228 protein-coding genes, 3 tRNA genes, 1 other RNA gene and 1 pseudogene (1 of these 233 running past the window's edge) are annotated in these 222,682 nt (G+C 58.6%); 109 read left to right on the forward strand and 124 right to left on the reverse strand.

The genetic code is table 11. The features are described from left to right. A protein-coding gene (locus M5D89_RS12840) for a flagellar brake protein (protein ID WP_248886194.1) crosses the window boundary here: on the reverse strand, window positions 1-327 show its 5' end (the start). 405 nt of this gene lie to the left of the window's left edge; the window shows 327 of its 732 coding nt (coding positions 1-327); it begins with the start codon at window positions 325-327; its stop codon lies off the left edge, out of view. A 97-nt stretch (window positions 328-424) separates the two neighbouring features. On the opposite strand from M5D89_RS12840, the gene motD reads away from it, so the two are divergent. The 11 genes and pseudogenes from motD to M5D89_RS12900 all read left to right on the forward strand — a co-directional run bounded on the left by motD (window position 425) and on the right by M5D89_RS12900 (window position 10,158). Beyond that, window positions 425-1,276, forward strand: coding sequence for a flagellar motor protein MotD (motD, locus tag M5D89_RS12845; RefSeq protein WP_248886195.1), 852 nt, complete (start codon window positions 425-427; stop codon window positions 1,274-1,276). 15 nt (window positions 1,277-1,291) lie between these two features. After that, entirely contained in the window at window positions 1,292-1,885 is a 594-nt protein-coding gene (locus M5D89_RS12850) for an SPOR domain-containing protein (RefSeq protein ID WP_248886196.1), read from the forward strand. 124 nt (window positions 1,886-2,009) lie between these two features. After that, a complete protein-coding gene (cheY, locus tag M5D89_RS12855) occupies window positions 2,010-2,429 on the forward strand; it encodes a chemotaxis response regulator CheY (protein ID WP_248886197.1) in 420 nt (139 codons plus the stop codon). Next, complete coding sequence (locus M5D89_RS12860) at window positions 2,426-2,899, forward strand: protein phosphatase CheZ (protein WP_248886198.1); 474 nt, start codon at window positions 2,426-2,428, stop codon at window positions 2,897-2,899. Before cheY ends, M5D89_RS12860 begins: the two co-directional genes overlap by 4 nt. A gap of 2 nt (window positions 2,900-2,901) precedes the next feature. After that, window positions 2,902-4,902: a chemotaxis protein CheA gene (locus M5D89_RS12865; protein ID WP_248886199.1), complete on the forward strand. Its 2,001-nt coding sequence runs from the start codon at window positions 2,902-2,904 to the stop codon at window positions 4,900-4,902. Continuing rightward, window positions 4,899-5,525, forward strand: a complete 627-nt coding sequence (locus M5D89_RS12870) for a hypothetical protein (protein WP_248886200.1) — start codon at window positions 4,899-4,901, stop codon at window positions 5,523-5,525. The genes M5D89_RS12865 and M5D89_RS12870 overlap by 4 nt, the downstream gene beginning before the upstream one ends. Then, on the forward strand, window positions 5,503-6,258 hold the full coding sequence (locus M5D89_RS12875; RefSeq protein ID WP_248886201.1) for an oxygen-binding di-iron domain-containing protein: 756 nt from the start codon (window positions 5,503-5,505) through the stop codon (window positions 6,256-6,258). Before M5D89_RS12870 ends, M5D89_RS12875 begins: the two co-directional genes overlap by 23 nt. Before the next feature lie 4 nt (window positions 6,259-6,262). Continuing rightward, window positions 6,263-7,378 (forward strand): annotated as a pseudogene (locus M5D89_RS14290) (methyl-accepting chemotaxis protein); the annotation flags it as partial. Between the two features lie 144 nt (window positions 7,379-7,522). Beyond that, a complete protein-coding gene (locus M5D89_RS12890; RefSeq protein ID WP_248886202.1) occupies window positions 7,523-8,485 on the forward strand; it encodes a chemotaxis protein in 963 nt (320 codons plus the stop codon). Between the two features lie 9 nt (window positions 8,486-8,494). Beyond that, window positions 8,495-9,847, forward strand: a complete 1,353-nt coding sequence (locus M5D89_RS12895; protein WP_248886203.1) for a methyl-accepting chemotaxis protein — start codon at window positions 8,495-8,497, stop codon at window positions 9,845-9,847. A gap of 2 nt (window positions 9,848-9,849) precedes the next feature. Next, complete coding sequence (locus M5D89_RS12900; RefSeq protein WP_248886204.1) at window positions 9,850-10,158, forward strand: hypothetical protein; 309 nt, start codon at window positions 9,850-9,852, stop codon at window positions 10,156-10,158. Between the two features lie 11 nt (window positions 10,159-10,169). Here the strand turns inward: M5D89_RS12900 and M5D89_RS12905 are convergent, their stop codons facing one another. Continuing rightward, window positions 10,170-10,451, reverse strand: coding sequence for a hypothetical protein (locus M5D89_RS12905; RefSeq protein ID WP_248886205.1), 282 nt, complete (start codon window positions 10,449-10,451; stop codon window positions 10,170-10,172). A 2-nt stretch (window positions 10,452-10,453) separates the two neighbouring features. Beyond that, entirely contained in the window at window positions 10,454-11,902 is a 1,449-nt protein-coding gene (locus M5D89_RS12910; RefSeq protein ID WP_248886206.1) for a phosphomannomutase, read from the reverse strand. A 121-nt stretch (window positions 11,903-12,023) separates the two neighbouring features. Between M5D89_RS12910 and M5D89_RS12915 the strand changes: the two genes are divergently transcribed. From M5D89_RS12915 to M5D89_RS12965, 11 genes are all read left to right on the forward strand, one after another. Continuing rightward, window positions 12,024-12,836 carry a metal ABC transporter ATP-binding protein gene (locus M5D89_RS12915; RefSeq protein WP_248886207.1) on the forward strand — a complete coding sequence of 271 codons (813 nt, stop codon included), beginning with the start codon at window positions 12,024-12,026 and terminating at the stop codon, window positions 12,834-12,836. Then, on the forward strand, window positions 12,829-13,689 hold the full coding sequence (locus M5D89_RS12920) for a metal ABC transporter permease (RefSeq protein WP_248886208.1): 861 nt from the start codon (window positions 12,829-12,831) through the stop codon (window positions 13,687-13,689). The genes M5D89_RS12915 and M5D89_RS12920 overlap by 8 nt, the downstream gene beginning before the upstream one ends. Next, window positions 13,689-14,468 carry a metal ABC transporter permease gene (locus tag M5D89_RS12925; RefSeq protein WP_248886209.1) on the forward strand — a complete coding sequence of 260 codons (780 nt, stop codon included), beginning with the start codon at window positions 13,689-13,691 and terminating at the stop codon, window positions 14,466-14,468. Before M5D89_RS12920 ends, M5D89_RS12925 begins: the two co-directional genes overlap by 1 nt. Window positions 14,469-14,547: 79 nt before the next feature. Then, window positions 14,548-14,916 (forward strand): hypothetical protein, encoded by a 369-nt coding sequence (locus tag M5D89_RS12930; RefSeq protein ID WP_248886210.1) that lies wholly within the window; start codon window positions 14,548-14,550, stop codon window positions 14,914-14,916. Continuing rightward, a complete protein-coding gene (locus M5D89_RS14355; RefSeq protein WP_248886211.1) occupies window positions 14,913-16,859 on the forward strand; it encodes a lytic transglycosylase domain-containing protein in 1,947 nt (648 codons plus the stop codon). Before M5D89_RS12930 ends, M5D89_RS14355 begins: the two co-directional genes overlap by 4 nt. Window positions 16,860-16,972: 113 nt before the next feature. After that, entirely contained in the window at window positions 16,973-19,408 is a 2,436-nt protein-coding gene (locus M5D89_RS12940; protein WP_248886212.1) for a PilZ domain-containing protein, read from the forward strand. Window positions 19,409-19,459: 51 nt separating this feature from the next. Further along, entirely contained in the window at window positions 19,460-20,986 is a 1,527-nt protein-coding gene (gene murJ, locus M5D89_RS12945) for a murein biosynthesis integral membrane protein MurJ (RefSeq protein WP_248886213.1), read from the forward strand. Between the two features lie 54 nt (window positions 20,987-21,040). Next, entirely contained in the window at window positions 21,041-21,985 is a 945-nt protein-coding gene (locus tag M5D89_RS12950; protein ID WP_248886214.1) for a bifunctional riboflavin kinase/FAD synthetase, read from the forward strand. Next, a complete protein-coding gene (gene ileS, locus M5D89_RS12955) occupies window positions 21,975-24,782 on the forward strand; it encodes an isoleucine--tRNA ligase (RefSeq protein ID WP_248886215.1) in 2,808 nt (935 codons plus the stop codon). Before M5D89_RS12950 ends, ileS begins: the two co-directional genes overlap by 11 nt. Then, window positions 24,782-25,240 carry a signal peptidase II gene (gene lspA, locus M5D89_RS12960; protein WP_248886216.1) on the forward strand — a complete coding sequence of 153 codons (459 nt, stop codon included), beginning with the start codon at window positions 24,782-24,784 and terminating at the stop codon, window positions 25,238-25,240. The genes ileS and lspA overlap by 1 nt, the downstream gene beginning before the upstream one ends. 139 nt (window positions 25,241-25,379) lie before the next feature. Then, window positions 25,380-25,586: a hypothetical protein gene (locus tag M5D89_RS12965; RefSeq protein ID WP_248886217.1), complete on the forward strand. Its 207-nt coding sequence runs from the start codon at window positions 25,380-25,382 to the stop codon at window positions 25,584-25,586. A gap of 3 nt (window positions 25,587-25,589) precedes the next feature. Here M5D89_RS12965 and M5D89_RS12970 read toward each other — a convergent pair whose 3' ends face one another. Further along, entirely contained in the window at window positions 25,590-26,156 is a 567-nt protein-coding gene (locus M5D89_RS12970; protein WP_248886218.1) for a thioredoxin family protein, read from the reverse strand. A 26-nt stretch (window positions 26,157-26,182) separates the two neighbouring features. After that, on the reverse strand, window positions 26,183-27,955 hold the full coding sequence (locus M5D89_RS12975) for an ABC transporter ATP-binding protein/permease (protein ID WP_248886219.1): 1,773 nt from the start codon (window positions 27,953-27,955) through the stop codon (window positions 26,183-26,185). A 93-nt stretch (window positions 27,956-28,048) separates the two neighbouring features. On the opposite strand from M5D89_RS12975, the gene M5D89_RS12980 reads away from it, so the two are divergent. Then, window positions 28,049-28,537, forward strand: coding sequence for a DsrE family protein (locus M5D89_RS12980; protein ID WP_248886220.1), 489 nt, complete (start codon window positions 28,049-28,051; stop codon window positions 28,535-28,537). A 6-nt stretch (window positions 28,538-28,543) separates the two neighbouring features. Here the strand turns inward: M5D89_RS12980 and M5D89_RS12985 are convergent, their stop codons facing one another. The 9 genes from M5D89_RS12985 to M5D89_RS13025 form a co-directional block, all read right to left on the reverse strand. Beyond that, on the reverse strand, window positions 28,544-29,353 hold the full coding sequence (locus tag M5D89_RS12985; protein WP_248886221.1) for a carbon-nitrogen hydrolase family protein: 810 nt from the start codon (window positions 29,351-29,353) through the stop codon (window positions 28,544-28,546). A gap of 18 nt (window positions 29,354-29,371) precedes the next feature. After that, entirely contained in the window at window positions 29,372-29,797 is a 426-nt protein-coding gene (gene trxC, locus M5D89_RS12990; protein WP_248886222.1) for a thioredoxin TrxC, read from the reverse strand. A gap of 15 nt (window positions 29,798-29,812) precedes the next feature. Continuing rightward, complete coding sequence (grxC, locus tag M5D89_RS12995; RefSeq protein WP_248886223.1) at window positions 29,813-30,070, reverse strand: glutaredoxin 3; 258 nt, start codon at window positions 30,068-30,070, stop codon at window positions 29,813-29,815. Beyond that, a complete protein-coding gene (locus M5D89_RS13000) occupies window positions 30,071-30,490 on the reverse strand; it encodes a rhodanese-like domain-containing protein (RefSeq protein ID WP_248886224.1) in 420 nt (139 codons plus the stop codon). 3 nt (window positions 30,491-30,493) lie between these two features. Beyond that, on the reverse strand, window positions 30,494-30,715 hold the full coding sequence (locus M5D89_RS13005) for a YgaP family membrane protein (protein ID WP_248886225.1): 222 nt from the start codon (window positions 30,713-30,715) through the stop codon (window positions 30,494-30,496). Window position 30,716: 1 nt separating this feature from the next. Beyond that, on the reverse strand, window positions 30,717-33,995 hold the full coding sequence (locus tag M5D89_RS13010) for an efflux RND transporter permease subunit (protein WP_248886226.1): 3,279 nt from the start codon (window positions 33,993-33,995) through the stop codon (window positions 30,717-30,719). Beyond that, window positions 33,988-35,055, reverse strand: coding sequence for an efflux RND transporter periplasmic adaptor subunit (locus M5D89_RS13015; protein ID WP_248886227.1), 1,068 nt, complete (start codon window positions 35,053-35,055; stop codon window positions 33,988-33,990). The genes M5D89_RS13010 and M5D89_RS13015 overlap by 8 nt, the downstream gene beginning before the upstream one ends. Next, window positions 35,052-36,461, reverse strand: a complete 1,410-nt coding sequence (locus M5D89_RS13020) for a TolC family protein (protein WP_248886228.1) — start codon at window positions 36,459-36,461, stop codon at window positions 35,052-35,054. The genes M5D89_RS13015 and M5D89_RS13020 overlap by 4 nt, the downstream gene beginning before the upstream one ends. Before the next feature lie 108 nt (window positions 36,462-36,569). Then, a complete protein-coding gene (locus M5D89_RS13025; protein ID WP_215872020.1) occupies window positions 36,570-36,872 on the reverse strand; it encodes an ArsR/SmtB family transcription factor in 303 nt (100 codons plus the stop codon). A gap of 106 nt (window positions 36,873-36,978) precedes the next feature. Between M5D89_RS13025 and M5D89_RS13030 the strand changes: the two genes are divergently transcribed. After that, window positions 36,979-37,052, forward strand: a tRNA-Gly gene (locus M5D89_RS13030). A gap of 16 nt (window positions 37,053-37,068) precedes the next feature. Here M5D89_RS13030 and ubiD read toward each other — a convergent pair. From ubiD to M5D89_RS13055, 5 genes are all read right to left on the reverse strand, one after another. Then, complete coding sequence (gene ubiD / locus M5D89_RS13035) at window positions 37,069-38,541, reverse strand: 4-hydroxy-3-polyprenylbenzoate decarboxylase (RefSeq protein ID WP_248886229.1); 1,473 nt, start codon at window positions 38,539-38,541, stop codon at window positions 37,069-37,071. A 23-nt stretch (window positions 38,542-38,564) separates the two neighbouring features. Continuing rightward, on the reverse strand, window positions 38,565-39,431 hold the full coding sequence (locus M5D89_RS13040; RefSeq protein ID WP_248886230.1) for a phosphate/phosphite/phosphonate ABC transporter substrate-binding protein: 867 nt from the start codon (window positions 39,429-39,431) through the stop codon (window positions 38,565-38,567). 5 nt (window positions 39,432-39,436) lie between these two features. Beyond that, on the reverse strand, window positions 39,437-39,829 hold the full coding sequence (locus M5D89_RS13045; RefSeq protein WP_248886231.1) for an SCP2 sterol-binding domain-containing protein: 393 nt from the start codon (window positions 39,827-39,829) through the stop codon (window positions 39,437-39,439). 63 nt (window positions 39,830-39,892) lie between these two features. Continuing rightward, the gene (locus M5D89_RS13050) at window positions 39,893-40,642 is read right to left on the reverse strand and encodes a tRNA threonylcarbamoyladenosine dehydratase (protein WP_248886232.1); all 750 of its coding nucleotides are present in this window, start codon (window positions 40,640-40,642) and stop codon (window positions 39,893-39,895) included. Further along, window positions 40,635-41,411: a TatD family hydrolase gene (locus tag M5D89_RS13055; RefSeq protein ID WP_248886233.1), complete on the reverse strand. Its 777-nt coding sequence runs from the start codon at window positions 41,409-41,411 to the stop codon at window positions 40,635-40,637. Before M5D89_RS13055 ends, M5D89_RS13050 begins: the two co-directional genes overlap by 8 nt. Window positions 41,412-41,464: 53 nt before the next feature. Here M5D89_RS13055 and M5D89_RS13060 point away from each other — a divergent pair, with 53 nt between their 5' ends. From M5D89_RS13060 to M5D89_RS13080, 5 genes are all read left to right on the forward strand, one after another. After that, complete coding sequence (locus M5D89_RS13060) at window positions 41,465-42,082, forward strand: TetR/AcrR family transcriptional regulator (RefSeq protein ID WP_248886234.1); 618 nt, start codon at window positions 41,465-41,467, stop codon at window positions 42,080-42,082. A gap of 72 nt (window positions 42,083-42,154) precedes the next feature. Then, entirely contained in the window at window positions 42,155-42,883 is a 729-nt protein-coding gene (locus tag M5D89_RS13065) for a dienelactone hydrolase family protein (protein WP_248886235.1), read from the forward strand. Continuing rightward, a complete protein-coding gene (locus M5D89_RS13070; protein WP_248886236.1) occupies window positions 42,880-43,956 on the forward strand; it encodes an NADH:flavin oxidoreductase/NADH oxidase in 1,077 nt (358 codons plus the stop codon). Before M5D89_RS13065 ends, M5D89_RS13070 begins: the two co-directional genes overlap by 4 nt. Window positions 43,957-44,024: 68 nt before the next feature. Next, a complete protein-coding gene (locus M5D89_RS13075; RefSeq protein ID WP_248886237.1) occupies window positions 44,025-44,933 on the forward strand; it encodes a DMT family transporter in 909 nt (302 codons plus the stop codon). A 136-nt stretch (window positions 44,934-45,069) separates the two neighbouring features. Next, complete coding sequence (locus M5D89_RS13080; RefSeq protein WP_248886238.1) at window positions 45,070-46,218, forward strand: glycerate kinase; 1,149 nt, start codon at window positions 45,070-45,072, stop codon at window positions 46,216-46,218. 10 nt (window positions 46,219-46,228) lie between these two features. On the opposite strand, the gene M5D89_RS13085 is transcribed toward M5D89_RS13080, so the two are convergent. The 6 genes from M5D89_RS13085 to M5D89_RS13110 form a co-directional block, all read right to left on the reverse strand. Then, the gene (locus M5D89_RS13085; protein ID WP_248886239.1) at window positions 46,229-47,521 is read right to left on the reverse strand and encodes a Glu/Leu/Phe/Val family dehydrogenase; all 1,293 of its coding nucleotides are present in this window, start codon (window positions 47,519-47,521) and stop codon (window positions 46,229-46,231) included. Between the two features lie 77 nt (window positions 47,522-47,598). After that, window positions 47,599-48,828, reverse strand: coding sequence for a glycolate oxidase subunit GlcF (gene glcF / locus M5D89_RS13090; protein WP_248886240.1), 1,230 nt, complete (start codon window positions 48,826-48,828; stop codon window positions 47,599-47,601). Window positions 48,829-48,830: 2 nt separating this feature from the next. Beyond that, complete coding sequence (gene glcE / locus M5D89_RS13095; RefSeq protein ID WP_248886241.1) at window positions 48,831-49,892, reverse strand: glycolate oxidase subunit GlcE; 1,062 nt, start codon at window positions 49,890-49,892, stop codon at window positions 48,831-48,833. Then, on the reverse strand, window positions 49,892-51,364 hold the full coding sequence (locus M5D89_RS13100) for an FAD-linked oxidase C-terminal domain-containing protein (RefSeq protein ID WP_248886242.1): 1,473 nt from the start codon (window positions 51,362-51,364) through the stop codon (window positions 49,892-49,894). The genes glcE and M5D89_RS13100 overlap by 1 nt, the downstream gene beginning before the upstream one ends. Window positions 51,365-51,366: 2 nt before the next feature. After that, entirely contained in the window at window positions 51,367-52,698 is a 1,332-nt protein-coding gene (locus tag M5D89_RS14360; protein WP_248886243.1) for a four-carbon acid sugar kinase family protein, read from the reverse strand. 15 nt (window positions 52,699-52,713) lie between these two features. Continuing rightward, a complete protein-coding gene (locus tag M5D89_RS13110; protein ID WP_248886244.1) occupies window positions 52,714-54,927 on the reverse strand; it encodes a phosphoketolase family protein in 2,214 nt (737 codons plus the stop codon). 84 nt (window positions 54,928-55,011) lie between these two features. On the opposite strand from M5D89_RS13110, the gene M5D89_RS13115 reads away from it, so the two are divergent. Further along, window positions 55,012-55,815: an IclR family transcriptional regulator gene (locus tag M5D89_RS13115; RefSeq protein ID WP_248886245.1), complete on the forward strand. Its 804-nt coding sequence runs from the start codon at window positions 55,012-55,014 to the stop codon at window positions 55,813-55,815. On the opposite strand, the gene M5D89_RS13120 is transcribed toward M5D89_RS13115, so the two are convergent. The 3 genes from M5D89_RS13120 to M5D89_RS13130 form a co-directional block, all read right to left on the reverse strand. After that, window positions 55,812-57,110, reverse strand: coding sequence for an MFS transporter (locus tag M5D89_RS13120; RefSeq protein WP_248886246.1), 1,299 nt, complete (start codon window positions 57,108-57,110; stop codon window positions 55,812-55,814). The genes M5D89_RS13115 and M5D89_RS13120 overlap by 4 nt on opposite strands. A 216-nt stretch (window positions 57,111-57,326) precedes the next feature. Beyond that, entirely contained in the window at window positions 57,327-58,085 is a 759-nt protein-coding gene (locus M5D89_RS13125; RefSeq protein WP_248886247.1) for an MBL fold metallo-hydrolase, read from the reverse strand. Then, window positions 58,067-58,864 carry a TatD family hydrolase gene (locus tag M5D89_RS13130; protein WP_248886248.1) on the reverse strand — a complete coding sequence of 266 codons (798 nt, stop codon included), beginning with the start codon at window positions 58,862-58,864 and terminating at the stop codon, window positions 58,067-58,069. Before M5D89_RS13130 ends, M5D89_RS13125 begins: the two co-directional genes overlap by 19 nt. Window positions 58,865-59,020: 156 nt before the next feature. Between M5D89_RS13130 and M5D89_RS13135 the strand changes: the two genes are divergently transcribed. The 3 genes from M5D89_RS13135 (at window position 59,021) to M5D89_RS13145 (ending at window position 63,058) form a co-directional block, all read left to right on the forward strand. Continuing rightward, window positions 59,021-61,285 carry an FdhF/YdeP family oxidoreductase gene (locus M5D89_RS13135; RefSeq protein WP_248886249.1) on the forward strand — a complete coding sequence of 755 codons (2,265 nt, stop codon included), beginning with the start codon at window positions 59,021-59,023 and terminating at the stop codon, window positions 61,283-61,285. 40 nt (window positions 61,286-61,325) lie between these two features. After that, window positions 61,326-62,261, forward strand: coding sequence for a formate dehydrogenase accessory sulfurtransferase FdhD (gene fdhD, locus M5D89_RS13140; protein ID WP_248886250.1), 936 nt, complete (start codon window positions 61,326-61,328; stop codon window positions 62,259-62,261). A gap of 302 nt (window positions 62,262-62,563) precedes the next feature. Further along, complete coding sequence (locus M5D89_RS13145) at window positions 62,564-63,058, forward strand: outer membrane beta-barrel protein (RefSeq protein WP_248886251.1); 495 nt, start codon at window positions 62,564-62,566, stop codon at window positions 63,056-63,058. Window positions 63,059-63,173: 115 nt separating this feature from the next. On the opposite strand, the gene M5D89_RS13150 is transcribed toward M5D89_RS13145, so the two are convergent. After that, entirely contained in the window at window positions 63,174-64,130 is a 957-nt protein-coding gene (locus tag M5D89_RS13150; RefSeq protein WP_004871535.1) for an IS5 family transposase, read from the reverse strand. Between the two features lie 66 nt (window positions 64,131-64,196). On the opposite strand from M5D89_RS13150, the gene M5D89_RS13155 reads away from it, so the two are divergent. Further along, window positions 64,197-64,889 (forward strand): outer membrane beta-barrel protein, encoded by a 693-nt coding sequence (locus M5D89_RS13155; protein ID WP_346347742.1) that lies wholly within the window; start codon window positions 64,197-64,199, stop codon window positions 64,887-64,889. 190 nt (window positions 64,890-65,079) lie between these two features. Here M5D89_RS13155 and M5D89_RS13160 read toward each other — a convergent pair. Together M5D89_RS13160 and M5D89_RS13165 are read right to left on the reverse strand one after the other, a co-directional pair. Continuing rightward, window positions 65,080-65,156, reverse strand: a tRNA-Arg gene (locus M5D89_RS13160). Window positions 65,157-65,170: 14 nt separating this feature from the next. Continuing rightward, on the reverse strand, window positions 65,171-65,797 hold the full coding sequence (locus M5D89_RS13165; protein WP_248886252.1) for an RlmE family RNA methyltransferase: 627 nt from the start codon (window positions 65,795-65,797) through the stop codon (window positions 65,171-65,173). Between the two features lie 75 nt (window positions 65,798-65,872). Between M5D89_RS13165 and M5D89_RS13170 the strand changes: the two genes are divergently transcribed. The 8 genes from M5D89_RS13170 (at window position 65,873) to M5D89_RS13205 (ending at window position 73,835) form a co-directional block, all read left to right on the forward strand. Then, the gene (locus M5D89_RS13170; protein WP_248886253.1) at window positions 65,873-66,175 is read left to right on the forward strand and encodes a YhbY family RNA-binding protein; all 303 of its coding nucleotides are present in this window, start codon (window positions 65,873-65,875) and stop codon (window positions 66,173-66,175) included. Continuing rightward, window positions 66,172-68,643: a leucine--tRNA ligase gene (gene leuS / locus M5D89_RS13175; protein ID WP_248886254.1), complete on the forward strand. Its 2,472-nt coding sequence runs from the start codon at window positions 66,172-66,174 to the stop codon at window positions 68,641-68,643. The genes M5D89_RS13170 and leuS overlap by 4 nt, the downstream gene beginning before the upstream one ends. Beyond that, window positions 68,644-69,132, forward strand: a complete 489-nt coding sequence (locus M5D89_RS13180) for an LPS-assembly lipoprotein LptE (protein ID WP_248886255.1) — start codon at window positions 68,644-68,646, stop codon at window positions 69,130-69,132. A 32-nt stretch (window positions 69,133-69,164) separates the two neighbouring features. Continuing rightward, window positions 69,165-70,139: a DNA polymerase III subunit delta gene (holA, locus tag M5D89_RS13185; protein WP_248886256.1), complete on the forward strand. Its 975-nt coding sequence runs from the start codon at window positions 69,165-69,167 to the stop codon at window positions 70,137-70,139. A 79-nt stretch (window positions 70,140-70,218) separates the two neighbouring features. Next, window positions 70,219-71,481 (forward strand): glutamate-5-semialdehyde dehydrogenase, encoded by a 1,263-nt coding sequence (locus tag M5D89_RS13190; protein ID WP_248886257.1) that lies wholly within the window; start codon window positions 70,219-70,221, stop codon window positions 71,479-71,481. After that, window positions 71,462-72,376 carry a biotin--[acetyl-CoA-carboxylase] ligase gene (locus M5D89_RS13195; RefSeq protein ID WP_248886258.1) on the forward strand — a complete coding sequence of 305 codons (915 nt, stop codon included), beginning with the start codon at window positions 71,462-71,464 and terminating at the stop codon, window positions 72,374-72,376. Before M5D89_RS13190 ends, M5D89_RS13195 begins: the two co-directional genes overlap by 20 nt. After that, window positions 72,373-73,119 carry a type III pantothenate kinase gene (locus tag M5D89_RS13200; RefSeq protein ID WP_248886259.1) on the forward strand — a complete coding sequence of 249 codons (747 nt, stop codon included), beginning with the start codon at window positions 72,373-72,375 and terminating at the stop codon, window positions 73,117-73,119. The genes M5D89_RS13195 and M5D89_RS13200 overlap by 4 nt, the downstream gene beginning before the upstream one ends. Before the next feature lie 149 nt (window positions 73,120-73,268). After that, entirely contained in the window at window positions 73,269-73,835 is a 567-nt protein-coding gene (locus tag M5D89_RS13205; RefSeq protein ID WP_248886260.1) for an RlpA-like double-psi beta-barrel domain-containing protein, read from the forward strand. Window positions 73,836-73,851: 16 nt separating this feature from the next. Here M5D89_RS13205 and M5D89_RS13210 read toward each other — a convergent pair whose 3' ends face one another. Continuing rightward, entirely contained in the window at window positions 73,852-75,189 is a 1,338-nt protein-coding gene (locus M5D89_RS13210; RefSeq protein ID WP_248886261.1) for an aminopeptidase P N-terminal domain-containing protein, read from the reverse strand. A gap of 74 nt (window positions 75,190-75,263) precedes the next feature. On the opposite strand from M5D89_RS13210, the gene M5D89_RS13215 reads away from it, so the two are divergent. From M5D89_RS13215 to metG, 3 genes are read left to right on the forward strand one after another with little or no spacing between them, the layout of a single operon-like run. Next, window positions 75,264-76,301 (forward strand): phosphotransferase enzyme family protein, encoded by a 1,038-nt coding sequence (locus M5D89_RS13215; RefSeq protein ID WP_248886262.1) that lies wholly within the window; start codon window positions 75,264-75,266, stop codon window positions 76,299-76,301. A 3-nt stretch (window positions 76,302-76,304) separates the two neighbouring features. Then, window positions 76,305-77,084, forward strand: coding sequence for an HAD family hydrolase (locus tag M5D89_RS13220; protein WP_248886263.1), 780 nt, complete (start codon window positions 76,305-76,307; stop codon window positions 77,082-77,084). A gap of 47 nt (window positions 77,085-77,131) precedes the next feature. Next, window positions 77,132-79,138 (forward strand): methionine--tRNA ligase, encoded by a 2,007-nt coding sequence (gene metG, locus M5D89_RS13225; protein ID WP_248886264.1) that lies wholly within the window; start codon window positions 77,132-77,134, stop codon window positions 79,136-79,138. 18 nt (window positions 79,139-79,156) lie between these two features. Here metG and M5D89_RS13230 read toward each other — a convergent pair whose 3' ends face one another. From M5D89_RS13230 to M5D89_RS13245, 4 genes are read right to left on the reverse strand one after another with little or no spacing between them, the layout of a single operon-like run. After that, complete coding sequence (locus M5D89_RS13230) at window positions 79,157-80,278, reverse strand: 3-deoxy-7-phosphoheptulonate synthase (protein ID WP_248886265.1); 1,122 nt, start codon at window positions 80,276-80,278, stop codon at window positions 79,157-79,159. Between the two features lie 24 nt (window positions 80,279-80,302). Beyond that, on the reverse strand, window positions 80,303-81,694 hold the full coding sequence (fumC, locus tag M5D89_RS13235; RefSeq protein WP_248886266.1) for a class II fumarate hydratase: 1,392 nt from the start codon (window positions 81,692-81,694) through the stop codon (window positions 80,303-80,305). Next, window positions 81,691-83,475, reverse strand: a complete 1,785-nt coding sequence (locus M5D89_RS13240; protein WP_248886267.1) for a M3 family oligoendopeptidase — start codon at window positions 83,473-83,475, stop codon at window positions 81,691-81,693. Before M5D89_RS13240 ends, fumC begins: the two co-directional genes overlap by 4 nt. Before the next feature lie 21 nt (window positions 83,476-83,496). Then, a complete protein-coding gene (locus M5D89_RS13245; protein WP_248886268.1) occupies window positions 83,497-83,934 on the reverse strand; it encodes a DUF1841 family protein in 438 nt (145 codons plus the stop codon). Between the two features lie 178 nt (window positions 83,935-84,112). Here M5D89_RS13245 and M5D89_RS13250 point away from each other — a divergent pair, with 178 nt between their 5' ends. Then, window positions 84,113-85,810, forward strand: a complete 1,698-nt coding sequence (locus tag M5D89_RS13250; RefSeq protein ID WP_248886269.1) for an MlaD/PqiB family protein — start codon at window positions 84,113-84,115, stop codon at window positions 85,808-85,810. A 92-nt stretch (window positions 85,811-85,902) separates the two neighbouring features. Here the strand turns inward: M5D89_RS13250 and M5D89_RS13255 are convergent, their stop codons facing one another. The 6 genes from M5D89_RS13255 to M5D89_RS13280 all read right to left on the reverse strand — a co-directional run bounded on the left by M5D89_RS13255 (window position 85,903) and on the right by M5D89_RS13280 (window position 91,088). After that, window positions 85,903-86,139: a hypothetical protein gene (locus M5D89_RS13255; RefSeq protein ID WP_248886270.1), complete on the reverse strand. Its 237-nt coding sequence runs from the start codon at window positions 86,137-86,139 to the stop codon at window positions 85,903-85,905. Between the two features lie 301 nt (window positions 86,140-86,440). Beyond that, a complete protein-coding gene (locus M5D89_RS13260; protein ID WP_248886271.1) occupies window positions 86,441-86,716 on the reverse strand; it encodes an oxidative damage protection protein in 276 nt (91 codons plus the stop codon). Window positions 86,717-86,820: 104 nt separating this feature from the next. Then, the gene (gene mutY / locus M5D89_RS13265; protein ID WP_248886272.1) at window positions 86,821-87,864 is read right to left on the reverse strand and encodes an A/G-specific adenine glycosylase; all 1,044 of its coding nucleotides are present in this window, start codon (window positions 87,862-87,864) and stop codon (window positions 86,821-86,823) included. Further along, the gene (locus M5D89_RS13270) at window positions 87,861-89,114 is read right to left on the reverse strand and encodes a hypothetical protein (protein ID WP_248886273.1); all 1,254 of its coding nucleotides are present in this window, start codon (window positions 89,112-89,114) and stop codon (window positions 87,861-87,863) included. Before M5D89_RS13270 ends, mutY begins: the two co-directional genes overlap by 4 nt. Continuing rightward, window positions 89,104-90,825 carry a phosphoenolpyruvate--protein phosphotransferase gene (gene ptsP, locus M5D89_RS13275; protein WP_248886274.1) on the reverse strand — a complete coding sequence of 574 codons (1,722 nt, stop codon included), beginning with the start codon at window positions 90,823-90,825 and terminating at the stop codon, window positions 89,104-89,106. Before ptsP ends, M5D89_RS13270 begins: the two co-directional genes overlap by 11 nt. Next, window positions 90,822-91,088, reverse strand: coding sequence for an HPr family phosphocarrier protein (locus M5D89_RS13280; RefSeq protein WP_248886275.1), 267 nt, complete (start codon window positions 91,086-91,088; stop codon window positions 90,822-90,824). Before M5D89_RS13280 ends, ptsP begins: the two co-directional genes overlap by 4 nt. Before the next feature lie 174 nt (window positions 91,089-91,262). On the opposite strand from M5D89_RS13280, the gene M5D89_RS13285 reads away from it, so the two are divergent. Both M5D89_RS13285 and M5D89_RS13290 read left to right on the forward strand, forming a co-directional pair. Beyond that, window positions 91,263-91,616: a DUF4870 domain-containing protein gene (locus tag M5D89_RS13285; protein WP_248886276.1), complete on the forward strand. Its 354-nt coding sequence runs from the start codon at window positions 91,263-91,265 to the stop codon at window positions 91,614-91,616. A 91-nt stretch (window positions 91,617-91,707) separates the two neighbouring features. Further along, window positions 91,708-93,546, forward strand: a complete 1,839-nt coding sequence (locus tag M5D89_RS13290) for an ABC-F family ATP-binding cassette domain-containing protein (RefSeq protein ID WP_248886277.1) — start codon at window positions 91,708-91,710, stop codon at window positions 93,544-93,546. Here M5D89_RS13290 and M5D89_RS13295 read toward each other — a convergent pair. The 5 genes from M5D89_RS13295 to M5D89_RS13315 all read right to left on the reverse strand — a co-directional run bounded on the left by M5D89_RS13295 (window position 93,538) and on the right by M5D89_RS13315 (window position 97,166). Beyond that, on the reverse strand, window positions 93,538-93,798 hold the full coding sequence (locus tag M5D89_RS13295) for a hypothetical protein (protein WP_248886478.1): 261 nt from the start codon (window positions 93,796-93,798) through the stop codon (window positions 93,538-93,540). The two genes, M5D89_RS13290 and M5D89_RS13295, sit on opposite strands and share 9 nt — an antisense overlap. Then, window positions 93,798-94,118, reverse strand: coding sequence for a hypothetical protein (locus M5D89_RS13300; protein WP_248886479.1), 321 nt, complete (start codon window positions 94,116-94,118; stop codon window positions 93,798-93,800). The genes M5D89_RS13295 and M5D89_RS13300 overlap by 1 nt, the downstream gene beginning before the upstream one ends. After that, window positions 94,118-95,869, reverse strand: coding sequence for a peptidoglycan D,D-transpeptidase FtsI family protein (locus M5D89_RS13305; protein WP_248886278.1), 1,752 nt, complete (start codon window positions 95,867-95,869; stop codon window positions 94,118-94,120). Before M5D89_RS13305 ends, M5D89_RS13300 begins: the two co-directional genes overlap by 1 nt. A gap of 246 nt (window positions 95,870-96,115) precedes the next feature. Next, window positions 96,116-96,192, reverse strand: a tRNA-Pro gene (locus tag M5D89_RS13310). A gap of 5 nt (window positions 96,193-96,197) precedes the next feature. Continuing rightward, window positions 96,198-97,166, reverse strand: coding sequence for a polyprenyl synthetase family protein (locus M5D89_RS13315; protein WP_248886279.1), 969 nt, complete (start codon window positions 97,164-97,166; stop codon window positions 96,198-96,200). Between the two features lie 150 nt (window positions 97,167-97,316). Between M5D89_RS13315 and M5D89_RS13320 the strand changes: the two genes are divergently transcribed. The 4 genes from M5D89_RS13320 to M5D89_RS13335 are packed head-to-tail and all read left to right on the forward strand — an operon-like array spanning window position 97,317 to window position 103,104. Beyond that, window positions 97,317-99,671: a glycoside hydrolase family 15 protein gene (locus M5D89_RS13320; RefSeq protein ID WP_248886280.1), complete on the forward strand. Its 2,355-nt coding sequence runs from the start codon at window positions 97,317-97,319 to the stop codon at window positions 99,669-99,671. Next, a complete protein-coding gene (fabG, locus tag M5D89_RS13325; RefSeq protein WP_248886281.1) occupies window positions 99,668-100,453 on the forward strand; it encodes a 3-oxoacyl-ACP reductase FabG in 786 nt (261 codons plus the stop codon). Before M5D89_RS13320 ends, fabG begins: the two co-directional genes overlap by 4 nt. A 3-nt stretch (window positions 100,454-100,456) precedes the next feature. Next, complete coding sequence (locus M5D89_RS13330) at window positions 100,457-101,974, forward strand: GMC family oxidoreductase (RefSeq protein ID WP_248886282.1); 1,518 nt, start codon at window positions 100,457-100,459, stop codon at window positions 101,972-101,974. Then, on the forward strand, window positions 101,971-103,104 hold the full coding sequence (locus M5D89_RS13335) for an MFS transporter (RefSeq protein ID WP_248886283.1): 1,134 nt from the start codon (window positions 101,971-101,973) through the stop codon (window positions 103,102-103,104). The genes M5D89_RS13330 and M5D89_RS13335 overlap by 4 nt, the downstream gene beginning before the upstream one ends. An 8-nt stretch (window positions 103,105-103,112) precedes the next feature. On the opposite strand, the gene M5D89_RS13340 is transcribed toward M5D89_RS13335, so the two are convergent. Next, on the reverse strand, window positions 103,113-104,132 hold the full coding sequence (locus tag M5D89_RS13340; RefSeq protein WP_248886284.1) for an SLAC1 family transporter: 1,020 nt from the start codon (window positions 104,130-104,132) through the stop codon (window positions 103,113-103,115). Window positions 104,133-104,655: 523 nt separating this feature from the next. On the opposite strand from M5D89_RS13340, the gene M5D89_RS13345 reads away from it, so the two are divergent. Further along, on the forward strand, window positions 104,656-106,362 hold the full coding sequence (locus tag M5D89_RS13345; RefSeq protein WP_248886285.1) for a proline--tRNA ligase: 1,707 nt from the start codon (window positions 104,656-104,658) through the stop codon (window positions 106,360-106,362). Beyond that, window positions 106,359-106,811 (forward strand): universal stress protein, encoded by a 453-nt coding sequence (locus tag M5D89_RS13350; RefSeq protein ID WP_248886286.1) that lies wholly within the window; start codon window positions 106,359-106,361, stop codon window positions 106,809-106,811. The genes M5D89_RS13345 and M5D89_RS13350 overlap by 4 nt, the downstream gene beginning before the upstream one ends. Here the strand turns inward: M5D89_RS13350 and M5D89_RS13355 are convergent. Both M5D89_RS13355 and M5D89_RS13360 read right to left on the reverse strand, forming a co-directional pair. Then, the gene (locus M5D89_RS13355) at window positions 106,804-107,442 is read right to left on the reverse strand and encodes an ABC-type transport auxiliary lipoprotein family protein (protein ID WP_248886287.1); all 639 of its coding nucleotides are present in this window, start codon (window positions 107,440-107,442) and stop codon (window positions 106,804-106,806) included. The two genes, M5D89_RS13350 and M5D89_RS13355, sit on opposite strands and share 8 nt — an antisense overlap. After that, the gene (locus M5D89_RS13360) at window positions 107,439-108,377 is read right to left on the reverse strand and encodes an MlaD family protein (protein ID WP_248886288.1); all 939 of its coding nucleotides are present in this window, start codon (window positions 108,375-108,377) and stop codon (window positions 107,439-107,441) included. Before M5D89_RS13360 ends, M5D89_RS13355 begins: the two co-directional genes overlap by 4 nt. Window positions 108,378-108,450: 73 nt before the next feature. On the opposite strand from M5D89_RS13360, the gene M5D89_RS13365 reads away from it, so the two are divergent. Genes M5D89_RS13365 through M5D89_RS13375 form a run of 3 tightly spaced genes read left to right on the forward strand, consistent with a single transcriptional unit; the run spans window position 108,451 to window position 111,421 of the window. Then, window positions 108,451-109,101, forward strand: a complete 651-nt coding sequence (locus M5D89_RS13365) for a protein-L-isoaspartate O-methyltransferase family protein (RefSeq protein WP_248886289.1) — start codon at window positions 108,451-108,453, stop codon at window positions 109,099-109,101. A gap of 2 nt (window positions 109,102-109,103) precedes the next feature. Beyond that, entirely contained in the window at window positions 109,104-109,646 is a 543-nt protein-coding gene (locus M5D89_RS13370) for an isochorismatase family protein (protein ID WP_248886290.1), read from the forward strand. Beyond that, window positions 109,589-111,421 carry a M61 family metallopeptidase gene (locus M5D89_RS13375; RefSeq protein ID WP_248886291.1) on the forward strand — a complete coding sequence of 611 codons (1,833 nt, stop codon included), beginning with the start codon at window positions 109,589-109,591 and terminating at the stop codon, window positions 111,419-111,421. The genes M5D89_RS13370 and M5D89_RS13375 overlap by 58 nt, the downstream gene beginning before the upstream one ends. Here the strand turns inward: M5D89_RS13375 and M5D89_RS13380 are convergent. The 5 genes from M5D89_RS13380 to M5D89_RS13400 form a co-directional block, all read right to left on the reverse strand. Beyond that, on the reverse strand, window positions 111,406-112,200 hold the full coding sequence (locus M5D89_RS13380) for a TIGR00282 family metallophosphoesterase (RefSeq protein ID WP_248886292.1): 795 nt from the start codon (window positions 112,198-112,200) through the stop codon (window positions 111,406-111,408). The genes M5D89_RS13375 and M5D89_RS13380 overlap by 16 nt on opposite strands. Next, on the reverse strand, window positions 112,197-112,793 hold the full coding sequence (locus M5D89_RS13385; RefSeq protein ID WP_248886293.1) for a 5-formyltetrahydrofolate cyclo-ligase: 597 nt from the start codon (window positions 112,791-112,793) through the stop codon (window positions 112,197-112,199). Before M5D89_RS13385 ends, M5D89_RS13380 begins: the two co-directional genes overlap by 4 nt. Window positions 112,794-112,795: 2 nt before the next feature. Further along, a non-coding RNA gene (ssrS, locus tag M5D89_RS13390) (6S RNA) lies at window positions 112,796-112,977 on the reverse strand. An 8-nt stretch (window positions 112,978-112,985) separates the two neighbouring features. Further along, window positions 112,986-113,303, reverse strand: a complete 318-nt coding sequence (locus M5D89_RS13395) for a cell division protein ZapA (RefSeq protein ID WP_248886294.1) — start codon at window positions 113,301-113,303, stop codon at window positions 112,986-112,988. Then, window positions 113,300-113,545 carry a hypothetical protein gene (locus tag M5D89_RS13400; RefSeq protein WP_248886295.1) on the reverse strand — a complete coding sequence of 82 codons (246 nt, stop codon included), beginning with the start codon at window positions 113,543-113,545 and terminating at the stop codon, window positions 113,300-113,302. The genes M5D89_RS13395 and M5D89_RS13400 overlap by 4 nt, the downstream gene beginning before the upstream one ends. 71 nt (window positions 113,546-113,616) lie before the next feature. On the opposite strand from M5D89_RS13400, the gene mrdA reads away from it, so the two are divergent. Together mrdA and rpsT are read left to right on the forward strand one after the other, a co-directional pair. Continuing rightward, on the forward strand, window positions 113,617-115,455 hold the full coding sequence (gene mrdA, locus M5D89_RS13405; protein WP_248886296.1) for a penicillin-binding protein 2: 1,839 nt from the start codon (window positions 113,617-113,619) through the stop codon (window positions 115,453-115,455). Between the two features lie 77 nt (window positions 115,456-115,532). Continuing rightward, window positions 115,533-115,811 (forward strand): 30S ribosomal protein S20, encoded by a 279-nt coding sequence (gene rpsT / locus M5D89_RS13410; RefSeq protein ID WP_248886297.1) that lies wholly within the window; start codon window positions 115,533-115,535, stop codon window positions 115,809-115,811. A 56-nt stretch (window positions 115,812-115,867) separates the two neighbouring features. Here rpsT and M5D89_RS13415 read toward each other — a convergent pair whose 3' ends face one another. The 3 genes from M5D89_RS13415 to M5D89_RS13425 all read right to left on the reverse strand — a co-directional run bounded on the left by M5D89_RS13415 (window position 115,868) and on the right by M5D89_RS13425 (window position 119,771). Beyond that, on the reverse strand, window positions 115,868-117,856 hold the full coding sequence (locus M5D89_RS13415) for a UvrD-helicase domain-containing protein (RefSeq protein WP_283103185.1): 1,989 nt from the start codon (window positions 117,854-117,856) through the stop codon (window positions 115,868-115,870). After that, a complete protein-coding gene (gene lgt / locus M5D89_RS13420) occupies window positions 117,843-118,676 on the reverse strand; it encodes a prolipoprotein diacylglyceryl transferase (protein ID WP_248886299.1) in 834 nt (277 codons plus the stop codon). Before lgt ends, M5D89_RS13415 begins: the two co-directional genes overlap by 14 nt. A 63-nt stretch (window positions 118,677-118,739) precedes the next feature. Then, the gene (locus M5D89_RS13425; protein ID WP_248886300.1) at window positions 118,740-119,771 is read right to left on the reverse strand and encodes an agmatine deiminase family protein; all 1,032 of its coding nucleotides are present in this window, start codon (window positions 119,769-119,771) and stop codon (window positions 118,740-118,742) included. Window positions 119,772-119,858: 87 nt separating this feature from the next. On the opposite strand from M5D89_RS13425, the gene M5D89_RS13430 reads away from it, so the two are divergent. From M5D89_RS13430 to M5D89_RS13440, 3 genes are all read left to right on the forward strand, one after another. Continuing rightward, the gene (locus M5D89_RS13430; RefSeq protein WP_248886301.1) at window positions 119,859-120,569 is read left to right on the forward strand and encodes a pseudouridine synthase; all 711 of its coding nucleotides are present in this window, start codon (window positions 119,859-119,861) and stop codon (window positions 120,567-120,569) included. A 1-nt stretch (window position 120,570) separates the two neighbouring features. Further along, complete coding sequence (locus M5D89_RS13435) at window positions 120,571-121,011, forward strand: NUDIX hydrolase (RefSeq protein ID WP_248886302.1); 441 nt, start codon at window positions 120,571-120,573, stop codon at window positions 121,009-121,011. Window positions 121,012-121,078: 67 nt separating this feature from the next. After that, a complete protein-coding gene (locus M5D89_RS13440; RefSeq protein WP_248886303.1) occupies window positions 121,079-121,636 on the forward strand; it encodes an RNA pyrophosphohydrolase in 558 nt (185 codons plus the stop codon). Window positions 121,637-121,683: 47 nt separating this feature from the next. On the opposite strand, the gene M5D89_RS13445 is transcribed toward M5D89_RS13440, so the two are convergent. From M5D89_RS13445 to M5D89_RS13455, 3 genes are read right to left on the reverse strand one after another with little or no spacing between them, the layout of a single operon-like run. Next, window positions 121,684-121,944: a PsiF family protein gene (locus M5D89_RS13445; protein WP_248886304.1), complete on the reverse strand. Its 261-nt coding sequence runs from the start codon at window positions 121,942-121,944 to the stop codon at window positions 121,684-121,686. Window positions 121,945-122,002: 58 nt separating this feature from the next. Further along, complete coding sequence (locus tag M5D89_RS13450) at window positions 122,003-122,452, reverse strand: YidB family protein (protein WP_431307176.1); 450 nt, start codon at window positions 122,450-122,452, stop codon at window positions 122,003-122,005. Window positions 122,453-122,497: 45 nt separating this feature from the next. After that, window positions 122,498-122,770, reverse strand: coding sequence for a hypothetical protein (locus M5D89_RS13455; RefSeq protein WP_248886306.1), 273 nt, complete (start codon window positions 122,768-122,770; stop codon window positions 122,498-122,500). A gap of 359 nt (window positions 122,771-123,129) precedes the next feature. On the opposite strand from M5D89_RS13455, the gene M5D89_RS13460 reads away from it, so the two are divergent. Together M5D89_RS13460 and M5D89_RS13465 are read left to right on the forward strand one after the other, a co-directional pair. Further along, entirely contained in the window at window positions 123,130-123,741 is a 612-nt protein-coding gene (locus M5D89_RS13460; protein WP_248886307.1) for a hypothetical protein, read from the forward strand. Window positions 123,742-123,827: 86 nt separating this feature from the next. Further along, a complete protein-coding gene (locus tag M5D89_RS13465; protein ID WP_248886308.1) occupies window positions 123,828-124,235 on the forward strand; it encodes an RrF2 family transcriptional regulator in 408 nt (135 codons plus the stop codon). 14 nt (window positions 124,236-124,249) lie between these two features. Here M5D89_RS13465 and ychF read toward each other — a convergent pair whose 3' ends face one another. The 12 genes from ychF to yoaA form a co-directional block, all read right to left on the reverse strand. Further along, window positions 124,250-125,341, reverse strand: coding sequence for a redox-regulated ATPase YchF (gene ychF, locus M5D89_RS13470; protein WP_248886309.1), 1,092 nt, complete (start codon window positions 125,339-125,341; stop codon window positions 124,250-124,252). Window positions 125,342-125,350: 9 nt separating this feature from the next. Next, window positions 125,351-125,920, reverse strand: coding sequence for an aminoacyl-tRNA hydrolase (pth, locus tag M5D89_RS13475; protein ID WP_248886310.1), 570 nt, complete (start codon window positions 125,918-125,920; stop codon window positions 125,351-125,353). Between the two features lie 6 nt (window positions 125,921-125,926). Beyond that, the gene (locus M5D89_RS13480) at window positions 125,927-126,541 is read right to left on the reverse strand and encodes a 50S ribosomal protein L25/general stress protein Ctc (protein WP_248886311.1); all 615 of its coding nucleotides are present in this window, start codon (window positions 126,539-126,541) and stop codon (window positions 125,927-125,929) included. A gap of 88 nt (window positions 126,542-126,629) precedes the next feature. Next, window positions 126,630-127,562, reverse strand: a complete 933-nt coding sequence (locus tag M5D89_RS13485) for an efflux RND transporter periplasmic adaptor subunit (RefSeq protein WP_248886312.1) — start codon at window positions 127,560-127,562, stop codon at window positions 126,630-126,632. Next, window positions 127,559-127,759, reverse strand: a complete 201-nt coding sequence (locus M5D89_RS13490) for a DUF1656 domain-containing protein (RefSeq protein ID WP_248886313.1) — start codon at window positions 127,757-127,759, stop codon at window positions 127,559-127,561. Before M5D89_RS13490 ends, M5D89_RS13485 begins: the two co-directional genes overlap by 4 nt. Next, window positions 127,749-129,917 carry an FUSC family protein gene (locus M5D89_RS13495; protein ID WP_248886314.1) on the reverse strand — a complete coding sequence of 723 codons (2,169 nt, stop codon included), beginning with the start codon at window positions 129,915-129,917 and terminating at the stop codon, window positions 127,749-127,751. The genes M5D89_RS13490 and M5D89_RS13495 overlap by 11 nt, the downstream gene beginning before the upstream one ends. Continuing rightward, window positions 129,914-131,401 carry an efflux transporter outer membrane subunit gene (locus tag M5D89_RS13500; protein WP_248886315.1) on the reverse strand — a complete coding sequence of 496 codons (1,488 nt, stop codon included), beginning with the start codon at window positions 131,399-131,401 and terminating at the stop codon, window positions 129,914-129,916. Before M5D89_RS13500 ends, M5D89_RS13495 begins: the two co-directional genes overlap by 4 nt. 11 nt (window positions 131,402-131,412) lie before the next feature. Beyond that, window positions 131,413-131,877, reverse strand: coding sequence for a tetratricopeptide repeat protein (locus tag M5D89_RS13505; RefSeq protein ID WP_248886316.1), 465 nt, complete (start codon window positions 131,875-131,877; stop codon window positions 131,413-131,415). Continuing rightward, a complete protein-coding gene (locus tag M5D89_RS13510; protein ID WP_248886317.1) occupies window positions 131,874-133,493 on the reverse strand; it encodes a peptide chain release factor 3 in 1,620 nt (539 codons plus the stop codon). The genes M5D89_RS13505 and M5D89_RS13510 overlap by 4 nt, the downstream gene beginning before the upstream one ends. After that, complete coding sequence (gene rimI, locus M5D89_RS13515) at window positions 133,494-133,964, reverse strand: ribosomal protein S18-alanine N-acetyltransferase (protein WP_248886318.1); 471 nt, start codon at window positions 133,962-133,964, stop codon at window positions 133,494-133,496. Beyond that, a complete protein-coding gene (gene tsaB / locus M5D89_RS13520) occupies window positions 133,964-134,623 on the reverse strand; it encodes a tRNA (adenosine(37)-N6)-threonylcarbamoyltransferase complex dimerization subunit type 1 TsaB (RefSeq protein ID WP_248886319.1) in 660 nt (219 codons plus the stop codon). The genes rimI and tsaB overlap by 1 nt, the downstream gene beginning before the upstream one ends. Beyond that, a complete protein-coding gene (gene yoaA / locus M5D89_RS13525; RefSeq protein ID WP_248886320.1) occupies window positions 134,620-136,542 on the reverse strand; it encodes a DNA repair helicase YoaA in 1,923 nt (640 codons plus the stop codon). Before yoaA ends, tsaB begins: the two co-directional genes overlap by 4 nt. Window positions 136,543-136,598: 56 nt before the next feature. On the opposite strand from yoaA, the gene M5D89_RS13530 reads away from it, so the two are divergent. Then, the gene (locus M5D89_RS13530; protein ID WP_248886321.1) at window positions 136,599-136,946 is read left to right on the forward strand and encodes a hypothetical protein; all 348 of its coding nucleotides are present in this window, start codon (window positions 136,599-136,601) and stop codon (window positions 136,944-136,946) included. A gap of 34 nt (window positions 136,947-136,980) precedes the next feature. Here M5D89_RS13530 and M5D89_RS13535 read toward each other — a convergent pair whose 3' ends face one another. Further along, window positions 136,981-137,670: a P-loop NTPase family protein gene (locus tag M5D89_RS13535; protein WP_248886322.1), complete on the reverse strand. Its 690-nt coding sequence runs from the start codon at window positions 137,668-137,670 to the stop codon at window positions 136,981-136,983. Window positions 137,671-137,947: 277 nt separating this feature from the next. Between M5D89_RS13535 and ccsB the strand changes: the two genes are divergently transcribed. Next, on the forward strand, window positions 137,948-139,114 hold the full coding sequence (gene ccsB / locus M5D89_RS13540) for a c-type cytochrome biogenesis protein CcsB (protein WP_248886323.1): 1,167 nt from the start codon (window positions 137,948-137,950) through the stop codon (window positions 139,112-139,114). 65 nt (window positions 139,115-139,179) lie between these two features. Here ccsB and M5D89_RS13545 read toward each other — a convergent pair whose 3' ends face one another. Then, on the reverse strand, window positions 139,180-140,295 hold the full coding sequence (locus tag M5D89_RS13545) for a C40 family peptidase (protein WP_248886324.1): 1,116 nt from the start codon (window positions 140,293-140,295) through the stop codon (window positions 139,180-139,182). Between the two features lie 340 nt (window positions 140,296-140,635). Here M5D89_RS13545 and M5D89_RS13550 point away from each other — a divergent pair, with 340 nt between their 5' ends. From M5D89_RS13550 to M5D89_RS13560, 3 genes are read left to right on the forward strand one after another with little or no spacing between them, the layout of a single operon-like run. After that, window positions 140,636-141,286, forward strand: a complete 651-nt coding sequence (locus M5D89_RS13550; RefSeq protein WP_248886325.1) for a thioredoxin fold domain-containing protein — start codon at window positions 140,636-140,638, stop codon at window positions 141,284-141,286. Between the two features lie 44 nt (window positions 141,287-141,330). Continuing rightward, a complete protein-coding gene (gene aguB, locus M5D89_RS13555) occupies window positions 141,331-142,197 on the forward strand; it encodes an N-carbamoylputrescine amidase (RefSeq protein ID WP_248886326.1) in 867 nt (288 codons plus the stop codon). Between the two features lie 44 nt (window positions 142,198-142,241). Continuing rightward, complete coding sequence (locus M5D89_RS13560; RefSeq protein ID WP_248886480.1) at window positions 142,242-142,637, forward strand: DUF805 domain-containing protein; 396 nt, start codon at window positions 142,242-142,244, stop codon at window positions 142,635-142,637. A 75-nt stretch (window positions 142,638-142,712) separates the two neighbouring features. Here the strand turns inward: M5D89_RS13560 and M5D89_RS13565 are convergent, their stop codons facing one another. From M5D89_RS13565 to M5D89_RS13580, 4 genes are read right to left on the reverse strand one after another with little or no spacing between them, the layout of a single operon-like run. Beyond that, the gene (locus M5D89_RS13565; protein ID WP_248886327.1) at window positions 142,713-143,345 is read right to left on the reverse strand and encodes a VTT domain-containing protein; all 633 of its coding nucleotides are present in this window, start codon (window positions 143,343-143,345) and stop codon (window positions 142,713-142,715) included. A 2-nt stretch (window positions 143,346-143,347) separates the two neighbouring features. Continuing rightward, entirely contained in the window at window positions 143,348-143,713 is a 366-nt protein-coding gene (locus M5D89_RS13570) for a hypothetical protein (protein ID WP_248886328.1), read from the reverse strand. Beyond that, the gene (locus M5D89_RS13575; RefSeq protein ID WP_248886329.1) at window positions 143,710-144,465 is read right to left on the reverse strand and encodes a type 1 glutamine amidotransferase; all 756 of its coding nucleotides are present in this window, start codon (window positions 144,463-144,465) and stop codon (window positions 143,710-143,712) included. The genes M5D89_RS13570 and M5D89_RS13575 overlap by 4 nt, the downstream gene beginning before the upstream one ends. Then, window positions 144,462-145,397: a selenium metabolism-associated LysR family transcriptional regulator gene (locus M5D89_RS13580; RefSeq protein ID WP_248886330.1), complete on the reverse strand. Its 936-nt coding sequence runs from the start codon at window positions 145,395-145,397 to the stop codon at window positions 144,462-144,464. The genes M5D89_RS13575 and M5D89_RS13580 overlap by 4 nt, the downstream gene beginning before the upstream one ends. A gap of 80 nt (window positions 145,398-145,477) precedes the next feature. Here M5D89_RS13580 and M5D89_RS13585 point away from each other — a divergent pair, with 80 nt between their 5' ends. Further along, a complete protein-coding gene (locus M5D89_RS13585) occupies window positions 145,478-146,053 on the forward strand; it encodes a TM2 domain-containing protein (protein WP_248886331.1) in 576 nt (191 codons plus the stop codon). A 3-nt stretch (window positions 146,054-146,056) separates the two neighbouring features. On the opposite strand, the gene M5D89_RS13590 is transcribed toward M5D89_RS13585, so the two are convergent. The 5 genes from M5D89_RS13590 to M5D89_RS13610 are packed head-to-tail and all read right to left on the reverse strand — an operon-like array spanning window position 146,057 to window position 152,087. Next, window positions 146,057-147,196 (reverse strand): aldo/keto reductase, encoded by a 1,140-nt coding sequence (locus M5D89_RS13590; RefSeq protein ID WP_248886332.1) that lies wholly within the window; start codon window positions 147,194-147,196, stop codon window positions 146,057-146,059. Then, on the reverse strand, window positions 147,193-148,374 hold the full coding sequence (locus M5D89_RS13595; protein ID WP_248886333.1) for an acetoin utilization protein AcuC: 1,182 nt from the start codon (window positions 148,372-148,374) through the stop codon (window positions 147,193-147,195). Before M5D89_RS13595 ends, M5D89_RS13590 begins: the two co-directional genes overlap by 4 nt. After that, the gene (locus tag M5D89_RS13600) at window positions 148,374-150,863 is read right to left on the reverse strand and encodes a nitric oxide reductase activation protein NorD (RefSeq protein ID WP_248886334.1); all 2,490 of its coding nucleotides are present in this window, start codon (window positions 150,861-150,863) and stop codon (window positions 148,374-148,376) included. Before M5D89_RS13600 ends, M5D89_RS13595 begins: the two co-directional genes overlap by 1 nt. A gap of 7 nt (window positions 150,864-150,870) precedes the next feature. Then, the gene (locus M5D89_RS13605; protein ID WP_248886335.1) at window positions 150,871-151,692 is read right to left on the reverse strand and encodes a CbbQ/NirQ/NorQ/GpvN family protein; all 822 of its coding nucleotides are present in this window, start codon (window positions 151,690-151,692) and stop codon (window positions 150,871-150,873) included. Then, a complete protein-coding gene (locus tag M5D89_RS13610; RefSeq protein WP_248886336.1) occupies window positions 151,689-152,087 on the reverse strand; it encodes a hypothetical protein in 399 nt (132 codons plus the stop codon). The genes M5D89_RS13605 and M5D89_RS13610 overlap by 4 nt, the downstream gene beginning before the upstream one ends. A gap of 116 nt (window positions 152,088-152,203) precedes the next feature. Here M5D89_RS13610 and M5D89_RS13615 point away from each other — a divergent pair, with 116 nt between their 5' ends. Next, window positions 152,204-152,527, forward strand: a complete 324-nt coding sequence (locus M5D89_RS13615) for a hypothetical protein (RefSeq protein ID WP_248886337.1) — start codon at window positions 152,204-152,206, stop codon at window positions 152,525-152,527. Window positions 152,528-152,564: 37 nt separating this feature from the next. Here the strand turns inward: M5D89_RS13615 and M5D89_RS13620 are convergent, their stop codons facing one another. The 24 genes from M5D89_RS13620 to M5D89_RS13735 all read right to left on the reverse strand — a co-directional run bounded on the left by M5D89_RS13620 (window position 152,565) and on the right by M5D89_RS13735 (window position 174,416). Continuing rightward, the gene (locus tag M5D89_RS13620) at window positions 152,565-152,936 is read right to left on the reverse strand and encodes a hypothetical protein (protein ID WP_248886338.1); all 372 of its coding nucleotides are present in this window, start codon (window positions 152,934-152,936) and stop codon (window positions 152,565-152,567) included. Between the two features lie 13 nt (window positions 152,937-152,949). Continuing rightward, window positions 152,950-153,978: a lipoyl protein ligase domain-containing protein gene (locus tag M5D89_RS13625; protein ID WP_248886339.1), complete on the reverse strand. Its 1,029-nt coding sequence runs from the start codon at window positions 153,976-153,978 to the stop codon at window positions 152,950-152,952. 8 nt (window positions 153,979-153,986) lie between these two features. Further along, window positions 153,987-154,376 carry a hypothetical protein gene (locus M5D89_RS13630; protein ID WP_248886340.1) on the reverse strand — a complete coding sequence of 130 codons (390 nt, stop codon included), beginning with the start codon at window positions 154,374-154,376 and terminating at the stop codon, window positions 153,987-153,989. A 131-nt stretch (window positions 154,377-154,507) separates the two neighbouring features. After that, complete coding sequence (locus M5D89_RS13635; RefSeq protein WP_248886341.1) at window positions 154,508-155,851, reverse strand: OmpP1/FadL family transporter; 1,344 nt, start codon at window positions 155,849-155,851, stop codon at window positions 154,508-154,510. 205 nt (window positions 155,852-156,056) lie between these two features. Then, window positions 156,057-157,193 carry a radical SAM protein gene (locus M5D89_RS13640; protein WP_248886342.1) on the reverse strand — a complete coding sequence of 379 codons (1,137 nt, stop codon included), beginning with the start codon at window positions 157,191-157,193 and terminating at the stop codon, window positions 156,057-156,059. Between the two features lie 26 nt (window positions 157,194-157,219). After that, window positions 157,220-158,272, reverse strand: coding sequence for a geranylgeranyl reductase family protein (locus M5D89_RS13645; protein ID WP_248886481.1), 1,053 nt, complete (start codon window positions 158,270-158,272; stop codon window positions 157,220-157,222). Beyond that, on the reverse strand, window positions 158,269-159,357 hold the full coding sequence (locus M5D89_RS13650; protein ID WP_248886343.1) for a lipoate--protein ligase family protein: 1,089 nt from the start codon (window positions 159,355-159,357) through the stop codon (window positions 158,269-158,271). The genes M5D89_RS13645 and M5D89_RS13650 overlap by 4 nt, the downstream gene beginning before the upstream one ends. A 13-nt stretch (window positions 159,358-159,370) precedes the next feature. Next, entirely contained in the window at window positions 159,371-160,486 is a 1,116-nt protein-coding gene (locus tag M5D89_RS13655; RefSeq protein ID WP_248886344.1) for a radical SAM protein, read from the reverse strand. Window positions 160,487-160,573: 87 nt separating this feature from the next. Next, window positions 160,574-161,011 (reverse strand): glycine cleavage system protein H, encoded by a 438-nt coding sequence (locus M5D89_RS13660; RefSeq protein ID WP_248886345.1) that lies wholly within the window; start codon window positions 161,009-161,011, stop codon window positions 160,574-160,576. A 48-nt stretch (window positions 161,012-161,059) separates the two neighbouring features. Beyond that, window positions 161,060-161,455: a DsrE family protein gene (locus M5D89_RS13665; protein ID WP_248886346.1), complete on the reverse strand. Its 396-nt coding sequence runs from the start codon at window positions 161,453-161,455 to the stop codon at window positions 161,060-161,062. Next, complete coding sequence (locus M5D89_RS13670) at window positions 161,452-161,943, reverse strand: biotin/lipoyl attachment domain-containing protein (protein WP_248886347.1); 492 nt, start codon at window positions 161,941-161,943, stop codon at window positions 161,452-161,454. Before M5D89_RS13670 ends, M5D89_RS13665 begins: the two co-directional genes overlap by 4 nt. Before the next feature lie 25 nt (window positions 161,944-161,968). Continuing rightward, window positions 161,969-162,880: a CoB--CoM heterodisulfide reductase iron-sulfur subunit B family protein gene (locus M5D89_RS13675; RefSeq protein WP_248886348.1), complete on the reverse strand. Its 912-nt coding sequence runs from the start codon at window positions 162,878-162,880 to the stop codon at window positions 161,969-161,971. After that, window positions 162,873-163,592, reverse strand: a complete 720-nt coding sequence (locus tag M5D89_RS13680; protein ID WP_248886349.1) for a 4Fe-4S dicluster domain-containing protein — start codon at window positions 163,590-163,592, stop codon at window positions 162,873-162,875. The genes M5D89_RS13675 and M5D89_RS13680 overlap by 8 nt, the downstream gene beginning before the upstream one ends. A gap of 25 nt (window positions 163,593-163,617) precedes the next feature. Next, a complete protein-coding gene (locus M5D89_RS13685; protein ID WP_248886482.1) occupies window positions 163,618-164,412 on the reverse strand; it encodes a hypothetical protein in 795 nt (264 codons plus the stop codon). A gap of 5 nt (window positions 164,413-164,417) precedes the next feature. Further along, window positions 164,418-165,473, reverse strand: a complete 1,056-nt coding sequence (locus M5D89_RS13690) for a CoB--CoM heterodisulfide reductase iron-sulfur subunit A family protein (protein ID WP_248886350.1) — start codon at window positions 165,471-165,473, stop codon at window positions 164,418-164,420. A gap of 12 nt (window positions 165,474-165,485) precedes the next feature. Continuing rightward, window positions 165,486-166,829 carry a heterodisulfide reductase-related iron-sulfur binding cluster gene (locus tag M5D89_RS13695; RefSeq protein ID WP_248886351.1) on the reverse strand — a complete coding sequence of 448 codons (1,344 nt, stop codon included), beginning with the start codon at window positions 166,827-166,829 and terminating at the stop codon, window positions 165,486-165,488. A gap of 12 nt (window positions 166,830-166,841) precedes the next feature. Beyond that, a complete protein-coding gene (locus M5D89_RS13700; protein ID WP_248886352.1) occupies window positions 166,842-167,528 on the reverse strand; it encodes a 4Fe-4S dicluster domain-containing protein in 687 nt (228 codons plus the stop codon). 68 nt (window positions 167,529-167,596) lie between these two features. Beyond that, window positions 167,597-168,067: a sulfur carrier protein DsrE2 gene (gene dsrE2 / locus M5D89_RS13705; protein WP_215872245.1), complete on the reverse strand. Its 471-nt coding sequence runs from the start codon at window positions 168,065-168,067 to the stop codon at window positions 167,597-167,599. Window positions 168,068-168,117: 50 nt separating this feature from the next. Then, window positions 168,118-168,348 (reverse strand): sulfurtransferase TusA family protein, encoded by a 231-nt coding sequence (locus M5D89_RS13710; RefSeq protein ID WP_248886353.1) that lies wholly within the window; start codon window positions 168,346-168,348, stop codon window positions 168,118-168,120. A 124-nt stretch (window positions 168,349-168,472) separates the two neighbouring features. Further along, complete coding sequence (locus M5D89_RS13715) at window positions 168,473-168,790, reverse strand: rhodanese-like domain-containing protein (RefSeq protein WP_248886354.1); 318 nt, start codon at window positions 168,788-168,790, stop codon at window positions 168,473-168,475. Window positions 168,791-168,860: 70 nt separating this feature from the next. After that, window positions 168,861-169,916, reverse strand: coding sequence for a GTP 3',8-cyclase MoaA (gene moaA, locus M5D89_RS13720; RefSeq protein WP_248886355.1), 1,056 nt, complete (start codon window positions 169,914-169,916; stop codon window positions 168,861-168,863). After that, the gene (locus tag M5D89_RS13725; protein ID WP_248886356.1) at window positions 169,897-170,835 is read right to left on the reverse strand and encodes a dimethyl sulfoxide reductase anchor subunit family protein; all 939 of its coding nucleotides are present in this window, start codon (window positions 170,833-170,835) and stop codon (window positions 169,897-169,899) included. Before M5D89_RS13725 ends, moaA begins: the two co-directional genes overlap by 20 nt. A gap of 11 nt (window positions 170,836-170,846) precedes the next feature. After that, the gene (locus tag M5D89_RS13730; RefSeq protein ID WP_248886357.1) at window positions 170,847-171,539 is read right to left on the reverse strand and encodes a 4Fe-4S dicluster domain-containing protein; all 693 of its coding nucleotides are present in this window, start codon (window positions 171,537-171,539) and stop codon (window positions 170,847-170,849) included. Window positions 171,540-171,557: 18 nt separating this feature from the next. Beyond that, window positions 171,558-174,416: a molybdopterin oxidoreductase family protein gene (locus M5D89_RS13735; RefSeq protein WP_346347744.1), complete on the reverse strand. Its 2,859-nt coding sequence runs from the start codon at window positions 174,414-174,416 to the stop codon at window positions 171,558-171,560. A gap of 183 nt (window positions 174,417-174,599) precedes the next feature. Here M5D89_RS13735 and M5D89_RS13740 point away from each other — a divergent pair, with 183 nt between their 5' ends. Further along, complete coding sequence (locus M5D89_RS13740) at window positions 174,600-174,905, forward strand: hypothetical protein (protein WP_248886359.1); 306 nt, start codon at window positions 174,600-174,602, stop codon at window positions 174,903-174,905. 44 nt (window positions 174,906-174,949) lie between these two features. On the opposite strand, the gene moaC is transcribed toward M5D89_RS13740, so the two are convergent. Beyond that, window positions 174,950-175,447, reverse strand: a complete 498-nt coding sequence (gene moaC / locus M5D89_RS13745) for a cyclic pyranopterin monophosphate synthase MoaC (RefSeq protein WP_248886360.1) — start codon at window positions 175,445-175,447, stop codon at window positions 174,950-174,952. Window positions 175,448-175,505: 58 nt separating this feature from the next. Here moaC and M5D89_RS13750 point away from each other — a divergent pair, with 58 nt between their 5' ends. From M5D89_RS13750 to M5D89_RS13835, 18 genes are all read left to right on the forward strand, one after another. Further along, window positions 175,506-177,020 carry a PhnD/SsuA/transferrin family substrate-binding protein gene (locus tag M5D89_RS13750; protein WP_248886361.1) on the forward strand — a complete coding sequence of 505 codons (1,515 nt, stop codon included), beginning with the start codon at window positions 175,506-175,508 and terminating at the stop codon, window positions 177,018-177,020. 88 nt (window positions 177,021-177,108) lie between these two features. Further along, on the forward strand, window positions 177,109-178,503 hold the full coding sequence (locus M5D89_RS13755; RefSeq protein WP_248886362.1) for a sensor histidine kinase: 1,395 nt from the start codon (window positions 177,109-177,111) through the stop codon (window positions 178,501-178,503). Between the two features lie 8 nt (window positions 178,504-178,511). Beyond that, entirely contained in the window at window positions 178,512-179,879 is a 1,368-nt protein-coding gene (locus M5D89_RS13760; protein WP_248886363.1) for a sigma-54-dependent transcriptional regulator, read from the forward strand. A gap of 284 nt (window positions 179,880-180,163) precedes the next feature. Then, window positions 180,164-180,547, forward strand: a complete 384-nt coding sequence (soxX, locus tag M5D89_RS13765; protein ID WP_248886364.1) for a sulfur oxidation c-type cytochrome SoxX — start codon at window positions 180,164-180,166, stop codon at window positions 180,545-180,547. Window positions 180,548-180,570: 23 nt separating this feature from the next. Beyond that, complete coding sequence (soxY, locus tag M5D89_RS13770) at window positions 180,571-181,080, forward strand: thiosulfate oxidation carrier protein SoxY (protein WP_248886365.1); 510 nt, start codon at window positions 180,571-180,573, stop codon at window positions 181,078-181,080. Window positions 181,081-181,117: 37 nt separating this feature from the next. Beyond that, on the forward strand, window positions 181,118-181,453 hold the full coding sequence (gene soxZ / locus M5D89_RS13775) for a thiosulfate oxidation carrier complex protein SoxZ (RefSeq protein ID WP_248886366.1): 336 nt from the start codon (window positions 181,118-181,120) through the stop codon (window positions 181,451-181,453). Window positions 181,454-181,519: 66 nt separating this feature from the next. After that, window positions 181,520-182,383, forward strand: coding sequence for a sulfur oxidation c-type cytochrome SoxA (soxA, locus tag M5D89_RS13780; RefSeq protein WP_248886367.1), 864 nt, complete (start codon window positions 181,520-181,522; stop codon window positions 182,381-182,383). Window positions 182,384-182,432: 49 nt separating this feature from the next. Beyond that, window positions 182,433-182,963 carry a DUF302 domain-containing protein gene (locus M5D89_RS13785; RefSeq protein WP_248886368.1) on the forward strand — a complete coding sequence of 177 codons (531 nt, stop codon included), beginning with the start codon at window positions 182,433-182,435 and terminating at the stop codon, window positions 182,961-182,963. A 25-nt stretch (window positions 182,964-182,988) separates the two neighbouring features. Then, complete coding sequence (gene soxB / locus M5D89_RS13790; RefSeq protein ID WP_248886369.1) at window positions 182,989-184,716, forward strand: thiosulfohydrolase SoxB; 1,728 nt, start codon at window positions 182,989-182,991, stop codon at window positions 184,714-184,716. 207 nt (window positions 184,717-184,923) lie between these two features. Further along, on the forward strand, window positions 184,924-185,967 hold the full coding sequence (locus M5D89_RS13795; RefSeq protein WP_283103007.1) for a rod shape-determining protein: 1,044 nt from the start codon (window positions 184,924-184,926) through the stop codon (window positions 185,965-185,967). A 15-nt stretch (window positions 185,968-185,982) separates the two neighbouring features. Beyond that, window positions 185,983-186,816, forward strand: coding sequence for a rod shape-determining protein MreC (gene mreC / locus M5D89_RS13800; protein ID WP_248886370.1), 834 nt, complete (start codon window positions 185,983-185,985; stop codon window positions 186,814-186,816). An 8-nt stretch (window positions 186,817-186,824) separates the two neighbouring features. Then, on the forward strand, window positions 186,825-187,292 hold the full coding sequence (gene mreD / locus M5D89_RS13805) for a rod shape-determining protein MreD (RefSeq protein ID WP_248886371.1): 468 nt from the start codon (window positions 186,825-186,827) through the stop codon (window positions 187,290-187,292). Beyond that, window positions 187,293-188,396, forward strand: coding sequence for a rod shape-determining protein RodA (gene rodA, locus M5D89_RS13810; protein ID WP_248886372.1), 1,104 nt, complete (start codon window positions 187,293-187,295; stop codon window positions 188,394-188,396). 30 nt (window positions 188,397-188,426) lie between these two features. Beyond that, window positions 188,427-189,593 carry a D-alanyl-D-alanine carboxypeptidase family protein gene (locus M5D89_RS13815; protein WP_248886373.1) on the forward strand — a complete coding sequence of 389 codons (1,167 nt, stop codon included), beginning with the start codon at window positions 188,427-188,429 and terminating at the stop codon, window positions 189,591-189,593. An 86-nt stretch (window positions 189,594-189,679) separates the two neighbouring features. Continuing rightward, window positions 189,680-189,946: a DUF493 domain-containing protein gene (locus M5D89_RS13820; protein ID WP_248886374.1), complete on the forward strand. Its 267-nt coding sequence runs from the start codon at window positions 189,680-189,682 to the stop codon at window positions 189,944-189,946. Continuing rightward, window positions 189,937-190,587: a lipoyl(octanoyl) transferase LipB gene (gene lipB / locus M5D89_RS13825; RefSeq protein ID WP_248886375.1), complete on the forward strand. Its 651-nt coding sequence runs from the start codon at window positions 189,937-189,939 to the stop codon at window positions 190,585-190,587. Before M5D89_RS13820 ends, lipB begins: the two co-directional genes overlap by 10 nt. 1 nt (window position 190,588) lies before the next feature. Beyond that, window positions 190,589-191,542, forward strand: a complete 954-nt coding sequence (lipA, locus tag M5D89_RS13830; RefSeq protein WP_248886376.1) for a lipoyl synthase — start codon at window positions 190,589-190,591, stop codon at window positions 191,540-191,542. A 9-nt stretch (window positions 191,543-191,551) separates the two neighbouring features. Then, window positions 191,552-192,367: a YdcF family protein gene (locus M5D89_RS13835; RefSeq protein WP_248886377.1), complete on the forward strand. Its 816-nt coding sequence runs from the start codon at window positions 191,552-191,554 to the stop codon at window positions 192,365-192,367. On the opposite strand, the gene M5D89_RS13840 is transcribed toward M5D89_RS13835, so the two are convergent. After that, the gene (locus M5D89_RS13840; RefSeq protein ID WP_248886378.1) at window positions 192,333-193,427 is read right to left on the reverse strand and encodes a L,D-transpeptidase family protein; all 1,095 of its coding nucleotides are present in this window, start codon (window positions 193,425-193,427) and stop codon (window positions 192,333-192,335) included. The two genes, M5D89_RS13835 and M5D89_RS13840, sit on opposite strands and share 35 nt — an antisense overlap. Before the next feature lie 99 nt (window positions 193,428-193,526). Between M5D89_RS13840 and M5D89_RS13845 the strand changes: the two genes are divergently transcribed. The 10 genes from M5D89_RS13845 (at window position 193,527) to M5D89_RS13890 (ending at window position 202,583) form a co-directional block, all read left to right on the forward strand. Then, a complete protein-coding gene (locus tag M5D89_RS13845; protein ID WP_248886379.1) occupies window positions 193,527-193,955 on the forward strand; it encodes a hypothetical protein in 429 nt (142 codons plus the stop codon). A gap of 77 nt (window positions 193,956-194,032) precedes the next feature. Continuing rightward, entirely contained in the window at window positions 194,033-195,526 is a 1,494-nt protein-coding gene (locus M5D89_RS13850; protein ID WP_248886380.1) for a type IV pilus assembly protein FimV, read from the forward strand. Between the two features lie 11 nt (window positions 195,527-195,537). Beyond that, window positions 195,538-196,683, forward strand: a complete 1,146-nt coding sequence (locus tag M5D89_RS13855) for a response regulator (protein WP_248886381.1) — start codon at window positions 195,538-195,540, stop codon at window positions 196,681-196,683. A 35-nt stretch (window positions 196,684-196,718) separates the two neighbouring features. Beyond that, entirely contained in the window at window positions 196,719-197,285 is a 567-nt protein-coding gene (locus M5D89_RS13860; RefSeq protein WP_248886382.1) for a GTP-binding protein, read from the forward strand. Next, window positions 197,282-197,920, forward strand: a complete 639-nt coding sequence (locus tag M5D89_RS13865) for a roadblock/LC7 domain-containing protein (RefSeq protein WP_248886383.1) — start codon at window positions 197,282-197,284, stop codon at window positions 197,918-197,920. Before M5D89_RS13860 ends, M5D89_RS13865 begins: the two co-directional genes overlap by 4 nt. 36 nt (window positions 197,921-197,956) lie before the next feature. Further along, window positions 197,957-198,319, forward strand: a complete 363-nt coding sequence (locus M5D89_RS13870; protein ID WP_215872275.1) for a roadblock/LC7 domain-containing protein — start codon at window positions 197,957-197,959, stop codon at window positions 198,317-198,319. Window positions 198,320-198,382: 63 nt separating this feature from the next. Further along, window positions 198,383-199,261 (forward strand): glycine--tRNA ligase subunit alpha, encoded by an 879-nt coding sequence (glyQ, locus tag M5D89_RS13875; RefSeq protein WP_248886384.1) that lies wholly within the window; start codon window positions 198,383-198,385, stop codon window positions 199,259-199,261. Beyond that, complete coding sequence (gene glyS / locus M5D89_RS13880; RefSeq protein ID WP_248886385.1) at window positions 199,258-201,330, forward strand: glycine--tRNA ligase subunit beta; 2,073 nt, start codon at window positions 199,258-199,260, stop codon at window positions 201,328-201,330. The genes glyQ and glyS overlap by 4 nt, the downstream gene beginning before the upstream one ends. Then, complete coding sequence (gene gmhB, locus M5D89_RS13885) at window positions 201,327-201,863, forward strand: D-glycero-beta-D-manno-heptose 1,7-bisphosphate 7-phosphatase (protein ID WP_248886386.1); 537 nt, start codon at window positions 201,327-201,329, stop codon at window positions 201,861-201,863. Before glyS ends, gmhB begins: the two co-directional genes overlap by 4 nt. A gap of 3 nt (window positions 201,864-201,866) precedes the next feature. Then, window positions 201,867-202,583 (forward strand): lysophospholipid acyltransferase family protein, encoded by a 717-nt coding sequence (locus tag M5D89_RS13890; protein WP_248886387.1) that lies wholly within the window; start codon window positions 201,867-201,869, stop codon window positions 202,581-202,583. On the opposite strand, the gene M5D89_RS13895 is transcribed toward M5D89_RS13890, so the two are convergent. Both M5D89_RS13895 and M5D89_RS13900 read right to left on the reverse strand, forming a co-directional pair. Continuing rightward, window positions 202,555-203,448: an ATP-grasp domain-containing protein gene (locus tag M5D89_RS13895; RefSeq protein WP_248886388.1), complete on the reverse strand. Its 894-nt coding sequence runs from the start codon at window positions 203,446-203,448 to the stop codon at window positions 202,555-202,557. The two genes, M5D89_RS13890 and M5D89_RS13895, sit on opposite strands and share 29 nt — an antisense overlap. Continuing rightward, window positions 203,445-203,738 carry a hypothetical protein gene (locus tag M5D89_RS13900; protein ID WP_248886389.1) on the reverse strand — a complete coding sequence of 98 codons (294 nt, stop codon included), beginning with the start codon at window positions 203,736-203,738 and terminating at the stop codon, window positions 203,445-203,447. The genes M5D89_RS13895 and M5D89_RS13900 overlap by 4 nt, the downstream gene beginning before the upstream one ends. A 148-nt stretch (window positions 203,739-203,886) precedes the next feature. Here M5D89_RS13900 and M5D89_RS13905 point away from each other — a divergent pair, with 148 nt between their 5' ends. Beyond that, on the forward strand, window positions 203,887-205,227 hold the full coding sequence (locus tag M5D89_RS13905; protein ID WP_248886390.1) for a heterodisulfide reductase-related iron-sulfur binding cluster: 1,341 nt from the start codon (window positions 203,887-203,889) through the stop codon (window positions 205,225-205,227). A gap of 191 nt (window positions 205,228-205,418) precedes the next feature. Continuing rightward, on the forward strand, window positions 205,419-205,718 hold the full coding sequence (locus tag M5D89_RS13910; protein ID WP_248886391.1) for a hypothetical protein: 300 nt from the start codon (window positions 205,419-205,421) through the stop codon (window positions 205,716-205,718). A gap of 41 nt (window positions 205,719-205,759) precedes the next feature. On the opposite strand, the gene M5D89_RS13915 is transcribed toward M5D89_RS13910, so the two are convergent. Then, on the reverse strand, window positions 205,760-206,089 hold the full coding sequence (locus M5D89_RS13915; protein ID WP_248886392.1) for a 4a-hydroxytetrahydrobiopterin dehydratase: 330 nt from the start codon (window positions 206,087-206,089) through the stop codon (window positions 205,760-205,762). 64 nt (window positions 206,090-206,153) lie between these two features. Here M5D89_RS13915 and M5D89_RS13920 point away from each other — a divergent pair, with 64 nt between their 5' ends. Continuing rightward, the gene (locus tag M5D89_RS13920) at window positions 206,154-206,804 is read left to right on the forward strand and encodes an epoxyqueuosine reductase QueH (protein WP_248886393.1); all 651 of its coding nucleotides are present in this window, start codon (window positions 206,154-206,156) and stop codon (window positions 206,802-206,804) included. On the opposite strand, the gene M5D89_RS13925 is transcribed toward M5D89_RS13920, so the two are convergent. The 5 genes from M5D89_RS13925 to M5D89_RS13945 all read right to left on the reverse strand — a co-directional run bounded on the left by M5D89_RS13925 (window position 206,786) and on the right by M5D89_RS13945 (window position 210,565). After that, window positions 206,786-207,352, reverse strand: a complete 567-nt coding sequence (locus M5D89_RS13925) for a hypothetical protein (RefSeq protein WP_248886394.1) — start codon at window positions 207,350-207,352, stop codon at window positions 206,786-206,788. The genes M5D89_RS13920 and M5D89_RS13925 overlap by 19 nt on opposite strands. Beyond that, window positions 207,352-207,900 (reverse strand): 1,6-anhydro-N-acetylmuramyl-L-alanine amidase AmpD, encoded by a 549-nt coding sequence (ampD, locus tag M5D89_RS13930; protein WP_248886395.1) that lies wholly within the window; start codon window positions 207,898-207,900, stop codon window positions 207,352-207,354. Before ampD ends, M5D89_RS13925 begins: the two co-directional genes overlap by 1 nt. Next, window positions 207,897-208,250 carry a thioredoxin family protein gene (locus tag M5D89_RS13935; protein ID WP_248886396.1) on the reverse strand — a complete coding sequence of 118 codons (354 nt, stop codon included), beginning with the start codon at window positions 208,248-208,250 and terminating at the stop codon, window positions 207,897-207,899. Before M5D89_RS13935 ends, ampD begins: the two co-directional genes overlap by 4 nt. A gap of 71 nt (window positions 208,251-208,321) precedes the next feature. Continuing rightward, complete coding sequence (locus tag M5D89_RS13940; RefSeq protein WP_248886397.1) at window positions 208,322-209,014, reverse strand: M48 family metallopeptidase; 693 nt, start codon at window positions 209,012-209,014, stop codon at window positions 208,322-208,324. A gap of 12 nt (window positions 209,015-209,026) precedes the next feature. After that, window positions 209,027-210,565, reverse strand: coding sequence for a 2-isopropylmalate synthase (locus tag M5D89_RS13945; protein ID WP_248886398.1), 1,539 nt, complete (start codon window positions 210,563-210,565; stop codon window positions 209,027-209,029). Window positions 210,566-210,809: 244 nt separating this feature from the next. On the opposite strand from M5D89_RS13945, the gene M5D89_RS13950 reads away from it, so the two are divergent. Next, window positions 210,810-210,998, forward strand: a complete 189-nt coding sequence (locus M5D89_RS13950) for a YqaE/Pmp3 family membrane protein (RefSeq protein ID WP_248886399.1) — start codon at window positions 210,810-210,812, stop codon at window positions 210,996-210,998. A 3-nt stretch (window positions 210,999-211,001) separates the two neighbouring features. Here M5D89_RS13950 and M5D89_RS13955 read toward each other — a convergent pair whose 3' ends face one another. From M5D89_RS13955 to M5D89_RS13980, 6 genes are all read right to left on the reverse strand, one after another. After that, the gene (locus M5D89_RS13955; protein ID WP_248886400.1) at window positions 211,002-212,348 is read right to left on the reverse strand and encodes a sigma-54 interaction domain-containing protein; all 1,347 of its coding nucleotides are present in this window, start codon (window positions 212,346-212,348) and stop codon (window positions 211,002-211,004) included. A 73-nt stretch (window positions 212,349-212,421) separates the two neighbouring features. After that, the gene (locus M5D89_RS13960; protein ID WP_248886401.1) at window positions 212,422-212,709 is read right to left on the reverse strand and encodes a high-potential iron-sulfur protein; all 288 of its coding nucleotides are present in this window, start codon (window positions 212,707-212,709) and stop codon (window positions 212,422-212,424) included. Window positions 212,710-212,883: 174 nt separating this feature from the next. Continuing rightward, window positions 212,884-213,348: a group I truncated hemoglobin gene (locus M5D89_RS13965; RefSeq protein ID WP_248886402.1), complete on the reverse strand. Its 465-nt coding sequence runs from the start codon at window positions 213,346-213,348 to the stop codon at window positions 212,884-212,886. A 21-nt stretch (window positions 213,349-213,369) separates the two neighbouring features. Further along, window positions 213,370-214,452, reverse strand: coding sequence for a DUF3034 family protein (locus tag M5D89_RS13970; RefSeq protein WP_248886403.1), 1,083 nt, complete (start codon window positions 214,450-214,452; stop codon window positions 213,370-213,372). A gap of 419 nt (window positions 214,453-214,871) precedes the next feature. Beyond that, window positions 214,872-216,815, reverse strand: coding sequence for an EAL domain-containing protein (locus M5D89_RS13975; RefSeq protein WP_248886404.1), 1,944 nt, complete (start codon window positions 216,813-216,815; stop codon window positions 214,872-214,874). A 454-nt stretch (window positions 216,816-217,269) separates the two neighbouring features. Beyond that, window positions 217,270-218,634 carry a hypothetical protein gene (locus M5D89_RS13980; RefSeq protein WP_248886405.1) on the reverse strand — a complete coding sequence of 455 codons (1,365 nt, stop codon included), beginning with the start codon at window positions 218,632-218,634 and terminating at the stop codon, window positions 217,270-217,272. Window positions 218,635-219,125: 491 nt separating this feature from the next. On the opposite strand from M5D89_RS13980, the gene M5D89_RS13985 reads away from it, so the two are divergent. The 5 genes from M5D89_RS13985 to M5D89_RS14005 all read left to right on the forward strand — a co-directional run. After that, on the forward strand, window positions 219,126-219,512 hold the full coding sequence (locus M5D89_RS13985; RefSeq protein WP_248886406.1) for a DsrE/DsrF/DrsH-like family protein: 387 nt from the start codon (window positions 219,126-219,128) through the stop codon (window positions 219,510-219,512). 44 nt (window positions 219,513-219,556) lie between these two features. After that, window positions 219,557-219,787: a sulfurtransferase TusA family protein gene (locus M5D89_RS13990; RefSeq protein WP_248886407.1), complete on the forward strand. Its 231-nt coding sequence runs from the start codon at window positions 219,557-219,559 to the stop codon at window positions 219,785-219,787. Window positions 219,788-219,827: 40 nt separating this feature from the next. Next, the gene (locus tag M5D89_RS13995) at window positions 219,828-220,967 is read left to right on the forward strand and encodes an NAD(P)/FAD-dependent oxidoreductase (RefSeq protein WP_248886408.1); all 1,140 of its coding nucleotides are present in this window, start codon (window positions 219,828-219,830) and stop codon (window positions 220,965-220,967) included. Window positions 220,968-220,979: 12 nt separating this feature from the next. Further along, entirely contained in the window at window positions 220,980-221,783 is an 804-nt protein-coding gene (locus M5D89_RS14000) for a helical membrane plugin domain-containing protein (protein WP_248886409.1), read from the forward strand. Between the two features lie 499 nt (window positions 221,784-222,282). Next, the coding region (locus tag M5D89_RS14005; RefSeq protein WP_248886410.1) for a GPR1/FUN34/YaaH family transporter at window positions 222,283-222,682 on the forward strand (400 nt) is incomplete at its 3' end.

Below are 222,682 nucleotides of genomic sequence, written 5' to 3' on the forward strand. Positions count from 1 at the left end.
GACGGCAGGATAGCGTCGCCACTGGGCCCGTCCCAAAAAGCGCGTGACAAAGCCGGTGGGTATTCCCCCCAAGGTACTCCAAAGCAAGACCTCCTCGCCTACCCCCTCCACGGCATCAGGAGCGCCCATCCAGGGATCAAAAAGCAACCCTTGTTCGTCGGGCAAGATGTCAAAAATTTCACTTTCCACCACTCGCTGTGATGCACCGGCAAGGATGGACCAGGAGACCTGATCAAGCATGGCGGCACCGAGACGGCGGAGAGTCGCCTCCCCCTGTCGATGACTTTTTTGAAACAGCTGTTCGATAAAACTCTGATCCGACAGCATTGGCAGCCTCCCCACAAAAACGACGGATTTGCCAAGCAGCATCCATGCCGGCATGATCCTTGCGGATGGACAATCGGGATTCGTGCAGGAGAGGGAAATGACCAGACGTTCTCGCCAGGAGGAAGAATGGGAAAACCATGAGCGCTGGCTAGTGTCCTACGCCGACTTCATTACTTTGCTGTTCGCGTTTTTTGTCGTCATGTACGCGATATCCTCCGTCAACGAAGGCAAATACAAGGTACTCTCCCAGACCCTGGTTTCGGCTTTTTCCGGGCACCCGTGGTCGCCAACCCCAATTCAGGGGAGCGCCAGCCGTGCCCCTACACCCAGCGCAGCGGTGCAGCTACCGCCCCTGCCGAAAATCGTCGACGCCACCCCAGGCAAAATGCAAAATCCAGCTGATCCATCCCATCCTGTGGCCAAGCAGCCACCCGCAGACGATACTCGTCTCGATACGCTGAAAAAGGAGATGGAAGCCTTGCTCCAACCCCTCATCAGCAAGGGCAGCGTACTGATCCACCGCAGTGGTCTCGGTGTGGTGATCGATCTCAATGCCAAGATCCTGTTTCCCTCTGCCCAGGCACACCTGACGCCAGCGGCAGAACAAACCTTGGCGCAAATCGCCCAGGTCTTGGCGCAGGTTCCCTATCAGATTCAGGTGAATGGTTTCACCAACGATCTACCCATCAACACGGCGCAGTACCCCAACAACTGGGCCCTGTCTGCGGCGCGGGCCGCAGCCGTAGTGGAAATCTTCACCGCCCACGGAGTAAATCCGCGGCATCTGGTTGCCGCCGGCTATGGCAAGTATCATCCGGTTACACCCAACGACACCGCCAAAGGATTGGCCATGAATCGTCGCGTCAGTATTGTCGTCGTCGCCCCGCAACACCCCAGCAAGGCGGGCATGGATCCCATCATGGCCGGATCCATTGAGCAGCGCGGCTAAGGAGAGGACAGCGAGATGACACAGAATTCGTCAAAAAATCGACGACTGAAGGGCCTGCTGTGGTTTGGCCTTTTCCTACTCCTCATCGTCATTTTTCTGGCGTTTATCCTGCAGCGACGACAAACTGCACAGGAGGTCGCGGTAGGGGCATCGTCGGTGCAGCTTCATCTCCCCCTGCCAGCTGCGGCTGCCATTGCCCCTGCTACCAGTACTCCGCCAACGGTCAGCGCTGCAACGACGCAGAGCTTGGCCGCCTCCCCGTCTCCAGCGACAGGCATTTCTTCCGTGAGCAAGGGTCTTTCTGCGGCGAAGATGGAGAAAACGGTACTCGCTTTACCCGGTACCACCTGCCGCTCCGCTGGCTGGTACGTGCAACTGGCTGCGTTTGGGTCGTTGGCCGGAGCCCAGGAACTGGCACAACATGCCAGCCAGGCGGGCGTTCCGGCCTGCATCGGCAACCTCCCGCATAACCGCCTGTATCGCGTATTGGTAGGCCATCCTCAAGCCAGTCGCTTGGCTGCCAGCCAATTGATGCAAAAAATCAGTGCTGCCAAGATTTCCAAGAGTTCTGGCTACCCGCAGTACTGGAGCCCCGCAGCACAGCCGTAACGCCCTCAAGTTTTTCCTCCGTTGTGCCGTACTGTACCCCTGAGGCAGTACGGTGCAGAGCAGGAACATTCTTTGCTTGCGCCTGATAGAGTGAGCCATTCATTTCTGGAGGCAGAGCCAATTCATGGGCGTCGACGAAGTAGACAAAAACATTCGCATCCTCATCGTAGATGACTTCTCCACCATGCGGCGGATCGTTCGCAACCTGCTGCGCGAGATCGGATTCGGTAACTTCGATGAGGCAGAGGATGGCGTTCAAGCGCTACAGAAGTTGCAGGGTAGCCCCTTCGACTTTGTCGTATCCGATTGGAACATGCCCAACATGCAAGGAATCGATCTCCTGCGCGCAATCCGCGCCGACGCGCAGCTGCGCCACATTCCCGTGCTCATGGTCACTGCCGAAGCGAAGCGCGAAAACATCCTCGAGGCCGCCCAAGCCGGGGTAAATGGTTACATCGTCAAGCCTTTCACCGCCGAAACCTTGCGCGAAAAACTCGACGCGATCTTCAAGCGCTTGCAGGCGGCACAGGGGGCGAACCGATGAACGGAGCGGCGCCGGAACATTCCCTCAACGAAATCGAGCTCCTCCTGCGCGAGGGCTTACGGCGAATCGCCAGTACTGCGGAAGAGGATCTGGTCGGTGCAAAAGATCCCCTGGAAGAAGCCTTGCGCCTGACGGAAGAACAAACCATGGCGACACTGGCGGCGGTTGAAGTCGCGCAAGGGGCCCTGAGTGACATTCGTAGTGCCCATCACACCTTCATTGATCCAGAACTTGCACAGATCGAGCAGGCCCTGCAACGCATTGTGGCCAGCCAACAAGGTCAAGATCTTGCCGGTCAGCGGCTGAAGAAGGCCATCACCCTGCTCCGCGCCGTCGAGAATCGCATCCGTCAGACCCTCACCGAGATGGGATTGGAGCGCCAGCCCTCCGATATCGAAGAGAATGGCATGAGCAATCCTGATATCGATCAGGACGGGGTCGATGCACTGCTCGCAGAGCTGGGGATCTGAGCATGGATATGGACATTCTCCAGGACTATCTCGCCGAGGCGCGGGAGCTGCTCGAGAAGGCGCAAGCGGAAATTCTGTGCCTGGAGGATCGGCCCGACGACGACGAGCTGCTGGCCAGCCTGTTTCGCGCCTTTCATACGCTGAAGGGTGGGGCCGGCTTTCTCGAGGCACAAAACCTCGTCGACTGGACTCATCATCTGGAAGATCTCCTCGACAAGCTGCGCAGTCACCAGTTGCGCGCCAACGGCGACATGGTCGATGCGATCCTGCGCGGACTCGACGTCATCGATGGCATGCTGCAGCAGCTGGCACAAGGGGCATACCCTGCGCCCGGTCCGGAGGACCTTGGCGCGCGGATTCAGGCACTGGCCAGCGGTTGCGTGCCCGAGCCCGCTACCTCGGCATCGCCATCCGACCAGGCGGCAGCAACGAGCGAATCCTCCGGAACCGTCTACGCTGAGCAGCGCGCGGATGCACAGGGGAATCCGGGGATCTTCGTCGCCCAATGCCCGGAGCCGAGCGACATAACACCGGACGCTGCCGCAGATGAGATATCCGAAGCGGAGTTCGAGAGCGTCCTCGATCAACTGTACGGCAGCCGGGCACCGGGCCTGGACCAGGCGGCGCCGGCAGCAGACGAGATATCCGAAAACGAGTTCGAGAACCTGCTGGATCAGATGTACGGCGATCACAGTGCGCCAGGCCTATCCACCGCGGCGCCCGCCGTCGAAAAGCCGGCACCAGATTCCGGGCCACAGGCTCCGGCTCCGGCAACGCCAGCGCCAGTACCAGCCAAGTCCCCCGCGCCGCGGAGTATCGGTAGCAGCGAGGTGGAGAATACCCTGCGCGTCGATGCGGCGCGCCTTGATGCGGTGATGAACCAGGTTGGCGAACTGGTACTGCTGCGCAACCGTCTCAGTTCAGCCATCGGCAGCTTGCTCGAAGAAAATGAGGATCTTGGTCGCATTGCCCGGGAAATGGACCTTAGCGTCAATGACCTGCAGGTCAATGCCATGCGGCTGCGCATGCAGCCCTGCAAACGCATCTTCCAGCAGTTACCGCGGGTAGTACGCGACGCGTCGCGGCAGCTGGGCAAAAATGTCCAACTCGAGATCCAGGGGGAAGATGTCGAGATCGACAAGGCCGTCGTCGATGCCCTCTCTGGTCCGATGACCCATCTCATCCGTAACAGTCTCGATCACGGGATTGAGCTGCCTGAGCAACGACGCACGGCACAAAAACCGGAAACGGCGCGGATTCGCGTGGCCGCCATTCACCTCGGCGACAAGGTACGCATTGAAGTCAGCGACGATGGCCGCGGGATCGATCGCCAGATGGTGGTGCAGAAGGCCATCGAAAAAGGGGTGATCAGCGCCGAGCAGGCGGCACGACTTTCGGAGCAGGAAGCGCTGGAACTGATCTTCCGGCCCGGCTTTTCCACCAAGGAAGAGGCGACGGAACTCTCCGGGCGCGGTGTTGGCATGGATGTGGTGAAAGAGACCGTGCACAAGTTGCGTGGACGCCTGGACATCCGTACCAGCCTGGGCGCCGGCACCACCATTGCGATGGAATTTCCCCTGACCCTCGCCATTCTGCCGGTCCTCTATCTGCGCTTGCGCAGAGAGACCTACGCCCTGCCGGTGAACGCCATCGAAAGCCTGATTGATGTCCAGGACTCCCGCATCCATCGCATGCGCGGACGCAGTCTGTACCGGCTGGACGAAGGCGAGGTCCGACCGATGATCGATCTCGGGGAACTGCTACACGGCCGTAAGCTACGGCTCGGCTCCGAACCGATTGAAGGCATTCTTACCGAGCAGGCCCTGCTCCTCGTCTCCGAAGTGCTCGGCAATGAAGACTCCGTAGTCAAACCGCTGGATTTTTTGGCCAACGAGAACTGGTATCAGGGTGCCACGATTTCCGGGCGCGGCAACGTGGTGTTGATTCTGGATGCCGCAGCTCTGGGACGGCAGGGCATTGAATCAGGGGAGGCGAGTCGATGAGTACCGCACGGCAAATCATGGAGGTTGTCGATGCCTCCTTTCGCGCGCGCCAGGATATCGATCGGGCCTTGCAGGAAATCGACCGACGCGCCCTCAACGCCATGGTGCTGGTGAAAAAGCATGGCAATGTCCTGGCGGGCTACGGAGTCGTCGCCCAGGCCTTCCGGGAACGTGCTGCAAACTTGCGCGAATCCGCCTCGCACCTGCAAGCCAATATCGCGCCGCTGATCGAAGCGCAGATGCGCATCCTGCAGCAGGAGCGCCTGATTCAAAACTACGATCAGATGATGCAAAGCCATGGCAGCACCCTGCATCAACAATGTCCCGGTTTTGCATCGACACGCCAGGCCTGGGTCAAGACCATCACCATCGAACAGGACAAGGCGCGCAGGATCCTGCGCCAATTGCTGGAAAAGGTGCGGGTACTGCAAGAGGGCGTCGAAGAACAGGAATATGTAGTGACCAGTGGCCGCATCGAAGCGGCCTTGGTGGAGGCGAGTGGGGCACCGCTCATGCGGGTGTCACGAGACATGGGTGAGGCGGTACAGATCGTGGCGCGGGCCATACGCGACTATCGTCAGCAACTGGAGCGGTTACAAGATGAAAGCAACGAAAGTCTTTGAGGCCAAGGATCATCGCTGGTGGATACTCTATGACCAAGAGGAAAGCCGGGTCATTGACTCCAATGTCTATGTCATGGAATCGAAAGGTCAGTCTCTCCTGCTCGATCCGGGCGGATTCGAGATCTTTCCGCAAGTCTTTGCCGCACTCGTCGAGGCTGTGCGACCGGGCAGCATTCAGGCGGGCTTTGTCTCGCATCAGGACCCCGATATTGCCTCCAGCCTGCCTTTATGGCATGCCTGTAATGCCGACATGCAGTGGCATGTCCCCGCTCTGTGGGAGGGGTTCATTCGCCATTACGGGGCCTTGGAAGCGCCATTGCAAAAGATCCCTGACGAAGGTGGAGGCATCCTGGTTGGCGGGCGGCGTCTGGAATTCATCCCGGCGCATTATCTGCATTCCTCCGCCAATTTTCATGTCTATGACCCAGAGGCCAAGGTGCTGTTTTCTGGTGACGTCGGGGCGGCGCTCCTCCCCCCCGGACATGCGCCTTGGGTGGATCGGCGTGATCCCGATGGCAAATCCTTCGCCGCCCATATCGAAAAGGCGCGCTATTTCCATCAGCGCTGGATGCCGTCCAACCGCGCCAAAACTGACTGGCTGGAACGCGTGAGCCAACTCGAAATCGATTTTCTCTGTCCCCAACATGGCGCCATTTATAGCGGTCCGCAGGTACAGCGCTTTTTCGACTGGTTTGCTGCCCTCCCCGTTGGCAGCGCTCTGACCAATGGATGAATCTATGCAGCTTCAGGACCTGAAAAACTACGCCCAGGCACTGCTCGAGCCGCTTTCCACCCTGGAGATGCTCTGTGCGGCCGATCCAGCGATGGAAAACCGGATCTTTTATATGAACGAGAGCGCACGGCAGGTGATGGATCAGTATGCCCAACGGCTGCAACCGCTGCTGCGGGGAGCCGATACCCGCACTGCCCTGGGGCAGTCGATTCATCAATTTCATCGGGATCCGGAACGAGTGCGGGGGATATTCCGCAAACTCGCTGATGGAAGCCTGCGTGAACATCACAATGTACTGGATTTGGGAGACATCCGCTTCATTCTGCGCTTCAGCGTGGTGCGGGAAGAAAATGGGAGTCCCATCGCCTTTCATGCTTCGTGGTCAGACCACAGCAGTGAACGCAAGAATCGCCAGGTTCTCGCAGACATCGCCGCCAATGCCATCGACAGCGCAGTGACCATTGGCGAACTCAGCAAGGACGCCGAGCAGGCCATGGGCAGCACCAGTCGTAACCTGGACTTACTGCGCACGAGCATTGCCAGCAACCAGGAGAAGGTTTCGGCCCTGGTCAACCAGATCGGTGGCATCGGCAGAATCGCCCAAACCATTCGCGAGATTGCCTACCAAACCAATCTTCTTGCCTTGAATGCCGCCATTGAAGCGGCGCGCGCCGGGGAGCATGGACGCGGTTTTGCCGTCGTCGCCGACGAGGTGCGCAATCTCTCGCGCCGCGTCCAGGAAGCGACCGAAGAAGTCCAGGAAAACCTGGGCACGATCGCAGAGTCGGCGCGATCGCTCGGCGAGGTGGCGCGGCAAAATCAGGCGCAGGCCGGCGATGCCAAGGCCGTGACCGAGCACCTACAGAAGCAGGTGGAGAAACTCCGCTGGCTAGCTGCCGCAGCCAGCATCGATGCGGCACGGCAAAGCCATCAGGATCGCTTTCAGCAAGTGGCCGATGAAATCCAACTGGGCACCCATCACCTGCAAGCCACTGACCTTGCGAATGAGCATAGCTGTTCCCTGGGACGCTGGATGGAGCGCATGGGCGACGCCCTGCTGCGGAACCAGCCGGAATATGAGGCGATTCGCAGCCCACACCACAGGTTCCATGAAAGTTTGCGTGCAGCCCTGGAAGCGAGAGCAGCGGGCCAGCTGGATACGGCGCAGCAGCTCATTGACCGAGCCCGCCCGGCCCGCGACGAAACCCTGCAACATCTGCAACGGCTGAGCAGCGAACTGCATCAGCGGATCAAGGAGTAGGAAATGGACAGTATCTTGCGCGAAGTCGATGAACGTGCCCAACTCGCCGGGACCAACAAGTTTGAGCTACTCGTCTTTCGCCTCGGTGCCGATGCTGCGCTCGGGAGCCAGGAACTTTTCGGCATCAATGTCTTCAAGGTGCGTGAGGCCCTGGTCATGCCGAAAATTACCCCCATGCCCGGGGCGCCAGAGCATGTCCTGGGCGTGGCCAATATCCGTGGACAAATCATTCCCGTCATCGATCTGCCGCAAGTGGTCGGCTGCCAGGCCAAGGGCCTGAACATTCTACTGGTCACCGAGTATGAACGCTCGGTGCAGGGCTTCGCTGTGGAGGACGTGGAAGAAATCGTCCGCCTCGACTGGAGCCACGTGCTCTCGGCCGAGGGCGCTGCAGTTGGCGGCCTAGTCACCAGCCTTGCGCGCTTGGATGAGGATATTGAAAAGGCGCGTCTGGCGCTGGTGCTCGATGTCGAACACATCCTGCGCAAGGTCCTGCCCTCGCGCTTCAAATCGGGGGATGAGCTCAACCAGCATCATGCCGTGGACATCCCCGCGGGGTCGGTGATTCTCTACGCCGACGACTCCGCCGTGGCACGCAACCAAATCGAAAAGACCCTGCGCAGCCTGGGCCTGCCCTTCATCAGCACCAAAACGGGCAAGGAGGCCTGGGAGCGCCTGCAACAGTTGGCCAAGGATGCGCGCGCCGAGGGACGCGCCGTTACCGACAAGGTAGCCCTTGTCCTGACCGATCTAGAAATGCCGGAAATGGATGGGTTTACCCTGACCCGCCGCATCAAGGAAACCGAAAACCTGCGCTCCGTGCCGGTGGTCATCCACTCCTCGCTCTCCGGTAGCGCCAACGAGGCCCACGCCCGCAGCGTTGGCGCCGATGGCTACGTGGCCAAATTCCTCCCCGATGACCTGGCGCGATCGGTCGAAAGCGTCATCCACCGCGACGCCAAATGAGGTAAGAACATGCCAAGCACCCCAGATTCTCTCAGCTCCCTCCTCAGCGCTTGCCTCGACGGTGACGCGGATACCGCTCGCCTACTGCGCGAGGACGAAGAATTTCAAAGCTCTATCGCCCCCATTTGCCAACAGCAGCGAGATCAGTTGCGCCGGTATTGTTCCGTGTTGGACCAGCAAATCCGGGCATTGCAGGATGCCAACGACAGTCATCTGCTGGAACTGGAGTTTCGTGCCAGCTTGCAACGGGCAGAGCTCGATAGCCAGTCCCTGGTTGATCAGGCGCAGGCCGTCATCCGTGCCGTCAAGGACTCGGCCGTAGCGGTCGCCGCCAATCAGGATCTCGCCTCACACACCTTGCATGATGTTCAACTGGGTAACCAACGTCTCTCCGAACTCATCGGCGAGATGGATCTGGTCGAACAGGCCGTGAATGGTATGGGGAAAACGGTACAGGCCTTTCTCGAACAGACCCGCACCATCACTACACTGGCGGTGAAAGTGCAGGAAATCGCCAAACAAACCAACCTGCTCGCCCTGAATGCCGCCATCGAAGCGGCTCGTGCCGGAGAACATGGACGGGGTTTTGCCGTCGTCGCAGATGAAGTCAAAAAGCTGGCGCAAAGCTCTTCTCATGCCGCCAGCGAAATCCGCAGTGCCGCCAGCAATATCAATGAAGGCGCAGCAGAAGTGGAAAACCGGGTATCGGCCAGCATTCAACACCTCCGTCGCGGCGGGGACTCCCTGGAAACGGTGGCCGAGGTCCTTGGCATGGCGAACCACTCTGCGCAGGAGACCCAGGAAAACATCAAAAACATCATCGACGGCAGTGCCCAGGAGATTGCTGCGGCGGAGGCCATGGGGGCGCACATGGAAACCCTGCGCGGGTCCATGCAAAAATTTGACGGCAGCTTTAGTGAGATTGGCAACTGCCTCGGAAACATACAGAAAAATCTGGAGCAGGCCGCAGAAGAGGCCATGAATGGGCCTGTTGTCCCTCTTGCCGTGCGTCTCAGCATTGCGAAAAGCGAGCATGTGCGCTGGGTCGGAAAGATACTGGAAGCCATCCGCAGCGGCAACACCAGTCTGGGCACAGAGGAGCTGAAAGACGAGCACGCCTGTCGCCTGGGACTCTGGATGGATGCCTTGAGCGAGTCTGCCTTGACCCAAAGCACGGAATTCGCGTCCTTGCAGCAGGTCCATCCGCAGGTGCACAAACTTGGCTTGCGTCTGCTACAGTCAGTGCGCGAGCACGACAGGACGGCAATTCACAAAGGCGCCGAACAGCTAAAAAGTCTCAGTACGCTGGTGCAGACGCAACTCGACAAACTGCGTGACAAGATCCTCAGCGCGGGGGATTGACGGTGGCAAAGCAGGAACCTGTGGCCAGCGAAGACGCCGCCGCGCCAGAGCACCCTGTCGCATGCTGGCCGCGCTTTCGACTCTGGGCCATTGCCCTCGCCGCCGCCATCGCTGCCGCCAGTGGAACGATTTTGCTCCCGCCCGCCATTCCCGCCGCCGCCCCATTTTGGGCACCCTATGCCCTCGATATTTTTCGCTTTCTGGTTCTCTGGTATGTCGCGCGGGTCTTGGTCCGCAGCCTATTTTCTGTGGCCGAGTGGGTCTTCTTAGCGCTATTCCCCGTCCAGCATAAAGTTTCGTCGATCGACTGAGCGGTTTAAGCTCAATGGCGCCGCGCCGTCCACCAATCGCGTCCCAGCCCAAAAACCGTGAGCGCCAGTGCCACAAGCAACAAATCAGCGATCCAGCGCCAGCGCACCCAGTCGCAGATCGCTGCCAAATGCAACAGGGTACTGACTCCCATGCTCGGCCCGTGCAACGCCAGTTGCGCCTTCGCATTGGTTTCGAAGACCACCCCCAAATATCGCATCACCATCAGCAGCAGCACTACCGCGAACAGTGCCAAGCCGGTGTAGATCCAGGCCGAGCGCCGACGCCAACGCATGACTACTCCTGACGCCAGGACTGCAGTTTCTGCATCGCCGCCGACAAGAGAGTGTTTGCTCGTGCCAGTGACCCCGCTTCCACGTAGCAGCGCAACTCCGGGGCATTACCCGAGGGGCGCAGGTGCAGAATCTCGTCCGCTTCACTGTGCAGGCGCAGCCCATCGGTCAGATCCGAGCGGGCGGCAACAAAGCCGATATCAGCAAAATCCCTGTTAAACGCTGCCAGCCCAGTTGCAGGCTCCTGGTAGCACGCCAGGATGCTGCGGCTGCGCTCCGTCGGAAATTCCTGTACGCGATCACTGCTGGTAAAACGTTGCGGCAGATCTTGCAGTAGCGACGAGAGCGGCGTTCCCGCCCGCGCAGCCGCCAGTAAAGCGGCCAGCATGGGTAAGATTGCATCCCGCGTCGGTAGTGGATGCAAATTGCGCCCATCCTCGTGCAGGGTCGAGGCGAGCAGAAAACCGCCATTGGCCTCGTACCCTACCACCCGTGTACAGCCTTCTGCCAAGAGCTGCTCCATACCAGCGATTACATAGGGCGATCCGATCCGCGTGCGAAGCGTACGCGCAAAGCGACTGGCGCGCTCCAAGCCGGTATTGCTGGAGACGGGCGTTACCACGGCATCTGCCTGCAAGAGCGCGGCGCAGACTTGCCCGAGCTGATCCCCACGCCACCATTCGCCTTGCTCGTCCGCTACCATAGGACGATCCGCATCCCCATCCGTGCTGAGCAGGGCATGCAGCTGCCATTCCTGCACCCACTGCTGTGCCAAGGCGCGATCCTCCGGGCGTAACGCCTCGGTATCCATAGGCACAAAGGCCTCCGATCGCCCCAGGGTCAGCACTTCGGCGCCCAGGGCCTCGAGGATTTCCGGCAATAGATCGCGGGCAACACCGGAATGCTGGTAGACCCCAATACGCCAGTTTTTCAATGGCTGACCAGGGAAATAGTCCAGATAACGCTCTTTGTATTGCACGCGTCCTGCATCCTCCGCAGGCGGAAGCTCCGGTCGTCGGCGCAGTGCGCCGGAGTCGGTAAAGACCCCTCGATCCAAGGCGGGCCGCCGGGCGAGGATGCCTGCTTCATCCTCCTTGCGCAGTTCGGTATGCGGTCGGTTGAACTTGATGCCATTGCGATCAAAAGGGATGTGACTGCCGGTAACCATCAAAGACGGCACCTTGGCGCGAAAACCGGCATAGGCCAACGCCGGCGAAGGAATGCGTCCGAGATAATGTGGCTCGCCGCCAGCATCCAGGACTCCCTGCCAGGCCGCTTGCAGGATCGCCGTAGTGCTGGGACGAAGATCACCTGCCAGGAAAACCTTCATCCCGGGCTGAAACTCGTTCAGCTCTTGCAGATGCTGCAAAAAGGCGATGACGTGGCCAAGCACCACCTCGTCTCGCAACTCCGTCACCAAACCCCGCAAACCGCTCGTACCAAACGCCGCCATCGTCTTCCTCCGGGAGTGCCGCACCATCATAGCATGGCATGCTCCTGTCCCACTGAACACGCCTTGACACTCTCTACGGAACTCTCTACATTGCGCAACTCTGTTGCAATGTGTCGACGCCATGTCCACTCCCTCAGCCACATCCGATCCGCTTTTGGCAGTGTCCGCTCTTGAGGTGCGCCTGGGCGGGCGACAGGTCCTGCAGGACATCTCCTTTTCCCTGCAAGCCGGGACGGTTGCGGCCCTGATTGGCGAAAACGGTGCTGGCAAGACTACCCTCCTGCGCAGCATCCTGGGCATGCAAAGCTGGCACCAAGGCAGCATTCGGGTCCTCGGCCAGCCAGTGCAGGAACAGCTCGGCGCCCTGGGCTATGTGCCGCAGAAGATCAGCTTTGACCCTTATCTCCCTCTGCGAACCCGGGATCTGGTGGCCTTGGGGCGTATGCCGCGGCGCTGGTGGCAGCGCCCCGATGCCCGCATCCTCCGCGACGCCCTCGCTGCCGTGCAGGCCGAGTCTTTTGCCGAACAACGGGTGGGCATGCTCTCGGGCGGGCAGCAGCAGCGTGCCGTCATCGCCCACGCTCTCGCCCGCCAACCCCGCCTCTTGCTCCTGGACGAGCCTCTGGCCAACCTGGACTTTGCCAGCGCCAGTCGTCTGGTGCAGCTGCTGGGGAGCCTCGCCCACCAGCAGGGCATTAGCGTGCTGGTCACCGCCCATGACATGAACCCGCTCCTGCCCGTGTTGGACCAGCTGATCTACCTGGTGGGTGGACGCGCTGCCGCCGGTACCGTGGACGAGGTGGTGCGCAGCGATGTGCTGAACCGCCTTTATGGCTACCCGGTAGAGGTCCTCCAACACCGCGGACGCCTGCTGGTCCTGCCCGAAGATCCTCGTCAGGGTCTTGAAATCCCCTGCCACGTGCATCATGACTGATCCTCTGCATCTGGCCAGCTTTTTTCAGAACTCCGCCGTGCAGACCGCGCTCTGGATTGGCGCGTTGGCAGCGATCCTCAATGGGACAATAGGGGTCTTTACCGTGCTGCGGCAGCACAGCTTTGCCGGCCATGCCCTGGGGGACGGCAGCAGCGCCGGGGGTTCCCTGGCAATCTTTGCTGGCATCAGCGCCTTGTGGGGATTTTTGGCGATGGCGTGGCTGGCGGCGTTGGCCATGGCGGCCCTGGGCTTGCGTCGGGCGCAGGAGCGCGACCTCGCCACCGGCATCGTCCTGGGGGCCACCTTGGGTTTGTCAGCGCTACTTCTGTACTTTGATGTCACCCTGACCCGGGCCAGCAGCGCCACGGTAGACGTGATGTTTGGGTCGATCTTCGCCCTGGCACCCCAGTTGTTTTGGCCCATTGTGGCCCTGGTGGGGGTAGCCATCGGTTTGGTCCTGATCCTATACCGGCCGCTGCTCCTCATTGCTGCCGATCCGGACCTGGGCCGCGCTGCGGGCCTGCCGGTACGGCGCCTGGAAATCCTGTATCTGCTCCTGCTCGGCACGGCGGCGGCCTTGTCCGCTCTCTCCATCGGAGTGATCCTTGCCACTGCGCTCCTGCTTGGGCCAGCGGCCAGTGGCCTGCGTCTGGCGCGCAAACCGTGGCAGAGTTTTTTCTACGCCCAGGCCATCGCCCTGCTTGCCGTCTTTGGCGGCATTTACCTCGCCTACAGTAGCTACTACTGGTCCGGCGGCGCCAGTTGGCCGGTGAGCTTTTTTGTGGTCCTGCTCATCCTGCTGTGTTATTTAGCGACGGCAGCCTGGGGTCCAGCACGGGGCCTGCAACGCTGATGTTTTCCAGTTATCTCCTGCATACCTGGATTGCGGCTACCTTGCTCGCCATTGCAGCGGGTAGCCTGGGGTATTTCGTGGTCCTGCGGCGCAGCGCCTTCGCCGCCCACGCCCTGCCCTTGGCGGCCTTCCCCGGCGGGGCCCTGGCGACGCTGCTGGGCTTCGCACCCCTCTGGGGCCTGGCAGGATTTGCCCTCCTCGGGGTGGCCTTTCTCCGTTTTTTCACCCGCCTCGGCCGGCGCGATGTCGCGATCGGCCTGTTGTTGAGCAGTTTTCTTGCCCTCGGCGGGCTGTTTCTGAGCCTGGGGCGCGAATACGCTGCCCGCGTTTACGGTCTGCTCTTTGGCGAGGTCGTGGGCATATCGGCAGCCAGCCTCCTGCCCTTGGGGCTACTGAGCCTGACGGTTATCCTGCTGTTGCTCTGGCGCTTTCCCGATCTGCTGCTGCAATCCAGCCAGAGCGAACTGGCCATGGCGCGGGCCATCTCACCCATCCGCATGGAGTGGTTTTTCCTCATCTTGCTGGCCCTGGTGAGCGCCGCTGCGGTGCCCGTGGTCGGCACCCTGTTGGTCTTCACCCTCCTGGTCAGCCCCGCCGCCGCGGCCCAACGGCTGTCCGCCCATCCCTACCGCGCCTGGCTGCTGGCAATCCTCCTGGCGGAGCTCCTCAGCTGGTCTTCGATAGCCCTATCCTATTGGTCCAACTGGCCCCTGAGCTTTTTTGTCGGTACCCAGGGCGCCCTGCTTTTTTTGCTCAGTCGCTTCCTGACGCGGCCCTGATTCCCTTCCCTCACATCGCGCTTGGTGGCATCATCAGCGGCGTTGAGGAAAGAACACCGAGACGCAGTCGAGGGAAGTCATGAACACACCGAGCACCAAACGACCCGATCGTTTCATCATCAGCGGAGCCCTGCATGGTGTCACCCCCGAAGCAAGAAAAACCCTGGAAGAATTCGAGAAGCTGGGCGGCCATATCGATTATCTCCCGGAAAAGGCCCTGGCATTGATCCAATACGACGGTCGATGCGGCGCGGAACTGGAGGAACACATGGTGGCGGTATTGCAACGGGCGGGCGCCTCCTGCGATTCCCATGGCGTCATCTGCCATGGCAAAGACCACTGTGAACCCCTCAATCTGCATGTTGGGCCATTGGCACAGGACCATCCCCGTCGCGGTGAGTCTCTCAGTAAACACCTCGGCCGATGGTTACATCTCAAGCAAAAGTGAGTCTTTGCCGCCGATGCCACAAGCTCGGCGCTGTCCTCCTGCTGTTTTCTGGCTTTGCTCATGGCGCTCTCAGTGCGCAACAGGAGCTGCTGCTGCAGAATGCGGCACAAGCCTTTTCCCAAGGAAATTATCGACCGGCTGCCGCAGCCCTGCCGCAGCTCGCCAATACCTATATGGGACCTTGGGTGGCCTACTGGTCCTTACAGCCCCGTTTACAGACCCTGCAAAACGCGCAGTTCCGGCAATTCGCCAACGAATTTCCCCAAGGCGCTGCCTATCTATTGTTGCGCCGGCAGTGGTTGATCGAACTCGGGAAACGGCAGGACTGGCAGCACTTTACCGAGGTCTATCATGCCGGACCCGCGCCCGAGAATATCACCATTCGCTGTTACGCGGCGCGCAATCCCTTGCTGCGGATGGGTGATCCTGGGTCGCTATGGCAGACAGCGCCGGCGACGGATGGTGCCTGCAACCGTATGGCCAAAAACGCGCTGAGCCAGGGGCAGATCGCCACCCCTCTCCTGTGGCAGAAACTGGCGCAAATGGTACGCACCCAACAGCTCCACACAGCGGCGAGCTTTGCCACCTACCTTCCTGGCCCTGCCAGCTCCGCCGTGGCGGCGCTGCTGCAAAATCCCCATGCCTGGCTGGCAGCGCATGCCGAGACTACGGGAGCGGAATTTGGTAGCGTGGCTGGAGCGGAATTGCTGCACCTTGCGCTGCTCTGTGAACTACCCAATGCACCAGCCCTGGCAGTTGCGCAGGCCGAAACATTGCCGGATCTGACGGCGGCACAGCGGGCCTCCGTTTGCTACAGCGCGGCGCAGCAGGCGGCACAGAAATTCCAGACGCAGAATGCCGTTGCTTGGTACCAAGCGGCAGTCAATGCCGACGCGAGCTACCGGCCAGAGGTGGATGTTCTGCAATGGATGGTCCGTTCCGCCCTGTTGCAACAGGACTGGCCGCTCGTTCTTGCCGCAGTACAACGCTTACCCAGGGAACAGGCAGAAAAGAGTCAATGGCAGTTCTGGCGCGCTCTGGCGCTGCAAAAAAGTGGTGAACCTGCCGCAGCGCGCGCCATTTGGAGTCGCATAGCCTCACCCTTTGATGCCTTCGGACAACTAGCCACCGTTGCCCTCGGCCGGCCGCTGGGTCTCCCTACCGCAAATCCGGGCGCAACGACATTCACGGCGCCGGGAGGTACACGGTCGGCGCCAGAGAGTCAGGAAAATAGCAGCCTGCGTCGCGCATTCAAGCTCTACCAACTGGGCTTGTATTTCGATGCCCTTTGGGAGTGGGGGCGGTATCTGGACACCCTCCCCAACACCGACGCCATTCGCGCGGCCACTGAAAAGGCCGCCCAGAATCAGGCCTGGTTGCTCGCCATCAATGCCAGCACCCGCATTCCCAATGATGCGGATTGGCGGCAAGGATATGTGCTTCCCTACCGCAACGATATCCTGGCGAGCGCAGCCCAGAATGCCCTGGCGCCATCCCTGGTTGCAGGCGTGATTCGCCAGGAATCGGGCTTCGCGCCGGGAATTAGCTCCTCCGCCGGTGCGCAGGGAATCATGCAGGTCATGCCGGGCACGGCCGCATGGGTGCAACGACACTATCCCCAAACTGCGACTGCGGATCTACAGAGTGCCAGTGGCAACATCCAGATTGGCACGGCCTACCTGGCCTATCTACGCTCCCAATTGGGCAACTCGCCCTTGCTCCTCGCCGCCGCGTACAATGCCGGGCCAGGGGCAGTGCAGCGCTGGCTGGCCAAAATCCCCATCGGGGACAGCCAATGGACCGGCCTGATTTTTGCTGCCAACATCCCCTACCGGCAGACCCGCGACTATGTCCTTGCTGTACTCAGCAACACGATCGTATATCGCATGCTGCTCGCGGAACCCACACAGTCTCCCCTATCTTACTGGCAACTTGCGCGCTAGACACATGCGTCGATCATCACTTACTAGCGAAGAAAACGAGAACATGCTAGCTTTGCAGGGTACGCCGTGCGGGGAAGCACAGAAAAACGCCCACAACGCAAAAATTCACCGACATGTCCAATTTTAGTCCGCTCGATCTTCGCCAGATGCTCCCAGCACGCTCCGGACTGGACCTGCAGCTATATCACCAGCTTCTCATCAACGATTTCTCTTCTGTCGGCTTTCGTGACCCCGCTGATATTTGCCAAGATGCGAACAATACCAGTGTCATTTTTTCCGCAGACGAGGATGATGATGGAAGCATATTTGTGTTTCAGAATTGCTCTAACGACCAAATTCTTTTCCTACCCCAGGAAAATGTCCTCAGCAAAGTCTACGATAGAAGCCTGATCTGTATAGACAGCAAGAGTTTCATATCCAGCTTTTTTTCTGAATTCTCCACTATCAGAAATGGGTCTTTCCTGTTTCAGGCGCCAAACCTGGTCTACTGGAGAAAGAAAAGATTTCGTGATCGTATTCACCTACAGACAAAAATCCTCATTCGGCGGCGGAATCTGCAGACGATTCACGGCTGGCTGCGCGATTTCAGCACTACGGGCATCGGCTTTCTCGTCAATGACGTGGATCTTCCATTAGGTGAAATCGTACTGGTCGAATTTTCCGTTCCCAATTGCGGCGATATTGCGAGCACGGCGCGTATCGTGCGGCGGGAGAATCATCTCAATCGCCAATTTGGTCTGTTCGTGGCGGCGCGCCTCCTACTGACACGAACCCAGGCAGAATATATGAGAAGTCTGTATTTCTGCGCTCAGGGCAAGGGGCTGAACCTGCCCGACACACCGGAGTTGTCAAAAATTGGCAGCTATGAGAAAAAATCGTACGCTTCCCTCAGTGACAAGAGGCCAGACACTGCACGCATGAAAGACGCTGAGACTCCTCCGCCAGCAGCGAAAACACCTGCTAGCGAGCAAACTGATCTGGGCATCGCCCCGTTGCCTGTGCAGGCCATTCTCAGCATGGCGACGCCCTACCAGCCAAATTTTTCACCCCTATCCATAGAGAATCCGGGCAGCAGTGATGATCAGGTCGACAACGTCTCGGCAACGGACGCGGTGAAGGTGGAAGAAGTACCGCAAGCCATCACCGTAGAACCAGCGCCGGTGGAAGATCCGCCAAGTGCTCTCGCGCATGCCAAACTGCCGGCCATATCCACGGACCCTGATGATGCGGATCAGGAGGAACGCCCCCCGCTTGTCACCCCCCCCCTTTCGCAAAGCGTTGACCTCTCCCAGGAGACCATGATGTCAGAAGAGCAGTCTCAGCAAGCTTCGTTTTCCCCGGTTGCCAACAGCGTAACCCCGGTACAACCCAGTTACAGCAGTCCGCGGCGACTCAACGCGCGCGTCGAACTCGCGGCGGTCCTGTGCAGTAAAGCAGAAGTCTTTATCGAGACGGAAGGGTATCGCGAAGGGTTGGAGTCCTACGAACAAGCCTTGGCCATTCTGCAGGACTTGCCAGAGGCTGATGCAGTCACGCCAAAGACGCTGGATATCCGTGGCCGCGCTTTGCTCGGTAAGGCAAGAGCGTTGTTTTCTCTGGGTGACAGCAATGCGGCCAGTTCCGCGAGCGAGGCCATCCAGACGCTCGCCCAGGTGCAGCAGGACAGCGTTCTCAAACGCCCCCGATTGGGCATGGACCTGGCGCAGGCGTACATGATTCGTGGCACCGCCGCCTCCGGGCAAAATCCTGCAGAGGCCATTGAAGCCTATCAACAGGCAGACAAAATTCTGCAAGAGATGCGCGGGCAGCTCGCGGACCAAGCCCCGCTCGAGCTTCTGCAGCTGAGCGCACGGCTGGCGCTCTGCGTGGGCAACCTCTATGCCAGCGAGGGCAACTTGACCGAATCCCTGCCCCACCTGGATCGTGCCCACGAGTTGAGCGAGCTGGCGCTGCGCGCGCTACCCGAGGAGGCCTCCTGGGCCTTGCGGACGACGAGTGCCAGTGCCTTATTGCAAAAAGGAAACATGCTTTTTCAGTTGGGAAAGGAAGGCGAAGGGAAGCAAATTACCGAAGAGAGCATCCAGATTTGGCAAGGACTGCGCACCCAGTTGGCCGACCAGTTCACCAGCAGCCATTACGCGCAATTGGGCATAGCGCAATTACAATATGCCAAATTCTTGCGCACCCTGGGGCTCTACAGTCAAGCAGAAAGTACCCTGGCGGCGGTGCAGTCCGTGCTCCAGGAGCTACAGCAAAAATTTGGCGACGCTTTGCCTCCACACGCGCAGCAGCTGGTCGCTGCGGTGCAGTTGCAAGAGTCCGAACTAGCGCTGGAGCAAGGAAAGCTGTCCCAGGCATCCACGAGTGCAGAGCGGGTGATTACCGCCATGCGCAGCCTGCAAGATCGACTGGGTAAGCAATTCAGCTTCGAAATGCGGGAGCTGCTCGCCGCTGCACTGCTCTCTTTGGGCAAAATTCATGGCGCCTCCGGAAACAACAAGGCAGCACTGGACGCGATCAGCGAGGCACAACTGATACTGGCCAGCTAGCGGCCCAGCGGTCGCTGCGAAAACAGGGGCCCACCGTGAATTCTTCCCCCAATGAGCTTGTCATTACGCAATGTCGCGAAGGTAGCAGGCAATACCTTCGCCTCTCGCCTGCTGGGATTTGCGCGTGACGTCATTCTGGCGCACCTGTTTGGCGCGGGCATGGCCGCCGATGCGTTCTTTGTTGCGCAACGCATCCCCAATCTCTTTCGCCGACTGTTTGGAGAGGGCGCCTTTTCCCAAGCCTTTGTGCCCGTACTAGGGGAATATGTTCAGGAACGCAGCCAAGAGGAAGTCCGGGAATTCGTCGCCGACGTGGCCGGCTGGTTACTGCTTAGCCTCCTGATCATCACCTTCATCGGGATTCTTGGAGCGAGCATCTTCGTTTATCTCCTCGCCCCCGGTTTCGCCGCCGACCCGGCAAAATTTCAGCTGACCGTCCTGCTCACGCGCATTACCTTCCCCTATCTTTTGCTGGTATCCCTGGTTGCGCTCTCGGGGGGGATCCTCAATACCTACGGCCACTTTCAGGTGCCAGCCTTTACCCCCGTCTTTCTCAACCTTGGAATCATTGCTGCGGCAATCCTCTGGGCACCCCACATCAGCCAACCAGTCATTGCGGTAGCTTGGGGCATGATTTTTGGTGGTATTGCGCAACTGCTGTTTCAATTACCTGCGCTGCATCGCGTGGGACATTTGCGCTGGCCTCGTCTGCGTCGCCACGACCCCGGTGTGGCACGCACCCTGCGCTTGCTGGGGCCAGCGGCCCTGGGCGCCTCGGCGGCACAAATCAACCTTTTCCTGAATACGGTTCTGGCCTCCCTGGTCGGTGCCAATGTGGTCTCCTACCTGTATTATTCCGACCGCTTGGTGGAATTCCCCTTGGGCGTATTCGGTGTCGCTCTGGGAACCGTGGTCCTTCCCACCCTCACCCGGCAAAGCAAGAGCGCTGAGTTCCCGCACACCCTCGACTGGGCCCTGCGCTGGACCTGGCTCATTGGCCTCCCCGCCACCCTTGGCCTACTGCTCCTAGGCAAGCCCCTGCTCATCACCCTGTTTCGTTATGGCGCCTATAACGCCGCGGACGTGGATCAGAGTTACCTCAGCCTCTTCGGTTACGGTCTGGGAATTCTCCCAATCATCGCGGCGCGCGTCTTTGCGCCCGCTTTCTATGCCCGCCAAGACACCCGCACCCCAATGCGCTTTGGGGTCATCAGCGTGGGGATCAATATCGTCATCAGTCTCCTCCTCGCCTGGCCCCTGCATCAGCTCGGTCTGTCCCTCGCCACCAGCATCGCGGCCTCGGGAAACGCCTCGTTACTGGCGCGCCGTCTGTGGCGCGAAAACATCTATCGGCCGGCCCCCGGTTGGTCCCGCTTTCTGCTGAAAACCGCGCTGGCGGCTGCAATTCTGGGCGTGGCCCTGTACTTCTTGCGCGGCACTCCTGCAGATTGGTTGCGCTGGTCTGCCGGCATCCGTGTGGCTCATTTGTTGGTGCTGATCGTCGGCAGCATCTTGCTCTATGGCTTCCTGCTCTGGCTCATCCGGCTGCCAGAGCTACGCCAGTTACGTCGACGCTGAACCGACTCTTCGCTACACTACAGCGGTTTTCGGCTCAGGACCCCGTACTCACTCATGACCCAGCATCTGCGCCTGCATGCGTTGCCCAGACCTGTTCAGGCAGCGGCACAGGCCGTGACCATTGGGAACTTCGATGGCGTTCACCTAGGACACCAGCGGCTTCTTGCCCAGATGTCCGACAGCGGATTGCCACGCACCGTCCTGACCTTCGAGCCTTTGCCGCGCGAGTTCTTTCTCGCTGCGCAAGCACCCATACGGCTCAGCAGCCTGCGGGAAAAAACAGACGCCCTGCGGCATTACGGCGCCGATCATGTGGTCTGCGCCCGCTTTGATGCCAGAATGGCTGCGCTCTCTGCCGAGGACTTCGTCCGCGAGGTCCTGGTAGGGCATCTCCACGCCCGCGCCGTCTATGTCGGCCACGACTTTCGTTTTGGCGCGCAACGCCGGGGTGATTTCGCCCTGTTGCAGCGTCTGGGGCGGGAATTCGACTTTATCGTGCAAGAGCAGCCGCCCTTTCTGCTCGATGGCAAACGGGTGAGCAGTACCGGTATCCGCCAGTTCCTGGAACAAGGCGAACTCGATCGTGCTGCCCGCTGGCTGGGCCGACCCTACGCCGTTTGCGGCCGAGTACGCCGCGGCGATCAGTTGGGCCGCGAGCTGGGCTTTCCCACCGCCAACCTGCCCCTGGAATCGCGCCCCCTACCCCTGCGCGGCATCTTTGCGGGTCGCTTGCACAGCGAGATCGGCCACTGGAATGCGGCAGTCAGTATCGGCCTACGCCCCACGGTCAATGGCAAGACCCTCGTCCTCGAGGCGCACTGTCTCGACGCCGATTCCCCCAACTTGTATGGACAGCAGGTCCGCGTCGAACTCTTCCACAAGTTGCGGGATGAAGAAAAATACTCCAGTCTCAAGCTCCTGATCGCCGCCATTCACAACGACGTAGAACAGGTACGGCAATTTTTTCTTCCCCATTCATCACAAGCCCATGGACTATAAAAGCACACTCAATCTCCCAAAAACCGACTTCCCCATGCAGGGCAAATTGCCCGAGCGCGAGCCCGAGCGCCTGCGCCGCTGGCAGGAACTAGATCTGTATCAGCACCTGCTCCAGGCCCGCGCCGAGGCCCCAAGCTTTGTCTTGCATGATGGCCCTCCCTATGCGAACGGGCAGATCCACATTGGCCACGCCGTCAACAAGGTGTTGAAGGACATCATCAATAAGTCCAGGCTGATACAGGGCATGCGGGTACCCTATGTGCCGGGCTGGGACTGTCATGGCTTGCCGATCGAAATCCAGGTCGAGAAAACCCACGGGCGGCCCGGCGAGAAGCTGAGTGCGTCGGCCTTTCGCCAGGCCTGCCGCGACTACGCCGCGGAGCAGATTGAAGGGCAAAAAGCGGACTTCATTCGCCTCGGCATCCTCGGCGATTGGGACCATCCCTACCGCACCATGGACTTCGCGGCCGAGGCGGACATTCTGCGGGAATTGGGTAAGCTCGCGGTAAGCGGACAAGTGTATCGAGGCGCCAAACCGGTGCACTGGTGCGTGGACTGTGGCAGCGCCCTGGCCGAAGCCGAAGTGGAGTACCGCGATCGCAGTGACCCGTCCATCGACGTGGGCTTTCGCGTAGCAAACCCGAAGGATCTGGCAGAACGTCTTGCGCTGCCGGGACTCACCGGAGAGGCAGAGGTGGTGATCTGGACGACCACCCCCTGGACCCTGCCGGCAAATCAGGCCGTTGCTCTGCACCCAGCCTATGATTATGTCCTGGTGCAGGCTGGTTCTCGCTTGCTGATCCTGGCCGATGCCCTGGCGGAATCCGCCTTGGCGCGCTATGGGCATCCTCACAGCGAAGCCCTCGCCACCTTCCGCGGCGCGACCCTGGAGGGACTGCGCTTGCTCCATCCGTTCCAGGAGCGCAGCGTCCCCGTCATTCTCGGTGAGCATGTTACCCTGGATGCCGGTACGGGATGCGTACATACTGCCCCGGCCCACGGCGTGGAAGATTACCTGGTAGCCCAGCAGTACCACTTACCCATTGACAGCCCATTACAGGGTAACGGTCAGTATCGCCAAGACCTCGGTGATGGTCTGGCCGGACTGAGCACGGCGGAAGCCAACCACGCCGTACCGTCCCTGCTGCACGAGCGCGGGCGCCTGCTGCATCAGGAAAAAATCGAGCATAGTTACCCCCATTGCTGGCGTCACAAAACGCCGCTGCTCTTTCGCGCTACCCCGCAGTGGTTCATCAGCATGGAACGCAACGGCTTGCGGCAGAACGCCTTGGCAGCGATCGAACAAACGCGCTGGATTCCTGCTTGGGGGGAAGAACGCATCGCCGACATGGTGCGCAAGCGCCCGGATTGGTGTATCTCCCGCCAGCGCGCCTGGGGCGTGCCCGTGGCCCTGTATGCCTGCGCGCATTGTGGCGAACCATTGCGCGATCCCGAGGTTTTTGAGCGCATTGCAGCGGCGGTGGAAGCCGGCGGCGTGGATGCCTGGTTTAGCGGTACCGATGGCGATTTCCTCGGCGCGGCGGAGCGACACTGCGCCGCCTGCGGGCACAAGGAATTCCAAAAGGTGACCGACATTCTCGATGTCTGGTTCGACTCTGGTTCTACCCATGCCTTCGTCCTCGAACGACGCGCAGAATTGCATAGCCCGGCTGATCTGTATCTGGAAGGGGCAGACCAACACCGCGGCTGGTTCCAATCGTCCTTGCTGGAATCTGTTGCCAGTCGCGGCAGAGCGCCCTACCAGGCGGTCCTCACCCATGGCTTCACCGTTGACGGCGAAGGGCGCAAGATGAGTAAATCCTTGGGCAATGTCATTGCCCCCCAGGAAATCATCGATCGCTTTGGTGCCGACATCCTGCGCCTCTGGGTGGCTTCCGAGGACTATCGCGGCGAGATCCCCATCTCCGACAATATCCTGCAGCGGCTGGGAGAGAGCTACCGCCGGATTCGCAATACCGCCCGATACATCCTGGGCAATACCCACGACTTCGACCCTCAACACGATGCCTTGGCGGATGCCGAACTGCTGGAAATGGATCGCTGGATGCTCGGCCGTTGCGCGACCGTGCAGCAGGAAATCCGGATCGCCTATGAACAGTTTCAGTTTCATCGGGTGGTCCAGGCCATGCACAATTTCTGCGCCATCGACCTGGGCGGGCTCTATCTCGACGTGCTCAAGGATCGGCTCTATACCACCCAGGCATCGTCACGAGCACGACGCTCGGCACAGACGGTGCTAGCCAGGATCCTCGATGCCCTGCTGGTCTGGATGGCACCAATCCTGAGTTTCACTGCAGAAGAAATCTGGCAGCATACCCCCTGGCGGAGCGCGGAAAGTGTCTTCTTCGCCAGCTATCCAGATCTTGGCGAGTCGGCAGAGCCCGTTCTGGACGAAACCTGGCAGCGTCTTCTTGCCCTGCGGGACGCAGTGAATGCTGCCTTGGAACCCCTGCGCCAGGAGAAAAAGATTGGTTCTGCCCTCGATGCCCGAGTAATCGTCTACGCCAATGCCGAGTGGCAGTCGCGGCTGCAGCCCAGGGCGGCGGAGTTGCGCTTTTTGCTCCTCTGCTCCGATTTCCACTTGGCCGAGCTCCAGCCCAACATGGAAGAATCTCTCCCCGGTTTGCATATTACCGTAGCACCCTACGATGCCCCGAAATGTCCGCGCTGTTGGCACCGCCGCGGAGATATTGGCAGCCATCCCGATCATCCGGAGGTCTGCACGCGTTGCGCCGAGAATGTGGCTGGCAGCGGTGAACTGCGGGAGTATTGCTGATGCTCCGCTACCTCTGGTTGAGCGTCATCGTCATTCTGCTGGATCAGGGCGTCAAACTCTGGCTCAGCCAACTCTGGCGCGTTGGGCAGGGTATCGTAGTCATCCCTGGCATCCTCAACTTTCGCCTCGTCCACAACACCGGCGCCGCCTTCAGCTTTCTCGCGGGTGCCGGTGGCTGGCAACGCTGGCTGCTGATTGGCATTGCCATACTGGTCGTGGTGGTACTCGTCGCCATTTTGCGACGCCTAAAGCCTGGTGCCCATTGGACGGCAATTGCCCTGGCCCTGATCCTTGGCGGGGCGCTGGGAAACCTTATCGATCGCATCCGTTTGGGCTATGTAGTGGACTTCATCGGCGTCCATTGGGGCAACCTCTACTGGCCCTATTTCAACCTTGCCGATAGCGCCATCAGCATTGGCGCCGTGATGCTCATCGTCGACGCATTTCGTCGCCATTGATGCACCATTGTCGTGAAAATGAGACAACAACCCCACTATAGGAAGTGCAGGAAAATTCTATCTCACTGATTTATAGTAATAATAATATTTGGCCCATATATTGCTTACCTCTTCTACAAGACTGTAAAGAGGGGCAATCATGGATAATCGGGCGAATTTATTGGCAGCGCTGCGTCGGGTACGACACTATCCGAGCTATCATTCCTTCATGGCGACCCAAGAGCGCGAACGCATCAAGCGGGATCTGCAAAAGCGTTTGCTCCGTTTGCGTCGTGGACAGCAAACGACGCAGGGAGGCGGTTTTGCTTTCTTCCGCAACGCCTTCCTGGCGCAATTTCTCTACTAAGCCCTAGTTCGGCTCGTTGCCCGGACGCCACTTGATGCTGCAACCCATACAGGGCTGGACTTGGCGCGGCGCTTCCTGACCCGCGAGCACGGCACGGACGGCAGCATCGAGATCAGCGCCCGTTACTGGTAGATCATTCTTGGGACGCGCGGCATCAAACTGACCGTGGTAAAAGAGCTTCCCTTCTGCATCAAACAAGAAGATATCTGGCGTACAGGCGGCACGAAAGGCCTTCGCCACGGACTGATCGGCATCAAAGAGGTAAGGGAAGTGGTACCCCGCCCGTTCCGCCTCCACGGGCATTTTTTCCGGCGCATCGTCCGGGTAGGTCTCTGGGTCGTTACTGTTGATGGCCACGACCGCAAGACCATCATGCTGCCAGGCATCGGCCAGCTTGGCCAATTGCTGCGCAATGTGGATCACGTAGGGGCAGTGATTACAGATAAAGAGCACCAGCAGTGGCTTCCCCACTGCCTGACTGGTAGACCAAGTCCCGGCACGCCCCCCCAAGGGTAGGGTAAATTGCGGGAGTGCCGTTCCAAGCGGTAAATCAATACTGGTCATTGCCATCGTTGCTATCTCCTCTTGCTGCAAAACTATGCGGGTGAAAAGTGGCCAAAGGCCAATTGTGCCTCATCCCCGCGAGCTGCATCTTCCATGCGCCATTCTCCATCCCCCAGCAGGCGCAGACAACGGGAATGATAGCGCCAAAGACTCGAACGATGTCCCACACTGATGATCGCGGAGTCCGGCAAACGCTCGGCGATGAGGGCATACAACTCGCCCTCTGCTCGCTCGTCCAGCGCTGAACTCGCTTCGTCCAAAAAGATCCAGCGCGGCTTCTGCAGCAGGATACGGGCAAAAGCGAGGCGCTGCTGCTCTCCCAGGGAGAGGGTATGGGACCAGAGACGGGTTTCTTCGAGTTGCCCTGCCAATGCGCCCATCCCCACACTCTGTAGCGCTTCGACCAGCACTTGCGCACTGTCATCCGCAAGACCATAGGGATAAACCAACACCTCGCGCAGGCTGCCCATGGGCAGGTAGGGACGCTGTGGCAAGAAGAGGGGGCGTTCCGACGCTGGCAGGCCAATCTCGCCATCCCCATAAGGCCAAATGCCCGCCAACGCGCGAACCAGAGTGCTCTTGCCGCTGCCCGATGCCCCCATGATCAGGAGATGTTCCCCAGGCGCAACGGACAGATTCAAGCCGCGCACCAGTTCCCGCCCATCGGGCAAACGCACATGCAAATCGCTGACCTCCAGGGCTGTGGCATTTCTTTGTTGGATATGATAATGCCGGTCCTGAATTTCGTGCACCTCGCGCATGGAGCCGCGGAAAAATCGCAACCGGTCGACTACCGCATGCCAGTTGGCCAAGGTCGTATAACTGCTGACGATGAACGACAAGGCGCCTTGCACCTGGGCAAAGGCAGACATGATCTGTTGCAGACCGCCCACGCCAATTTCCTTGTTGACGAAATAGGCCGGCAAACAAACGATCAGGGGGAAAATAATGGCAATCTGCCCATAGGCAGAGGTCCACCAGTTCAAGCGCATACTTCGCCAGATGATGCGCCAGAAATTGGCGTAGACCTCGGCGAATCGCTCGCGGAAATTTTTTCCTTCACGCGCCTCTCCACCATAGAGCGCGACGCTCTCACTGTTTTCCCGCAGGCGCATCATACTGAAACGAAAATCGGCCTGATAGCGTTCCTGCATAAAATTCAGGCGAATGAGTGGGCGACCAATCAAGGCGGTAATGACCGTACCAAATACCGAGTAAATCAAAGCAGCCCAGACCAGATAACCGGGGATGGTGAACGTCTGCCCATGTACGGGAATCCAGATCATGGCCGATAATTCCCAGAGCATGAAAATGAAGGTGCCCAAGGTCACCACGGAACTGAACAGACCGATCACGATATTCAGTGTTTGATTAGTGAAGCTGGCCAGATCTTCACTGATACGCTGATCCGGGTTATCCGTGCCATCTCCCAATACCTGCATATGGTAAAAGGTACGCCGTTCCAGCCAAGAATCGAGGTAGGAGTGGGTCAGCCAGCGTCGCCAGCGAATGACCAGCATCTCGGTAAAGAAACTTTGCGATACCGCAGCGATAATGTATGCCGTCGCTAAGCCGCAAAAAACGAGGATCTGCTGCCAGGTCGCACCCGATTGATAATGTTGGACTGCGTTCCAAAATACCGCATACCACTGGGTGATGCGGTAGGAGATGAAAACCATGAACAGATTGAGCCCAATGATCAGGGCAAAAACACCCCTCGCTAGCCAGCGATCCTCCGAACTCGTCCAATAGGGTTTACTGATCTGCCATAGATCGCGAAAAAATTCGCGATTGAACTGCCGCATATGCGCTCCCCGCAACCATTTCCGAAAATGTAGCTCCAGGCGCAGAATTTGCTACCTCGTATAGAGCCAATCGCAATCGAAGAGGAGCATAGCATGGCCGAAGACAAAAACCATTCACGCCGCCGCTTTCTAGGTGGCCTGGTCGTTGCCGGTGCGGCATCGGCGGTGGCCGCAGCGGCACAGGGGCAGAGCATGGGAATGGGCATGATGGGACCGTCCAAGAACAAGGTCGTCTATCAGCTCAACCAATCCGACCCCGCCTATATCCTGGATATCTTACACAGCGCGGCCGTGGTGCTGGAGCATTACAACAACGATGTCGACATCGTTCTCGATTGCTTTGGCCCCGGCATCTGGCTCTTGGTCAAGGACGAGAAGAACAAGCACCATTATGACAAGTTCATCCGCGAACAGGTCTCCAGCCTGCATATGTATGGGGTAACCTTCGCCGCCTGTGAGCAGACCATGAAAACGGTCAAGATCGACAATGCCGACCTGATTTCCGAGGCAACTACGGTATTCAGCGGCGCGGTGGAGCTGATCAGCCTGCAGCAGAAGGGATACGCATATGTCGCATGGTAATGCGCGCTAAAGACGGCAATGTGTCAGCGCGGGCAAACGGGCGCGGAGTTGTGCCATCTGGGCAAGATCCAACTCCGCCAAGGCGACGCCAGCGCCCTCATCCTGTTGCGCCAAGATCTGTCCCCAGGGATCAATGATCATGCTGTGCCCCCAGGTCTCGCGCCCATTGACATGTCTTCCCCCTTGGTCGGCTGCCAGTACGAAGGCTTGATTTTCGATGGCACGGGCACGCAGGAGTGTCTCCCAATGGGCGCGCCCGGTCTGCACCGTGAAGGCGCTGGGCACGACGAGAATGGCAGCACCGGCATACTGTCGGTACAACTCTGGGAAACGCAGATCGTAGCAGATCGATAAGCCAATCTCGCCCCAGGGGCTGGATACCTGCACCGGCTTCATTCCTGGGGCGATGCTGGCCGATTCGCGGTAGCTCTCGCCGTCGGCTAGATCGACATCAAACAGATGGATCTTGTCGTAGCGAGCCTGTAGTGTGCCCTGGGGGTCGTACGCCAGCAGACTGGCATAACAGCGGCCATCGGGCGCGCGCAACGGGATGCTTCCCCCGAGGAGCCAGATACCATGCCGCGCTGCCTGCTCCCCGAGAAAATCCTGGATCGGCCCGTGGCCTTGGTCTTCCATGAGCGCCAGCTTGTCCGTGTCCCGCACGCCCATGAAGGCAAAATTTTCCGGCAGCAAGACCAGCTCTGCACCGCGCGCGCCGGCACTGGCAATCGCCTGCGCTGCCGCCTGCAGATTTTCTCGCCAGTCGTCGCTGGAGACGGTCTGGATGACGGCAGCAATCAGACGATCATCGGCCACATCCGCTCTCCTGGATGCTCACAGACCCTGCCCGGCCAGCCAGCGCTGAATATCCGCAGCCCCCATCGCACCGCTTTGCCGCGCCACTTCGCGTCCGCCGCGAAACAGGATCATGGTCGGGATCGAGCGAATCTGGTAGCGGGCGCCACTCTGCCCGTCCTCCTCGGTATTCACCTTGGCAAAGAGGCAACGCCCTTGCATCTGCTGCGCCGCCTGCGCAAATGCTGGCGCCATCATCCGACAGGGGCCGCACCAAGGGGCCCAAAAGTCGACCAAGACCGGCAACTCGTTCCGCTCGATATAGCGTTGAAAAGCTACGCCCTGGAGTTCAGCGGGATGATCGGCAAAGAGCAGCTGATGGCATTTACCGCATTTCGGGCGCTCGCCAAGACGTTCCTTGGGGACCTGATTCACCGCGCCACAGTGGGGACAGACGATATGCATGGTTACGCCTCCCGTTCAATCGCGTAGCAGGGGATCCAATTCGCCCCGACGCTCCAGGGCAAGCAGGTCGTCACAGCCACCCACATGGCGCTGGGCAATGAAGATTTGCGGCACCGTACGCCGACCCCCGGCGCGTTGGACCATCTCCCCTCGCCGTTGCGGTTGCTGATCGACCCAGATGATCTGAGGAGCGACGTTTTTCTGCTGCAAGAGTGCCAAGGCCCGGCGACAGTAGCCACAGGCGTGGGTAGCATAGACGACAACCTCTGCCACCTACTTCTCCACCGGCAGTCCAGCACCACGCCAAGCCTGGATGCCACCCTTCAGGCTGTACACCTTCTGAAACCCGGCCTTGTGCAGAATCGACGCCGCCCGCGCCGAACGCATCCCGCTGGCACACTGACAGATCACATGATGTTCCTGATGCTTTTCCAGATCCTTGAGATATTTGTTCAATTGCCCTACGGGAATGTGTTTGGCCGAAGGCAAGTGGCCGCGGGACCACTCGTTTTGCTCGCGCACATCAATCACCAGGGCATCGTGTTGATTGATGAGCTGCACGGCGCGCTCCGGCGTGATTTCTTCCACCCCAGCCAACTTGCGGCTGATCGGCCCCTTGAACACCAGAACCACAAAGCCCAGGGCCAGCAAGAGCAGTGGCCAATGCGTGGACAATTCTGCGCCGATATTCACTGTTTATCTCCCGCAACTCGGGGCATCACTCACCCCTATCTTGTGCAGAATATTGACCAGGGGGCAAAAACCCGAGAGGCCACTTTGGAAGAGATTGAATCCGACAAAGAGGGTAAAGGCCAGAAACCACTCGCTGATAAAGATCGGACTGGCCGGCGCACCCAAGGCCACGCTGATCATCACGAAGGTACCAGCCACCACACGAACCCAATTTTCTGTAGTCATTTCAGGTCACTCCCTGCGCTTTGCGCTCCAGATGCCGCTCCCAGAGAAAATACAGCAGCGGAATCACAATCAATGTCAGCATGGTGGAGGCGAAGGTGCCAAAAATCAAGGATACCGCCAAGCCACCAAAGACGGGATCGGTCACCATGATGGCGGAACCGAACATGATCGCCAATGCCGTCAACAAAATCGGGCGGAATCGCACCGCACCCGCTTCCAGTACCGCCTCATCCAAGGGGTAGCCCTCGCGTCGGTATTCGATGATGAAATCGATCAGCAGCAAGGAATTCCGCACCACGACACCCGCTAGGGCAATCACCCCAATCATTGACGTCGCATTGAAGGGCGTATTGAGCAGCCAGTGCCCCGGAAAGACCCCAATGAGCGTAAGCGGGATGGCACCCATGACGATGATCGGCATGATGAAGGATTGGTAGTACGCCACCAGCATCAGATAGATGAAGACCAGGGCAACGATGAAGGCGGCACCGAGATCCCGAAACACATCGAGGGTCAGACGCATGTCACCACCCCAAAGGATCTGATAATGGGTGATGTCCCGCGGCTGGGCCGGCAGGAAACCCAGGTTGCCCGTGCTCAGAGGCACGCCCGCGAGGGTCTTGCCATTGAGCAGGTTATTCAGGGTGTAGGTAGCATAGACCGGGCTGGAGCCCAGCAAGTCGCCGGTGACATACACCACATCGTGCTGGTCCCGGTCGACGATCGGCTTGGCCGCCGTCGTCCTCTTGATCTCGACGATGCTCGATAATGGCACCTGCTGTCCTGTCTGGCTGCGTACCCGCAGACTCAGAATCTGCGACTGCCAGGCGCGATCTCCCGGCGGCACGCGCAGGATAATATTTACCGGCTCCCGCGCTGTGCGAACGGTAAGGGCACCAATCGTACTGCCCGCAACAAAGTCATGCACCAGCGTGGCCACTTGTGCCGGTGCCACGCCAGCCAGCATCGCCTTTTCCGTCAGGACGTGAATCCGATATTCCGGGACAGTACCCGTTACCGAGTCATCGACGTTGACCATGTCGTAGACTGTACGGAATTTCTTCTCGACCAGCCCGGCGAGTTGGCGCAGTTTATCGTAGTCAGGGCCATAGAGTTCCGCGACCACCTGCGCCCGCACCGGAGGTCCTGGTGGCACCTCGAACAGTTTGATTACGGTGCCGGGAAAGCGCTGCTGCAGGACGGCAATTTTCCGGTAAATATCGACGCCAATCGTGTGCGACATGGGTCGCTGACTGCGCGGTACGAGATTGACCTGGATCTGCGCATAGTTGCTCCCCTTGCGCATCATGTCGCCGCGCACCAAGCCGGCAAAATCTACGGGCGCCGAACGGCCAACATAATTCTGGAAATTCTCAACGTACGGATTCTCTGCCAATACCCGGCCCACGTCCTGTACCACCCGTCCGGTTTCCGCCAGAGCCGTGCCAGCAGGGGTGTCGACCTGAATCATGAAGTCACTGACATTCCCTGCCGGCAACATCTTGACGTTCACACCCAAGGGACTAAGCGGTCCGTTCATCCCCGCAGGGCGCACAAATTGCCAGGCCGGCATGAGCATGGCCAACAGCAACAGCACGATCACGATCAGGAAAAAGACGTTGCGCCTCGCTCCTGAGCGCAGCAGGGGGGTAAAGATCCGCAGGTAGAGGCGCTGCAGCAGATCCCGCGCGCGCATGCCGTCTTCTTCTTGATGCTGACGCGCATGACGATCCGCTTTACCACGGAGAAAGCGATAGGCACCCCAGGGCACCACCGTATACGCCAATAACACCGACGCAATCATGGCGATCGGTACAAAGATGGGGATGGGCAACATGAAAGGTCCCATCATTCCCGTCACAAAGGCCATGGGGACAAAGGCCAGAATCACCGCCAGGGTAGCAATATTCGTTGGATTGCCGATTTCATTGGTCGCCAGCACCACCTTGTCGGCAAAGCTGCGTTTGCCTCCACCGTGACTGATGTGACGGTGGATGTTTTCGATTACCACAATACCGCCATCGACCAAGAGGCCGAGAGACAGGATCAGCGCAAAGAGGGTGATCCGATTGATGGTCTGGCCGAGCAACCAACCGATCCCCAGCACCACCCCCAGGGTCAGGGGGACGGTCAGGATGACGATGCCGGCCTCGCGCCAGCCCAGAAAGACCAGCAGAATGATTGCCACCACCCCAACCGCAATACTGAGATGCTCAAAGAGGGTACTCACCGCATCGTTGGCGCGGGCGCCATAATCCCGGGTCACCGATACCTGTATGCCCTGCGGGATGGCCTCTGCCTGCAAGCGCTGCAGTTTTGCCTTGATCGCATCGGCAACCACGACTGCATTGGTGCCCGGCCGTTTGGCCAAGGTAATGGTTACCGCCGGCATGCTGCTACCTGCAGGCAAACCGAGATGATTGGCCGGACCGGTATTGTTGGTCATCAAGGTGTCGGTTTCGGCTGCGCCCTCTTCCACACGCGCCACGTCGTGCAGGAAGATGGGGCGGCCAGCATGGGAACCAATGATGACGTCCCCCACCGCCGTCGCCGAGCCCAACGCTGCATCCACGCGCAACGGAATGCGCTGGTTGTTGGCGACCAGATGGCCCGCAGGCATGACCAAATTGCTGCCCTGCAGCGCTTGCCGCAGCTGCGCCAGACTGACACCACTGCTGGCCAGCTTCTGCGGATCGATCCAGACATTGACCGCTCGGCGCGCACCGCCAATCAGCTCGGCGTTGGCCACATCGGGTACGTTCTGCAATTGATCCATGATCCGCAGGGCGACGGCACGCAACTGCACCTGGCTGTGGGAGGCGGAACTCAAGGTGACATCGAGGATGGGTACGTCGTTGATGCCGATCGATTTCACCAGCGGCTGCATGGTGCCGGGCGGCATACGGTCGATGTTCCGGCTCAGTTGGTTATAGACTTCGAGCAGGCTCTTCTCTTCGTTCGCGCCGACCTGGAACTGCACCGTAACGATGCCCATGTCATTCACGGCATACCCATAGGTGTGGTGCACCCCGGGCAATGACGCCATCAGGGCTTCCAGGGGACGCACAACGAGATTGTGAACTTCTTCGCTGTTGGAACCTGGGCGCATGACAAAGATTTCCGCCGCAGGCACCACGATCTCGGGGTTATAGAGACGTGGCGTGACCAGCACCGCCATCGCCCCGAACAGGGCAATGGCCAGCATGATCAACACGGTGATCTTGGAGCGATAAAAGCCGCTGGCAAGCCGACCGGCGAGATTCATTTGCCCGTCAGCCATGGACGGCGCTCTCGATCTGATCGCCATTGTTTACGGCTTCGGTATTGCTCACCACAATACGCTCCCCCGCCGTCAATCCCGCCAGGATCTCCACTGCACCATTCGCCGACTGGCCTGGGCGCACCATGCGATATTCCGCGATATCCTTTCCGGTAACGACAAAAACACCGGGAATACCGGCCCGATTGAGCAACGCCGCACTGGGAATCTGCAAGGTCGACGTCTTCCCGACATGGGGAATCTGCACCTGCACAAAGGCACCCGCCTGCACGCCACTATCTGCCGGCAGCGACAGCTTCACCAGGTGGCTATGGGTCACCGGATCGGCCACCGGAACCAAATCCCGTACCGTCGCCGTCAGACTTTTGCCGTCCTCGAGAATGGTAAGGCTTTGCCCGACGTGGAGGGTGGCGAAGGCAGCGCTTCCCACACTGCAGTCCACCTCCAGCACGTGGGGATTGGCCAAACTCAGGACGGGATGACCGGGGGCAACCAAGTCGCCATTCTGCAGAAACTTTTCCGTTATGACGCCGGCGAAGGGTGCGCTCACTCGGGCATAGCGCAACTGCGCGGCGGCGCTACCGGTGCCGGCCCGCGCTGCCGCCACTTGCGCCTTCGCCATTTGATACTGACTGCGCACTTGGTCCCACTGCTTCTGCGGGATCGCCTGCGCCGCATACAGCTTCTGGAACCGGTCATAATTCGACTGCGCATCGGCAAAATTCGCCTCGGCCTGGGCCAGACTGGCCTGGGCCTGGGCGACCTGACTATCGACATCGGCGGGGTCCACCTGGAAGAGCAATTGCCCAGCGTGCACTGCCTCGCCCACATGTACCTGCAAGCCGCGCAGATAGCCACTCAAGCGCGACCCCAACTGAATCTGCTGGCTGGCCATGATGGTACCAGGCACGGTCTCGAAATTTTGTCCCGCGCCCGCCGCTAGTGTCAGCACCTGCGCCTGCACCTGGTGCGTCACAGCGGCAGCATGCGGCGGCTTCTCGCCACAGCCAGCCAGGGCCAGGGTCAAGACCATACCCACCACCAATACGTGTTTTTTCACTTCTTTTCCCCCGTGTTTGGCGCCCCGGTCAACGACTGCAGGTCCATCTTGCCGATTGCCAGAAACAGTGCGCCACGCTCGATCGCCTCTTCATAGCGAGCCTCTACCAGTTCAGCGCGCGATTGGTCGAGAGATGCCTGACCACGCAGCAGGCCGGTCAGGGTTTCCACCCCGTTCTGATAGCGCAAGCGCACCAGACGCTGTGCTTCCTCACTTTGCCGCACTGCAAGTTGTCGCATCTCTACCCGCTGTGCCGCCAAATGTGTGGCCAACAGCGATTTCTGCACCTGTAATCGCGTCTTGTCTTCCGCTTGCTGCAAATTCGCCAGGGCCGCCTGTACCCCGGCCTGGGCACTATCCATCTGGCCAGAGCGGGAAAAATCGAGCAGGTCCCATTGAATCTGGCCACCCACGGTATAAGAGGGCACAGCATTCCCCAGGGTAGTGCCATTCCACTCCTGTTTTGCCATGGCATTGATGTGCGGCAGATACGCCGCACGAGCCACGCCGACATTCGCCTGCGCGGCATGCACTTTTTCGCGCAAGGCACGCAGACCGGGGTTACTGGCGAGGGCCTGCTGCTCCAAGGCATAGGCATCACCGGCCGGCAGCGGCGGTTGCACCGCGACGTCCACATTCAGGGGGGTGCCCATCGGCTTGCCAATCAACAAGGCCAGGTTCGCGCGGGCATTCGCAACCGCATTCTTGGCCTGCTGCACCTGCAAGGCAGCTTCCTCCTGATGGACTTGGGCAGACAGCAGATCGCTCTTGACCACCACCCCCTGCGCCAGCAACTGCTTTGTGGTCTTCACATAGGCATCTGCAGCGCGCGAGGCCTTTTCTGCCACCCCCAGACCAGCCTTGGCGGCAACCAATCCGTCATACGCCTGCAGCACGACAAAGGTCAGCTTTTGCCGGGCCACTTCGTCGCCCGCCTGGGCGGCATGGAGCATCCCTTCGGCCGCATCGATACCACTACGAACAGCCCCGCCATTCCAGATGGGGATGGCCAAGGAGATCTCGGTACCCAAATTGTGATACCCACCGGGGTGGTCCAGATTATTGGGGCGGATGTTCAGCGCGCTGGGATTACTGGGGTCGAACTGGTTGGCGCCAAAGTCATTGAAGGTGGCAACGCGCTGGGACAGCTTCATGCCAAAAACCGTAAGCGCGTTGTTGGATTGGGCACCAGAAAAACTGGCAGACAATTTCGGCAACAGATGGCCCTGCGCCGCGTCTACCGCGCCCTTGGCCTGAGCCGCCTGCGCCTCGGCCAACAGCGCCGAGGGATTGCGCTGCAGCGCGGCATGGACGCACGCACTGAAATCCATCGCGTGCGCCACTGGCACGGACAGCACGGCGGATAGCGCCGGCAAGAAAGCTAGCCAAAGTCGGCGGCGGTTCATATCGGTAGTACTCCCCTCGATCTTTTGATCTTTGCCAAAAGAGCACAAGGCGCCGTGGCGCCAAAGATAATCAGTATATGATAATATTCTTTCCGAGAGAAGCACCCGTCAGTGGATACTGCAGAACACCTCGCTCATCATCGAAATCAGACGCAGAGTACGGGGATCACCAACCCGGTAATAGACCTTGTTGGCATCCTTGCGGGCCTTGAGGATGTCTTTTTCCCGCAAGATCGCCAGGTGCTGAGAAATGTTGCTCTGCGTCGTGCCAACGGCCGCCACGATATCCTGCACACTCATCTCTTCCGAACCGAGAACGCAGAGCACCTTGAGGCGCAACGGGTGGGCCATGGCCTTGAGCGAGCGCGATGCTTGCTCAATGTCTTCTTCGCGGGTGGGTAGTTCTTCCATTCTTCATCCTCTAATCGTCAGCATTCTGTATGGACCCAGGCGGCCAGCCGGGCACCTAGACCACGCCTTGCCTTTTCTCGACTTTCTTCTATAGAATGGAGCATTCGCGGGTGTAGTTCAATGGTAGAACCTGAGCTTCCCAAGCTCATGACGTGGGTTCGATTCCCATCACCCGCTCCAAATTCCTGCGATTTTTTCAGAACAACGGCTTCTCCAGCCCTCCGAGAATCTCGTCCACACGCTGCTTGACCTCTTCCGTCATGCGGATTGGGGTACCCCACTCGCGCTGGGTTTCCCCCGGAAGTTTGTTGGTGGCATCAAAGCCGATCTTGCCGCCCAGGCCGGCGACCGGCGAAGCAAAATCCAGGTAATCGATGGGGGTATTTTCCACCATCAAGGTGTCGCGCACCGGATCCATGCGGGTGGTCATGGCCCAAATCACGTCCTGCCAGGAACGGGCGTCCACGTCTTCATCCACCACAATGATGAACTTGGTGTACATGAACTGCCGCAAAAATCCCCAGACCCCAAACATCACTCGCTTGGCGTGCCCGGGATAGCCCTTGCGAATACGCACCACCGCCAGGCGATAGGAGCAGCCCTCGGGGGGGAGGTAAAAATCCAGAATCTCCGGGTACTGCTTCTGCAGCAGCGGGACGAAGACTTCGTTCAGCGCCACGCCCAAGATGGCCGGCTCATCCGGCGGGCGCCCCGTGTAGGTGCTGTGATAGAGGGGATTCTGCCGATGGGTCAGGCGCTCCACGGTGAAGACCGGAAAGCGCTCGGTCTCGTTGTAGTAGCCCGTATGATCGCCGTAGGGCCCTTCTACCGCAAAATCATCAGGATAAATGTGCCCTTCGAGGACCAGTTCCGCCCGTGCCGGGACCTGCAGGGGGACAGTCAGGGCATTGGCCAGTTCCGTCTTGCCGCCGCGCAGCAGGCCCGCAAACTGATGCTCGGAAATCGTATCGGGGATAGGGGTGACGGCGGCGAGAATGGTGGCCGGGTCCGCCCCATAAGCCACCGCCACCGGAAAGGGCTGACCGGGATTCTGGCGCTGAAACTCGCGCAAGTCCTGGGCGCCACCCCGATGCGCCAGCCAGCGCATGATCACACGATTGGGGCCGATCACTTGCTGGCGATATATCCCCATATTGGCCCGCTTTTTCAGGGGGCCTTTGGTGATGGTCAGGCCCCAGGTCATCAGCGGCCCGACATCCCCTGGCCAACAGGTCTGCACCGGCCAGCGCCCGAGATCGATCTCCTTCCCTTGCAAGACGACTTCCTGACAGGGCGGGCGGGAGAGCACCGTCGGCGCCATGTAAAGGACCTTGCGCAGGGTGGGTAGCTTTGCCCACAGATCGCGCAGCCCCTTGGGGGGCTCGGGCTCCTTGAGATAGGCCAAGAGATGACCGATGTCGCGCAGGTCCTGCAGGGATTCGCCGCCCATCCCCAGGGCCACCCGGCGAGTGGTACCGAAGAGGTTGCCCAACACCGGAATGTCAAAACCGCTGGGGCGTTCGAACAATATCGCCGGACCGCCCGCCCGCAAGGTACGGTCGCAGATCTCGGTCATTTCCAGGACGGGGGAGATGGGCTGGGAGAGGCGCCGCAGTTCACCACGGCGTTCCAGGTCAGCGATAAAGGCGCGCAGATCGATGTAGCTCATGCGCGGATAGTAGCGAATCGCGCCTAGCTTGTCCCGTCGCCGGGCTCTTCCCGCGCCACCACAAAGGCGCTGTCATCGATCTGCAGGCTCGAGGTGGCCCGTAGATCGATGGCCTCATGACCACTGATGTATTCCTCGGCAAGGGCGGTGAGGCAAGCGACCTCCTCTTCTTCGACCGGAGAAAACCCAGAAAATCCGATGTCTTGCAACAGGCGTTGACCAGCCGGATCGTGACCCATGGCGGCAAGGACTGCGCCCAACGGCGCAGCAAACTGCGCCATGCGCGGCGAGACACAAAAGGCGTGGAACGCGAAGGCGTCATCCGACTGGGCGATGATGCGCAGACTCTCCCGGGTGATGCGGCTGGCGCCCTCGAAGACCTCATTGAACACAAAGGCAAGGTCCACTTGCCCCTGTAGCAGACTCTTCAGCGCCGACTGATAGCTACCGGTAAAGGTGAAATCCAGACGCGCTCGGTCAATGTCTGCTTTATCCAGCAAAAACAGGCCGACCATATGCACCAGGGTAGCGTCACTCGCCGAGGCAATGCGGATGCGCTCGGGCAGACTGGCCACATTGGTGAGGCCAGAATCACGGCGGGAACAGAGGAGCACCTCATCGTAGTGCTCTTTCGGCTTCGCTACCGGAATGAAATCCCTCTGGGTAACATATTGAACCCAGTCAAAGGGATTCGCATAGACCAGATCAAAACCTCCCTGCAAGACGGCCCGGCGCCCATCTTCGAAGGTTTCATGGGGCACAAAATGCAGACTACATTGCAAGTGGCGTTGCAGGTACGTGTTCATCAGAAACCAGCCGGGAAGATTTTTCCCCGAATAGTTGGGATCTACGGTAAAGCCGAAGGACTTTTTCTCCGATGTACTTTCCATACGCACTACAGATCAAAGTCCACGGGAATCTCACCCAAAATATTCAAATGAATATTGAATGGAGTCATATATTTCATTGCGGTCATCATTGATCCCTTGAACTTCAACTTCCGACTCATCAGCGCAGTTTTGCCGGAAACCTCGCCAGAAAGTATTTTTTGCCAGTTTTCCATGGTTGCCCACATGATGAAATCTCGGCGCCGCCCATCAGATGGACCCGCATAAATCACCTTGCCTGCCTTACAGAATAGCATTACATGGGGGATGTCTGGCCGGTCCTCGATATAATACTCCCACGTCGCATTAAAATTCTTGAGATCCTTTTGAATCTCTGGATGGGTGTCCCACTGCTTACCCACCAGACGAATCCACTCCGTACTCATAAATTTTGGGGACATAGGATCCTCCATCATATCAGTATATAATAATTTACAATCAGACTTTCTTGCCTGTTGTCGAGTCTAGTTAGCCGAGTTCTCTGTTCCTGCCAAAAGTCGCTGCAAGATCGCCCCTGCCAAATGGACACCAAAAATCGCCGGCATGTAGGAAATCGTGCCATTCACGGTTTTGGGGCGCCCCCCCGGACCAGCGTCCGGGGTCGCGCGCGGCGCGGTCGGACGGGGTTGCTCTCGCGAGTACACCGCCCACAGATCCAGAGACGCACCCGCATGGCGGAGTAGTCCCCGCAGTTCCCGCGCCAATGGACAAACCTCCGTCTGATTCAGACGTGCCAAACGGACCTGACCAGGATCCAGACGATTTCCGGCCCCCATGCTGGAGTAGATCGCCATTCCGAGACCCTGGGCGGCCTGAATCAATGCCGCTTTGCAGGCAATGGCGTCAATGCAATCCGCCAACACTGTCGCAGCGCTGTCCCGCAGCACCGCTTGCACATTGCCCGCCTGCAGAAAGGTCTGCTGCGTCGTTACCCGGCAATTTGGCGCAATGTCCGCGATACGTCTTGCCATGACCTCAACCTTGGGCATTCCCTGGGTACTGTGCAGAGCCACCAGTTGTCGGTTCAGGTTGCTCCCGGAAACACAATCATGGTCTACCAAGGTCAGCTGCCCGACCCCCGCACGGGCAAGGTTTTCGGCGACATAAGCGCCAACCCCACCGAGGCCAGCGAGAAAGACATGGGCGTCGGCGAGGCGGGCCAAGCCGTCGTCACCTACCAGAATGCGGGTTCGTTCAAAGGCATCATCAAACATCGGAAAGTACCTGCTCCAGGCGCGGAAATGCGCGCAGCGTATTGTCATAACAAATTTTTGCCAAACCAGCGCGGGAATCGCCGCGCAAGTCAGCCACAAAGTCTACGATTTCGCTCAGGTAGGCAGGCTCGTTGCGTTGCCCACGGTGAGAACTGCCGGACTGAAAAGGGGCGTCGGTCTCCAAGAGCAAGGACTGCGCCGGCAAGGAGCGCAGCACACGCTGCAGCCGCACTGCTCGCGGATGGGTGACAGCACCGCCGAAGCCCAGGCACAAACCCATCTGTATGGCCTTCTGTGCCTGTTCCGGACTACCGGAAAAGCTATGCCATACCCCATCGATCGGCGCCCATGGACGCAGCGTTTGCAGCAGAACCTCCGTTACCCCGCGGGCATGGAGGATCACCGGCAAGCGTAGGGATCGTGCCATCTCCAACTGTTTCTGCAGAACGGGTAGTTGCCGCTCCAAGGCCGGCGCTCCCGGCCCCTGATCCAAGCCAACCTCCCCCACAGCCACCGCATGGCCAAGTAATTGCTCCAGACGGGACCAGTCTGCATCCACGAGGTCGTCGAGAAACAGCGGATGCACACCGAAGGCGATCCCCACGCCATTTTCCTCTCGCCCCAGGGATTGCAGACGACACCAATGCTTTGGGCTATAGCCCGGAACGACCCACGCGCTCACGTCGGCGGCGCGCGAACGCGCAAGTACAGCAGCGCGATCGCTGCAAAACTCTTCGTGATCCAGGTGACAATGGCTGTCGATCAGCAATTTGCCTATCCCAACATTTGACAAGATACCGATTGGTAGGTATTTATACGGTTATGAATCCCGTTGCAACGCGAAAACTTCGAAACCCCGAGCAGACCCGTATCGATCTGCTTGCGGCTGCGTACAACGAAATCCTCGAAAGTGGTTTTCAAGCAGCGAGCCTGGATCGCATTCTGGCGAAAACCTCCGTCAGCAAAGGCGCACTGTACCACCATTTTGGCACCAAACAGGAGCTGGGGCTGGCGGTCATCGAGGACGTCATTGCACCACAACTGGCGGAGCGCTGGTTCGCGCCGTTGCAGCGCACTTCCGACCCGGTGGCCTGTTTGCGGCAACTGCTGGCGGAAAAGATTGATGCTGCGGACGAACGTCTCCTGCGCTACGGCTGCCCCCTGAACAATTTGATCCAGGAAATGAGCCCCTTGGACGAAAACTTTCGTCAAGGACTGCAGAAGATCCTCGATCAATGGATTCAGGTCATCGCCGAAGCGCTCACGCGCGGGCGGGCACATGGTAATGTCCGCGCCGACATCGTCCCGCGAGACGCTGCCCTCTTTTTGGTTGCCGCGATCGAGGGTTGTGTGGGCCTAGGGAAGAATGCACAGTCCCTGCACAGCTATCAAACCTGCCTCGGCCAACTCCTGCATTACCTCGACACCCTCGGTCACTGAGCGCGGATTTGCGTAGATACCGATTGGTCGGTATCCTCTTGTCGTCTTTTCCCCGCCCAGGAGTACATGCATATGTCGCAAATCCAATCCGAATGGTTGCAAGTCTCTTCCGACCTTCGCGCCTATTACGCGCGTCCCTCTGGAAATGGGCCATTTCCACTGATCTTGGTGTTCATCGAGGCATTCGGCGTCAACGAACACTTCGAGGAAGTCGCACAACGCTTGGCGCAGGAGGGATACGCCGCAATCGTCCCCGATATTTACCACGGTAACGTTTACGACTATACCGACTTCCAGAATGCGATCGGACACTTGCGCACCCTCAAGGATGAACCCGTCATGGCCGAGGCCAAGGCCACGATTGCCGCGCTGCAGCAACGTCCCGAAATCGCCCCAGGAAAGATTGGCGTCGTAGGCTTCTGCATGGGCGGGCGTTATACCTTCCTTGCCAATGCGGCGCTTGCCGAACACATCGCCGTGGCCGTTGCCTTCTATGGCGGTGGCATTGCGCCAGAATCCGATCCTGCCGGCAGACCAGCGTTGCTGGAACATGTACCCGCCATGCAGGCTCCCCTCACCTTGCTCTATGGGGCAGAAGACCAATCCATTCAGCCAGACGAACACGCCCGCATCGTAGCAGCCCTCAGCGGCGCCAAAAAACGCTATAACCTGAGTGTTTTCCCCGGAGCGCCACATGGTTTCTTCAGCGACCGGCGCGACAGTTATCGGCCAGAGGTAGCAGCGGAGGCCTGGCAGATTACCCTGCAGGCGTTTGCACAGCATCTGGGAGGCGATCAGTGAGCAAGCTGCTGTTCCAGCCTTGGCAGCTGCGCAGCGTCACCCTGCGCAACCGCGTCATCATGGCGCCCATGTGCCAGTACTCGACTCCCGATGGCATCGCGAGGGAGTGGCATCTGGTGCATCTCGGCAGCCGCGCAGTAGGCGGTGCCGGCATGGTCATGGTCGAGGCCGCCGCTATCAGTCCGGAAGGGCGAATCTCCCCCGATGATCTCGGCATCTGGAACGACGCGCAGGCTGACGCCCTACGACCCATCGTTCAGTTCATCCAAGATCAGGGCGCGGTGGCGGCTATTCAGATTGCCCACGCCGGGCGCAAGGCGTCCACCGCGGCGCCATTCCGTGGTGGTGCGCCCATCGCTCCCGAGGCAGAGCGTGGCTGGCAACCCGTGGGGGCCAGCCCCCTACCCTTCAGCCCGCAACATACCACGCCGCAGGAAATGAGCACGGCCGATCTCGCCAGGATTCGCGAGGATTTTGTCGCCGCGGCAGAGCGGGCCCGCGCGGCGGGCTTTTCGGTGCTTGAACTGCACATGGCGCATGGATATCTCCTGCACAGTTTTCTCTCGCCAATCAGCAATCAACGGCAGGATTCGTACGGTGGCAGCCTGGACAATCGCCTCCGCTTCCCCCTCGAAGTTGCACGTGCAGTACGCGCCATCTGGCCCGAAGAGCTCCCGCTCTGGGTGCGCATTTCCGCTACTGATTGGGTGGACGGTGGCTGGGATATCGAACAGTCCGTGCAGCTGGCGCGAGAGCTGAAAAAGATTGGGGTGGAGGTGATCGATTGCAGTAGTGGTGGAATGACACCCGATGCTCAGATCCCTGCCGGACCAGGCTTTCAGGTCCCCTTTGCGCAACGAATCCGCGAGGAAGTGCAGATCCCAACGGTTGCGGTAGGCTTGATCACCGAACCGATGCAGGCCGAGCAAATCCTGCTAACCGGCCAAGCGGATGCCGTGGCTTTGGCGCGTGAGCTGCTGCGCAATCCCTACTGGCCACTTCAGGCCGCGCAAATGTTGGGCGTGGACTGGAGTTGGCCACCGCAGTACGATCGCGCCAAGCCTGTCCACTAATCCACCGATGATCGTAACCGGGGAGCGTCGTCTCCCCGGTTTTGCTTTTCGAAAAAGGTACCCCACAAATGCGTTCTCGTGAAACGACGCTGGCTTTTGCCTCAATTTTCCTGCTGGCGTTGATCTGGGGCTACAACTGGGTAGTGATGAAAGTTGCCCTGCAAGACAGTGCGCCACTGTTGTTTGCGGCTCTGCGGGTGCTGTTCAGTGCACCAATCTTGTTGCTGTTTCTGTTGTTACAGAAGCGATCCCTCGCCCTTCCACCCCTGCGCTATATCCTGCCCTACGGACTCTTGCAAAGCACCGGCTTCGTCGGCGCCACTTTGCTTGCATTGGAATATGCGGGAGCGGGCAAGACGGCGATCCTGGTCTACATGATGCCCATCTGGTTGATGCTGTTTGCCTGGCCGGTGCTGGGAGAACGCCTGCATGGTCTACAGATTCCCGCCTTGCTTCTCGCCCTCATCGGTTTGTTGATCATTCTGGAGCCCTGGAAGGCCGAATCTGCGCCCTGGCAAGGGCCTTTTTTCGCCATCCTCTCAGGGATTTCCTGGGCCGCCTCCGCCATCTGGCACAAACGCTACGTGCCTCAGGGGCAGGATCTGATCAATGCCACCTTCTGGCAAGCTTCCATTGGCGGTGTCGTGCTCTTGTTTGGCGCCTTATTGCTGGAAGGCTGGCGAGTGCATTGGACCGCTCCGTTTGTCGCGGCGCTGGCCTACAACGCCATCCCCGGCACGGCCCTGGCCTATGTGCTCTGGCTTTTTGCCCTGCGCCACCTGCCCTCTGGAGTCGCCGGCATCGCCACACTCCTGGCCCCCTTGATCGGCGTCTTCGCCGCCTGGTTACAGCTCGGCGAGCAGCCAGACATCTGGGAAGGCATCGGAATGGCCGGTATTTTCTCTGCCCTCTTCCTGGTCAGTTGGCAGCATCTGCAGCCGAAGGAGCACAGTACTGCTCTCCCAGCACAGGAGTAATGGCGGGGTCACTGGAACTGGTGCTGGCATCCTGCCTCGCATCGATAGTTGCTACTCGCCCCGTGCTGCGGTACACCTGATTGATTGGTGAGTCTTTTGACCTGTAGCCGTGCTTCTTGACCCTCGGAGGCAATCCGTGCGCGTTCTTATCGTACCCGACCATTTCAAAGGTAGCCTCAGCGCAGGGGAAGCAGCGGAGGCAATGCACGCAGGCTTTTCCACCATCTTTCCGCATTGGCAGTACCAGTTGCTTCCCTTGGCCGACGGCGGCGAAGGCACCTTGGATTTGCTTCTGCAATCCATGCCGGGAAGACGAGTGGTAGCAACCGTGCAGGATCCCCTCGGACGGGAAATCTCGGCTGAATTTGGCTTGCTGGACGGGAAGCGTACCGCTTTGATTGAAATGGCGCAGGCCAGTGGTCTGCTGCTCCTGCGTGCTGAAGAACGGAATCCCTTGCGCAGCTCCAGCACGGGAACCGGAGAGCTTTTGCGCGCCGCTCTGAACATGGGCTGCACGCGGATCATCCTGGGGATCGGCGGCAGTGCTACCAATGATGGCGGCATGGGTTTGCTGACTGCTCTGGGCTTACGTTTTTTCGACGACTCCGGGCATCTGCTCACCGCTTCCGGCGCCGCCCTCGAAAAGGTAGCAAAGATCGATACCGAACAACTGGATACGCGCCTGCAACACTGCGCGATCGAAGTAATGTGTGATGTCGATAATCCCCTGCTCGGAGAGTCTGGCGCTACCCGAATGTTTGGAAAACAAAAGGGAGCGAACGCAACCATGCTCGCCTCCCTGGAGGCCGGGATGACAAACTATGCCGACCATCTGGAGCAGGCGAGTGGCATATGCGTCAACTCGATTCCCGGGAGCGGTGCGGCCGGCGGCGTTGGCGCCGCCTGCCTCGCCTTCTTAGGGGCCAGGTTACGACCGGGCATTGAGGTGCTGGCCGATCTGCTGAACCTGCGCCAGAAGATTGCGGACGCTGATCTGGTTCTTAGTGGTGAGGGTTGCGTAGATGCGCAGACACTTCATGGAAAAACCATCGCCGGGGTGGCGCAAATCTGCAGAGAACTGGGCAAACCCCTGATCGTCCTCGCTGGCTCCCGCTCAGGCAACCCCGATACCCTGCGGGAGGCTGGCATCAGCGTCATCGTCACCAGCCTGCCCGGCTTGGGCGCGGAGGCAGAACTCTTTGCTGCGGGTGCGGCGCACCTTCGGGAAACGGCACAGAATACCGCCCGCTTGCTAGATCTCGGCATGGAACTGCGGCGTCCCTGACTACCCCCGTCTAGGGATATAGACCGCGCTGTGTGGTAGCGGTCAAGACGCGCTCACATCCCACCACGAGAGCAGCCGTACGCAGGCTGATCTTGAGTCGTTTGGCAGTGTCCCAGACATGGCCAAGGGCACCGGTCAGGATCTTCTCGAGTTGCGCGTGCACCTCATCCTCACTCCAGAAAAAGCTGGACAGGTTTTGCACCCACTCAAAATAACTGACTGTCACACCACCAGCATTGCAGAGAACATCCGGCACCACCACGACATCCCGCTCGGCAAAAATATCGTCCGCTATCGGAAACGTAGGGCCATTTGCACCCTCCAGAATGAGTCTTGCCGAAATCGAACGTGCCCGCTCCGCGGTGATCTGTCCTTCCAACGCCGCCGGGATGAGAATGTCGCAAGGCACCTTCCAAAAATCTTCCGCCGCCAGAACCTCTGCCGACGAAAAATCTGCCAGACTGCCACCCCTTGCCAAATGTGTCTGCAACGCAGCTACGTCCAGGCCAGCCTCGGCATAGACCGTGCCTGAAGAATTTTGCACTGCAACCAAGACCGCGCCCGCCTCTACAAAGAGCTTTGCTGCGATCGCCCCCACATTGCCAAACCCCTGCACTGCAACACGCGCATCCTGCAAAGGCATCTTCAGGCGCCGAGCCACCTCACGTCCGGTGATGAAGACACCACGGCCCGTGGCTTCTTCCCGCCCCACTGACCCGCCAAGCTGCAGCGGCTTACTGGTCACCACACTGGGGATGGTATGGCCGGCATTGACCGAATAGGTATCCATCATCCAGGCCATGATTTGCGCGTTGGTGTTGACGTCGGGAGCCGGAATGTCTTGTTGTGGCCCAATGATAATGCCGATTTCACTGGTATAGCGCCGGGTGAGACGCTCGAGTTCCTTGGCGGACAGCATATTCGGCTGCACCCGGATGCCGCCCTTGGCGCCGCCATAGGGTAGATCCACGACAGCGTTTTTCATGGTCATCCACGCAGATAGTGCCATGACCTCCTCCAAGGTCACCTGCGGGTGAAACCGCACACCCCCCTTGCCCGGGCCACGCGCCAGATTGTGTTGTACACGAAAGCCCTCAAAATGACCGATGCTCCCATCGTCCAACTCGATGGGCACATCGACAATCAAGGCGCGTTTGGGGTGGCGCAAGGTTTCTACCCAGCGCGATAATTCGCCCAAATAAGGCAATACCGATTCAATTTGTGATAAATAGGTCTGCCAGGGGCTGGTGGAATGGGAACGAATATAAGACAGGGGTGAGACTAGTATTTCGTTGGAAGTCAATGGCATTTCTCCGCGTCGTTTTTACTCATTATAGCCTACATCAAGATGCATTGTGCGGAATGCTGGAAATACGTGTTTTATTCCTGCGAGACGGCCTCTGCCAACAACTCCAGCCAATGGCGCACAGGAACCGCCGCCTCCTGCTGCAAGTGGAGTTGGCATCCGACATTCGCAGTAGCTATCACCTCAGGTTCAGCGGCCTGCAGATTCCTGAGCTTGCGGGTGCGCAATTCATTTGCCATTTGTGGCTGGAGCAAGGAATAACTACCCGCTGAACCACAACAGAGATGCCCATCAGCGACGGGAAGCAACTGATAACCAGCGGCTCGCAGAAGTCCCTCGATCTGGCCGTGCAAGCGCAGGGCATGCTGCAGGGAGCAGGGGTTGTGCAGAGCAACCCGGGCGCGGGTCTGCCCGGAAAACCGCCAATCGGCGCCAGCCGCCAAGAGCCAGTCTCCGGGATCGCGCGCCAAGGCAGAAATGCGCTCGGCCTTGGCGGCGTACTGCGCATCGTGGCGCAAGGCCTGGGCATAGTCTTTCAACATGGAAGCACAGCCGCTGGCACTGATCAGGATTGCCTCGGCCCCCTGCTCTACCCACGGCCACCAGGCGTCGATATTGCGGCGCATGAACCCCAACGCCTCCTCTTCCGCGCCCAAGTGCATGCTCAGGGCGCCACAACACCCGGCCGCAGGCGCAATTCGCCAGGATATGCCGAGGTGATCGAGGATGGCTTTGAGCGCTGCGTTGGTGTTTGGCGTGCTGACGCTTTGTACACAGCCAGCGAGGAGTAGCACGCGGGGGCGCTCTGGTACTGGCGACGAGCGTTCTCCAGGCTGATCTGGGCAAGCAGGGATGCGCCGTGCCCAATCGTCGCGCAAAATGTCCTTGAGCGATTGACCGAGCCACAACAAGGGCCGCAAGCGCTGTGGATAGGGGAATACCTGCCGCATCAAGGCCCGATTGAGCCGATCCGCGGCGGGGCGGGGCAATTGTCGATCCATCTCTCGACGGGAGATTTCCACCAGTCGTCCGTAGCGAACCCCCGACGGGCAGGTCGTCTCACAAGCACGACAGAGCAAGCAGCGATCCAGATGTTCCCGGGTTTCCGCGCTCGTTTCGTGCCCTGCCAGGAAATCTTTGATCAGATAAATACGCCCACGCGGGCCATCCAGCTCATCCCCAAGCACCTGATAGGTAGGACAGGTAGCAGTACAAAAGCCACAGTGGACGCAACTGCGCAGGATGCCCTCGGCCTCATCAATGTCTACATCCTGGCGAAATTGGCTGGCGATCTCGCTTTGCATCGTTATAGCTCCGGGTAGAGATGACCGGGATTCAGGATCTGCCGCGGATCGAAGGCGAGCTTCAGACGCCGATGCAGCTGCAGCAGGGCAGGAGGCAGGGAGGAGAAGGGATCAACCCCTGCTGACCCACGAAAGAGGGTCGCGTGCCCACCATGTTGGCGTGCCACTGCACGAAACTCTGTTGGATCTTGCGTCGCATGCAGCCAACGGACTGCACCACCCCACTCCCAAACCTGTGGGATCCCCGTCAGAAAAGGGGGAGTTGCCGGCGCCACGGAAAAGCGCCACAGGGGTGCATCGGCAGCAAAGAAGGGTAAGCGCTGCTCGCGTAGGTCGGCCCAGAAGCGAGTGGCGTCCGCTGGCGCCAGCGGGCTACCACCGATCTTGTGCTGTGCCGTCGTTACCGCACCGACGGTCCCCGAGAGGCGCAGGTAGAGCCGATCATTGAGATGGGCGGAAGCGGATAGCGGAAGTGGCTGCACTCCCCATTGGCTCCAGCGCTGTAGGGCGGCCTCGGGCGTACACTCCTGCACCAGGGTAATGGTTGCCGGGGCCAGCGGCAGCACCTTGAGGGTGGCCTCGAGGATGACGCCGAGCGTGCCAAGGGCCCCAACCATGAATCGTGACAGGTCATAGCCGGCGACATTTTTCATCACCTGGCCACCAAACTGCAGATCCTCGCCCCGGCCGTTGAGAATGCGCATCCCCAGAACCTGGTCGCGCAAAGAACCCGCATAGGGCCGCGCCGGCCCCGAGAGGCCACAGGCGAGGGCCCCACCAAGAGTGGCCGGTGTACCAAACGCTGGCGGCTCGCAGGCCAGCCCCTGCCCCCGCTCGGCCAGAGTGGCGTTGATCTCTGCCAGGGTCGTCCCTGCTCGAGCACGCAGAAACAGCTCCTCCGGACGATAGTCAACAAGCCCGCGGTTGCCGCTGACAGACAGCTGGGCATCAGCCTGCACCGGCCGACCGTAGAAGGACTTTGTTCCCCCCGCCATAATGCACAAAGACCGGTCGCTGGCGTAGGCATCTTGCACCTGCGCCTGCAGCTCGGCACTGAGATCCATCAGAAACGCTCCAGCTCGGGAAACGGCAACGCACCATGATGGACGTGCATGGCGCCCAGTTCAGCACAACGGTGCAGACTGGGAACCGCCTTGCCTGGGTTGAGGCGTCCCTGCGGGTCACAGGCGCGCTTCACCCGATGCATCTGCTCCAATTCTGCAGCATTGAATTGCACGCACATGCTATCGAGTTTTTCCACCCCGACGCCGTGTTCTCCGGTAATGCTACCGCCCACTTGCACACAGAGGGCCAGAATGCGCTGCCCGAAAGCCTCTGCAGCAGCCAGTTGTGCCGGCTGATTGGCATCGTAGAGGATGAGGGGATGCAGATTACCGTCCCCCGCATGGAAGACGTTGGCCACGGCAAGGCCGCATTCCTGCGACCATTGTTGAATCTGCGCGAGGACTTCCGCCAAGCGTGAGCGCGGAATGGTGCCATCCATGCAGTAATAATCCGGCGCCATACGCCCTACGGCGGGAAAGGCGGCCTTGCGACCCTTCCATAGCAAGGCGCGGGTCTCGGCATCGCGCGCTACGCGAATACTGTTTGCCCCCTGTTTCTGCAGCAGAGACTCCACTTGCTGTACTCGCTCCGCCAGCTCCGCGTCACTGCCATCCAGCTCACAGAGCAGAATGGCTGCCGCCTCGGTTGGGTAGTCGGCGTGAACGAAGGCCTCCGCAGCCTCAATCGCCAGGTGATCCATCATCTCCAGCCCGGCCGGAATGATGCCGGCGCCAATAATGGCCGCCACCGCATCCGCGGCTGCCTCCACGGCGTCATAGGCGGCAAGCAACACCACCGTGTTCTCGGGCAAGGGCAGCAAGCGCAGGGTCGCCTCGACTACGATCCCCAGGAGCCCCTCGGAGCCGATGAACAGGGCCAGAAGATCATACCCGGCAGCATCCAGCGCTGCTCCCCCGAGTTGGAGCAGCTCACCATCGGCGCTGAGGACATCCAGGGCAAGAACGTTGTGCACCGTGAGCCCATATTTCAGGCAGTGCACCCCACCGGAATTTTCCGCCACGTTACCGCCGATGGTGCAGGCAATCTGCGAGGAAGGATCTGGCGCATAGTACAGCCCATAAGGCCGAACTGCCTCACTGATGGCCAGATTGCGCACCCCCGGCTGTACCCGGACACAGCGGTTGTCTACGTCTATGTCCAGGATGCGATTCAAGCGCGCCAGTGAGAGCAGGACGGCACCGGCAACGGGGCGCGCCCCACCCGAAAGCCCCGTACCGGCGCCGCGGGGCACGACGGGGATCTGATGCTCCTGACAGAGGCGCAGGACGGTCTGCACCTCGTCGCGATCTTGCGGCAGGACGACGCAAAGGGGTAACTCCCGCAGGACGGAAAGACCATCACACTCATAGGGTTGCAAGGCCTCTTGCCCCAGGCGCAGGCGCTCTGCCGGCAGGGACGCCGCCAAATCCTGGAGAAAGGCCTGTTCCGCCGCCGAGTTTTCGCGTTCCATCCTCATTCCGTGCCCCGCAGGCGTCTCCGTGCCAAGGCCAAGGCATCGGCATCCCCCACATTACCCGGAAAGATCACCACTGGCAGCGCCGGAAACTGGGCGTGGTTTTCCGGACACTGCAGCACCGAACAGCCCGGCAGAATCTGTCCCAATACCCGTGCCTGGCGCAGGGCGAGTCCCTGGCTCAGAACGTCATTCGAGGTGATGCCACCTTTACTGATCAAATAGCCCAAGCTCTTCGGCACGGCTTGCAAAGCGCGCATGAGAAACGCCGATACCGCCGCGCCAAAGGCCAGGCGGGTAGGCTGATCGGCAAACTGCCGTTCGCTGCGACTGGTATAGAGGACGATATCCTTGCCATGGGCATGGATCGCCGCCGCCCGCCGGACAATGTCGGCGAGTTGCGTCTCGGCAGCGGCACCCTGGCAACGATCGACGTCCACCTCGACGCCCTCCAGATCTGGCTCCTGCAGCAAACGTTCCAACTGTTCTGTCGTCTTGCGCACATGCGAGCCGACCAAGATCAGGCCCGGACGGGCATTCCGCACCCAGCGCCGCATCTCCGCTGCCGCTACGGGTTGCGGCGGCAAATCCGCCAAGGCCGTCAGCAGGCTCGCGGCACTCCGGAACAGAAAACGTTTGCCTTGCGCCACGGCCTGTTGCACGTCGCGCGCAAAGGCGGCCAAATCTGCAGGAGTCTCCGCATCCACAACGACGCAAGCGTTGTTCTGCAGGGCAAGGAGGCGCGGCAGACATCCCCCTTCGCGCAACTCGCCCAGGGAAATCCGTTGCACTGCCGCAGCGGGAATCCGGCCCCGCGTCTTCTCGGCAACGTAGTCCGGGAGATAGCTATGATGAAAGGCGAAGACCGAGTCGCGGGCAAATTCCGTCTCGTGCGCGGGGACATCCACACCATTCTGCCGCACATAGTGGATCCCGTTGCGTGTGGTGCGCCCTCCCTCGAAGAACGCAGGCACCAGAAAATGCGCATCGAAGGGGCCCAGAAGCTCCACCAGGACATCGGTTTCAAAGGGATAATGACCGCGCAACGTCGAGTCGGAGCGGCTGACCAGGATTGGTGGTGCCTTGGCAGATGCCGCTGTCTCTTGCAGAACTACGCGTAAATTCCCAGCAATCTCGCGCATGACTTGCGCCGCCTGCTCTGGCGTCATGGCCCGTGTATTGCTCAGGATGAAGCAAAGCGGCGACGGGTCTGCCAGACCAGCACGCAAGGTCTCCACGTCCCAGCGCAGGAGCAAGGGACAGGAATGGACGGTCTGCGAACCCGTCGGGTCGTCATCAATGACAATGATCTTGCTTTGCTCTGCGCTCACAGACTGCGCCTCCGCTTAGGCCGACAGGGCTAGGACCTTGGCGACGATAGCGGCGCTGGTCAGGCCATTAAACGCCATCAACTCCCCGGCGCTCGCCGTCGTCTCGCCGCGCTGCCAGGACAGGGTATCGCGTCGGGCAATGCGGCTGCGCAAGAAGACCGGCTCCAGCGGCGCCGATCCACCGCCACTGATGCCAAGGAGATAGTCCCCAGCAAAGAGCTGGTGGAACTCTGCATCGGCAAGGAAGCCATGGTCGGGCTCTGCCACCGTTGTCACAGCAACATCCGTCTCGCGATACATCTGGCGCGGATTGAGCACGCTGACAATACGCACTCCAAAACCGGCATTTTCCAGTTCCGTCTGGGCCGCAAAGACCGGCAGAAGCACCATGTCGCCGGTAACGGCCAAGGTCACCGTGCCGCGTGTTCCGGTACTTTCGTGCAGTAGTGCCGCTCCCTGGCGGATAGCCGTGCGCGCCTTGTCCATGGGTAAGTACACCGGCAACGGGCTCTTCGAGGCAATGATCACCATCACCTTGTTCCGGCTCTCCACGGCATATTCGTACGCTGCCTGCACGGCGTTGGCGTCGCAGGGGTACAGAAGAAAGACATTCCCGTTACGCATCTGCGCCGCAATATAGCCCTCGATCTCTGGCCGCTGATGGGTCCAACCATTGCGCCCCTGCTCCAATGCCCCGGCGGTAAACATGCAGACCACGGCGGGAGTCGGACGGCGCAATTCCGCCATCGCCTGCCCTACGGTCTGTACAATCGGCCAGCCATTGATGACAAAGGACTCATAGGACAGCCACAGGGAGCGACCGCCAAATAGGGCCAGCCCGGCCGCGAGACCAGCACACGCGTCTTCGTTCAGGGGCTCGTAGACCTGCCCGTTGGGCCGCTGATTGTAGAGCGGGTCCTCGGTAGGATGGCGGATTTTCAGGGCGTCGTTGATGTTCTTCATCGCCGAGGCCTCATTGCCGTCGGCATTGGTTACAACAAAGCGTCGATCCTGTTGTCCCAGCCAGGCAACTAGGGCACCAAAGGCTGTAGCGGGCACCGCCTGTTCCCCCACCGCAAAGTCCTGCAGCGGGAATGCGCCCAGAGGCGCTAGATCCAGCACTTTCTCCGTCACCACCGTCTGGCCAGCGGCGCCGCCACCTGCACGATGCGCGTTTTCCCGCACCACGGCCCAAGCTTCGGGCGCCAGGGCCAGACGCTCGAGAGCGGCGCGGATCTCCGGAGACTCCGGCGTATCTTTTGGATAGAGATTGTGCGACTTGGCCCCGCTGACGTGCATGCCCGCGCCTTTGAGTTGCTTGAGGATCAGTGCCGTGTGTCGCCCGCCAAGCGCAGACTCTGCGGCCTTGGCGGTGGCCGCCAACACCGCTTCCATGAAGGCCAGACGCTGCGGGAAAGAGAAGCGTGCCGAATCGACATACGGCCCCGCTTGCCCGGCATCGTCGAAATCCTTGGCGTCGATGAGAATAACCTCGTCAAAATCATGCGCCTTCCAGTAGGCAATCATCTCCGCATTGCTCATGCGCGAGACCATGGAGTGGTGCTCCTGACTGAAGCCGTTCCAGACCAGGATGGGCAGGTAATTGGTCACCTGCGGATAGGCAAAATGAAAGTGCTTCAGGCTGCTCAGCACATAGGGTTCACCAAACCCGCCATCACCAATGGTGACCGGGAAAAGCGTTCCTGGATTCAGCAAGGCACCTGCCATGGCGAAATGTTGTCCTTGCCCCAAAGGTCCAGCGGGGGCCAGCAGGCCCGGAATCGCGCCAGACAGATGTCCCAACAGACCATGGCGCTCGCGGAAGCGGGCCATGAAGTCGTTCATATCCTGTATCCCCATCGCCTCCAGGGAGCCATCCAGAAACATCGCACTGTAGAAGCCAGGTGCGTGGTGACCGACTTCGGTGACGATGTTGGTGTGACCCAGCATCACTAGGGCGGCGTAAGCCTCGACACTGGAGGCGAAACCGCCAGGATGCCCGGACGATTTTGCGGCACAGACCTGCAGCGTGCAGTAGCGCAGGGCATCAGCGAGGAGCAAGGTCTGATAGATGGCACCTTTATCCGCCGGATCGCGAATAGCCGCAGCCCCCTCTGCAATCGCCGCCTCTCGACCAAAACGCTCAAATTCCGGCCAAGGGCGCCCATAGAAAAACATCCCTTTGCAAAAAGTCGGGGCGTTGCTGGGTAGGGATGCTGATTCAGTCATGACACTAGATTTCCATTGCAATAAAGATAACTATGATGGTAGTCGGCAGATCGTGATTCCGCAATAAGGGACGTATTCCACATCATGGAACAAGATAGAGCGCATTCTGAAAATCGCGGTTCGGTGCAGGTCATTGATCGGCTGTGCCTGCTACTCGATGCATTGGCGCAAGAGGGCGGCAATACCTCCCTGAAGGTGCTTTCCGCCGTTACCGGACTGGCTCCATCCTCTGCTTACCGAATCCTCGCCTCGGCCCTGGAAAACCGGCTACTCGAGCGTGACCTGCACGGAAACTATCGCTTCGGCACTCGCCTGCTCGACTGGAGTCGACTAATTCATGGTCGGGCTGATCTTCGCGCCCTGGCGCAACCGGCAATGGCGGAGTTACGCGATGAAATCGAGGAGACAGTCAACCTGACGGTTGAGCATGGCGATGAGGTCCTCTATATCGAACGCGCCATCTCCCCGCGTATGATGCGCGTAGAGCAAGTCATCGGCTCCCATGCACCCATGCACTGTACGGCTGTCGGTAAACTCATGTTGGCACAGCATGGTTACGATTGGGTGCGTGCCTACGCCAGGCGATCTGGCCTACCAACCCTCACTGCACATTCTCTCGGCACTCTCCCCGCGCTCTGGAAAGCGCTTCAGCAAGCGCAGGCGGACGGCTACGCGCGCGATGACGAGGAGGCCGAGATTGGGGTTGGCTGTCTCGGCGTCCTCATTCACACTCCCCTTCCTTGCCTCATCGGCCTCAGCATCTCCTCCCCCATTCATCGCCGGAAGGAGGAATGGATACCCTTACTGCACCGGGCCGCAGAGCAGATCGAACAGCGTCTGCAGGGTTTGACGGTGGTGCTCGATCTGAACTCTACCGCTGTACGCTAGTGACTCAGGCCCGCAGCGCAGGACACGGAATCCTCGGCTTCGCCCTCGATCTCGATGGGCAGACGCGTCTGGGTAGCGAGATAGTTCACGCCGAGCCCGACAACGGCCAATCCGACCATCACCCAGAAGACGCCATTCCATCCCACGGTGCGGATGATGACAGACGACACCACTGGCCCGATGGCGCTCACCGAATTGGAAATCACGCCGATTGCGAAAGCACCAGCGCCCATCGTCGCAACCGGGAACATATTACATGGCGACGCCCAATAGTTCGGCGGAGTTGCCATGGTGCAAGCCACTACGAGGGCAGAAAGCAACAATAGGGGATAGGAAATCGGCGCGATATACAGAATCATCAACGCCCCGACAATGATGAATCCATTGGCAACGCTGATGACGCTCAATCGGGCATTAACGAAATTCCGATGGGTATTGTCGCGTTTTGCCCAATAATCGCCAAGTAGCGCCCCCAATATCGCAGCAGCAAAGCCCATCAGCCCCCAGATGAACATCACATTGCCAGTTTCTTCCGGCTTGTAGCCAAGGTGATAGGCATAGATTGGCAAAAAACCGCCGATGGTAAACAGCGTCCAGTTGTTTGGAATTTGCACGATTCCCATGATCCAGGTCATTGGATACGACCACAGCTTATGCTTACGATGATCTGCCTTAGATTTCTTGATACCTTCCGCATGGCTTTTCGCATCACGTGCAAAGACAAAATAGACCACCGCTCCCAAAATCATGATAGCAGCAGTGATGAAATACACCGCTTGCCAGCCTAAAGATGCAAGGTCGCCGGTAATCACACCGCCAACTGCCCCACCCAGGGTGATTGCGCCAAGCATTGCCGCCAGAGAAATCCCGCGTTGACTGGAACGAAACCATCCTGCCAACTGCAGGGAAAACAACGCAATCATCATGATCATCAAGCCCTGAAGAAAACGAAGGACGATCAGCAAGATGATAGACTGCGTAACCGGCATGAGGATAGGGATCAGAATTTGTGGGACAATCAAAAACAGCTGTGCAACCAGGACACCCAGGCGGATCCGCGTATCAAATATGCCGCCATGACCAAGAAAAAAAGCGATGAACAAACCAACTGAGAAGGCATCCACACCAGCGGTTGACAGAGTCGCCACGGAAACGTGCATTGCTGCCGCCATGGCCGGTGCTGATACCCCAAACGAGGTAAGGGAAATAAAGCTGGTAGTCATGATGACCCCAGTGATCGCCGCCATGACCCAACGATATGGGGATGAGTATTCGGGCATTTCTTGTATTGACATGATCACGTCTCCTACCCTGGTTGCGATATCCTCGTAAGGAACGAGGCGTATATACCGCAAGGGAGAAGATTATTGTTATCTTATATTTTTATTCACTAAAACTTCCACCAATTGCGGTTGCAAAAGAGAGTAGGGCAACATTTTGTTTTCCGCAATAAGGTATTTATTCCACCATATGGAAAGATGAAAATCAGAATATTATGATACAAACAACAACTACACCTCTACGCACAATCCATCATAGGCTGGGGCGATATTTTCTGGCAGCCGGCGCCGCAAGGCATGGTAGTCCAGCTCGTGAGTCATGTGGGTGAGCAAGGTTTGTTTGGCGGCAATGCGCGCAGCAATCGCCAACGATTCTTCCAGGTTGACGTGAGTCGGATGCTCCTCCTCGCGCAAACAGTCGAGGATAAGGAGATCGAGATTTTCCAGCCGGGCGTAACTTTCTTGCGGGATCGTTTTCAGGTCAGTCAGATAGGCCGCTTTGCCAAAGCGGTATCCGTAGATGGGCAGGTTGCCATGCAGAACCGTGACCGGCAGGACTTCGAGAGCGCCCACGCGTTGCTCTTCCACAATCACCGTCATCGATAGCGAAGGCTTCGCCCAGCCTGGATCCGGCGGCAAGAAACAGTAGCGAAAACGGCCTTCCAATTCTGCGGCCGTGCGTGCATCGGCGAAGCAGGGTATGACCTTCTTGGCAAGAAAATTGAAAGCGCGCAGGTCATCGATCCCATTGATATGATCGGCGTGAAAATGGGTATAGAAAACGGCATCCAGTGATTGAATTCCGGCGCGCAGCATTTGTGTGCGCAAATCTGGACCAGTGTCGATCAGGATGCGGGTGCCCTCGTTTTCAACCACAATGCTCGCGCGGCTGCGCTGATTGCGCGGCTCGCCACCGCGGCACACTGGACAGTCACAACCAATCACCGGTGTCCCGGCGCTGGAGCCCGTCCCTAGGAAATGGATGCGCATTCAACCTCCGGCACATGAAACAAGCGGCGAAAATTTTGGCTCGTCATGGCTGCCAATTCCTGTCGATCGTCACCTCGGAGCTCAGCCAGAAAATTTGCCACGTGCGCGACAAAACCAGGCTCATTACGCTTGCCACGCATGGGTACAGGCGCGAGATACGGGGCATCCGTCTCCACCAGCAAGCGATCGCCAGGGATGACCCGTGCAACTTCCTGAAGATCCTTGGCATTCTTAAAGGTGACGATGCCGGAGAAAGAAATGTAAAAACCCAGATCTAAGGCCTGCCGCGCAAAATCGAGGTTCTCGGTGAAGCAATGGATGACGCCCCCGCAGTCCCGTGCCCCCTCACTGCGCAGCAAGGCCAAGGTATCCGCCGCGGCTTCTCGGGTATGCACGATGATCGGCTTGCCGGTCGCTCGGCCAGCAGCAATGTGGAGGGCAAAGCGCTCCTGTTGCCAGGCAAGGTCCCCCTCCGTGCGAAAATAATCCAGGCCGGTTTCTCCAACCGCCAGGATTTTCTCGTGCGCCAATGCCGCGATCAGCGACTCGTAACTCGGGCTCTCTTCCGCGGCCCCATTCGGATGTACCCCCGCTGCCCCCCAGATACCCTCTTCGCTTTCCGCAAGCGCTCGCACCCGCCCCCAATCGGCTTCACGCACGGCGGCGATCAGCAGCGCCGCAACGCCTGCCGCGCGAGCGCGCTGCAGGACGGCATCACGGTCGTCGGCAAATTCCTCAAAATCCAAATGGCAGTGGGAATCGATGAGACTTGCGGTCATGTCCTCTCCTGAATGAGGACCCATTCTAACGCGAACGCGCCAGCTCTGCCTCCTCTCGACTAACCGAATCGCTCCGTGGCAGGGAGGTTAGCCAAACATCAGCCTGTCCAAGCCGTCTTGTGCTAGACTCAGAGGGTTCGGGCACGGAGATAGTTCATGGACAAGAATCCGCGGGTCAATCTTCCCAAGCCCCCGGCTGGCGGCTGGGGCTCCGTAGAGGGCATTGTGCATATCTATGGGGAGAGCTGGGCCACACCGGCTGCCCTTGAGACCCTGGCGCGGCTCAACAAGCCAGGTGGGAGCATGTGCACCTCCTGTGCCTGGCCCAAGCCGGTGAATTATCACCCCTTCGAGTTTTGCGAAAACGGCGCCAAGGCCATTTTGTGGGACACCACTTCGGCGCGCTGCACGCCCAATTTCTGGGACCGGCATACGGTCACGGAACTACGCGGTTGGACAGATCATGCCTTGGAAAAAACTGGCCGTCTGACCGCCCCCCTACGCTACGACGCGGCACAGGATCGCTATGTAGAGGTCAGCTGGGACGAAGCCTTTGCCGACATGGGCAAAATCCTGCGTGCCTTACCGCGCCAGCAGGTGGTCTTCTACGCCTCCGGTCATGCCGGCCTCGAAGCCTCGTATCTCTACGCCTTGCTGGCCCGCGTATACGGCAACAATAACCTACCTCAAAGCTCCAATATGTGCCACGAGACCACCAGCGTGGGGCTGAAGCGCGTAATCGGCTCGCCGGTAGGAACGGTGATCTGGGAAGACTTGGCCGAGGCCGATTGTTTCTTTTTCTTCGGCCAAAATCCGGGGGTCAATTCCCCCCGTTTTCTGCATCCGCTCAAGGACGCCAAAAAGCGGGGCGCCAAGGTGATTACCTTCAATCCCGTGCGCGAGCAAGGGCTCGTCGCCTTTGTCGACCCCAGCAGCGCCGCGGATATGCTCACCGGGCGGGAGACACAGATTTCTGATCAGTACCACCAGTTGCGTGCCGGGTCCGACATTGCTGCCCTGACCGGGCTCTGCAAGGCCGTGTTGGAAGCTGACGCGGCCCAAGGCGGCACGGTCATTGATCATGCCTTTCTGGCCGAGCATACCCACGATGCCGAAGCCTTCTTTGATTTCTTGCGGAACACCTCCTGGGCCGCGATCTGCGCCGAAACTGGCCTTACGGAAGAGGCGTTACGCTCGGCCGCAGCGGTCTACATGAGCTCCGAGCGGGTGATCGGCGTCTATGGCATGGGATTGACCCAGCAGGTCCATGGCTCCACCAACGTGGGGATGCTGGTGAATTTTCTGCTTCTGCGCGGCAATATCGGGCGCCCTGGCGCGGGTTGTTGTCCGGTGCGCGGACATTCCAACGTACAAGGGCAGCGTACGGTAGGCGTTGCGGAAAAGGCCGCCTTGGTGCCCATGGACAAGCTCCGCGCACTCTTCGACTTTGAACCACCCCAAGAGGATGGCCTGCACATTGTCGAAGTGGGTGAGGCACTGCTACGCGGTGAAGTTGCCGCGACCATCAGCCTGGGTGGCAACCTGCTGCGGGCGATGCCCGATATTGCGCGTCTGGAGGAGGTCTGGCCGCAGCAGGCGTTGACCGTCACCGTTTCGACCAAGCTGAATCGCAGCCACCTCTATCCCGGGAAGTCCTCCTACATACTTCCCTGCCTCTCCCGGGTTGAAATCGATGCCCAGGCTACGGGAAACCAGACTGTCACCATCGAAGACAGTTTTTCCATGATTCATCCATCGGTGGGTCATCGCGAGCCCGCCTCGCCCAAACTGCGTTCGGAACTCGCCATCGTCGCGGGCATTGCCAAGGCGACCCTCGACGCCCATCCCAAACTGCGCTGGGTCGACTGGCAAGCCGATTATGGCTTGGTGCGTGAGCTCATTGCCGCGACCTACCCCGAAGACTTCCACGACTTCAATGCCCGCATTCGGCAGCCCGGCGGCTTCTGGCGGGTAAATGCCGCGCGCGAACGGGTCTGGAAAACCCCCAGCGGTAAGGCCGAATTCACGGTGCCAGACCGCCTCAATGCCCTGAATTTTGATGATGCGCCGGGACGTTACCGGCTCATCACCCTGCGTTCCAATGATCAATTCAATACCACGGTATATGGGTACTCCGACCGCTTCCGCGGTATTGAGGGCACCCGGGACGTCCTCCTCATGCATGAGGACGACATTGCCGCCGCAGGCCTGCAAGCTGGGCAACGGGTTACCCTACTGAGTGATGCGGCCGATGGCATCGAGCGGCGCGTGACGGGTTTGGAAGTCGTTGCCTACGAGATCCCACGCGGTACCGTGGCCGGCTACTACCCCGAGTTGAATCCGCTCATTCCCATCTCCCAGCATGATCAGCTCTCCAAAACACCGGCATCCAAGGGGATCGCCGTGCGGGTAGCGAGCTGAGCCTAGACTGAAGCGGTGGCAGGCCTATTGGGGAGCGTGCATGGAGACTGATTTTGCGCCATCCGAATACCGGGATGGTACGCCGGCACATTCTGCGCTTTCTGACGCGGACGGGCGTTCGGGCGCTTGGGATGATTCCGGAGCCGCCGGCCGGCCGAAGACCCTTGGCTACACCTGCCGACGTTGGGATGGCCAGGCATGGCAAGACGATCAGGACAGTCTGGTCGAGGAAATGCCCATATCCCTGGTGATCAACGGCGATATTTACGCGTTGATGATGGCGAGTCCCTATGATCTGGAGGATTTTGCCCTGGGGTTCTTGTGGACAGAGGCAGTACTCCGATCCCTCAAAGAAGTGCAAGCTCTGGAGACAGAGGCAAGCAGCGAAGGCGTCGCGATCTACCTGCAACTGGATCCAGACGCCGGCGCACGGGCGGCGGCCCAACGTCGTCATCTCCCCGGCGCGAGTGCTTGCGGCCTTTGTGGTCGACCCGATTTTACCGGCTTGCAACCCTTCCCCGCCCTACCCTCAGCGACGCGCCCGCCCGATTTGCGCTGCATCGGAGATACCATGAGGGAGCTGATCGCTCGTCAGCAAGCACATCGAGAGAACGGCAGCACCCATGCTGCGGCACTGCGCTTGCGCAGTCACGGGATTCTGGTGCGCGAAGACATTGGGCGACACAACGCCGTCGACAAGGTGATCGGCGCGGCACTGCGGCGTGGCGAGAAACCCGGGTCGGCAGAACTCCTGGCCGTCTCTTCCCGTTTGCCTTTCGAGATTGTGCGCAAGGCCCTGGCTTGGCAAATCCCCGCGATAGCCGCCATGTCGGGAATCAGCAGCATGGCCTTGCGGGTTGCCCGCGACCATCATGTTCACCTCGCCGGCTTTGTCCGCGATGGCCGCTGCACCCGGTATTGCCGCGTGGGCCGTTTTGCGGAGCACTGGGAGCATGGTGAGGATGATTTTTCCTGAGATGGATGCTGCTGGGATTTGACATGATGGGAATCTTACTCCGGCCCCTGTAGCCGGAGGCTGGCTTGTCCTACCCCCACCTAGGACAAGGCCGCTCTTTTTCTGTGCAAAGCGATGGACTCGCCGTCCCCTTCATGAGGCATAATTGCACCATATTGGAGCATCATATGCTTGATCATAGTGCAAATATTCGAACATCCTGCATGCGTTGCCACAAAAACAACCGACTGTTGCGCTTTTTTCACATTGGCACAATATCTGCTTGCATTGGGTTTGAGATTCACCCTTCGGAGACAATTGCTATGAAAAAAACTAACAGGAAGTCCATTGCACTCGGTGTTGTAGCCGCTCTTGCTGTTCTTGCCGCACCCATCGCGAATGCATCTATTAATGTTCCAAATCCAATATCCGTGGACGCAGGACCGCTAGGAAAAATCGGCGTGCAGGGCATAGCCAGCGCCATGGGATTTTGGCAGGACAATCCCCAAGGCACGCCTGGCACTCTCGGGGCAAAGTATGCTGGAGCAACCATTACCAATGGCATGGTAATTGTGCAAAAGAGTAGTGGTCTGGTGCAGTTTTACGCGCAGGCGGGAGCCTATGGTTTTCCGACCCTGGCGGCCTCGCTGGCAGGCGCCAACCCCACTTCCACGATCAACGATTTTGGCGCATTACCCGTTGCTTACCTGAAAATTGCGCCAAGTTCCAATTATTCCGTAGAGATCGGCAAACTCCCGACCTTAATTGGTGCGGAGGGCGGCTTTACCTACCAGAATATTAAGGAAGCTCTGACCTAGCCTAAAAAGGTGCGCCTTGTCCCCAGTATTGACCTAAGCACGTTGCTATCAGGTCACTTATCCGTCAAATTCCCCCATTTTCTGGAGAATTATTGGATATTGGGCACACCACTCCCTACGCGGCCAGGAGATATCTCCTCAGCATGTACAGATTGGCCAAGGCAAAGAGCGTGGTCAGTTGAGCACCGTTCTTGGCCAGACCCCGATATCTGGTTCGCTGATAACCGAATTGGCACTTCAGCACCCGGAAGGCGTGTTCTCCCCGGGCACGGATCCGGGCAATGGCGCGGTTGTAGCGCTTGAGGGCCGCCAAGCCGGTTTTCTGCCCAGGATAGCGTCGCCGCGCTACCGCGTTCCGTATGCCTCGGGCCACCAGCGTGTCATGCACCTGGGGATAGTCATAGCCCCGGTCAGCGAGGACCACCGACTCCTCTCCGGTAAGGAGCCCCTCCAGCCGCTGATGATCCGGTACCTTGGCCGCCGTGAAGTCCACCGCCTGTACGATACCTTGGAGATCCGTTGCCACATGCGCCTTCATCCCGAAATACCACTGATTCCCTTTCTTGGTGGAACTCATCTCTGGATCCCGCTTGCGGTCTCGGTTCTTGGTGGAGCTCGGGGCGTGAATCAAGGTGGCATCCACGGTCTTGCCTTCCTGCAGCAAGAGCCCTTTCTCCTGCAACACGGACTGCACCTCGGCAAAGATGGCCTGGGCAAGCGCATGGCGCTCCAGTAAGCGGCGGAACTTCAGGATCGTGGTCTCATCGGGAACGAAGTCCCGACCCAAGTCGATACCGACGAATTGACGGAGCAGAGGAACCTCGTACAGGGCCTCTTCCATCCCCGGATCGGAGTAGCCGAACCATTGCTGGAGAAAGTGGATCCGCAGCATCCGCTCCAAAGGCATAGGTTTGCGGCCGCTGCCCCCCTTGGGGTAGTGCGGCTCGATCAAGGCCACAAGCCTGGCCCAGGGAACCACGGCATCCATCTCGGCCAGAAAGCGTTCTCGCTTGGTCTGCTTGCGGCGTCGCGACAGGCTGGGCTCCTCGGCAAAGGTTATCTGTCCGGACATGGATAGCATCTCCTCGCTACTCGGTCAGCCCATTGTATCAGATGGCTAAATCAGAGACTCCTTAATATCGAGCGCGGCTTGCTCTGGGATATGGAGCCAATCGTCAGCCGAGGCATTCAATTTAACGCGAGTGCAGGACCCGTGAGTGCTTCGCTCTCCTTGAATGATGGCTACTACTCTAATCGTTATAATGTACTAAGCGGCATCGTGACGTACGCCATCAATGGCGCCAATACGGTCAGCTTCTATGCCGATGGCCCCCTTGGTAAGGTACGGACTTCAGCTAATAATGCCGCCTACTCGGCCATTGGTACCGTCAGCCAGATCTACGGCTTGGAATATGAATACAGCTCTGGTCCTTGGATGATTGAACCCTATTTCCAGTATATGCATACGCCTAAAAGTGTGCAAGCCGGAGTTCCCCATTCGTTTGACAACTATGGCGGATCAATTCTGCTAAATTACAGCTACAACAGTGACTGGTCTATGGGCGCCAGGGTCGAATATCTAGAAGTTGGTGGACCACTGGGATACGGCCTTAATCTGCACTCCGTCGCTTCGACACTCACAGATTTACCCGCAGATTCCCACGCCTGGTCGCTAACTGTAACACCAACTTACCAGGCAGGGGACTTTTTTGCGCGCGCAGAACTGTCTTATGTAACGGCTTCTACGCCAACGGGTACGGGCTTTGCCGGACAGAGTGGATTGGCAACAAACCAAGTGCGCGGCATGGTAGAAACTGGCTTTGTTTTCTAGTCCTTACTAGCACCAAAAGAGGCACGTTGACTCATTTTGCAGAATGATGACCGTGCAAATTCTCGTGCTCAGACTGAAAATATAGATGTTTCTGTAGTAACACCGCTCTAATCGAGCGGTGTTTTTTCAAAGGATTGAGGAACAAAAAATCCGGCACGCGGCTGGATCTTTTGTAACTTATTGATTTTATTGGTGCGCGATACTGGATTCGAACCAGTGACCTTTGGCTTCGGAGGCCAACGCTCTATCCAGCTGAGCTAACCGCGCGTGCAGACAAAAGTTTATTCGTGGCGGGGGCGGAAGTCCAGCGCCAGCCAATACTGCTCCGCCGAGCGGGCGCGCGAGGCCTCGGGTTTACGCACTACGATCTTGGCAAAGCTTTGCTTCAGGGCCCGGCGCAGCTCTTCAGCTCCTGCCCCCATGAAGACTTTCATCAACAGAGCCCCACCCGGAACCAACCACTCCTGGGCCAGGTCAAGGCTCAGTTCGCATAGACCGATGGCGCGTGCCTGATCGGCACTGGCAATACCGGACATATTGGGGGCCATGTCACTCATCAGCAGATCGATACCCGCCGGAAAAGCCTCCCGACATTGGGCGATGACCGCCTCATCGTAGATATCTCCTTCGATGACCAGGGCATCTCCTACTGGATCCATGGCTAACCGATCGACCGCCACCAAGCGCCCTTCCGGACCCAAGATGGGCGCGGCCACCTGGGTCCAGCCGCCCGGCGCTGCGCCCAAGTCCAGCACCCGCATCCCGCGCCGCAGAATGCGGTCTTTCTCTTGGATTTCCAGCAGCTTGTAGCTGGCTCGGGAGCGGTATCCTTCCTTCATTGCCCGCTGCACATAGGGGTCTTGAAAGTGCTCTTTGAGCCACCGTCCACTGGATTTACTGCGCGCCAAATTCTTCTCCTTTTGACCCCATCTGCCACGAACCGTACACTTTCTATCTTCACCACCCGGAGTGTTGAGCATACCATGCTGGACAGCAAAGCCCGACAGGACCTGCGCGCCCGCGCGCACCACCTGAAACCCATCATCACCGTCGGCAATCAAGGCGTAACAGCAGCGGTCTTGAGCGAACTCGATCGCGCTCTTTTCGATCATGAACTGCTGAAGGTTCGTTTGCCTGCTCTGGACAAAGACGAGCGCGATGAGTGCATCCACCAACTCGCCACCGGCGCGGAGGCAGAAATTATTGGCCGCGTCGGGCGAATTCTCATGCTCTATCGGGCGCGCCCAGCAGGCAGCACATTCGTTCCTCTACAAGCAAAACCATGACCGAAAACCACAGTTATCATCCGCAGAGCCTCGAAATCGCCATACAGGAACGTTGGGAGCGCGAAGGCTATTTTCGTGCGCCAGAACGGCCAACCGGCGAAAAATTCTATGCCCTGGCCATGTTCCCCTATCCTTCCGGCCAACTCCACATGGGCCATGTCCGTAATTACAGCATCGTCGATGCCATCGCCCGCTACCAGCGCATGCGTGGCAAGACCGTGTTGCATCCCATGGGCTGGGACGCCTTCGGTCTACCGGCAGAAAATGCAGCACTCAAGAACGGCACGGCACCCGCAGCATGGACCTATTCCAATATCGAGCACATGCGTGGGCAACTCAGACGTCTGGGTCTTTCCTACGACTGGTCGCGGGAAATCGCCACCTGCACCCCAGAATACTACCACTGGGAACAGTGGCTGTTCCTGCAGTTATGGAAAAAGGGCCTCGCCTACCAGAAACTCAGCACGGTGAACTGGGATCCCGTGGACCAGACCGTACTCGCCAACGAACAGGTCGTGGACGGACGCGGTTGGCGCTCCGGCGCGCTGGTGGAGCGGCGCGAGATCCGTCAGTGGTTTCTGCGCATCAGCAATTACGCGGACGAGCTGCTGGCTGGTCTCGATACCTTGCAGGGGCAATGGCCCGATCAGGTGCTGGCCATGCAACGCAACTGGATTGGTCGCTCGGAAGGGGCGGAAATCCATTTTCCCCTCGCTGCTGGCGATGGCGTGATCAAGGTCTTCAGCACCCGCCCCGACACCCTCTTCGGTGCCACCTACCTGGCCGTGGCGGCGGAGCATCCCCTCGCGCAGCAGGTGGCGCAGACCAATCCCGCCGTCGCCGCCTTCATCGCCCGCTGCAAGCATGTCGCGGTTTCGGAAGCGACGATGGAAACGCAGGAAAAAGAGGGCGTTCCCCTGGGGGTCCAGGTGCGCCATCCATTGACTGACGAACTGCTCCCGGTTTGGGCCGCCAATTTCGTACTGATGGGCTATGGCGAGGGGGCCGTCATGAGCGTACCCGCCCACGACCAACGCGACTTTGAGTTTGCCCGCAAGTATGGATTGCCGATCCGCATCGTTATTCGCGGCGATGGCGAGGACAGCGAGAATCCTGATGATTTGGCAGTCGCCCATACCAGCACTGGAATATTGATCCACTCGCGGGAATTTGATGGGCTCGATAGCCAGACGGCAAAAGCAGCCATCAGCCAAGCCCTGGAAGAACGGGGGCTCGGCCGCAAAACCATCAACTACCGCCTGCGCGACTGGGGAATCTCACGCCAGCGCTACTGGGGTACACCGATCCCCATGATTCACTGCCCGCATTGCGGCATCGTACCCGTAGCGGAAGAGGATCTTCCCGTCGTCCTGCCCACGCACTATCAGCTGCAGGATCCCCGTTCCCCCCTCCTCGACGATCCAGCCTTTTTGCAGGTGGATTGTCCCCAATGCGGTGCGCCGGCACAGCGCGAGACGGACACCATGGACACCTTCGTGGAAAGTTCCTGGTATTACGCCCGTTTCGCCTGCCCCGACGCAGAGGCCATGCTGGACGAACGCGCCGCTGCCTGGCTGCCAGTAGATCAGTACGTCGGCGGCGTCGAACATGCCGTACTGCACCTCCTCTACGCCCGTTTCTTCAATCGCTTGCTGCGCGACGCTGGGCTCTTGCCCAACGATGGCGCCCACGATGAGCCTTTCCGTCGCCTCCTTACCCAAGGAATGGTCTTGAAGGACGGCAGCAAGATGAGCAAATCCAAGGGCAATACCGTCGATCCCCAGGCGATACTCGATCGCTACGGCGCCGACACCGCCCGCCTGTTCATCCTCTTTGCCGCGCCACCGGAGCAGTCTCTGGAATGGTCGGACAGTGCCGTGGAAGGTGCGCATCGTTTTCTGCAGCGAATCTGGCGCATGGTGCAAGACTATTCCCTGCCCGTCCCGCCGTTGCCGGAAACTCTCGCTGATGAGGCCCGCGACCTTCGTCGCGCAGTGCATCAGTGCATCGAGCGCGTCAGCATGAACATGGAAGATCGGCAGCATTTCAATGTTGCCATTGCGGCCTGTATGGAACTGAGCAATCAGCTCATGAAGGTCGATGCGGTCCCGGGAAGCGATCTTCATGCCGCCCTCGGCGAGGGGTTGCGTGCCCTGCTGCTCTTGCTCAACCCCTTCGCGCCGCACCTGGCCGAGGCCCTCTGGGAGCGCATTGGTGATGGTCAATTGCTGCACACCCACCCCTGGCCCGAGCTGGACCCCGCTGCCTTGCAGAGCGATACGGTTACCTTGGTCATCCAGATCAACGGCAAGCTGCGTGAACGCCTGGATTTCCCGGCCAATAGTCAGCCGCAGGAGCTGGAAGCCGCGGTCCTGCGCCACCCAGAGATGGCACGCCATCTCCAGGGCAAGACCGTGCGCAAGGTGATCGTGGTGCCCGGTCGATTGATCAATATCGTGGTGGCCTGAATGCTGCGGCGGCGTTTCCTGCTCCTTGGCGCGGCGGTCTTGCTGGGTGGTTGTGGTTTTCATCTGCCGCAAGGCAGCACCATTCCCGCCCGCCTGCAGGGGCTGCAGGTAGAGGCCAGTGGTCCGGCTGGTGGGCAATTGGCCCAGGCGGTTCAGCGAGCTTTGGAACGGGACGGCAACGTGGCCAGCAAAAACGGTCCGGTCCTGCATCTCGATGATATTTCCATGGATCAGCGCGCTACCAGTATCAGCCCGACGAGCGGGGCGGCCCTGGAGTTTCTCAACACCCTGCGCGGCACTGTGCGTGTGCAACAGGGCAAGGAAACGCTCTTGCCCAGCGAGCCACTGCTGGTGGAGCAAAGTTTTACCTACAACAGCAGCAATCCCCTCGCCACCAACGAGCAAGGAATCGAAAGCCAGCGCCAGCTGTTCGACGAGGCAGCGCGCATGGTGTTGCGCCGGGTCTTGCTCGCCCCTGCGCTGCGCTGATGCGGGTCAAGGCAAGGGACTGGCCAACGCAAATGGCACGCGGCAGCGCGCCCTTCTATGCCCTGTTTTCCGATGCGCCACTCCTCCTTGCCGAAGCCGAAACCCAACTGCGCAATCGCTGGCAGAAAGAGGGATTCCAGCGTTTACAACGCCTCCCGCAAGAGGATCCGTGGGCCGTGTTGCGCAGCGAGCGCGACGCCCTATCCCTTTTTCCCGAGCCACGTATTCTGCTGCTGCGACTGAACGACCTGCGCTTGTCTAAAGACGCCCTGGGCGCCCTGGAATTCTGGCTTGCCCAGCCGCCCGAAGATACCCGCTTGCTGCTCACGGGCGCGCGACCCGATGCCAACACGCAAAAATTGAAGTGGTTCCAGACCCTGGATCGTGCTCCACAGGTCATTTGCGCCATTTTTTATCCTCCCGAGGCAGAAGACTGGCCGCGCTGGATCGAACAGCGTTTGCGTCAGGCGAAGATATCCGCAAGCGCCGAGGCCATTGCGCTTTTGGCAGAACGCAGCCAAGGCAATTTGAGTGCCGCCGATCAGGCCATTCGTCGCTGGGCGGAAATCTATCCCCAGCAACGGCTGGAGGCGGCGGACTTGCCCGAGCTCCTGGACGATAGCAGCCAGTTTTCTATCTTCGATCTGAGTGATGCTGCGCTGCAGGGGGAGCCCCGCGCCATCCTGCGTAGCATGGAGCGTTTGCGCAGCGCCCAGGCCGAGCCGATCCTGATCCTCTGGACTCTACATCGTGAGCTCTCCCTGCTCCTCCAGTTACAAGAGGGAAAAAGCGAAGAGCTAATACGCCGCGAACGCCTCTTCCCGCCCCGTAGCGAACGTCTCTTGGCAGCCGCGCGCCGCCTATCCAGGGCAAATTTGCGGCGGGCCTTGTTTCAATGCCAGGAAATCGATGCTCGCATCAAAGGTCAGGATCCTCGTCCCCTCTGGCCGGCACTGACCGATCTCGCACTGCTTTTTTGCCAGTTAGACAAAGTCCCGGCACAATAAAGCGAATTTCTCAGCGAAGTCATCGCCGCGTCCATCCCGTGGGCACCGCCATGATCTCGCCCCAGCCTAAGGAGCGATTATGTCCGAAGATCTCCATTCCCTGATGCAAAACACTGGTCAGCGCGCGCGCCAGGCACAGCGCCGCGCCCTGGCCCTGGAACCGGGGCGCAAGAATGACGCCCTGCACCTGATGGCCGAGTTCCTCCGCCGCGACGCCGACGACTTGCAGCGGGCCAATCGCAAAGATCTGCGCAGCGCCGAGCAGGCGGGCCGCGACCCGGCCTTCATCGATCGCCTGCGTCTTGATGAAAAACGAATCGAGGCCATGGCCGTGGGTTTGGAAGAAATCGCCAGCCTCGCCGACCCGGTGGGGGAAATCACCGATCTGCACATGCGCCCCAGCGGCATTCAAGTCGGTCATATGCGCATGCCTCTCGGGGTGATCGCCATGATTTACGAATCCCGCCCCAACGTCACGGCCGATGCCGCCGGCCTCTGCGTCAAGTCCGGCAATGCGGTCATCCTGCGCGGCGGTTCCGAATCGCTGCACAGCAACATGGCGATTGCCGAACGCTTGCGCGCCGCACTGGGCAAAGCCGGCCTGCCCCTCGATCTGGTGCAATATGTGCACACTGCCGACCGCGAGGCAGTCGGGGCCCTGATCCGCATGGATCGTTACGTCGACGTGATCATTCCCCGCGGCGGCAAAAGCCTCCTCGCGCGCATCCGCGACGAGGCCACGGTACCGGTCATTATGCACCTGGATGGCAATTGCCATGTCTACGTCGATCAGGATGCCGACAGCAAAAAGGCCCTGCAGGTGGTGGTCAACGCCAAGACCCAGCGCCTGGGCACCTGCAACACCGCCGAAAGCCTGCTGATTCACCGCTCTCGCGTCGACGACCTGCTGCTGCCCATCGCGCAGGCACTGCAAGAAAAAGGGGTCGAAATCCGTGCTTGCCCAGAATCCTTGCCCCTGATCCCCGGTGCGGTAGCGGCGACGGAGGAAGACTATGGGACCGAGTATCTGGCAGCGATCATTTCGCTCAAGATCGTTGCTGATCTCGATGCCGCCCTGGCCCACATCAGTCAATACAGCTCCCAGCATACCGAGAGCATCATCACCGAAAACTACAGCCATGCGCGCCGCTTTCTGCGTGAAGTCGATTCCAGCTCGGTGATGGTCAATGCCTCCACCCGCTTCGCCGACGGCTTCGAGTATGGCCTGGGGGCCGAGATCGGCATCTCGACCAACCGCCTGCACGTGCGCGGGCCGGTGGGTCTGGAAGGGCTGACCCTGCAGAAATGGATCGTACTGGGAGATGGTCATATCCGCTCCTGAGCTACCATCGGCGGATTTCCTCCGGATTCTGGAACAATCCTATCGCGGCATTCTCGTAGCAGAACCAGAGGGCCTCTGCTGGGAACAGGAATCCCGGCGCTGGGGCATTCCACTACAACGGCACGACGGTGTCCTGCAACTCGTGCACCCGGAACAGGCTTGGGATGCGGATCGTCTCGCTGCGGATTCCGGCTTTTCGGCGGAGCAGGTGGCGATCTGGCCCCTCTGCGACTCCAGCAACACTCGGCTGCTCGCGCAGCCTGCTTTGCGACTTGGGCTTGCCGAGGCTCAGTGGGCGGGGCACGGGCGCCATGGGCGCTTTTGGCACTCCGCTTTTGGTCGACACCTTGCCGCCAGTTTCGCCCTGGAGATCGACCCAAGTTACGCCACAGTCCTTCCTCTGGTAGCCGCCTTGGGGATCTACACGGTACTCCGCGAACGGCTGCCGGAACTATGGGTAAAATGGCCCAATGATCTGTGGATAGGGCAACGCAAGGTAGCCGGGCTCCTCCTCGAGGGACGGCATGGGCCGGCAGGGCAACGTTGGGTGCTGGGCTTTGGCGTCAATGTGCAGACAGATCCCGGTCTACCCGCAACAGCCATCAGCCTCGCTGAGGCAGGCTGCCAGATCACGCGTCACGAGCTCCTTCTGGCCATTCTTGCTCAGTGGCGCCAGGACCTTCCGCTGCTGCAACAAGGGGGGCTGGCGCCGTTTCGCCGCCGCTGGGAAGAGGCGGATCGCTTGCGCGGGCGCTGGGTTGAGCTGTGCAGCGACTACAACAACGCCATCTGGCAAGTCGAAGATGTGGAGGACGATGGCAGGCTGCGTCTGGTGGATGGTCAGCGCAATCTATGCATCCACGCCGGCCAACTCCGTCTACGACCCCTGACATGATCCTGATCAGCATTGGCAACACCCGCACCCTTCTCGCCCGCACGACTGATGGCGAGCAATTTGTCGTTGCCCATCGATCCAGCAAGGAAAGTCCAGCGCGGATCCGGCACAGCCTGCCTGCAACATGGACGGATTGGTGGAAGGAAGAGGAGATCTTTCTGGCCGGGGTAGTTCCTGAGGTGCTGCAGCACTGGCAGGAAGAGCTGCAGAACCACTACCTACCCGACTGGGATCCCGGCCTGTTTCATCAGCTTCTCCCCAATGCCTATCAGCCCCCCGAGGCCTTGGGCTTCGACCGCCGCTGTTGTCTGCTTGGTGCCTGGCAACAGCTGGAACCGGGTGGTGCTGCCCTAGTCATCGATACCGGGACGGCCATCACCATCGACACCTTGGCTGGCGAACAATTCCTCGGGGGGCGGATTCTTCCCGGTCTGCAGAGTCAATTGGATTGCCTGCAACGGCAAACAGCGCTCTTGCCGCAGGTGACCCTCACCGTTCCCGAAAAATTTCTAGGCAACGACACCACGACCAGCATGCTGGCTGGCGTATGGTACGGCACCCTCAGTGCCATCCGTCAGGCCATAGAGGAGTTCCAGCGCCTCTATCGGCACGGCCGCGTCTTTCTGACGGGCGGAGACGCCGAGACTCTCCTACCCCATTTGGCGAGGGTGACCTACGATCCACAGCTCCTGTTGCGCGGTTTTTCCCGACTGGTAAAAAAAAATAACAAGTACAGCAAATAGATACCGCAACCGACTGTTTTTATGAGTTTTTTACAATCTATTGATTTTTATTGAATATTTTGGGATAGTCTCTGCCCTGAAAACAGTTATCTTGGGAGAAGGTGCCTTGAGGCACCCTAGCCACTGAGAAGGCCCTGGGGTAAAAGGAGATGAATCGGTTGTTGGAAAAGATTGGTATGGGCGTGGCCGTGGCTTTGCTGGCGGCAATCCTCCCCAACGCAGTATCCTTGGCACAACCCGGCTTACCGGTCGGCTTAGTGCATCAGGCCATGGACAAACAGAGCGCTGATCTGGCAGCCGCGGAAGCGCAGTTGCAGGCGCAAAACAATACGATGATCTCGGTCAATGGCGCCATGATGCTCGGCCACCGGCTCATCTATCTGCACCGGGTAACGGCATATAACGCAGTCGCCTGGCAAACCAGCAGGGATCCCGAAATGTCCGCCTGCGGCCCCACGCGTCCGGATCAAGTTGCGCTTTCCCAAGATCTGTTCTTCCGTCGCAACGGCACCAACCGCTGTGGAGAAAAAGTCGACATCTTGCTCAGCTCTGGGCAAGTCGTCCACGGGGTCGTCTGGGATGTCATGAACCCACGCTATCACATGGCCGCCGATATCCTGATGAATACCCTGCAACAGGCAGTGGATTTTGGTGTTCAGCGCGCCGAACTGCGCCTGCTTCCCAAACCCGGTCACCCGAAGGCTATCAACTCCTGAGTGCAGGAGGGCTGCCTCAGCGCAGCCCGCCGGCCATCAGCTCCTCGATCTCATCCATCTCTTTTGGTACTGCGGCGCTCAAAATCTCTACCCCGTCTGCGCCAAGGAAAAGATCATCCTCGATCCGAATCCCGATTCCCTGGTAGGCCTCGGGCACTCCTTCCTGTCCAGGCGCAAAATACAGACCGGGTTCCACCGTCAGGACCATGCCTGCCGCGAGGGGACGCCAACTTTTCTCCACACCTTGCCGATAGGCTCCAACATCATGCACATCCATGCCCAGCCAGTGGCCAGTGCGATGCATGTAAAAGGGTCGATATAACTGCTTCTCGAGGATCTCCTCACGCCCTTCCCGCAGGATCTTGAGCTCGCGCAGACCATCGACCAGAACCTCTACTGCGGCATCGTGATACTCACTTACGGGCCGGCCAATCTGCACCGCGGCGATGGCCGCCTGCTGGCTCGCCAGCACCAAGCCGTAAATATCCCGTTGTGGCCCAGAAAACTGGCCGTTGACCGGCCAGGTGCGGGTGATATCCCCCGCATACCCGGCAATCTCGGCACCCGCATCGACCAACACGAGATCCCCATCCTGCAATTCAGCGTTGTTTTCCACGTAGTGCAGAATGCAGCCGTTGGCGCCGCCCCCCACAATACTGGAATAGGCAACGCGCTCGGCGCCCTGGCGTTGAAAGACATACTCGATTTCCGCCTGGAGCTGATATTCCTTCATTCCTGGCCGCGTTTGGCGCATCCCGTGCCGATGTCCAGCGGCGCTGACGCCCGCTGCTGCCCGCATCAGTTCCCGCTCAACGGGATCTTTGTGCAAGCGCATCTCATCAAGAAAATGGGCAGCATCCACCAATTCCATGGGATAGCCGATACCCTGCCGGCTCCGCGACCGGGCCTGATTGCGCCACAGTTGCACACGCGCATCAAAGTCCGCGCCAAGACCCATGGGGTAGAGCAAGATCTCCCGATTCTCCAGGAGCTTGGGCAAGACGGTGTCGAGATCCTGAATTGGGTAACACTGATCGACCTGACAAATTTCTTTTGCCCCCTCGATGCCAGCGCGACGGCCATCCCAGGTCTCCCGCTCTGGATCGCGGGGGCGGCAGAAGAGAAACTGCTCCCCATCGGCATGGCCTGGGGCCAGGACCAGCAGCGCCTCGGGCTCGGCAAAGCCGGTCAGATAGTAAAAATCGGAATCGGGTCGGAAAGGATAGTGGACGTCCCGATTGCGAATCTGCTCCCGTGCTGTCGGGAGCACGAGAATCCCCCGCTCCCCAATCTGCGCCAACAGGCGTTGACGACGGGCGAGGGTATCCGGGTGAGGAAGACCGAGATCAAACATGAGCACCTGCACAAACGCTATGAAAGCGTACAGTATGGCACAAAAGGCTGGTAAAGGCGTTGTGGCGCAGGCCTGTGCTAGACTGGGGCCTCGGAAAGGTGGACAGCGAGGTCAACGCATTGCGATATCTGGGACACCTGCAGCGTAGCGACCCACTGTACGATTATCTCTACCACGAAATCTTCGTCGCCAGGCTGGGGCTCGAGCCGGACAAGGGCTTTCGCGTCTTTGCGCTACACGGCTCCAATGCCGTTTATTTGTATGAAGACCGACGCCATGCGCGGCGTGTCCTCGGCAAGTTTTTCGACCGTCACCACGATCATGACAATAATGCAGCGGCAGAACATGAGTTCCAGGTCCTTTCCTGGCTGCACCGGAACGGCCTCGGACAGGGGCAACATCGGGTGGTGCAACCGCTAGGCGTCAACCCGAATTTTGCCGGTGTGTTGTTTGAATGTTTCGTGCTCGGCGAGCCGCTGCATCGTATCTGGGCACGTAGCCATCCGGGAACGGATGACGGGGAAATGATGCACAGCCTGTCCGATCTGGCGTTTTTCCTGGCGCGTTTGCACAACCACAACGTCCGTGGTGACCCAGTCCAGTTTCGGGAGGTATTTCCCTATTTCGACAAGATCGTCGCCCGCCTCTGGCGTCGTGGCCGTGCGCAACAGCAGGAAATCGATCATCTGTATCACCTGCGCCATCTCTGGGAGATGGACCCGGCCATGTATTCCGACCATTGCGTGCGCCTGCACGGCGATGCAACACCCGCCAATTTCCTGGTTACGGGACATCATCAGCTTACCGCCATCGATTTCGAGCGCTCTCATTTCGGCGATCGGGCCTATGATCTCGGCATGGTAAGCGGAGAACTACAGCACTGGGCCCTGCGCCAGCATGGCGATGCGCAGCTTGCCGAAAACTATATCGGTCACTTCTTGTGGGAATATAGTCGCCACTTTCCAGACCAATCGGCGGCGTTTCGTGCCATCACCCAGCGCCAGCCCTTTTACCAGGCACTGACCTTGTTGCGCATTGCACGCAACAGCTATCTCGGCGATCACCACGCCCACACTCTCATTCACCAGGCCACTGCTTGCCTAGGGAGATAAATCATGACCATCCGCGCCGTTCTCTTCGATCTGTACGGTACCCTGATTCATATCGAGACCGATGAATCCCAAGGGGAAATCTACTGGGCAATAGCGCGCTACCTGAGTTATCACCGCGTCCGCATCAGCCCGGACAACTTGCGTGAGCGCTATTTTTCCCTCGCCAAACAGCAGAAACGGGATTCCTCGGAAAATTACCCGGAAATGAACGCCCGCGCCGTCTGGCGAGAGATACTGCGCACCGGCTCCAAGCACTTTCGCCCCGAGAGCGTGGCGAGTGAGGGAGAAGATCGCGTGCGGGAGGTGGAAAAACGCCGCGAGCGCCTGGCCAAGGAATTGGTGCGCTTGCACCGTGCCCTGTCGCGGCGCAGCATCGAGCGCTACCCGGGCGCAAAAGAGCTGTTGGAGAGCGTTGCCGGAGAGTTTCAGCTCGGGATCGTCTCCGATGCCCAGGTGGAATTTGCCAAGCCAGAAATGCGGATTACCAAGATCCACAAATACTTTCCCGTCAAAACCATTTCTGCGCACTATGGCTATCGCAAACCGGATCCGCGCCTGTTTACGGAGACCTGTGCGACGTTGCAGGCACGCCCCGAGGAAAGCATCTATGTTGGCAATGACATGTACCGCGATATCTTCGGTGCCGCGCAGGCGGGGCTGAAGACCATCCTCGTCTGGTCGGACCAGGGACGGAAAGACTATCGCGACGTGCGCGCCGATTATGATGCCCGGGACCTCTACCAGGCCCTGGAGGGGATCCATTTCCTCGCCGCCCGCCACTGAGCGGCAAACATTGCCCCACCCGGGAAAGGCAGGTAATTTAGCATCCCATGACACGCCAAATCCTGCTCACCAGCGCCCTACCCTACGCCAACGGCCCGCTGCACATCGGCCACCTGGTGGAATATACCCAAACCGACATCTGGGCCCGCTATCAGCGCCTGCGCGGCCATGAGTGCCGGTATTTCTGCGCCGACGATGCCCACGGCACCCCCATCATGCTGCGTGCGCAGAGCGAGGGCATCTCACCGGAGGAACTGATCCAGCGCATGCATGGCGAGCACTTGCGCGATTTCACCGACTTTGGCATTGCCTTCGATCTCTACCACAGTACCCATTCCCCCGAAAATTTCGCCATTTCCCAGGATCTCTACCGTGCCCTGCGCGCGGCGGAGCACATCACCGTGCGTGAAATCGAGCAAGCCTATGATCCCGTCGCGGAGATGTTTCTCCCCGATCGCTTTATTCGCGGCACCTGCCCGCGCTGCAAGGCAGCCGATCAGTATGGCGACAATTGCGAAGTCTGTGGTGCCACCTATAGCCCCACCGACCTGATCGAGCCCCGCTCGGCGGTATCTGGGGCTGCGCCCGTGCGGCGTAGTTCCGAGCATTACTTTTTTCAGCTCGCAGACTTTGCTGAATTTCTCCAGCGCTGGATCCACAGTGGCACCCTGCAGGAGGAGATGGCCAACAAGCTCGATGAGTGGTTTGCAGCGGGGCTCAGCGATTGGGATATCAGTCGGGATGCGCCGTATTTTGGTATCCCCATTCCCGATACCCAGAACAAGTTCTTTTACGTCTGGCTCGATGCCCTGCCCGGCTACATGGCTGCAACAAAGCACTGGTGCGACAAGCAGGGGCGCGATTTTGCCGAATTCTGGGGCAAGGACTCCCGCGCCGAGCTTTACCATTTCATCGGCAAGGACATCATCTATTTCCATGCCCTCTTCTGGCCGGCCATGCTGCAGGGCTCCGGGCACCGTCTGCCCAGCGGCGTCTTTGCCCACGGACATCTCACCGTCAATGGGGCAAAGATGAGCAAATCTCGCGGCACCTCCATCACCGCACGCCAGTATCTCGATCGCCTCGATCCAGAATTCCTGCGCTATTATTTTGCCTGCAAGCTGAACAGCCACGTGGAAGACATCGATCTGAACCTGGATGATTTCCTGCTCAAGGGCAATGGCGATCTCGTCGGCAAGGTGGTCAACTTGGCATCCCGTGCAGCGGGCTTCATCCATCGACAGTTTGGCGGGGGACTGGCAGACAGTCTGGGCGAGGACCTAGCGCTATATCAGAACTTGGCGGCCCGTCAAGAAGAGATCGGTGCCCATTACGAAGCCCGAGAGTACGCCAAGGCGATGCGCGAGATCCTGTCCTTGGCCGATGAGCTCAATGCCTACGTCGATCAGCATGCACCCTGGCTGCTCGCCAAGGATCCAGCGCAGCAGGAAAAATTACACCGTGTTTGCACCGTTATCCTGAATGGATTTCGCCTGCTCATCACCCTACTGAGCCCGGTGTTGCCGCGACTGGCAGAGCGTTCCTGCGCGTTCCTGCGCTGCGAACTCAGCTGGGACCAGCTCCGTGATCCTCTGTTACAGCATGCAATCGAGCCTTACTCTCACCTATTACAACGAATGGAAAAAACGCAAGTGGATGCCCTGATTCAAGAACCCAGCCCATCGAAGCCCAGCCCCGTCAGCACGGAAATCGCGGCGAATTCTGCGACCATCAGCATCGATGACTTCACCAAGGTCGATCTGCGTGTTGCCCGCATCGTCAGCGCCGAAGCGGTCGAAGGGGCAGATAAGTTATTGCATTTGACCCTCGACATTGGCGAAGAAAAGACCCGCTCGGTCTTTGCCGGTATCAAGAGCGCCTATGATCCCGCCAGTCTGGTGGGGCGGCTCACGGTCATGGTGGCCAACCTCGCACCTCGCAAGATGCGCTTTGGCCTTTCGGAAGGCATGGTCCTAGCCGCCAGCGGCAGCGCTGGCGGTCCGTTCTTGCTTAGCCCAGACAGCGGTGCCCAGCCGGGAATGCGCGTCAAATAATCCGGTGTTGCCGCCACCTCAGACGGCGGCGTTCTGTGCCGCCGCCAGCAGGCGGCGCTCCTCATAGGTTTCCCGCGCCAGGCGCACATCCTCCAGAAACCACGGCAATTCCTTGAGCAGCAGGGCCTGTGGTCCATCGACCAAGGCCGTCGCGGGATCTGGATGGAAATCCACCAACACCATGTTGGCCCCGGCGATGACTCCTTGCGCAGTCACATGAAAAACGTCGAGAATCCCATCTGGCCCCGCGTCTCGGGTGCCGACGGAGTGCGAGGGATCGATGCAAACGGGCATACGGGTGAGACGTTTCACTACCGGCACTTGCGCAAAATCGACAAAATTCCGATGCGGATCCCCCAGGTTGGTTTTCATGCCACGTAACCCGAAAACCACCTGATTATTTCCTTCCGAGGCCAGATATTCCGCTGCATTCAAAGATTCTTCCAGAGTGATACCAAAGCCCCGCTTGAGCAACACCGGAAACTCCTGCTGCCGACCCACGGCCTTGAGCAACTCAAAATTTTGCGTATTACGGGTGCCAATCTGCAGCATGACGCCGGTGGGATGGCCGGTCTGCGCCAAGGCCTCGCGAATCTCATCCATATGCTGTTCGTGCAGGATCTCCATGGCAATGACCTTGATGCCATATTTCCCTGCCAATTCGAAGACCCAGGGCAGACACTCCTTGCCATGCCCCTGAAAGGCGTAGGGGCTGGTACGCGGTTTGTAGGCTCCCATGCGGGTGCAGACCTGCCCATTCTCCTGCAAGGCACGCAGCATCTGCTCGACATGCTCCGGGGTGTCGACGGCGCAGAGGCCAGCGAAGACATGCAAGGTATCCTGACTGAATTCAACCCCATTGTAGGTAAAGCCGTTGGCGCGGGCGTCATCCTGATGTCGTCCCAGAACGCGATATTCCCGCGACACGCGAATCGCCTTGGCCACACCGGGCAACGATTCCATCTCCCCGAGATCCAGGGCCTTGGTATTGCCAATCAGATAGATTTCGCTGAGCAGTTGCTCCGCGCCCTGCACCCGATGCACGCGGTATTCGATGGCCGCGAGACCATCCAGATACCGCAACAACGCCTGGTATTCTGGCGCGCTCTCCTGCAACTCCGCCTCGAGAATCAAAATCATCGTCTTTTCCCTTCCTCGCCCATACTATTGTGTGTCCGGTGCCAGCATCTGCTCCGGACGCAAAATTTCCTCCAGCTCTTGGTCCTCGATCCAACCACTCGCCAATGCCGCCTCGCGCAAGGTCGTGCCCTCGCGGTGCGCGGTCTGCGCAATGCTTGCCGCGCGCTCGTAGCCCAGACGAGGCACCAGCGCCGTCACCAGCATCAAGGAACTGTCGAGATGATTCCGTAATTGCGCTTCGCGCGCCTGCAGGCCCTGAATACAATGAAGTGCAAAGGAGTTCATGGCATCCGCCAACAAGCGAATACTTTGCAACACATTGTAGCCTAGGACGGGCTTATAGACATTGAGTTCAAAATTCCCTTGCGAAGAGGCAAAGGCAACCGTCGCGTCGTTACCAAAGACCTGCGCACAGACCATGCTCAGCGCCTCGGCCTGGGTGGGATTGACCTTGCCCGGCATGATCGAAGAGCCCGGTTCATTCTCTGGCAGCGCAAGCTCGCCGAGCCCCGCCCGCGGTCCCGAACCCATCCAGCGGATGTCATTGGCAATCTTCAACAGCGACATGGCCAGACTGCGTAGCTGGCCGCTAAGCTGGCATAGTGCCTCCTGCCCCGCCAGGGCCGAAAAAGGGTTGCTTGCTGGCCGCAGCGGCAAATCCAGTTCCTGCGCCAGGACGGTACAGACCTGCTCGGCAAAATCGGCGTGGGTATTGAGCCCTGTCCCAACCGCCGTACCCCCGAGTGCCAGGGCATGCAAGCCAGGCAGTACCAAGCGGATTCCCGTCTCTCCCTGCTGCAGCTGATCGACATAACCAGAAAATTCCTGCCCCAAGCTCATCGGCACGGCATCCATCAAATGGGTGCGGCCAATCTTGAGCATGCCGGCAAACTCTTCACTGCGCTGTTGGAGGAGATCGCGTAAGTTGGCGATGGCCGGAAACAGCTGCTCCCGCAGCGCCAATGCTACACTCAGATGCAGGGCACTGGGAAAAACATCGTTGGAAGACTGCCCCAGGTTGACGTGGTCATTCGGATGCACCGGAGACTTGCCACCACGGCTGCCCCCCAGGCGCTCATTAGCCAGATTGGCAATGACCTCGTTGACGTTCATGTTGCTCTGAGTGCCGCTACCGGTTTGCCAGACGCGCAGCGGAAATTGCTCGTCCCACTGACCTGACGCGACCTCCAGCGCCGCCAGGGCGATAGGCTCGACCAGGGCGCCAGGCAGCTTACCCAGACCACCGTTCACCTGAGCGGCAGCCGCCTTTATGCGGGCCAGGGCGTGGATGATCGCGAGCGGCATCCGTTCCTCGCCAATGGCAAAAAAATGCAGAGAACGCTGGGTTTGGGCGCCCCACAGGGCCGTATCGGCTACTTCAATCACGCCCAGACTATCACGCTCCTGGCGCATCATTGCGTCTCCGCCAAGCGTTCGGCCTCGGCCACCATCTCCTCCAGATAGTCCAGGGCGCTGTCCCAAATCTGGGGGTCATCGAGGCGCACCCCTGCCGCTGCCACCACCTCGACCGGGGAACGACTTCCCCCCAGGGTCAGCATGCGTTGGTAGCCCGGCACAAAGGCTTCGCGCTCACTGCGATACCGTTGAATCAGCGCCAGGGTCAGTAGTTCGCCAAAGGCATAGGCATACACATAGCCGGGAGAGCCAATGAAGTGAGGGATGTAGCTCCACCACCAGCGATAGCCCTCGCTGAAACGGATCGAGCCGGCAAATTGCTCTTCCTGTGTCTGCATCCAGAGTTCCGCCAGCCGCTCCTTGCTGAGTTCCCCCTCGCTGCGCCGGGCCTCGTGCATGAGCGCCTCAAAGCGATGCATGGCCATCTGCCGGAAGACCGTGGCAAAAGTGTCTTCGATCTTACCGCAGAGCAGGGCCAGACGCTGCTTGGCCTCGGGCTCACTGCGCATGAGGCGCTCAAAGGTCAGCATCTCACTGAACACCGATGCCGTCTCCGCCGTCGTCAGTGGGGTATCGGAGTTCAGGAATCCCTGCTCACGTGCCAGATACTGGTGGATACCGTGCCCCAGCTCGTGCGCCACGGTCATCACGTCGCGCACCGTGCCGGTGTAGTTCACCATCAGGTAGGGATGGACGTCGGGGGTGACGGGATGGGCGAAGGCACCACCGCGTTTGCCAGGGGCCAGGGCTGCGTCGATCCACTGCTCGTCGAAGAAGCGCTGACCGATGGCCGCCAGCTCCGGCGAGAAGTCGGTGAATGCGCCCAGTACGATGGACTGACATTCGGACCAGGAATACTGCCGCGACGACCCGGGAAGGGGCGCGTAACGGTCATAATCATAGAGGGGACTGACGCCCAGCAAACGCGCCTTGAGACGATAATAGCGGCCAACCAACGGAAAGCGCGCCACCACGGACCGTTCCAATGCCGCGACCATGGTGTCATCGATCTCGTTGGCCAGATTGCGCTCCGCCAACCAGTGCGGATAGCTGCGCAAGCGATCATCGAGGGCTTTGTCCGCAAGGATGGCATTAAAGCAGAAGGTCAGGGTATGCAAGCGCCCCTGCAAACCGGCACTCAGGGATTCAGCCGCATCCTTGCGCAGATTGCGATCGGCATGGGAGAGCTTGCTCAACACCTCCTGCTCACTCAGCTCCCTGCCGCGCAAGGAAAATCGCATCTCCGTCAGGGTCTCATCAAAGAGCCGTTCCCAGAGACTGTGCCCCGTCACTGCCTTTTCAGCCAGGATCTGTTCTTCTGCTTCGTTGCGTAAATGGGCCGCGTAGTTGCGCCAGTTGCGCAAGAGATGCGTCCAATGGGCAAGTTCGGGGGCCTGCAAGAGTGCCTCGGCGCGCTCGGCGGGCAGGGAGTTCCAGGCGATGTCGAAAAAAACCAATTGGTTTCCGATCTGCGTTGCCTGTTCCTGATACTGTTGCAGCGCAGCACCAAAAAGGGGGTCGTCCGCATGGGTGACATAACTCAGATAGCGATAGGCGCCTACCCGCGCCAGAGGCAAGCGGATTTCCTCCAGCGCCTGCATGGCCGCATGCAGATCAGCGGCGCTGAGTTGGGCGAAGTCCTGTCGATAACGTTGCGCAAAATCGCGCGCAGCCGCCGCTGCCTGCGTCATATCGGCTTGTAGACGCGGATCCTCTCGGCCGGCGTAGAGGTCTTCCAAACGCCAATGTATCGACTCCGCTCCTGTTTTGGCTTCCGCCATTTCCTTTCTCCTCACGTTATCTTACCGTCGTTCCGCCGCCTGCATGCAGGACAATAACCCATGCAAATCTGGCTCGGCACCGGCGCGCTGCGCCTGCCAGATCAATTCTCCGAGGCAATCCACCACCAGATGCTCCGCCACTCGATCCCCATGCTGTGCACACAGCCGCGCATAAGCCTGCACCATACCCGGCGGCTGTCCCGTCGCCAAGAGCTCCAACAGGGCCACATGCAACGACATATGGGCAAAGGGATTACTCTGCCCGAGTTCCGGTGGAAAGTCCGCCCCCAGGGCGAGCTCAGGATCCTCCAGCAGGGCGTGGTATTCGGGATGCGCCTGGATGACATGCACGACGCGCTGCGCCATGGCATCCAAAGGCTGCCCAGCACGAAAACGCTGCCAGTAATCGACGAAGACCTGACGATAGGTTTCTCTCCTGCTTCCATAAAGCATATTCATTACCCAATCGTGGCAGATTCTTCCATCATACGGACCCGTAAAACTGGGGCAAGAAGTAGGTGAATTCCATCGTTCTGCGCATCGATACCTTGGAATATCATACTTCTTTGTGTTAAATAAGCGTGGCTCGGCCAATTTAGGCAGCTATCAGCATCGTTCAGCGGGAGATGAATACGTCATGGCCAACGGAAATGCAGCAGCGGAAACAGTAGTCGCTCTTACCCCCAAACAGTGGGAGGGGCTCGGAAAAGTGGGCGATGCCGCCCTTCAGCTTCAGAACCTTCTGCAGATGTTCCGCGACGTACTCAACGAACTCCCCAACGCGATCGACACCGACAAGCTGCTGACAAAATACCAGCCGCAGCTGGATGCGCTGCGGGAAACCGTGGAATCCCTGCAGGGCATGCTTACGGTCGACGGTGGCGTCGACCGCCTGAAGCAGCTTCTCGGTGAGGTCAAGGATGCCCAGCTCGACAAGACCATTGGCGAATTGTTGACCATCCTCAACAACCTACAAAAATCGGGATTTTTCAGCTCCTTGGCGACCTTGAGCGGTGAACTCCAGTGCCCGCTGATTGGTGATAGCGCCGAGGACATGGTAAACAAGCTGCGCAGCGCCATTGCCAACCTGCAGTACTATTGGACCAGTGCCAAACAAGGCGTTGGCGTCATTGGCAACATGGCGGGTGAGTTGAGTCTCCCAGATCGTCTGGACGAGCTGCAGGAAATGGCCGACCAGTGGCTGCAAATGGCCAAGCGGGCGCAAAAACTCATCCAGGGTGACGCCCCCAGCGTGCAGGCGCGCTTGGAAGGGCTCCTCGACATGGCAGAGATTCTGGGTGGGCAGATGAGTGTCGCCCTCGGCACCCTGAAGGATACGGCGCCAGAATTGCTGAACAGTGCCGATCTGAGTGGAACCATCGGCACGGTGGGCATTGCTGGCAAGCGCTGGTTACAGGTTGCTATGCGCGTCAAGAATCTGGCCGCGGGCGAGAATGGGGATTTGGTCAGCCGGGTAGAGATGCTTCTCGATCAGGTCGAGAAGGTTGCCGGCTACGCCGGCAATGCTGGATTCTTCCTCCAGGCGGGCAAGGATGGTCTGGCTGCGGTGCAAGGGATCATCACCGACCTGGATCTGCCAGAAAAACTCGACACCCTTGCGGAAGAGGCGGAAAAATGGGTCAAGATCGCGCAGCGGGCCAAACACATCGCGATCGGTGAGGCCAGCTCCGGGGATGTAGCGGACCAGATCAATGGGCTCCTCGATCACGCCGAAACCATCGCCGAAACCATGCGCAATCTTGCCTGCAATCTCGAGCGGCAGGGCATTCACCTGGGCGATATTCTCTCCCCTCGCGGCGACTTGAGTATTGCCGCATGTACGGCTACCGACTTCATCGGTGAAATGTGGCGGGATGGCACCATCAAGAACATTGGCGCAGAGATCAGCCAGGGCGCCTTGGCATGGATGGAAATCGCGCAGCTCGGTATGGCCATGGTCAAGGGTGACGCACCGGACATCACCACGCGCGTCAAGGCGTTGGTGAAGGATCTGCATCAGGCCAACCTGATGGATATGGTGCCGGAGGCTCTGGCCCTGATCAGCAAGGTGCAGAAGGCCGGCGTGCTGCACAAGGTCAATCTGTTATTTGACAAGGCCTTACCGTTGATTCCCTCGGATGCGGTCTTTGCCAGCGGCGTGGATAAGGCCGTCAAGGCCTTGGAACAGACCCAGGTGGAGATGAAGGACGAAGCCAACAAAGGAGGCGGTATCTTTGGCCTGATGAAAATCTTCTTCGCCAAGGATACCCAGTATGTGCTGAAGTTTGCGGTGCGCTTCGCCAGCATCTTCCTCAAGGCCTGGAAGCAAGCATAAGGCGCAAAGGCACTCCCGATCAGCATATCGGCGTAACAAAAAGGCCAGGATTTCATCCTGGCCTTTTTTGTGCAACACCGTTTCCGGGTTACTTACTCGGCTGCAGGAGCCTCGGCAGGGGCCTCAGCCTTCTTCTCCACCTTCGCCACTTCATGCTTCTTTACATGATGGTGATAATGCTTCTTCACATGATGCTCGGCCTTCTTCACCGGAGCCTTTTCCATCGCCTTCTGGTCCGTAGGCGCAGCGGTCGGGGTCTCTTCTGCAGCAAAGCTGGCGCTGGCAGTCAGAAACGCAAGGGCTGCGGTGAGGGCAACGATTTTCTTCATGGTACACTCCTTCCAAAAATTAGAGGTCCGCACTCTGGCGGGCTGATTCCGTTTCAGCGCCCAATGCAAAGCATATTCCATGCCATATTTTTATGCTTAATAAAACAGTGAATTAGAAAATCGGACTTGATCTGTCAAGGAAGAATTGTCGGGCAGAAGCGAAGAGAAAATCGGCTAAATCTCTAAACTCGATAACTGGCTGGATAGGCTATCTACTTGATCAGATAGTAACTGCCCTATCCCTGATGAGGATTTGGGGCGGCAATGCCGGCCCCAAGAATCGTCGTGGAAACACGACAAGTCAGTCCTTTTGTTCAGGCACGAATCCCTCAGGCGTTTGCGCTCCATCGCCAAAGAAAAATGCCTCCATCTGCTTTTCGAGAAAGGAACGGGATTTGGGATCGATGGGAGAGAGGCGATACTCGTTGATGAGCATGGTTTGATGCTTCAGCCAATCCTGCCAGGCCGCTTTTGACACTTCCTGGTAAATACGGACACCCAAAGGGCCAGGATAAGGGGGGCGATCCAGCCCTTCCGCCTCTGTGCCCAGTTTTACGCAATGCACCATTCTCGCCACGTGATACCCTCCCAATCCAAAGTCTCTCCGGCACCGGGCACCTTGCCCTGCCGCTGAAGCTCGAAGGGTAGCGACAGCACCTGCCAATGTCCAGAAAGCGCCAGTCATGCAGACAGCAAACGGCGCACTGGGCTTGGCAATGCAAGCTGCGCGAGTTGATCTGGCGGGTAGTACGAAGCCGCCTGCCGCGCCTCTGCCACCACAGTGGCAGAAATTTGTGCAGTCACCACCACATAGTCCAGGTGAAAATGGGTAAAGCTGTGTCGACGCCAGGGCTGACACTCCTGAATCCGCAGACGCAGGCCATATTCCCTCTCGGCCCAGGCCACCAGCTCTGGCAAGCGAAGTGCTGCCTCTTCTTCCCCGCCCAGGCTATACCACGGCAAGGCCCAAAGACCGCCCCAAATCCCCTTGCTTGGCCGCTGCTCCAACAGGATCTGCCCATCTTCTGTTCTTGCCAGTAAAAAATAGGCGCAGCGCACCGGTTTCTGAATGCGCTCCAATCGAGTCGCGCGGCCCGGTCCGGCGCAAGGCCCCTGCAGCGGACACTCCGAGCAACGTGCCTTCCGAGCTAGACACCGCAGGGCGCCAAGATCCTGAATGGCTTGATTGTAGTCATGCGCTGCGTCTGGTGTCTCTTGCTCCGCGAGCACCCACAGGAGTCGCTCGTTTTGCCCAGCGCGAGGCTCTCCACCCAGACCATGATAGCGAAACAGAACGCGTCGCGCGTTGGCATCGAGAATTGCCTGCCGCTGCCCATAGGCACTAGCGAGCACCGCCGCCGCAGTACTCCGTCCCACACCCGGCAATTCCAGGGCCTGCGCCAGATCTTCTGGGAACTGACCCTGATGTTTTGACAGAATCCTTTGTGCGGCGGCATGGGCATTGCGAGCGCGGGCGTAGTAACCGAGCCCACTCCAAAGCGTCAGGACATCGTCAAGGGGAGCGCTCGCCAATGCCTGCCAGTCGGGATAGCGGGCAAGAAAACGACAAAAATACGGTAGCACCGTCTCCACGCGCGTCTGCTGCAGCATGACTTCGGCAAGATAGACCCGGTAGGGGTCACGCTGATGCCGCCAAGGCAAATCAAGGCGACCAAAACGGGCATACCAAGGCAGGAGCCGCTCGGCGATCGGCGGACGCTTCATTTTTGCACTGCCTGCAGCTGGATTTGCAGCTTCTTTGCCTGCCATTGTCCCCAGCGCAGCTCCCCAATCCGCAGCGTTCCGCGCAACGCTGGCCAATCCTTGGGCAAGGGGAAAATAAGCTTGGCGGAAGGTGTCGTTTTGGCGCTCGACCGCAACCAAGGGGTGAGATCCAGGCGGGAAATCTCCGCATGAATCTGCCAGGGCAGCTGCGGATCGGCGCGGGAGATCGCCCCCTGGAACTGTGCACTACCTAGCGTGCCACGTACTTGATCTAGCTGAACGAGCCCGCCAGAGGTCCAGTGCAAATCGCCAGACAACGCCGCCGGCTGCAGGGCGCGCTGCGGATCAGCGAGGGCTGGCTTGAGGCCGAGCAAATGCACCCAGGGCAGCAATTGTTCCGCGTGCAGGCGAAAATCACTCTGTACCGTCAGGGCATGCTTCCAGAACAGCGCGAGGGTCCCTTCCCCCCCCAGCTGCGGCTGCGCCGACAAGCGCCAACGGACCAATGTCAGACTCTGCTGCGCCGCTGCATAACGGAGGCCCTGAAAATCAAGGCCTCCATGAAACTGTTTCCAGACCAGTCGAGCATCCCCGCGCGGAATCCGTATGGTATTTGCGCCCGACAGATGTAGCGACGGGACGTTGACGTCCAGCAGCCCCTCTTTGCTGCGGGCCTCCATAGACACGCTGCCCGCTTGCCCTGGCCGCGCGGCACGATAGTTTCCCGATACGGAAAATGCCTGCCCGTCATAGCGGAGCTGCCCACCAATCGTTGCCTCTTGGCCAGCCCGATACTCCGCCTGCAGTGCCGAGACTTGCAGCTCTCGTGCGCCGAGGGGCCAATCTACGCTGCCATCACGCAAAACGAAATTTTGCGGCAAGGTGATGGCGAAGCCCGTGCCCTGGCGATGCGGAGTACTGGGCCAAGGGCCACGCAGGTGCAACCCCATCACCTGTAAACGCAGTTCCATCCAGCGGCGCTGCCATAATGCCGACCAAGGCCAGGCAGCCTGGATCTGCTGGAGCCGTAGCAGGTTCTGGCCAATCCGCAGCCCTTGCAGGTTGATCTGTAGGCGGGAGAAGTTGGCGGAGATCTGTGGATTCTGTGCCAGCCGCACGGGCATCTGCAGCTCGCTACTGAGCAGACGGGAGAGCAGGATACGCGGCACACCGAACAGCACGCAGAGATACAGCAAGAGTGCGAGGACACCAAGCGCCAGTGCAAAAAGACCGAGACGCTTAGCCGCCAAGGTCATCCGATTGCAGAAAGAGACGGGAGTTACCAGCGAGTGCCGCCAAAGCGACGACTTGTGCTTCCGCCACTGCGCTGTGGCGAATGGCCGCCTTTACCTCGGGGATTGCGCCCGGAAACATGCTGAAGTGACGCAATCCCAGCCCCAGCAATAAAGGGGTCCATTGGGGATTGGCAGCCATCTCGCCACACATGGCCACGGGAATTCCCGCCGCCTCCCCCGCCGCAATCGTGTGCTGGATCATGGACAGCACCCCCACATGAAGCGGGTCAAAGAGTCCATTGACGTCATCATCGCCGCGATCCACCGCCAGGGCATACTGGGTAAGGTCGTTGGTACCAATGGAGAAGAAGTCGGCAACCTCGGTGAAACAATGCGCTGCCATGGCCACCGCTGGCACTTCCACCATGATACCAATGGGTAGATGCTCGGCTACTTTGTGGCCCTCGGCGCGCAGCTCGTCACGCAACTGCCCCACCAGCTGCCGGGCCTGTATTACCTCGTGGACGGTACTGACCATGGGCAGCATCAGGCGCAGCGGTGCCAGGGCAGAGGCACGCAGAATCGCCCGCAGATGGCTGCGAAACCAGTCTGGGCGACGTAAACAAAGACGCAAACCGCGCAGTCCCAGGGCGGGGTTGAGTCCCTGCGCGTGCAATTGCAATTCACTGTCGGCCAACAGTTTGTCGGCGCCCACGTCGACCGAACGGATTGTGATTTCCGCTCCCGGCAGCCCGCGCAAGACGCGGGCAAAGGCTTGATACTGCTCTTCCTCACTCGGGCTATCGGCCCGATTCATGAAGAGAAACTCACTGCGGAACAGACCAATCCCGTCGGCGTTGCTGCGTTGCACCCACTCCACGTCTTCTGGGAGTTCGATATTGGCAAACAGGCGAATCTGGGTTCCGTCCGTCGTGATCGCGGGTAAGTCGCGCTGCTCTTCCAGCAGCTGCCGCCGCCGCTGCCGCCGCGCTTGCGCCTCGCGACACTCCGCCAAAAGTTCTGGACTGGGGTTGACCAATACGGTGCCGTACTCACCATCCACGACCAACAAGTCGCCACTGCGCAGCAAGCGGGTGGCCTGGTGCGTACCCAACACCGCTGGCAAGCCCAGGCTGCGGGCGAGAATCGCGGAATGCGAGGTAGCCGCACCAAAGTCCGTCACCCAGCCGAGAACGGAGCCATTTTTGAGCAAGACCGTATCGGCGGGACTGAGCTCGGAAGCAACAATGATGCGCTCTGCTGCCGCACTTAAACTGGGCACCTGCGCGCCGAGGAGGTGACGCAGTACCCGGTCGGTCACCTGCAGGATATCTTCGCGCTTGCCGCGCAGGTAGGGATCCTCCATGCGATCAAAGATTTCGAGCAAATGTTCGCGTTCGTGATGCAGAGCCCAGGCTGCATTCCGTCGCTGTTGCCGAATCAGGCGTATCGGCCGGTCGCGCAGGGCAGGATCATCAAGCATGAGCAAATGCGCATCGATGAACAGGCGCGTATCTTGCGGGGCATCCTTGGGGATCGCCTCACGTACCCGCAGCAATTCATCGCGGGCCAGGGCCAGGGCGCCACGCAGGCGTTGCTCCTCGGAGTCGAGAGCCGTGGGGGCGATGCGATATTCGGGAATTTCGATACTGGACGACTCGAGCACCACCGCCGTCCCAATGGCGATCCCCGCCGCTGCGCCAATCCCTGCAAGTTCGAAGGTCACTCCCCTTCTCCGAAGTAATCCGCCGCCAAGGCAGAAAGAGCCGCGCTGCATTCCGCCTCTTTTTCCCCCTCCGTCTCCAGAGAGAGCACCGTGCCTTGGGAGGCAGCCAGGGTCATCAAGCCCATGATACTTTTCCCATTGACCCGCTGCCCATCCCGTTCCAACCAGACTTGGCAGGGAAAGCGCGCCGCAATACTGACAAATTTCGCCGAGGCGCGGGCATGCAGACCCAAACGATTGATGATGGGGAAATCGACTCGCATGAATAGTGTTCCTTTTGCTGGGCACTAACGGCGAGGATAGCGCCGCGATGACAGGGGGCCAAGTGCCTGCGCCGATCCGGTAACGGCCCGCGTTGGCGTCATGCGGGCGCGGACATAGACAGATTCAGACCCTAACCATATAATTTTCCGATCAATACACACAGGGAGCGTAACATGTCTGATTCGTCTGTCGTGGTACCGGAAACCTCCAACGAAGATCGTAACACGGCCACCTTGGTGCATGCTGGTGGCATTCTCTTTGGCTTTCTTCCCTCTCTGATCGTTTACCTGCTCAAGAAGGACCAAGCTGGGCCTTGGTTGATGGAGCAACTACGCGAAGCACTGAACTTTCAGATCACCATGCTCATCGCCTATGTTGCCGCCACTATTCTCAGTTCCTTGCTCATCGGCCTGGTTCTATTTCCCATCCTATTTTTCGTCGATCTCATTTTTTGCATCTTGGCGGCGGTCAAGACCAGTAGTGGCGGCTCCTACCGCTATCCCCTGAGCATCCGCCTGGTCAATTGAACCGTCCCGGCCCCGCACCCTACCCCTTGTCAGGGCCAGTCGCCCTCCCCTAAGCTGCGCCAGAACGCGTTGTTACAGGAAGGGGGAGATTTTGCCCGTATTGGAGTTGCGCTCGGGGCTCATCGAATGGGGCGGTAGAGTATTATTGGACCATGCCGATCTGCGTGCCGAGGCAGGGGAACGCATTGGTCTGATTGGACGCAACGGCGAGGGAAAATCGACCCTTCTGGCAGCGCTGGCGGGCCAGTATCCCCTGGACGGCGGCAGTCTCTGGATCGACCCGGCCCTGCGCCGGGCCTTCTTGCCGCAAGAACCACAACTGCCGGCAGAGCAAAAGGTCCTGGACTATCTGTTGGCCGCACCACAAGACAGCGCGGGCGCGGAAAATTTCCACGACGACACGCCCGAGCGCTGGAGCCTGCCGGCTCGGGCAGACGCCCTCTGTGATAGCCTGAGCCTACCACGGGATCAGCAGATCGGCGGTTTGTCTGGGGGGCAACAGAAACGCCTCGCCATTGCCAGCACCCTTATTCATGGCGCAGAACTCCTGTTTCTCGATGAGCCGACCAATCATATGGACCTGGCGGGGATCGAGGCCCTGGAAAAGACCTTGCTGCGTTATCGCGGCACGCTGTTCTTTGTCACCCACGACCGACGCTTTCTCGAATCCCTCTGCACCCGCATCGTCGAGCTCGACCGCGGACAGCTGCGGAGTTTTCCCGGGCAATTTTCCACCTATCTCCAGCGCAAGGAAGAGCTCCTGGATGCCGAGGCAGCGGATCTCGACCGTCTCGAACAGCAGCTGGCGACGGAAGAGGCCTGGCTGCGCCAGGGCGTGAAGGCGCGTGCCAAACGCAATCAAGGGCGCCTGCGGCGGCTGGAACAACTGCGGGAGGAACGCAAGAGCCGCGGTGGCCGGATTGGCGAGGCACAGATCCACATCCAACAGTCTGAGCGTTCGGGGAATTTGATCGTGGAACTCGAGAATATCTCGCTGCGTCTGGGTACGCAGCAGATTCTGCAGGGCTTTTCGACGCGGATCGAACGCGGCGACCGGGTCGGCATCATTGGTCCCAACGGCGCCGGCAAGACGACTCTGTTACGCCTGCTCTTGGGTGAGTTGGAACCGGACAGTGGCAGCATCCGGCGCGGCACCCGGCAGTCCATCGCCTATTTCGACCAGTTGCGGGAGCAATTGGATCCCGAGCAGCGCGTAGTGGATGTCATTGCTGATGGCAACGATTTTATCGAGGTAGACGGCGAGCGCCGCCACGTCCTGGGGTATCTGCAGGACTTTCTCTTTCCACCCGATCGTGCCCGGGGTCTGGTCAAGGGTCTCTCCGGCGGCGAGCGGGCGCGCTTGCTCCTTGCCCGTCTCTTCGCCAAACCGGCCAACATTCTCGTCCTCGATGAACCGACCAACGATCTCGATCTGGAAAGCCTGGAGGTCCTGGAGGACCGCCTGCTGGCCTTTCCTGGGACCGTACTACTCGTCTCCCATGATCGAGATTTTTTGGATCATGTCGTGACGCAAAGCATTGTTCATCTGGGCGATGCCGAGTGGTTGAATACCGCGGGCGGTCATCAGGAATTCCTGGCTTGGCAAGCGCAGCAGTCTGTCGCGGCAGCAGCGGAAAAGACCAAGAGCAGGGATGGCCAACGCCGGGACAAAGCGGCGCGCCGTCCCAAGTCTTTGAGCATGCGTGAACGCCAAGAACTGGATGAACTTCCGGCGCGCATCGAAGCCCTGGAGGCGCGGCAGAGCGCTCTGGCTGAAACAATGGGCAAAGCGGAAACCTATCAAAACTCCGAAAGCGCCATGGCGGTACAAGAGGAAGCCGCAATACTGGCCGCGGAGCTCGCCGCCGCTTATGCGCGCTGGGAGGAATTGGAGGCCAAAGAAGCGGAACTGCTCAGTGGCTCAGGGTAGGCGCAGACTGCGCAACAATACGTAGTCGACGAGTGCAGGGACGAGGGTCGCCAAGAGGGCAAGGGCCATGGCGGTCCAAGGAGCCGGGGTATGCAACGGACTGGGAACATATCCCGCCCAGTGCCAGGGGGTGCTGGTCAGGATGTAGGCGAGGAGCAAGCCGGGGATCAACAACAAGACATCCACCAGGAGCCCGAGGAGCACCGCCACCAGAACCGCGATGACGCCGAGCAGGCCGCGAATGTACGGCATCAACCGCGGTAGACCCAGAGCAACACGTCGCTGCGAGGCAGATCGACAGAATTTCCCGAGGCAAAAAAGAGCGTTGCCATGGCCGTGAAGGCCGGACTGGTCGCGCGCGCGTTGACCCGATACGCGCCGGGCCAATCCGGCGCGGAATGCACAGGGATATGCGCGCTACGTAGCAACTGCACGCCGCTGGCGTTGACATACAAATGGGATACCGGCACCCGGGTACGGAAGGCCACCAGCAAGATCGCGAGCAGGATCAACACCACTCCCAGCGCCAATGTTCCTGCCACCCAACGATCCGTGCGCTCCATCGCCGCCATCACTGCCCACCTCCTTCGGCCCAAATTTCCGCCTGCGCTTGGGTAATCTGGCTACTTGCCGATACGCAGGGATGCGCACCACACCAACGCGGTGCGACCCCCAGTTCTTGCAATGCGTGGTGCATGGTCACCCGAAAGACTGGCGCCGATTCCACCCCACCAAAGTTCCAGTAGCGCGTGCTCCCGCGCAAGGATACCGCCATCACCAGATCTGGCGCAAAGCCTGGGGCAAAGCCCACGAAGGTGGCGTTGGTCTTGTTTTTCTGAAAGCCATCTTTACCGTCGGCCAGATTGGCCGTGCCGGTTTTGCCAGCGACGGCATAGCCGGGAATGGCAGCGAGGATGCCCGTACCGTTGGCACTGCATACACCCTCCAACCAATGGCGTAGATGCGCAGCAATCTGCGTGGACATGATACGTTCCTGCCGGGCAGGCTGCCCGGCGATCAGGGTGGGCTGCATATGCACGCCGCCATTGGCAATAGCGGCATAGGCCTCGGCGAGTTGGAGTGTGGTGACCGAAACCCCATAACCCAAGGCAATCGTGGCATGGCGGGCCTTATCCCAGGTGTTTGGCGGGGGCAGAACGCCCGCCGTACCGCCGTCAAAACCGAGGTCAGGATCACGCCCAAAGCCCGCCCTTTGGTACATGCTGTAGATGGCGTCCGGTGCCGTGCGCAAAGCAATCTTGGCGGCACCAATGTCACTGGAGTACTTGAGGATGTGTGCGACATTCAACTCGTGATGGACGACATCATCGCGCAGACAAAAGCCGCCTATGGGCAAGCAATGCGAGACATTGAAGCTCTGATCGGGCTGGATACTCCCCGTCTTCAGGGCAGCGGCGACGACAAAGGGTTTCATCACCGAGCCTGGTTCAAAGGCCTGATGCACGGCATTGTTGACATAGTCATTGGGGTTGACGCAACCCTCCTGCAGGTTGGGGTTGCAGGATGGCACACTGACCATCGCCAGGATCTGTCCAGTATGCACGTTCATCACCACGGCGGAACCATTTTCGGCAGCAAAATGACGCTGCGCCGCACGCAGGGTCATGTAGGCCCAATACTGGATCTGTGGCTGGATGGTCAGGTGCAAATCGTGGCCATTCTGTGCCGGCTGCATCTGCAACACCCGCAAGATGTCACCTTTCCCATCCACCAAGACCTTTTCGCGTCCAGCCTTTCCTTGCAGCCAGCCATCGAAACCGCGCTCCAGACCGGCAGCACCGTGGTGATCGAGATGCACCAGCCCCAGCAGCGGCGTGGTCACCGCCCCGAGGGGATAGTAGCTGCGGCTAGTCTTCTCCACATAAATGCCCGGTACATGGAGCTTTTCCAGCGCCTGCCCGAGCTGCGGATGCACCTGGCGCAGGAGATACACGAACTGCGCGCCGCCCGCGTGCAGACGTTGCTGCAAAGTTGCGGTGGAGATTCCCAAGGCTTGTGCCACCGATGGCCAATCTTGGCGATAGCGCTGAAAAATCCGCGGATCCGCCCAGATGGTTACCGCTGGGACATTCACCGCCAAGGCCTGCCCATTGGCAGCGTAGATGATTCCGCGCTGAGCCGGTAAGGGCCGTTCTTGCAGGTAGCGAATGTCTCCCTGACCCCTGAGCAAATGCTCTTGCAAAAACTGTAATTCGGTATCCCGCGCCAGCACCAAAACCAAGCCAAGCAAGATCAACAAGATCAACAAGCCGGCCCGCCAGCCGGGAAGTTTACGAAACCGAGAACTGACCTCTTGCTTCATGCTTGATATGGGCACTGCGGATCGTGACAGGGATGCTGGTCTGCAACGTAGCGGGCGCAATGCGGACATTGCTGCAGCTGCTGCACGCCAGACTGCGGGGAATGCGACGGGTTACGGCTCTGTCGTAGTGCACGCCGCCAGCGCCAAATGGCATACGCAACTACTGCGATCAGGATGAGAAATTTCCACATCCGAGCAGCGGCCTCCCTCTAGAAAAACGCCCGCTTTGCCAGCGGGCGCTATTGTTGGTCGGGGCGAGAGGATTCGAACCTCCGACATCCGCCTCCCGAAGGCGGCGCTCTACCAGGCTGAGCCACGCCCCGTGGTGTTAGTGGTCACGATGGACCGCAAAATCTGCCAGAAACAACAACGCATCTTTCTGGACGCTATCCGCAAAGCCCTGCAGGCAGCCCCGAGCACGTTGCGCAATTTGCTCAGCAGAGCGCAGAGTGTATGCAATGGCGTCGGTCTTGGCAATTATTTCGAGGACCTGCGGCAAATGTTGCCGGGATTCGTCGGCCAATGCCGCCCGCAATACGCGCTGATCCTGCGCCCCACTGCTGCGCATGGCGTGAATGAAGGGCAGGGTCGCTTTCCCGTCCGCCAGATCATCACCGCGGTTCTTGCCCATCCGCTCTGCCTCGGCTTCATAGTCGAGGGCATCATCCATGAGCTGGAATGCCGTGCCCAGAAGCCGGCCATATTCGGCCAGGGACTCTTCCTGCTCGGCAGTCATGCCGTTGATAATGGCCCCGAGCCGCGCTGCAGCTTCAAAGAGCTTGGCCGTCTTGGCCGCGATAACCGCGTAGTAATTTTCGGGATCGAGATCGGCATCGTTGGCATTCTCCAACTGCGCCACCTCGCCCTGGGCGATGATGCTGGTTGCCTCCGCCATGGTCGCCATGACCCGCATGTCGCCATCTTGCACCATCATTTCGAAGGAGCGCGCATAGAGAAAGTCGCCCACGAGAATTGCCGCGGCGTTACCCCACAACTGATTGGCTGTCGCATTGCTGCGGCGCAGCTCCGAGCCATCAACGACATCGTCGTGCAATAGAGTGGCGGTATGGATGAACTCCACCACCGCCGCCAGGGGAATCGGACGCTCGCTGCAGTCCCCGCCCAAGCGGGCCGCGAGCAACAAGATGATCGGACGCAACCGTTTACCACCCGCATTGACCAGGTAGGCACCCATGGCCGGGATGGTGGGAACACCCGATTGCAGTTGTTCCTGGATGACGCGATTTACGGCCAGCATATCCGCATGGACCAGTTCCTTGACGCCATCAAAATTCATTCTCGACTCTCTTTCTGTCTATGGCGCCAACCCCATGGCCTGCGCTAGCTGGGGCGATTGTCGATAGCCCAGCGCGCCTTTGTCAAGGCAAGTTCTTGCTCCATCCCCTACACTTTTATGTACAGTCTTCGCTACAAGGAGCTCCCCCCCATGCCCCACGCCCCATCCCCGTCCTGGAGTCGCCCCGTCTGGGCCAGTGCCCAAAAAAGTTGTGTCGGGGTCGCACCTGGCAGTAGCCGCGTCTGGTTCACCACGGCGCGGGGGATTCTGACGGAGGTTTTTTACCCGCGCATCGATATCCCGCAAATCCGCGACATGGGCTTTTTGATTGCGGACGACAAGGGCTTTTGGGTCGAGTTGAAGACCCTGCCCGAACCGGAGCTCCACCTGGAAGACGCCCAGATTCCTCTACCCCAGATCACCCACGAACACGAGCGCTTTCGCTTTTCTTTTCGTCTCTGCCCAGATCCGCGTCGAGATGTCTTACTCCTGGAATACCACCTGGAGGGTGACGAGAGCCTGCGTCCTTACGTGCTCTGCGCGGCACGCCTGGGTGGTGATGCGGAAAACAATGCGGCGTGGTGCGGCAGCTGGGAAGGCCGGGATTTACTCTGGGCGGAACAGGGCCCCTTTGGCGCGGCCCTGCTCTGCGCGGACGAGAAGGGGTTGCCAGGCTTTACCCGCCGCTCGGTGGGCGAGGTGGGGGCGAGTGATCTGTGGCAGGATTTCTCGGATCATGGCCGGATGACCTGGGCTTACGACAGCGCTGGTCCAGGAGAAGTCGCTCTGGCCGGCGAACTCCCCCGCCAGGGGACCCTGGCCCTGGGCCTCGGTAGCAGTAAGGAGGCGGCGGCCACCAATGCCTGGGCCGCTTTGGTCTGTGGCTTTGGGCAGATCGAGGAGGGATACACGGCGGCGTGGCGGCAGTGGCATCGCAGCCACCCCCTCCCCCGCAATTTCAGTAAGAAGATTCCCGAAGAGCTCCATACTCTCTACGCCCGCTCCATCAATGTGCTCAAGGTCCATGAGGACCACACCTTTCCCGGCGCCCGGGTCGCGAGCCTGTCAGTGCCCTGGGGCGAGACCAGTGACAGCCGGGGCGGCTACCATCTGGTCTGGTCCCGCGACTTGGTGGAGAGTGCCGGTGCCCTGGTCGCCATCGGCGCCCTGCAGGAGGCACGGCAAGTACTCGCCTATCTCATTAGTACCCAACAGGCAGACGGCCACTGGCTACAGAATCAATGGCTGGGGGGTAAACCCTTCTGGCAGGGTATTCAGCTGGATGAGGCGGGCTTTCCGGTCCTCCTCGCGAGCCTCTTGCAGGACCGCCAGGCACTGGACGGGATGCAGATCGGCGACATGGTACAGCGCGCCTTGCAGTTCATCGTCTGCGAGGGACCGGTGACGGGGCAGGACCGCTGGGAAGAGGACGGCGGCATCAATGCCTTCACCTTGGCGGTCGCCATTGCTGCCTTGGTCGAAGGGGCGCAGTTTTTGCCGGGCAAGGCAGCCGACTGCGCCTTGATGCTAGCGGATTACTGGAATGCCCATATCGAGGACTGGACCTTCGTTCGCGATACGGATCTGGCGCGGCGCTTTCACGTGTCGGGCTACTATCTGCGCATTGCGCCCGAAGATGTGCTGACCCATGCGGGGGCAAAGGACGAGTGGGTGCTGGTCAAAAACCGCGCCCAGGACCCCCATTGGGCGGCCAGCGAGCAAGTGGCAACGGACTTCCTGCAACTGGTGCGCTACGGCCTGCGCAGCGCCGACGACCCGCATCTGCAGGATGCGGTAACGGTGATGGATGGTCTGCTCAAGACCGATACCCCCAATGGTCCGGTCTGGCACCGCTACAACGGTGATGGCTATGGTGAACACCGGGATGGAAGTCCCTTTGATGGGGCGGGCGTTGGTCGGGGCTGGCCCCTCCTGACCGGCGAGCGCGGCCACTATGCCTTGGCTGCTGGGGAAGATCCCCTGCCCTACTTGCGCGCCATGGCGGGCATGACCGGCAAGGGTGGTCTGCTTCCCGAACAGATCTGGGAGAGCGACCCGATCCCCGAAAAAGGCCTGTATCCGGGACAACCCAGCGGCTCGGCCATGCCCTTGGTCTGGACCCATGGCGAATTTTTGAAGCTCTGCCACAGCAGTATCAAGGGCCACCCGGTAGACCGGCCAGCGCAGACCTGGAAACGCTATGCCGGCAAGCGTCCGCAGCTGGACTATCGAATCTGGCGCCTGCGCCATCGGCTGCAATCCCTGGAGCAGGGACAGGAACTCCGCATCCTGCTGCCCCGGCCCTTTCGCGTGCACTGGGGTATCGACGGCTGGCAAAAAGTCCAGGATCTGGAGGCGGAAGATTGGGGACTCGCCCATCTGGCACCCCTCCCCAGCCGCGCTTTGCGCGCCGGCCAAAGCATTCAATTCACCCTCTTCTGGCTCGATATAGAGCACTGGCAGGGGGAAGATTTCAACGTGGAAATCCGTGGAGGTGAGGCGTGATTGCGATTGACTTGCAAGGAAAAAATGCTCTGGTGACGGGGGGTAGCGGAGGTTTGGGACGGGCGATCAGCGAAATACTGGCGGCTGCCGGGGCGCAGGTGGCGGTGCATTATCGCAAGGGCCAGGACGAGGCCGAGGCCGTCGTCCAAAGCATCGAGAAGGCGGGCGGCAAGGCACGCGCCTTTGCCGCCGACGTCTCCGACCCGCAGGCGGTGGAGCGCTTGTTACAGGAAGTAGAATCGGCCTTTGGCGGTCTCGACATCTTGGTCAACAACGCCGGCATGGACGGACCCCACGCCCTGGTCGGTGACGATGACCCCCAGGCCTGGGAAAAGGTCATCGCCGTGGATCTCCAAGGGCCTTACTACTGCGCCCGCGCCGCCATCCCGCGCATGGAAAAGCAAAAGGCCGGCGTGATCCTGAACGTCACCTCAGTCCACGAATTCATCCCCTGGGAGGGCTACAGTGCCTACACCAGCGCCAAGGCAGGCCTATCCATGTTCACCAAGACCCTGGCCCAAGAGACTGCCGATAAGGGCATTCGCGTTGTCGCCCTCGCCCCGGGGGCCATCAAGACCCCCATCAATCAATCGGTATGGGACGACCCCGAGTCGCTCAAGGACCTGGACAAGAAGATCTCCATGGGGCGCCTGGGCAAACCCGAGGAAATCGCCCATGTAGTGGCGTTTCTGGTCAGCGATCTGGCCAGCTACGTGACGGGCACCACCTTGGCTGTGGATGGCGGGATGCTGATCTATCCTGACTTCCGTCACGGGGGCTGAGTCATGGACGCCGATGTCCTGATCGTGGGCAGTGGTGCCGGCGGGGGCACCCTCGCCCGCGCCCTGGCCGACAGTGGGTTACGCATCCTGATCCTGGAACGGGGTGACTATTTGCCCCGGGAATGGGGCAACTGGGATCCCCAAACGGTCTTCGCCAGTTTTCGCTACCATACGGACGAAGAATGGTTCGATACCGAGGCCAGTGCGCCGTTCCATCCGGTCACTGGCTACCACGTGGGGGGGAACACCAAGTTCTATGGTGCTGCCGTCCTGCGCCGTCGGCCCGGTGACTTCCAGCCCCGGCGCTACCCCGATGGCGCCACCCCGGCCTGGCCCATTGCCTATGGCGATCTGGCGCCCCACTACGCCCAAGCCGAGGACTGGTACTTTACCCACGGGCAGGCCGGGGCCGATCCCACCGAGGGGCCACGCGACGCCTATCCCTTCCCGCCCTTCCCCCACGATGCGGACATCGCCCGGGTAGAGCAGGCCTTACGGGAGCAGGGTCTACACCCTTTTCCGCTGCCGTTGGCCCTGCATCGCCTGGACAATGACCCCGCCCACAGCCCTTGCGTGCGCTGCCCTACCTGCGATGGTTTTCCGTGCATGGTCCACGCCAAGGGGGACGCGGAGCTGTGTGGGGTACGGCCAGCCCTCCAGTTACCCAACGTCCAACTGCGCTGCAATGAGCGGGTGCGGCGGATTCTACTGGCCGAGGATGGTCAGCGGGTAAGCGGGGTAGAGACCGACAGCGGTCGCTTTACCGCACGGGTAGTCGTGCTCTCTGCCGGCGCCATCAACAGTGCCGCAATCCTGCTGGCCTCCCGCAGCGAGGCCTTCCCCAATGGCCTTGCCAATCGCAGTGACCAGGTTGGACGCAACTATATGTGCCACCTCAATAGTGCCTGCATGGCCATCCAGCCCCAGCGGGAGAATCGCAGCGTCTTTCAAAAGACCCTGGCCCTGAATGACTTTTATGAGGACTCGGGTGATCCCGACTACCCCCACCCCCTGGGCCATATTCAGGGACTGGGAAAGGTGACACCAGCGCTTTTGCATGCCCAACGACCGCGCTGGCCAATCCCCATGACCGCCTGGGCGGCGAGCCACTCAGTGGACTGGTGGCTGACTACGGAAGATCTCCCCGACCCGGAAAACCGCGTGACCCTCAGTGACGAGGGGCAAATCCGCCTGCGTTGGCAGCCCAATAATCGGGAGACCCATCGCCGCCTCTGCGAGAAATGGCGCTGTATCTTGCAAGGCGCGGGCTTCCCTTTCGTGTTCTTCCAAGCCATGGACATCTCCGCCACAGCCCATCAGGTGGGCACCTGCCGCTTTGGCACCGATCCGCAGGACAGCGTCCTCGACCCCCTCTGCAAGGCCCATGACCTGGACAATCTCTACGTGGTAGACGCCAGCTTCATGCCCTCCATCAGCGCCGTCAACCCCTCCCTGACCATCATCGCCAATGCCATACGCGTAGCCGAAAGCCTCCGAGTGCAATTCGCGAGCGGGCAATGAAAACGGGAAGCACAGCGGTCTTTACGGCGGGATTCTTGCAGGGTGCCGCTTTTGTATTGATTCCCGCGCTCGGCAGCATTCTGCGTAGCCACCCTTACAACCTCAGCAACGGCACCTACGGCTTGCTGTATTTTCCAGAGATCATTGGTGCGGTCATCGCCGCCCTGGCCGCCGGGAGTATCCATAAGCGCTTGGCTGGACGTGGTCTGTTTCGGCTTGGCGTACTGAGCAATGCCATCGCCATGGGTCTCCTCGTACTCGCGTTTTTCAGTACCCAAGAATTTCTTGTTATTCTTCTCTTGGCGGAAACGTTTTTGCTTGGGATTGGCTTTGGCCTAACCAATGCCGCCATCAATCGCGCCTCGACGTTGCTCTTTGCCGGCAGTGCTACTGCCGCCGTCACTATCCTGAATGCCGTGATTGGTGGCGCGACCTCAATTTCTCCGATGTTCTTGCATTGGTCTGCTGCATGGCTCACCTGGGTGCTGTGGCCAGCGCTGCTGCTGGTGCTGTGGCTATGCACCTGGTTCTTGCCACAGGCGCAAGAACCCGACCAAGAGCGGGAATTGGGTGGCCTGCGAGCATGGAAAGTTTCCATGATCCCATTTGCCTTGGCAGTACTGATCTATGCCATTTGCGAAGGCAGCTTTGGAAGCTGGGCCAATATTCTGGTCAGTGTCGATCATCATCTCGCCAAAGCGACGGGCGCCGCTGCTCTGTCGCTATTCTGGGGCGGCATGACCATCGCCCGCCTAGCGTTTGGCTCTCTACCAGACCGCTGGCTATCCAGACGATGGACCTATCGGGTGGCGCCCATCGGAATGGCGGCCTGTTTTCTCATCATCCCGCAACTCCGCAGCGCCAGCGAATTGTTGCTTTTTTTTACCCTGGCAGGTGCGGCGTGCGGCATTTACTATCCCTATAGCATGGCCTTTGGCGTTGCAAGACATGGTGAAGAAGGTACACAAATGGCTGGTCTGATGGTCGGCGCGTTGATGGTGGGAGAGGGCATTGGCTCGACCGGGCTGGGTCCATTACAAAGCGTAGTCTCTCTCGATCAAATTTACAGCTTTTCGGCGCTGTGGGCGATTCCTCTGTTTTGGCTCGCTTGGCGAAACAGCCGATCCTGATCTTCGGATCAACATGATGCGTGCTTTCGTTGCTGCAGAAAGAGCCGGCTTTGCCATGCCGCAGTAGCGATCCAGAATACCAATGCTAGCCATCCCGCAACAGCCCCCAGTTCGTGCAAGGCAGGAAAATGTAGCAACGCAGCCGACTGCAGAGCACTCAGGGCAAAAACAGAGGTGGAGAAGGTGGGTGGCCACGCGGCTGGATTGCGAAAGCGGCACTGTAAAAGCAAAAAGCGCGCGCTCAAAAATAAAATCGGAAAGAGCAGAAGAACCGCCAATAGCTCTGTGAGAGCCATCAGCCCCAACAAAAAATGGCGCGGATCTCCGTCCAGAGCCTGCCACTGTGCCGCACGACCTAAAGCCAAGGCAGCGAAGCCCGCACAACCCATGGCAATCCACCAGGGTGCCTGCGCTACGCCACCCAAACCGAAGCGATATACCCGCCAAATAGCCCCTGCCCCAACGATCAGATACGCGACCCAACCCAGTATAGCGCCGGCACAAACCAGTAGGTTCCACGCGGATTGCGTCGAGGCAGCAACGTCGCTGGTCGTCACGCTTGCCCCGAGCATTGCCGCTGGCACGAGAAACCAAGCACCACTCAGCTTTTGCCAAGGGATGCCGAAGCGATGCAAAGAACAGAGGAATCGCGCCAAGCAAACCCCGGTCAACAGCCAGGCGAGCGCCATAAGCGCTGCCGCGAGGCTCAGCAAAACCGGAACCATTTGCTGATGCCCCAACACGGCCAAGGCAGAACCCAAGACCGCCAGTCCCAGAGGGACGGTGTGGATACCGACATGTTCCTCTGCCGGGCCAATGGCGATCCAGTTCGACCAGCCCGCACTGAATAGTTGTCGATGGCGCCAGCCACCGGCCACCGGAATGGCAACCACCAACAAACCGGCAACTGCGGCCAATATCTCCGCAAGGATCGCTAAATCATATAGCACCGCTACCGTGGCCACCCCCGCGGTCGCCATGATCACAGCATACGGCATACCCTGACGCAGCAATTGGTGATTCGCCATCGTCTATTCATAACATAGATGAGCGACGGTAGATAAAGTCCGCATGTGCTCATTCTCCGAAAATTGCCCTCGCGCCTGACTTAGACAGGCAGCCAGACGGCCTCCTGCTCCAGGGCGAGTCCTGACTGCTGCATCTGCTCCATCAGGGGCTGGAGGATCGCTGACAAGCGTGCTGCAGCCCAGCTGAAGTCATCCAATTTACGCCAATGTTCGTCAAAAACGGTGGTTGTTCGAGGTTCCCTCAAGTACCGGGTCGGGTCATCCGTCATGCGGGCATCTGGGTCTTGAAGGTGGCCGCCACCTGCGCGGCAGACTTCGCGGATATTCGCACGCGCGGTTACGCTACGCTCCAATATCTGGCCCCTTGAATGCCCTTTTTACCCCCACTGTCCTATTGAACACCTCCGGCGCGGGATTCCTGCGCCGGAACTGCGCATTCGCGGAATTCGGGTTCTCTCCCCCTCTTTTGTCCCCCTCGGACTTTGCCTACACTGAGCGATCTTTCTTTGCTCGTGGATGGTCTATGCGCGCCAGTCAATTTTTTCTTCCGACTCTCAAGGAAACGCCTGCGGAAGCGGAACTCATCAGCCATCAGCTGCTGCTGCGCGGCGGTTTCATCCGCCGTCTGGCATCGGGGCTATATACCTGGCTCCCCCTTGGCTTGCGGGTGCTGCGGCGGGTGGAGACAATTGTGCGCGAAGAAATGGAGCGCGCGGGTGCGCAGGAGATCCTGATGCCGGTGGTGCAACCGGCGGAGCTTTGGCAAGAGTCAGGGCGCTGGGAGATGTATGGTCCCGAACTACTGCGTCTGCAGGACCGCCATCAGCGTGATTTCTGCCTTGGTCCTACCCACGAGGAAGTCATCAGTGATCTGGCGCGCCGAGAAATTCGCTCCTACCGCCAGCTCCCGATCAATCTGTATCAAATTCAAACCAAATTCCGGGACGAGATCCGCCCTCGCTTTGGTCTCATGCGGGCGCGCGAATTCCTCATGAAGGATGCCTATTCGTTTCATATCGATCAGGAATCCCTGCGCGATACTTATCAGGAAATGTATGATGCCTACACCCGCGTATTTACCCGCCTGGGGCTGGAGTTTCGTGCCGTCGATGCGGACAACGGCGCCATCGGTGGCAAGGCCTCCCATGAGTTTCATGTGCTCGCGGATTCCGGCGAGGATGCCATCGTGCATTGTTCGGCCTGTTCCTATGCCGCCAACCTCGAGCTCGCCCACAGCCGTCCCGCTGATGCGGAACAGCCGGAGATGCTGCCCGCCGAGCAACGGCGCACCCCGGGCATCCACACCGTGCAAGAACAGGCAACGCTGCTGGGAATCACACCGGCGCAAGTGGTGAAGAGCCTTCTCGTCATCGCCGCAGACAAGCCTGTGCTCTTGCTGTTGCGCGGCGACGACGAGCTGAATCTGGTCAAGGCGGCGCGCGCCCTCGAGGTCGATAGCCTGCGCATGGCCAGCGCCGAGGAAGCGCATACGATCCTGGGAGTGCCCTTCGGCTTTCTGGGTCCCAAGGATCTTCCCGCCGAGTTACCCATCCTGGCTGATCAGAATGTCCTGACCTTGCGCAATTTCAGCACCGGTGCCAATACCGCCGACCTGCACTGGTTGAATCTCAACTGGGATCGCGACCTACCCCGCCCCCCAGTTGCCGACCTGCGTAACGTGCAGGCGGGCGATGCCTGCCCCCACTGCCAAGCAGGGCGCCTGGGCATTCGCCGCGGGATTGAAGTAGGACATGTCTTTCAGCTCGGGACGCGCTATAGCGAGAAGCTGGGCGTGCGCGTACTCAACGAAGAGGGAAAGGAGCAAATCGTCTTCATGGGCTGCTATGGCATCGGCGTGTCGCGCATCGTTGCCGCTGCCGTGGAGCAGAATTTCGATGAACGTGGCATCTGCTGGCCAGCTGCCATGGCTCCTTTCGACGTCGGCATCGTCGCCATCCAAGCAAAAAAATCTCCAGCCGTACTGGCGGCGGCAGAAGCAATGATGAAACAACTCGAGCAGCGGGGGCTGCAGGTTTTGCTCGACGATCGCGACGAGCGTCCCGGGGTGCAATTTGCCACCATGGATCTCATTGGCCTACCCCATCGTCTGGTCATCAGCGAAAAGACCCTGGCGCAAAATCTCTGGGAATATCGCAGACGCCGGGAAAGCGAAAATCGCCTGTTGAGTGCGGATGAAGTGCTCAACGCGTTGGCAGGAGAACGCGCATGAACTACCAAAAAATTCTTGTTGCGGTCGACTTCAGCGCGATGGCAGAGAAGGTACTGGCGCAAGCGGAGTCCGAAGCCCGCCTCCATAACGCAGAATTGACCCTCCTGCATGTCTTCGATACCCAGATCATGGACCTGCAGTTGCCAGAAGAGTTACTGCCCAGTTCTCTGGAGATGGTGCAACGCCTGCGCATCCTCGCCCAGGAGCGCCTGGAAACCTTGCAACAATCCATAGGCATACCCAGCCAAAGCGTGCTGTTGGAAAAGTCCGGGGGAATCGGTCGGCATATTTGCGCTTATGCTGCCGAGCATGAGCATGACCTCATCATCCTCGGGAGCCAGGACCAAGGAAGCATTGGCCGGCTTCTTTTGGGTTCCGTCGCGACCGCCGTCGTGCACCACGCCCATTGCCCGGTGCTGGTGGTCAAAACACCGCAAAAAATCAACTAGCGCCGGAAGGACTGTATTGCGCCGCCCAGGCGGCAATTTCCCCGACCAAGCGTTGCGCAGCCACATTCATGGCTGCGGCACCGCCCTCCGGACCAACCCGCTGGAGGGGCGCATCGCTGGCAAAATTGCGTTGGGCAAGAACGGTATAGCTTTTTGCCTCGAGCAGGGTGGCAGTACAGGAAACCTGCGCCTTACCTGCACTGGCACTGGAGTAATCGACGACAAAGTCGTGCAACCCGAGCTGCAGCAACAAGGCTGGGCGCCCCGCCTGGCTCGGCCCCAGCACGGCGCGCCAAGTACCCTGCTGGCGCAAGCGCTCACTGAGCAGCATGGCCAGCATCTGTCCCGGCGCTGCCGCCCAGCGCGCGTTGTCATAGGGGCGTACGGCCAGAGGGTTGGCATACTGCAAACGGTAGAGAAGCTGCTCGTCGCCCAGCCAACTGGGCGCCGTTACAGCTTCCAGCCGCAGCACGCCGGCTCGCGCCACCGTCGCTACGGTAGTGGGCGCCGGACGGTTCAGAGTATAGGGTTGCTGCCAAGCAGGAGCGCTAGCGCAGGCCGATAGACCCAGGGTCACGGTACCGAGGATGGCAAGGCGGAGAACAGGCTGCAGTTTCCGCAAAATCTTCATGACTTTCCTCCGGCAAAGCCCGCCTGCCCGGGTCCCGGCGGTGGTGCTTGGCGCCCATACAGCAAGGACTGTGGATTTTGTCGCAAATCCTCGCTCAATGCCCCAAGGGCCTGACTGCTCTGCAGGAGATTATGCGTCAGCGCATTCAGTTGCGGGAGAGTCTGATGGTTTAAAATGGCCACACTCTCTTGCCCCGAGTCGGCCAGTTGCTGCAACGCTGCGCTCGTGCCATTCAGGCGCTGCAGTGGCGCCTTCGCTGCGAGCGCCAAGTCATCGAGGTGGCGCACGAGAACCTGGCTGTCCTCCATGGTCGAACGGGTCGCGGCAATGGTCGCGGGCAGCTGCACCAAGGTGGGGCGCAATGCGGCCTCGAGCTCAGCCAGCTCGGCACTGGCCTGATCCAGATGCCGCAAGGTCGCAGTAAAATGTTGTCGATTCTGCTTATCGAGAAGATCGTTCATGCGCAGAGCCAGCTCATTACCCTGATTGACCAGCGATTCGCCGCTACGGGACAAAACTTGAATGAAACTTGGATGCATGGGGATATCAGGCACTGCGCCAGGCGCATGGGGAATGGGCGAGAAATCGGTACCCGCATCACTCAGCGACAGGTAACTCAGCCCAGTTACGCCCTGGGGCTCGAGCTCGGCAAAGGTCGCCTTGGTAATGGGAGTCTTCGCATTGATGCTGACCTGCACCTGCACCATGCGCGGGTTTCTCGGATCGAAACCAATCGACTTCACCTCACCCACCCGCACCCCCTTGAAACGCACTGGCGCTTGCACGGTCAGACCGGTAACACTGAAGGGTGAGACGACATTGTAAATTTTTCCTGCGGGTGTCGTGTGATGCATCCAGATCCCGGCAATTGCCAGTGCCGCGCCCAAAACGGCGACAAAGAGCAAGGCGATCAACGCATGCGCCCGACTTTCCAACTGATATCCCCCAAGGAAATTGACTTGCCGTGGTCGGCATGCCTAAATGTAACAGGTATTTTGGACGATTCCCATGCACTTCGACACCTTGCGCCAAACCATGATCGACACCCAGATTCGCACCTGGGACGTCTTTGACCCTGAAGTATTGCGCATCCTGCAAGAGCTGAGGCGGGAACAGTTTGTTCCTGCGCACCTACAGGAGCTGGCCTTCGCCGACTTTGAGGTGCCATTGGGTAACGGGGAACGGATGTGGACTCCAAAAATGGAAGCGCGGGTCCTGCAGGAACTGGAAATACAGCCCCACGACCACATCCTCGAAGTCGGCACGGGCAGCGGGTACTTCACTGCCTTGTTGGCACGCATGGGGGCAAGCGTACATACCATCGATGATCGCGATGACTTCGTTCGCGCCGCAGAGGGGCGCCTACAGATGCTCGGCATCAGCAACGTGCAATTTCATGCGGCTGATGGATCGGCTGGCTTGCCCGGCGCGTCTCCCTTCGACGTCATTGTTCTGACTGGCGCGCTACCGGAACTGCCCAAAGCCTTCCTCGAGCAGTTGAAACCCGGCGGGCGATTGCTTGCCATCCTCGGCCAATCACCGCTTACGAAAGTACGTCGCTATCAGCGCGCGCTCGATGGGACCCCGCGCAGCCTGGATCTTTTCGAGACCGACATCCCACCGCTGCGCCATGCGGTCAGTAAGAAATTTCAGTTCTGAGCATGCGGATTCGATCGGCACGCAGCCTGGTATTGGCCATCGACCTACAAGACAAGCTGCTGGCCATGCTCGACCCCGAAGGGCGGACATCACTCCTGCGCGCTTCGCATCGCTTTCTTGCCAGCGCTCGCGCACTGGACGTCCCCATTCTCCTCTCCGCCCAGTATCCTAAGGGTCTGGGTCCGGTGCATACAGAGTTCCTGGAATTTGCCACAACCCTAGAGAAAACCGAGTTTTCCTGTTACGCCAACCCCGCCATCCGTAATGCCTTACGAGCACAGGTAGAGCGCCGGCAAATTTGCCTGCTGGGCGTGGAAACACACATTTGTGTCTTACAGACGGCCCTCGATCTGCAGGCCAATGGCTGGGATGTCGTGGTTGCCATCGACGCCACGGCCAGCCGTGACCCACAGCAGAACGAATGGGGTCTCAGCCGCCTGCAGCAGGCCGGAATCATCCTGAGCAGTACCGAGTCGATCTTCTACGAATGGATGAACGATGCCGCCGACCCCCGTTTCCGCCAGCTTGCGCCTGCCTGGCGCTGACCCACGCAATGCACCTGCACTACGACATTCAGCTACGACCGGCGCAACACCTTTTCGCGGTCACCTTACGCATCGATCATCCCGATCCCGATGGACAAGTCCTAGCTCTGCCGGCCTGGGTCCCGGGTAGCTATACCATCCGCGATCTGGCGCGACACCTCGTCAGTCTCCGGGTCTCGGCTGATGGACAGCCCGTAGCGGTCGAAAAATTCCGCAAGGATCACTGGCGCGTCGCGCCCTGTCGCCACTCCATCACCATTCACTACGAGGTCTATGCCTTCGACAAGTCAGTGCGCACGGCTTACCTCGATGACAGCGGTGGATTTTTCAACGGGCCAGCCGTCTTTCTGCGGGTACTGGGGCAAGAAGAACAGAGGCAGGAGGTATGCTTCCGCGGGCCTAGCGACTGGCAACTCGCCACCAGCATGGAGCCGCTCGCTGCGAATCCCTGGGCCTGGGGAAGCTATCAGGCCCCGAACTATCGCGATCTCTGTAATCACCCGGTACTGTTCGGCCCGCTGAGTCGCGTCGATTTTCCGGCTGGAGATCTGCCCCATCACCTCGCCTTGCTTGGGCATCCGGACGCCGACTTACTCCGTCTGGGAGAGGATCTCGGCACGATCTGCAGCTATCAGCAAGAATTCTGGGGAGCGAGCCCCTTTTCGCGTTACCATTTTCTCTGCCTGGGCGGACAGAACGCCTATGGCGGCCTGGAACACGCCGCGTCTTCGGCCCTCCTCTGCAGCCGCAGTGACCTCGATGGTAGCGATGCCAAGGGCTACCGCCAGTTCCTCGGCTTGGCCAGTCATGAGTATTTTCACTCCTGGTTGGTACAGAGTATCCGTCCTGCTGCCTGGAGCGAGAGCTATTGGGAAGCCGAGATCCCCAGCCGCGATCTCTGGGTCTTTGAGGGAATCACTTCCTATTACGACAGCCTGTTGCTCTGCCGGGCCGGGCTCTGGAGCTCGGCGGAGTACCTTGAAGAACTCGGTCAGGAGATCACCCGCCTCGCCCGTCGTCCCGGAGAAGCACGCCAGAGCCTTGCCGAATCCAGTGCCGATGCCTGGACCAAGTTCTACCATCCCCATTCCGCTTCCGCCAATTTCGAGATCAGTTACTACAACAAGGGTGCACTAGCCGCCCTATGCTTGGATGTTCGCCTGCGTCAGCACGATTCGAGTCTGGATCAACTGCTGCGGACCCTCTGGCAGGAATATGGGGCAGCGCAACGTCCCTTGCCGGAGGGAAAAATTTTTTCCATTCTGCAACAAGTTCTTGGCAACGATGGTAGGCGCGAACTGGAATGCTGGATTGCCGAGCCCAAACCGTTGCCTCTGGAGGAATGCTTGCGCTTCCTCGGGGTGGAACTGCACTGGCGTGCTGCGCGCGACGAGCAGGATCGAGGGGGCACGGAGCTGACCGGTCGGCGTGCTGATCTGGGCATGAGCTGGAAAAAGGCGTCTTTGGGTGCCGAAGTCACCTTCGTGCGCGCCAGCAGCGCCGCCGAAGTCGCGGGGCTCAGCCCTGGCGACCGCCTACTGGCGATCAATGGCGAGGAAATTATCGCAGACCGCTTGCAGGCGCAGCTTGATCGCATGGCGCCGGGGATTGTCCGTCATCTGCATTTTCTGCGCGATGGCCGGCTACGGGAGTGCGACTGCCTCCCCACACCAGCGCCACAGGACACCGCCTATCTACGCATCAGCGACAACGCTGAAGCAAGCCAATGCTGCCGAACCTGGCTGACCAGCACCCCCGATCAGGCGAGGGGATAATCCCGGCGGATTCGCTCCACTGTCAGCGCCTTACCGCTTTCCATATCCACCTCAACCAACAACCCACAAAGACTGGCCACCCCGTCTACCACCGGGGCCTTGGCTGGCATGGCGTCGATGAAACGGCGTTTGGCAATCTCCCGATCCACACCAATGATCGAATCGTAACAACCGCACATGCCCGCATCGCTCTGGTACGCCATCCCCCCCGGCAGAATCCGCTCATCTGCCGTTGGGACATGAGTATGGCTACCCACCGCCACGCTCGCCCGCCCATCCAGGTGCCAGGCCAGGGCATATTTCTCGCTGGTCGCTTCGGCATGGAGATCGACCAGAATGACATCGCAGCCCTGCAGATCCGCCGCTATGGCCGTATCGGCAGCGCGAAACGGGCAGTCATAGAGGGGGTGCATGAAGAGTCGCCCCATCAGGTTGAGGACGCCCAAGCGCCAGCCCTCTTTTTCTATCACCACAGCCCCGCGCCCAGGCGTCCCCGGAGGAGCATTGTAGGGACGGAGCAAGCGGGGCTCGGTCTCGATGAAGCTGATGGCCTCCTTCTGATCCCAGACATGATTTCCTGCCGTCACGGCATCCACCCCCCAAGCCAGGAATTCATCAAGGATCTTGCGCGTGATACCAGCACCACCGGCAGCGTTCTCGCCATTGACCACTACCGCATCCACTCCGCGCTCGCCACGCAGTTGCACCAAACCCTCCTGCAAGGCCCGCCGGCCCGGCGCCCCCATCACGTCACCGGCAAAGAAAATGCTCACCTTCATCGTACAAAACTCCGCAATTCGCGCTCCGTAGCAATCCCATCCAACGGCACATCCCACGGCTCTGCCGGCAATTCTCCCAGTTCCTGGAAGGCATGGGCTACCCCAAGCAAATGCGGTCGGCGCCAATGCTGGCGGTGACGCAGCGGAACCAGACTGCGATCATAAAAACCGCCGCCCATCCCCAAGCGCTGTCCCCGCGCATCAAATGCCACCAGGGGCAAAATCAGTAGGTCGAGGTCGGTTACAGATTTCCAGTGGCAACGTGCCACATCGGGCTCGGGGATTCCCAACCGATTGTCTCGCAGAGTAACGCCCGCTCGCAGGGGGGCAAAACGCAACATCTTCGCATGTGGCCCAGCCAAGACCGGCAGAAAGAATTGCTGTCGATGCGCCCAGGGCAACTGCAGGATCGCCAGGGCACTGATTTCACCTCGCATCGGCCAATACAGACCAATGGAGCGGGCCTTATACAGTAGGGGAGACTTTCTTAATTGCCGGAGCAAGGACTGCTCCGCATGGCGCAAATCCGCTGAACTCAGCGCGGCACGACGCTGACGCATGGCACGCCGGATTTCAATTTTTGACGCTGACAAAAAAACTCCCCACTTGGGCCGTGGTACCCGCTATCCCACGAACCTGATGACCAGGTCGGAGGCTCGGGACTCGTTTCAGGCTACTCCACGAAGGAGCGGCACACCAACGAGGTAGGCCAAAGCCCCCTGGATAGACAATGTTGGTTCAGGAAATATCCCGGCACCACGAACCCCGCAGGGAGTGAGCTCAAGCTACTCTCCACCCTGTTCGATGTCAACCAGATGCTGCAGACGCGTGGCAATCCCCTCCAGAACCCGCTGCCCCTGTTGCAATTCCTCCTGACTCCGATGCAGATCCGCAGCCAGGTTCAGGGCGATCATGAGCAAGGCTCGCTCCCTCTGTACTCCCACCATTTGCCGAATCTTTGCCGTCTGCAAACGCTCCTGCAGGGTAAGCATGGCCTGCGCGAGTAAATCACGCTCCTCGGCAGAGCAGGAGATTTGATAAGATTGACCGAGAAATTCTGCCGCGATGATTTCGCGCGCATTCGCAGCACTGCCCTGACTCATGGTCGGTATCCTTCTTGTTCCCAGATGCAGATTTGCTCGAGCAGACGATCCAGGCGTTCGCGAATCTCGTGTTGCTGCTGCCGCAGGCGGAGATTTTCTGCTTCCAGGAGTTCTTTCTCGCGCCGTAGGCGACCCAGTTCGACCCACTGCGCTCCCCCTCGCGCCTGGCGACGCAAGGTATGATAATCGAGTATCATGTCTTCGATTTGGACCAGGAGAGATTCGACCCGAGATTCCCGCACGCGTACCCCCGGCTGCAGTGTGAAAACGAGTGTACGAAGGGAGCTAGGCATTTGCAAATCGAATAACCCTGATGAAAAAGACCTCCCCCCCCCTCGTCCCTAAGCAAAATTTTCGTAACCGCCTCGGCATTGCTGCCATCGTGGTTCTTTTGCTCTTGCTGGTGGTGGTCGCCCGCCTGCTCGATCTGCAGCTGCTGCACTACCAGAAATTCCGCCAGCTGGCGCACGATAACCATGTTGCCCTGGTTCCCGTGAATCCGGCACGAGGTCTGATTCTCGCGGATCACGGACAAGTCCTGGCCGAGAATCAGCCAACCTATGCAGTGGAAGTCACCCCCGATCAAACCAGCGATCTGGATGATACCTTGGCGCGGCTGCAAAAATTGCTGGGCCTCTCCGCTGGCGACCTGGAGCGGTTTGACAAAAGTCAGGCGGCCAAGGCCAGTTTCGATCCCATCGTGCTCAAGACCGACCTCAGTCCCCAACAGGTTGCCGCCCTCGCCGTGCGCACAGCAGAACTTCCTGGCGTGCGGGTCACGGCTTTGATGCATCGCCATTATCCCTATGCTGGCCTCTTTGCCCATGTGGTTGGCTACGTCGGACCGATCACGGCGGCGGATCTGCAGCGGCACCAAAGCGAGAACTACCGCGGTCGTAACTACATTGGCAAGACAGGCCTGGAAAGCCATTATGAACAGCAATTGCGCGGCGAGATGGGCTATCAGATCAAACAGATCGATGCCGAGGGACTGCAGGTAGGAACCCTCTCGGAGCAGCCTCCTATGGCGGGCACTAACCTCGCCACGCACTTGCGCCTGCGGGTTCAGGAAGCCGCTGCCAACGCCCTGGAAAGCAAGAATTATCGTGGTGCCGTCGTCGCTCTGGACCCAACGAACGGACATGTACTGGCCATGGTCAGCAGTCCGAGCTTCGACGCTAATTGGTTTGTGGATGGCATCAGCAGCAAACACTGGCAAAGCCTCCTCGACAACCCTGGGCGCCCTCTTACCGATCGTGCCGACAATGGGCTCTATCCCCCGGGCTCCTGCGCCAAGCCTTTCTTCTCCATCCAGGCGATTCAGTCCGGTGTCATCACGCCGGATTACCAAACCTTTTGCCCCGGCAACTTTCAGCTCGGTGGGCATACCTACTGGGACTGGAATCGCGACGGCTTCGGCGAGACCAACCTCACCAAGGCGCTGGCCTGGTCGGTGGACGTGTTCTATTACAAATTGGCGGTCAAGATGGGCATCCAATTACAGGATCAAACCCTCTGGCGCTTCGGGTTTGGCAAAGCACCTGGGATCGATTTGCCGGGCGGTCTAGCGGGCCTGGTTCCCACTCCCGCCTGGAAGCGCGCTCATCTCCACGCTCCCTGGTATACCGGCGACTCGGTCATTCTCGGCATCGGCCAGGGATATCTGCTCGTGACGCCCTTGCAGCTGGCGCGGGCAGTATCCGCCATTGCCAACGGTGGCTATCTGGTGCAACCACAAGTCGCCAAGGCCTGGATCAACCCAGCCACCGGTGCACGCACGGACATTCCCAGCCCGCCGGCAGAAAATCTCAATCTGGACCCCAAGGCGCTGCAAGCCGTGCGTCTGGGCATGGAAGCGTGTGTCAACACCGGCACCTGCCATAGCATCAGTATTCCGGGCATCAGTATTGCGGGGAAAACGGGCACCGCCCAGGTACCAGAAGGCTATGCCCACGGCCGCACCATCTATAACAACGACTCACTGTTCATTGGCTGGGCACCCGTCGACCATCCCAAGATCGCCGTCGCCGTGGTAGTGGAAAATGGTGGCCACAATGCCTGGCAAGCCTTACCCGTGGCGCGAGCCACGATTGCAGCGTATCTGCAGCCAGAGACTACCCTGGCTTCCGCAGAACGACCCAAAATGCCTTGACAGGCTGCACAAAAATCCGCAGAATCCGCCGATCTTTCGCCTTAAGTCGGGCGTAGCACAGTTTGAGGAGTAGTAGCGTGGCCAATTCAGCGCAAGCGCGTAAGCGCGCAGTTCAGAACCAGAAACAACGGTTGCATAACGACAGCCTTCATTCGCGTATGCGCACCTTCGTCAAGCACGTTTTGCGCGCTGTACGCGATGGCAACCAGGAACAGGCACGCAGCGCCCTGCAGAGCGCAGAGTCGATGATCGACAAGACGGCCAGCAAGGGGATCATCCACCGCAATGCCGCGGCACGCACCAAGAGCCGTTTGAGTGCGCGAGTGAAAGCGATGGGGCAACAGGCCTCCGCCTAAACAGTATTCGCCGGCGCAGATCAGAAGGCCAACCCTGCGGTTGGCCTTCTTGCTTTTTAGGTATCGAGCAGCGCGCGCAGGCGGGCAAAGGCATCTTCCGTCTCTGCGGGGCTGTCGGCGTCCTTGCCCGTTGCCTGCCAATCCAGGAGCTCTGACGGGATCTCCGCGAGGAAACGTGATGGCTCCGGATTCAGGGTCTCGCCATACCGTTTGCGCGAGTGACAAAAACTGAGCTGCAAGCGGAAGCGCGCGCGGGTCATGCCCACATAGAAGAGACGCCGTTCCTCGGCAATCTGCTCTGGGCTTTCGCTATTGCGGTGTGGCAACAGCTCCTCTTCCAAGCCCACCAGAAACACCTGCGGAAACTCCAGGCCCTTGGCCGCATGCAGGGTAGAAAGGCGCAGTACATCACGGTCTTCCTCTTCCTCGCGTTCCAGCATGTTGAACAACATCAGCCGCTGCAACAACTCGGCGAGGTCCTTTGGCCCCTCCTCTTGCGCCAACAGATGCCCCATCCAGTCCAGGAGCTCCTGTAGATTTTCCCAACGACGCCGCGCGCTGCGTTCGTCGCCCTCGTCCAACAGGTATTGCCAGTAGCCGATTTCTTCGGGAATGCCCTGCAATACGGCAAGCAAATCATCGCTGCGTTGCAGCTCGTCATTCTTCTGATTGATCCAGTTGGCAAACTCTTCCAGGGCAGCACGGCTACGCGCCGGAAGATCGAGATCCTCGGCAAAGATGCTGGCAAAAAGGGACTGGCCCTGGGCACGCGCGAGCTGGCCTAGCCGCTCCAAACTTTGGCTGCCAATACCCCGGCGCGGGGTATTCACGGCACGCAACAAGGCGGGGTCGTCATCCGGATTCTGGATGAGGCGGCAATACGCGAGAAAGTCCTTGATTTCGGCGCGCTCGAAAAACGAGATCCCGCCCGACACCTGATAGGGAATGCGTGCCGCCCGTAATGCCGCTTCCAGGGCGCGAGATTGATGATTGCTGCGATAGAGGATGGCATAGTCGCGGTATTCCCCATCACGCTGAAAACGATCGCGCAAGATGGCATTGGCGATACGCTCCGCCTCGTCACTCTCATCGGCGCAAGCATGGACCTGAATGCGCTCGCCCTCTCCCAACTCGGACCACAAGCGTTTTTCGAAGAGGTGCTCATTCTGCGCAATGACGGCATTGGCAGCCCGCAGAATGCGCGCGGTGGAGCGATAGTTCTGCTCCAGCTTGATGACTTTCAGGGTGGGGAAATCCTGCGCCAGACGATGTAGGTTATCGGCAGCTGCGCCACGCCAGGAGTAGATGCTCTGGTCATCGTCGCCGACTGCCGTCAAATTTTGTCGTTGCTGCAGGAGCACTTGCAACAGACGGTACTGCGCCCCGTTACTGTCCTGATATTCATCCACCAAAAGATAGCGAATCCGGTCCTGCCAGTAGGCGCGAGCAGTTTCGTCCTGGGCCAGGATCCGGGTCGGCAGCAGGATAAGATCATCAAGATCCACCGCGTTGCAGGCATGCAGCGACTTGCTGTACTCGGGATACAGTGCTTGCGCCAGGGCACCAATTTGATCCTCGCTGCGCACTTCTTCGGGCAGCAACCCGTCATTCTTGAAGCGCGAGATCCGCGCCTGGATAGCCTCCACCAGGTCCGCCGGGCCGTTGCCCTCGCGCAAGAGCCCCCGCAGCAGAGCCAAACTGTCGCCGGGATCAATGACTGTAAAGGAGGGCCCGTAGCCCAGACGCGGCAATTCCCGGCGCAGGATTTGCAAGCCCAGGCGATGAAAAGTAGACACCATCAAGCCACGCCCCGATCGGCCTGCCAATCGCTGGCCAATGCGCGACTTCATCTCGCGCGCTGCCTTGTTGGTAAAGGTCACCGCCGCGATGTGCTGAGGCGCGACCTGTTCCTCCTGAATCAGATAGATGATTTTTTGCGTGATCACCCGGGTCTTGCCCGAACCAGCACCGGCGAGCACCAGCAGTGGCCCATGCACGTGGCGCACTGCCTCCCACTGCGGCGCGTTGAGATCAGTACTGCTCAGGCTGCGCCTCCATCACCGCACGGGGGCTGTCGGGCTCGGAAAAACCACCGCGATACGCCCACCAGATAATGACCGGCCCCAAGATGATCATGGGAATGGACAAAATCTGGCCCATGGTCAACGGCCCCAGTACAAAGCCGAGCTGGATATCTGGCTGACGCACAAATTCCACGAGAAATCGGAAAACCCCGTAAGTAAAGACGAACAGGCCACCTACGGCGCCAATCGGTCGCGGGCGCCGGCTGTAGAGGGCCAGAATCATAAACAACAAGACCCCCTCCAGGAGAAATTCATAGATCTGCGATGGCTGGCGCGGCTGCGGTCCCCCCGCTGGGAAAACCATGGCCCAGGGCAAATGGCTCACCCGCCCAAAAAGCTGGTCATTGACGAAGTTGGCAATACGCCCCAAGCCCAGGCCGATGGGCACCGCCGGGGCGATAAAGTCCAAAGTGGGCATGAAGGCATGCTCCACCTTGCTCTTGGCAAAGAGCCAGCACGCCAAGACCACGCCAAGCAATCCTCCATGAAAAGACATGCCCCCATCCCAAATGAAGAGCATATGCAGCGGATGTTGCGTGTAATATGGCATGTTATACCAGAGCACATAGCCAACGCGGCCACCCAGGATGGCACCAATCGCTACGTAAAATTCGAGGTCGACCACCTCTGACTTTTTCCATGGGGTATGGGGTCGCTGCCCCCGTCGAATCAGCCACAAGGTGGCAATGATGAAACTGATGATCTCCAGCAGGCCATACCAATGAATGGTAATGGGGCCGAGCTGAAAACCAATAGGATTGATGTCAGGGTACTGCAGCATGTGAATATCCTCAGCGCTGGCCCACGCTGGCCGGCCCAAAACAGTGCGATAAGATAAGACGCGTCAAGCGGGAATCTGCATCGTTACGCAATGCAGACTACCATGCTGGCGCGCAAGTTCCAGACAAGGAATCGGCACGATCTCCCGTTCCGGAAATACCGCAGCAAGACGATCCACCGCAACCTCATCTGCCGGATCGTCGTACGTGGGTAACAGCACAGCATCGTTGATGATCAAGAAATTCGCATAACTGAGGGGCAAGCGGTCGCCATCCTCGGCAAAACGTGCTTGTGGCCAGGGTAATGGCACCAGGTGATAGGGCCTTCCATCCGGCTGCGGGAACCCTGCCAACTCTGCCGCCATCTGCTGTAGCGCCGCAAAATGCTCATCGAGGGGATCATCACAAGACTGGTAGGCAATCACATCCGGCTTGCAAAACCGTGCCAGGGTATCGACATGGGCATCGGTATCGTCCCCCTGCAGATAGCCAGACTGCAACCAAAAGACGCGATCGACCCCCAATAAGGCGCATAGCTGTGCGCTGATCTCTTCCCGGGTCCATTGCGGGTTACGATTCGGAGAGAGCAGACACGCGTCCGTAGTCAATAAAGTGCCCTGGCCATCGCTATCGATACTGCCCCCCTCCAGCACCATCCCCAGAGTCTGCAGGGGCAGATCACCGTACGCGCCCGCGGCATGCAATCTGCGCGTGAGCTGATTGTCGAGGTCGGCAGCAAATTTCAGGCCCCAGGCATTGAAGGCAAAATCGAGGAGACGTCGGCGCCCATCGGGATGACGCAGGGTAATGGGACCATGATCCCGCGCCCAGGAGTCGTTGCTGGGCGCTCGCTGGAGATGGCAACGGCGTAGATCAGCCCCCGCCGCCTGCAACGCGCGTTGGCAATCTCGCGCGCTGGCTTCATCCTGCACTGCGACGAGCAGGTCTTCCCGGCGACTGATCGCGGCGCCAATCTGTGCAAAGACCGGGACGACCTCCGCCAGACGCGGCGCCCAATCGGTTGCCGGATGCGGCCAGGTCAACTGCACTGCGGCCTGCGCCTCCCATTCCGCCGGCAACGAAAATCCGTCCACCATGTGCACTCTCCCAGATCACCCCAAGGCTGCTCATTGTAGGACCTCACCGCACTTCCGTCACCGCTCTGGGCCGGCTACACTCTGAAAATGGCATCCGAAATAGAACGCCTCGATCACCTGCTCTCCCGCCTCGGCTACTGCAGCCGCTCCGAAGTACGGTCCTGGTTACGAGAAGGACGGATCAGTATAGAAGGGCAGAAGGAACCTCTGCGTTTTGGCAGCAAGGTCGATCCCAGCAAGCTGCGTATCGACGGAGAGAATCTGGATCCAGCCGATCCCCTTTATGTGCTCTACCACAAGGACCTCGGCAGCGTCTGTGCCCATGATGATCCACGCAGCATCTACGAGGATTTCCCCATGCGTTGGCGGTACCGGCGTCCTGTTTTCAGCAGCGCCGGCCGTCTGGATCGGGATACCAGCGGCTTGCTCTTGCTTAGCGACGATGGAAAATGGCTACACCGCTGGAGTCACGCTCGCAATGCCATTCCCCGCCACTATCGCGTGCGGCTGGCAGAGCCCTTGCGCACGGACGCAGAGCAAATTCTAGCCAGCGGCACCCTGCTCCTCGAAGGGGAGCACATCCCCTGTCAACCTGCCCAGTTGGAAAGATTCGGGGCAAACGAGCTGCGCCTGACCCTGCGCGAGGGGCGTTATCATGAAGTCCGCCGGATGATGGCGGCGCTCGGCAATCATGTCCTATCCCTGCATCGCGAGGGCTTTGGACCGTTTGTTCTGGGCGACTTGGCGCCGGGAGAATGGCGTTATTTGCGTCAGGATGAGATTCATCAGGAGGCCTGAGATGAGATGGAGTCCCCACGTCACCGTCGCCGCCATTGCCCAGGATACCCAAGGGCGCTTTCTGTTGGTCGAGGAGCAGATTGACGGCAAGAACTGTTTGAACCAACCCGCGGGCCACTGGGAAAAAGGGGAAAGCCTCGTCGAAGCAGTAGTGCGCGAAACCCGAGAGGAAACGGGTTACGAATTTTTCCCGGAGTCCATGCTGGGCATTTATCACTGGGAACACCCGCACAAAGACCTGACCTACCTGCGCATCGCGTTCATTGGCCGCGCTGGGCAGCATGATCCCCAGGCGCCCTTGGATACCGGCATCATTGGCCCGCGCTGGCTCTCCCTGGAGGAGATGCGAACGGCACCCCTACGCAGTGCGATGGTAGAGCGCTGCATTCTGGATTTTCTGGCGGGCAAACGCTTCTCCCTCGACATCCTGTGCTCGCTCTAACAAAGCACCGCTGACCTGCGACCAGCATTTTGTTATATTGAAAAAAATAGCATAGCGAGAAGCAGCGATGATCGACGCAGACGGCTATCGCCCCAACGTGGGCATGATCATTTGCAATCAACACAATCAAGTCCTTTGGGCCAAAAGGGTGGGGGAAAACGCTTGGCAATTTCCGCAAGGCGGGATTGACGGCGACGAAAGCCCTGAACAGGCGGTATTTCGCGAACTCATGGAAGAGGTGGGGACCGATAAGGTCTGCATCATTGGACGCACCCGCGGCTGGCTACGCTATGACGTTCCCGGAGCACGTAAACCGAGCAGACAGCGGCGCTACCGGGGACAGAAGCAAATCTGGTTCCTGCTGCGTTTTGAAGGCAGCGAGGCAGAAATCAATCTACAAACCGAACACCCCGAATTTGAAGACTGGCAGTGGGTAGACTACTGGCGCCCCGCCGAAGAGATCATCGCCTTCAAACGCAGAGTATACTGCCTTGCGCTTCAAGAACTTGCCCCACTCATCGGTGCTCCTCCAGCGCCTTTCCCTGTACCAGAGCGCAGCGGAGCGCCCTTCCGCCGTGGCAGGCGCTATCCGCAACGCCGACGGCATAATACGGACAGCGCATAGAAGGGGCGGGCTATCACCCTACGCCCCTTCGTCATAACTCAGTCAGCTTACTTCTTTTTCAGACAGCTGCTCATGAAGCTTTTCCGCTGCTCACCCTTCATGCCCTTGGCGCGCACGTTACAGGTTTTCATTTTTTCCTGTTGGGCGGTGAGCTTGCGTGGATGCTCAACCTTTTTCTCTGCTTTTTTCTCTACCTTCTTTTCCATCTTCATCGGCGCGTGCGTGGCCGGCGCAGCAGTCTCCGCATAGACCGCTCCGGAGAGCAGGAAAGATAGCGCAACAGAAGACAAGATCAGTTTCTTCAACATGGTGTTCTCCTAAGGTGTAGTACGTTATACCTGCGGTGGGGAGGGCACCGCCAACCCTTTACAACAACCCCTTCATCGTCTGCACACTTTGCTGGATCGTGTCCTCATCCGGCAGTTGCCCGTTGGGTGAAAGCTGGTCGATGAGCTTTGGCAGGACTTGGCTCAACCCTTGGGCAAGAGTTTGGGAGTCAATACCCAAGGTGTCCGCCACCGTTTGGATGCGGTCACTACCAATCACAGACTCGATTTGTTCTGCACTGATGGGCTGATTTTCCCCATTGGAGATCCAGGAACTGACCACCGTTCCCAAACCACCGCTTTGCAACTGCTGCACCAAGCCGCTGACGCCCCCCGGCTGGCTCTGCACAAACTGCATCGCCGACCCGAACAGACCGGAATGTTCTGCTCCCAGCGCAGACATCCCCGTTGAGACGATATCGTCCAGAAAGCCCATAATTTCCCCTCCCGTTGTTCGTGGGTAAAAAGATACCCCAAGGCACGGGAAGATCTCAAGCGGAACTTTCTCTACATTACTGTTTTATATAGAGATAAATCAGCGCTGGATGCTGCGGCGTTTGCGTACTTCTACCGTCACCGTGCGCGCACTGGACCGCTGTGCAGGCTGAGGTGAAGCTGGCTGCGCAACTTCGTCGGGAATGGGAAGGTCTTTCGGGTACCAGAACTGCGGACGACCACCCTGCTCAATATTTGCCGCAGGTGCCGACTCTACAACCCGACGCGGAGCCCGCTGCTCGGGGCTCGACTCCAAGTCCCGGGCACGCTTGCGCTCTGGGGTGATACCATACTGCGGTGCAACGATGGGCATAACGCTCCCTGATCAATCCAACCTAGCTTGTCGACGTGGGCGACCATAGCTGGGCCACTTCCACCTCAAGAGCCTAGCACAGGACGACAGAAAGGGGAAGGAATTTCAGAGGGTTCCGCCTTGTTCCTGCGAAGAAGAGGACAGGACCCCAAGGCTTTCCTTCAGAAATATCTTTATATAAGATTTTGTTAATGTAATAATACTAATAATTAACCACCGTCTTTCAATAAGATAAATTATGCAACGATCAGGAAAATAAAAAAATAATGCTTGCCTTAGGCTTTTTATTTGACTATAAAACAGATGAAAGGATGCTTTTTGCGCATTCTTTGACGGAACGGGAAAAAGGAGGTTTACCTATGAATACACAAAGTATTGGGCAAGAAAATCGCGTGACATTGTTCTCTTGGCAGTTGCTCTTTGCGCGGGGTGTAGCAGCATTGGCCTTCGTCATTGCGTCGCTGCTGGACTTCAGTCTCACCATGACCCTGCTCATCTGGTTCTTTGCCCTCTACGTGTTCTTTGATGGCGGATATTCTGCCATCCGCTTGGCGCAAAAAGGTTCGGGAGCCTGCCCGCGGGTGTTGATTGCCATCAAGGCGATCGTCGGCGTTGCCGCTGGCATTGCGGTAATCATCTTGGCCACGCACAGCAATCTGGTACTCACCTTGCTCACCATCTTTGCCTGGGTTGCCATCGTCGGAGTGCTCGAGGGGATTTGGGTCATTCGGAATGTGCAAAACAAGGAGTTGGTCCTGATCATCGGTTCTTCCGCCTATCTGGCCTTGGCCGTCTGTCTACAGGTCATTTTTGCCTTGGCACCCCAGGCGGGATCGAGCGTCTACAACTGGATCGTCATTGGGTTTTCAGCAGCCTTCTCCGCCGCCATGCTGGGCATGAGTTGGGCCATGCGTCGGAACGTTCTGCGCACTGGCGGTAAAAAACCAGCGGCCACCGCTGCAGCACATTGATTCCAAGCCGTATCCTGTTCCTTGGCCTCGGGGTGTAGTGGGCGACCACTTCACCCCAGGTTGCACAACTGCCAGAAACGACCCATATGTTCAATAAAAATACCGAATGTGCTCTGCGTTGCCTGCTGTTTCTTGCCGAACAAGGAATTGGCGTGCCTATTCTTTGTCGAGACATCGCCCAAGCGGTCGGGGTATCCGAACCCTGCGTAGCCAGCGTTCTACGCGTCCTTGCCAAACGCGGCGTTCTCGAATCGCTAAAGGGCAAGGGAGGCGGCTTTGCACTGCGCCCCGAAGCAGCGAAATTAAGTGCTTATGATATATTACAAGCGGTTAGCACCGATCCCGAGAAACAGGTGCGTTGCGTTTTAGGCCAGAAGGAGTGTTCAGACCGCCATCCTTGCCCCTTGCACAGTGCGTGGATGGAACTTCTGGACCAGCAAAACACCCTGCTCAAGGGATTCTGTCTGGAGCAGTTGATCCCATCAGCCTCCTGAGGAATATCAATCGGCTAGACGTTGAACAGAAAATTCAACACGTCACCATCCTGGACGATATAGTCTTTACCCTCGGCACGCAATTTTCCCGCCTCTTTTGCGCCGGTTTCGCCGCGATAGCGGATGTAATCGCCAAAAGCGATGGTCTGTGCCCGAATAAAGCCTCGCTCAAAGTCGCTGTGGATGACACCGGCGGCTTGCGGCGCGGTAGCACCGACGGGGATGGTCCACGCCCGCACTTCCTTTTCCCCAGCGGTAAAGTAGGTCTGCAGACCCAATAGCTGGTAGGCAGCGCGGACAATGCGATGCAGGCCTGGCTCTTCGAGCCCCAGATCCTGCAAGAATGCGCTTTGCTCCTCCGGCTCCAGCTCCGCCAACTCGGCCTCGATGGCCGCACAAACGGGGACCACTTTGGCCCCCCGCTCACTGGCCCATGCCTCCAGAGGCGCACGCCAGACTCCATCTTCGAGTTCGTTTTCCGCCACGTTAGCGATGACCATGAAAGGCTTCAAGGTCAGCAAAAACAGACCGCGTAGATGCCCCCGCTCCTCGCCGGAGAGCGCCGCGCTTTGCGCCGGCTTGCCCGCATTGAGATGCGGCTGCAGCTTGTTCATGGCGGCGAGTTCGGCGACGGCTTCCTTGTTCCCCCCCTTGGCCTGTCGCCCCACACGAGCCTGTGCCTTTTCCAGGGTCGCGAGATCGGCGAGCACCAACTCTGTCAGCACGGTTTCCAGATCGGCAATGGGATCGACTTGTCCATTCACATGCACGACATTCGGATCGACAAAACAGCGCGTCACCAGGGCAATGGCGTCGGTTTCGCGGATGTGGGCAAGAAATTGGTTGCCCAGTCCCTCCCCCTGCGCCGCTCCCGCAACCAGACCGGCAATGTCGACAAACTCTACCGTCGCCGGCACGATCCGCTGCGGGTGGACGATCTCCGCCAGGGACTGCAAGCGCGGGTCCGGCACACTCACCAGGCCGACATTGGGCTCGATGGTGCAAAAAGGGTAATTCTCCGCTGCAATTCCGGCTTTGGTGATGGCATTGAAAAGCGTAGATTTGCCGACATTCGGTAGACCAACGATACCGCAAGCCAAACTCATGGGAGTCTCCTATTCACTGTGTAGGGTCTTCATGGCCGCTTCCTGCCGTCCAGCAAGAAAGCCATCGAGAACGCTCAGGCTGCGCTCGATGGCAGCGTGGATATCCCCCTCTTCTCCCGCCGTCGGACGCGCGAGGACATAATCCACGACCCGGTCCTTGTGTCCGGGGTGCCCGATACCGATGCGAAGACGCCAATAGTCGCGCGTCCCCAAGGCACGATCCAGGTCGCGCAGGCCATTATGGCCCCCATGACCACCCGCCCACTTGAAACGAGCGACGCCAGCGGGCAGATCCAATTCGTCGTGGACGATGAGAATGCGTGCTGGAGGAATCCGATAGAAAGCCGCAACGGATTGCACTGGCCCGCCAGAACGGTTCATGAAGTCCTGCGGTTGCAAGAGAAGAACATCCTTGCCGGGCTCCTGGATGCGCGCCAATTCCGTCTTCCAGGGCCGCTCCAAGCGCCAGGACGCGCGGTACCGACTTGCCAGCTCCTGCACAAAGCAAAAACCCGCGTTGTGGCGGGTTTTTGCATAGTCCGGCCCAGGATTCCCCAGACCAGCAATCAGCCAATCCATGGCAACTTATTCAGCAGCACTCTCTTCTTCATCGGCTGCCGGACCATGCGGCGCGTGGATGGATACGACTTCCTTGTCGTCGCCGTGTTTGAGTGCGACCAGGACCACACCTGCTGGCAATTGCAGATTGGAAAGATGGATACTCTCACCAGCTCCCAGCTCAGCCACGTCCACCTCGATGGCCTCGGGAAGCTTGCCCACCGGCGCCTGAATCTCCACTTCCGTCACCGCACGATGCAGCAATCCACCGCCCATCTTCACGCCTACCGCGCTGTGCTCATTCAGCAAGTGCACCGGAACATTCAGGGTCACCAACTCGCCCTGATGCACACGCATGAAATCGACGTGCAGAATTTCGTCCTTATAAGGATGCATCTGCAGATCACGGATCAGGACACTTTCCTTGCGGCCGTCGAGGTCCAGCGTGATCACATTGCTGTAGACCTGCTCATTGCCAAGAAACTTATAAGCGGCGAAGACATCCAGACTAATCGACTCCGCCGGCTTACCGTCCCCATAGAGGACCGCAGGGATACGACCTGAACGCCGCATACGACGACTGGGCCGGCGGCCCTCTTCACTCCGCGCCTGGGCGGCAAGGACAAAATTCGCTTCGGTCATTACTGTTACTCCTTCTCTTGCGTTATCACGAGCGGGGCGAGGGACGACCGTGCCTTTCTCCCCTAAATGAGGCGGAACTATACGAGGATCAATACCCTGGCGCAAGCCGCGCAGCAGACGAACGCGTCCCGTTCGTGGTAGACCCCCTATCCCCCGCCGATCGGGTCCCCACCACTACCGTGCACAACATACCCGCAGCAATGGGTAGATGGGGCGGGATATCTTCCAAGCGAATCCGTACCGGGATCCGCGCGGCCAGACGTACCCAATTGAAGGTTGGCCGGACATTGGCTTCCAGACGCGCACCGGTTTGACTCTCCCGGTCGGCAACTGCAGGGGCGATGCTTTCCACCACGCCTCTCAAGGCCGGACGCTCTCCGAGCAGGGTGACCGTAACGGGATCGCCTACCCGTACTTTTTGCAGGCGGGTCTGTTCAAAGTAGCCGTAGACCCACCAAGACTTGGCCTCGACCAAGGCCATCTCGGCCGCACCTGCAGAGGCATAATCCCCCACCCGCAGGCGCAGGTTGGTGATGATGCCCGCTACCGGCGCGCGCACTTGGGTCCGGCGCAGATTCAGGGCGGCCAGATTCAACGCCGCTTGCGCCGCTGCGTAGCGCGCACGCGCAGCCTGGACCGCGATGCGCGCATCCTGCTGGGCTTCTGCCGAAACCACGTCCGAGCCCAACTGGGCACGCCGGGCGGCCTGTTCCTGGGCCTTGGCTAAATGCGCCGCGGCCTCGGCAAGCTGGGCCTTGGCGCTTTGCACCGCCATTTGATAGCGCTCCGGATCAATGGTGAACAGAAGCTGTCCGGCCCGAACCGAGGTATTGTCGTGAACCACCACGGCAATGACCCGTCCTGGAACATCGGCGTTGATGTCCACAATTCTCGCCTGGACGACGCCATCCCGTGTCCACGGACTGTCCAGATACTGATGCCAAAGCCGCCACCCCAACCAGGCGGCCAGGGCAACCACGAGGAGGGTCAGCACCACGCGCATCAGACGGCGAAGGATCATCCGTAGACCCCCAAGGACAGGGAAGCAAAAAGGCAAACGAAGAGGGCCAGGCGTAGCAAAGCGGGATGCCAAAAGTAGCGGTCCCAATCCCAGCGCGATAGCAAAAGGTCGACCAACCCGAAGATCAACAGGCTAGCAAGAAAAATCAATAGCAGAGTCGGCACCATGGCCGTGAAGAGGGGGATTTCACGAGGCATGACTCACCCCTTCGGGTTCCAGGCGTTGGAGGACACTACCGATCACCTGCAGGTAGATGCGCAGGAGTCGCGCGGGTGCCAAGAGGGCATGCAAGCGGGTGTCCAGGTTCTGACCAGGCCCCGACTCGGCGGCCTCTACGGCGACCGTCAACGCCGCCGCGACCGCGGAGCGGTCCGCCTGGCCCTCCATATGCTGGGCGAGGACTTCCAGCAGGGGCGCAACCCCCTCCCCTAGCTCCGGGGCCGAACGCAGGAGTAAACGGAGGTGCAAAACCGCTTCACCCAATTCTTGCAGGCGCAGGGCAGAGCGCAGAATCCGGGCATCCTCTTGATGTTTTCCGCCTGGATCAGCAACCAAAAGCCGGAGATATTCCCGCGTATCCCGCTCGAAAATCGCCCGCAGCCCGCCCAGAGGCTGCCGACAGACCTCGACCACCTGCTGCCGCAATCCCTTCGCCAACCAGCGACGTTCCAACCAGTTTCCCATGGGAAAGATGGTCAGAAAACTCCATCCCACCACGAGGACGGCCATCACCTCAGCAATACCCGTATTGACCATCCCCAGATAGTCGAAAGGTCCCGATTGGGGGGGAATGGCCAATTGTGGAAAGAAAATCCCGTAACCTGCGGCCATACCCGGCCAGGCACTGCGATACAGAATCAGGGGACCCAGCAAGAGAAAGGGTAGGAGCCCAAGGGCCAAGAGAGGGAATCCTTGAACGTGAGGCAAAATCAAGAGGGTAAACACCAGTGCGGCGAGGAAGGCTACGCTGATTCCCCAGCCCATCTGTCGCACCGAGGCCACCGGATTCGGAAACGTCGAAAATAGGGCCCCCAGAACGGCGACGATGATGAGGGCGGCGGGTCCCGAGGGCCAGTCACTGCCTAACCAGAAGGCTGCCGTTATGCCAACCACCACCATCCCTCGCAAAGCCGCACTGAGGGGCTGAAAGAGCTCGGTTTGGGGATGATCCCAAGGCGCTGGACGGTGTAGATTGTGGGCATAGGCGCCGGGTCGTCCCGGTAGCTGGTCGTGGCGCAGATGGGGATGAAACGCCTCCAGGTAACGCCACACATACCAATGTAACTCCGCCAGAAAGCGGGTGAGCAGCAGGATGGTACTGTCTTTGGCGAGGGCTTGCTGTGGCGTGTGGGCGATGGCACGGCCCGCCTGGGAAGTACCGGATTCCGGGCTGCCGAGCTCGGTCAGGACCCAACGCCGCAGACGATCGAGTTCGGGCAACACCGCCGCCATCTGGTCTTGCTCCACCCATTCCGCCAGACGCGCCAGGGTCTGATCCACCTGATCGAGGAGAGGCTGCAAGGTTTGCAACACGTGCTGCAGGGGCGGATGCCGCAAACGCCGCAGCTGACTGTTGAGCAGGTGCAGAGAACTGGCCGCCGCCATCATCTCGGCAATCATCTGCTGTACCCGGCCGTTCTGGCGGCGCGCGCTCTGACTCTCGAAAATCCCGCTGGAACGATAGCTGTCGAGCTGGATCACTTCAGCAATGGCTTGCAAATGCAACTTTGCCCAGCCCGCACGGGGCACTCCACCGGCCACGACCCGCCGACTGTTCCCCAAAAAATGGCCAAAGCGGCTTCGCGCTGATTGATATAACAAGCTCTGCAGGGACTGAGGGAAGAGCACGGCACTCAGGATGGAGGCGATACCGATACCCAGCATCACGTCACTCACCCGAGCGATTCCAATGTCGAAGGCGTGCGCCGGCTGCAATACCGCTGGAATCCCTACCAGTGCCGCCGTATAGCCTGCCAATACAAAGGCATAGGCCTGGAAGTTCCGAAAATAGCGGGCGCCCCCCGTACATAGGCCAACCCAGAGGGCCAAACCCAGCAAAAAGCCCCAACGGGACTGGGGGAAAGCAGCGACCAGCCCGAGCCCCACCAAACTCCCCACCAAGGTACCCAGGGCACGATAAAAGCCCTTGGCCAGCACCATACCATTGCGGGATTGCATGACGATGAACACGGTAATCACTGCCGTAGAGGGCGAATCCAGGGAAAATCGATAGGCAAGCCAGAGGGTCAGGACGGCAGCCGCGGCAACCTTGAGCATGAAGATCAGGGTCTCCCCATCCTTGCGCAAGGGCGCCCACCACGCCCGCCAGGATGCGGCCCGCGCAGCGGCAGTCACGGAGCAGACTCCTGCAACAAGGCCTGAGACTTGGGGTCATCGCCCATCACTTGGGGGAGAGCGGTGCCGCCTAAGGCTACCTGAAGGGTCGTCAAGCTTTTCAGCGCCGCCGCGTTGATGGACACGTCTTGAGCCGCCAGACGCAAACGTTCGAGTCGAGTCTCCAGGGTTGGCAGGGCATTTTGCAGGCCTGCAGACCAGCGTTGATCTTGTATCTGCTGGGTTTTGCGCAAGAGTTTGGCGCGCTCTTGAAGCTCTTGCCGTACATGGGCGGCCGTTTGCAGATGGGTCAGGGCGTCGCTCACCTCCTGGAGCCCGTGGAGCAGGGTCTGATCATAACGGGCCACGGCGGCATCGTAGTCGGCCGCGCGGCGATGCAGTTGGCCGCGCAAGCGTCCACCCGTGAAGAGGGGCAGAGAGATCGCCGGACCCGCCCCATATTGCAGCGAACTCGGATGGAAAAATTGCAAGAAGCTCCCTGCTGCCGCAAGGCCACCCGCAAAGGCAACCAGGTTGATATTGGGATAAAAATCGGCCCGCGCCACCCGAATCTCTGCCGCCGCGACGGTCATCTGAGCCCGCCGCACCTGGACGTCCGGGCGCTGTCCCAAGAGTTCGGCAGGGACCTGCTGCGGCACCTGCCAGCGGGCATTGAGGGTCCAGCTCTCCACGGAAGCTTGCGCCGGCAGTACAGCGCCCTGCCCTACGAGGATGGCCAAGGCTGTGTCCTGCAGGCGTGCAGCTTCTTCAAGATGTTGCACGCGCAGATCCAGCGCATTCAGCGCATCGGCCTGGACGATGCTCTCCAGGCCGTTACTCAGACCGTGGTTTTGCCGGTCCCGGGCGATTTTCAGGATCTGGTTCAGCACCTCACGCTGGCTTTTGGCATTCTGCAGCATTGCCGTTGTCGCCGCACGATCCACGGCGGTGCGCAAGACCTGTCCTTCCAGGATCAAGGCCGCGGCGCGGGCCTCCTCCGTCCGTGCTTGAAAATCAGCCTGGCGGGCTTGCCGCTGGTCCTTATCCTTGCCCCACAGGTCCAGGTGATAAGAAAGATCCACATTGGCAGCGTTATTCCAGGTATCCCGCCCCCCAAAGGGCGGAGGATAAAACTGATTTTGGGTCCAATGGTTACCACTCAGGCGCCCCTGGGCGCTCAATTGCGGTTCCAAAGTCGCACCGGCTTCCTGTACAGCCCCAGCCGCCGCACGCACCCGGGCTTCGGCCTCGGCCAGGCTGGGATTATGTGCCAAGGCCCGTTGCAGCAGGGGGGAGAGTGCCGGACCAGCAAGGGTTTGCCACCACTCCGCCGGCCTCGACGAAGGATTAGGCGCAGACCCCAAAAGATCCTGGGGCAATTGCAGCTGGGACAAGGCCAGTGGTTTTTTTAGTGGAGGCGTGGCCGGCGCACAAGCCGACAGCACGACACCCATCAGGGCCCAGGCAGCGGGGTAACGCCAACGATGCCGATCAGTCTGCGCCAACGGAGAGCCGTTCAGCTGACAGTATCCTTTGCTCGACTAGGAAACGCCTCGCCCGTGCCCAGAGCCTCGGCTTGGTCGGCAGGGGCGCCGACCTCGCGCGCGGCCTGGGTCATCATGCGGCGGTAATAGTAGCGTGCCAGCTCAGGGTCCTTGGCCACCCCCAGGCCCTTCTCATAGGCCAAACCGAGGTCGAAATCGGCTTTTGCCTCGCCCAAATCCGCAGCAATACGGTACCAATGCAGCGCGTCATCCCAGCTTTTTGCTACGGTGCGTTCCTGTTTACAGATGGGCGGGGCGTATAAGGTGCCCAGGTAAAAGGCCGCTTCGCCGTGGCCGTGCTGCGCCGCATGCTGCAGTTGCGCCAGTGCTTGCGGGTCTTGCTCGGCGCGGTTGCGCAGGGCTTCCCAATCCTGGGCCCACGCTGGCAAGGCGAGAAGCAAGGCGATGATGGCGGAGGCCGAAATCAGCCATTTCATGGCCCGGCATGCTCCCGCGTGGCATGAAAATGGATCTCCGGCCAGCGTTCCATGGTGAGGTCCAGGTTCACCCGGGACGGAGCGAGATAAGCCAGGCGATTGCCGGCGTCCTCCGCCAGATGTTCTTCCAATTTACGGGTAAACTCTGCCAAGCGCTTAGGATCTTCACAGTCCACCCAGCGCGCCGTCTGTACCGCGACCGCCTCAAAGCTGGCCTCAACGGCATATTCAGTCTTGAGCCGCTCCGCTACGACGTCAAACTGCAGCACCCCCACGGCACCGAGGATAAGATCGCCACCCTGGAGTGGACGAAAGACCTGCGTCGCCCCCTCCTCCGCCAATTGCTGCAGGCCTTTCTGTAACTGCTTGGCCTTGAGGGGATTGCGCAGACGCACGCGGCGGAAGAGTTCGGGGGCAAAATAGGGGATACCGGTAAACTGCAGATCCTCGCCCATGCTGAAGCTGTCGCCAATTTGGATACTGCCATGATTGTGCAGGCCAATGATGTCGCCAGCGTAGGCATCCTCCACCAACTCGCGCTCGCGGGCAAGGAAGGTAATGGGGTTGTGAATCTGGATCTCGCGCCCAAGACGCAGATGACGCACCCGCATACCGCGCTGGAAATGGCCGGAGCAGATGCGCAGAAACGCTACCCGGTCACGATGCTGCGGATCCATGTTCGCCTGAATCTTGAATACAAAGCCGGAAAAGCGCTCCTCTTCGGGCTCCACATTGCGGCTGGTGGTGGGGCGCGGCAGCGGCCCCGGGGCCCAGTCGATCAAGGCCTGGAGCAGCTCACGTACACCAAAATTGTTGATAGCCGAACCGAAGAACACGGGTGTCTGCCGCCCTGCCAGGAAGTCATGGAGATCAAAGGGATTGGCGGCCGCCCGCAGTAGTTCGATCTCGGCGCGCAAATCCGTTATCTCGTCCGGGAAACGGCGATCCAGTTCCGGGTTATCCAAGCCAGCAATCAGCTCAAATTCTTGCTCGCGGCTCTCTTGCCCGGGTGCGAAGACCAACATCTCGTCGCGCAGTAGATGATAGACCCCGCGAAAACGCTTGCCCATACCCACTGGCCAGGTTACCGGGGCGCAGGCAATACCCAGCACCGACTCCACCTCATCCATCAGCTCCGTGGGGTCGCGGCTCTCGCGGTCAAACTTGTTCATGAAGGTGATGATGGGGGTATCGCGCAGGCGACAGACTTCTAGCAGCTTGATGGTCTGGGCCTCGACGCCATTGGCTGCATCGATGACCATCAGAGCGGAGTCCACCGCCGTCAGGACGCGATAGGTGTCTTCCGAAAAATCCTGGTGGCCTGGGGTGTCGAGGAGATTGATCACATGCCCAGCGTAGTCAAACTGCATCACCGAACTGGCAACGGAGATGCCGCGGCTCTTTTCAATGGCCATCCAGTCGCTGGTAGCATGGCGGCTACTCTTGCGCGCCTTCACCGTGCCTGCCATCTGGATCGCCCCGCCGAAGAGCAAGAGCTTTTCCGTGAGGGTCGTCTTGCCGGCATCGGGGTGGGAGATGATGGCAAAGGTGCGACGACGATGAATCTCGTCCAGGGTTTGGGGGCGCGCCAGCGCCTCGACAATTTCAGACATCATTCAACTCTCAGACAGCGTGGGGAGGGACTGGCTCAACGCACGGGAGAGCACCAAGGCGTCCTCGCGTCCCTCTTTGTTGCGATAATACTGCAAGCGCACGCCAATTTCATGGAAGCCGAACTGGTGATAGAGATTCTGCGCCGCGGAGTTGGAGACACGGACCTCGAGGAATACGCGCTCCGCCCCTAATTGCCGCGCCCGCGTCAGCAACTGCTCGAGCATTTCCCGACCGTGGCCACGGCGGCGTTGCGCCGGATCAACGCCGAGGTTGAGCACATGTGCCTCGGCGGCGCCCACAGAAAGCACACCAAAGCTCAAGAGCTGGTCGGCGGCATCGACCCCTACCCAGCTGTCGTAGCCCGCCAACAGGCAATCGCGAAAGATGCCACGCGTCCAGGGTCCCGGCGAAATCTCCGCCTCCAATGCCGCTACCGCGTCGAGATCATCAACGCTCATCACACGCAATGGCATCAGCGCTTCTCCTCGGCCTGAGAGGGGCGGATATAGTGCGGCTCCAAGGCCTCGGGACGCATCCCTGCCTCTCCTGCTGCAGCGCGCGCCCGCGCCAGACGCAATACCTGCGCCGCCTCCGGATAGCGATCTCCCTGCCAACAATGCACCTGCGACCAGCATTGCGCATACGCGGTCCAGCCCGTTCCCAGGCCCAGAGCAGCCTCTTCTACCGGCCATTGCAGCGCCTCGGGTCGACACACACACTCTGCAGTCAACGGCTGCGGGATACTCTGCGCATCCGGCCGATAGGCCGCCGCATAGACCTCCCCCTTGCGGGCATCGAAGGCAGCCAATACCGGGCGATCAGAGGCTCCAGCCGCCAGGGCCTGCAGGCTGGAAACGGGATAAATGGGCCGGCCCGTGGCAATGGCCAGGCCATGCATGGTACTGATACCGAGGCGCACTGCGGTGAAGCCACCCGGCCCGACGCCGCACGCCAGACCGTCGATTTGTTCGAGACGCAACCCGGCTTGTTTCAGGACGCCATCAATCATCTGCAGGAGGAGCTCACTATGCCGATTGGGCGCGACAATGAGGTCTTGCCACCCCCGGTCGCCATTAAAGACGGCGACAGAGCACGCCTCCGTGGCTGTTTCAATGGCCAGCCAAGTCTTCATCCCGATGATTCCTGCCAAAATTGCTGTACTGCAGCCAATTCCGAACTTTGCCGCATCGGCGGAAGACTCTGCAAGAAAATGCGGCCATAGCCCTTGCTGCGCAAGCGGGGATCACAGAGCATCAACACGCCACGATCTCGCTCGGAGCGGATGAGACGCCCGGCACCCTGACACAGCGCGATAACCGCCTGCGGGATCTGCAGATCGCGGAATGGGTCTCCGCCCTCGGCACGAATCCGCTGCATCCGCGCCTGCAGCACCGGATCTCCGGGGCTAGCAAAAGGCAGCTTGTCGATGATGACGGTAGACAACGCTTCACCCTGCACGTCGATGCCCTCCCAAAAGCTCGCGGCACCGAGCAAGACCGCATCACCAGCGGCACGAAAACGCTCCAGCAGGCGGGTTCGGGGTGCCTGCCCCTGTACCAGCAGGGGATAGCGCAGGCGTCGGGAAAGAATTGCCGCCGCCTCCTGCAAGGCACGATGGCTGGTGAAAAGAAAAAAAGCACGGCCGTGGCTCGCTTCCAGCACCGGAATGGCCGTCTCGAGACAAGCAGCGGTGTAGCGTGGACTACTGGGTTCTGGTAGGTCAGACGGCAGGTAAAGCAGTGCCTGCTGGGGATAATCAAACGGGGCCGCGGCAAAAAAATCTTCACTCTGCTGCAACCCGAACAGCTTGCGCGTTTGCGTAAACTCGCCGCCAATACGCAGGGTGGCGCTGGTCAGCAAGATGGCAGCATATTGAGAAAAGAGATGCCGCTGCAGGGTCTCCGCGGGATCAAGAGGTGTGGCATGGAGCAACAGTCCGCGACCGCGCCGCTCACACCAGCGCACCTCCTGCTCCTCCAACCCGGGAGCGGCAAAATGCGCCAGCACGCTCTGCAACTCTTCGCCGCGCCGGCTGCATTGCTCTAGCGCTTTGCCACGCACCGCCACCGCACGCAAGTGTTCCTGCAAGGGCTCCGCACTGCGCAGTAGTTCGCGGAATCGCTGCGCCAGTGGCGTGTCGTCATCGGGGCGCCACTCCAGCCGTCCCTCTCCCGCACTTTCCTGCCAACGCAACACCGCGTGTTCCCAGCTCTGGATCAGCGCGCGCAACTCATTATCGTCGGCGGCTTCGCTCTGGGCGGCCACCCGACTGTCGCGGCCCCATTCCGTCAGACGGTGGGCACTGAGGTGCTGACCAAAAAACTGCGCCGTCAGCTCCGGTAGTTGATGCGCCTCATCCACAATCAGACCATTTGCCGTCGGTAGCAGGTCGCCCTTTCCTTCCGCCTTCAGGGCCAGATCAGAGAGCAAGAGATGGTGGTTCACGACGATCAGCTCTGCCTCTTGCGCCTGCCGTCGTGCCTCCAGCACCGGACAACGGGACTGCTCCGGACAGTCCGTGCCCAGGCAATTGTCGCGGGTGGACGTCACCAAGGGCCACACGGGAGAATCCTCCGCAACACCGCGCAGCTCGGTAATATCTCCCTCTCGCGTCGCCGCCGCCCAGTCTGCCACCCGCAGCAAATCGCGCTGTAACTGCCCTACCACGCCAGCGCGCAAGCTCTCCTGCAAACGATAGGGACAAAGATAATTGCTTCGCCCCTTGAGACGCATGATTCGCAGCGACTGGGGCCAAGCCCGGCGGAGAAGCGGGATATCCTTCTCGATGAGCTGATCCTGCAAGGCACGACTACCGGTCGAGACAATGACCTGCTTACCCGACCGGAGCGCCGGCAAAAGATAGGCAAAGCTCTTCCCGGTGCCGGTGCCAGCCTCGATCAGCGCCACTCCGCCATCGGCCAGAGTTTTGGCTACGCGAGCAGCCATCTCCTGTTGCTGCGAACGCGCACGAAACTCCGGCAACAGGGCAGCGAGAGGGCTCGATGCACCGAGCAAGTCCGCCCACACTGCGCCGTCCCCTGCAGCGCTCACCCCCGATCCCACCCATCGGCTCGACAAGAGAATGAACAGCCAGTACCCTGGCAAGCATGTACAAACGGCGCGCGCGAGTGGTTTTTCTGCATGAGCAAGATCCAGAAATTGCAGAACGCGCGGTGGCGCTGGCGGAGCAGCTTGGCAGAGACTGGCTGGAAGCGCGACATGAATACCTGGATCGTGATTGGCCGGATTTGTTGATCCTATTGGATGGCCGCGCGGCAGACAAGCTTGATCGTTCTACCCATACGCGCGCGAAATCTTGGCCGCTGGGGGCCGATTGGGAACGGGAACTGCCGCAACGCATCTCTGGAATGATCGGCGGATTTCGACTGCTGGCACGCCTTGATGGGAGCGACGCCCCCACGGTAAGGTTTGCAAAACATCCTCGGCGCGTCTGATCCGCGCGTTGGTCAACGTAATCTTCAGAATTTCCTACACTTCTACCCGGTCTATTTCCTGATAACTACTTTTGAGCCAGCGTTTGACCCGCTGCCGCTCCATCAGTCCCATCTCGTGGTCGATGCCATTTTGTGTCGCGCTCCAGAAACTGCTGCTGTTACGGTCTATCTTGATCATGAGTGGCTCATGGAGATGTTTCAGGCTGATGATCTTGGCCCCCATGTCCAGAGCTCGCTGTTTCTGTCCAGACTGCTCCAATATCTGGAATTCCTCACCGCGAATCTGATTCAGCACCAAGACATAGCGCAGGCGGTCTGCAAAGCGATCCAGAAGTTTGCGCAACAAATCGACGGAATCTTGCCCCGAATCCATGACGTGCCAGTACTGCAGATTGAGTCCCAGTTCCTCGATGACCTCCAGAACATCCGATTCTTCCATCCAACGAACTAGCGCGGATTGCGTTTGAGCCGCAAAATCCACCAGGATGCGCTGATCGTAATCGGCGCTGGCGGCCTCCAATATGCTGTCTAGACTCTCATACTGATCCACCACAATGGGAGAGGTGTAGTCTCGATAAAAGCGGAGCAAGGCCCCATGGGAACGGTCCGTATCAAAAGCCAGGAAGGGGATCGAATGATCGATGAAATACTGCGCCAGAACCCGTGCCATCAGGGATTTTCCGACGCCACCCTTTTCGCCACCAATGAAATGAATGCTGCCCATGCTTGTACTCCATCAGGAAGCGGACGTTACCAAAGGACACCATCGCGGAGTATGGCGGAGGGTGTACCCGAGTTCAAATAGGGCGTGGATCACCGTAGGGACGCAAAACTGGCCCGGGGAGGGCAGCGCCCTCCTCTGTGCTGTGCACTACGGAACAGTCAGAATTCGACTATGCACTAGAATCCTTTGCCGGGGAATCGCCCTCCTATCGGCCCCAATATTGCTAGAATGGAACCCTATAAAGGGATGATCGCAAAACTAGGGAGGCAACCGCATCATGTCTGTTCAACTCGAACAGCAGTACTCGCGTTTTGATCACAAGACGTTTCCAAGCAGTAACAAAGAAAATCTCGTCTGGACCTTATTCCTCACCCTCGGAGCGCTCGGTATCTGGGTCATTTTTCGCGCTCAATTCTGGATGTGGCAGTACATCATCCTCGGGATGTGGTACGCCGGTCTGTTGTGGTTTGGACTGAAATGGCCGCACTTCCGTCTGTTTACACTGGTCGTGCTCGCCATCGCTGGCGTCGGCGTGGGCCTGTATACGCTTGGTTACAATGACAGCAACAGCTTGCTGATGCGCTATTTCCTCCACAGCAACGCGATGTTTGACTGGATGAGCGTCGCCATCCTGTGTAGCGCTGTGGGCTATTATGGCTACCTGTTGCGCGGCAGCGAAAGCGGTGGAAAATGGGGACAGCGCTTCGCCTGGGCTGCTTCAGCTCTCGGCTTTGCTGGTCTCGCCATTCGCTGGCGCGAAACCTATATCGGCCATCCCAGCTGGGGCCATATCCCCGTCAGCGATATTTATGACGTCATGGCCCTCTTCTGTGCCATGACCATTCTCTTTTATTTGTACTACGAAGAGGATACCCAGAGCCGTGGCCTGGGCGCCTTCGTTCTCCCTCTGGTGCTCATTGCCGACATCTTCATGTTCTGGGTGGGAGCAGCCTACCATCTCGACCACATTGCGCCGCTGGTACCCGCACTGCAGAGCTTTTGGATGAAAATCCATGTGCCCTCGATGTTTGTGGCCTATGCCAACTTCTATATCTCCGCCATGGCAGGCTTGGCTTACCTTCTCAAGGATCGCGCCTTGCAACATGGCGGCTTCCTGCGCGATCGCTTGCCCAGCCTGGAAATCTTGGAACGCAGTTACTCGGGAACCATTGCCTTCGGTTTTCTTTTCTTCACCGTCGGCACCATCCTCGGCGCGGTCTGGGCCGCCCGGGCCTGGGGCGGCTTCTGGTCCTGGGATCCGAAGGAAACCTGGGCACTCATCGTCTGGCTCAATTACGCCGGATTCCTCCACGCCCGCAGTCAAAAGAACTGGCATGGTCGGCCGATGGCATGGTGGGCGCTGATCAGCCTGATCGTTGTGACCTTCTGTTTTATTGGCGTAAATCTCTTTCTGGGCGGTCTGCACTCCTACGGCAAACTCTGAAGCGTTGAGCGCAAAAAAGGCGAGGCACGCTACGTGCCTCGCCTTTTATCCGTGAACACCGTGGTTCAGGAGAAATGAACGTCCTGGGGCAAACGTCTGGCGCCGTCGAATCGTGCTGACCAGTACGGATCGCTAAGGCTCGCCACCTGGACGCCGGTCGATGGCGTTTGCGCACTGACAAAATGTCCGTGGCCGATATAAATGCCGACGTGAGAGAAGGCTCGGTGCATCGTATTGAAAAACACCAGATCGCCCGGTTTGAGGTCGCGGCGCGGGATGGCCGGCAGACTCGCTGCCTGGGCATAGGAGGTCCGCGGCACGTGGATATCGAATTTGGCCAGGATATATTTCACAAAACCGCTGCAGTCAAAGCCGGTGCGTGGACTCGTCCCGCCCCAGACATAAGGGGCACCGATGAATCGTAAAGCAGCAGAAACGAGGCCACGGGGTGAAAGCCAACTCGAACCGGTGCCATCCTCCGTGGTCATGCTCTGTGCCGCCAGAGCAACGTCATTGCGTAGTTCTGTCCGCACATTCTCTCCCGCAGCAAAGTCCCCGTTTTCCTGCAGGGTTGCGAGGGGGTGACTCGCCCAGTAATAGGCCTGGCTGGCAAGCATCTGCAATGCAACGCCCAACGTACTGCCCGAGTGCGCTGGCACGGCAGTGTCTACAGCAGGCAGGGGCGCTTCCACAGTGGCTTCCTTGATGACGGGAAGCACAGCCGCAGGCGCATTGTCCGCCACCTTGGCAAGAATGAGGGAGGCATTGATGAACTGTGCGGAGTCCACGGGCTGCACTTGCGTGGGGATGGCTTGCGAAAAGGTGTAATGCGGCAAGGGGCTCACTTGCGGGGCGGCGCCGACGCCAGCGAAGGACACTGGCGAGAGATGCATCAACTGCAGCGCGCCAGGCGCAAGGCTGTCAAAGCTCGCTGATTGGCGGTCGCCCTCCTGGATGGCTGGCCTTTTCACCGCGCGCTGCCGATACCCTGTGCGCAACGCAACGACCGGCTTGGCGTGTCGGTACTGATGGGGAGTATGTTTGGCTCGCCCATGATCACCGACGACTCGCGCGTGCTGGTTGTGGATGATATGCCGAGTAGCTGTATGCGCCTGTGCCAGCACACTACCCGAAAAAAACACCGCGAGGGTTACCGCAACTCCCACTACGCTTTTCCGCATTGCGCCTCCTCCAAACGCCTTGGAAGCGTCGCTGCATGGGTTCTATCACCAAGAACCACAGGCAGAGACACACCCCAGAAAAAACGAGACCGCCTCTGCACGAGGCGGCCCACACCGCGCTATCTGCCCTCCCGGAAGGGCTGTGCCATACTTCGAAGTCCGTTTTTCCAAAGTCTATTAGCCATAACTAACACATATGCCCCATAACGCCTCTTTGGGAATCTAGGCGAAAAGCTCCCGTAGCGCAAGCTTTTGTTAGAGAGATGTGACACGGTGTAATCCTTCCTGTGGCCCAGATCCTGCATGCCTTGGAGCGGTGGTCTTTGCTAGGAGGTGGTGGGTGAATGTAACTATCTGTTTTCAATCCGCTCCAGATCTAAATCTCGCAGGGATTTTGAGGACTTGGCGTCGTCTCTGGCAACGTGCCATCCTCGCCCTACTACTACTGCTTCCTGTCCTTGCCAGCGCCGCACCTGCTCTAAACGGCACAAGCCCCCAAAAAATCTGGGCGCAGGCTGGACAGAGCCACTGGATCGCCCAGGGTCGCGGTTCACGCGTCCTCTATGTGATCTTTGATCCCAACTGCCCTTATTGCCACATGCTCATTGACGAACTGCAATCCCAGATCAAACCCATGCATCTACAAGTGCGTTACCTGGTCGTCGGGTTTTTGGCTCCCAGTAGCGCCGGCAAGGCCGCCTATATTCTGCAGGCAAAGGATCCTCTCGCAGCCATCCTCCAGAATGAAAAGAAATTCAATATGAAAAGCTTTGGCGGAGTACCGGAAACCCTGGCGAGCCGCGCATCGGAAAAGATCCTGAGGCACAATCTGGTACTGTTGCGGAGCTGCGGACGCAAAGTGGTACCCACCATGATCTATCCGCAGAAGGGCGGAAAAATACGGATCGTGCAAGGCGCCTTGGATGCCAGCAATCTGCACGAGGTCTTGCAAGAAATCCCCCTGCATCGCCAACCCTTGTCAGGGCACTAGTCCCAACGTATCCTCCCGCTTGAGGAAAAAATGTGGGGGGAATCATGCAAGTACGGGTAGCTGCCATACAGATGGCAATTTCTGGGGCGCGTTCCGAGAATATTGACAAGGCCGAGCATTGGGTACGGAAAGCCGCGTCAGCCGGGGCGCGGGTCATCCTGCTGCAGGAGCTCTTCAGCACATCGTACTTTTGCAAGGATCAGGACATCGATTTTTTTGCCCTCGCCAAAGATCGGCGCGAGGATCCGGCGTTGCAACGCATGCAAAGCCTCGCTGCGGAACTCGGTGTGGTTTTGCCTGTAAGTTTCTTCGAACGCGCGGGCAATGCATATTTCAATAGCCTGGTCACCTTCGATGCCGATGGCACCGACTTGGGACTGTACCGCAAAGCCCACATCCCAGATGGCCCAGGCTATCAGGAGAAATTCTACTTCAGCCCTGGCGATACTGGCTTTCGCGTCTTCCCTACCCGTTATGGTCGCCTGGGTGTCGCCATCTGCTGGGATCAGTGGTTCCCAGAAACTGCGCGCGTCCTCGCCCTGCACGGAGCGGAGATGCTGCTCTATCCCACGGCCATTGGCTCTGAGCCCACGGCACCAGAGATTCACAGTCGCGGACACTGGACCCGCACCATGCAGGGTCACGCCGCAGCCAATGTCATGCCCGTGATTGCCGCCAACCGCATCGGCAAAGAGGATGGACGCTCTGCCAGCATTACCTTCTATGGTGGGTCTTTCATTACTGACAGCACGGGCGAAATCCTCGCTCAGGCTGACCTCGATGAAGGCTTCATCGCCGCTGACTTGGATCTAAATGCCAGCGCGCGCCAGCGCATCGATTGGGGTCTTTTTCGCGATCGCCGTCCCGACCTGTACGGACCCATTTGCAGTTATGATGGAGATCCACGCTAGGAGCCGCTCTGATTTTTTGCAGCAAAGGAAGAGACAACGTGCGTATGATTGATGCTTATACCCATACGGTTTTCGGCAATTACTTTCGTTTCGATGGGCGTATGTCCCGCGCCGAGTTCTGGTGGTTCACCCTCTGCAATTTCCTCATCATCTTTGCCTTTATGATTCTAGCGGCCATTTTCGGGGCCTTTTCGGTTGGCGAACGATCCACACTGAGCACTCTCGTGATATTGATCTATGGCCTCTATATTCTGGCGATCCTCCTGCCCAGTATCGGCGCCCAGGCGCGTCGCTTGCACGATGTGAATCTTTCTGCTTGGCTCATCCTGCTGAATCTGCTTCCCTACATTGGCGGAATTATTTTGTTGATCATTTATATATTCCCCGCCAAGCCGGAAGGCGCGAAGTACGGAGCTTACCACGACAGCGCCGCGTACTGAGCAGATAACGAAACAGCGCTCTATTTCTGTAAAACCATGAACCCGCCAGATCCTGGCGGGCATTACTATATGGACTCACACTTTGACTACAGCTTTCCGATTACGCAACCACGCAACAAACGCCGGGAATAGGGAGACGACGATAATCAAAAGTAGGAATGGCGTGAGATAGGCCTTGACCCAGGGCAGACGACCCAGGAAATAACCAGCGAGCAACAAACCCCCCACCCAGAGAAAGGCACCGACGATGTTGAAGGTGGTGAAACGCGCCCAAGGCATACGCGCGGTGCCCGCAACGAAAGGAACAAAGGTACGAATGATGGGAAGAAAGCGACCAATGATGACCGCCTTGCCCCCATGCTTATGATAGAACGCCTTGGTGCTCGCCAGATGTGACGGCTGCAGGCGCCAACGGCCAGAAAATAGTCCTGGCCCGAAACGTCGCCCGATGCCGTAATTCAGCGCGTCACCAAGGACCGCGGCGAGAATGAGCGCCGGAATCAGAATCATTAGTGACATATGCCCGGCACCCGCCAGGGTACCACAGACAAAAAGCATTGAATCGCCAGGCAATATCGGCATGACGACCAAGCCTGTCTCCGCGAAAAGGATGAGGAAAAGGCCCAAATATACCCAGGCCCCATATTCCTGCAGGAATACCGCCAGCCAGTGATCAAAGTGCAGGACAACCTGCAAGAGGTGCAGCATTATTAACCTTGCGACTCGCTGCGATAGCGCTCGTAGTGGCGCAAGAACAGACTTTCCAACTCGATAATCGCCGCGTCTGCCGGCAAGCCACCCACGGCATGTTTGGACATCACTGCGGCGGTATCATTGAGCATGACTTTCGCGTCGAGCATGTGGTAGGACTCACGCAAGCGTTTGATGGCACCCACCACAGTCTCTTCCTCCCGCGCCGGGATCGACAGCGGCTCCAACAACGGCTCACTTCCGCCCTTTGCCCCGCCCTCTTTCCCGCGACTCACGAGAAATTCAGCAAAGGTGAGCAGTTGCTCGCGTTGCCCATCATCCAACTTGCGACTCACGCGCAGCAAGCGGCGCTCAAAGGCATTCATGACTTGTCTGCGGGGGCGACGTTGAGGGCGAAAACGCGCGGTTTCCGACGTTCGGACATCAAAGACAGCTCGCGCACCAAGGCCACCAGGACCTGATCGGTCGTCTTCTGCATTTCCGGCCACAACTCCCGCGCCTGGGCGAGAAGCTCGCCGACATTGTCGGGGGTTTCCCGGTCTTCCTCCATCAAGATATCCTCGATCAGGCCAGGCTTCATTTCCGGCCGGAAAAGCAGGGCCATCGCACCACCGTCCTCAGGACGAAAGGCAATCCAACGCCCCTCATCATCCACTACCAAGGGCTGGATATGTTCCGGCAACTTGGCAACTCCTGCGGACCATACAATCACCTGACGCCCGTCCACCGCCTGTGCCAGCGGATCATCACGGCCTGCCTCCGTCGCGTGGGCGGTGGTGAAATAAGCATTGTGGTAAGGCTCCAGCGACAACTCCGCCCCTTCATATTGGGCAATCATCAACGCACCCAGGCCAAAACCGATCACCGGACGTTGCGCCTTGCGGAAGGCGCCAATCGTTTGCAGCTCCTGCTCCAGCCAAGGATACTTTTCCGTCTCCAAGGGCGACATGGGGCCACCCAACAGAAACAGGGCATCAAAGGTCAGGGCGCTACTGGGCAACTCTTGGGTCAGGAATACGCGAAAGTAGCTGAACCCAATATCGCGCTTCTCGAGTTGGCTTTCGATGACGCCCAGGAATTCCGAGTAACTATGTTGGACAACGGCAAAATGCTTCATGAACGGACTACCCCGCGTTGCTTGGGCAAGCTGAGAAAATCCTTGCTGCAACGCTCTTTGGAAAATTCGAGAAATTCATCCATCACCAGACTGCGGAACTTCTGTTTTTGGTAAACAAAGAAATAAGGCCGCGCCAGGGGAGGATTGAGGGGGCGCGCCACAATGGATCCGAGCGCCAATTCCTTGAGCACCGTTGCCTCGGAAACCACGGCAACACCCAATCCCCCTTCGACAGCCCCTTTGACTGCCTCCGGGCTTCCCAACTCCATGGTGACATGCAGATCCTGCGGGTCCACCCCTTCCTGCTGCAGATATTCCATGGTCACTTCGCGGGTACCGGAGCCTTCCTCGCGGGAGACAAAGGGGAAATCCAACAACTCCCGCGCCAGAACGGCCTCGTGTTCGCCCAAGACATGATCAGCGGGGGCAATAACGATCATGTTGTCCATGCAGCATTTCAGGGTTGCAAGGCTCTTGTTGGTGACGACCCCCTCCACCAGACCAAGATCGATGCTGTTGTCTTCGATCATGTGGACGATCTTGTCCGTGTTACCAACATGCAAGCGCACCTGTACGTCGGGATATTTCATTTTGAAATCGCCGAGCACCCGGGGCAGCATATACTCGGCAATGGTCGTGCTGGCACCGATCAGCAGATGTCCGCGCAGATCGCCAGTCATTTCCCCCACACGGTTAGACATTTCTGAATATAACGAAAGAATTCTTTCTGAGTATTCGTACACCACCATGCCGGCTTCCGTGAGGCTGATGCGGTTGTGAGTACGATCAAACAGGCGGGTATTGAACTGCTCTTCCAATTGCTTCACTTGGAAGGTCACCGCCGGTTGTGTCATGTGCAAGGTCTCTGCCGCCTTGGTGAAGCTCAACAAACGCGCCACCGTATGAAAGACCTGCAATCGTCTATCTGCCATAGTTTTCCCGTCGCTCGCGACTTTGCCAGAGTTTAGGGATAATATCAGAGCGGTTCAATACATTATTCTGGAGAGTGCCCGTGCCAAAAGCCTGGGAAAAGCTCGACCTCCATGGGGAAGGGCTACAAAGCGTGCAGATCCGGCTGCAGCAACTACAGAAGAAAAATTCCAGCGCCTACCTGAGCTGGCTGTGTTTCTGGCTCGGGCTCCATCGGTTCTACCTGCAGCGCCGGCTTGCCTGGGCCTACCCCATGGCCAGCCTCCTGGTCGTCATTCTCGCCCTTACCCTCCCTTGGCCCTTTGCCTTGGGCCTTGGACTCGTGATGCTGCTGTTTGCCCTGCGCGACCTGCGCCAGCTTGGCATGTGGGTGAGCCAGTTCAATCGCGAGCAGCGCAAGGCAGCTTGGTTTGCCCAGCAAACACCTGCCGCACCGAAGGGATATCAGGGCCGACCAGAGAATCTGGATCAGGGCAAAGAGTGGGAGAAAGAGCTGCAAAACTACAAAAAAGTGAAGGAAGCGGAGCAGGCCGGCCATCCCGCAGCAAAAGTGTCAGACAAGAAAGGTTTTGCTCCCGGCAGCCGGCGCATGTCCTTTGCCGAGCAGGAGCGCCTGCTGGCAGAGATTCATCGCCAGGAAAAACAGAAAGACGACTGAAGCCTATTTCTCTTTCTCGAACATCGCCAGGAACTGCTGTCGCTGCAGAGGCTCCTGCTGGGCGACCGCCAGAAAATCAGACAAATGCATGGGGTTGCTCATCCCCACCAGGGTCACCGCAATGCCGGGGGTCGAGCGCACAAACTGCATGGCGCGCTGGGCGGCATTGGCCAGATCTGGCATTGCCTGCTGCAGGCTAGGCACCTCTTCCCGCCCCAACAAGCCCTTGCCAAGGGAGTGGCTAGCCATGACGGTCAGCTTGAGCTGATACGCCGCTTGTATGGTGGAGGCGATATTCCCCTGCCCGGTGACCTGGCTGAAGCGCGTGTAAGCCTCAGGCATCAACGCATTGAAGGGCAGCTCGACAATGCGCAGATGATGACGCTTGCCCTCTCCTGCCGCCTTTTCCGCCAAGCCCAACAGACTGGTCATCGACTGGAATAGCGGATTATCGGTTTCAACGCGACAGGCGTGGAAGGTAGAGATGCCATAATGGCGGAGCTTCCCCTCTGCCACTGCTCCCTCCAGCGCCGCAAAGACATCAATCAACTTGCGGTACACCTGTTCTTTGCCAATCAATGGAATCTGCACCTCGGGCTGGTCCACCAGAAAGGCGTCAATGGTCGCCAACCCGGTTTGGGCACGCAGTTCATCGAGCTGCCAGAGGAGATACTCCGGACTCAGGCAATGAATACCATGGGCCAGATCTTCCTTCTTCCCCCGCCCTTTGGCCTCCACCTCCTGAGCAAAAAAACGATCGAGATCGTCCGGTTTACCCTCGGGAAAGGTCAGAAAACCGCCCTTGCCCAGGACAAAAAACTCTTCCCGCTGGATTCCCGCCTGCAGCGCCTTGGCGATGCCTGCGCCGACGGCCCGTCCGGCGCGCCCGTAGCGGTAGTTGGCACCGGTATCGACGACATTGATGCCCGACTGCAGCGCCTGCGCCACGATGGCCGCCACCGCCAGATCCGTCACTTCGTCGGGGGCTCCCGGAAATGTCCCCACCCCCAAGGAGGACAGCTTGATCCGCGTATTGAGAAAATCGCTGTAATGCCCCTCGGGCAAGCCCGCAGCAATGAAGCGCTCAGCGTATTTCTTGCTGGCGAGGCTGTTCGCGGCACCGGGAATCAATTCGGCAGTCATGCCAGGGCTCTCCTATGGGCAAAAAGGGGATGCTGATGCAGAAGATATTCGACACGGTCGACGATTTCGCTGCGGATGTTTCCCTCCAGGGGAAGATCCTCGAGTTCATGAAACTGCCGCTCGTAATCTGGCGCATCCTCATCGTCGAGTTCCCAATCAACGCTGCGCAATAGCTCCTGTCCGGCCGCAGGCAAGGGACTGGGCAGTGCCCTGCCGCTGAGGATGGCCCACAAGCCCGTCCAGCAGCGCGCCAGAGCAATGGGGTGATAGCCACCGCCACCGAGTACCAGGAGTCGCGGCGAGTCCGTAACGATTTGCTGCAGCATCTCCCAGAACAGCAGATTGCTGATGCGAAACTTGCTCAATGGATCCGGGGCGAGGATGTCGGTACCTGCCTGCAGCACGACGACATCCGGGGCAAAGGCCTCCAGGACGCGCGGCCAAAGGGCGGAAAAAAGATGGCGATACTCGCTGTCGTTCACTTCTTGCGGTAGGGGTAAGTTCAACGCCTCCCCGGGATGATCCGTCAGCCCTCCCCCCTGAAAAGGGTAGGCATACGCCGTATCCATATGGATCGATACCGTCTGCACCTGGGGGTCCTGGACAAAGGCGGCCTCGACGCCATCGCCATGATGGGCATCCAGGTCCCAGTACAGGACCCGCAGGCCGGTGCGGCGTAGGCGCTGGATGGCAAGGACGGGATCATTCAGATAGCAGAAGCCCCGGGCCTGATGTGCCGCTGCATGGTGCATCCCACCAGCGGGGCTGAAGGCCGTCTGTCCCTGCAAGACCAACTCTGCCGCCTGGATGCTCGATCCTGTGGCCAAATTCGGGGTATCGAAAAAACCCGGGAAACAGGGGTTTTCCAAGGTGCCGAGCTGATACAGACGCCGATCCTGATCGGTCACTCGACCGCGGAATTGGGCCTTCTCGAAGGCTTGAATATAGTCGCGGGTGTGAAATCCCCAGAGTTCATGATGACTAGCGGGGCGCCCGAGCCGATACTCCTGCGGCCCCATGGCCCCGTAGCTGTTGATCAGATCCAGGGTCAGCGACACCCGCGGAATGGCAAGGGGATGATTCTTGCCATAGCTGTTACGCCGATAGCGCGCCGCACCCACAAAAAAGGCTGCACGGGTGGGCGGAATGTGCTCCTGCAGCAGCTCGGCCTCGTTCATCAGTGCCCCCGCAATCGCAGATAAATCTCAGGCAAACGTTGGGGCAGATGATCGATCTGCGGCAGGACCAGGTAATGGCCCGGTCCGAAGACGAGGGGTAGATACTCACCACCGCGCGGATCAAGACTGATGCAGAAAGCATGCACCCCCTGTTCCCGCGCCTCCCGCACCGCCATGCGGGTGTCCTCCTGCAGATAGCGCGGATCACCACCGTCATCGTAGTCGGCGGGTCGACCATCGGAGAGAATCAACAAGAGTCGTCGCTGTCCGGGACTGCGCAGGAGCTGCCGCGTGCTGTGTCGAATGGCGGCTCCCATACGCGTCGCCAGGCGCCCACTGAGGCCACCCAGAACGGCTCTGGCTCGCCCATCAAAACGCTCATCGAAGCGTTTGATCGGGTAGACCAGCACCTCTTGATGATATTTGCTGGCAAAGCCATAGAGGGCAAAAGGATCCCCGACTTCGACCAAGGCCTCGCCGAAGAGCAGCATAGCGGCCCGTAAACGATCGACCACCCGCACGCCGCTGTCGGCGGCCTCGGCCATGATCGAGGTAGACAGATCGGCGAGAAGCAAGACCGCCGTATCGCGCTGCAACGGCCGACGTTGCCGGTAGATGTTGGCTTTGGGGCTCTGACCTGCGCGCCGCTCGACGACAAACTGCACGGCGGCATCGATGTCCGGCTCTTCGCCCTCCTTCTGCCGCCGCAGGGGAGACATGCGCGTCGGCTTCTGCGCCTGTAGTGCCTTCTTCAGTCGGCGCATGGTGCCATCGTTTTCCGCCGTGATCTCCACCGCGCGCGCCTCGTCGCGCTCGCGCAGCTTGCGCTCATGCACCCGCGCCCAGTTGTCCTTGTATTTTTCCTGGCGGTAGTCCCATTCCTTGTAGGGCCAGCCACCCTTGGGACCCTGCACTCCACGGCCACTGCCGTGGACCTTGGCGGGCATGGGAATCCCCACCCCTACTCGACCGCCGGTGCCCTGAATATCTTCTGGGGGGATTTCCAGATCCGGATCATTGCCCTCTGCCTGCTGCGGCGCCTCGCGCGGCTTTTCCTTATGACCGGCTGCGCCGAGCTCGCCGCCCGCGTCTATTTCCACGGCATCGTTCTGCAACTTCTTGCGCGGATAGACCGGCCGGGCAGCATTGGGCGAGTGCCCCGGCAAAAAGGCTGCCGCACGCTCGGCCAGAGTAATGGGGGGAAGATCGGTGTGGGCGTAGCGCTCCAGGGCTAGACGAAAGGCGTCGAGAATTCCCGCCACGGCAGTGGACAATGGCGTCAGCTCGCTTGGCAGATGACCAGCGGCTGCGGCGCAGGTGATCTGCAAGGCCTCGCGCCAATACGCACCCGCCGCCCCCGGGGGCACGCTGCGCGTCTCTGCCGCCCGCAGCAGGCGTGCCAGATACCCGGGCATCTCCCGCTCCATGGCCAGATCAACCCGCAGATCCTCGAGGATGTCGAAGATGAGCTGAAAACGTAGCAGGTCTTGACCGAATTGTGCAAAGAGGGGACGCCAGGTGATGCGCTGATCGGCATCCAACGGGGGATGCTCCATCCCAATTTCGCGGAAGAGCGCCTGAATGGCAGCGTCGTCATAACTGCCAAAGGCGAGGTGGGCACCAGTGTGGTAGAAGGCCAATACCGCCTCCTCCCGATCCGGCATCACGGCCGGGACAAAGAGGCTGCGCCCATCCGTCTCGAGAAAGCTGCGCCCGCCCTCCACGCTCCAGTCGCCCTCCTCGAAGGGCAGATGCAAGCCCGTCCAGGCCTGCAGGAGCAAGGCAAAGAGGCGCTTGTGTGGCCCAATACGAAAGCCCGGCAGCACCTCCAGGAGGAAGGCGCGCGCCTCGTCGCTCTCCAGCTTGTACCACGCCTCACCGCGGATACGGCCAGCCGCAAGAATATCCCGCCCGCGCTGCGCCCAGTCTGCAACCCCTTCCAGACCACAAATGGCGCGGACCTTGACCGCACCTTCGAGATAGCTCGCCAGACCCAGTCGTCCTTTCGCCAGCTCTCGCGCCGGAGCCAGCAAGGTACGCAACTCCTCGGCACCATAAGCGCCGAAGAGTTGGGCGATGGGCATGCGGAAGTACGCCGCGGCACTATCGACATGACGTGCGACCCAGTCTGCCCCTTCCTCGTACCAGATCTGTTCCCCCGCCAGGCCATACTGCTCGCGCACCTGCGCAGCCTGTTCAAAGTAGCCGACGGCCGCGCGAAACGTCCCGCGTTGGGTCAGGAAGACCCGCGCCTGCTCCAACCAGGGGTCGAGACCGCCGAACGCCTGTACGAGCCCTTCCGTGGCATGAAAGAAGCCCTTGCCCGCCTCACGATCATAGAAGAACAGCTCCCGACCGGTTTCCAGGTAGCGCAGTGCTTGCCCTTCGCCCAGAGGCTCCACTGCTGGCAATGCGGCACGCGCATCGCGTCCAGCAACGAAGCTCACCGCTTCGAGATGCTCGAGGATTTCCTCCGTCGCCGCAGACACGCAGGCCTCAGGCAGCGAAGAAGGTCTGGAAAATTTCCGTCAGCGCCATTGCCAACTCCGGATCATCGGTCTGCGGACTGACAATGGCCGCCTCGATAGCCTCCAACGGCGCCAGACCTGCCGCTATCAGGGTGCCGGCATAGACCAGGGCGCGGGTGGAAGTCACCTCTTGCAGGCCCTGATCCTTCAAATTGCGTGCCTTGGCAGCAGCCTGCACGAGTTTGCTGGAACGATCCGCATCCAGCCCCGACTCGCGCATAACGATCTGCGCCTCGAGCTCTGCCGGAGGATAGGTAAAGTTCATCCCCACAAAGCGTTGCTTGGTCGACGGCTTGAGATCCTTGAGAACAGTCTGATAGCCCGGATTGTAGGAGATGACCAGAAGAAAATCGGGATGCGCAGTGATTTCCGTGCCGAGCTTGTCAATGGGCAGATGACGGCGATGGTCGGTCAGCGGGTGGATGACGACCGTGGTATCGGTACGCGCCTCGACCACCTCGTCCAGATAGCAAATTGCGCCTTCCCGCACCGCGCGGGTCAAGGGACCGTCCTGCCAGACCGTTTCATCGCCCTCGATCAGGAAACGACCAACCAGATCGGAACTGGTCAGATCCTCGTGGCAGGCCACCGTGATCAGAGGACGTTTGAGACGCCAGGCCATATGTTCCAGAAACCGCGTCTTACCGCAGCCGGTTGGCCCTTTCAGCATTACCGGAAGACGTCGCCCCCAGGCGGCCATGAAGATCCCCAGCTCATTCCCCACCGGCTGATAAAATGGCTCTTCACTGATATAGCGCAGGGCATGATCGCCTGGGCGAGTCTGACTCATGATGGATCCTCTTGCGACTGTTCGGTATGGCTGCGGGCGTAAAGATACAAATGGCGCAGGGTGTGCAGCAACATCTTTTCCGGTTGCGGCGGCAGAGCGTCTTCGCGCCCCAGGTCTAGGCAATTCTGGTAGTACACCAACTCGCGACAATTGTCGCGAATGGTATTCCAATGTGGCTGCCCCTTCACCAGCGTTTTCCACAGCGTGAGCAGATCCGCATCGGCAGCAAAGTCCTTGCGCTCTGACACCAGTAAAATCTGCAGCAATTCCCGCGCGATTTCGGTGCCTTGCGCCACACTGGCGGAAAAATTACCTGGATCTGCACTTCGCCCGAGGGCCTCGATATGTGCCTGCGCCTCGTCCAAGCGCGCCAGCGCTAGGGTCTTATCGTGCATAACAACTCCTCTCGCCTGAACGAGTAACCTACCCTTTTTCCCCCACTTCGTCTAGGATACGGGTGTTTTACCCACTGATATCCATAATGGATTTTATGCACGGAAAAGGGGCTTTCATGAGCACGAAACTCGTCAAGATGGTCAAACTCAACAACCTGCAGTACAACCAGAACCGCGACCCACAGGTCTATCGCCGGGTGGTAGGTCATCCCTTCCGGATTCAGGCGATGCTCGAAGGCCAAGGCAGCGCCAAGGTTACCCTGAGCTGTGAAGGCAAGACCCTGAAGGAGAGCAATATCGAATTGCCCGGCATGTTCTCCTACGAGCTGACCTTCAAGAATGCTGGGGTGCGGGTTGCGACCCTGACGGCGAGCAACGAAGGCCAGAGCGAGAGCCACGAACTCCTGCTCGATACGGAAGCCCACGCCCACGTCGGCTGAACTTGCGTTCTGCCCACCCACGGGTGGGCAGCGACACTTACCAAGAGAACTGGCGCAGAAATTCGGGTAATCGCGCCAGGATTTCCTCTTTTTCGAAGAAGCGGTCCGCCCGCGCCGAACGCGCAGCGAGGCGCTGTTCCTCGCTGCCACCATAGCAAAAGATCGGAATGTTGAGCTGATGCTCGCGGCGGATTTCGTCGATAATCGCAGGGTCGATCGCCGGGTCGTCCAGGTCCAACATCAGAAAGCGATGCAAGAGGATCTCCTGCCAGTCGTCAAATTCCTCAACCGCAAGTGCTGCAGTCAGTGACCATTCGGGCGGCAAAGCGGCACGCGCCGCACTCAGCATCTCCTCGTCCGTACTCATCCAGATCAATCGCTTGCGTAGGCGGTCTTGGATCGTTGGCATCGGTTTCTCCTGTTCACAATTGATCGGTCCACACGGTAAGCTCGTGCAGACGCCGCTGCCAATGCTCCGCAGCGTCGCCCAGAACTCTGGCAAAAAGCGCCCTGTGTTGCGGTGAATCCGCCGACATTCCCACCAGAGCCCGGCAGATTTCCCCTGGCAAGACGTTACTCTCCACTGCGCGGTAGCGACCATCTTCCGTCCATACCCGCAGCCAGCCGTCGGGCCAGTGTCTTTCCGTGAGAAAAGCCCCAGCGCGTAGTTTGATCCCATTCGCCACGCGCCGGCGCCCGCCTCCCTCCCAGTCTACCGGTTCCAGCTCTGCCTGCAGCATGGCCGCACGTTCCGCGCCACTCAGTGCCCCCTCCATGACCTGCCAGCTCTGGGTCTGCAACTGCTCCTGCCAAACCTGCTTGATCCGGGTATGGGCAGGCACTGCTATTTGCCGTTCTTCAGCCCAACTGGTCAGGGAGGCGGATAAGGCTTGCCGGAGGGTGGCGCGAAAGCCCCTGGATGGTGCCGCCACCCGGTCGGCGAAGCCCACCCAGTCGGTGTGCAACAAATAACTCCCAGCGAGCACCAAACTGTTGCCGATACTCGCCGCACCGGTGCTCCCGATCCGTCGCCCCCGACAGCGAAATTCTTGCTCCGCGGCAAGTTCAACGGATATACCAAAATGCGCATGCACTGCCTGAATTATTGGGGCAATGGCCGCCAGCAACTGTTCCGGACGGCGCCGCTGGGCAGTCGGCGTGACCAACAGAAAATAGTTCAGATGCGCGGGCTCCACCCAGACCAGTCCACCGCCAATGGGCCGTTGGATAATCGGCAGAGACGAGGCACAAGCATCACGATCCAGCTCCAGCCCTGCCACCTGCGAGGCACCCAGACTGAGATGGGGTTCGGCACTTGCCAGCACCAGAAGACTGGGATCCTCCGCCCGCCGCAGCGTGGCCAATGCTTGATAGGCTTGGTGCAGGGCGCTGGCGGAAAGATGGCCGAGGTCAAGCCAGCGCAGCCGCTCCATCGTTCCCAGGACTGGCACAGAAACCGTTACTCGGCGCGTTCCTTGGGCCGGTAGAAGGAGGAAAAATAGAAATCGCGCTGGTTCAGCTCTTCATGCCAGTGAGCACGATCCTGCACGCCTTGCTGTAGGATGGCAGCGATGGCCTGGGCTTGTTCCCCATCGAGGATCAGAATGGCATCGAGGAGGTCTTCGTCCAAATCAATGAAGTGCGCCGCCAAGCCTTGCGGCTCTTGTACATGCACCAGGTAGGACTGGCAGGACAGGTCCTCGGGGTCCAGGGGCGTCATTACCAAGCGACCCAAGTAGGCCATGCGCGCGAGTTGATTGAAGCGGGGAATTTCGAGCTTCTTGCCCTTCTTGTACTTGTTGAGTTCATTTTTGATACTGCTGACATCGGCAATGGGAATGGTCTTCATGGACACCTCTCGCTATCGGTCGCCGCCTAGTGTCTGGCCTAGAGGACTCAGATGCAAGCCCGAGCGCTAGGACATCCAATAAAAAAGGGGCGACTTTCGTCGCCCCTGTACCCTTGAGGAGGGGTATAGTCTTAGAACTCGTAGCCGACCTGTAGCCCGTAAGAGTTTTCGCCGAGGGTCGACGAAGCGGCCTGCAGTGGATCGCCAGGAGCAAAAGGTGCCGAACCGGGCTCTCCGGTCATTGTGTTGCTGAAGGCATGCATATAGGCCTCAGTCAACTTCCAACCCATACCCAACTTCTGGGTCGCACCAAAGGTGATTGCATTTTGCACAATGGCCGGGAAAATGGTGTTTGAGGCAATTGCGGCGCTATTGTTTGGCACCGGATTGGAGCCCCACGTATAACCCGCCCGAACCTGCAACCAATTCGTAAGGTCGTACTGCGTGCCGATGTTGGCAACCCACTGATTGCGCCAATTCAGGGGAAGTGCTTCAACATTCGTGCCTTGCCAAGGTCCATAAATATTGAAGGTGTTCAGAGTATTGTGCCAGTTAATCCATTGTCCCTCGACACTGACCAGCCACTGACGTGTGGGACGAATAGCCAGACCCAAGGCGATCTGCTGTGGATAATTTAGATGGCCACTGTACTGACCTGGGTTACCAGGCGTACCGTTGGGGGCAACTTGTGCTCCCCCTTGAAACGTCATAGGCGTAAAGATCATGGGTGATTTATACGCCGCTCCCAAGGTTACCATATCGTTGACCTTGTAAAGTGCCCCTAACGTTAATCCGACACCATAAGCCCATGAAGGGGTGGACAAGTTGATTCCGGACGTTACAGGAACCACCGTATTGAAGGAACCAACGCCAGGCTGAACCACTGTGGCTGGGGCAAACTGAGTAAGAGTCTGCTGAAAAGAGCCTTGCTCGGCAGCGATGTTCAACGAGGCACCAATTGCTAGGTGCGAGTTAACCTTCATTGCAATGGACGGAGCCATCTGAATGAAAGTGATACTGCTATAGGCTTGGGCATATCCACCATAAGGAAGGCCCTGAGGATTGGGAGCAACATTTTGGAGATAGTTAACTCCTAAACCAGATGTTCCATACACACCGCCACCGAACACAATACCGTCACCAAACGCCGGCGCTACCCAGCCAATTGCTGGGACACCATATACGTTACTGTGACTACCAATCTCCCCAAAACCCATGTTCGTCTTGCGTGTTGGGTTGAAAACTTCCGCAGAAAAAGCCGCTTGCGGATGCATCAACGCCAGTCCAGCTGGGTTGCTGATGGCGGCGGACAAGGGATCATCGGGCGCAGCCACAACAGCCCCACCCATGCCGATAGCGTACTGACCAATACCAATCAACTGGTAGCCATCGGTGGCAAAGGCGCTACCCGAGAAACCTGCTGCGGCAAGTGCTGCAGCAACTGCAAGACCTACTATTCCGGATTTCTTTTTCACTTCTCCGCCCTCTGTTGTCAAAACGTGCTCCGATTGTGGCGGATAGGTCAAAGTGTTGCAAGAACTGTCACAATCAAAGTTTTTTGCGATTTGATCAAAGGAGAAAATACTGCGATTTCATTATATTGCTTATCATGACATGCTAATTTTACACGGAAAAGGGGGCCAGCGGCCCCCTGTCCTGCCAAACTCTGTAGGATCCCGCTCAGCCGGGGAACTGCAGTTCCTGCAGACGCATCTGGCGCCGCACGATCTCCACGTCCTGCTTGTTGAGGGCGAAAGGGAAAGAACGAATGTCCGAGGGCGAAGAATCGCCATAGGGACGATTGCAGGCGCTCACTTCCTCATCATCCTTGCCCGGGCAACCAGAGGTCTGGAAGGGTTTGCCCGAGTCGATGATGTCTTCCAGTTCGGCCTGGGGGAAACCAAAGTCTGCCACCCGACCATACTCGTCAAAGCTCATGTCCTCAAAGCGCCCACCGGCATAATCGATGAGGAAGCGGCCCAACTGCACGCGCCGCCACTGGTCCTGCGGCACCGGATCCCAATCTTCCATCATCGACCCCTTTTCTGGGAAGAAGGCGAACATATGATTGTGACCACCCATATCCTTCATGCGCTGGCAGACCTGCAGAATTTCCTGCTCCGTCTCGCCCATACCGCAGATCAGGTGCGCGCCAAACTTCTCCGGTCCATAAATTTCCGCGGCCCATTCGATCGCCTGCCAGTACTTGTCCCAGGAGTGCGGGCTCTGTACTGTCTTGCCGCGGGTGCGCTCAAAGATCTCCGGAGTCACGGCATCGAGAGCCACAGTGAAGATGTCGGCGCCCAACTCCTTCAGCGTAATCAGATCCTGCTTCTCCATGGTCGTCGGATTGGAGAGGATCGAGACTGGGATGTGCGGTGCCGCTTCCATCCAGCGCTTGAGCACGACCTGCGTGTCATAATCCGAGTCCGGATGGGTGATCATGCTGATGCACATGCGCTCAAACTGGCCCTTATCGCTATTCGCCGCGATGCGCTCCAGCATCTCATCTACCCGCACCGTCGGCCAGTCTACGCGAATGAAATTACGGTCGGCATAATCCCGGCTTTCTTCCCGGTGCCGCGCCAAACCACAGTAGGTGCAGTTGGCCCGACAACCCTCCGGGTAGGTCATGAGCAGATTCAGACAATGCGTGCAACTGGTCCGGTGCATGACGCCAGGGACGAGTCCCAGGGTAATCGCAGCTGCCGTGCTCAACTGCACATAGTCGGGAGAACGCATGGCCGGCGTCTTGACGAAATAGTCCGGCCGGTAAAAGTTCAAGGGCTGATTGGTTTCCGGGGCTACCGCACTCATGTGAAATCCTCCTCGACAATCCGCCCTCAGGCGGCAAAATATTCCTCAAAGGCAATCCATCCAGACCGCATGACGCGATCCTCCTGCGCCGCCGGCTTCCGCCACACGGCCTCCAACGCGCTACGGCGCTGCACCGCTCGCTGCAAAGCAGGACCAAACTGGTCCGTCATATCTTCCGCATACTCTTCCAGGGCATCACCATCACCAGCAAGCCAGGCATCAGCTGCCTCCCCCGCCGCGGCGCCGCTGATTACTGCCGCCGGAATTCCTGCCCCGGTGATCGGATGGGTCAGGCCAGCCGCATCCCCCAGCAGCAGGGCGCGGTCATGGACCATCGGACGAATGCCCCCGACGGGGATGGCACCGCCGGTACGTCCGAGAATCTCGGCGCCGACAATGCCGCGGCCCTGCATCTGCTCATGGAGAGTAGCAAGAGGCGCCTTCAGATTGCTCTCGAAGCGTCGATCTGCCCCCAGACCCAGGTTGGCCACCGGCCCGCGGGGAAACAGCCAAGCATATCCGCCGGGGAAGGCATCGGACAGAAAAATGTCGGTGTCCTGATAAGGCTGCAAGAGGGGCACGGTGTATTGCCGCGTGAAGACGACCGCCTGATCTGGCAGGCCAAGGGCCGCAGCAACGGCGCTATGTGGCCCATCCGCGCCCAGCAGAAAGCGGGGTCGCACGGCAATCATTTCGCCCTGATGCTGGATTTGCGCGATCTCGCCATCCCAGGAGCGAAACTGGGTCTGCCGCCAGAGCTCGGCACCGGCATCCTCCGCCATCTGGGCGAGTCCTTGATCAAAGCGCGCACGGTCGATCATGAGCCCAGGAAATTCGGAATGTTCGCTACTCCCCGATGGCAAGAAGGTCAGCATGCCGCTCACCTCCTGCACCCGCGACAGGGTTTCATGAACCGTGCGCATCAGAGGCATCGGCACAAATTCTGCGCACTGTACCGGCAAGCCGATTTCTGTTCTTTTATCAACAGCAAGGGTACGCAACCCCGCCGCCGCCGTGGCCCGCGCCGCCGCTGCTCCACCAGGGCCAACACCGACTACCAGAACGTCACAATCGATCATGCGCACGGTAACGCCTCCAGCACGACGGTGACAAAATCCTGCGGCACCAAGCCTAAGGCATCAACCGAGGTATCCTGGTACCAACGCTCGACGATTTGCGGCAGATCATCAATGTGGCTATTCCGTAAGGCCGCCTCCAGATCAATGACTGCACGCCGCGGTTGTATAAAAAAATCCCCGCTGAAAGCGATCTGGCGGATACGTCTTCCCCGCGCGTCCCAGAGCAGTTCGCTGCGTAGGGTGCCACCAGTACCGCGGTGAACCGCTTGCAAGAAAGGTTGCTCGCTCTGCGGGCGATCCTGCAACTGCAACCATTCCGGATCCCGCACTGTGGCCAGCGCCTCAGCCAGGTGACTTTCCACCTGCACGGGGAGGGGCGCCTCCTGTAGATCCCAGGAAAAATAGTCGCGGAAACCCTGCAACAAGGCCGACTTCACCTCTTCTTTCGCCGGCAAGCGTCCGAGCAAGGCGCGTAAGCTGGTCACCCGTTCCGCGACGGACTGTATGGCGTGGGCGTTCAGCTTCTCTGCCGGCACGCGCAGAATCCGTAGCATGCGCGGAATGTCCAAGTCGATCAGCACCGTCCCCTGAAACAAGACGACCTTGCCATCGATGATCCCGCCCGTACCGGAAACCTTGCGCCCACCTACCTCAATGTCGTTGCGCGGGCGGAATTGTGCATCCACGCCCAGCTGGCGCAGCCCCAAGGCCGCCGCTTCACAAATCTCTTGCGCGAGAAAACTCATGTCACCAGCGGGCAAGTCTTCGCGCCGGCAGACCAATTCCCAACCGAGCTGGGTCGGATCAAAAATGATCGCCCCGCCGCCCGTCAGGCGCCGCTGCACTGCCACGCCTTCCGCAGCACAAAAGGCGAGATCCAGTTCCTGTTGCGGCGACTGGTGATGCCCCAGCAAGGCGCAGTCGCGGAAATGCAGGAAACGAAATATCGGCGAGCAACCGCCTTCTGCCACGGCAGCGACCAGTGCATGGTCGAGGGCCATGTTCTCGTCCGCGTCGCGCAGGCCGGTATCGATAACCGACCAACGCGCCTCAGCGCCCCGCTGCCCCTTTTCCCGCCCTTGCATAACGGCGTGCCGCTCAGGCGGTCACGACAATGGGAATATCGCGCAACGCGGGACGACGCTTCGGTGCCGCGGGAATATGATCGAGAGGAATGGCCCCTGATTCCTCACCCAAGGCCAGGACTTCTTCCCCCACGATCATGGAGCAACAGGAAGGGGTAACGAAGACATCACGGTCCAGGTGCTTGGCCAGAGCAAGCATCCCGTCGGAGGGAAAGGCGATCCCGTTCAGGCCCGCCATCACGGCGTAGCTATCCGTCTCGGAGCGATGTACTCCGCCGGGACGGGCGCAACCCAGCAATACCGGGGTATCGGGCAAAGTGGCGCGAGCGTCCATAAAGAACTTACCAACCTCGGCGCTGGGGGGTGTCGCGAAAGGCCGACTCTGGCTGGCATACTGGGACATGATCACCACCAGGACCAAAGCGCTGGGCAGATGACGCTGCACAATTTCCAGCGAATTCCACTCCCCCAGCATCTCACCGTAGTGCAAGCCAATGACAATGTGCGGTACCACCTTCATCTTGGTGGCGACCAGCGCCTCCAGCGCTGCCTCGAAATCATCGACACTGCGGCGCAAATGATAGACCTGGGAGATGGTATCCTGCGCACCAATGACGTCCATCATGGCCACGTCCACCCCCGCATCTTCCATACCGCGGGCAAATTCTGGCGTCGCGATGCCGGTGTGCATGGCAATCTGCAGGTCTGGATAGCGCGCCTTGATCTTACTGACGGTGGGGAAATACGGTTCATAATGAACGACGTTTTGATGGTCAGATCCGCCAGATAACAATAACCCGCGTCCGCCATCCAGTACGATCTGATCGACCAAGCGATCAAGCTCTTCCGGAGAGCGCACGGGGATCATCGGTTCGAGAATTTTTGCTTTGCAGTGATCACACTGCAGTTTGCAGTCGCCGCCGGTAATGGAAATGGCCGGGAAGGCATTCTTACCACAGCTGGTGGTAGACAACTCTGACGTCTCGTGGTGACGGAACGATGGCGTATAGAAATTGATTCGCCCAACCTGGCTTCCCGACAGTCCCTGCCAACGTTCACGCATCGACGTTACCAGTCTGGAGTCGAGGTGCAGGTCTTCAAGGGCCTCAACCTGAGATACAGCGTCCAACCATGGATTCATGAGCTCGTCCGTCCTGCGCTAGAAAAATGGGAACAGCGGCTGCCGCGGCAGCCGCTGAGGATGACCGGACCGAAATCAGCAGCCGCCAAAGCCGTCGGCGTTCATCTTCTCTTCAAATGCCGCCAAGGCATCGGCCCCGGTTTTCAGATCACCGGCATCGCCATCAAAATCCGCAGGCTTCAGCTTGGCGACCCAACCGCTACCATAAGGATCCTTGTTGATCAGGCCAGGGTCCTTGGCCACTTCTTCATTGCTCTCGGTTACCGTACCACTCACGGGGCTCTTCAGAGGGCCCACCCACTTTCCAGATTCTACGGTGGCAGCAGACTTGTCTTTTTTGATGTCCTTTCCAGCAGCCTTCGGGGTATAGGAGACGATCTGACCCGCCAACGCACAGGCATAAGCCGTCATGCCAATGGTGACGCTGCCATCATCTTCCTTGCGCAGCCATACGTTGTTTTCAACGTTATACATCAGATCTTCTGGAATTTCACAACCACGAACGGTACCCATATTGCCCTCCTTGGGGTGTACGGAAATAAACAGTCAGGGACGGATCCCTCAGAAAAATAACAAGCGATCTACCGATAGTATGAGATCGGCAAGATCCCCAGCGGAAGCGATATGGTCGACCTCATCGATCAGACCCGTCTCTTCCATGGCATAACCCGGCAACGCAGGACGACACACATATAGTTCTACGCCCGCATTCTTGGCATCACGAATGAAATCGATGATGCGTTTGCCGCCTTCCATGGCTGCCATGTTCTCGGCAACACCCTTTTCCATGAGTTTCACCGCTTCCATGGTGCAAAAAATCTTAACCTCTGCATCCATGGATGACAACAAGGAACCAAGATAAAAGGGCGTTGCACAACGATGCGCGGTGCTTGGTCCACTGGTCATGACAATGACGACCGTTTTTTCGTCTCCATCCTCCAGGTAGTGGCTACTCATCGCATACCTCGCTCGCAGTGAATGTCATCGCGCAGACAGCGCGCCTTGTACATCTCGAATGCCGCCTCTCCCGTAACCATATCCTTCAGGGCGACTTCCAGGCTGGCCACTGGACGCACGCGGGCGATCCACGCTTCGTAGGGTTCGATATTCAGCAGATTGGGGTCTTCGAGAACGTCCTCGTTTGCCAGGTCAATAATGCAATCAAAGACATTGGGAACAGGCCCTGCCCATTTGCCACTCTCAATGGTGGCGACGGGTTTACCAATCGGCCGACGGGTGCCGGGGCGGCGCACACGAACGTGCAAAATCTTGCCGGCGATGGATTGAGAAATGTCAGTCATGCCAACGGTGAGGGTACCATCGTCCTCCCGTCGCGCCCAGACCTGACTCTCCTTGTCGTAGTAGAGTTCGGCGCGAAATTCACAACCGTTACACTCCATGGCCTTTTCCTCGTTGTTGTCAGCGACGAAAAAAAACGCCCCCAAGTGGGGGCGCCTTTACTCTGCGCTCTCAGGCGATACCTTTGGCGGCAAGGAGGTCCATCGAGTCACTGACATTGTCGGGAATACCGACTTTGCGTGGTGACAAGCCCATGGCCAGGCCCAACAACTGCGTGAAGTAGATCACCTTGACGTTGGATTTGATGCCAAACTCTACCTCAGCGCGGACCTGATGCATCTCCAGGCCAGAGTGACAGGTTGGACACTCTGTGGCGATGACTTCTGCGCCGGCATCTTCTGCCGCCTGCAGGATGTTCAGGACCAGTTGGGTGGAGGTATCAGAATCGGAAAGAGTGTGTGCACCACCGCAGCATGCCGTCTTCAGAGGGAAATCCACCGCAACCGCACCCGCAGCGTTCAGCAGGTCGTCCATAAAATGCGGGGCATAGGAAGATTCCGAACCTGGGCCTTGATCCTTCTCCGGAAAGATCTGCCGCGGCCGGGTATACATGCACCCATAATAGTTAGCAATCTTCAGACCGTTGAGGCTCTTCTTGACGCGGCTTTTGATCCCCTCCGGACCAACCTCCTCCATGAACCACTCCAAAGCATGAAGGGTGCGTACATCATTCTCGAAAACCGGATCACCCGCCTTCTCGGCCAGATCCTGCACGGTTTTCATCGTCTCTTCCGAGGTGGCGCATTCGTATTCCGTCTGCTTCAGATTGCGGTAGCAGCCATTGCAGGGCGCCATGACCGTATCACAGCCCTGCAGTTTGCTGGCGATCGCCATGTTCCGCGCCGACATATAGGTCTGCAGCATGGGATGAATATTCTTGACTTCCATCGCGCCACAGCAGTTGTAGTCCTCGAGATTCTCCATCTCCAGACCCAACTCTTTAACCAGCACGCGTGTCGACTTGTCGTACGGGCCGCCTGATCCTTCCAAGGCACAACCGGGATAATATGCAACCTTAGCCATGATGCGCTGCCTCCTTCTGCGTCTTGACGTACTCTGCCAGCACCTCACCGGTGCGCCCCCAGGACTTGGTCTTGGGACGGAACACAACGTTGAGCCCCATCTTGGCCAACTGCCCAAGAGGCATGTGCTTGCTCAGATTCTTGCCGAAATTGATGATCCAGGTCTGCACCAGAGGCTGACCGGAACGCTTGAAGAAGCCCATCATGACTTCCGTATCTTCAATCCGACCGAACTCCAGACACTGATGCGTAAACTCCTCATCAAAGTGCGTCGATAGGGTCTTCGGGGTGTAACCATTTTCTTCCAGCCAGTGTGCAGTGGCCTTCATCACCCCTTCCGGACGCACATCCTTGGGGCAGATGTTGGTGCACTTATTACAGGAAACGCACTGCCAAATGATGTCCTTGTCCTTCATCAACTCGGCCTTCAAGCCCAGCCGAATCAGATAGATCCAATAGCGTGGATTGAAATCCACATTCTGCGCATACATCGTGCAGGAATTGGTGCAAGAACCACACTGCCAGCAGCGATGCACATTTTCCCCGCCACCGTAGCTCTGGATGATCTTTTCGAAATCCGGCTCGTAGTCTACCAACGTACGAGGGGAGATCATGGTATTCCAAGATCCGGACACATCCACGCCATCTACGACCAAATGATCGTGCTCGAGAATGCGATCGGGATCGATCAGTGTCTTCTCATGAATAGCCATAACCAAGAACTCCTAAATTAGAAACCTAATGAACGTCGTTACCCTTGATCCGCGAGCCGCCCATCCGCCGCTGCGTTTCAACACCCAGCAGCTTATGGATTTGCTCAATGAAATCCGATTGCCCGCCAAAGTCCGAGCGCAGAAACCCTTCTGCCATGGCCCGCAAGTATTGGGAGTATTGATACGCCAGGAGAACATCGATGAGATAGGGGAGATCGCGATATACTCCAAGCTCCGACAAGCCTTGCCGCATCCACTCTCGCACCCCTTCGAACATCTCTGGACTCTCCCCAAAGGGAAAATCCGATAGATAATCGCCACCGCGGACAAACTCCCGCACCGCCCCCGAGCTTGTACCCTGATCCCATACCCACCGGGTCATGAGTGGGTAGACCGTCGGACTAGAGAAATGCAACAATTCCGCCGCCATATCCCGCAACGCCCGCTGCGCCTTTCCCTGCGCTGGAATCGCCTCCTGAAAACGCTGCATGCGCTGATTCAGGTCGCCGTGCCCATGTAGCAAGTCAGCAATCGCCGAACCCACAAGCTGGGGCCCGAGCTCCTCCAAGGTCGTCCAGAGCTTACGCCGAGCCGTGAACATTCGTTCCACCAACCGACGTATCTGCTCTTCATCCAAACCTTGATCAACCCCGGAGAGAACGGACTGAAACACCTGCCCCTTCTCTTCCAGCATGGCGATCAAGTCTGACAGACCTTGTTGTCCTTCGAGGGCCTCCTCAAGCTCGTAAAACGATTTCTTGAGCAGGCCATGGTCCAGCTCGATAGGCAGCTTGCCGGGAGCGACGGACTCTTCTTGCATCAGGATCAAACAGCCACTTTCTGAGCGCTGTAGAGGTCGGCCACCGCACGCGAGCCGGCAGATTGGCCCTGGGCGATAGAAGTATCAATGTCTTCCGGTCCCGTAGAAGCCCCGCAGGTGTAGATCCCCTTACGGGTCGTGCCCTGGCTGTTGGTGTACTGCTCGGCACGATCGATGAAACCATGCTTCTCCAGGCCAATACCGAAGGTCTTGGCGATCTCTGGATTCAAGGCGTTGGGATCCATACCGATGGCGTGCACGACGATATCCATCGGAATGACGATGGGACGTTTCACCAGGGTATCTTCCCCCTTCACCAGCAGACGTCCATCAGGGGACTTCGTCACTTCGGCAATACGCGCCTTGACAAACTTGGTCTTGAACTCTTCTTGGCTCTTCCAGTAGAACTTGTCTTCATACAAGCCAAAGGTGCGGATGTCCATGTAGTAAATGAAAACGTCCGTGCTCGGGGAAATTTCTTTGATTTCCATAGCCAGGTTGGCAGATACCGTGCAACAGATCTTGGAGCACCACTCCCGCCCAATCTGGCGATCACGCGAGCCAACACAAAGCAAGATAGCAACGCGCTCTGGCACGCGACCATCGGAGGGGCACTGAATCTTACCCGTAGCCACCATCTGCTCCATCTGGGAGGTGGTCAGAACGTCTTCGTACGTGCCGAAACCCCACTCTGGCTTATTGATGGAATCGAAGTGGGTGAAACCCGTTGCCAGAACGATACTGCCGGCCTCAACCTTGTTGCCATTGCTCAGCGTAGCGGTAAAGTTACCGGCCTCACCGTCAAGCTGCGTAACCTTGGTCGACTTGTGGATGCTGACGTTACCATCACCCTCAACGCGGCTGACCATGCGGCCAATGGCGTCCTTCGCCCATTCGCCAGAGGGAACCAACTTGGCATACCCGGAAATGATGGGGGCGCCGCCGAGGACGTCTTCCTTCTCGACGATCACTGCCTTCTTGCCCATGGAAGCCACCGTGGCTGCTGCTGAAAGGCCCGCTGGACCCGCACCTACTACCAAAACCGTATCTTGTGCACTCACTGATCGTTCTCCTCAAGCACCCGTCTTCATATTGATTTGCTGATTGGTAGCGAGTTCGGGGTTGTAGAGGTACTCCACATTCCCTTGCTCGACCTGCTTCAGGTATTCCTGGAAATCGGCCTTGGCCTTGTCCCAGCTGATGCCCATCTTTTCCACCAAGTCCTCGCAGGGCGAGGCGTGCCACTGCAGCTGCACGATCTTGAAGGGATCCGCACCACAGGCCAGGGCCGCCAACTGCACATCGGCCATGATCGGCACGGAGTAGTTCATGTCGTGCGCCTTGCCGATCCACTGGTTCTTGTCCATGGTGGTGATGCAGCCGGTGTCGATGCCAATCATGACGTCGGCCTTCGCCTCTTCCCGTGCTACCTTGATCTTGCGATTCATGGTGAAGCTGCGGGTGAATTCCCGCTCGGAGATGATGTGGCGGAAGCCAAAGCCACAGCAGTCGTACCAGGTGGAGTAGTCGATGACCTGAGCGCCCAGGGCCTGGGCCGTGGAGGTACCCACCGCGGTGCGGTTGCCGCCCAGCACACTGTTGTCGTACACCGCATCCTCCGCCACCATCTTGTAGTAGTGGCAGGCGGCATGGACGGTGACGCGGATGTTGCTCATGTCGATGGTCTGCAGATCGCTGGCAATGCGGTTGCGCATCACGTGCAGCCACTCGCTGTAGTGCACGACCTCTTCGGGGATGACGATCTTGCCGTCGACCAGACGCCCAAGCTTACCGAGGATCTTCTTGACCTTCTCGCGCAACTCGGCAGATTCGATCAGGTACTTGCGGATCTCCTTGTAGTTGCCAAAGGAGGTGCCGCAGTGCACCAGGGGATAGAAGTGGCCGTTCTCGAAGCCATGCTGCTTGCCGGAGACGTAGGCCTGATGGAAATTGCGCAGGAACACCGCCGCCAGGGATTCGACATTGCCGATGCCGGAACCGTGGTAGTTCCAGGCGGTGCAAGAGGTCTGGTCGGTTTCATCGAGGTAGTCGATGCCGAACTTGTTCATAAACCACATAAGGCTGGTGGGATAGCCGGGGATGTTGCCACACTGTCCGCAGCTCTTGTGGTGCCAGAGCTGGTTGGTGGGAACGCGCTTCTTCCAGCCAAAGAGGGTATCGACCTCGATGGGCTTGTGCTCGTCGCTGATGCGGTGGACGATGATCTCGCCTTCTTTCTCGAGTTCCCACATGTGCTCGCGGATGTCGTCCATGCGCTCGCCCAGATCCACAGTGCGGCGATCGACGTGATTGCGCACCCAAGCCGTCGCGGCTTCAGCCTCTTGCGCGTTCAGGTTGGTGTCCTGGAAAAAGGCGCCGTGACCAGCTACCCCTTGACTCGTCGTGTTCTCACTCATCTCCATCACCCCTTAAACGTTGTCGCCGTGACTTTCCAACCAGTCCTCATAGTCCTCACGCTTCTCATCAATGAAATCTTCGATCACGTCGAAGAGATTTTCATCCATGGTTTCGAGAGATTTGAGAACACCGGTCATTTCCCAAATGGTGTACATTTCAACTGAGGTCTTCAGCGATACTTCCCAAGCGGTTTCCACGGTCTGCAAGGTGCGCACCGGGATGGCCTTGCGTAGAACGCGCAGATCACCTTCCACCTTCTGAATGTTTGGACCCCAGTCCGGGAAATGATCAGGCTGGATCATGTCGGGGGAGAGCTGGTTACCGGTGGTGATCAGCTTCAGCATCACACGACCGAAGGGACGCAACACATCCTTTGCCGACTGCATACCATGGCGAATGGATACTTCGCGCATGATCATCACTAGCCCACCAGGGGAATTTTTGAAAGGACAGCGTGCCGCGCAAGTCATGCACTGGGCACAGGCCCAGATCTTTTCCTGCATGGCGTCATAGATCTGTTCCACGTTTTCCGTCCACAGCAACTGGACGATCTCCCGCGGACTATAATCATAAAATTGGGCCGACGGACAGGTGGCGGTACAGATACCGCAGTTCAAACAACCGTTAAGTTCGTGATCGTAGCGGAAGTCCGCCCGAATCTCATCGAACATTTCTTTCATTTCAGCGTAAGTCGCCATTTACTCGCTCCTCGCTAGCATTAGCAAACCGATATCTGTCTGACCGCCACACCCCTGTTCCGTTCCGCTCAGATGAATAGGGTGATGTCAGACTCGCCTGCAAACTCAAAAAAGGCAGCCGCGCCACCAAGTTCGATTCCGTCGATGAAGTCAGCCGTATCGAACTCGAAGAGATCAACGGTCATTTGGCAGGCAATCATCCGTACCTCAGCCTCGACACAGAGCTCACGCAACTCTTCCAGACTGGCGACACCCTTCGCCTTCATCTTGCTCTTCATCATGGAAGTTGCCATGCCTTCCATTCCGGGCAGCACCATCATCAAGGTTGGCATGGGTACTGGCATCGGCATCGCCGGATTCCCGAGAGGGCTGACACGCAAGTGTCCAAGGTCCTTCTTCAGCAGTTGCAGGCCGTAGAAGGTGAAGAAAATCTCTACACTGTAACCCAGAGCGGCTGCAGTGGAGGCGAGAATAAAAGGCGGATAGCCCCAATCTAGCGTACCTTTGGTGGCGACAATCGCCAATTTCTTTTCATCCATAACTCACTCCTCGAAGCGCCAAAGGGCAACCCTCTGGCGCCGCTGGGCCCTTAGGCCTTCTGAATGAAGAACACGAACTCGCCATTCGCCTCGGCTTGGTCGAGAAGCGGGTTCTTGGTCTGCTTGGAAAATGCCTCGAAATCCTTGATCGCACCGGGATCGGTAGCAACGATCTTCAGAACTTGACCGGCATTCATTTCGCCCAGGGCCTTCTTGGTGCGCAGGATGGGCAGCGGGCAGTTCAGTCCACGGGCATCCAGCAGCTTGTCTTCTTGTACCATTGCAACCTCCACTCTCAAGTCAAACTACAGCGAATCAATGTATCAGGATTTACCCGCCAAGCAAGGCAAAGATTTTAATTTGTTGATTAGTTCAGCATATTTCATCATATTCTTATATGCCAATCTAGACAATGGGAAACGACCGGTTGGCCCAGCCAGAAATCCCCCCGCGCAGGTTGAAGACCTCCCCGAACCCTTGCGCAGCAGCGAAGGCGCAAGCCTGGGACGAGCGGCCCCCACTCAAACAGTAGAACACCACCGGTGCCCCCTTATCAATCTCGGCCATGCTCATGGGCAACAAATGCAAGGGAATATGCTTCGCGCCGCTGATCATGCCGCGCGCCACCTCAGCGGGGGAACGCACGTCGATCAGGGTGAACGTATGCCCTTGCTCCTGCATTTCCTTCAATTGCTCCGCGCTTAGCTCTTTGAAGCCGTACATAGCTCTGTTCCACCCCTATATTCAGATTTCCTGATGATAGCACCTCTGTGTGGCACGTTTCTAATCTGTGTTAGCCCCCGAGACGCATCATAAATATTTTTGAAGAGCGCTGGCGATCACGATCAAACTCATGCCGTTCCGGCTTGTCGTGCCACACCCCGGCGCGAATCGCCCTGAGCAGGTCCGCGTCGGAGGCCTCCGCCGTACGCAACAATGGGCGCAGCTCCAAGCCTTGCTCCTGCCCCAGACAATACACCAAACGCCCAGTAGCAGTCAGGCGCACGCGGTTGCAGGTGGCGCAGAAATTTTCGCTGATGGGACTGATGAAACCAATTCGACCTGTTCCACCGGGCAAAGCATACAAACGCGCTGGCCCCTGGTCTCGACTGCTCGCCACGGGCAACAGCGTGCCAAAATGCGCCTCCACGCGCTCCCGTGCACTGGCGGCGGAAAGATAGTCCCTATCTTGGCTATCCGTCCCGGCACTCCCCAAGGGCATAGTCTCGATGAAACGAATATCCAGCCCCCTTTGCTGCGCGAACTCGACAAGCTGTGGCAAGGCATCAGCATTCACCTGCTGCAGCAGGACAACATTCAGCTTGATACGCGGAATGGCGTGCTCGATCGCCGCGTCTATGCCCCGCAAGACCCGCTTCAGATCACCCCCACGGGTCACCTGAGTAAACACCTTTTCATCCAAGGTATCGAGACTGATGTTGATGCTATTCAGGCCGGCGTGGGCGAGCTTTGCCGCCAGGCGATCGAGAAGGTAACCATTACTGCTCAGACTAATTTTTCCGATCCCTAGTTGACGGGCAAAATCGACATGGGCAAGCAAATGTGGGTGGATCAGCGGCTCGCCGCCGGTGAAGCGCAGATGCTGCAATCCCAAGCCGTGGAAGATCTGGAGAATGCGCTGCAACTCATCGGGTCGCAGGTGGTCCTGGTGTTCGAAGAAGGGTGTACCCGTTGCAGGGCTACAGTATTGGCAACGGAAATTGCAGTGCTCGGTCAGGGAGAGGCGCAGATAACTGATGCGGCGACCGAAGCGATCCCACAGACCAGCCTCTGCACGATCATCACCGTGCAGGGCTGATGAATGTGGACTAGCAGCGTTGACGCCCATGATATAGATTCACTACGTGTTGTGCCTCGACAAAGAAGAGCCAACGCTCTACGCCAATGCCGAAGACCACCGAGACAGCGGCGACGATCGCCGCTGCGGCGGACGTCGCGCTGAGAGCGATGGCGAGGGCGATGATGGGGACGATCACGGCGAACAGGTACATCAGCAGCTTGATCGCCCGCGATTTCTCGCGCGGCAGGGTATGCCCGAACTCCTCGGTGAGGAAAGTTCCGAAGGTATGACCCTGATCCAGAATGCGGACCGTAAAACGATTGAAACCGGTGGCGGTGCGGATGGTTGGGCCAGCAGGTCGAGAAATCCAGAAATAATAGATCCCTTTCATGATCGCTACCGCGGCAATCAGGGCAATGGCGATGCCGATGAAAACCCCGGCGCTTTCTCCCGTGACCAGACGAATGGCCGCCAGAATGGTAGCACCCGTGGCCAGACCCATGGCATAGAAATTCGCGGGCACCAATGCGGTATTCCATTGCCGAATGGTACGCAAGACAGCGTAGATCATTCCTTGGCAGAATATGGTGATCAGACCGAGCACACCCGCAATACTGGCAAGGACCAGGCCTACATCAGCCTCTGGCCGCCCGGCAAAGAATACCCAAAGGAGATAAGCAAAGGCGAAGGGATAGTAGGCCACCGCAAAAATTCCCTCGCGGGCTAGCCAAGAGGTACGCCAACGCGTGAAGGCGCGCCAGGCATTCTTGGGATTGGCCAAATGCGCCGTCGAGGAAAGCATGCCGATGGTCACGAACAGCAGCGACAGGATCACTGCAACCAGTGTCTGTACGGGGTTCAATCCGCCATCAATGTGCAGATCATTGACAATGGCGATGAGGGCCATCAGGCCAAAGCCACCACCAGAAAAAAGCGTAAGAAAGATAACTGCCAGTGCCGGATGCATGCCTTGTCTCCTTAGCGCTCTACCACGCGATTGACCCACTCCTTCACCTTCCCGGCGGCCTTCTTCTTCAGGCCTTCCGTCGGAATTGGGGCATGCACGCGTGGCGGTAGGTAGTGGTTACTTGGGTCATAGTTCAACTCGGGCATGAGCTGATAACCTCCACGCTCCCGCACCGCTCGACTGACTGGGCTCTCTGGATCGTCAAAGTCACCGAACATGCGCGCGTGCGCGGGGCAAGTCAGCACACAGGCGGGCTGCCGCTCTTCTTCCGGAATCTCCATGTCGTAGATCCGATCGATACACAGGGTACACTTTTTCATGGTTCCGGACACACGATCGAGTTCACGTGCACCATAGGGGCATGCCCAAGAGCAGTAATTGCAGCCCATGCACTTGCTCTGATCCACCAGCACTATGCCATCCTCTGGACGCTTGTGGCTGGCCCCCGTCGGGCAGACCGTCACGCACTCGGCATTTTCGCAGTGCATACACGACATTGGGAAGTTCACCGTCTTGTTATACGGATAATCGCCAATCTCATAGTGCCTAATTCGGTTGAACCAGACCCCAGACGGCTTGGCACCGTAGGGGTTATAGTCGGTGAGTGGCGCCGTGGTGCCACTGGTGTTCCATTCCTTGCACGCCACCGCACAGGCATGGCAGCCAACGCAGGTGTCAAGATCAATAACTAATCCCAGTCTCATGAAATGCTCCTTGCCTACTCAGGACTTGAGATTGACGGGTTCGTGGGTGTGATAACGCAACACATCGGGCGCGGGAGTATCACCGGGCAACGGCTTCATCGTTGGGAAGGTCGGCCAAGTGCCCTCCTCACCAGGCGCTGCAGGATAGATCTTGACCATCAGGTCATACCAAGCGGCCTGCCCAGTGATTGGATCCGAATTGGTCAGTCGCCGCTCGCCCTGTTTCGGCGGCAACAACTCGGAGATCAGATGATTCATGAGAAAGCCTCGCGTCGCCTCCGCCGCATCAGGCTTGAGGCCCCAGGCACCCGACTGCTTACCAATCGCATTCCAAGTCCACACGGTGTCTTCCTGGCAACCCTCAATCAGCTTGACCTGAACGCGAATCTTGCCATTGTGACTTTCCACCCAGACCCAGCCCTTGTCCTGGATGCCCATTTGCTCGCCCCGCTGGCGATTCATGTACAGATAGTTCTGCGCGATGATCTGACGCAGCCAGGCATTCTGGCTATCCCAGGAGTGATACATCATCATTGGCCGCTGGTTGACGGCAAAGAAGGGATATTCCTTCTTGTCGATACGCTGCTGCTCCAAGGGCTCATAGAAATCCGGCAACGGATCAAAGTACGTCGCCAACCGCTCGCGGTCGACGGGGTCTTTGGGCATGGGACCATCATAGAGACCCTGTCCCGCCAAACGGAAACGCTGGAAGGCTTCGGAATACAGCTCGATCACGATCGGATCCGCTGTCGGGTTGAAGCCAACCCGTTGCGCCAGCTCCAGATATTCCTTGTTGGCAAAACGATAGAAGCGCTGCGATTTCGGCAGGTGATACTGGAAAAAGCCCTGATTTTCGATGTAGCGATCCCATTGATTGGGATTCGGCTCACCGCGCAGGTGCGTCTCTCCACCCTTGCCACGCCAGCCTGCAAGGAAGCCAATGCCGGGAGCGCGCTCGAAGTTGGCAATAAAATCTTTATAGCCACTGAACTTGGGTGTGCCATCTTCCTTGGTGAAGGCTGGGAATTTGAGGCGCCCCGCCAATTCCACCATCACGTCCTGCCAAGGCCGAACATTGCGATCCGGCTTGAGGATTGGGTGACGAATAGAGTCGCAGATTGCATCTGGTTCGGAAATCGGCCGATCCAACAAAGAGATAGAGTCGTAGCGCTCCAGGTAGGTAGTATCCGGCAAAATCAGATCGCCAAAATTGACCATCTCGGAATGGAAGGCGTCAATGACCACCAAGAAAGGGATCTTGTACTCGCCATCCTCATCCTTGGCCTTGAGCATTTCCTGCACATTGGCCGTATTCATGGTGGAATTCCAGCTCATGTTGGCCATGAAGAAAATCAGCGTATCGATGCCGTAGGGGTCTTTGTTCACGGCGTTGGTAATCACCATGTGCATGAGACCGTGATTGGCGATCGGTGCCTCCCAGGAATAGGCCTTGTCGATACGCTTCGGCTTTCCGTCGGCGTCGATCACCAGATCTTCCGGTGCGGTGGGAAAACCCAACGGCAACGACTTCAGCGGGGTGTTCGGGGCACTGTGCTGCGCCGGCTTGTTGGGCGGCGGCACCGGCTTGGGATAGGGCGCCTTGGCACGGAAACCACCGGGGCAGTCGATGGTACCCAGGAGGATCTGCACCAGATGAATGGCGCGCGCCGCCTGCATGCCGTTGGAATGCGCGGAAATGCCGCGCATGGCATGCATCGATACTGGGCGACCAATGAACTTGTCGTGCTTGCGCCCCGCCCAATCGGTCCACTCTACCGCAATCTCTATGCTTTCCTTGAACGCGACATGGGCCATTTCCAGCGCCAAGCGCTCAATAGTCTCGGCGGGGATACCGGTAATCTTGCTGGCATTAGCCGGGCTATAATGTTCGTCGAGATAGCGCTCGGCCAGAATCGACATCACGGTCCGCACTGGTCGCCCATCAGGCGTATGGAACTCGCCGAACAGGGCAGCCTTGACCCCCGGTTGCATACCATCAATAAAGGCGTTCTGCTCCAGATCCCAAACCATGGGGTGTCCTTCCGCATCGCGCCAGATCAGACCATCGCCCTTCTGCCCCGGGGTATTCACCACCAGGAAAGGTGCATTCGTGTAGCGCAACAGGAAATCCCAGTCGAACTGCTCGTTCTGCAACAGCACATGCACCATAGAGAGGGCAAGCATGCCATCGGTACCTGGACGGATAGGCACCCATTCGTCGGCAATGGCCTGGTAGCCGGTACGTGCGGGGTTGATGCCGACAAACTTGCCACCGTTGCGCTTGAGCTTTTCCAGCCCGATCTTCATGGGGTTGGAGGAATGGTCCTCAGCGACACCCCAGAGCATGAAGTACTTGGTGCGATCCCAGTCCGGATCACCAAACTCCCAAAAAGCATGACCGAGCATGTACAACCCGGCCGTTGCCATATTCACGGAACAGAAACCGCCGTGCGCGGACCAGTTGAGCGTACCAAACTGCTGTGCCCACAGGCCGGTAAGGGCCTGCATCTGATCACGACCGGTAAAATATGCAAGCTTGTCGGGGTCCGTTGCGCGGATGTGTTCGAGACGCTTGGTCAGAACGTCGAGGGCCTCATCCCAGGAAATTTCTTCAAATTCTCCCGCGCCGCGTTCGGTGCCGGGCTTCCGGCGCAAGGGGTTGCGCAATTTGCCCGGCGAGTACTGCTTCATGATGCCGGCCGAACCCTTGGCACAGAGCACCCCCTGATTGATGGGGTGATTCCGGTTTCCCTGGATGAAACGTACCTTGTTGTCTTCCACGGTGACTTTGATACCGCAGCGACAGGCACACATGTAGCAGGTGCTGTATTTGATTTCCTGCTTCTTGTGATCCTCGAATTCCATGACCGTAGCCATTGCTCGACCTCTCTGGAGATGATAGGGAGTGCGCACCCACTCCGAATGCAAGGGCATGATGGTCGCCGAGCCTCAGTGATAAAGCAACTCAGCTTTTTTGATTTTGTAATAAGGGAGGCTTATTTGCCTGCCCGCAACAAAGCGGATAAGTTCATCCTGTCTTGAAACCTGTGGAGAGCCCAGATGAATCGTAGCGACTTCAAAGAACATACGCGGATTACCGTGACCTGGAAAGACAAGGAGGGCAAGCTGCGCCCCGGCAATTTCTATGTCTACGCATTGCTCAAGGACGCGATGATCGTGCGCGCCACCGACAAGGATGGCCTGCTGCGCAAATTGGGTTTTGGAGACGTGTTGCGGGTAGTAAAATGTCAGGATGTTGCCCCGCAGGATCGCTACATGATCCCGGATGAGATTCTGAAGGAGAGCAACTGGAAAGACCGCGACGTGATGATGCGCTACAGCTCCTCGCCGCATCGCGGCAAGTAAGAGTCTGTCAATCCCGCCGAGCGGCGCCGCAGGGCGCCGCTCAGTCATTTCCCTGCACCCCCGTCACGCTCCCAAATACCGGATTTGCCACCCTCCTTGCGCGACAACCCAATCTCTCCCAACACCATGCCGCGGTCAATGGCCTTACACATATCGTAAATGGTCAACAAGGCAACGGTAACCGCCGTGAGGGCTTCCATCTCCACTCCCGTCTGCCCTTGACAGCGGACCTCTGCCTCACACAACACTTGACTAGTCTGCGCATCCAAGTCGAAGTGAATTTCCACCCCAGTCAAGAACAGGGGGTGTGCCAAAGGGATCAGGTCCGCCGTCTTTTTGCTGGCCTGAATGGCCGCAATCCGCGCCACTGCCAGCACATCTCCCTTACGCAGCGTGCCCTCCCGCACCCGCTCTAAGGTGTCTGGAGCCATCCGAATCGCCCCGCGCGCCACTGCACGCCGCTGGGTTACCGGTTTAGCCCCCACCTCAACCATCTGCGCGTCACCGCGGGGAGTAAAATGGGTCAATCGATCATCACTCATACCGTTCTGGCATCCCTTTTGCTTATACCGCGGGGTGTTACTCGAAAGCTGGTACCTCATGCGGTTTCGCTATCTCTTCCTGTCCATCTGTTTCGTCGCACTGCTTTGCCCCCTGCAAAGTTTGGCGAGTCTGCGCTTTTTATTGCCTCCGGTCAGCAGTCCGGCGGTGATGTTTGCAGCTTTTCAGCCCCTGGCTGCACATTTGCAGGAAGCACTGGGCGAACCGATTGAATTGAGCTTCAGCGCAGACCTCCGCCAATTTTACCTGAAGGCGAGAGAAAAACGAGCACAGATCGTGCTGTTCTGTCCGATCGCCTACCTGAAGGTCGCGCACAGCAATCCCTACATCCCTCTTGCTGGATTGACTCCTCCTCCGGGCGGGGAGTACAGCGTAATCGTCGTACGCCGCGACAGCCCCATTCACAATGTTCTGCAACTGCGCGGAAAGTCTTTCATCCTCGGGAACCCTGCTTGTGCAGCATCGGCCCTGGTGCCACTATCCCTGCTACACGCTGCCGGCGTGCAACAGCAACTGAGCGAACTCGGGCAAGGAGGGAGCGACAGCAACGCCCTGATGGACGTGGCGGCCCGTTTTTACGATGCCACCGCAGTAGCGCAAAACATCGCCGCGCCCTATCTCCGCGCCGGGACGCTGCGGGTCATTGCACACAGCGCCGTTGGCCCGGGCGATCTGATCGCTGCCTCAACCGATGTGCCTGCATCACAGCGCGCAATTCTGCGTCGGGCACTGCTGCAACTACCGCAGCAGGACCCCACTGCAATGGCGGCCATACGCGCACTGGCCGTCGGCTTCACCCCCGTTCCTCCCGGCACCTACGCGCCTCTACGCAGTCTCTATGCCGACCTCTATGGTGAAGACTTATCGCCACGCGTTCAGCGCCCAGTTTTGCGCCTGGGAATCCCTCCGGCATTCTCCCCATTGATGGCAGAGCAACTGTTTCAGCCACTGCGTTTGGCCCTGGAAAAGGTCACCGGCAGAGCCATTGAAATCTCTATTCCCAAAAATGAGCGGCAATACTTGCGGCAACTCAAAGCCCACCAATATTCCTTCGCGCTCCTGAGCCCGCTGATGACGCAGGCGGCACGTGGTTTCGTGCATCCTCTGGCAACCCTGCTGCCAAGTTCAGGTTCATCGGGGCTAGCGCTGATCACGATAGAGGGCGCCACCACGCCTTCTGCCCAACTGCACATTGCGTACGGTAGCCCATACTGCAGCGCGAAGAATATACTTGCTGCCAAGGTCTCTGAACTTGCCGGACGCGAGGCCGTGCGCTGGTGGCCGGTGGATTCGGAGCGCGCCGTATTCGCCGCCCTGGGCAGCGGCGAGGCAAATTGGGGAATTGTCCGTAGTGCCACAGTAAACAGCCTCGCGGCATCGATGCCCGACACGTGGAAGGTCATCGCCCGAGATGGTCCAGCGCCGGCATGGAACCTGATCGCGAGTCCGATGATCACGCAGCACCAACGCGAGCAAATTCGCTCTGATTTGTCTACACTCCCGAGACAGGCCCTAGCGGCTGCGGGCTTCGAGGAGATCCACATACAGCGATGACAGCCTCTCTGTTTTCCAGCACACCCCTGACGCGGTGACCCGCTCTCGCCCACACCTGTGGCAGCGATTGACTTGGCGCAGCAAAAGCATGGCCTTGGTCGTGCTGCTGGTGGCCATGATCTACCTATTGATCGCCGTTTTTCTATACACCTCGGTGCGTGAAGACTTGACCAGTCAGGTACAAACGGAACTCCATCACCTCACCGAGAGTATCGCCAGCTCTGCCGCAAATCCCCTCCTGCTGAAGGATGCCGGTCACCTTGCCAAGCTCGTCCGGGGTAACAACTCCCTCGTCTCTGCCGTGCTGATTATCAATCGTAATGGAACCATTGTTGCCAGCAGCGACCTGGCCCAGGTAGGAGTTCGTGTATCACTCCCAGGGGTGAAAATGCTCCCCAGGAAATATGGGTATTCGGCCGCAATTACGGCCGGAAATCAGCAACTGGGTACCGTTTGGCTGCGCAGCAACGCTGCGGAAATCCATCAGTTGATTGCCCGAAAGCTGGAGCACACCACGAGCCGCTTGCTGTTTCTGGGAATCAGCACGGCCATCATTGGCTTGATTGGCGCGTACATGGTTAGTTTGGCCATCACCCGGCCCATTTCGCGCCTCATGCACGAAATGGAAACCATGGAGCGTCAATTTGGCATTCACGACGCCCCCACTTCGCCGCCAGAGGTGGATGAGTATCGGGACGAACTGCATCGTCTTGAACTCGCGTTTCGCTCCATGGTAACGCGCTTATACGAGCATCTGCTGGAATTACGCAAGTTGCATCAACGACAGCAGGCAATGCAATGCATGGTCACCATCGGCCAGATGTCTTCCCAGGTTGCGCATGAGATTCGTAACGCCCTGTCGTCCGTGCGTGGCGCAGCGCGCTATTTAGTGCGTTACGACGATCGCGACAACCGGGAAGAATTTCTGCAAATCATCGAAGAAGAGGTGCAACGACTCTATGACATGACGCAGGGATTTCTCGATTTTGGCCGCAGCTATGAAGCACACCCGGAAGTTCAGGAGCTTTGCACCTTCTTGCGTCGATGCATACAGCGCCATCAAACGGATTTTGATGCTCGTGCCATCACCGTGACCTTGGACTGTGCTCCGGGTCTATTCGCCAGCTTTGATAGTTCCTTGCTCACCCAGGCACTGAGCAATCTCTTGCTGAACGCCTGTGATGCAGTACCTGCCCAAGGAGGGGAAATCAAGGTCAGCGCCGCGACCAGCACAGGCGGAGTGCAGATCCGCGTGCACGACAACGGGCCGGGTATCGACGAGGCGCGCAAGAGCGAAATCTTCAAGCCATACGTTACCAGCAAGACCAAGGGTAGTGGACTCGGGCTGGCGGTTGTTGCCAAAATCATGATGGTACATGAAGGAAGCGTAGAATTGAGTCAGGACGACGGACCGGGAGCCTGTTTCGTGCTCTATCTTCCCGGCATCAATACACATCGAGCAGGGCTCCTGAACGTGGGTTGAGAGGTGGTATGGATACAAAAATTCTGGTCGTGGAGGATGAGCGCAACCTGCGCCGTGTGTTGGTGGCCATCTTGCAGGCGGAGGGCTTCTCCATACTGGAGGCAGAATCAGCGGAAGAGGCTTTGGACCGCCTGCAGACAGAGAACCCATCACTCGTTCTCAGCGATCAGCGTTTGCCCGGCATGCCAGGCGTGGAATTACTGCGGCGGGTCAAGGAATTGCGCCCAACGATTCCGGTGATCATCACCACCGCCTATGGCGACATCGATCAGGCAGTGGAGGCCATCAAGGCCGGTGCGGAACACTACCTGACCAAGCCCGTTGACGAGGGCGAGTTGCTGGCACTGATTCGCCAGATTCTCGAGCGTGGCGGGCGTCAAATCCCTCCCCTGCGACAAACGCCGCGGCGCCATGGGCTGATCGGTGTCAGTCGCGCCATCACCCAGCTTCTCGAGACGATCGATCTGGTCGCGCCAGCACCATCCAACGTCCTCATCAGTGGCGAGTCCGGCACGGGCAAGGAGTTAGTGGCGCGTGCGTTGCATGAGGCCTCTGCGCGCAGCAATGAGCCGTTCATTGCCTTCAATTGCGGAGCTATTCCACTGGAGTTGGTGGAAAGCGAGATCTTCGGCTACGAGCGAGGCGCCTTTACGGGCGCCGTGCGCAGCCAGATGGGGAAACTGGAAGCTGCAGCCGCTGGGACACTCTTCCTCGATGAAGTGGGCGACATGCCCTTGCCAATGCAAGTCAAACTCTTGCGCGCCCTGCAGGAACGAGAATTCACCCGCCTCGGCACGCATCAGCCGATTCGTCTGCAGGCGCGTATTGTGGCCGCCACCCACATCGACCTGAAACAAGCGATTCAGGAGGGCCGTTTTCGGGAAGACCTATACTATCGCTTGAATGTTATCCCATTACACATCCCACCATTGCGCGAGCGTCGCGCGGATATCGCGCCTCTGGTGGCCCATTTTCTTGCCAAGATCTGTCACGAGATTGGTCGCCCCGAGGTAAAGATCGAGAGCGATGCCCTGTCCGCCCTGGAGAGCTACACCTGGCCCGGCAACATACGGCAACTGGAGAATTTGCTTGAGCGCAGCGTGGTGTTGACACGCCAGAACAGTATCGGTCGCCGCGACCTACCGCCAGAGATTCGTGACCAGGAATCGAACAGCGAAGGCAATCCCTCCAGCCCCTTCGATCTGCCTGCCATCGAGCGTCAAACCGTACTGGGTGCATTGGAAAAGACCCGTTTCAACCAAAGCCAGGCTGCGGTTCTGCTGGGAATCAGCCGCAAACAGCTGCGTACGAAAATGAAGAACATGGGGTTACTTGCTGAGCAGGCGCCCGATGACGAAGGATTTGACGGCGACTGAAAAGCTCTGTGCCTTTCGGCACAGCCCCTGCATGGCTTTGGTCCGATTTTTTGCGGACCTACTCTTGCCGTTCCTCCTGCAGAGGTCCCGCTTCACTCTCGCCCTGCATTGCTCTCTTCTGCATAACTGATTGAATATCAATTGCTTCTGATTCTGGTTCAGGAAGCTCTCCGAATTTGGAGAGGGCAACGAGGATATCCCAGATCGAAGGCTTAGGTCTGGCATGAAAACTGCTCTAGGGGATAGCACCGGGAAAAAGCCCGGGCAGCACCACAGGAGTAGTTATGAACGCTCACAGACGCACACGCGCGGGGATTCTTACCGGTCTGACTGGCGCCCTACTATTGGTCGCCACGGCTGCCAGTGCTGCCCCAGCGGTCAATAATATTGAAGCTGGTCGCACCTTGGCCTTTAACCGAGCCAAGGGGAATTGTCTGGCTTGCCATGCCCTTCCCGGCGGCACGCAAGCGGGCGACGTTGGCCCGGCCCTGCCGATGAAAGGTGTGACCTTTCAGCAAATGTTCCAGACCAAGGAAAAATTGGTCGCCTTCCTGTCGGATCCTGAAAAGCTATTCCCCTACGCCAACATGCCGGAGTTTGGGAAAAATAAGGTCCTGACACATCAAGAGCTGGAACAGGTTGCCGATTATCTCTGGTCGTTGAAATAAATCACCCGTTGAGGAGTATTTTCATGAAGCAAATGCAACGTAGACAATTTCTCGGCACTGGCGTAACCGCTGCTGCCGTAGCCGCCGTCGCTGGCACTGGCCTGTTACGCGCCGGCAATGCCTTCGCTGACAACGTCGCCGGATGGCCTGCCAAGGCCTTCGATGCCAAGGTTTTGGATGCGGCAATGACGGATTCCGTTGGTAAGACCAGTGTCCCTGTTTCGTCAAAGGTATCGCTCAAAGCGCCGACCATTGCCGAAAATGGTGGCGCCGTGCCGGTTACTATTGAAGTGGATTCACCGATGACTGCCGACGACTACATTGATACCGTTTGGTTATTTGTCGACCATAACCCCACCCCATTAGCGAGCCAGTTCACCTTCACCCCGGCCTGCGGTAAAGCGTACATTCAACAACGCATCAAGATGGCCAAGACCGACCACGTCCGCGTTGTTGCCAAGACCAACAAAGGGGAATTGATGGCCTCGGCACCCCGTGAAGTCAAAGTCACCATTGGTGGCTGCGGCGGCTGATCTCTCTCATTTCCTAATCTAGCAAGGAGCTATAACCATGGCAGCACCACTTGGCAATCCAATGATCCGTATGCCCGGGAGCGCAAAGAAGGGGGATATTGTAGAAGTCCGCTCCCTGATCATGAATCCCATGACTACGGGTCTGGTGAAAGATAAGAAAACCGGCAAACTCATTCCTGCACATTTCATTCAGACGGTTACCATCACCTTCAACGACAAGCCACTGTTGGATATCGATTGGAGTACGGCGGTCAGTGCCAACCCCTACCTAGCGTTCAAAATGCGCGCGGAGGAAAGCGGCACCGTAAAAATGACCTGGAAGGACAACACCAACGGCTCCTGGAGTGCAACGTCAAAAATTACCGTGAGCTGATATTGTCTTTAGAGCGCAGTGCAACATGTACTGCGCCGATTTCCAATAAAAGGGAGGGAAATCGCAATGAAAAAATGGATCGTATCCATTGCTATTGCAGCGCTTGCGGGTAACAGCGTAGCTGCCAATGCCGTCAACTGGTGGGACTTGGGCAATACCAAGGTCGGTCCGGAACAGACGCTGCAACAATTCCACGAGTATTTCAAACAGCAAAACCCTAACATGCCGTTGGAGAAATATGCCCTTGGCGCCTATGCATTCAGTCCACAGTTATATGCACAGTACCAAGAGGCGATGCAGTTCAATCCGGGCGATCTGACCCTCTCTGAAGGGAAGAAGCTCTGGGATAGCAAATTCAAGAATGGCAAAACCTATGCGAGTTGTTATCCGAATGGGGGCAAAGGAGTAGCCGCAAAATATCCCATTTTCGACAGCAAAACCCAAAGTGTCGTTACCATTGGCATGAGCCTCAACGCCTGCCGCAAGGAAAATGGCGCAGCGCCACTCAAATACGGTAGTCAAGACATGATTGCCTTGCAAACCTATCTCGGTTCTCTCTCCAATGGCATGCCCGTCGATGTGCAGGTGAAAGGGCCAGGTGCCGTCAAAGCATTTGAAGAAGGCAAGGCGTATTTTTTCATGAAGCGCGGCCAGTTGAATTTTTCCTGTGCCTCCTGTCATGTAGCCTACGCCGGCAAGTATTTACGTGATCAAATCATTTCCCCCGTGGTTGGCCAAAGTGCTCACTTCCCAACGTATCGAGCTGCCTGGTCAGCGGTAAACACCCTGCAAAAGCGTATGCAAGGATGCGACAAAAAGGTCGGCGCACAACCAGAACAACTGGAAAGCGTGGATTATCGCAATTTGGAATATTTCATGAGCTATCTCAGCAATGGGATCAAAATGAACGTACCGGGTTACCGGCCGTAAATATCACTCGATTCTATTGCTTTACCCTTCCGCCCCAGAGGAGTCTCTCATGTTTCGCTCTCCATCCCTCTGGGCGAGCCTCAGCGCTGGCTTGGCCGGCGCCGGTTTCGCCTGTATCGCCCATGCCGCCTTGATCGCCGCACCAGTCTCTGGCATGCCTAAAATCAACACTGATTCCCCTCTGTATGTCGTCAATGTGGACAAGGGTGTTACCCCCGCCCAGATCAAGCTCGGCATCAGCAGTGGGGCAGAATCCGAAAACATGAACGTGGTAGGCTCTCTGGATGTCCAGCAGGGCCTGCAAGAACGCGGTATCAAGAGTAATTCACCGTACGTGATTTATGAGGTCTGCAATCTCGTTCTGGGCGCAAAAATTCTACAAAGCAGTCCCGAATTTGGCGCCTTCGCTCCGTGTAAGGTCGTGATGTATGAAAGTCATGGTCAGCTTAAACTGATGACCTACCTGCCAACCTATGCGCTACGCTACTTTCCGAAAAATCCAGAGACAGAAAAGGTGGCGAAGGAGCTGGACAAACAAATCATCACCGTCATGAAAACGGCCAAATCTGGCGGCCTATAAACATTTATTGGGGAGGTACAGTACCATGCAACTTGGTAGAAGAGATTTTTTGCAATTATTGGGCATTGCCGGGGCCGGCAGTTTTTTTGCCCCTGGCGCCATTCAGGCGGCCTGGGGGAGTGAAAAGGATCCCTATGACATCCCGGAGTATGGGAATGTGACGCTTCTACATATGACCGACTCCCACGCCCAATTGCTGCCTGTGTGGTGGCGCGAGCCTGATACCAACATCGGCGTTGGCCCCGTGCTCAATCAAACGCCCCACCTTTGTGGCAAATGGATGCTGGATTATTATGGGCTAGCACACAGTGGTCGCGATGAATATACCTATTCCTGTCTTGACTACGACACCCTAGCCAAGCATTACGGCAAGATTGGCGGCTACGCCCATATCGCAACCTTGGTGAAGCGCTATCGCGAACAGCTTGGCAAACGTGCGCTTTTGCTGGATGGCGGCGATACCTGGCAAGGCTCCGCTACCTCCCTGTGGACCAAGGGGGAAGACATGGTTGGGGCACAGAATCTCCTCGGTGTTGATGACTTTGTTGGGCACTGGGAGTTCACCTATGGCCAAAAGCAGGTCGAATATCTGGTCAAAAACAAACTCAAGGCCAAATTCCTCGCCCAGAACGTGTTCAGCAATACTTGGCAGGAACCGGTTTTCCAACCCTATCAAATCCATGAGATCAGTGGACGGCGGATCGCCGTCATCGGTCAGGCCTTTCCCTTCACCCCCATCGCTAACCCCGGCTATATGATCCCGGATTGGGGCTTCGGCATTCACACCGAACATATGCAGAAAATGGTGGATGAATGCCGCAACGACAAGCACGCGGACCTCGTCGTGGTGCTCTCCCATAATGGCGCCGACGTGGACAAGAAGATGGCCTCCCTGGTCAAGGGAATCGACATCATCCTCGGTGGGCATACCCACGACATCATGGGACCCAAGCCCTTCCAGGTGAATCAGACCCTGATCATCAATACCAGTACCAATGGTAAAATCCTGGCACGCTTCGATCTCGACGTGGGCAAGGGCAAGCTCAAGGGCTGGCGTTTCCATTATCTGCCGGTATTTTCCAATCTGATTCCCGCCGATGCGGAAATGAGCCAGTACATCGACGGCGTGCGCAAGCCCTATCTGGAAAAATTGCAGCAGCCCCTGGCTACCACTGGCAGCCTGCTGTATCGGCGAGACAACTTCAACGGTAGTTTCGATCAACTGCTCTGTGACGCCCTGCGCGCCGAGATGGACTGCGAGGCCTCCTTCTCCCCTGGCTTCCGTTGGGGATACTGCAAGCTCCCTGGCGAAACCATCACCATGGAAGATGTCATGGGTCAGACCGCCATCACCTATCCCCAGGTCACGGTCAATAATTACACCGGTGCGCAGATCAAGAACATCATGGAGCAGGTGGCGGATAATATCTTCAATCCCAACCCCTACTACCAGCAGGGCGGCGACATGATTCGCGTCGGCAACATCCAGTATGACTTCAACCCTAACGAGAAGATCTATCACCGCATCAGCAACCTGCGGATTGCCGGCAAGCTCGTTTCTGCCACCAAGAAATACAAGGTGGCAGGTTGGGCGGCCATGCAACCGGTAGAAGGCAAACCGGTCTGGGAAGTCTTTGCCAGTTGGCTACAAAGTCAGAAACATGTAGAGGTCAAGAAGGTCGACCTGCCCGTTCTGAATGCTGACATGCGCAGCAACCGCGGCATCGCCTTTCCAAAAACGTACAAACTGTAGACTTTCATTGCGATAACGAGCGGGACTCGCCGGCCCTTGGGCCGGCTTTTTTATTCCCAAAGCAACGGAGTTTCAGTCGGTTACGATCCCTTGGGCTTTATCATGGCTCATGCTAGACTGGCCCGATATTTTTGGGCCCCCGAAACCCATTCGCCGGGCAAAGCACAAAGACAGCTTCTGGACACCTTCATGCAGGATCTCAACTAAATGATATTCAAGCGTTTTCTTGGATTGTTTTCGAGCGATTTGGCAGTCGACCTCGGCACGGCAAACACTCTGATCTATGTTCGTGGCAAAGGCATCGTTCTTTCGGAGCCTTCTGTGGTAGCGATCCGTATCGGTCGCCACGGTGCTGACCGGCGTACCCAAGCCGTCGGCGAGGAAGCCAAACGCATGTTGGGCCGAACCCCCGCCAATATCATTGCCATCCGACCATTGAAAGATGGGGTCATTGCCGACTTTCAGATTACCGAAGCGATGCTCAAGCATTTCATCAAGCGCGTACATCCCCAGCGCTTTCTGAGTCCGAGTCCACGCATCATCGTCTGCGTCCCCTACGGTGCAACCCAGGTCGAGCGTCGCGCCATCCGCGAATCCGCGCAGAGTGCCGGGGCACGTGAAGTGCACCTGATTGAAGAACCCATGGCGGCGGCAATCGGCGCCGGACTCCCCGTCGCGGAACCCACCGCCTCCATGGTGGTGGATATCGGTGGCGGCACCACCGAAGTGGGCGTGATTGCCTTGGGTGGCGTGGTCTACTCCCAGAGTGTGCGGGTCGGCGGCGATAAGATGGATGAGGCCATTGTCAACTACATCCGCCGGAACTACGGCATGTTGATTGGGGAGAGTACTGCAGAAGAGATCAAGAAGAATATCGGTTGTGCCTACCCCCTGAGTGAGACGCTGACCATGGAAGTGCGTGGCCGCAATCTCGCCGAAGGTGTGCCGCGAACCTTCAGCATCTCCAGCAACGAAATCCTCGAGGCGCTGCAAGAACCCCTAGGCGCCATTGTGGGAGCCATCAAATTGGCGTTGGAACAGACCCCGCCGGAGCTTGCCGGCGACATTGCCGAGCGAGGCATGGTGTTGACCGGAGGCGGTGCCCTGGTGCGCGATCTCGACCGGCTGATCATGGAAGAAACCGGCCTGCCGGTGATCGTTGCCGAGGATCCGCTTACCTGTGTTGCCCGCGGCGGGGGCCGAGCGCTCGAAGAACTGGAGCGTCTGGGCGAGGTATTCGCGGAAGAGTAAGCGCGCGCGTATCTCATGTCTGGCCTATCGCTCACGCGCCCGTTCCCATCGCTGCTGCGTCTCCTCTTTCTCGCCGCACTCAGTGTGGGAATCAGCCTGTATAGCGTGGGGCATTCCAGCCTGCGTCAGCTCGGCTTGGATTTTGCCGCGCCTATACTCTGGGTTAACGGCCAAGTTGGCGATGCCTGGGCGGCAGGCGCTCAGTATTTACAAGGGCAGGCAACACTACGCCAAGAAAATGCCCGACTGCGGCAACAGCTGCACAGCCTGGAGATCGAAAATCTCTCCCTGCCGATACTGCGTACCGAAAATCGCCAGCTGCTCGCCTTGCTCGATAGTTTTCCCACCGCGCCAGGGCGCGTAGCGGTGGCACAGATCGAGGCCCAGAGTCTCAGCACTGGCAACCAGCAAATCACAGTCAATTTAGGCTCTGCCCAGGGGGTGTATGTCGGACAGCCTGCCCTCGCACCCGGTGGCGTGATTGGGCAAGTGGTCGTTGTCAGCCGGGATAACGCCCGCATCAGCCTGTTATCGGATCTATCGAGCTCTATCCCGGCGCAAGCGCTGGATGGTAACAAACCGTTGCTCGTCGATGGGCACGGAGACTTGCATGCCCTGTCGATACCTTTCCAGCCGCGTGATACCAAGCTTGCTCCGGGCACCGAGCTGATTACCTCTGGACTCGGCGGACGTTTTCCTCCTGGACTTCCCCTCGGCATCGTGGAGGCGGTCCGGCACACCAGCAGTAGTCCCTTTGCGCACATCATCGTGCGGCCGAACGCCAATCTGGCGGCACTCAACACGGTTTTACTCCTCTGGCCACAGACGCGCCAAACTTCGCATCCATGAAGGTTGGCGTGCTGGTCCTGGCCTTTATCCTGGCTTTCTTTGCAGAATCCCTCCCGCTGGGCCCCTTGTACGCGCAATTGCACCCCGATTTCGTCGCGTTGCTCATTCTCTATTGGGCGCTGAGTAGTAGCCAGGTGCTGAGTTACTTCGGCATCTGGCTTATTGGTCTGGTACAGGATTTGGTCCTTGGGGACTTGCCGGGATCGCAGGCCATTTCCCTGGTCCTCATGCTGGCCCTGCTCTATGGCTGGATCAGCCGCGTACGCCATCTGCCGTCCTGGGAGCAATTGTTTTTCGTCTTTTTTTTGCTCCTGGCCCAGTGTCTCAGTGCTTGGCTGTGGCATGCCTGGGTCGGGCCGATCCGTTGGCATAGTTCGCTTCTACTGGGTCCCGCCCTAGGCGCCGCGCTCTGGCCTTTGCTAACCTATCTGCTCGATCAGCTGCAAAAACACTGGCCGCGCCGGAAGACTCCATAGATGAACGCAAGCAACTGGCCACAGCGCCTGCACCAGATCATCAGCCATCTCGATCCTGCGCTGATGACCGGCATCTTCCTGCTCATGGGCATCAGTCTTGCCGTGCTGTACAGTGCCAGCCAACAAAATATGCATGTGGTCTGGGCGCAGCTCCTGCGCTTCGTCATTGGCATCGGCGTCATGGTTGCCATTGCCAACACGCCACCGGAACGCCTGCGCGCCTGGGCTCCGCCCCTGTACTTTATCGGTATTGTCTTGTTACTCCTCACCCTGGTTGTGGGAGAAACCAGCATGGGTGCGAAACGCTGGCTCGGTTTTGGTCCCCTCAGCTTTCAACCGTCGGAGCTGGTCAAGCTTGCCCTCCCCCTGATGCTGGCCTTCTATTATTCTCAGTTAGAAGATGTGCGCCTATGGCGTCCGACCATGATCGGCTTTGTCCTCATTGGCGTGCCTTTTCTCCTCATCGCCAAGGAACCGGATCTCGGTACAGCGGTGCAAATCGGTGCGGCTGGACTCTTTGCGATGTGGCTCGCTGGGGTGCGCAGGCGCTGGTTCATTGCCCTGATTTTGCTCGCAGCAATCAGCGGTCCGGTGCTGTGGCATTTTTTGCACGGCTACCAAAAGGAACGCATCTTGACCTTTCTGGACCCCCAGCGCGATCCACTGGGGGCCGGCTACCACATCATTCAGAGCATGATTGCCATCGGTTCCGGGGGCATTTTTGGCAAGGGGTGGTTTCATGGGACGCAGGTCAACCTCGACTTCCTGCCCGAAGCACAAACCGATTTCGTCTTTGCCGGCTTTGCCGAGGAATTCGGCTTGCTGGGTGTCCTCCTGCTCATGGCGGTCTACCTGCTCATCGTGCTACGTGGCCTGGTCATTGCCTTTGAAAGCCGCTCTCGCTTTGGCAAATTACTCGCTGGCACCCTAAGCCTGACCTTTTTCTTGTATGTATTCATTAATATGGGGATGACCACCGGGATTTTGCCGGTAGTTGGCGTGCCCCTGCCCCTGATCAGCTACGGCGGCACGGCCATGCTGACCTTTCTCATCGGTTTGGGTATTCTCATGTCCGTGCACTCCCATCCGCGACTGCACGACTAATTTTCCGCCCCCTCTCCCTAGCAGGAATCCATGCTCCGTATGCGTACTTTCACTGTCTCTCTTCTTCTTGCCCCCGTACTCTGGTTCGCCGCTGTATCGGCGCACGCGGTCACCCCAACGCCACAATTGCCTATTCCTCCCGCACCCAGCTTGCCCAATGTGGCAAGCTACGTCGTGCTCGATTACCAAACGGGGCAGGTAGTTGCTTCCAAGGACCCCGATCTGCGCCGCGCTCCCGCCAGCCTGACCAAGCTCATGACGGCCTATTTGACCTATCAAGCAATCGCCGGTGGCAGCCTACGCTTGGATGAATCCGTCCCGGTCACACAGACGGCCTGGAAGACCGGCGGCTCGCGGATGTTTTTGCAACCGCAGCTACCGGTCACGGTAGACCAATTGCTCCACGGACTGCTGATCGACTCCGGTAATGACGCGGCAGTCGCTCTCGCAGAGAACGTGGGAGGAAGCCAGAGCGCATTTGTTACCCTGATGAATGACGCGGCAGCCCGCCTGCAGCTGCACTCCACCCACTACAGCAATGTCGATGGTCTACCCGACGACAATCTGTACACTACCGCTGCGGATGTGTCTCGTCTTTCTCGCGACCTGATCCAACAGTATCCGCAGGTACTGCAAATCACCAAGCTGCAGTCCTATACCTACAATAAGATCACACAACGAAGCTGGAATCCGGTGCTATTCCGTGACCCTAGTGTCGACGGCCTGAAGACCGGGCTCACCGATGCGTCGGGGCACTGTATCGACGCCACTGCTCTGCGTAACGGCCGCCGCCTGATCGCCGTCGAAATGGGGGCACCGAGTTGGTCATCAGGCACCGATGCCATCGAGGCGCTCCTGAATTATGGCTACCGCTTCTATCAGAATCGAGAGCTCTATCCGGCAGGCAAACAAGTGGGCATGGCTTCCCACACAGATTGGTCACCCATGCAGGTGCCTGTCAAAGTAGCGCAAGCTGTCGTCGTGACCATTCCGCGCAATCGCGAGGGCGATATTCAGACGCGCGTGCTTTGGGACCCCAAGGTGCAGCCACCCTTTGCCCAGGGCGCCGTGCTCGGTCAATTGGAACTGAGCATAGACGGTAAAGTTCTGCGCAATGTACCGGTCATTGCCACAGAGAGGGTGCGCAAGGCGTCCTGGCTGGATCGGCTCTGGCACCGCGTGCGCGCCGCTATCTAGGGTGGGGACTTCACCTGATGCGACGGAAGCACTACCATGGGGATATAGATGCCTCGGGCATGACGAGGCGCGACGAGGAGTAGCCCATGGACTCGCCGAGGGAAGCGCCGGAAGATTTTCCCCATCTCCACCACGTCAAGGCGATCGGGAAGCATGACGATCTGCTGCAAGCCGTACGTCTGGCCGTAGTGCCACACGCTCCGGATCTACCCACCGATGCGTTCCAAATCCGCAGCAGCGGTGGCGGGAAATACACTGCCGTCACCTGCTCGGTGATGGTCGAGAGTGCCGAGCATCTGCAAGCGATCTACGCGGCGGTACAGGAAATCGATGGGGTGATGCTGTGCCTGTGAATGCAGGGGAACCAATTTCCGTCCGCTGCTGGCCAGGCCTTCTGCCCTATTTTACCGTGCTCGATGCCATGCGCGCCTTCACCCGTCAGCGCGAGGAAACGACCCCGGATCAAATCTGGCTCCTGCAGCACCCTCCGGTCTTTACCCTGGGGCGCAATGCCGACCCTGCGGATGTTCTCGATCCCGGTCCCATACCCGTCATCCGCAGTGATCGCGGCGGTAAGGTGACCTATCACGGTCCCGGACAGTGGGTCGCCTATCTCCTCATTGATCTCGCACGCAGGGGTGGGAACGTGCGGCAGCTGACCCAAGCGATGGAAAATGCCATCATTCAGCTCCTCGCCAAACAGGGCGTGGAGGGTGTGGCGCGTCGCGATGCCCCCGGCGTTTATGTGCAGGGGGCGAAGATTGCCTCCCTCGGGCTGCGCATACAAAAAGGACGGAGTTATCATGGCCTGAGCCTGAACACCGACATGGATCTCCGTCCTTTCCAGCGGATTCATCCCTGCGGTACTCCAGGCTTGGAAGTGACCCAGATCAGCGCACTCTGTCCCAATCTAGATATGCAGAGTGTGGCGCATGAGCTGCTCGATAGCCTGTCTGCGAGCCTGGAACGACCCCTGCACAAGGGGGGAGAGTAATATGGCAAATTCCACTGCCCAGCGCGGCGAGGAAAAGGTCCGCCGCAATCCCGTCCAGATCCCCGTCGTTGCCGAAGCCGCTGGCGCTATCCGTCGGCCTAAACCGGCTTGGCTGCGGGTTCGCTCCCCATTAAATCCCCGGGTCGATGAACTCAAGGGTATCCTGCGCGCGGCAAATCTGCACACCGTCTGCGAGGAGGCTTCCTGCCCCAACCTCGGGGAGTGCTTCGGCGGGGGGACCGCCACCTTCATGATCCTTGGGGATCTGTGTACCCGGCGCTGTCCTTTTTGCGACGTGGCGCATGGTCGCCCACAGGCACCTGATCCCGCGGAACCCGAGCATCTGGCGCAAACCGTGGCGCAGATGGGACTGCGTTTTGTGGTGGTCACCTCCGTTGACCGAGATGATCTGCGTGATGGCGGCGCGGGACATTTTGCCGCGGTGATTGGCTCTTTGCGGCAACATTGTCCAGAGTTGCAAGTAGAAATTCTCGTGCCCGATTTTCGCGGGCGGCTGGAGAAGGCACTGGATGCCCTTGCTGAGTCGCCTCCGGACGTGCTCAACCACAACCTGGAAACCGTGCCTCGCCTCTATGCCCAGGCGCGCCCAGGCGCCGATTATCAGCATTCCCTGGAGCTCCTGCGACGCTATCGCGAACGGCATCCGGAGATCCCGACCAAGTCGGGACTCATGCTGGGGCTAGGCGAGGAAATCGAAGAAATCGTCGAAGTCATGCGCGATTTGCGCAATGTGGGATGTTCCTTGCTTACCCTTGGGCAATATCTGGCGCCCTCGCGCCACCACCATCCCGTGCAGCGCTACGTCAGCCCCGAAGAGTTCTCGCGTTTACAGCAGATAGGGCTGGACATGGGCTTCCGCCATGTGGCTTCAGGCCCTCTGGTACGTTCTTCCTACCATGCTGAGCACAGTTTTCGGGAGTGGTCGGTCGACTGAGCAGCAGACGTGCCGCCCATTGACCTCCTCACCCTGGGCTCTGCCTTGGTACAGCCGCCGGGACTCTTTCTCGCCCTCGCAGGCATTGGCGCGCTGCTCAGTGCCCTCCTCAGCTGGCACTGGCTCGGCAGGAGCTTGATCATCCTAGCCTTGCTTGGCCTCTATTTCAGTGCCACACCGATTGGCGCCCGCCTCCTGCTGCAGCCACTGGAAGATCAATATCCGCCGCTGCTACAACCGATGCTGGGCGGCGACGCACCGCAAGCCATTGTCGTGCTGGGAGGGGGCGAGATCGTCGACCCTGGCCGGGCGATCCCGGAAATGGCAAATGCGCGTACTCTGATGCGCCTGCAGGCCGCCGCCGCACTCGCGCAGCAGGTGAATCTGCCCGTAGTACCCAGCGGTGGAGCGCCCCGCTTTGCGGCACCCAGCGAGGCCGCAACCATGGCCACACTGCTACGACAGAGCTTTCACATCAAAAACACCATCTGGCTCGAAGGAAAATCTTACAATACCGCTGCCAATGCGCGCGACAGTGCCGCCCTACTTCGCCAACATGGCATTCATCGTATCTATTTGGTGACGTCGGCGGTGCACATGCCCCGCGCCATGGCCTGGTTTCGCCATTACGGGCTGCAACCGGTCGCTGTGCCCTGCGATTACCGCATGGGCGCCGCCGGACCTCTGTCTTGGCAATCATGGTTGCCGCGCGCCATCTATGAGGAAATCAGTAGCGAGGCCATGCATGAGTATGCAGGCCTGCTCTGGTATCAATGGCGAACAAGCGGGTTCAACTCGCTTTTTGCCCGGGCAAATAGACCTTGACGTTGATCTGATCCTTGTTGGCCTGACTTGCCAAGGGAAGCGGCGGTGGCACTGCGGCGCCATTGGCAGAGGGCCCATAAGGCGCGTAGGCATAGGGCTTTGCCGGCAAGGCCTGCGCCAACGTTGCGTAGCTTGGCGTATCCTGACCGATGGGCAAGGCCACGGTGTTATGCTCGGCAACCATCCGGCGTACCCGAGCCCAATCGATCGCCTCATGTAGATGATGTGCAGCCATGAACGTCTTGATCGTGACCACGGCACGTTGCAAGTCGGTTGGTCCATCCTTGTGATAGGCGTGCAGCGGCTTATAGCACTGCAAATAGATCTGTCCATTGCGCATACCCACCATGTTGGGCTCATCGATGATGCGCACGCGGGTGCCTACCGGGACCATGGGGAACAGTTGCGCGACATTCTCCGGGTACATCTGAAAACAGCCCTGACTGGAGCGCATTCCGATACCCCAAGGGTGGTAGGTACCATGGATGAAAATTCCCGACAGGCCCGTTTCCATGGCCAACTCACCCATGGGATTCTCGGCTCCTGGGGGCCAATACCACGGAATGTCCGTATGAAATTTCTTCTCGAACCATGCATGGATGTTCTTGGGGACATTCCATGCCGGCATTTTGAACTTCTGGATGATGCTGGTGGTGGTCAGACTCTCCTTCCAGCCCGGCAGGAACACCCCAACCGGATAGGTGAACACCACCCCGCGACCACCGGGAAAATAATAGAGACGCCGCGCCGGAATGTTGACGATGATGCCCGTCCACGGCTGCGGCGGCAAGACGTATTCATTGGGAATGACCACCTTGCTGGCTTGTCCCGGCAGCCAGGGATTCACGCCGGGATTGGCGCCGACCTCCTGGTTGTAGCCAATATCGTAGAAGCGTCCGATATCGAGCAGGGTATCGTCGCGGTGACTGGTGACTGCCTGTAGATCGCCCACCATGTTACCGTGCTGCGGGAGCGGAAAGACCGTCGCCTGGGCCACAGCAAGAGGCGCCAGCGCGGCAAGGCCGGCAAAGAAAAGTTTTCGTAGCGTGATATGCGGCATTACAACCTCAAATTGGCGGCTGGCAGAGTCTCTGTTTTACTCTGCGCGGCCAGTTGAACCTAGTGTAACATTGCGATTTTACCGAAAAAGGAGAAAAAAGTGGAATCACCTTTTCTGCTCACCTTGCAGAGCCAGCTGCACGGTCAGACAGTCAGCCAGAAAGCCTTGCGCGACGCCTTTATCCCACTGGATCATTTTCTCGGCGATATCGCCAGTGATCTGCAGATCATCTACGACGGACCGGACGTGGGCCTCGACGCGCACCCCAATCTGCACCGCCTGCGCATCGCCGAGCATCATTGGACGGGCACGGAACACGCATGGGGCATTGCCGTATGCAGCTATGCCGGCAGCGGAGAGCCACGCAGCGAATGGCGCATCCACCGGGTTAGCCGGGAACGGTTGCCAGTCATTCTCCAGGCATTGCCAGAGTTTTTTCGCGGCTACGCTGCGTTGGCACAAAGAGAACGGCCCGGACGGGGGAGCACCCAGCGCCTAGAAGACGTCACGGCGCTATTCGCGCGTTGACAGGTAGACAAAAGCAGCTATCTATCGTCGGGAACGCAGAGCCCTGCGGAACATGCGAGAAGATCGAGTAGCGAACCATGCCCCTGCCCTTGACTAGCCTGATACTGATTGCTGCAGCCCTGGCTTTGCTGGCCATAGCTGTAATCTGGAAGGCACGGGCACGCAAACGCATCCAGCGCCAGGCGCCCTCCCCCAGCAGGCCGCAACCGACCACCGCACCGGTGCAAGCAGCGCAGCCACCAGCCGAGCAGGAAACCAGGGCCTCGCCGGCACCTTTGGCAGAAGTCGAGGAGGTCAGCATATTCGACGAGATCGAGATCTATCTCGCTTACGGCCATATCGAACAGGCAGCAACGGCCCTGCGCTGGCATCTCGATCATCACCCAGAGGATCTGGTTCAGCGTAACCGTCTCCGTCAGTTGTATATCGAGGCCGGAGACCACAATCGCCTTGCCGAAATTTTGGAAGAAGATTTCGACCACAAGTACCTGGATACTTCCGCCATACGGGACCTGACCCTCCAGTGTCTGCGCCAGGATCCGCAAAATCTCGCCCTGCGCGTATTTGCCGAGTCTCGCTTGGACCTTGGCCTGGAGCGTATTGATCAAGAGCTGGGGCGGCACCAACCCCTGCCGGCAGAAGATGCTGCGGCCCGACAAGAAGAAACCGAGCTGTTTGCGGTGCATCGCGATCTACAGCAAGCCATCGTGCATCCTGAGCCGCTGGAACTTAGCGATATTCCTCTGCATGCGTTTCGTCGCGAAGCCGCTGGCCAAGAGTCAATAGCTTGCGCTGCGGAGGACGCGCTTCTGCACGGTTCTGCCACCCTATCACCGCTGAATGAAGAGGAAATCCGCGTCATCAACGCCTTGGTTGGTAGCACGCAACTCGTCCGTTTACTCGCGGAAACCGGCCAGTGGGCGATGGCCGAGGATCTCTTGCGCGGCCAGGTGATACGGTATCCCAAGCGTCTGCGACTCCATGTGCTCCTGCTCGAGCTACTCTACGAACAGCGGAGAGAAAGGGACTTCGCCCAGGCATTGCTGCGGCTTTACATTACGCTCTGGGGTCTGGGCAAGGCCCTACGCTGGCGCCTGCTGCAACTGGGGCGACAGCTAGGAGCAGATCCGTTGTATGACGAGCTCGAGAATAGTGAAGGAAAGGAAAACAGAGAACTCCCGAGACTGGCCGAAAAGCACCATCTATACGTGCCGACCAGCACGATCCCTATCAGCAGTCCACAGCTCGTCGAGGAGCGGCTGCGGCGTGACCAGGACATTAGCGAGGCGCATGCCGACGACCCCATTCTGCGCGACTTCAACATGCTTCTGGATTACGGACAGGTGGAAGAAGCCGTCGATCTATTAGAACAATCGGCGCTGGCTTCGCCGGGAAAATCTGTCTATTTCTTGCCCTTGCTGGAGATGTACGAACGCATGCAGGCGCGCGACCGTTTTGCACGTTTCAGCAAAAAAATCATCAACTGTGATCCGCAACCAGAAGAAGCCATCATGCGTCAGCTCTATCATTTGTCCGAACGCCTGCAGCGTGGCATCCGTGCGACCGTCTAGGGAGAACCATCATGAATGACAAGCCAAAGCTTGCGGGGAGCTCTGTTTTTATCCTGGGTATTGGTCTGGATAGCAGAAAAGAGGCCGTCTTTCGTATGGCCTTCAGGATGAATCGCAAGGCGAGTTATGGGTTCCTCGAGCCCGGCGCCACTCAGGGTCCCGATCTTGCCATTGCCGATATCGATTCTCCCGAAGGGCTCGCCGCCGCCACGGCGTTTCGTCAGCAGCACCCGGAGATCCCCCTCCTCGCCACGACCATCGCGCCAGAAAAATTCTCGCAGTTTGCGACCCTAGCCAAACCGATTCGGATGGAAACCTTGTTTCCGGCGTTGGAGCAGTTATTGCGGGCAGCGCCCACAACCCCTTCGACTCTAGCGCCGCTCGTTCCGTCGCCTTCGGAAATCACAGCATCCACGGAAAGCACAGCGCCTACAGGGAACAGTGCCACATCGGCACCGGCTGCAGACGTGACACCAGCAGTACCGCCAACCGTCAAGGCGCATTGGGATCCGACTCAGGTAGAATATTTTGATCCAGAACAAGGGCTTCTTGCACTCGTGCAACGCGCAGTCCGCGACCAGATTCCTGTAGGAATCGTCGACCGGCAGAGTGGCAAGGTACTGTGGCGAATCTTTCCGGAGCAGGGAAAGGTAGAAACGATTGTCACAGCAGAGGAGGCAGCAGATATTTATCGGCATGGCGAGGGAAATCTGCTACTGCGCGCCGATGCGTCCTTTGCTCCCGGAGAGAATACGTACAGCATGAGTCTGACGGAGTACCTGTGGCAGACCCATGCCAGCATCGCGGACGGCCGTCTCAGCCAAAAAATTTCGTTGCAGCGCCCCGTGAAATTGCGCCGTTGGCCAAATCTGACCCGCTTGCATCCCCTGCCCGAGGCACTCCGCCTGGCGGCCTTTTTGGCGCGTTCCCCCGCCTCCCCAGCGCTGACCATTCGCATGTTGCAGGTGCAGCCGCAGGCACTCTTCAACTTTCTTGCTGCCGCAGATGCCTTGGATTTGCTCGAGTACAGCGCCGCAAATGGCATCCCGTTGCAAGAGACCAGAGAAGCCGCAATCGGCGCCACAGAGCCGGCAAAACCAACCCCCGCAAAACGCAGTTTGCTGGGTCGCCTGTTATCCAAAATTGCAGGCCTGTAATGACGGGCAAGGGACAATGACAGAGAGGATCGCGCATGAGAGAAGATAATAAAATTGTTTTTACTGGCCCCGTAGGTGCAGGCAAGACTTCTGCCATATCAGCCATCTCCGACGTACCGATCATCTCTACCGATGCAAAGGCATCGGATATGACGATCAACCGCAAGGGTCATACCACCGTGGCCATGGATTACGGGATTCTCCACCTGGGCGAAAAAAGCAAGGTGCATTTGTACGGCACCCCAGGACAAGAGCGTTTCGACTTCATGTGGGACATTCTTACCACTGGCGGCCTCGGCTTGATCCTGATGCTCGACAATACGCGGCCCAACCCAAAAAAAGACATGCATTTTTTCCTGCATGCCTTCAAGGATTATATCACCGAAGTCCCGGTGGTGCTGGGAATCAGCAAAACCGACATCAACGCCCACCCCGACACGGCAGAATACGCAGCCATGCTGGCGGAAGTCAGTCGCGATCTCGAGATGCTCAATCCCGTGCCGCCGATCTTCGAAGTCGATGGACGACGGAAAGAGGATGTCAAAAACCTGGTCATGGCCCTGCTTTTCTCCATCGACCCAGGTCTGGGAATGCAACCATGAGCATAGAACTCGTCACCGCTGAGCAAGCACTCTACGCAGAATTGACCCCAGCAGGTGCGTTCTATATCAGTTCTGGACCCGAGTTGGAGGGGAACCGCTCCATCCTGTTCCATATCCTGCGGGAGGGCGGCCGGGCACCTTTCAGCAAGGAGGCAGCAATTCGTTGGACGCAACTGGAAGGAGCGGAGGACGCCCTGCGCAGCATTCTCCGATTGCAACGCCTGGGTTTGATTCGTGGCAATCCAGAGGTACGTAAAATTCCAGATCAGCGCCTGGAAGACATCCTTCCCGATCTGCTCGCGCAATTATCTGATGGCCAACGCGCGCTGCTCGCCGATGAAAATGGCTTTTACCTGTCCACCTCTGGTTTTCTGCATGAATCTGCGGAAGAACTCGCGGGGCTCTCCGCCGATTTGCTGAGCTTGCAAAGTCGTCACGGCAGGCTGTTGCGCAACAACCTGCGTATCCACAGCGAGAGCTGGGCACTCGTCGATCCCGCAGGGCAGGCGGAGTTGGGTTTCTGGCCCCTCTTCATTGGTACGCAGCGCTTCATGTTGATCATCGGTGGGACGCCTTTATTGCAGAATCAATCCTTTGTCACCCTGGTCCAGATCCTGGACCAGAGATACCGCTAATACTCAATCCGTCGCCATTGCAGGAGTCATACAAAAATGCGTGAAGAAATGCTCAAATCCATCCTAAGCGACCTCAACGGCTCCTCTGCCGATATCGAGGCCTCCGCCGTCATTTCCACTGATGGTCTGACCATCGCTTCCCTCCTGGCCGGCAACATGGATGAGGATCGGGTCGGCGCGATGGCTGCCGCCATGCTCTCTTTGGGCGATCGAACCGCGGCTGAACTGGCGCGGGGCGAACTGGAACAGGTGATGATCAAGGGAGACTCTGGCTATGTCTTGCTGATTCATGCGGGCCATGACGCGGTCCTTACCGTCATCGCCAGAAAGGAAGCCAAGCTCGGCTTGATTTTTCTCGACGCCAAGCGTGCCGCACAGGGAATTGCCGAACTTCTGTGAAGTCAGACTTCCCCAATATTCTACATTCAGCCATAATTGGCGCCCTCGTGCAGCGGGGGCATCATGACCTTTCAGGAAATCATCCAGCAGTTACAACAATACTGGAGCGAGCAGGGTTGCGTTATTTTGCAGCCCATGGACATGCCCGTCGGGGCCGGCACCTTTCATCCCGCGACCTTCTTGCGCGCCATTGGGCCAGAGCCCTGGCGCGCGGCCTATGTACAGCCTTCCCGGCGGCCCACGGATGGACGCTACGGCGATAACCCCAACCGCTTGCAGCACTATTATCAGTTTCAAGCGGTGCTGAAACCGAATCCTGCCAATCTGCAGGAGCTCTATCTAGAGTCGTTGCGCCGCTTGGGCATCGACCTCGCCACCCAGGATGTTCGTTTTGTGGAAGACGACTGGGAGTCCCCTACGCTGGGGGCCTGGGGCCTGGGCTGGGAGGTCTGGCTCAACGGCATGGAGGTCACGCAGTTTACCTATTTCCAGCAGGTGGGTGGGCTCGACTGTCGCCCGGTCATGGGCGAGGTCACCTATGGTCTCGAGCGCCTAGCCATGTATCTGCAGGGGGTGGAAAGTGTCTATGACCTCGTCTGGACCCCTGGGGTTAGCTATGGCGACGTCTACCATCAAAACGAGGTAGAGCAATCGCGCTATAATTTTGAGCTGGCGCCGGTCAGTGATCTCTTTGCTCGTTTCGATCGCGCCGAGGCCGACTGCCAGAGTCTGATCGAGGCAAAACTGCCCTTGCCTGCCTATGAACGGGTGCTCGACTGCTCCCATAGCTTCAACTTGCTCGATGCCCGGCATGCCATTGCGGTGAATGAGCGCGCCCGTTTCATCGGCCGGGTGCGCAACATGGCCCGGGCGGTCGCAGAGATTTATGCCGAGGCCCGCGCCGAGCTGGGCTATCCCCTGCTGCAGGGAGCAAAGGCATGACGGTTCTTCCCCTCCTCCTGGAAATCGGCTGCGAGGAATTGCCCGCAGCGGAACAACAGCAATTACAACTGCAGGCCGCAGCACTTGCCGCACAATTATTTGCCGCAGCGGGAATCGATCATGGGGAAATTCATCCCTTGATCACTCCCCGCCGAATCGCTCTACTGATTCATAGCCTCGCCAGCGAAACCCGCGCCGAGGAAGAATTGCGCCGCGGTCCAGCACTCGAGCGTGCCTTTGTCGATGGCAAAACAACGCCTGCCGCCGAGGGTTTTGCCCGTTCCTGCGGCGTCGCCGTGGGCGAGCTGGAACATCTGGAAACAGACAAGGGAACGGTTCTGGCGTGGCGCATCCGCCATCCCGCACGCCCCGTAGCAGAACTACTAACCGAGCTGGCTACCCGTTGGGTGGAGTCCTTACCCCTGCGCAAACGCATGCGTTGGGGCCAACGGGAAGAAAGTTTTTCCCGCCCCATTCGCTGGCTGCTCCTGCGTTTTGGGGACAAAGCCCTCTCCTGGCAGGCGTTTGGACTGCAGAGCGAAGCACATAGCTTTGGTCACCGTGTCCACCATCCCGGTCCGGTGCCTATTCTGCATCCCTTGGCCTACACCGAGGCGCTCCAGGCGGCCCGTGTGCGGGCTGATTGGATGCAACGGCGTGATTTCATTCGCGCTGAGCTGGAACGCCTGGCACGGGAGCTTGACTGTACCCCAGAACTCTCCGACGCCTTGCTGGATGAGATCACCGGGCTGTGTGAGTGGCCCGTCGCCCTCGCTGGCGGCTTTGCCGAGGAATACCTGCGGATTCCAGAAGAGGTGCTGAGTACCGTCATGATCCAGCACCAACGCTACATCCCCCTCCGGGCATCCACAGGCAAACTCGCGCCACGCTATCTGTTTATCGCCAATCTCGAGAGTCGCGATGCGCAAGCAGTCATTCATGGAAACAACCGGGTCCTGCGCGCCCGTCTTGCCGACGCCGCCTTCTTCTGGGATCAGGATCGGCGGCAGAGCCTCGCCTCGCTCATCCCCGAGCTGGATGCCGTCCTGTTTCAGGAGGGCCTGGGCAGCATTGGCGACAAGGTGCGACGGCTGCGTCGCTTGGCCCCACATATTGCGCCCCTCGTCGGCGCAGATCCAACACTCGCTGAACGCGCGGCAGAGCTCTGCAAGAGCGATTTGCTGAGCGGCATGGTGGGAGAGTTTCCCGAGCTGCAGGGCATCATGGGTGGCCACTATGCCCGCCAAGAGCACGAGCTGGCAGCCGTCGCCGAGGCTATTGGCGAACACTACCAGCCCAGCGGACGCGACGATGCCCTCCCGCGCTCGGCGGCAGGACAGGCGCTGGCGTTGGCGGACCGTATCGACACCCTCTACGGCTTCTTTGCGTTGGGGAAGATTCCAACGGGCGATCGGGATCCCTTTGCCTTGCGTCGGGCGGCACTCGGTATTCTGCGCATTGCCCTCGAGGCGGAACAGAGGCTCTCCCTGCGCGGCCTGATCGCTCTCGCCGGCAAGCAATACGCTGCGCTCGCCAGTGACGCCATCGCCAACAAGCTCAGTGAATTTTTCCACGAGCGTCTGCGTGTACTCTTACGAGATGAGGGTTTTGCGGCCGACCGGATTGCGGCGGTACTTGCGGTAGCTGGGGACGATCCGTTCGACGCACGACAGCGTCTGGAAACGCTCACGACCTTTCTTGCGCAGGATGCGCGCGCCGACGACCTCGCGGCGCTGATCAAGCGCGTCAGCAACCTCCTGCGCAAGGAAGGCGAACAGAGTCAGGCGGCCTTGCAGGATGCCCTGTTGCGAGAGGAAGCAGAGCTTGCCTTGTTTAGCGCCTGGTCCTCTATCTGCCCAGCGCTGGAGCAGCAACTCGCCGATCGGGATTATCAGCAAGCGTTGGTCACCCTGGCCGCGCTGCGGGATCCAGTCGATCGTTTCTTCACCGAGATCATGGTGCTCTGCGAGGATCCACAACTGCGCGCACAGCGCCTCGCCTTGTTGCGAGAGGTACAGGCCACCGTTTCGCGCATTGCCGACTTTGCGCTCCTGCAGGGGCGCGGATGAGCGCACTGCTCATCCTGGATCGGGATGGCGTCATCAACGAAGACAGCGACGCCTTCATCAAATCCGCCGCGGAGTGGCGCCCCATTCCGGGGAGCCTGGAGGCAATCGCGCGTTTCAATCGCGCTGGCTACACGGTAGTCGTAGCCAGCAATCAGTCGGGTATTGGCCGGCGGCTCTTCGACCTGCGCGCCCTGACGGCAATCCATGCCCGCATGCGGCGAGAATTGGCCGAGGTCGGCGGGCGCATCGATGCCATTTTTTTCTGCCCCCATCACCCCGAGGCTGGTTGCGACTGCCGCAAACCACAGGATGGCATGTTTCGTCAGATTGCCGAACGCTTCCAGGTCGATCTGCAGGGTGTAGCCGCGATTGGCGACAGCCATCGCGACATGGAGGCAGCGCGGAGCGCCGGTGCCAGCCCCATCCTGGTATTGACGGGAAAAGGAAAAAAAGTGGCAGATAGCGCGCGCGCCGAGGGAATACCGATCTTCTCCAATCTGGCCGCCGTGGCCGACGCCCTGCTTGGTCACTGACGCATGGCCATCGCCCTGCGCAGCGCTTTGTTTTACGTAACGTTTACACTCTGGACCCTGCTCTGGGCCATCGTCCTCCTCCCCTTCCCCCTGCTCCCGCAGCGCTGGCGCTATTGGGGCTGCGGAACCTGGGCACGGGTCGCCAGCAATCTCTTTGCCTGGAGCATCGGCGTTCGTTACCAGATTCAGGGTCTCGAACACCTGCCTGCAGGACCATGCGTCCTGCTCAGCAATCATCAGTCCTCCCTGGAAACCTTGCTAATTTGGCACTGTGTCCCGCGCCTCGCCTTCGTGCTCAAGGCAGAGCTGTTACGCTTACCCATCATTGGCTGGTATTTGCCGCTTTCCGCTCCCATTGCTATCGATCGAAAAGCCGGGCGCCAAGCATTGAAGCAGGTGCTCGAGGAGGGAGAAAGGCGCTTACGCGCTGGGATTCCGGTACTGATTTTTCCTGAGGGAACGCGGCAATCCTGTGGCGAGCTGGGGGCCTTTCATCAAACCGGCGTTGCCCTCGCACAGCGTGCTGGCGTGCCCATCGTCCCCGTGGCCACGAACAGCGGCTGCTTCTGGCCGCGCAACACCTGGCGCAAGCGAAGTGGGGAATTGCATCTGCATTTTGGACCGATGGATCCCGCTGCGGATCGCAGCGCCACGGTCAATCAACGACTCCGCGACTGGATCGCGGCGGAAATCAAGCAGATGCCGATGAGCAGCGACTGAGAACAAGGTCCACCACGCGCCCAGCAATATCCACACCACTCACGCGCTCGATGCCTTCCAGACTGGGGACCGGGTTCACTTCCAGGATCACGTATCCACCCTCCCCATCCTGCATCAAATCGACGCCTGCAAAATCCAGCTGCAGTGCCGCTGTCGCTGCAACGGCCAAATCTGCGAGACCCGACGCCAGCTCCGTCGCGCCGAGAAGTTCCGCTCTGCCGGAGCGATGGAGATTACTACGAAATTCCCCTGCTTGTGCCTTGCGGCGCATCGCCGCCACAACCTCACCAGCGAGTACAATCACCCGGGTATCGGCGCGTCCAGGCAAATGGCGCTGCAACAAGACCTCATGTTGCAAGAGGAGCAATGTGTCCAACAGCGCCCGCGCACCCGCCTCGCTCTCTGCCAAATTCACACCAACGCCCTGGGAGCCGCTCAGCAATTTGCTCACCAAGGGCGTTCCCAGCTCCGCGAAGGCCACTTCCGCCCCTGACGTGTCAGCCAGATACCAGCTATCGGGAATGGGAAGGGAAGCAGCAGCCAGGATTTGCAGGGAAAGAAACTTATCGCGCGCCCGGAACAAGGCGTCGCCAGAATTCAAATTATAGGAGCCCAGCGCCGCAAGATGTTGGAGCAGGCGAAGCCCAAGCTGGGTCAATGGACTGCCAAAACGCGGCAAGACCGCTTGCGGCGGCGGCAACGGCTGCCCGTCGTAATAGAGGCCGAAGTCCCCGCGCCGCAGGCTGAGGGCGCAGCGTTCGGGTTGCAAGATTCTGGCTTCGACCGCACGCGATTGTAGCGCCTCCAAAAGCCGGCGACTGGAATAGAGCGCGGGATAACGCGAAAGGATGACGATCGAAGTCAATCATCGCCCCGATAACGCAGCAACGGCAGCTCCCCATGGGCAATGGATCGTTCGATGAACCCCGCCCGTCCGGGCTGGCGAAGCTCCAGGCTCTCCCGACTCGGCGCCACGATACCGACAATAGCCGCCAGCAAGACCTCCAGTTCTTGGCCATCGACACGCAAAGAGCCAAAAGGATTCTGAGGGCTCAAGGGGCGCCAGAACAGATTGCTTCGCCAGCCTTTGGCACGTACCGCGGGATGCTCGAAAAGCAATCGACAACGTTCCACAAGTTCCTGATCTATTTCCATGGATGCCCTCAACAACCGGATAACACAATAAAATACGGCGACTTGGCTTTGGAATAATAGAAGAGCATAATAGTCGACTATAAAGAGATCCAAAACGGACACGCCACGGATCATAGTCTGGGCCCGCTGGGCCGACAAGGAGTTTGCAATGAGTGAGAACACGACGAGTCAAGGGGTAGCTGGTCACGGCGCCTTTTTCCAGGACACCAACCTGAACGCGCAAGAGGCTGAAGCCGCGACGGCTTGGGTGCGCAATCACGTCGATCGCCGCACTGTGGATCTGGGCGATCGCATGGACGACATCCGCGAGCACATGTGGGAGCTGGAGAAGGAAGGCGAGATCATCGTTCACCGCATCAGCGACGAGCATAAGCCCATCGAGGTCGATACCCTCTTTGGCTGGAAGAAGCGGGTTCCCACCAACCAGCTCTGGCACCATAAGAGCTGCGGACAGTGTGGCAACATCCCCGGCTATCCCACCAGCCTCATGTGGTTCATGAACAAGTTCGGCATCGACTACCTCGATGAAACCGACCAGACCTCCTGCACTGCCTGGAACTACCACGGTTCCGGCATCGGCAATGTCGAATCCCTGGCGGCGGTGTTCCTGCGCAATTTCCATCAGGCCTATGTCTCCGGCAAGCAGCATGGCTTCGAGAACGGCCACTTCTATCCCCTAGTGCACTGCGGCACCTCCTTTGGCAACTACAAGGAGATCCGCAAGTACCTGATCGAATCCGCCGAGCTGCGCGAGAAGGTCAAGAAGATCCTCGGCAAGCTTGGGCGTCTGGTCGACGGCAAGATCGTCATTCCCGAAGAGGTCGTGCACTACAGCGAATGGCTGCACGTGATGCGCAACCGCATTGCCAGCGATCTGCAGACCATCGACATGAGCAACATTCGCGTCACCGTCCATGCCGCCTGCCACTACTACAAGATGGTGGCGGAGGATGCGGTGTACGACAACAGTGTGCTGGGCGGCAACCGCACCGCGGTGGGTACCTCCACGGCCCAGGCCCTGGGCGCTCAGGTCATCGACTACTCCACCTGGTACGACTGCTGTGGCTTTGGCTTCCGCCACATCATCTCCGAGCGGGAATTCACCCGCAGCTTCACCATGAATCGCAAGATCAAGGTAGCACGGGAAGAGGCGAAGGCCGACGTCATGATTGGCATCGACACCGGCTGCATCACCACCATGGACAAGAACCAGTGGATCGGCAAGGCGCACGACATGAACTACTCCGTGCCGATCATGGCCGATGTGCAGTTGGCGGCCCTGGCCTGTGGTGCGGATCCCTTCAAGATCGTGCAGCTGCAGTGGCACGCCTCGCCCTGCGAGGACTTGGTGGAAAAGATGGGCATCAGCTGGGACAAGGCCAAGGCCGATTTCCAGGAATACCTGAAGCAGGTCGAGCAAGGGAATGTGGAGTACCTCTACAACCCCGAACTCGCTACCAATCAGCAAATCAATATGAAGCAGGCCTGACTCGGCTGCTCCCACTGGAAAAGCCCCGCCGAGAGCGGGGCTTTTTTTGGTCCACTGAATCTTATCTTGGCATGAAAAGCTTCAATCATTGAGAGAGAGAAAAAGACTCCCCCATCTTGCCTGTTTCCGCTATGCTCTGCAGTCAAGTAGTTAAGACCCTCAGATCTGCTGAAAACAGGAGGAGTACCAACGTGGAAAAACAAGCCCTGAATGCTCGCTGTGTCGAGCTCTTTCAAAACCCCAACGTCAGGCTGCGCATGTGGAACGCGCGCATGTTTTGGCAGGTGGGCGACCAGTTCAATGTCCCGGCTGACAAACTCACCGCACCCAAGGTTGACCTCTGCGAGCTGGAAGTAATGCTCTCCACCGCGGCCTTGACCGAATCCCAATGTGCCGCCGAGCTCGACAAGAAAGAGCCTGGTCGCGCCGGCTTCATTCAACGCCAGGTGCGCGAAGGGATGCGACCCCTACTCCGCCCGGCGGCGCACTGAGTCGTCTCAAAGACGCTGGGCTGCATATGCGCCCCAGCGTCTTACGCCAAAAGCGCATCCACGGCGCGTGCACAAATTAGATCGTTTTCGGTAATGCCGCCCACGGCATGGGTCTGAAAGCGCACCACACAACGGTTATAAGAAACCTGTAGATCCGGGTGATGGTCTTCGCGATGGGCAATCCACGCAAGAGCATTCACAAAAGCCATCGTTTCATAGTAGTTGCGAAATTGCAGATGCCTCTCCAGGCCCTCTGCGTGCAATCTCCAAGCGGGTAAGTCTCGCAGTGCCTCGCCAATCTCATCGGCGGACAAGGCATTCACTTCTCCCTCACAGGCCCGACAGCGGCCGGGTCGCATATCACTTGGCATGATACCATTCTCCTCAACAAAAACTGTTATTCTTAGTCTAGTTCAGTAGTGGGAGATTACTCTGATGAAAAAAGCGCCGGAACCCCTGTGCAGCCCCGACGGCAGTACACACATTCTGCTGCACTCCTGCTGTGCCCCCTGCGCCGGTCCCATCATGGCCGACATTCAGCGTGCCGGTATCGACCTAACCATCCTTTTCTACAACCCCAACATCCATCCCCAGGCAGAATATACGCTGCGGAAGGAAGAAAACATCCGCTACGCCGAGAAGCTCGACCTCCCCTTTATTGACCTCGACTATGACAAGGACAATTGGTTCGAGCGCGTCAAGGGCCTGGAATGGGAACCGGAGCGTGGCGCTCGCTGCAGCGCCTGTTTCGATATGCGCTTTGAGCGCTCTGCCCTCTACGCCGTCGAAAATGGCTTCACCGTTTTTACCAGCACCCTGGGCATCTCGCGCTGGAAGGATATGGCGCAAATCAACACCTGCGGCCATCGCGCCGCAGCCCGCCATCCCGGGCTACAATACTGGGACTACAACTGGCGCAAAGGTGGCGGCAGCCAACGTATGATAGATATTGCAAAAGATGAGCAATTCTATCAGCAGGAATACTGTGGCTGCGTTTATTCCCTGCGCGACAGCAACCTGCACCGCATCGCGCAGGGCCGAGAGAAGATCGTGCGCGGGGTAAAGTTTTATGGGCGCGACGATTGAGCCAAGGGCATCCAGAGACGATAGCGATCGCCAGGGCCGGAAAGCTCCAACAACGGATCGTGCGGGGTTATGTCATTGTGCTTGCACCAAGAGGATAACGCGCTGTAGCCCTTCCAGCTCGCAATCGCGCTGTTGGCGTGCAAGTCCACCGCCACCACCCGCTGCGCCGGCCAATGATCCGCCTGCCAACCTGCAGGAATCGACGCCGGTGGCGCATTCAGAAGCACTCCGAGGCGCGCCTCGACGCGGTTGTCTTTCCCCAGCATATCCCTCTCCTTCTCGATCAAGGTGAGAGCGGACCCCTGCCGCAATGCCGCAGGTAACTCCTTCAACCATTTTTCCCGCTGCCGGTCCAGTGCGGCATAACTCCCGCTGTAGTTCCGATAAAGATACTGCAGGGCCGGACTATCGATTTCTTCTACCTTGGGCTGCGCGAAGACCCCCAGCCACCACAAGGTGAAGAGCAGCATGGCCAAGAAGACCAGAAGCGGTCCGCCCCAACCGCGCCGCCAATCCCGTTTTGGTCGCGTTCTTTCCGTTGTCTCCATCAACCAAGCCCCTGCCACAGTCGTTGCCAATCAAAATGGGGACCGGGATCCCATTTTCTCCCAGGCGCAATCTCTGCGTGACCAGCGATGGCGCGCCGATCAAGGTCTGGGAAATAAGACCACAGCGCAAGGATCAATCCCTGCAGGACAGTATACTGCACATCCGCAAAGGCCTGCGTCGCAGTTCCCTCGATCTCGATCCCTACACTGAAATCGTTGCAACGCTCGCGTCCCTGCCAAATCGAGACGCCCGCATGCCAGGCACGGCGATCCACGGGCACATGCTGCCAAAGCTGCCCATCACGTTCGATGAAAAAGTGTGCCGAGACGTGCAAGTCCCGCAACGACGCATAATAGGGATGGGCAGAGAAATCGAGATTTCCCTGGAAGAAGCGAGGTACTTCCCCTGTGCCAAACTGCTCCGGCGGTAGACTGATGGCGTGGAGGACCAGCAAATCGACCTGGGTACCACTAGGGCGTTCATCCTGATAGGGCGAGAGGGCATGTCGCGCACAGCGCAGCCATGGACCGTCCCAGGCTTCGCTCATGGCGCCTCCTCCGGAGGCAGATCCGCATGCGCAGCCATCCAGGGATCGAGCGCGGAAAGACGCGCCTCGACCTGCATAGGTCGCTGATAGCGTCCATCGCGAAAGACAAAGAGGGCGGGCAAATGATAGACCTCAAACTCCTGCGCCAAGCCCATCTCGATGCCTGCGTCCGCCTCCCAGACCTGCAGATCCGTGCGACTCTGCTCCCATTCCGCCAGCAAGCGACGCCAGATCTTGCAACTACTGCAGCCAGCGGAACTGAAGAAGAGAATGGTCCAGTCGCGCTCCTGCACCATGCGCTGCCAGAATCCCAATTCCGAAACTCGTTGCACCTTATCCTCTCTCGCCATGTCCCGCCGCCCTCGATCGCTTGGGCCCAGTATAACAGGACATCCGCTCGCCCTGCGCGAACCGGTACTGCTCAAGAGCCTTGTAGAACGTCCTGCCGCTCGCGCCAGGAAGGCAGGTGCGCATCCAAAAGACCATAGAAGCGCGTGTTATGGTGCCGTTCTCGCAAATGGGCAAGCTCATGCGCCACCACATATTCGATGCACGCCGCGGGCTGCTCGATCAGGGACAGGCTGAAGGAAATCCGCCGCGCCGCGGTATTGCAACTCCCCCAACGGGTTCGCATCCGGCGAATCTTCCAAGCCGCCACGCTGACTCCCAGTGTCGCCTCCCACTGGCGAATCAATGGCGGCAGGAGACGTTCTAGCTCCCGCCGTTGCCAGCGCTCCAATAACGCCTGCACCCCGGCGCGAGACTCTGCATCAGGCAGGTACAAAACCAGCGCATCCGCGTCTCGCTCTATGCGCGCACGTCCCTGAGCGGTTCGGCGTTGCAGCCGATAGCTGCGACCGAGATGGGTCACACGCGCATCTGGCGCCAGCGGATCAGCACGCCGCAGGGCCTGTTGCTGCGCCTCGATCCACGGTCGCTTTTCCTGAATGGTGCGACGCAGTAACAGCTCTGGCAGGTACCACGGACAGCGGATCCAGACCACGCCATCGACATCGACTTCAATGCGCAGCGTCTTGCGCCGCTGGCGCAGATAGCGACAAGAAAGCCCGGCCACCTCCAGTGACCGGGCCTGCGCTTGCTGCGCTGTAGGCATTCCGCACATGCTCTATAGCTGTGGATGGAAGCCGCTCGGTGCCTGGATCCGATTCAAGGCCGATACGTAAGCCTTGGCACTAGCGACAACAATGTCCGTATCCGCACCCAACCCATTGACGACCCGGCCATCGGACGCCTGCAGACGTACCGTCACTTCGCCTTGGGCATCAGTACCCGTAGTGATGGCATTGACTGAGTAGAGCAGCAATTGCGCGCCACTCTGGACGATCGCTTCGATGGCCTGGAAGGCTGCGTCGACAGGCCCCCCCCGGGTGACGGCAGCGGTCCGCGCCACACCATCCACCCACAGCTCTACCGTGGCCTCAGGATGTGTCCCCATCTCCGAACACACCCGCAAGTAGCCCAGACGATAGCGATCCTGGCTGCCCTGCTGCGCATCTTCATTCACCAATGCCTGCAAGTCTTCGTCGAAGATCTCTGCCTTGCGGTCGGCCAGATCCTTGAAACGCGCGAAAACCTGGTTCAACGCCTCCCCCTCCAGCCTGATCCCGAGGCTATCCAAACGCGCCCGTACTGCGGCGCGGCCGGAAAGCTTACCCAAGGTCATACGATTGGCAGACCAGCCGACGTCTTCGGCACGCATGATTTCGTAGGTCTCGCGATGCTTGAGGACGCCATCCTGATGAATGCCGGACTCATGGGCAAAGGCATTGGCACCCACAATGGCCTTGTTGGGCTGGACCGGAAAGCCGGTGATCGTCGATACCAGCTTGCTGGTCGCGACAATCTGCTGGGTATCGATGCGGGTGTCACAGGAAAATACATCGCTGCGCGTGCGCACCGCCATGACAATCTCTTCCAGCGCAGCATTACCGGCACGCTCACCGAGTCCATTGATTGTACACTCCACCTGCCGGGCGCCGTGCATCACCGCCGAGAGGGAGTTGGCCACGGCCAAACCCAAGTCATTGTGACAATGCACAGAAAAGATCGCTTGGTCACTGTTGGGAATGCGCTGGCGTAGATTGGCGATGAGCTGACCAAAACGGTCCGGCAAATTGTACCCGACAGTATCCGGAATATTGATGGTGCGTGCCCCAGCGGCAATGGCCGCCTCGATCACCCGGCAGAGAAAATCCTCTTCGGAACGGCCTGCATCCTCTGGCGAAAACTCCACATCGTCACACAGACTGCGCGCCAGCTTCACTGCCGCAACCGCCCGCTCCAACACTTCGTCCGGACGCATGCGCAACTTCGCCTGCATGTGGATGGGGCTGGTGGCGATGAAGGTATGAATACGCCCAGCGGCAGCTGGCTGCAGGGCCTCGCCAGCACGACGGATATCCTCTTCGCGGGCACGCGCCAAACCACAGACGCGACTTTCCCGTACTGTCTCCGCAATCATCCGCACGGCGGCAAAATCTCCCGGGCTCGCCGCCGGGAAACCCGCTTCGATGACGTCGACTCGCAAACGCTCCAGCGCTTTGGCGATACGAATTTTCTCATCGCGGGTCATGGCAGCACCGGGCGATTGTTCCCCGTCGCGCAAGGTCGTATCAAAAATGATCAATGGTTCTTTTTGCTGCATAGCATACCCTTCCTGTTGCAGGAATCTTTCAATGGTTGGTTCTGGGAAGCAAGACCAAGAAGGTCGGAAGGAATGATTTTAGCCCCAGAGGGGCAGCAGCAGACGCAGCAGAGCCCGACCGGTTTGGGCGGTCGTTGCCAAGGCACGGAAATGGGTCTGCTCGATAATCATGGGCGTGAGGATAGACAAAAAAGGGTATTGATGCAAATGTATTGAACGGAAGAACGATTTTATTGGAGGTCCCATGCGTCTCTTGCTCGCCATTCTCATTCCGTGGCTGCAGTTTTTCACTATCGGCCGCCCCTTCGCCGGAATCTTCTGTTTGATTTTGCAGATCACCCTGATCGGCTGGATACCTGCTGCCATCTGGTCGGTCTATGCCCTCAGTCAATACGAGACGGACAAGAAAATCCGCCGCCTGACTGGTGCCTGACGCTTAGTGGTCCCGTAACCAGCGGTAGACTGTCCGTTCACTGACGCCCAAGTATTCTGCCACGTGGCGACGGTTCCCCTGAAATGAGTGCAGAAGATCCGACAGGTTCTCAGGGCGCCCGCGTCTGGCAAAGGCGGTGATTTTCATCGCCTCCGCTGAATCCTGCCGGTCCACTGGGACCGCCTCCCGTAAAAACTGGAAATGTTCTGGCAGCAACAAGGGCCCGTCGGCCAAGGCTACGGCCTTTTGCAGAACATTGCGCAGTTCGCGCACATTGCCTGGGAAATTGTAGGCACAGAGTCGGCGCTCCGCCTCCTGCGACAACTGCCACTGGCCACCCCAATCCCGGCCAATGCGCTCCAGAAGGACCCGCGCTATCCCAGGGATATCCTCTCGACGCTCTCGTAAGGGCGGCAGATCAATGTTGATGGCGGCAAGACGATAGTACAGATCTTCCCGAAAGCTGCGCTCCGCCACCATGTCGCGTAGATTGCGGTTGCTCGCAGCAATGATACGCACATTCGCATGCAACAGGTCCGCACCCCCCAGACGGCGAAATGCACCGGTTTCCAACACGCGCAGCAGCTTGGCCTGTACCGGCAGGGGCAATTCACCGACCTCGTCGAGAAACAACGTACCCCCATCGGCACTCTCGAAGAGACCGATTTTTCGGCCCACACAGCCGGTATACGCACCCCGTTCGTGCCCAAGAAACTCGCTCTCGAACAAATGTTCTGGCAAGGTCGTGCAATCGACTGTGATCAAGGGTTTCTCCGACCGCGCCGAGAGCTGATGCAAGGCACTGGCAGCAAGTTCCTTACCAACACCGCTCTCCCCCCAGAGCAGGACACTGGCGTCGGTGCGTGCTGCCATCTCGATGTGATGCAGACACTGCAAAAAAGCAGGGGAACGTCCGACCATACGCATATCGCTGCAGGTGATGTCATTTTGTTCCCGCGGCAAGTGAATGATTTCCTCCGCAAGAAAGCGTTGACCACGCATATCGCGCAGCACATGACCGCGGATACGAACATGCTCGGCATTGCCAATTGGATCGTAATGGACGTGCCGAACCTCGTGCGGCTCGCCGCTATGGAAAACGGCCTGATGTGGGCAATCCTCGCCATTTTCATGGCAAGGAACATTGGAATGATGGGAGACCTGGTGGCAACGACGACCAACCAGGTCCGCATCTGTCACACCATAACAATCTTTATAGGCTCGGTTGGCGGCGACGATATGATACTCCGCATCGATCAAAACCACCGGATGTTGCTGCAAATCCAGCGCGGATTGCACATCCAAGGCTTCGATAACAGTATCTGCGGCTTCTGGTGTTCTCGAGCTCAATGAATTTTCTCCATAAACACGTTTTGGGGAAAAGGCACCAATTTATCTTATGAGCCAATAATCTCACTACATTTTATGATGATTTAGGGACGAAAGCCAAGCAATATCCATCTGGACTGATTTTCCCTGCCACTACCTGGCATGTGCCCATTGCATTGGCCGAAGATCCAGGAATGAAATGCTGGCAAACCGCGCAGCGATCCTGATGATATGGGTGATCCTGATATTGGACAGACGCCTTGCTCTCCTGGTTATCAGCTCCCCAAGCGAATTGCGTCCCAAGTAGCGGTAATGCAGCTGCGGTGGCAGCCATGGCGGCCACATCTTTTATCCATTGACGGCGACTCTTCTGCTCTTGCATCTCAAATTCTCCTATCTGTATGGCCCTGCAATGCGAGGACTCTCTTGCTATACGCCCATGCTCCCATTTCGGATGCACGAAAAAGCCCAAATCACCTGCGATGGCAATTTGGGCAAACTACCTATTAAAGAGGAGGAGGTAGATAAGTCTTACAATATATTAGACCCTACTCACTTATCCAAGCGGCCCGTTAGACGTGACAATTTCCGGTTCCATTGGCGCGAGCAATGAAAGCAGGTAGTTTTGCGCGCCAATAGGGATGCGGCGCTCGTCCATCGCAGTGATCATATCAGCTGCCAAATAGTTAAAGGCCGATTCGGTAATCTGTAGTCCCCGGTGGGCATCGGTCATGCTCGGTCCGGTATACTTACAGGGGCCACCAACGGCCATACAGACCTGCTGCACCAAATTGTACTTCAACGCCTTGATGTTGGTGTGGGCAAAGTACATGTTGATGTGCGGATCGTTGGCGACATTACCCACAAAGGTGTTGATGAGGGCGGTAATACCGGCCTTGCCGCCAAACTGTTGATAGTAGTCGCTGGCATTAGCAGTGCCCCAGCCAGCGAAAGAGAATGCGCATAGACTGGCGCCAATGATCGCGCCTTTTCGCAAGGACGCAGACAACTTTGCGTTCATGATAACCTCCTAAAAAATGGGTCAGAAGCTGGTGGTCAAAGACAGGTACAGGCCGCTCTGATTTTTTTCCGTCGCGATCGTGCCCAAGTCCACATAGGCTGCTGTCAAGGACAGTTGCTTGTAGGGGAACCAAGCGACGTATACGTCCTTCCAAGCGCTCGTCTTCGAAGCTGCATCGCCAACGGCGCCAAGTTTGAGCCCTTTGTACGGTCCCGATGTTGGCACAAAGCCCGACGGAGCGACGAGCTGATTTTGCGGCATATCTCGGTATTCCGCACCAAGGACTACATGTCGATTCAAAAATACCCCGACCGATGCAGCCGGCAAGACTTTGTAGCCCATTCCATTCACACCACCAAAGCCCAACAGACCCTGTTGATTTGCATTCGTAACATCAATATTGACGTCAGCCAAGGTTGTCAGGCCGAAAATGCCATGCAGCCAAACCTTAGTTGCTGAGAGATAGTACGACATTGCGTTGCGCGTTACCCCCAAGGTCGCAGCAAGATTTTTTGGCATTTCGCTGTGGTGGTAGTCAATACCCAACGAAACCTGCGGCTCCCACCAGTTCTGATCATAAATGATATTGCCGAATAAACGAACCTTTAGTCCAACAATATCCTGATTTAGCTGATAATTGTCCCCAAAAAATGACGGACCAGAAAGACCCAAGGCACCAGACGTCGTTACTGCCCCATTTGGAATTGTTGCACCAGCAGCAGTGCCGACAATCCGGCTATCCAATACTTGACCGGTATTCCCCAAGCTAAAACTTTGCCGCGCAAAAGAGAGCTCAATGCGGTTGAACAGCCCAACAGATGCACCATAGGCATCCATATTATAATTATTGAGCAATACATGAGAGTAAAAGGCTGTGGCACCGATTTGCTGATTTGTGCCATAGCCAGAGATCACCGCCCATGGGTTAATACCACCGCCAGCGGCACCGTCCACAGCGGTTACTGCGCCAGTTCCGAGCAAACGGCCCATACCAAAGAGACTGGATTGCCCGATCGCAGCGGAAGCCATGAGCGGGCTTGCGGCAAGCGCAACGCCAACCGCATAGGCAACCCAGCGTTTACGACAAGGTAGCGTGTTTTTCATTTTGGTACTCCTCCTGATTTCAGTCGAGTTACAGCAGTAACATCTATGCATAATTGATACCAGCACGGAAGGCATGGTTTTTCAGACAATAATTACATAAACATCAAATAGATAGGGTAAAGACGATAATCCACAAAACCATGACATCCAGATAACGTCATGACATTGGCTGACAAACTCTGGCAGGATTGACTGGAAATCTTTTGTTGTGTGGCAGACTCATGACAATGTCATGACATCAGGTATTTGTTTACACATACACCTGAGCAGGAGAGGAATCGCGAATGACTGACCTGATATTGGTCAAGGAACAGGAGCTAGGTCGATCATTCAACTTCTCTTACCTGTTCGGAAATCTCGGTGCGAAAGCCGGATTCCCTGGGCCGGCGGGGTGTCGAATTCAGGCCCGCAAAAGCTAGTTACACGGAACTATCGGCATCAGAGATTTTTCTGTGCAAGCTCTGGCGCTGTCCCGTCAGTGTCAACAGTTCGTCCAGCAGCATGCGGTTTTCCCGATCGAGCAGATCTCCCTGACGCAACGCCTCTTCTTTAGCCCCAGCATCCAGTAGGGATTTGGCCTTCCGGGAAAGTTGGTGCAGCCGCTCGTGGCGCGCGAGAAGCCCCGTGAAATCGGGTGACTGGCTAAACAGGAGCGCGCCTTCCCCGCGCAGCCACAGCCCCAAATGGCAATGGTCCTCAGCGTCCTCTTCGAGGACGTGGGCGGGGAATGGCCCTTTCTGATGTAGGGCGCGTAGGAACATCCGCATTCGAAGAATATGGGCTTCCAGGTATGGGTCTAGGTCATAGGTATCTATCAAGGTACCCTCCAGCTGAGAACGGCGGAATCCCGCAACGTAGGCAGGGATATCCTCGGCGAGGAGCGGCCTGGAGAAGTAATATCCTTGCAGGTGGTTACTGCCCATTTTTTTCAGCAGGTAGGCATGCTCGGCGGATTCCACACCTTCGGCAATCATTTCCATGCCCAGCATGCGGGCGGTGGTAATCACACCTGCGGTAATGGCGAGATCCGTTGGATCATCGAGCATGTCGCGCACGAAGCTCTGATCGATTTTGATGGATTGGGCTGGGAGTTGCTGAAGGTGGGTCAAGGAGGCATTGCCGGTACCGAAATCATCGAGGGCGATGCGGACACCCAAGCGCTGGCAATCGTGCAAGATTGCTTGCGCTCTGTCCAGGTCGAGTGACGGTGCCGATTCGGTAATCTCGATTTCGAGCTGTTCGGGGGGCATGCTGGGGTATCTGGCCAAAGCTTCCTGCAGATCCTGCAGAAATCGGGTATCGAGCAAGTGGCGCGTGCTGATATTTACGGCTATCCGCAGCGATAGGCCCTCCTGTTGCCACAGTTTGCCTTGACGCAAGGCGGCGTCCAGAACGAAGCGACCGATGGAGCGTGCGAGGCGGGGGTGATCCAGGGCAGAGAAGAAGGCCGCAGGAGCAAGCAATCCCAGCTCCGGGTGTTGTAGACGAAGAAGCGCTTCTACGCCCCGGACTGTGTCGGAGCTCGATACGATCGGCTGATAGTGGAGGATCAGTCGATTTTCCTGTAAGGCCTGCTCCAGCAGAACGCGCTTCGCAGCTTCAGCCTGTACTGCTTCATCCATGGTGAAGCTATGTAGGAAATACTGGTCCCGGCCATTGTTTTTAGCCGTATAAAGAGCCTGATCAGCATATCGAATCAACGTATCTGGGTCGTCGTCCTGTAAGGGATAAAGTACCCATCCCAAACTTGCGGAGCTTTCTATTTGTAGGTCTCTACTTGGCGTGATCGGTTCTTTCACGGTATTGAGAATGCGCTCGGAAAGGCTTTCCAGATCATCGACACAGGATAGGTCTGTGATGATCAGCCCAAACTCGTCGCCTCCCCAACGGACGAATACATCTCCATCGCGGATTAAAGAAGAAACTCTCTGGGCTGTTTTCTGGAGCAGGATATCGCCCGTTTCGTGTCCAAAACGATCGTTTATGATTTTCAGATTATCCAAATCCAGCATACCGACAGCGAGAAGATAACCACTGCGCAGAGTACGAGCACAGCATTTCTGTAATTCGGCATGGAATCCGCGTCGATTGGGAAGTCCGGTCAAATCATCGGTAGCTGCATCCTCTTTCAATTTATCGATGAGCTGACACTGGTGCAGCATGGACTGGGCGGTTCGTGCAAAGGCAAGAAATGGACTTTCTCCTACTTTCTGAAAATAGTCCTGCACACCTCCATAGAGGACGATGACCCCAGATTCCCCCGCATCTGGACAGGGCAGCCGCAAGGCAATTGCTGTCTGAAACCCATAACGACGTGCAGCACGCCGCCAAGGCCCAAATAGTGATCCTCTGGATATGTTCATTTTCCTGAATTTTGCACCGGATAACACCTGGAAAACCGGTCCCAGTTGAGTAATCCAACCGCGACGGATTTTAAGACTACGGGTATATTCTTTGGCTGGACCCACGGCAATCTGGGGTATGACCTCTTGAGCGTTGATTGGGCCGATCCACACCCAAGCCAGAAGGATGTGAGGGCTGGCCTCTACAAGGCTTCTGCATAACCCTTGCAAAAGTTCGACACGATTATTTGTGGTGATCAGCTCTGTGGCCTTCTCTAGGAGCACGGCGGTCAGGCGAGATGCTTCTCCCTCATCCAAATCGGTAGGCGTGGTCATATAAGTTCCAGTGGCGGTTTTGTTCATCAAATGACCATATCATTTTAGCAGTTTTATTTATTTCTTTCACCACCAGATCCGAGGAGGCAAAATGTAATATTTTTTATCTTTATTATTTCTACTATAATTAAAGTGGTAATTACAAGATATTCCTCTCCACTACCACCTCGGAATAGGGATCTCCCATGGCCACACAACGGGTTTGCCGTCCCCAGAAACCTTCTTTGCTGCGATTCACCTTATAGTAGAAGTCCAAGGTCAGCTCCGGCTTTTCGGTAATGTCTGCGGTGTAGAGCAGATTCATCAAGGAGGCGGCGACCCCGACCAGGAGATAGTCTATCGGATGGTCGGCTGGGCCAAAATGCCGCAGGTGTCCCAAGGACTCGTAGGGATGCCAGGCACGCAGCACCAGTCGTTCATTGGGGACGATCTCGACAATTCGCCAGATTCCCCAACCCAGGGCATTGATGCAGGCCACAATCCCGGATAGCCAATCTTCCTTGGCCTGGAATTGCGGAACGATCAGTTGGTACCAGGGATCGGAGCGCATGATCCCACCCATGGTGTTGAATCCGCAGATATGCCCGGCCTCGATCAACAGGGTACTGGCCAGTTCTCGTCCCTGGAGATGAGCAAATCGGTCCTTGTAGAAGAATAGCGAAGGGTACTCATACCAGAGCATCTCTCCCAGGTAGCGATGTGTTTCCATCGCCTCCGCTAAAGCCTTCTCGAAGCGGAAAGACACCAGATTGTAGTAATCGGCATAGTGCCGAGTGAGATAGACGCCGAAGGCAGGTATCAGTCCTTCTTCGTTGCCCCTCAACGGCAGCGTCCCCACCGCCGCAATGATGGCGTCTTCATCAATGTGCAAGCCTATGCTGCGTTCTGGGGCAGACTCCAAGGCAGGAAGCTCGGCAATCCAGGTCGGTGTCGGCACAGGGGTTATACTCCGACTTTGTTGCGGAGTACCCTGCGGGTGTTCATTTGCACGTAAGAGAATCTGAGTTTCGTCTCCCCCCAAGGAGATCGGTGTGGGATCATGATCGGCAATGTTCCCGGCGTACGGGAACCCGGTTGCGGCTTCCATGCTGCCCACGGCAAAGCCGAGGTCGAAGAACTCCCCGGCCCAGCGGCGTTTGCCGTAATTCAGACGCAAGGCTGATCCATAATGGGAGTGTCGTTCTCGTACCAGCAACTCTGGACCACCGTTAGGATCAACCACACCCAACGCCATGTCCCCGAAGCCGCAGTATCGATAAATACTCTCCGCATATTGTAAGCGCTCAGCAACCGTCCACTCGGGGTGATCAGCAAAAGCCTTTTGCAACTGATGGCGACTTACATCGGCAGCAGAACAGGCCAGGATCGGATTGCGCTGAATGTAATGGCAATCCTCAACCGTCAGTTGTAGAAACCGGTTGTAGTGATTGCAATGAAAAATGACAGGCTCTTCATGAATCGTGACGATTCCAGTGCTAGGTTCTCTCTGTGGCGCTGACATCATGGGGATTTCCTATTTTGTTTAAGCCCGTGAGATATCATAGATGACCTCGACAGATTCGCAACCCCCTATAAAAGATACCTTTTTATATTTTTTTTTATCAATAGATCTTCTGCTGCTAATCCACTTATTTGTATACTGTGCGGCACAGAAAAAATGGATCTTAGCAGGATGGCGAGAAATACTGGCTTCGATATCCCTAACACCATGCGTATCGCGCGCTCGCGAGCTTCTCCCGCTTCCATTCTCATGGCCAAAGAAGCCTCCGGAGCGATCTATTCGCTGCGTGACATGCTCATGAAAATATCATGACACATGTCATGACACGTGTCACAAAATCACAAATATGGTCACATCGGAAACGAAGCGTCAGCTAGACAGATTCCGCTACAACCCTTTTTTCTCTCATATATAAGAAGTTAAATACATAATAATTTATTTTCTGGCACAAGAACTGCTCAGTGTAGGCGACAGTCAACTAATGAGGATTACGTATGGCGGGCATGTTTATTATTTGTCTCAATGGCGATCGCGAGCATTTGCAGTTCGCGGCGATGGCAGCTTCCGTCGCTGCGGTTTCCGGCACCGAAGTCCAGGTCTTTCTATCCATGAACGCGTTTCCCCACTTCATCAAGGGGCACAGCAAGGAGGCGCCAGCTTCTGGCGTGCTCGGTAGAAAGATGGAAGAACACAAGGTACCGGAGTTCTTCCAGATCTTCGAGCAGGCAGTAGAGCTGGGCGATGCGAAGATCTGGGCCTGTTCCATGGCCATGGATGTGATGGGGGTGAAGGAAGAGGATCTCGAACCGATCGTTGCCGGGGCCATGGGCCTGACGAAATTTTTCAGCGATGCCGAAGGTTGTCAGTTGCTGACCTTCTAAGTAGTCAAGAAGTAGGTTAGGGCGAAACGTGTAAAGGAGAAATCATGGCAGAACGTAAGGTAGACGCACGCGGCAGTTTTTGTCCGGGTCCGTTGATGGAGTTGATCTCTAATATGAAGAGTATGCAGGTGGGCGACACCTTGGAATTGCTCTCTACCGATGCTGGGTCCGCCAAGGATGTGCCCGAATGGGTGCATAAGGTAGGTCACGAAATGGTGGGTACGGATCAGGATGGCGAGGGCATCTGGCACATCAAGGTGCGCAAGGCCAAGTAATCAGGACAGTGCAGTCAGACAGCGAATAAGGAGTGACATCATGAGGATTTTGGTCGTAGGTGGCGGTATGGGCGGCACCATTTTTGCGAATCACCTGGCGCGGCGTATTCATCACGAGATGAAGACGGGTAAAGCCCGCATTACCATGCTGTCGGCTAGCCACGAGCATGTGTACCAACCCGGTTGGCTTTACGTCGCCATGGGGCGCGCTACCCCCGATGAGTTGGTGCGGGAACAGGAAAGCCTGTTGGAGCCCGGCATCGAGTTTCACGTCGATCCAGTCGAAGAATTTCATCTGGCACACAATCATGTCAAATGCAAAAGCGGCAAGGTGCATGAGTATGATCTTATCGTTATTTCGACAGGCTCACGGCCCATGCCGGAAAACATCCCTGGCCTGAAAGAAAATTCCGTCAACTGCTACACCGCAGAAAATGCGGTCGAGTACTACAAGCAACTGTCGGATTTCAAGGGTGGGCGCATTGTCATCACCGTGGGGTTACCGCACAAGTGTCCGATGATTCCCCTGGAAGTCACCTTTGCCATGCATGACTTCATCAAGGATCGCGGCCTTCTCGACAAGACGGAGTTCTACTACACCTACCCCATTGGTCGGGTGCATAGCCTGGAAAACGTCGCCAAATGGGCAGCGCCGGAATTCGACGCCAAGGGCATCAAGTACGAAACCTTGTTCAACATGAAAGAAGTCGATGGCAAAAATGCCTGCGTGCGCAGTGAGGAAGGCGGCGAGGTCAAATATGATCTACTGGTGGCCGTGCCGCCGCACAAGGGTCAGGAAGTCATTGAGAAAAACGGTTTGGGTGAGAATGGCTGGATCCCCACCAATCGCAATTCCTTGCACATGGAAGGAGAACACGGCAAGAACGTGATCGTCCTCGGCGACACCACCAACCTACCTATCTCCAAAGCGGGCTCCACCGCCCACTTCGAGGCCGAAACCGCAGCCGAGAATGTGGCGGCGGTGATCAAGATGGGTCGCCCGGTCAAGGCCTACGACGGCAAGGTATTCTGCTTCATCGAGGCTGGTAAGGATCGCGCCACCTACGCCATGTTCAACTACCAGAATCCGCCGCAGCCCAAGGCGCCAACGGGTGCCGTACATGCCTTCAAGATGGCCTACAACAAGCTCTACTGGGCGACCGCGCGCGGCCTGCTCTAAGGGAGGTGGATGATGGCAGCTGTATTGGAACTATCGCAGGGAGATGAGCTGCAGCAGGCGCAACAGGCGCTGGTGCATCTGGTCCAAAACGGTGATCTGGAACGCATCGTTCACCTGGCACGGATGATGGGCGCGGCGGGCGACGCCATGACCGACGAAATGGTCGGACGCATGGCGGAGGTGGCCAGTGATGGCCTCGACCTCCTCGACCGGGTCAATCGGGCGGAGGTCGCCCATGCCCTACCTGCCGTGTCGGCCCTGGTGAAAAACGGGGACCTCGATCGCATTGTGCATCTGGCACGGATGTTGGGCGCTGCAGGCGACGCCATGAGTGATGAGATGGTCAGCCGGATGGCAGAAATTGCCTCTGGAGGCCTCGACCTCCTCGACCGGGTCAATCGGGCCGAACTCGCCAAGGCCCTGCCAGCAATCTCGGCCCTGGTACACAACGGCGATCTCGAGCGGATCGTGCACATCGCGCGTATGCTCGGAGCCGCCGGCGACTCGATGAGCGACGAAATGGTCACCCGGCTGGCGACTCTGGCCGCCGATGCCATGTGCTTGGTAGATCGCGCGGTCCGCACCGGGGTCATGGATCGCGTGCTGCGTGTAGTAGAGGAGATGGATAACCAGCACATCCTCACCGACTTCCTGCACTGTTTGGCGGGCGCTACGGAAGAGGCAGCAAAGGCCCCGCCACCCAAGGGTGGTATTGGCGGGCTCTGGGATCTGATGAAAAAACCAGAGACCCAGCAGACGATTCAGTTCCTGATGTTGGTGGGCAAGCACTTCCGCTCCTGCCGCCTGGCCCATTGATTGTTGTAGAACGTTTTTACTCGCCCCGCTTGTGCCCCCGGTTTTTGGGGGCTTTTTTGTCATTTCATGACACACTCTGTCATGACAGAGAAGTCCTTACTGACAATTGACTTACGTAATATTTTTGGCCATAAAATAACAATTTATATACAATATTGTATGATTACCAGGTATTTAATAACTATTTGCTAGTGCACATCTTTTTTCACAGATTAATGTGAGATGTTCACAATATGTAGTTTTTGAAAACTGGAATACTCTGATTATCTTGCCCTACTCATATGGCACGAACGTTGCTCTTACCAAATCGAGGCTTTGTCAGGATATTGTTTGGATGGCATGACGTTTATTCTTTTTCGCATTGCCTTTCCGCTAGCTTTCGCTCAGCACTCTGGCGAAGCCTCACCAAACTATCAGGATGGGCCCGAGGATTCGGGTTGTTTATAGTCAATTATCAGCCAATCAATAACCGGCATCGTAGACGGAGGAATATAATCACATGAAGGATCCTATCGCCATTGGTCTTTTCGGCTTCGCCGTACCCTTATTTATCATTGGCGCCGTTTTTTACGGCATCGTTCCGCTTGCAGGTCTAGGCACCTTGTTGGCACTGTCGTTTGCCTTTGGAGCTGCAGAGATGTTCGTCGCCGGGGGTTTCACCTACCAACTGCCAAACTCTTACATTGCAACAGTATTCTTTACCTACGGATCTTTTTTTCTGGCCTTTGCAATCGCTGCAATCAGTGGTGGCTTGGCGGCAACGATGAAGAGCGCGCCCGAATTGCTCGCGATCTGGTTCGCCCTTATGGCTCTCATCACCCTAATTTTCTTCTTGGCGTCCCTGCGCGCCAATGTCGGACTGGTGCTGCTTTTTGGTATCCTCTGCGTGGCCTTCATTC

This window comes from Acidithiobacillus acidisediminis (assembly GCF_023277115.1).
Classification (GTDB): Bacteria; Pseudomonadota; Gammaproteobacteria; order Acidithiobacillales; family Acidithiobacillaceae; genus Igneacidithiobacillus; species Igneacidithiobacillus acidisediminis.

Excerpts from the sequence above, each read along its gene's own strand:
- ychF (WP_248886309.1), bottom strand. The coding sequence starts at position 125,341 with ATGAGTTTGGCTTGCGGTATCGTTGGTCTACCGAATGTCGGCAAATCT.
- metG (WP_248886264.1), top strand. The coding sequence starts at position 77,132 with ATGACACGCCAAATCCTGCTCACCAGCGCCCTACCCTACGCCAACGGC.
- glcF (WP_248886240.1), bottom strand. The coding sequence starts at position 48,828 with ATGCAAAGCGAGATCGCCAGCCAATTTCGCCAGGATGTAGACATTGAT.
- M5D89_RS13045 (WP_248886231.1), bottom strand. The coding sequence starts at position 39,829 with ATGTCCCCAAAATTTATGAGTACGGAGTGGATTCGTCTGGTGGGTAAG.
- glyS (WP_248886385.1), top strand. The coding sequence starts at position 199,258 with ATGACGGTTCTTCCCCTCCTCCTGGAAATCGGCTGCGAGGAATTGCCC.
- M5D89_RS13295 (WP_248886478.1), bottom strand. The coding sequence starts at position 93,798 with ATGCCGTACATTCGCGGCCTGCTCGGCGTCATCGCGGTTCTGGTGGCG.
- M5D89_RS13700 (WP_248886352.1), bottom strand. The coding sequence starts at position 167,528 with ATGGCGACTTACGCTGAAATGAAAGAAATGTTCGATGAGATTCGGGCG.
- M5D89_RS13570 (WP_248886328.1), bottom strand. The coding sequence starts at position 143,713 with ATGAATGCCTTTGAGCGCCGCTTGCTGCGCGTGAGTCGCAAGTTGGAT.
- M5D89_RS13595 (WP_248886333.1), bottom strand. The coding sequence starts at position 148,374 with ATGAACGAGGCCGAGCTGCTGCAGGAGCACATTCCGCCCACCCGTGCA.
- M5D89_RS13190 (WP_248886257.1), top strand. The coding sequence starts at position 70,219 with ATGTCCGAAGATCTCCATTCCCTGATGCAAAACACTGGTCAGCGCGCG.
- M5D89_RS13945 (WP_248886398.1), bottom strand. The coding sequence starts at position 210,565 with ATGCAGCAAAAAGAACCATTGATCATTTTTGATACGACCTTGCGCGAC.
- M5D89_RS13425 (WP_248886300.1), bottom strand. The coding sequence starts at position 119,771 with ATGGTGGACGGATTTTCGTTGCCGGCGGAATGGGAGGCGCAGGCCGCA.
- M5D89_RS13650 (WP_248886343.1), bottom strand. The coding sequence starts at position 159,357 with ATGCAAGGGCGGGAAAAGGGGCAGCGGGGCGCTGAGGCGCGTTGGTCG.
- M5D89_RS13330 (WP_248886282.1), top strand. The coding sequence starts at position 100,457 with ATGGACGCCGATGTCCTGATCGTGGGCAGTGGTGCCGGCGGGGGCACC.
- M5D89_RS13340 (WP_248886284.1), bottom strand. The coding sequence starts at position 104,132 with ATGGCGAATCACCAATTGCTGCGTCAGGGTATGCCGTATGCTGTGATC.
- soxY (WP_248886365.1), top strand. The coding sequence starts at position 180,571 with ATGAAGCAAATGCAACGTAGACAATTTCTCGGCACTGGCGTAACCGCT.
- M5D89_RS13075 (WP_248886237.1), top strand. The coding sequence starts at position 44,025 with ATGCGTTCTCGTGAAACGACGCTGGCTTTTGCCTCAATTTTCCTGCTG.
- M5D89_RS13995 (WP_248886408.1), top strand. The coding sequence starts at position 219,828 with ATGAGGATTTTGGTCGTAGGTGGCGGTATGGGCGGCACCATTTTTGCG.
- fdhD (WP_248886250.1), top strand. The coding sequence starts at position 61,326 with ATGGAGACTGATTTTGCGCCATCCGAATACCGGGATGGTACGCCGGCA.
- M5D89_RS13255 (WP_248886270.1), bottom strand. The coding sequence starts at position 86,139 with ATGAAGAAAATCGTTGCCCTCACCGCAGCCCTTGCGTTTCTGACTGCC.
- lgt (WP_248886299.1), bottom strand. The coding sequence starts at position 118,676 with ATGCTGCAGTACCCTGACATCAATCCTATTGGTTTTCAGCTCGGCCCC.
- mutY (WP_248886272.1), bottom strand. The coding sequence starts at position 87,864 with ATGAAGCGTCCGCCGATCGCCGAGCGGCTCCTGCCTTGGTATGCCCGT.
- M5D89_RS13285 (WP_248886276.1), top strand. The coding sequence starts at position 91,263 with ATGTCTGATTCGTCTGTCGTGGTACCGGAAACCTCCAACGAAGATCGT.
- M5D89_RS12965 (WP_248886217.1), top strand. The coding sequence starts at position 25,380 with ATGGATAATCGGGCGAATTTATTGGCAGCGCTGCGTCGGGTACGACAC.
- M5D89_RS13935 (WP_248886396.1), bottom strand. The coding sequence starts at position 208,250 with ATGGCGAGAGAGGATAAGGTGCAACGAGTTTCGGAATTGGGATTCTGG.
- M5D89_RS13375 (WP_248886291.1), top strand. The coding sequence starts at position 109,589 with ATGGATGAACGATGCCGCCGACCCCCGTTTCCGCCAGCTTGCGCCTGC.
- M5D89_RS12865 (WP_248886199.1), top strand. The coding sequence starts at position 2,902 with ATGGATATGGACATTCTCCAGGACTATCTCGCCGAGGCGCGGGAGCTG.
- M5D89_RS13065 (WP_248886235.1), top strand. The coding sequence starts at position 42,155 with ATGTCGCAAATCCAATCCGAATGGTTGCAAGTCTCTTCCGACCTTCGC.
- M5D89_RS13965 (WP_248886402.1), bottom strand. The coding sequence starts at position 213,348 with ATGAACGCAAAGTTGTCTGCGTCCTTGCGAAAAGGCGCGATCATTGGC.
- M5D89_RS13100 (WP_248886242.1), bottom strand. The coding sequence starts at position 51,364 with ATGGAACGCGAAAACTCGGCGGCGGAACAGGCCTTTCTCCAGGATTTG.
- M5D89_RS13755 (WP_248886362.1), top strand. The coding sequence starts at position 177,109 with ATGGCCTTGGTCGTGCTGCTGGTGGCCATGATCTACCTATTGATCGCC.
- M5D89_RS12870 (WP_248886200.1), top strand. The coding sequence starts at position 4,899 with ATGAGTACCGCACGGCAAATCATGGAGGTTGTCGATGCCTCCTTTCGC.
- M5D89_RS13620 (WP_248886338.1), bottom strand. The coding sequence starts at position 152,936 with ATGCCAACGATCCAAGACCGCCTACGCAAGCGATTGATCTGGATGAGT.
- M5D89_RS13815 (WP_248886373.1), top strand. The coding sequence starts at position 188,427 with ATGCTCCGTATGCGTACTTTCACTGTCTCTCTTCTTCTTGCCCCCGTA.
- M5D89_RS13730 (WP_248886357.1), bottom strand. The coding sequence starts at position 171,539 with ATGAGACTGGGATTAGTTATTGATCTTGACACCTGCGTTGGCTGCCAT.
- M5D89_RS13115 (WP_248886245.1), top strand. The coding sequence starts at position 55,012 with ATGGAACAAGATAGAGCGCATTCTGAAAATCGCGGTTCGGTGCAGGTC.
- M5D89_RS13605 (WP_248886335.1), bottom strand. The coding sequence starts at position 151,692 with ATGAGTCAGACTCGCCCAGGCGATCATGCCCTGCGCTATATCAGTGAA.
- M5D89_RS13200 (WP_248886259.1), top strand. The coding sequence starts at position 72,373 with ATGATCCTGATCAGCATTGGCAACACCCGCACCCTTCTCGCCCGCACG.
- M5D89_RS13695 (WP_248886351.1), bottom strand. The coding sequence starts at position 166,829 with ATGAGTGAGAACACGACGAGTCAAGGGGTAGCTGGTCACGGCGCCTTT.
- M5D89_RS13750 (WP_248886361.1), top strand. The coding sequence starts at position 175,506 with ATGCGGTTTCGCTATCTCTTCCTGTCCATCTGTTTCGTCGCACTGCTT.
- moaA (WP_248886355.1), bottom strand. The coding sequence starts at position 169,916 with ATGGGCGTCAACGCTGCTAGTCCACATTCATCAGCCCTGCACGGTGAT.
- M5D89_RS13395 (WP_248886294.1), bottom strand. The coding sequence starts at position 113,303 with ATGAGTCAGGGCAGTGCTGCGAATGCGCGCGAAATCATCGCGGCAGAA.
- M5D89_RS13925 (WP_248886394.1), bottom strand. The coding sequence starts at position 207,352 with ATGGAGACAACGGAAAGAACGCGACCAAAACGGGATTGGCGGCGCGGT.
- murJ (WP_248886213.1), top strand. The coding sequence starts at position 19,460 with ATGAGCTTGTCATTACGCAATGTCGCGAAGGTAGCAGGCAATACCTTC.
- M5D89_RS13485 (WP_248886312.1), bottom strand. The coding sequence starts at position 127,562 with ATGATCCTTCGCCGTCTGATGCGCGTGGTGCTGACCCTCCTCGTGGTT.
- M5D89_RS13795 (WP_283103007.1), top strand. The coding sequence starts at position 184,924 with ATGATATTCAAGCGTTTTCTTGGATTGTTTTCGAGCGATTTGGCAGTC.
- M5D89_RS13890 (WP_248886387.1), top strand. The coding sequence starts at position 201,867 with ATGGCCATCGCCCTGCGCAGCGCTTTGTTTTACGTAACGTTTACACTC.
- mrdA (WP_248886296.1), top strand. The coding sequence starts at position 113,617 with ATGAAAAAGACCTCCCCCCCCCTCGTCCCTAAGCAAAATTTTCGTAAC.
- M5D89_RS13580 (WP_248886330.1), bottom strand. The coding sequence starts at position 145,397 with ATGGCAGATAGACGATTGCAGGTCTTTCATACGGTGGCGCGTTTGTTG.
- M5D89_RS13110 (WP_248886244.1), bottom strand. The coding sequence starts at position 54,927 with ATGACTGAATCAGCATCCCTACCCAGCAACGCCCCGACTTTTTGCAAA.
- motD (WP_248886195.1), top strand. The coding sequence starts at position 425 with ATGACCAGACGTTCTCGCCAGGAGGAAGAATGGGAAAACCATGAGCGC.
- M5D89_RS13675 (WP_248886348.1), bottom strand. The coding sequence starts at position 162,880 with ATGGCTAAGGTTGCATATTATCCCGGTTGTGCCTTGGAAGGATCAGGC.
- M5D89_RS13240 (WP_248886267.1), bottom strand. The coding sequence starts at position 83,475 with ATGGCGGAAGCCAAAACAGGAGCGGAGTCGATACATTGGCGTTTGGAA.
- moaC (WP_248886360.1), bottom strand. The coding sequence starts at position 175,447 with ATGAGTGATGATCGATTGACCCATTTTACTCCCCGCGGTGACGCGCAG.
- M5D89_RS13445 (WP_248886304.1), bottom strand. The coding sequence starts at position 121,944 with ATGTTGAAGAAACTGATCTTGTCTTCTGTTGCGCTATCTTTCCTGCTC.
- M5D89_RS12940 (WP_248886212.1), top strand. The coding sequence starts at position 16,973 with ATGTCCAATTTTAGTCCGCTCGATCTTCGCCAGATGCTCCCAGCACGC.
- fumC (WP_248886266.1), bottom strand. The coding sequence starts at position 81,694 with ATGATGCGCCAGGAGCGTGATAGTCTGGGCGTGATTGAAGTAGCCGAT.
- M5D89_RS13020 (WP_248886228.1), bottom strand. The coding sequence starts at position 36,461 with ATGAACCGCCGCCGACTTTGGCTAGCTTTCTTGCCGGCGCTATCCGCC.
- M5D89_RS12850 (WP_248886196.1), top strand. The coding sequence starts at position 1,292 with ATGACACAGAATTCGTCAAAAAATCGACGACTGAAGGGCCTGCTGTGG.
- M5D89_RS13210 (WP_248886261.1), bottom strand. The coding sequence starts at position 75,189 with ATGTTTGATCTCGGTCTTCCTCACCCGGATACCCTCGCCCGTCGTCAA.
- M5D89_RS13920 (WP_248886393.1), top strand. The coding sequence starts at position 206,154 with ATGAAAAAAGCGCCGGAACCCCTGTGCAGCCCCGACGGCAGTACACAC.
- M5D89_RS12930 (WP_248886210.1), top strand. The coding sequence starts at position 14,548 with ATGAACACACCGAGCACCAAACGACCCGATCGTTTCATCATCAGCGGA.
- M5D89_RS12910 (WP_248886206.1), bottom strand. The coding sequence starts at position 11,902 with ATGGCGGCGTTTGGTACGAGCGGTTTGCGGGGTTTGGTGACGGAGTTG.
- M5D89_RS13900 (WP_248886389.1), bottom strand. The coding sequence starts at position 203,738 with ATGGAAATAGATCAGGAACTTGTGGAACGTTGTCGATTGCTTTTCGAG.
- M5D89_RS13460 (WP_248886307.1), top strand. The coding sequence starts at position 123,130 with ATGAATACACAAAGTATTGGGCAAGAAAATCGCGTGACATTGTTCTCT.
- M5D89_RS13280 (WP_248886275.1), bottom strand. The coding sequence starts at position 91,088 with ATGCGAGTCGATTTCCCCATCATCAATCGTTTGGGTCTGCATGCCCGC.
- glcE (WP_248886241.1), bottom strand. The coding sequence starts at position 49,892 with ATGGATCTCAGTGCCGAGCTGCAGGCGCAGGTGCAAGATGCCTACGCC.
- M5D89_RS14000 (WP_248886409.1), top strand. The coding sequence starts at position 220,980 with ATGGCAGCTGTATTGGAACTATCGCAGGGAGATGAGCTGCAGCAGGCG.
- M5D89_RS13350 (WP_248886286.1), top strand. The coding sequence starts at position 106,359 with ATGAACTACCAAAAAATTCTTGTTGCGGTCGACTTCAGCGCGATGGCA.
- M5D89_RS13560 (WP_248886480.1), top strand. The coding sequence starts at position 142,242 with ATGATTGATGCTTATACCCATACGGTTTTCGGCAATTACTTTCGTTTC.
- M5D89_RS12905 (WP_248886205.1), bottom strand. The coding sequence starts at position 10,451 with ATGCGTTGGCGTCGGCGCTCGGCCTGGATCTACACCGGCTTGGCACTG.
- soxX (WP_248886364.1), top strand. The coding sequence starts at position 180,164 with ATGAACGCTCACAGACGCACACGCGCGGGGATTCTTACCGGTCTGACT.
- M5D89_RS13205 (WP_248886260.1), top strand. The coding sequence starts at position 73,269 with ATGAATCGGTTGTTGGAAAAGATTGGTATGGGCGTGGCCGTGGCTTTG.
- M5D89_RS13195 (WP_248886258.1), top strand. The coding sequence starts at position 71,462 with ATGGTCATATCCGCTCCTGAGCTACCATCGGCGGATTTCCTCCGGATT.
- M5D89_RS13130 (WP_248886248.1), bottom strand. The coding sequence starts at position 58,864 with ATGACCGCAAGTCTCATCGATTCCCACTGCCATTTGGATTTTGAGGAA.
- soxA (WP_248886367.1), top strand. The coding sequence starts at position 181,520 with ATGAAAAAATGGATCGTATCCATTGCTATTGCAGCGCTTGCGGGTAAC.
- M5D89_RS13915 (WP_248886392.1), bottom strand. The coding sequence starts at position 206,089 with ATGCCAAGTGATATGCGACCCGGCCGCTGTCGGGCCTGTGAGGGAGAA.
- M5D89_RS13610 (WP_248886336.1), bottom strand. The coding sequence starts at position 152,087 with ATGCACGATAAGACCCTAGCGCTGGCGCGCTTGGACGAGGCGCAGGCA.
- M5D89_RS13120 (WP_248886246.1), bottom strand. The coding sequence starts at position 57,110 with ATGTCAATACAAGAAATGCCCGAATACTCATCCCCATATCGTTGGGTC.
- M5D89_RS12925 (WP_248886209.1), top strand. The coding sequence starts at position 13,689 with ATGTTTTCCAGTTATCTCCTGCATACCTGGATTGCGGCTACCTTGCTC.
- M5D89_RS12950 (WP_248886214.1), top strand. The coding sequence starts at position 21,041 with ATGACCCAGCATCTGCGCCTGCATGCGTTGCCCAGACCTGTTCAGGCA.
- M5D89_RS13480 (WP_248886311.1), bottom strand. The coding sequence starts at position 126,541 with ATGACCGAAGCGAATTTTGTCCTTGCCGCCCAGGCGCGGAGTGAAGAG.
- M5D89_RS13975 (WP_248886404.1), bottom strand. The coding sequence starts at position 216,815 with ATGAACATATCCAGAGGATCACTATTTGGGCCTTGGCGGCGTGCTGCA.
- M5D89_RS13990 (WP_248886407.1), top strand. The coding sequence starts at position 219,557 with ATGGCAGAACGTAAGGTAGACGCACGCGGCAGTTTTTGTCCGGGTCCG.
- M5D89_RS13640 (WP_248886342.1), bottom strand. The coding sequence starts at position 157,193 with ATGAGTGCGGTAGCCCCGGAAACCAATCAGCCCTTGAACTTTTACCGG.
- glyQ (WP_248886384.1), top strand. The coding sequence starts at position 198,383 with ATGACCTTTCAGGAAATCATCCAGCAGTTACAACAATACTGGAGCGAG.
- aguB (WP_248886326.1), top strand. The coding sequence starts at position 141,331 with ATGCAAGTACGGGTAGCTGCCATACAGATGGCAATTTCTGGGGCGCGT.
- M5D89_RS13150 (WP_004871535.1), bottom strand. The coding sequence starts at position 64,130 with ATGTCCGGACAGATAACCTTTGCCGAGGAGCCCAGCCTGTCGCGACGC.
- M5D89_RS13040 (WP_248886230.1), bottom strand. The coding sequence starts at position 39,431 with ATGGAAAGTACATCGGAGAAAAAGTCCTTCGGCTTTACCGTAGATCCC.
- M5D89_RS12975 (WP_248886219.1), bottom strand. The coding sequence starts at position 27,955 with ATGCGGCAGTTCAATCGCGAATTTTTTCGCGATCTATGGCAGATCAGT.
- M5D89_RS13025 (WP_215872020.1), bottom strand. The coding sequence starts at position 36,872 with ATGGAAGAACTACCCACCCGCGAAGAAGACATTGAGCAAGCATCGCGC.
- M5D89_RS13660 (WP_248886345.1), bottom strand. The coding sequence starts at position 161,011 with ATGGGTACCGTTCGTGGTTGTGAAATTCCAGAAGATCTGATGTATAAC.
- M5D89_RS13300 (WP_248886479.1), bottom strand. The coding sequence starts at position 94,118 with ATGGCGGCGATGGAGCGCACGGATCGTTGGGTGGCAGGAACATTGGCG.
- M5D89_RS13365 (WP_248886289.1), top strand. The coding sequence starts at position 108,451 with ATGCACTTCGACACCTTGCGCCAAACCATGATCGACACCCAGATTCGC.
- M5D89_RS13305 (WP_248886278.1), bottom strand. The coding sequence starts at position 95,869 with ATGAAGCAAGAGGTCAGTTCTCGGTTTCGTAAACTTCCCGGCTGGCGG.
- M5D89_RS13005 (WP_248886225.1), bottom strand. The coding sequence starts at position 30,715 with ATGACTACAGAAAATTGGGTTCGTGTGGTGGCTGGTACCTTCGTGATG.
- M5D89_RS13320 (WP_248886280.1), top strand. The coding sequence starts at position 97,317 with ATGCCCCACGCCCCATCCCCGTCCTGGAGTCGCCCCGTCTGGGCCAGT.
- M5D89_RS13465 (WP_248886308.1), top strand. The coding sequence starts at position 123,828 with ATGTTCAATAAAAATACCGAATGTGCTCTGCGTTGCCTGCTGTTTCTT.
- M5D89_RS13950 (WP_248886399.1), top strand. The coding sequence starts at position 210,810 with ATGCGTCTCTTGCTCGCCATTCTCATTCCGTGGCTGCAGTTTTTCACT.
- M5D89_RS12915 (WP_248886207.1), top strand. The coding sequence starts at position 12,024 with ATGTCCACTCCCTCAGCCACATCCGATCCGCTTTTGGCAGTGTCCGCT.
- M5D89_RS12890 (WP_248886202.1), top strand. The coding sequence starts at position 7,523 with ATGGACAGTATCTTGCGCGAAGTCGATGAACGTGCCCAACTCGCCGGG.
- ubiD (WP_248886229.1), bottom strand. The coding sequence starts at position 38,541 with ATGAGCTACATCGATCTGCGCGCCTTTATCGCTGACCTGGAACGCCGT.
- M5D89_RS13905 (WP_248886390.1), top strand. The coding sequence starts at position 203,887 with ATGAGTGAGAACACGACGAGTCAAGGGGTAGCTGGTCACGGCGCCTTT.
- M5D89_RS13535 (WP_248886322.1), bottom strand. The coding sequence starts at position 137,670 with ATGGGCAGCATTCATTTCATTGGTGGCGAAAAGGGTGGCGTCGGAAAA.
- M5D89_RS13590 (WP_248886332.1), bottom strand. The coding sequence starts at position 147,196 with ATGACTGCCGAATTGATTCCCGGTGCCGCGAACAGCCTCGCCAGCAAG.
- M5D89_RS13855 (WP_248886381.1), top strand. The coding sequence starts at position 195,538 with ATGAATGACAAGCCAAAGCTTGCGGGGAGCTCTGTTTTTATCCTGGGT.
- M5D89_RS13250 (WP_248886269.1), top strand. The coding sequence starts at position 84,113 with ATGGCCAACGGAAATGCAGCAGCGGAAACAGTAGTCGCTCTTACCCCC.
- M5D89_RS13505 (WP_248886316.1), bottom strand. The coding sequence starts at position 131,877 with ATGAAATGGCTGATTTCGGCCTCCGCCATCATCGCCTTGCTTCTCGCC.
- M5D89_RS13135 (WP_248886249.1), top strand. The coding sequence starts at position 59,021 with ATGGACAAGAATCCGCGGGTCAATCTTCCCAAGCCCCCGGCTGGCGGC.
- M5D89_RS13530 (WP_248886321.1), top strand. The coding sequence starts at position 136,599 with ATGTACAAACGGCGCGCGCGAGTGGTTTTTCTGCATGAGCAAGATCCA.
- M5D89_RS13380 (WP_248886292.1), bottom strand. The coding sequence starts at position 112,200 with ATGAAGGTGAGCATTTTCTTTGCCGGTGACGTGATGGGGGCGCCGGGC.
- M5D89_RS13630 (WP_248886340.1), bottom strand. The coding sequence starts at position 154,376 with ATGAAGACCATTCCCATTGCCGATGTCAGCAGTATCAAAAATGAACTC.
- M5D89_RS13970 (WP_248886403.1), bottom strand. The coding sequence starts at position 214,452 with ATGAAAAACACGCTACCTTGTCGTAAACGCTGGGTTGCCTATGCGGTT.
- M5D89_RS13615 (WP_248886337.1), top strand. The coding sequence starts at position 152,204 with ATGAGCACGAAACTCGTCAAGATGGTCAAACTCAACAACCTGCAGTAC.
- soxZ (WP_248886366.1), top strand. The coding sequence starts at position 181,118 with ATGGCAGCACCACTTGGCAATCCAATGATCCGTATGCCCGGGAGCGCA.
- M5D89_RS13455 (WP_248886306.1), bottom strand. The coding sequence starts at position 122,770 with ATGCCCATCGTTGCACCGCAGTATGGTATCACCCCAGAGCGCAAGCGT.
- M5D89_RS13680 (WP_248886349.1), bottom strand. The coding sequence starts at position 163,592 with ATGGCTATTCATGAGAAGACACTGATCGATCCCGATCGCATTCTCGAG.
- M5D89_RS13335 (WP_248886283.1), top strand. The coding sequence starts at position 101,971 with ATGAAAACGGGAAGCACAGCGGTCTTTACGGCGGGATTCTTGCAGGGT.
- M5D89_RS13345 (WP_248886285.1), top strand. The coding sequence starts at position 104,656 with ATGCGCGCCAGTCAATTTTTTCTTCCGACTCTCAAGGAAACGCCTGCG.
- M5D89_RS13315 (WP_248886279.1), bottom strand. The coding sequence starts at position 97,166 with ATGAATTTTGATGGCGTCAAGGAACTGGTCCATGCGGATATGCTGGCC.
- M5D89_RS13960 (WP_248886401.1), bottom strand. The coding sequence starts at position 212,709 with ATGCAAGAGCAGAAGAGTCGCCGTCAATGGATAAAAGATGTGGCCGCC.
- M5D89_RS13850 (WP_248886380.1), top strand. The coding sequence starts at position 194,033 with ATGCCCCTGCCCTTGACTAGCCTGATACTGATTGCTGCAGCCCTGGCT.
- M5D89_RS13735 (WP_346347744.1), bottom strand. The coding sequence starts at position 174,416 with ATGGCTACGGTCATGGAATTCGAGGATCACAAGAAGCAGGAAATCAAA.
- M5D89_RS12920 (WP_248886208.1), top strand. The coding sequence starts at position 12,829 with ATGACTGATCCTCTGCATCTGGCCAGCTTTTTTCAGAACTCCGCCGTG.
- pth (WP_248886310.1), bottom strand. The coding sequence starts at position 125,920 with ATGGATTGGCTGATTGCTGGTCTGGGGAATCCTGGGCCGGACTATGCA.
- M5D89_RS13740 (WP_248886359.1), top strand. The coding sequence starts at position 174,600 with ATGAATCGTAGCGACTTCAAAGAACATACGCGGATTACCGTGACCTGG.
- M5D89_RS13545 (WP_248886324.1), bottom strand. The coding sequence starts at position 140,295 with ATGCGGAAAAGCGTAGTGGGAGTTGCGGTAACCCTCGCGGTGTTTTTT.
- M5D89_RS13125 (WP_248886247.1), bottom strand. The coding sequence starts at position 58,085 with ATGCGCATCCATTTCCTAGGGACGGGCTCCAGCGCCGGGACACCGGTG.
- M5D89_RS13170 (WP_248886253.1), top strand. The coding sequence starts at position 65,873 with ATGCTGGACAGCAAAGCCCGACAGGACCTGCGCGCCCGCGCGCACCAC.
- M5D89_RS13145 (WP_248886251.1), top strand. The coding sequence starts at position 62,564 with ATGAAAAAAACTAACAGGAAGTCCATTGCACTCGGTGTTGTAGCCGCT.
- M5D89_RS13355 (WP_248886287.1), bottom strand. The coding sequence starts at position 107,442 with ATGAAGATTTTGCGGAAACTGCAGCCTGTTCTCCGCCTTGCCATCCTC.
- M5D89_RS13870 (WP_215872275.1), top strand. The coding sequence starts at position 197,957 with ATGCGTGAAGAAATGCTCAAATCCATCCTAAGCGACCTCAACGGCTCC.
- M5D89_RS13220 (WP_248886263.1), top strand. The coding sequence starts at position 76,305 with ATGACCATCCGCGCCGTTCTCTTCGATCTGTACGGTACCCTGATTCAT.
- holA (WP_248886256.1), top strand. The coding sequence starts at position 69,165 with ATGGCACGCGGCAGCGCGCCCTTCTATGCCCTGTTTTCCGATGCGCCA.
- M5D89_RS13565 (WP_248886327.1), bottom strand. The coding sequence starts at position 143,345 with ATGCTGCACCTCTTGCAGGTTGTCCTGCACTTTGATCACTGGCTGGCG.
- M5D89_RS13245 (WP_248886268.1), bottom strand. The coding sequence starts at position 83,934 with ATGAATATGCTTTATGGAAGCAGGAGAGAAACCTATCGTCAGGTCTTC.
- M5D89_RS12875 (WP_248886201.1), top strand. The coding sequence starts at position 5,503 with ATGAAAGCAACGAAAGTCTTTGAGGCCAAGGATCATCGCTGGTGGATA.
- leuS (WP_248886254.1), top strand. The coding sequence starts at position 66,172 with ATGACCGAAAACCACAGTTATCATCCGCAGAGCCTCGAAATCGCCATA.
- M5D89_RS13230 (WP_248886265.1), bottom strand. The coding sequence starts at position 80,278 with ATGATTTTGATTCTCGAGGCGGAGTTGCAGGAGAGCGCGCCAGAATAC.
- M5D89_RS13865 (WP_248886383.1), top strand. The coding sequence starts at position 197,282 with ATGAGCATAGAACTCGTCACCGCTGAGCAAGCACTCTACGCAGAATTG.
- trxC (WP_248886222.1), bottom strand. The coding sequence starts at position 29,797 with ATGCATATCGTCTGTCCCCACTGTGGCGCGGTGAATCAGGTCCCCAAG.
- M5D89_RS13840 (WP_248886378.1), bottom strand. The coding sequence starts at position 193,427 with ATGCCGCATATCACGCTACGAAAACTTTTCTTTGCCGGCCTTGCCGCG.
- M5D89_RS13820 (WP_248886374.1), top strand. The coding sequence starts at position 189,680 with ATGGACTCGCCGAGGGAAGCGCCGGAAGATTTTCCCCATCTCCACCAC.
- M5D89_RS13370 (WP_248886290.1), top strand. The coding sequence starts at position 109,104 with ATGCGGATTCGATCGGCACGCAGCCTGGTATTGGCCATCGACCTACAA.
- cheY (WP_248886197.1), top strand. The coding sequence starts at position 2,010 with ATGGGCGTCGACGAAGTAGACAAAAACATTCGCATCCTCATCGTAGAT.
- M5D89_RS13060 (WP_248886234.1), top strand. The coding sequence starts at position 41,465 with ATGAATCCCGTTGCAACGCGAAAACTTCGAAACCCCGAGCAGACCCGT.
- M5D89_RS13510 (WP_248886317.1), bottom strand. The coding sequence starts at position 133,493 with ATGATGTCTGAAATTGTCGAGGCGCTGGCGCGCCCCCAAACCCTGGAC.
- M5D89_RS12970 (WP_248886218.1), bottom strand. The coding sequence starts at position 26,156 with ATGGCAATGACCAGTATTGATTTACCGCTTGGAACGGCACTCCCGCAA.
- soxB (WP_248886369.1), top strand. The coding sequence starts at position 182,989 with ATGCAACTTGGTAGAAGAGATTTTTTGCAATTATTGGGCATTGCCGGG.
- gmhB (WP_248886386.1), top strand. The coding sequence starts at position 201,327 with ATGAGCGCACTGCTCATCCTGGATCGGGATGGCGTCATCAACGAAGAC.
- M5D89_RS13860 (WP_248886382.1), top strand. The coding sequence starts at position 196,719 with ATGAGAGAAGATAATAAAATTGTTTTTACTGGCCCCGTAGGTGCAGGC.
- M5D89_RS13050 (WP_248886232.1), bottom strand. The coding sequence starts at position 40,642 with ATGTTTGATGATGCCTTTGAACGAACCCGCATTCTGGTAGGTGACGAC.
- M5D89_RS13685 (WP_248886482.1), bottom strand. The coding sequence starts at position 164,412 with ATGCAAGAAGAGTCCGTCGCTCCCGGCAAGCTGCCTATCGAGCTGGAC.
- M5D89_RS13490 (WP_248886313.1), bottom strand. The coding sequence starts at position 127,759 with ATGCCTCGTGAAATCCCCCTCTTCACGGCCATGGTGCCGACTCTGCTA.
- M5D89_RS13575 (WP_248886329.1), bottom strand. The coding sequence starts at position 144,465 with ATGAAGCATTTTGCCGTTGTCCAACATAGTTACTCGGAATTCCTGGGC.
- M5D89_RS13645 (WP_248886481.1), bottom strand. The coding sequence starts at position 158,272 with ATGATCGATTGTGACGTTCTGGTAGTCGGTGTTGGCCCTGGTGGAGCA.
- M5D89_RS13440 (WP_248886303.1), top strand. The coding sequence starts at position 121,079 with ATGATCGACGCAGACGGCTATCGCCCCAACGTGGGCATGATCATTTGC.
- M5D89_RS13180 (WP_248886255.1), top strand. The coding sequence starts at position 68,644 with ATGCTGCGGCGGCGTTTCCTGCTCCTTGGCGCGGCGGTCTTGCTGGGT.
- M5D89_RS13430 (WP_248886301.1), top strand. The coding sequence starts at position 119,859 with ATGGCATCCGAAATAGAACGCCTCGATCACCTGCTCTCCCGCCTCGGC.
- M5D89_RS13715 (WP_248886354.1), bottom strand. The coding sequence starts at position 168,790 with ATGTACGGCTTCAAAGAGCTAAGCGCGGAGCAATTGAAGGAAATGCAG.
- M5D89_RS13760 (WP_248886363.1), top strand. The coding sequence starts at position 178,512 with ATGGATACAAAAATTCTGGTCGTGGAGGATGAGCGCAACCTGCGCCGT.
- ileS (WP_248886215.1), top strand. The coding sequence starts at position 21,975 with ATGGACTATAAAAGCACACTCAATCTCCCAAAAACCGACTTCCCCATG.
- M5D89_RS12980 (WP_248886220.1), top strand. The coding sequence starts at position 28,049 with ATGGCCGAAGACAAAAACCATTCACGCCGCCGCTTTCTAGGTGGCCTG.
- M5D89_RS13980 (WP_248886405.1), bottom strand. The coding sequence starts at position 218,634 with ATGATGTCAGCGCCACAGAGAGAACCTAGCACTGGAATCGTCACGATT.
- M5D89_RS13710 (WP_248886353.1), bottom strand. The coding sequence starts at position 168,348 with ATGGTACAAGAAGACAAGCTGCTGGATGCCCGTGGACTGAACTGCCCG.
- M5D89_RS13010 (WP_248886226.1), bottom strand. The coding sequence starts at position 33,995 with ATGGCTGACGGGCAAATGAATCTCGCCGGTCGGCTTGCCAGCGGCTTT.
- M5D89_RS13725 (WP_248886356.1), bottom strand. The coding sequence starts at position 170,835 with ATGCATCCGGCACTGGCAGTTATCTTTCTTACGCTTTTTTCTGGTGGT.
- M5D89_RS12895 (WP_248886203.1), top strand. The coding sequence starts at position 8,495 with ATGCCAAGCACCCCAGATTCTCTCAGCTCCCTCCTCAGCGCTTGCCTC.
- M5D89_RS13665 (WP_248886346.1), bottom strand. The coding sequence starts at position 161,455 with ATGAGTAGCCACTACCTGGAGGATGGAGACGAAAAAACGGTCGTCATT.
- lspA (WP_248886216.1), top strand. The coding sequence starts at position 24,782 with ATGCTCCGCTACCTCTGGTTGAGCGTCATCGTCATTCTGCTGGATCAG.
- mreC (WP_248886370.1), top strand. The coding sequence starts at position 185,983 with ATGTCTGGCCTATCGCTCACGCGCCCGTTCCCATCGCTGCTGCGTCTC.
- M5D89_RS13435 (WP_248886302.1), top strand. The coding sequence starts at position 120,571 with ATGAGATGGAGTCCCCACGTCACCGTCGCCGCCATTGCCCAGGATACC.
- rimI (WP_248886318.1), bottom strand. The coding sequence starts at position 133,964 with ATGCCATTGCGTGTGATGAGCGTTGATGATCTCGACGCGGTAGCGGCA.
- M5D89_RS13985 (WP_248886406.1), top strand. The coding sequence starts at position 219,126 with ATGGCGGGCATGTTTATTATTTGTCTCAATGGCGATCGCGAGCATTTG.
- lipA (WP_248886376.1), top strand. The coding sequence starts at position 190,589 with ATGGCAAATTCCACTGCCCAGCGCGGCGAGGAAAAGGTCCGCCGCAAT.
- tsaB (WP_248886319.1), bottom strand. The coding sequence starts at position 134,623 with ATGAAGACTTGGCTGGCCATTGAAACAGCCACGGAGGCGTGCTCTGTC.
- ampD (WP_248886395.1), bottom strand. The coding sequence starts at position 207,900 with ATGAGCGAAGCCTGGGACGGTCCATGGCTGCGCTGTGCGCGACATGCC.
- dsrE2 (WP_215872245.1), bottom strand. The coding sequence starts at position 168,067 with ATGGATGAAAAGAAATTGGCGATTGTCGCCACCAAAGGTACGCTAGAT.
- rodA (WP_248886372.1), top strand. The coding sequence starts at position 187,293 with ATGAACGCAAGCAACTGGCCACAGCGCCTGCACCAGATCATCAGCCAT.
- M5D89_RS13785 (WP_248886368.1), top strand. The coding sequence starts at position 182,433 with ATGTTTCGCTCTCCATCCCTCTGGGCGAGCCTCAGCGCTGGCTTGGCC.
- ccsB (WP_248886323.1), top strand. The coding sequence starts at position 137,948 with ATGTCTGTTCAACTCGAACAGCAGTACTCGCGTTTTGATCACAAGACG.
- M5D89_RS13940 (WP_248886397.1), bottom strand. The coding sequence starts at position 209,014 with ATGCCTACAGCGCAGCAAGCGCAGGCCCGGTCACTGGAGGTGGCCGGG.
- M5D89_RS12860 (WP_248886198.1), top strand. The coding sequence starts at position 2,426 with ATGAACGGAGCGGCGCCGGAACATTCCCTCAACGAAATCGAGCTCCTC.